The 221,177-nt window shown below is 43.3% G+C and carries 160 protein-coding genes, 2 tRNA genes and 1 pseudogene (1 of these 163 only partly in view); 75 read left to right on the top strand and 88 right to left on the bottom strand.

Going from position 1 to position 221,177, the window contains the following annotated elements; translation table 11 throughout:
* The 4 genes from ACVBDU_RS10915 to ACVBDU_RS10900 all read right to left on the bottom strand — a co-directional run.
* A partial coding sequence (locus tag ACVBDU_RS10915) for an alpha/beta fold hydrolase (protein WP_447179781.1) occupies window positions 1-779 on the bottom strand: 779 nt, incomplete at its 3' end.
* A 286-nt stretch (window positions 780-1,065) separates the two neighbouring features.
* The gene (locus tag ACVBDU_RS10910; protein WP_447179780.1) at window positions 1,066-1,662 is read right to left on the bottom strand and encodes a hypothetical protein; all 597 of its coding nucleotides are present in this window, start codon (window positions 1,660-1,662) and stop codon (window positions 1,066-1,068) included.
* Between the two features lie 79 nt (window positions 1,663-1,741).
* Window positions 1,742-2,614, bottom strand: coding sequence for an HD domain-containing protein (locus ACVBDU_RS10905; RefSeq protein ID WP_447179779.1), 873 nt, complete (start codon window positions 2,612-2,614; stop codon window positions 1,742-1,744).
* A gap of 97 nt (window positions 2,615-2,711) precedes the next feature.
* Complete coding sequence (locus ACVBDU_RS10900) at window positions 2,712-2,963, bottom strand: ATP-binding protein (protein WP_447179778.1); 252 nt, start codon at window positions 2,961-2,963, stop codon at window positions 2,712-2,714.
* Between the two features lie 98 nt (window positions 2,964-3,061).
* Between ACVBDU_RS10900 and ccsA the strand changes: the two genes are divergently transcribed.
* On the top strand, window positions 3,062-6,238 hold the full coding sequence (gene ccsA, locus ACVBDU_RS10895) for a cytochrome c biogenesis protein CcsA (RefSeq protein ID WP_447179777.1): 3,177 nt from the start codon (window positions 3,062-3,064) through the stop codon (window positions 6,236-6,238).
* A 157-nt stretch (window positions 6,239-6,395) separates the two neighbouring features.
* Here the strand turns inward: ccsA and ACVBDU_RS10890 are convergent.
* Window positions 6,396-6,536: pseudogene (locus tag ACVBDU_RS10890) on the bottom strand (transposase domain-containing protein); the annotation flags it as partial.
* 168 nt (window positions 6,537-6,704) lie between these two features.
* Between ACVBDU_RS10890 and ACVBDU_RS10885 the strand changes: the two are divergent.
* Together ACVBDU_RS10885 and ACVBDU_RS10880 are read left to right on the top strand one after the other, a co-directional pair.
* Complete coding sequence (locus ACVBDU_RS10885; RefSeq protein WP_447179776.1) at window positions 6,705-6,965, top strand: hypothetical protein; 261 nt, start codon at window positions 6,705-6,707, stop codon at window positions 6,963-6,965.
* Entirely contained in the window at window positions 6,965-7,255 is a 291-nt protein-coding gene (locus ACVBDU_RS10880) for a type II toxin-antitoxin system RelE/ParE family toxin (RefSeq protein ID WP_447179775.1), read from the top strand. Before ACVBDU_RS10885 ends, ACVBDU_RS10880 begins: the two co-directional genes overlap by 1 nt.
* 130 nt (window positions 7,256-7,385) lie before the next feature.
* Here ACVBDU_RS10880 and ACVBDU_RS10875 read toward each other — a convergent pair whose 3' ends face one another.
* Window positions 7,386-7,691 carry a group II intron maturase-specific domain-containing protein gene (locus tag ACVBDU_RS10875; RefSeq protein ID WP_447179774.1) on the bottom strand — a complete coding sequence of 102 codons (306 nt, stop codon included), beginning with the start codon at window positions 7,689-7,691 and terminating at the stop codon, window positions 7,386-7,388.
* A 398-nt stretch (window positions 7,692-8,089) separates the two neighbouring features.
* Between ACVBDU_RS10875 and ACVBDU_RS10870 the strand changes: the two genes are divergently transcribed.
* A complete protein-coding gene (locus ACVBDU_RS10870; protein WP_447179773.1) occupies window positions 8,090-8,350 on the top strand; it encodes a hypothetical protein in 261 nt (86 codons plus the stop codon).
* 232 nt (window positions 8,351-8,582) lie between these two features.
* Here ACVBDU_RS10870 and ACVBDU_RS10865 read toward each other — a convergent pair whose 3' ends face one another.
* The 5 genes from ACVBDU_RS10865 to ACVBDU_RS10845 form a co-directional block, all read right to left on the bottom strand.
* The gene (locus ACVBDU_RS10865) at window positions 8,583-11,939 is read right to left on the bottom strand and encodes a polysaccharide lyase family 8 super-sandwich domain-containing protein (RefSeq protein ID WP_447179772.1); all 3,357 of its coding nucleotides are present in this window, start codon (window positions 11,937-11,939) and stop codon (window positions 8,583-8,585) included.
* 564 nt (window positions 11,940-12,503) lie between these two features.
* Window positions 12,504-13,163 (bottom strand): DUF6565 domain-containing protein, encoded by a 660-nt coding sequence (locus ACVBDU_RS10860; protein ID WP_447179771.1) that lies wholly within the window; start codon window positions 13,161-13,163, stop codon window positions 12,504-12,506.
* Between the two features lie 110 nt (window positions 13,164-13,273).
* Window positions 13,274-13,426 carry a lmo0937 family membrane protein gene (locus tag ACVBDU_RS10855; protein WP_447179770.1) on the bottom strand — a complete coding sequence of 51 codons (153 nt, stop codon included), beginning with the start codon at window positions 13,424-13,426 and terminating at the stop codon, window positions 13,274-13,276.
* Window positions 13,427-13,716: 290 nt separating this feature from the next.
* Window positions 13,717-18,207, bottom strand: a complete 4,491-nt coding sequence (locus ACVBDU_RS10850; protein WP_447179769.1) for an ATP-binding cassette domain-containing protein — start codon at window positions 18,205-18,207, stop codon at window positions 13,717-13,719.
* A gap of 311 nt (window positions 18,208-18,518) precedes the next feature.
* The gene (locus ACVBDU_RS10845) at window positions 18,519-19,706 is read right to left on the bottom strand and encodes a serine hydrolase domain-containing protein (RefSeq protein ID WP_447179768.1); all 1,188 of its coding nucleotides are present in this window, start codon (window positions 19,704-19,706) and stop codon (window positions 18,519-18,521) included.
* Between the two features lie 457 nt (window positions 19,707-20,163).
* On the opposite strand from ACVBDU_RS10845, the gene ACVBDU_RS10840 reads away from it, so the two are divergent.
* A complete protein-coding gene (locus tag ACVBDU_RS10840) occupies window positions 20,164-20,760 on the top strand; it encodes a GrpB family protein (protein WP_447179767.1) in 597 nt (198 codons plus the stop codon).
* 15 nt (window positions 20,761-20,775) lie between these two features.
* Window positions 20,776-21,321: a hypothetical protein gene (locus tag ACVBDU_RS10835; RefSeq protein ID WP_447179766.1), complete on the top strand. Its 546-nt coding sequence runs from the start codon at window positions 20,776-20,778 to the stop codon at window positions 21,319-21,321.
* Between the two features lie 218 nt (window positions 21,322-21,539).
* Here ACVBDU_RS10835 and ACVBDU_RS10830 read toward each other — a convergent pair whose 3' ends face one another.
* A complete protein-coding gene (locus tag ACVBDU_RS10830; protein WP_447179765.1) occupies window positions 21,540-21,896 on the bottom strand; it encodes a winged helix-turn-helix transcriptional regulator in 357 nt (118 codons plus the stop codon).
* A 109-nt stretch (window positions 21,897-22,005) separates the two neighbouring features.
* Here ACVBDU_RS10830 and ACVBDU_RS10825 point away from each other — a divergent pair, with 109 nt between their 5' ends.
* Window positions 22,006-22,752 carry an SDR family oxidoreductase gene (locus ACVBDU_RS10825; protein WP_447179764.1) on the top strand — a complete coding sequence of 249 codons (747 nt, stop codon included), beginning with the start codon at window positions 22,006-22,008 and terminating at the stop codon, window positions 22,750-22,752.
* Between the two features lie 171 nt (window positions 22,753-22,923).
* On the opposite strand, the gene ACVBDU_RS10820 is transcribed toward ACVBDU_RS10825, so the two are convergent.
* Window positions 22,924-23,364 carry a 3D domain-containing protein gene (locus ACVBDU_RS10820; protein ID WP_447179763.1) on the bottom strand — a complete coding sequence of 147 codons (441 nt, stop codon included), beginning with the start codon at window positions 23,362-23,364 and terminating at the stop codon, window positions 22,924-22,926.
* A gap of 441 nt (window positions 23,365-23,805) precedes the next feature.
* On the opposite strand from ACVBDU_RS10820, the gene ACVBDU_RS10815 reads away from it, so the two are divergent.
* Together ACVBDU_RS10815 and ACVBDU_RS10810 are read left to right on the top strand one after the other, a co-directional pair.
* Complete coding sequence (locus ACVBDU_RS10815; RefSeq protein WP_447179762.1) at window positions 23,806-24,294, top strand: hypothetical protein; 489 nt, start codon at window positions 23,806-23,808, stop codon at window positions 24,292-24,294.
* A 290-nt stretch (window positions 24,295-24,584) separates the two neighbouring features.
* The gene (locus ACVBDU_RS10810) at window positions 24,585-26,438 is read left to right on the top strand and encodes a MutS-related protein (protein WP_447179761.1); all 1,854 of its coding nucleotides are present in this window, start codon (window positions 24,585-24,587) and stop codon (window positions 26,436-26,438) included.
* 184 nt (window positions 26,439-26,622) lie between these two features.
* Here the strand turns inward: ACVBDU_RS10810 and ACVBDU_RS10805 are convergent, their stop codons facing one another.
* Complete coding sequence (locus ACVBDU_RS10805; RefSeq protein WP_447179760.1) at window positions 26,623-27,585, bottom strand: Fic family protein; 963 nt, start codon at window positions 27,583-27,585, stop codon at window positions 26,623-26,625.
* Window positions 27,586-28,058: 473 nt separating this feature from the next.
* On the opposite strand from ACVBDU_RS10805, the gene ACVBDU_RS10800 reads away from it, so the two are divergent.
* Entirely contained in the window at window positions 28,059-29,381 is a 1,323-nt protein-coding gene (locus tag ACVBDU_RS10800) for an ATP-binding protein (RefSeq protein ID WP_447179759.1), read from the top strand.
* A 292-nt stretch (window positions 29,382-29,673) separates the two neighbouring features.
* On the opposite strand, the gene ACVBDU_RS10795 is transcribed toward ACVBDU_RS10800, so the two are convergent.
* From ACVBDU_RS10795 to ACVBDU_RS10785, 3 genes are all read right to left on the bottom strand, one after another.
* The gene (locus ACVBDU_RS10795) at window positions 29,674-30,237 is read right to left on the bottom strand and encodes a PIN domain-containing protein (protein WP_447179758.1); all 564 of its coding nucleotides are present in this window, start codon (window positions 30,235-30,237) and stop codon (window positions 29,674-29,676) included.
* Window positions 30,221-30,682, bottom strand: coding sequence for a helix-turn-helix domain-containing protein (locus ACVBDU_RS10790; protein WP_447179757.1), 462 nt, complete (start codon window positions 30,680-30,682; stop codon window positions 30,221-30,223). The genes ACVBDU_RS10795 and ACVBDU_RS10790 overlap by 17 nt, the downstream gene beginning before the upstream one ends.
* A gap of 425 nt (window positions 30,683-31,107) precedes the next feature.
* Complete coding sequence (locus tag ACVBDU_RS10785; RefSeq protein WP_447179756.1) at window positions 31,108-31,995, bottom strand: LysR family transcriptional regulator; 888 nt, start codon at window positions 31,993-31,995, stop codon at window positions 31,108-31,110.
* Between the two features lie 78 nt (window positions 31,996-32,073).
* On the opposite strand from ACVBDU_RS10785, the gene hutH reads away from it, so the two are divergent.
* The 4 genes from hutH to ACVBDU_RS10765 all read left to right on the top strand — a co-directional run bounded on the left by hutH (window position 32,074) and on the right by ACVBDU_RS10765 (window position 37,455).
* On the top strand, window positions 32,074-33,651 hold the full coding sequence (gene hutH, locus ACVBDU_RS10780) for a histidine ammonia-lyase (protein ID WP_447179755.1): 1,578 nt from the start codon (window positions 32,074-32,076) through the stop codon (window positions 33,649-33,651).
* A 1-nt stretch (window position 33,652) separates the two neighbouring features.
* Window positions 33,653-34,876 (top strand): imidazolonepropionase, encoded by a 1,224-nt coding sequence (hutI, locus tag ACVBDU_RS10775; protein WP_447179754.1) that lies wholly within the window; start codon window positions 33,653-33,655, stop codon window positions 34,874-34,876.
* 11 nt (window positions 34,877-34,887) lie between these two features.
* On the top strand, window positions 34,888-36,903 hold the full coding sequence (hutU, locus tag ACVBDU_RS10770; protein WP_447179753.1) for a urocanate hydratase: 2,016 nt from the start codon (window positions 34,888-34,890) through the stop codon (window positions 36,901-36,903).
* Between the two features lie 243 nt (window positions 36,904-37,146).
* The gene (locus tag ACVBDU_RS10765; RefSeq protein WP_447179752.1) at window positions 37,147-37,455 is read left to right on the top strand and encodes an arginase family protein; all 309 of its coding nucleotides are present in this window, start codon (window positions 37,147-37,149) and stop codon (window positions 37,453-37,455) included.
* A 301-nt stretch (window positions 37,456-37,756) separates the two neighbouring features.
* Here the strand turns inward: ACVBDU_RS10765 and ACVBDU_RS10760 are convergent, their stop codons facing one another.
* Complete coding sequence (locus tag ACVBDU_RS10760; protein WP_447179751.1) at window positions 37,757-37,951, bottom strand: hypothetical protein; 195 nt, start codon at window positions 37,949-37,951, stop codon at window positions 37,757-37,759.
* Window positions 37,952-38,079: 128 nt separating this feature from the next.
* Complete coding sequence (pdxR, locus tag ACVBDU_RS10755) at window positions 38,080-39,477, bottom strand: MocR-like pyridoxine biosynthesis transcription factor PdxR (protein ID WP_447179750.1); 1,398 nt, start codon at window positions 39,475-39,477, stop codon at window positions 38,080-38,082.
* 294 nt (window positions 39,478-39,771) lie between these two features.
* Here pdxR and ACVBDU_RS10750 point away from each other — a divergent pair, with 294 nt between their 5' ends.
* Window positions 39,772-40,974, top strand: a complete 1,203-nt coding sequence (locus tag ACVBDU_RS10750; protein ID WP_447179749.1) for a hypothetical protein — start codon at window positions 39,772-39,774, stop codon at window positions 40,972-40,974.
* A gap of 580 nt (window positions 40,975-41,554) precedes the next feature.
* Here the strand turns inward: ACVBDU_RS10750 and ACVBDU_RS10745 are convergent.
* The 9 genes from ACVBDU_RS10745 to ACVBDU_RS10705 all read right to left on the bottom strand — a co-directional run bounded on the left by ACVBDU_RS10745 (window position 41,555) and on the right by ACVBDU_RS10705 (window position 50,990).
* A complete protein-coding gene (locus ACVBDU_RS10745; protein WP_447179748.1) occupies window positions 41,555-42,259 on the bottom strand; it encodes a WecB/TagA/CpsF family glycosyltransferase in 705 nt (234 codons plus the stop codon).
* Between the two features lie 8 nt (window positions 42,260-42,267).
* The gene (locus ACVBDU_RS10740) at window positions 42,268-43,440 is read right to left on the bottom strand and encodes an O-antigen ligase family protein (protein WP_447179747.1); all 1,173 of its coding nucleotides are present in this window, start codon (window positions 43,438-43,440) and stop codon (window positions 42,268-42,270) included.
* Window positions 43,441-43,450: 10 nt separating this feature from the next.
* The gene (locus tag ACVBDU_RS10735) at window positions 43,451-43,924 is read right to left on the bottom strand and encodes a hypothetical protein (protein WP_447179746.1); all 474 of its coding nucleotides are present in this window, start codon (window positions 43,922-43,924) and stop codon (window positions 43,451-43,453) included.
* Window positions 43,925-44,576: 652 nt separating this feature from the next.
* A complete protein-coding gene (locus tag ACVBDU_RS10730; protein WP_447179745.1) occupies window positions 44,577-45,722 on the bottom strand; it encodes a glycosyltransferase in 1,146 nt (381 codons plus the stop codon).
* Window positions 45,694-46,800 (bottom strand): non-hydrolyzing UDP-N-acetylglucosamine 2-epimerase, encoded by a 1,107-nt coding sequence (gene wecB, locus ACVBDU_RS10725; protein ID WP_447179744.1) that lies wholly within the window; start codon window positions 46,798-46,800, stop codon window positions 45,694-45,696. The genes ACVBDU_RS10730 and wecB overlap by 29 nt, the downstream gene beginning before the upstream one ends.
* A 60-nt stretch (window positions 46,801-46,860) precedes the next feature.
* The gene (locus ACVBDU_RS10720; protein ID WP_447179743.1) at window positions 46,861-48,123 is read right to left on the bottom strand and encodes a lipopolysaccharide biosynthesis protein; all 1,263 of its coding nucleotides are present in this window, start codon (window positions 48,121-48,123) and stop codon (window positions 46,861-46,863) included.
* 45 nt (window positions 48,124-48,168) lie between these two features.
* Entirely contained in the window at window positions 48,169-49,104 is a 936-nt protein-coding gene (locus tag ACVBDU_RS10715; protein WP_447179742.1) for a Gfo/Idh/MocA family protein, read from the bottom strand.
* Between the two features lie 19 nt (window positions 49,105-49,123).
* A complete protein-coding gene (locus ACVBDU_RS10710) occupies window positions 49,124-49,705 on the bottom strand; it encodes an acyltransferase (protein WP_447179741.1) in 582 nt (193 codons plus the stop codon).
* A 4-nt stretch (window positions 49,706-49,709) separates the two neighbouring features.
* Window positions 49,710-50,990 carry a nucleotide sugar dehydrogenase gene (locus tag ACVBDU_RS10705; protein WP_447179740.1) on the bottom strand — a complete coding sequence of 427 codons (1,281 nt, stop codon included), beginning with the start codon at window positions 50,988-50,990 and terminating at the stop codon, window positions 49,710-49,712.
* 261 nt (window positions 50,991-51,251) lie between these two features.
* Here ACVBDU_RS10705 and upp point away from each other — a divergent pair, with 261 nt between their 5' ends.
* Window positions 51,252-51,911 carry a uracil phosphoribosyltransferase gene (gene upp / locus ACVBDU_RS10700; protein WP_447179739.1) on the top strand — a complete coding sequence of 220 codons (660 nt, stop codon included), beginning with the start codon at window positions 51,252-51,254 and terminating at the stop codon, window positions 51,909-51,911.
* Between the two features lie 257 nt (window positions 51,912-52,168).
* Here upp and ACVBDU_RS10695 read toward each other — a convergent pair whose 3' ends face one another.
* A complete protein-coding gene (locus ACVBDU_RS10695) occupies window positions 52,169-53,092 on the bottom strand; it encodes a DUF6427 family protein (protein ID WP_447179738.1) in 924 nt (307 codons plus the stop codon).
* Between the two features lie 213 nt (window positions 53,093-53,305).
* Between ACVBDU_RS10695 and ACVBDU_RS10690 the strand changes: the two genes are divergently transcribed.
* Complete coding sequence (locus tag ACVBDU_RS10690) at window positions 53,306-53,536, top strand: DUF6341 family protein (RefSeq protein WP_447179737.1); 231 nt, start codon at window positions 53,306-53,308, stop codon at window positions 53,534-53,536.
* 315 nt (window positions 53,537-53,851) lie between these two features.
* Here the strand turns inward: ACVBDU_RS10690 and purD are convergent, their stop codons facing one another.
* Window positions 53,852-55,144: a phosphoribosylamine--glycine ligase gene (gene purD, locus ACVBDU_RS10685; protein ID WP_447179736.1), complete on the bottom strand. Its 1,293-nt coding sequence runs from the start codon at window positions 55,142-55,144 to the stop codon at window positions 53,852-53,854.
* Window positions 55,145-55,169: 25 nt separating this feature from the next.
* The gene (metG, locus tag ACVBDU_RS10680) at window positions 55,170-57,236 is read right to left on the bottom strand and encodes a methionine--tRNA ligase (protein WP_447179735.1); all 2,067 of its coding nucleotides are present in this window, start codon (window positions 57,234-57,236) and stop codon (window positions 55,170-55,172) included.
* 429 nt (window positions 57,237-57,665) lie between these two features.
* Here metG and ACVBDU_RS10675 point away from each other — a divergent pair, with 429 nt between their 5' ends.
* Window positions 57,666-58,652, top strand: a complete 987-nt coding sequence (locus tag ACVBDU_RS10675) for a S66 peptidase family protein (protein WP_447179734.1) — start codon at window positions 57,666-57,668, stop codon at window positions 58,650-58,652.
* Between the two features lie 19 nt (window positions 58,653-58,671).
* Here the strand turns inward: ACVBDU_RS10675 and ACVBDU_RS10670 are convergent, their stop codons facing one another.
* Entirely contained in the window at window positions 58,672-59,130 is a 459-nt protein-coding gene (locus tag ACVBDU_RS10670) for a hypothetical protein (protein ID WP_447179733.1), read from the bottom strand.
* Window positions 59,131-59,452: 322 nt separating this feature from the next.
* On the opposite strand from ACVBDU_RS10670, the gene ACVBDU_RS10665 reads away from it, so the two are divergent.
* The 6 genes from ACVBDU_RS10665 to ACVBDU_RS10640 all read left to right on the top strand — a co-directional run bounded on the left by ACVBDU_RS10665 (window position 59,453) and on the right by ACVBDU_RS10640 (window position 66,700).
* Window positions 59,453-59,812, top strand: a complete 360-nt coding sequence (locus ACVBDU_RS10665; protein ID WP_447179732.1) for a YraN family protein — start codon at window positions 59,453-59,455, stop codon at window positions 59,810-59,812.
* Between the two features lie 163 nt (window positions 59,813-59,975).
* Window positions 59,976-60,635 (top strand): aspartate kinase, encoded by a 660-nt coding sequence (locus ACVBDU_RS10660; RefSeq protein WP_447179731.1) that lies wholly within the window; start codon window positions 59,976-59,978, stop codon window positions 60,633-60,635.
* Window positions 60,636-60,810: 175 nt separating this feature from the next.
* Entirely contained in the window at window positions 60,811-61,278 is a 468-nt protein-coding gene (locus ACVBDU_RS10655) for a DUF3291 domain-containing protein (protein WP_447179730.1), read from the top strand.
* A 230-nt stretch (window positions 61,279-61,508) separates the two neighbouring features.
* Complete coding sequence (locus tag ACVBDU_RS10650) at window positions 61,509-64,568, top strand: leucine--tRNA ligase (protein WP_447179729.1); 3,060 nt, start codon at window positions 61,509-61,511, stop codon at window positions 64,566-64,568.
* A 171-nt stretch (window positions 64,569-64,739) separates the two neighbouring features.
* Entirely contained in the window at window positions 64,740-65,837 is a 1,098-nt protein-coding gene (gene ald, locus ACVBDU_RS10645; RefSeq protein WP_447179728.1) for an alanine dehydrogenase, read from the top strand.
* A gap of 173 nt (window positions 65,838-66,010) precedes the next feature.
* Window positions 66,011-66,700 carry a zinc metallopeptidase gene (locus ACVBDU_RS10640; protein WP_447179727.1) on the top strand — a complete coding sequence of 230 codons (690 nt, stop codon included), beginning with the start codon at window positions 66,011-66,013 and terminating at the stop codon, window positions 66,698-66,700.
* Between the two features lie 234 nt (window positions 66,701-66,934).
* Here the strand turns inward: ACVBDU_RS10640 and ACVBDU_RS10635 are convergent, their stop codons facing one another.
* From ACVBDU_RS10635 to ACVBDU_RS10620, 4 genes are all read right to left on the bottom strand, one after another.
* Window positions 66,935-67,453, bottom strand: coding sequence for a ferritin (locus ACVBDU_RS10635; protein ID WP_447179726.1), 519 nt, complete (start codon window positions 67,451-67,453; stop codon window positions 66,935-66,937).
* A gap of 187 nt (window positions 67,454-67,640) precedes the next feature.
* On the bottom strand, window positions 67,641-67,955 hold the full coding sequence (locus ACVBDU_RS10630) for a hypothetical protein (protein ID WP_447179725.1): 315 nt from the start codon (window positions 67,953-67,955) through the stop codon (window positions 67,641-67,643).
* 261 nt (window positions 67,956-68,216) lie between these two features.
* Window positions 68,217-68,687, bottom strand: a complete 471-nt coding sequence (locus ACVBDU_RS10625; protein ID WP_447179724.1) for an Lrp/AsnC ligand binding domain-containing protein — start codon at window positions 68,685-68,687, stop codon at window positions 68,217-68,219.
* 151 nt (window positions 68,688-68,838) lie between these two features.
* Complete coding sequence (locus ACVBDU_RS10620) at window positions 68,839-70,209, bottom strand: saccharopine dehydrogenase family protein (RefSeq protein WP_447179723.1); 1,371 nt, start codon at window positions 70,207-70,209, stop codon at window positions 68,839-68,841.
* A 146-nt stretch (window positions 70,210-70,355) separates the two neighbouring features.
* On the opposite strand from ACVBDU_RS10620, the gene ACVBDU_RS10615 reads away from it, so the two are divergent.
* Together ACVBDU_RS10615 and pckA are read left to right on the top strand one after the other, a co-directional pair.
* On the top strand, window positions 70,356-70,745 hold the full coding sequence (locus tag ACVBDU_RS10615; RefSeq protein ID WP_447179722.1) for a DUF423 domain-containing protein: 390 nt from the start codon (window positions 70,356-70,358) through the stop codon (window positions 70,743-70,745).
* 77 nt (window positions 70,746-70,822) lie between these two features.
* Window positions 70,823-72,418, top strand: coding sequence for a phosphoenolpyruvate carboxykinase (ATP) (gene pckA, locus ACVBDU_RS10610; RefSeq protein WP_447179721.1), 1,596 nt, complete (start codon window positions 70,823-70,825; stop codon window positions 72,416-72,418).
* A 76-nt stretch (window positions 72,419-72,494) separates the two neighbouring features.
* On the opposite strand, the gene ACVBDU_RS10605 is transcribed toward pckA, so the two are convergent.
* From ACVBDU_RS10605 to ACVBDU_RS10595, 3 genes are read right to left on the bottom strand one after another with little or no spacing between them, the layout of a single operon-like run.
* Window positions 72,495-73,241 (bottom strand): uroporphyrinogen-III synthase, encoded by a 747-nt coding sequence (locus tag ACVBDU_RS10605; RefSeq protein WP_447179720.1) that lies wholly within the window; start codon window positions 73,239-73,241, stop codon window positions 72,495-72,497.
* A gap of 22 nt (window positions 73,242-73,263) precedes the next feature.
* Window positions 73,264-73,923, bottom strand: a complete 660-nt coding sequence (locus ACVBDU_RS10600) for a DUF4271 domain-containing protein (protein WP_447179719.1) — start codon at window positions 73,921-73,923, stop codon at window positions 73,264-73,266.
* A gap of 34 nt (window positions 73,924-73,957) precedes the next feature.
* Window positions 73,958-75,652, bottom strand: a complete 1,695-nt coding sequence (locus ACVBDU_RS10595) for an ArnT family glycosyltransferase (protein WP_447179718.1) — start codon at window positions 75,650-75,652, stop codon at window positions 73,958-73,960.
* Window positions 75,653-75,804: 152 nt separating this feature from the next.
* Between ACVBDU_RS10595 and ACVBDU_RS10590 the strand changes: the two genes are divergently transcribed.
* The 3 genes from ACVBDU_RS10590 (at window position 75,805) to ACVBDU_RS10580 (ending at window position 78,612) form a co-directional block, all read left to right on the top strand.
* Window positions 75,805-76,539, top strand: a complete 735-nt coding sequence (locus ACVBDU_RS10590) for a polyprenol monophosphomannose synthase (RefSeq protein ID WP_447179717.1) — start codon at window positions 75,805-75,807, stop codon at window positions 76,537-76,539.
* A 318-nt stretch (window positions 76,540-76,857) separates the two neighbouring features.
* A complete protein-coding gene (locus ACVBDU_RS10585) occupies window positions 76,858-78,189 on the top strand; it encodes a dihydroorotase (RefSeq protein ID WP_447179716.1) in 1,332 nt (443 codons plus the stop codon).
* A 12-nt stretch (window positions 78,190-78,201) separates the two neighbouring features.
* Window positions 78,202-78,612, top strand: coding sequence for a DUF4296 domain-containing protein (locus ACVBDU_RS10580; protein WP_447179715.1), 411 nt, complete (start codon window positions 78,202-78,204; stop codon window positions 78,610-78,612).
* 42 nt (window positions 78,613-78,654) lie between these two features.
* Here the strand turns inward: ACVBDU_RS10580 and ACVBDU_RS10575 are convergent, their stop codons facing one another.
* Both ACVBDU_RS10575 and amaB read right to left on the bottom strand, forming a co-directional pair.
* On the bottom strand, window positions 78,655-79,122 hold the full coding sequence (locus tag ACVBDU_RS10575) for a copper resistance protein NlpE (protein ID WP_447179714.1): 468 nt from the start codon (window positions 79,120-79,122) through the stop codon (window positions 78,655-78,657).
* A gap of 236 nt (window positions 79,123-79,358) precedes the next feature.
* Window positions 79,359-80,912, bottom strand: a complete 1,554-nt coding sequence (gene amaB, locus ACVBDU_RS10570; protein ID WP_447179713.1) for an L-piperidine-6-carboxylate dehydrogenase — start codon at window positions 80,910-80,912, stop codon at window positions 79,359-79,361.
* A 301-nt stretch (window positions 80,913-81,213) separates the two neighbouring features.
* Between amaB and ACVBDU_RS10565 the strand changes: the two genes are divergently transcribed.
* Window positions 81,214-81,432 (top strand): hypothetical protein, encoded by a 219-nt coding sequence (locus ACVBDU_RS10565; protein WP_447179712.1) that lies wholly within the window; start codon window positions 81,214-81,216, stop codon window positions 81,430-81,432.
* 212 nt (window positions 81,433-81,644) lie between these two features.
* Here ACVBDU_RS10565 and ACVBDU_RS10560 read toward each other — a convergent pair whose 3' ends face one another.
* The gene (locus ACVBDU_RS10560) at window positions 81,645-82,178 is read right to left on the bottom strand and encodes a 3-hydroxyanthranilate 3,4-dioxygenase (protein WP_447179711.1); all 534 of its coding nucleotides are present in this window, start codon (window positions 82,176-82,178) and stop codon (window positions 81,645-81,647) included.
* Between the two features lie 408 nt (window positions 82,179-82,586).
* On the opposite strand from ACVBDU_RS10560, the gene ACVBDU_RS10555 reads away from it, so the two are divergent.
* The 3 genes from ACVBDU_RS10555 to ade all read left to right on the top strand — a co-directional run bounded on the left by ACVBDU_RS10555 (window position 82,587) and on the right by ade (window position 91,025).
* Window positions 82,587-83,666 (top strand): isoaspartyl peptidase/L-asparaginase family protein, encoded by a 1,080-nt coding sequence (locus ACVBDU_RS10555; protein WP_447179710.1) that lies wholly within the window; start codon window positions 82,587-82,589, stop codon window positions 83,664-83,666.
* A gap of 115 nt (window positions 83,667-83,781) precedes the next feature.
* Window positions 83,782-89,328, top strand: coding sequence for an alpha-2-macroglobulin family protein (locus ACVBDU_RS10550; protein ID WP_447179709.1), 5,547 nt, complete (start codon window positions 83,782-83,784; stop codon window positions 89,326-89,328).
* 65 nt (window positions 89,329-89,393) lie between these two features.
* A complete protein-coding gene (gene ade / locus ACVBDU_RS10545; protein ID WP_447179708.1) occupies window positions 89,394-91,025 on the top strand; it encodes an adenine deaminase in 1,632 nt (543 codons plus the stop codon).
* On the opposite strand, the gene ACVBDU_RS10540 is transcribed toward ade, so the two are convergent.
* Window positions 91,015-92,037: an NAD-dependent epimerase/dehydratase family protein gene (locus ACVBDU_RS10540; RefSeq protein ID WP_447179707.1), complete on the bottom strand. Its 1,023-nt coding sequence runs from the start codon at window positions 92,035-92,037 to the stop codon at window positions 91,015-91,017. The genes ade and ACVBDU_RS10540 overlap by 11 nt on opposite strands.
* 340 nt (window positions 92,038-92,377) lie before the next feature.
* On the opposite strand from ACVBDU_RS10540, the gene tyrS reads away from it, so the two are divergent.
* A complete protein-coding gene (gene tyrS / locus ACVBDU_RS10535) occupies window positions 92,378-93,679 on the top strand; it encodes a tyrosine--tRNA ligase (RefSeq protein ID WP_447179706.1) in 1,302 nt (433 codons plus the stop codon).
* 107 nt (window positions 93,680-93,786) lie between these two features.
* On the opposite strand, the gene ACVBDU_RS10530 is transcribed toward tyrS, so the two are convergent.
* From ACVBDU_RS10530 to ACVBDU_RS10505, 6 genes are all read right to left on the bottom strand, one after another.
* Window positions 93,787-94,764 carry a LuxE/PaaK family acyltransferase gene (locus ACVBDU_RS10530; RefSeq protein WP_447179705.1) on the bottom strand — a complete coding sequence of 326 codons (978 nt, stop codon included), beginning with the start codon at window positions 94,762-94,764 and terminating at the stop codon, window positions 93,787-93,789.
* 57 nt (window positions 94,765-94,821) lie between these two features.
* Window positions 94,822-95,808, bottom strand: a complete 987-nt coding sequence (locus ACVBDU_RS10525) for a hypothetical protein (protein WP_447179704.1) — start codon at window positions 95,806-95,808, stop codon at window positions 94,822-94,824.
* A 64-nt stretch (window positions 95,809-95,872) separates the two neighbouring features.
* Entirely contained in the window at window positions 95,873-97,588 is a 1,716-nt protein-coding gene (locus ACVBDU_RS10520) for a DUF6909 family protein (RefSeq protein WP_447179703.1), read from the bottom strand.
* 75 nt (window positions 97,589-97,663) lie between these two features.
* Entirely contained in the window at window positions 97,664-98,314 is a 651-nt protein-coding gene (locus ACVBDU_RS10515) for a hypothetical protein (protein ID WP_447179702.1), read from the bottom strand.
* A gap of 5 nt (window positions 98,315-98,319) precedes the next feature.
* Window positions 98,320-99,816, bottom strand: a complete 1,497-nt coding sequence (locus tag ACVBDU_RS10510; protein WP_447179701.1) for a GH3 family acyl-acid amido synthetase — start codon at window positions 99,814-99,816, stop codon at window positions 98,320-98,322.
* Between the two features lie 67 nt (window positions 99,817-99,883).
* On the bottom strand, window positions 99,884-100,765 hold the full coding sequence (locus ACVBDU_RS10505) for a M23 family metallopeptidase (protein ID WP_447179700.1): 882 nt from the start codon (window positions 100,763-100,765) through the stop codon (window positions 99,884-99,886).
* A 110-nt stretch (window positions 100,766-100,875) separates the two neighbouring features.
* Here ACVBDU_RS10505 and tatA point away from each other — a divergent pair, with 110 nt between their 5' ends.
* Window positions 100,876-101,067: a twin-arginine translocase TatA/TatE family subunit gene (gene tatA, locus ACVBDU_RS10500; RefSeq protein ID WP_447179699.1), complete on the top strand. Its 192-nt coding sequence runs from the start codon at window positions 100,876-100,878 to the stop codon at window positions 101,065-101,067.
* Between the two features lie 191 nt (window positions 101,068-101,258).
* Here tatA and ACVBDU_RS10495 read toward each other — a convergent pair whose 3' ends face one another.
* The 4 genes from ACVBDU_RS10495 to ACVBDU_RS10480 form a co-directional block, all read right to left on the bottom strand.
* On the bottom strand, window positions 101,259-103,388 hold the full coding sequence (locus tag ACVBDU_RS10495) for a Tex family protein (protein WP_447179698.1): 2,130 nt from the start codon (window positions 103,386-103,388) through the stop codon (window positions 101,259-101,261).
* A 142-nt stretch (window positions 103,389-103,530) separates the two neighbouring features.
* Window positions 103,531-104,619 (bottom strand): DUF4837 family protein, encoded by a 1,089-nt coding sequence (locus ACVBDU_RS10490; protein ID WP_447179697.1) that lies wholly within the window; start codon window positions 104,617-104,619, stop codon window positions 103,531-103,533.
* A 25-nt stretch (window positions 104,620-104,644) separates the two neighbouring features.
* Window positions 104,645-106,192, bottom strand: coding sequence for a LysM peptidoglycan-binding domain-containing protein (locus ACVBDU_RS10485; protein ID WP_447179696.1), 1,548 nt, complete (start codon window positions 106,190-106,192; stop codon window positions 104,645-104,647).
* A gap of 157 nt (window positions 106,193-106,349) precedes the next feature.
* A complete protein-coding gene (locus tag ACVBDU_RS10480) occupies window positions 106,350-107,540 on the bottom strand; it encodes a phosphoglycerate kinase (protein ID WP_447179695.1) in 1,191 nt (396 codons plus the stop codon).
* A 267-nt stretch (window positions 107,541-107,807) separates the two neighbouring features.
* Here ACVBDU_RS10480 and ACVBDU_RS10475 point away from each other — a divergent pair, with 267 nt between their 5' ends.
* Both ACVBDU_RS10475 and ACVBDU_RS10470 read left to right on the top strand, forming a co-directional pair.
* Window positions 107,808-108,953 (top strand): DNA polymerase III subunit, encoded by a 1,146-nt coding sequence (locus ACVBDU_RS10475; RefSeq protein ID WP_447179694.1) that lies wholly within the window; start codon window positions 107,808-107,810, stop codon window positions 108,951-108,953.
* Between the two features lie 19 nt (window positions 108,954-108,972).
* Window positions 108,973-109,368 carry a DoxX family protein gene (locus ACVBDU_RS10470; RefSeq protein WP_447179693.1) on the top strand — a complete coding sequence of 132 codons (396 nt, stop codon included), beginning with the start codon at window positions 108,973-108,975 and terminating at the stop codon, window positions 109,366-109,368.
* Between the two features lie 18 nt (window positions 109,369-109,386).
* Here the strand turns inward: ACVBDU_RS10470 and ACVBDU_RS10465 are convergent, their stop codons facing one another.
* The 7 genes from ACVBDU_RS10465 to ACVBDU_RS10435 all read right to left on the bottom strand — a co-directional run bounded on the left by ACVBDU_RS10465 (window position 109,387) and on the right by ACVBDU_RS10435 (window position 119,562).
* Window positions 109,387-111,294 carry a S9 family peptidase gene (locus ACVBDU_RS10465; protein WP_447179692.1) on the bottom strand — a complete coding sequence of 636 codons (1,908 nt, stop codon included), beginning with the start codon at window positions 111,292-111,294 and terminating at the stop codon, window positions 109,387-109,389.
* Between the two features lie 391 nt (window positions 111,295-111,685).
* Window positions 111,686-112,201, bottom strand: a complete 516-nt coding sequence (locus ACVBDU_RS10460; protein WP_447179691.1) for an OmpH/Skp family outer membrane protein — start codon at window positions 112,199-112,201, stop codon at window positions 111,686-111,688.
* Window positions 112,202-112,454: 253 nt separating this feature from the next.
* Entirely contained in the window at window positions 112,455-113,336 is an 882-nt protein-coding gene (locus ACVBDU_RS10455) for a class I SAM-dependent methyltransferase (protein ID WP_447179690.1), read from the bottom strand.
* Window positions 113,336-113,857 carry a hypothetical protein gene (locus ACVBDU_RS10450; protein WP_447179689.1) on the bottom strand — a complete coding sequence of 174 codons (522 nt, stop codon included), beginning with the start codon at window positions 113,855-113,857 and terminating at the stop codon, window positions 113,336-113,338. The genes ACVBDU_RS10455 and ACVBDU_RS10450 overlap by 1 nt, the downstream gene beginning before the upstream one ends.
* An 8-nt stretch (window positions 113,858-113,865) precedes the next feature.
* A complete protein-coding gene (gene mnmG, locus ACVBDU_RS10445; protein WP_447179688.1) occupies window positions 113,866-115,737 on the bottom strand; it encodes a tRNA uridine-5-carboxymethylaminomethyl(34) synthesis enzyme MnmG in 1,872 nt (623 codons plus the stop codon).
* A 98-nt stretch (window positions 115,738-115,835) separates the two neighbouring features.
* The gene (ybeY, locus tag ACVBDU_RS10440) at window positions 115,836-116,255 is read right to left on the bottom strand and encodes an rRNA maturation RNase YbeY (protein WP_447179687.1); all 420 of its coding nucleotides are present in this window, start codon (window positions 116,253-116,255) and stop codon (window positions 115,836-115,838) included.
* Window positions 116,248-119,562, bottom strand: a complete 3,315-nt coding sequence (locus ACVBDU_RS10435) for a DUF4175 family protein (protein ID WP_447179686.1) — start codon at window positions 119,560-119,562, stop codon at window positions 116,248-116,250. The genes ybeY and ACVBDU_RS10435 overlap by 8 nt, the downstream gene beginning before the upstream one ends.
* Window positions 119,563-119,720: 158 nt before the next feature.
* On the opposite strand from ACVBDU_RS10435, the gene gltX reads away from it, so the two are divergent.
* The 3 genes from gltX (at window position 119,721) to ACVBDU_RS10420 (ending at window position 122,918) form a co-directional block, all read left to right on the top strand.
* Entirely contained in the window at window positions 119,721-121,235 is a 1,515-nt protein-coding gene (gltX, locus tag ACVBDU_RS10430) for a glutamate--tRNA ligase (RefSeq protein ID WP_447179685.1), read from the top strand.
* A gap of 102 nt (window positions 121,236-121,337) precedes the next feature.
* Window positions 121,338-122,276, top strand: a complete 939-nt coding sequence (locus ACVBDU_RS10425; protein ID WP_447179684.1) for an SPFH domain-containing protein — start codon at window positions 121,338-121,340, stop codon at window positions 122,274-122,276.
* 222 nt (window positions 122,277-122,498) lie between these two features.
* Window positions 122,499-122,918: a GNAT family N-acetyltransferase gene (locus tag ACVBDU_RS10420; protein WP_447179683.1), complete on the top strand. Its 420-nt coding sequence runs from the start codon at window positions 122,499-122,501 to the stop codon at window positions 122,916-122,918.
* 415 nt (window positions 122,919-123,333) lie between these two features.
* Here the strand turns inward: ACVBDU_RS10420 and ACVBDU_RS10415 are convergent, their stop codons facing one another.
* Window positions 123,334-125,019, bottom strand: a complete 1,686-nt coding sequence (locus tag ACVBDU_RS10415; RefSeq protein ID WP_447179682.1) for a glutamine--tRNA ligase/YqeY domain fusion protein — start codon at window positions 125,017-125,019, stop codon at window positions 123,334-123,336.
* Window positions 125,020-125,160: 141 nt separating this feature from the next.
* Between ACVBDU_RS10415 and folB the strand changes: the two genes are divergently transcribed.
* Window positions 125,161-125,544 (top strand): dihydroneopterin aldolase, encoded by a 384-nt coding sequence (gene folB, locus ACVBDU_RS10410; protein ID WP_447179681.1) that lies wholly within the window; start codon window positions 125,161-125,163, stop codon window positions 125,542-125,544.
* Window positions 125,545-125,620: 76 nt separating this feature from the next.
* Window positions 125,621-125,691: transfer RNA gene (locus ACVBDU_RS10405), tRNA-Cys, on the top strand.
* A 197-nt stretch (window positions 125,692-125,888) separates the two neighbouring features.
* On the opposite strand, the gene ACVBDU_RS10400 is transcribed toward ACVBDU_RS10405, so the two are convergent.
* The 3 genes from ACVBDU_RS10400 to rnr all read right to left on the bottom strand — a co-directional run bounded on the left by ACVBDU_RS10400 (window position 125,889) and on the right by rnr (window position 129,521).
* Entirely contained in the window at window positions 125,889-126,572 is a 684-nt protein-coding gene (locus ACVBDU_RS10400; RefSeq protein WP_447179680.1) for a LysE family translocator, read from the bottom strand.
* Window positions 126,573-126,583: 11 nt separating this feature from the next.
* Window positions 126,584-127,258: a head GIN domain-containing protein gene (locus ACVBDU_RS10395; RefSeq protein ID WP_447179679.1), complete on the bottom strand. Its 675-nt coding sequence runs from the start codon at window positions 127,256-127,258 to the stop codon at window positions 126,584-126,586.
* Between the two features lie 67 nt (window positions 127,259-127,325).
* Complete coding sequence (gene rnr / locus ACVBDU_RS10390; RefSeq protein ID WP_447179678.1) at window positions 127,326-129,521, bottom strand: ribonuclease R; 2,196 nt, start codon at window positions 129,519-129,521, stop codon at window positions 127,326-127,328.
* 355 nt (window positions 129,522-129,876) lie between these two features.
* Here rnr and ACVBDU_RS10385 point away from each other — a divergent pair, with 355 nt between their 5' ends.
* The 3 genes from ACVBDU_RS10385 to ACVBDU_RS10375 all read left to right on the top strand — a co-directional run bounded on the left by ACVBDU_RS10385 (window position 129,877) and on the right by ACVBDU_RS10375 (window position 131,680).
* Window positions 129,877-130,119, top strand: coding sequence for a DUF2007 domain-containing protein (locus tag ACVBDU_RS10385; protein WP_447179677.1), 243 nt, complete (start codon window positions 129,877-129,879; stop codon window positions 130,117-130,119).
* Window positions 130,120-130,709: 590 nt separating this feature from the next.
* A complete protein-coding gene (rpiB, locus tag ACVBDU_RS10380; protein ID WP_447179676.1) occupies window positions 130,710-131,144 on the top strand; it encodes a ribose 5-phosphate isomerase B in 435 nt (144 codons plus the stop codon).
* A 92-nt stretch (window positions 131,145-131,236) separates the two neighbouring features.
* Window positions 131,237-131,680 carry a GNAT family N-acetyltransferase gene (locus tag ACVBDU_RS10375; RefSeq protein WP_447179675.1) on the top strand — a complete coding sequence of 148 codons (444 nt, stop codon included), beginning with the start codon at window positions 131,237-131,239 and terminating at the stop codon, window positions 131,678-131,680.
* A 4-nt stretch (window positions 131,681-131,684) separates the two neighbouring features.
* Here ACVBDU_RS10375 and mtgA read toward each other — a convergent pair whose 3' ends face one another.
* The 5 genes from mtgA to ACVBDU_RS10350 all read right to left on the bottom strand — a co-directional run bounded on the left by mtgA (window position 131,685) and on the right by ACVBDU_RS10350 (window position 137,258).
* The gene (gene mtgA, locus ACVBDU_RS10370) at window positions 131,685-132,368 is read right to left on the bottom strand and encodes a monofunctional biosynthetic peptidoglycan transglycosylase (RefSeq protein ID WP_447179674.1); all 684 of its coding nucleotides are present in this window, start codon (window positions 132,366-132,368) and stop codon (window positions 131,685-131,687) included.
* Window position 132,369: 1 nt separating this feature from the next.
* Window positions 132,370-133,488: an NAD(P)/FAD-dependent oxidoreductase gene (locus tag ACVBDU_RS10365; RefSeq protein WP_447179673.1), complete on the bottom strand. Its 1,119-nt coding sequence runs from the start codon at window positions 133,486-133,488 to the stop codon at window positions 132,370-132,372.
* 156 nt (window positions 133,489-133,644) lie between these two features.
* Window positions 133,645-133,824 carry a hypothetical protein gene (locus ACVBDU_RS10360; RefSeq protein ID WP_447174656.1) on the bottom strand — a complete coding sequence of 60 codons (180 nt, stop codon included), beginning with the start codon at window positions 133,822-133,824 and terminating at the stop codon, window positions 133,645-133,647.
* A gap of 73 nt (window positions 133,825-133,897) precedes the next feature.
* On the bottom strand, window positions 133,898-135,694 hold the full coding sequence (lepA, locus tag ACVBDU_RS10355) for a translation elongation factor 4 (RefSeq protein WP_447179672.1): 1,797 nt from the start codon (window positions 135,692-135,694) through the stop codon (window positions 133,898-133,900).
* 145 nt (window positions 135,695-135,839) lie between these two features.
* On the bottom strand, window positions 135,840-137,258 hold the full coding sequence (locus tag ACVBDU_RS10350) for a sulfatase family protein (protein WP_447179671.1): 1,419 nt from the start codon (window positions 137,256-137,258) through the stop codon (window positions 135,840-135,842).
* Window positions 137,259-137,433: 175 nt separating this feature from the next.
* Between ACVBDU_RS10350 and dusB the strand changes: the two genes are divergently transcribed.
* A complete protein-coding gene (dusB, locus tag ACVBDU_RS10345; protein ID WP_447179670.1) occupies window positions 137,434-138,426 on the top strand; it encodes a tRNA dihydrouridine synthase DusB in 993 nt (330 codons plus the stop codon).
* 71 nt (window positions 138,427-138,497) lie between these two features.
* Here the strand turns inward: dusB and ACVBDU_RS10340 are convergent, their stop codons facing one another.
* A complete protein-coding gene (locus tag ACVBDU_RS10340; protein ID WP_447179669.1) occupies window positions 138,498-139,706 on the bottom strand; it encodes an ABC transporter permease in 1,209 nt (402 codons plus the stop codon).
* A 74-nt stretch (window positions 139,707-139,780) separates the two neighbouring features.
* On the bottom strand, window positions 139,781-140,173 hold the full coding sequence (rbfA, locus tag ACVBDU_RS10335; protein WP_447179668.1) for a 30S ribosome-binding factor RbfA: 393 nt from the start codon (window positions 140,171-140,173) through the stop codon (window positions 139,781-139,783).
* A 109-nt stretch (window positions 140,174-140,282) separates the two neighbouring features.
* Between rbfA and mce the strand changes: the two genes are divergently transcribed.
* The 8 genes from mce to ACVBDU_RS10295 all read left to right on the top strand — a co-directional run bounded on the left by mce (window position 140,283) and on the right by ACVBDU_RS10295 (window position 146,588).
* A complete protein-coding gene (mce, locus tag ACVBDU_RS10330) occupies window positions 140,283-140,684 on the top strand; it encodes a methylmalonyl-CoA epimerase (RefSeq protein ID WP_447179667.1) in 402 nt (133 codons plus the stop codon).
* Window positions 140,685-140,785: 101 nt separating this feature from the next.
* Window positions 140,786-140,859 (top strand) — tRNA-Ile (locus ACVBDU_RS10325).
* 352 nt (window positions 140,860-141,211) lie between these two features.
* A complete protein-coding gene (locus ACVBDU_RS10320; protein ID WP_447179666.1) occupies window positions 141,212-141,571 on the top strand; it encodes a sigma factor in 360 nt (119 codons plus the stop codon).
* Between the two features lie 9 nt (window positions 141,572-141,580).
* Window positions 141,581-141,748: a hypothetical protein gene (locus ACVBDU_RS10315; protein WP_447179665.1), complete on the top strand. Its 168-nt coding sequence runs from the start codon at window positions 141,581-141,583 to the stop codon at window positions 141,746-141,748.
* A gap of 30 nt (window positions 141,749-141,778) precedes the next feature.
* Window positions 141,779-143,431: an alpha-L-fucosidase gene (locus ACVBDU_RS10310; RefSeq protein ID WP_447179664.1), complete on the top strand. Its 1,653-nt coding sequence runs from the start codon at window positions 141,779-141,781 to the stop codon at window positions 143,429-143,431.
* Between the two features lie 382 nt (window positions 143,432-143,813).
* Window positions 143,814-144,497, top strand: a complete 684-nt coding sequence (locus ACVBDU_RS10305) for a response regulator transcription factor (RefSeq protein WP_447179663.1) — start codon at window positions 143,814-143,816, stop codon at window positions 144,495-144,497.
* Window positions 144,494-145,762: a sensor histidine kinase gene (locus ACVBDU_RS10300; RefSeq protein WP_447179662.1), complete on the top strand. Its 1,269-nt coding sequence runs from the start codon at window positions 144,494-144,496 to the stop codon at window positions 145,760-145,762. Before ACVBDU_RS10305 ends, ACVBDU_RS10300 begins: the two co-directional genes overlap by 4 nt.
* Before the next feature lie 100 nt (window positions 145,763-145,862).
* Window positions 145,863-146,588: a superoxide dismutase gene (locus tag ACVBDU_RS10295; RefSeq protein WP_447179661.1), complete on the top strand. Its 726-nt coding sequence runs from the start codon at window positions 145,863-145,865 to the stop codon at window positions 146,586-146,588.
* Window positions 146,589-146,715: 127 nt separating this feature from the next.
* On the opposite strand, the gene ACVBDU_RS10290 is transcribed toward ACVBDU_RS10295, so the two are convergent.
* A complete protein-coding gene (locus ACVBDU_RS10290; protein WP_447179660.1) occupies window positions 146,716-148,065 on the bottom strand; it encodes a glycoside hydrolase family 88/105 protein in 1,350 nt (449 codons plus the stop codon).
* Window positions 148,066-148,112: 47 nt separating this feature from the next.
* On the bottom strand, window positions 148,113-148,838 hold the full coding sequence (locus tag ACVBDU_RS10285; protein ID WP_447179659.1) for a DUF6250 domain-containing protein: 726 nt from the start codon (window positions 148,836-148,838) through the stop codon (window positions 148,113-148,115).
* 572 nt (window positions 148,839-149,410) lie between these two features.
* Here ACVBDU_RS10285 and ACVBDU_RS10280 point away from each other — a divergent pair.
* The gene (locus ACVBDU_RS10280) at window positions 149,411-152,116 is read left to right on the top strand and encodes an exo-rhamnogalacturonan lyase family protein (protein ID WP_447179658.1); all 2,706 of its coding nucleotides are present in this window, start codon (window positions 149,411-149,413) and stop codon (window positions 152,114-152,116) included.
* A 206-nt stretch (window positions 152,117-152,322) separates the two neighbouring features.
* Here the strand turns inward: ACVBDU_RS10280 and ACVBDU_RS10275 are convergent, their stop codons facing one another.
* Both ACVBDU_RS10275 and ACVBDU_RS10270 read right to left on the bottom strand, forming a co-directional pair.
* Window positions 152,323-155,283 (bottom strand): TonB-dependent receptor domain-containing protein, encoded by a 2,961-nt coding sequence (locus ACVBDU_RS10275; RefSeq protein WP_447179657.1) that lies wholly within the window; start codon window positions 155,281-155,283, stop codon window positions 152,323-152,325.
* 381 nt (window positions 155,284-155,664) lie between these two features.
* Window positions 155,665-156,768, bottom strand: a complete 1,104-nt coding sequence (locus ACVBDU_RS10270) for a FecR family protein (RefSeq protein WP_447179656.1) — start codon at window positions 156,766-156,768, stop codon at window positions 155,665-155,667.
* Between the two features lie 99 nt (window positions 156,769-156,867).
* Here ACVBDU_RS10270 and ACVBDU_RS10265 point away from each other — a divergent pair, with 99 nt between their 5' ends.
* Window positions 156,868-157,440, top strand: a complete 573-nt coding sequence (locus ACVBDU_RS10265; protein WP_447179655.1) for an RNA polymerase sigma factor — start codon at window positions 156,868-156,870, stop codon at window positions 157,438-157,440.
* A 129-nt stretch (window positions 157,441-157,569) separates the two neighbouring features.
* Here the strand turns inward: ACVBDU_RS10265 and ACVBDU_RS10260 are convergent, their stop codons facing one another.
* The 5 genes from ACVBDU_RS10260 to ACVBDU_RS10240 form a co-directional block, all read right to left on the bottom strand.
* The gene (locus ACVBDU_RS10260; RefSeq protein ID WP_447179654.1) at window positions 157,570-161,598 is read right to left on the bottom strand and encodes a hybrid sensor histidine kinase/response regulator transcription factor; all 4,029 of its coding nucleotides are present in this window, start codon (window positions 161,596-161,598) and stop codon (window positions 157,570-157,572) included.
* A gap of 201 nt (window positions 161,599-161,799) precedes the next feature.
* On the bottom strand, window positions 161,800-162,945 hold the full coding sequence (locus tag ACVBDU_RS10255) for an acyltransferase family protein (protein ID WP_447179653.1): 1,146 nt from the start codon (window positions 162,943-162,945) through the stop codon (window positions 161,800-161,802).
* A gap of 49 nt (window positions 162,946-162,994) precedes the next feature.
* Window positions 162,995-165,310 carry a GH92 family glycosyl hydrolase gene (locus ACVBDU_RS10250; RefSeq protein ID WP_447179652.1) on the bottom strand — a complete coding sequence of 772 codons (2,316 nt, stop codon included), beginning with the start codon at window positions 165,308-165,310 and terminating at the stop codon, window positions 162,995-162,997.
* Between the two features lie 181 nt (window positions 165,311-165,491).
* On the bottom strand, window positions 165,492-167,132 hold the full coding sequence (locus ACVBDU_RS10245; protein ID WP_447179651.1) for a RagB/SusD family nutrient uptake outer membrane protein: 1,641 nt from the start codon (window positions 167,130-167,132) through the stop codon (window positions 165,492-165,494).
* 26 nt (window positions 167,133-167,158) lie between these two features.
* On the bottom strand, window positions 167,159-170,224 hold the full coding sequence (locus ACVBDU_RS10240) for a SusC/RagA family TonB-linked outer membrane protein (RefSeq protein ID WP_447179650.1): 3,066 nt from the start codon (window positions 170,222-170,224) through the stop codon (window positions 167,159-167,161).
* A gap of 900 nt (window positions 170,225-171,124) precedes the next feature.
* Between ACVBDU_RS10240 and ACVBDU_RS10235 the strand changes: the two genes are divergently transcribed.
* The 17 genes from ACVBDU_RS10235 (at window position 171,125) to ACVBDU_RS10155 (ending at window position 199,891) form a co-directional block, all read left to right on the top strand.
* Window positions 171,125-171,820, top strand: coding sequence for an ABC transporter ATP-binding protein (locus ACVBDU_RS10235; RefSeq protein ID WP_447179649.1), 696 nt, complete (start codon window positions 171,125-171,127; stop codon window positions 171,818-171,820).
* A gap of 12 nt (window positions 171,821-171,832) precedes the next feature.
* Window positions 171,833-174,295: a TonB-dependent receptor domain-containing protein gene (locus tag ACVBDU_RS10230; RefSeq protein ID WP_447179648.1), complete on the top strand. Its 2,463-nt coding sequence runs from the start codon at window positions 171,833-171,835 to the stop codon at window positions 174,293-174,295.
* Window positions 174,296-174,306: 11 nt separating this feature from the next.
* Complete coding sequence (locus ACVBDU_RS10225) at window positions 174,307-175,755, top strand: ABC transporter permease (protein WP_447179647.1); 1,449 nt, start codon at window positions 174,307-174,309, stop codon at window positions 175,753-175,755.
* Complete coding sequence (locus tag ACVBDU_RS10220) at window positions 175,755-177,104, top strand: DUF3526 domain-containing protein (RefSeq protein ID WP_447179646.1); 1,350 nt, start codon at window positions 175,755-175,757, stop codon at window positions 177,102-177,104. The genes ACVBDU_RS10225 and ACVBDU_RS10220 overlap by 1 nt, the downstream gene beginning before the upstream one ends.
* Window positions 177,105-177,252: 148 nt before the next feature.
* Window positions 177,253-179,613, top strand: a complete 2,361-nt coding sequence (locus tag ACVBDU_RS10215) for a TonB-dependent receptor domain-containing protein (RefSeq protein ID WP_447179645.1) — start codon at window positions 177,253-177,255, stop codon at window positions 179,611-179,613.
* A 143-nt stretch (window positions 179,614-179,756) separates the two neighbouring features.
* Window positions 179,757-181,337, top strand: a complete 1,581-nt coding sequence (locus ACVBDU_RS10210; protein WP_447179644.1) for a tetratricopeptide repeat protein — start codon at window positions 179,757-179,759, stop codon at window positions 181,335-181,337.
* Between the two features lie 179 nt (window positions 181,338-181,516).
* On the top strand, window positions 181,517-184,363 hold the full coding sequence (locus ACVBDU_RS10205) for a TonB-dependent receptor (protein WP_447179643.1): 2,847 nt from the start codon (window positions 181,517-181,519) through the stop codon (window positions 184,361-184,363).
* A gap of 35 nt (window positions 184,364-184,398) precedes the next feature.
* Window positions 184,399-185,427, top strand: coding sequence for a phytase (locus ACVBDU_RS10200; protein WP_447179642.1), 1,029 nt, complete (start codon window positions 184,399-184,401; stop codon window positions 185,425-185,427).
* Window positions 185,428-185,638: 211 nt separating this feature from the next.
* Window positions 185,639-187,201: a sensor histidine kinase gene (locus ACVBDU_RS10195; protein WP_447179641.1), complete on the top strand. Its 1,563-nt coding sequence runs from the start codon at window positions 185,639-185,641 to the stop codon at window positions 187,199-187,201.
* 163 nt (window positions 187,202-187,364) lie between these two features.
* Window positions 187,365-189,860: a zinc-dependent metalloprotease gene (locus tag ACVBDU_RS10190; RefSeq protein WP_447179786.1), complete on the top strand. Its 2,496-nt coding sequence runs from the start codon at window positions 187,365-187,367 to the stop codon at window positions 189,858-189,860.
* A gap of 21 nt (window positions 189,861-189,881) precedes the next feature.
* Window positions 189,882-193,223, top strand: coding sequence for a SusC/RagA family TonB-linked outer membrane protein (locus tag ACVBDU_RS10185; RefSeq protein WP_447179640.1), 3,342 nt, complete (start codon window positions 189,882-189,884; stop codon window positions 193,221-193,223).
* Between the two features lie 10 nt (window positions 193,224-193,233).
* Window positions 193,234-194,553, top strand: coding sequence for a RagB/SusD family nutrient uptake outer membrane protein (locus tag ACVBDU_RS10180; protein WP_447179639.1), 1,320 nt, complete (start codon window positions 193,234-193,236; stop codon window positions 194,551-194,553).
* 217 nt (window positions 194,554-194,770) lie between these two features.
* Window positions 194,771-195,535, top strand: coding sequence for a LytR/AlgR family response regulator transcription factor (locus ACVBDU_RS10175; protein WP_447179638.1), 765 nt, complete (start codon window positions 194,771-194,773; stop codon window positions 195,533-195,535).
* Between the two features lie 632 nt (window positions 195,536-196,167).
* Entirely contained in the window at window positions 196,168-196,815 is a 648-nt protein-coding gene (locus ACVBDU_RS10170) for an HAD family hydrolase (RefSeq protein WP_447179637.1), read from the top strand.
* A gap of 154 nt (window positions 196,816-196,969) precedes the next feature.
* Window positions 196,970-197,938, top strand: a complete 969-nt coding sequence (locus ACVBDU_RS10165; protein WP_447179636.1) for a bifunctional helix-turn-helix transcriptional regulator/GNAT family N-acetyltransferase — start codon at window positions 196,970-196,972, stop codon at window positions 197,936-197,938.
* A 118-nt stretch (window positions 197,939-198,056) separates the two neighbouring features.
* Entirely contained in the window at window positions 198,057-198,956 is a 900-nt protein-coding gene (locus ACVBDU_RS10160; protein WP_447179635.1) for a helix-turn-helix domain-containing protein, read from the top strand.
* A gap of 86 nt (window positions 198,957-199,042) precedes the next feature.
* Window positions 199,043-199,891 (top strand): SDR family NAD(P)-dependent oxidoreductase, encoded by an 849-nt coding sequence (locus ACVBDU_RS10155; protein ID WP_447179634.1) that lies wholly within the window; start codon window positions 199,043-199,045, stop codon window positions 199,889-199,891.
* A 53-nt stretch (window positions 199,892-199,944) separates the two neighbouring features.
* Here the strand turns inward: ACVBDU_RS10155 and namA are convergent, their stop codons facing one another.
* From namA to ACVBDU_RS10115, 8 genes are all read right to left on the bottom strand, one after another.
* A complete protein-coding gene (namA, locus tag ACVBDU_RS10150) occupies window positions 199,945-201,009 on the bottom strand; it encodes an NADPH dehydrogenase NamA (protein WP_447179633.1) in 1,065 nt (354 codons plus the stop codon).
* An 88-nt stretch (window positions 201,010-201,097) separates the two neighbouring features.
* On the bottom strand, window positions 201,098-203,224 hold the full coding sequence (locus ACVBDU_RS10145) for a M3 family metallopeptidase (RefSeq protein WP_447179632.1): 2,127 nt from the start codon (window positions 203,222-203,224) through the stop codon (window positions 201,098-201,100).
* A 690-nt stretch (window positions 203,225-203,914) separates the two neighbouring features.
* Window positions 203,915-204,229: an L-rhamnose mutarotase gene (gene rhaM / locus ACVBDU_RS10140; RefSeq protein ID WP_447179631.1), complete on the bottom strand. Its 315-nt coding sequence runs from the start codon at window positions 204,227-204,229 to the stop codon at window positions 203,915-203,917.
* Between the two features lie 10 nt (window positions 204,230-204,239).
* The gene (locus ACVBDU_RS10135; protein ID WP_447179630.1) at window positions 204,240-206,660 is read right to left on the bottom strand and encodes a glycoside hydrolase family 31 protein; all 2,421 of its coding nucleotides are present in this window, start codon (window positions 206,658-206,660) and stop codon (window positions 204,240-204,242) included.
* Between the two features lie 143 nt (window positions 206,661-206,803).
* Window positions 206,804-208,336, bottom strand: coding sequence for a RagB/SusD family nutrient uptake outer membrane protein (locus ACVBDU_RS10130; RefSeq protein ID WP_447179629.1), 1,533 nt, complete (start codon window positions 208,334-208,336; stop codon window positions 206,804-206,806).
* 14 nt (window positions 208,337-208,350) lie between these two features.
* Entirely contained in the window at window positions 208,351-211,500 is a 3,150-nt protein-coding gene (locus ACVBDU_RS10125) for a SusC/RagA family TonB-linked outer membrane protein (RefSeq protein WP_447179628.1), read from the bottom strand.
* Between the two features lie 232 nt (window positions 211,501-211,732).
* Window positions 211,733-213,829, bottom strand: coding sequence for a RagB/SusD family nutrient uptake outer membrane protein (locus ACVBDU_RS10120; protein ID WP_447179627.1), 2,097 nt, complete (start codon window positions 213,827-213,829; stop codon window positions 211,733-211,735).
* A 38-nt stretch (window positions 213,830-213,867) separates the two neighbouring features.
* Window positions 213,868-217,023 (bottom strand): SusC/RagA family TonB-linked outer membrane protein, encoded by a 3,156-nt coding sequence (locus ACVBDU_RS10115; protein ID WP_447179626.1) that lies wholly within the window; start codon window positions 217,021-217,023, stop codon window positions 213,868-213,870.
* Between the two features lie 305 nt (window positions 217,024-217,328).
* On the opposite strand from ACVBDU_RS10115, the gene ACVBDU_RS10110 reads away from it, so the two are divergent.
* Both ACVBDU_RS10110 and ACVBDU_RS10105 read left to right on the top strand, forming a co-directional pair.
* Window positions 217,329-220,070 (top strand): glycosyl hydrolase, encoded by a 2,742-nt coding sequence (locus tag ACVBDU_RS10110; protein ID WP_447179625.1) that lies wholly within the window; start codon window positions 217,329-217,331, stop codon window positions 220,068-220,070.
* 119 nt (window positions 220,071-220,189) lie between these two features.
* Window positions 220,190-221,177, top strand: the 5' portion of a protein-coding gene (locus ACVBDU_RS10105; protein ID WP_447179624.1) for a cellulose binding domain-containing protein. It continues 3,719 nt past the right edge of the window; the window shows 988 of its 4,707 coding nt (coding positions 1-988); the start codon lies at window positions 220,190-220,192; its stop codon lies off the right edge, out of view.

The raw sequence follows: 221,177 nt of genomic DNA, 5'->3' as shown, positions 1-221,177 counted from the left end.
TTATTTACCTTAGCTTCAATAGATAATTCTATGGCATTATCCAGAGCCTTGTGTAACAGCGCATTTTGTTGCCCTTCGTCCAGCGTTTCTGAGTACGCTTTAATTATTGTATTGATGATTAACGCAGGATTATCTTGAAATATGGCATGGCCACTTCCCCTGGCAATAATATTTTTTACATTATCCTTATGTTCACCAAGCTCCTTGTGGAGTTTTCTCCATCTATTTGAAAGTAGTACCTCTGGAAAACCTGGAAAGGAGTTTTCAGGAAAAATATTTGTAATTGGGGTATTTTCCGGGAACTGCATACTTCTCGTATAGCGCATTGTTTCATTGAAATTTGAATTCAAATAAAAATCACCTGAAGGCTTTTTTATAGCACTCATATCAACATTCATATCTCTCATTGTCAGTAATTCCTCATTCCAGAAATCACTAAGCGTAGCATCTATTAAAATAACCGAGAGCACTTTTTCAGGATGTTTACGTGCGAATAACAGATTATACAATCCACCGTACGAATGGGAAACCAGAATAACTTCATTGTTGAAACCCAACATTGAAAGACCTGTCTCCAGTTCTTTAATACCATTTTCTATTCCAAAATCCGAATCGTTTTTCAAATTTGGATTTAATTCACTTTGTCCAAATCCAGACCGGTCATAAGTAATTAATGTTGTACCCGTAACGTTATGAATTTTTTCTAATATATTGTTCCAAACAGAACTATCAGCACCCCCGCCGGCTTCAAAAAGAATTGGAGTTCCTTTTCCTTTCATTATATTAAAATACATTTTATAACCCCCAACGTCTACTAGCGTATCTTGACTTTGGGCATGCATAGAGAACGATAAAGAGAAAATCACTAAGAATGTTAAATGATAATGTCTCATTTGGTCTGTAGTTTAAGGTTTTCCATAATTATGTACAACGTATCACAGCTAAGAAACGTGGGCTTTTCGGAGCGTTTTCCTGTCCACCTATGACAAAGGTGGCCACAAAGAAAGAACTTTATAGAAACCACTTTCTGCCCCATGTTTTCTTAGGTGCTGTTGGCAACTGGTATTATTCATTAGATTTGTCTGTTTCAAAGCCGTAAATGGTAGTTTGCATTCCTGCAATTTTCCATTGTCCATTCACTTTTTCCATGAGCCTTGTTTCCCGTTTCAGTCCACGTAATGAATCTTGTTGCTCATATGTAACCCAAGCGCCGTTCCCGTAAAGTCTAACATCAATATTATCCAACAATTTTGGAATGGGTTCAGGTTCGGGATGTTCTTCGATGAATGTTTTCACAAATTGGCTTATTTCTTTCCACCCGATGGACTCCGAAAAAGTACTGTCAGCAAAGTTCATATATACTTTCGAAATGGTCGGGTCGTGTACCCAATTTTTTGTCCAGGCTTCGTAATCCCTTTGAAAAGCATCTTTGGTTTCCGTATTCAATCGCTCTAAAATGGCTTTTTTTTCTTTTTCAAAATGGACCTCCTGATACCCTTTTTCATCCATTTTAGATTTCTCGTTTTCTTTACAACTTATAGTGAAAAATAATATTAATAAGGGGAATAGTAATAGGTTTCTATTTTTCATATTTTGTTTTTTAACTTGTTGCCAACGGGCAAGTAAATGCAAAGTGGTGATTGCAGGCTTGAAACGTATCAAATCGAAAGAAATTTAAAAAGGGCTACAACCCTTGAATTTAATCTCGCTCATTTCATATATACAGTGTTATGTGCGGCCTTTAATTCACTTCTGATAATTTCAAGATTTGGTTATGTACAATAATTTCAGGATTTACTATTCGTTTTTTAGTCTTCAACTTTTTATTTTTCAATCCATTATCTCTGATTTCATCAATCCATTGCATTAAATTGAACTCCTGATTTATTTTGTCCATAAGATAAAAGTCGTCCTCGAAAAAGTCCTTTTCTTCAATTACTCCTTTTTCCAAACAATCTTTAATTATCGTCTTCATTATTATATTTATCTCTACATTTTCCTCACCTTCAAAATATTCTGCTGTCAGGAAGTTGTATTTTGCTTGAAACCATTTTCCATAATCTTCGGATTTCAGGACAATTCTATGATCAAAAGTCGCTAAACCATTTATAAACCAGGAAATATTTTCAAGTGAAATTTCTCCGATTTGAAACATATCCCTAAGTGTATAGTCTATCCTATCCGCGGACAAATAAGGTAACGGGTATTCTAAAAGTTTAAATTTTTCTATATCCATAAACACCGTTCTATCCATTTGATATTTCTCCAATACCGCGTTTAATTCACTATCTTTTAAAACCGCACCATATCTATTTTCATGATAATCTTCCCCTTCGATGTCAAGTACATAATCAATTAAATGAGAAAATGCAGTATGCGAAATATCATGAATTAATCCGGCGATTTGTTCTTCAATACTTCCTCCAAGTTTTTTTATGATTAGCATTACCCCAATCGAATGCTCAAATCTTGTATGATTTACTTTTGGGCTAACTAAAAAGATAGAACCTCCTTGATGAATTTTCTTCAATCTCTGAAAGACATTTGTCTTTATGATTTCTTCAATTACTCCTGAAAATTCAAACTCTCCATATATTTTATCTACGTACTTCATTTCTTTTAGCTTGCACATCATTCATGAATACACTGTATATTCCGCTGAAAACGGACACTTTTCTCAAAAACTTTCGGTTAAATTAATTAAATTTTTTTTACTGTTCTTTTCTAAATTTTCGTATCGATTCCCCTTGCCATTCTATGCTGTAAGAACCATTAGTTAATCTATCTGATATGGCATTGGTAATAGTGGATTCCTTTAAAGCCTTTACGGGCAACTGCGAGGTAATTATTGTAGAAGCACTTCCATGGCGCTCAACCCCGCTACCGCCAATTTTCAACTGGTGGCGGGCATCCGAGGCTCTGCCTCGGGGCAATCCCGATATTATCGGGATCAGGACAGGCATCGGGGAATTAGACCCATTTAATGGGATTAAATTCCAAACTAATTATTATTATAAGTCTCCTCCAGGTCGTAATTTTGCAATCCGATAACAAAGTCCTTATGCTAGATTTACTTCAGAAAACCCTGTTCTCCACTAAATTAATGGCCATTTTGTTTCTTCTATTTGCTACTGCAATGGGTATGGCAACTTTTATTGAAACCTGGTACAGTATCGAAACCGCCCGTATTTACATTTACAATGCCACTTGGTTCGAGGCTATTATGGTGTTCTTTGTTATCAATTTTTCAGGGAACATTTACAGGTACAACCTTCTGCAATGGAAAAAATGGCCTGTTTTGATTTTACACCTTTCCTGGATATTGATTATTGTAGGGGCTTTTGTAACGCGATATATAAGTTACGAAGGCGTGATGCCGATTCGTGAAGGGCAGACGGAAAATGTCTTTTATTCAGATAAGACCTATCTCACCGCCTATATTGATGGCAAAATCGAGGGACAACCCAGGCGCAAGGTTTTAGAAGACGATATTTTGGTCACCCAGGAAGGGAAAAGATCAAGTTTGCCCTGGAGCGATGATTTTAACGGGAATGAATTCAGCATTGCATATGTTGATTTTATCAAAGGGGCTAAGGAGGGGCTCATTCCTGATGAAAATGGCAAGGAATATCTAAAAATTGTTGAGGCAGGAAACGGGCAACGGCACGAACATTTTATAGAGAACGGAACCGTTGCCAACATCCATAATGTGCTGTTTGCACTTAATAAAGAGACCAAGGGAGCCATTAACTTTTACACCAGGGACGGAGGATATTTTATAGAAGCTCCCTTTGAAGGTGATTTTATGCGAATGGCTGACCAATTGCAGGGAAAAGTGGTAAAAGATAGCCTTCAGGAATTACAGCTACGTTCGCTGTATTCTATGGCCGGAATGCAATTTGTACTACCGGAACCATTACTTAAAGGACGTTATGGCGTGGTCAAAGTCCCCGAGAATGAAATTACGGACCAGACCCAAGACGCTTTGGTAGTTGCCGTTACTGCAAACGGACAAACGGTAGAAAAGAAGTTATTGGGCAGTAAGGGATCCTCAGATTTTGCTGCCCCGTTTTCCTTAGGGGATTTGCAATTTTCGTTGAGATATGGCTCTAAAATATATCCATTACCTTTTGGGGTGAAACTCAATGACTTTATCGCGGAAAAGTACCCCGGAACGGTCAATGTATACAAATCCTTTATGAGCAAAGTGACTATCGAGGATGAACGCCCCTTTGATTATGATATTTATATGAACCATATTCTGGATCATGGCGGGTACCGCTTTTTTCAAGCCAGTTTTATGCCGGATGAAAAGGGTACGATCTTGAGTGTTAATCACGATTTTTGGGGGACATGGATTACCTACATCGGCTACTTCTTACTCTATGCGGGATTACTGGGAATTATGTTTTTCGGTAAAACTCGATTTATAGGCTTGACCAAGGCATTAGAAAAAGTGAAAAAGAAAAAGGCAAAAATGGCAGCAGTTATGTTATTCCTGATGGGTTGCCTTCAAGGATTTGCACAGCAAGCACAGCAGGAAAACCATAACAACTTACCCACTCAGGAACAAATAGATTCGCTAATCAAGGCCACAACTGTTAGTGAGGAACATGCGGATAAATTCGGGGAATTGGTCATCCAGGATGAAGGAGGGCGGATGAAACCTTTACATACTTTTACTTCAGAGTTGTTGCGTAAACTCAGTGGCAATGACAAATTCAAGGACATGAATTCCGATCAGGTATTCCTTTCCATGATGATAAACCCGACCCTTTGGTACAATACAGAATTTATCAAAGTTGGTAAATGGCAAAATGATAGTATTCGTCAGATATTGGGAGTGGAAAAAACGAAAAAATACGTTAAGCCGGTTGATTTGTTCGATGCTACAGGTATGTATAAATTAAAGCCTTACATGGAAGAAGCTAGCTCTACGACCAATCCCAATGAATTCCAAAAAGACTTTATCAAGGTTCATGAACGTCTCTCCTTGTTGGAAATGGCATTGAGCGGAACCATATTGAAAATATTTCCGTTGGTGAACGATGAGAACAACAAATGGATTTCTGCCTTGGAATTCCGTTCCGGTCCATATCAGGTGCAAGATTCCCTGTATGCCAATTTTATGACGAATAGCCTTCCATATTACGTAAATACTTTACGGAATGCTATTGCTACAGGAGATTATTCAGCATCCGATAAACTGCTGGAAGCCTTTAAACAGAACCAAAGAAATCATGGTTCTGAAGTAATGCTATCTGAGAAAAAGATAAAAGCCGAAATTGTTTACAATAAGCTGGATATCTTCAATCGTCTGTATAAATACTATATGATGGTAGGGGGGCTGTTGTTCCTAATTCTCATTTTCAGGATTTTTAAGGACGGGAAAATCTGGAAGGCCTCAACCTACTTCTTAAAGGGGATGATTGTTTTATTTTTTATTTGGCATACCGCAGGCTTGATATTACGTTGGTACATTTCGGGCCATGCCCCTTGGAGTAATGCTTATGAAAGTATTCTGTATGTTTCCTGGGCTACAGTAGGTATGGGATTACTTTTTGCCAGAAAAAGTGACTTAACTCTGGCTGCAAGTGCTTTTGTTGCTTCGATGCTGCTTTGGATCGGGCACCAAAGTTGGGTAGATCCTTCCATTGCTAATCTGGTGCCTGTTTTGGATAGTTATTGGGTGATGATTCATGTACCGATAATTGTAGGCAGTTATGGCCCTTTCACAGTAAGCATGATCTTGGGAGTGGTTTCTTTGATTCTTATTATGCTGACGACCAAAAAGAACAAAAGGCGAATGGAAATTAACCTGAAGGAGTTGACCATTATCAATGAACTGACCCTAACAGTAGGTTTGGTGATGCTCACCATTGGTAACTTTTTGGGAGGGCAATGGGCCAATGAGAGTTGGGGACGTTATTGGGGATGGGACCCTAAAGAAACCTGGGCATTGGTTTCCATCATGGTCTATGCCTTTATACTACATATGCGATTGGTACCTGGCCTAAGGGGAAGATGGATTTACAATTTTATGAGTGTAGCGGCTTACGGTAGTATTATGATGACCTATTTTGGTGTTAATTTCTACTTGGTTGGCCTTCATAGTTACGCGCAATCGGGTGCTGCGGCTATTACCCCGGGTTATGTAAAATATATTGTTTTTGGATTACTGATACTTGGCGGCATCAGTTATTGGAGATACCGGGCGATGTATAAAAAGCCGGCGTGAAATCTTACTGTCAGTAGAAGGAAGTAACTTAGTCATTCCTTAGAAACCGGGAAGGGCTATTCAGGAGCGATACAACCTGTTGATATTCAGATAATAAATTCGTATCTTAAGGTAACATAAAACCCCGTTTTTAGGCCTTCATGCCCATTTTCTCAGCTTATGCTACCTTAATTATCCGTCCGGGTAAGTATACGTATCCCGGAAGTAATTCTTCGAGTTTTTGGATGTTATGGTCGGGGATTCTCCGGAGTGTATCGGTAAGCCATTCCCTGGGATTGATATTTTGCATCTTACAGGTGCCGAAGAAGGACTACAGTATCGCGGCATATTGTGCCGCCTGGTGACTTCCGGCAAAGAAAACACTGTTTTAACACCTCATTGACACATGTTTTCTTTTTGTGATTGCCGGCAATCATATTAAAAAGGAAGTACACGATACAGGAAAGGTCCTTAAAATACCGTATATTTGATATACAATACTACTATTATGGGAGCATTAGAGTTAAGAGAAAAGTGGAAACGATCCATAAAGACTGTAGATATCCGGTTTTTACAGATGGTGGATGCACTTTATGAAGGCTATTTCAAGAATGAAGTTGTTGCCTATCATCCGGATGGGTCTCCCATGACACGCCAGGAGTACAAAATGGCATTGGATATTGCAGAAAGCCAGATAGATAAAGGGGATTACATATCTGCTGATGAATTTGAACAAGAAGAAAGTTAATGCCTCGTAAAATAACCCAGGTTGTCTGGACAAGGCAAGCCAGGGAATCTCTCAATGCTATTTTAGACTATAGGTATAAAGACATTCCTACGGCAAGAAGGATTGTTAGAAAAGATATTATTGGCTCTTCTAAAGAAATTGTATTTGTCGAACAGTACCAACGGGATGAAATATTTCAAGAATATCGCAGGATAATCGTTCGGGACTATAAAATACTTTACAAAGAACAGAAAGGGGTTGTATATATTCTTAATGTAATATGTACTAAAGCCGATTCCGAAACTTTATAATATTTTTCGCCAATCAGTCCTCGTTTGGTATCCGTCCGGGCAAGTACACTTATGCTTTCTGGTATCCCTGCAGTAATTCTTTGATTTTTTGGATGTTGTGATCGGGGATTCTCCGCAGTGTATCGGTAAGCTATTCCCTGGGATTGATTTTCCAATCTATATGTTGGACCAGTTTTATACCCTGTTTAAGTTTAAAGCACCAATTATTTCCACCTTTTTTGGTAAAGTATTTCCTTTTGATCCACTTTCTGTGCCTGTTATTGTGTCGGTACCTCGCCCAGCTCCAGATTATCCCGAAGTATGTGTTATTTACTTTTTCAAAGGTGTGCCCGGATATTACATATTGGTAGTAGTTGCACCAGCCCCTAATGATAGGATTTAGGATTCGGATCAGTTCTTCCTGTTTGACCGATCTGTGTTTGCGTACAGTACCCACGCTCTCCGAAGTGTCATATGCTAGGCGAATGTCTCTGACTTCGCAGCCCACTGTACATCAATGACGGGCCAATACGTCACGCTCCTCTCTGAGGAGCTTCCAAAATGGTGTTTCATAACGAAGAACAAGTAAAGGAAACAAAACTTTTGGGTGAACTGATACGATTAAAATCAGATTTGAACCGGTAACAGGCTAAAAACAACATATATATGTTCTTCTTCCGGTATGTTATTTTCCTGACCGCTATAACCTATATTGATGATATCCCCCGCTACCGCCAGTTTTCAACTGGTGACGGGCATGAGTACGTAATGAGCCTCAGAACAAAAAGCTATGATTTAATAGTGTAGTTTTTGTATTTTCAGGACATATGCAGAACCTACAAATTTTATAGTTTTATGCCGAGCCATGTGCATTTTATATTTCGATCGGCCGGCGAAGATCCTTCAGGTGTTTTGCGCGATTTCAAGAAATACACCTCAAAGAAAATATGGAAGGCCATTGAAGAAAACCCACAGGAAAGCAGAAGGGAATGGTTGTTATGGATGTTTGAGAGGGCGGGTACGAAAAAGGGCAATGTATCGAAGTATCCATTTTGGCAACATTACAACAAACCGATAGCATTGTGGAGTACGGCGGAAACGAGAGACCTATTGTAAAAAAGCGTTTGTAGCGCTCTTGAAAAATATCAATTCACAACTCAATAGCATTTTATTCCCATCGACTGATTCCAAAGTTATTGAGGTAATCTTCCGGCAGGCCCAATGGCATCAGGCTAAAACTCAGTAATTTCTACCTATATCCCAAAACCAGCTTTTTCAAGTTGATAAATAAAAACTATGACTGTGCATATACTATAAAGAGAAATATGCACAGTCAATGGGTTTTTCTTTAGGGCTTTACTACCTTTTTTGTCACCTCGGTGGTATCCCCGGAAATCACTACGAAGTAGACTCCCGGGGCGAAACCGGTCAGATCCAGCTCATACCCGGTCGTGTTCAGACGATTCGTTTGCTGCACGAGACGACCGTCTTTACTATAGACTTTAACAGACCGCATGATTGTATCCGAACTGATCGTACCTTTTCCGGAAAACAAAGGGTTCGGGAACAGTATGGTGTTTTCTTCCGCCGTTTGTTCCTCTACCGGTAGCATAAAAGGTAATTTTGATGAAACTATAGCAGAAGTCTCCGGTAGATTTTCATAAACACAGATGATCTCAGGATGTTGTGTGGCAGACAGTGCTTCCGAAGAAACAAAACCGGCATCTGTGGTCTGCCCTCCGACGGTCGACACCAATACCAGCGATAACAATCTGTCCGAAGGCAGGCTATTCACCGCCGCGGTGATATCCCAATCTGTATACCCCGGGGTGACCACACCCGGACGGGTATCCAGCACCGTCGTTCCGGCCGGTTTGTTGTTCCAGGTGATGCTGCTCTCCGTCCAGCTGTTATCGGGAACGAGACTCAGTTGCCATTGCGAACTATCGGCAGTGGTGTTTCCGTAACTGCAATACAAACGGAGTATCGCATTGCTTACGGGTAATTGTGTACTGTCCAGGTCGAATTGCAGATACACTTCTCTCGAATATCCCGTACCGTCCTTTTTAAGAATAAGGCTCGTATTTCCCCCGTAATTGGTATCCGCATAGCTCCCGTCCCTTACAAAGGCATCGGCTACGGCTCCATAAGTCGCCGTCGTCGTATCCATATACCCGAAGATATCCACTTCGGTAATACTGTTCCAGTCGTTCGAAGAATTGCCGTGTCCGGTAATGCGTACATACCTTCCGGAAGTATCGGGAAGATCGTAATTTTCCTGTCCGGAAGTGTTCCCTGCCGATGTTCCGCTATGGATATTGGTCCAGCCGGTTCCATCCTCTGACATCTCCACCTCAAAAGAAGACGATCTCTGATCTCCGAGATACCAGCCGATACTCAGCCCGGTAACGGTGTGTACAGCCCCGAGATCGTACCGTATCCACTGACCGTCGCCCTCTGCGGACCAACGGGTTCCCAGGTTATCATCGATGGTGTTCCCCGGGACATTCCCATCATCTGCACTGGCGGTAACCTGTATAACGGGCAACCCGGTAAGGATCTCACCTGCTTCGGGCGTATTTTCATCTACGACGAAATATGCGGTTGCACCGCTGTGGGGAGCAGCCGGAAGCGGGCATTCCAATTGCCTGGTCCCATCTATGGCCGGTACGTCCACAAAAAGGGTCACGGCACTCTGTTGCTGAGCCGGATCGGATATATACACCTTAATCTCTTCTTCTTCAAGTCCTTTTAGCATCACCGTACAGGGGCGGTCGGCAGTCAGGGAAACATCGCCGTCCGAAAGCGTTCCTGCCTGGTAGAAAACTACCTGCATCATATCAGCATCTTCATATTTTACCGCCTGTACCACCGGTGTGTTCTCCACGATACGGATACGGGACAGGTCGTACGACTGCATATCGGAAGCCGAAGCCATCCCCGGAACAACAATATAAGCATAGGTTGCATCGGAAGGAGCCGCCCCGTGATCTACCCACATCTTAAACACGTCTCCCGACAAGGTGTCGTCTGAATAGCTGTGGTTTATACTGTACCAGCTCCCGCTTTGTTCGCGGTTACTGATTTTTACGCTTCCGCCCTGCGGTATAAAATAGCCTATGCTATCGTGCAGTATCCATTCCGGATCGGCATAAGACACCTCCGTTTGCGCTGTCTGTATCCCGGGACTTCCGCCCGAACCGGAAACAAGGACATTGCCGTTGAGCCAGCATTGATTGATGGTTGTGGTGATATCGGCAGTACCGGAACTGTTGATTCCCGCTCCCAGGCAAACTACAGCATCATCGAGAAAAAACCACGATTTTCTTGCTGTTGTATTCTTATAGTTGAGATAATAGGCCGTTACGCCATAAACGCTGTCCGTGACTCCCCCCGAAAAAGCCGTACTTCCTGCCTCTCCCCAGGAAGCTGTAGGTGGCACCTCGGTATAATCTGCGGAAGTTGTGCCCGGAATTTTATCCCATTCCCATACGGGCATAATATTGTAGTATTCCTCACCCCTGCGCTGAATGTTCGTAGCGCCATCCGGCAGAAAAACACCTTTGAGATTTTCCTCGTTGCCACTCTCAGTCCTGATGGTCCGGGACGATACCGTGCGGACATTGAAGAGATAGCCCGGCCTTTGGTGAACGGTATAGTCTCCCCTGTAAAAGTGTTTATGCCAGGGTTCTATCATATAACCGGGAGCCACGGTTCCGGATGTTCTGGCGATAGCGGCATTCCAGGCCGCATTGTTCACAGGATCAACCTTTTTGGCTCTTTCCAGGCGACCTTTTTCGCCACTCTTCCGAAGTATGTTCGGGCGACTGATACCCCGTCCTTCCGTACTGAAATCTATATAACTTCCTCGGATGGTCCGCAGGTAAGTGTTCTTGTAATACCCGGAAAGCAATTGTTTCTTTTCGGCTGACAAAGCATAAGGGGTATCCCGTACCCAGTTGGCTATACGGTATTCTCCATCGAGAAAGACCGAACCGTAACTGGATATCATAAGCTGGGCACCGTGCTGCATATAGGAATAATCGTGCTGAAGACCTTCCCCGGTGGTCAACACAACCGGGTAAAAGGCTTCGTCTAGGGCTACCTGCATGATGTCATCGTCTTCGAGCAGGCAAGCACGATAGAGATAATGTATGGCGATATCCAGTTTATTCGCCCCTGTCCATGACGCCGGGTTGCCCCGGTTCATCTGCGCTATAAGACCGGCCTCCAGTGCGGAAGGAACGGGAGTGCTCCCGGCTCTTAACAATAACAATATCTGTCCCAGTCCCTGCGGGCTCGAAATCTGGTTGTACCACCAGTTATTGCTCTGCGGATCGGTAGTATCCCAGAAATCCAGGGTGTTTACGATAGCCGTATACAAATTACTGCTGCCGTAATGACTACTCTCCGAAATAGTATAGGCCCTCGCCATATCCTTTAACCGGACGAGATGCTGATTCGGGGGCCACATGGTCCGTGCCGTGCTCTGATAATCGATATCCGTCCAGGAACCATCGGCCTGAACCGTATTCAGGTAGCCGCTGACAGTGACATCCAGGGAACTTACAGCCCCTCCCGCCAGTAATTCATTCCGGATACGGCCGGAGATACTGTCATAAACCGCTTGTGAAAATACCTGTTCGTGAATTCCATAACACAACAAAAGCGTAAAAAGTACTTTTAAAGTAATTGTTTTTTTCATAGTAAAAAGTTTGGTTATCGGTTGTAATCTATGGTAAATCATTACCCCTGGTGTTTATGCCATATCCAGGCTTTGGTTCTCAAACAGATTTCATATTGTTGTCGAACACATTTTTAAATATGATGAGGTCCGGATTAATGATTTTTTAAATATATCAAATTTTTCATTAACAAAGCGCATTGATTTTTCTGGCTTAGCTGTCTACGGGAAATCCGGTATTTTTAATGCTATCCCCGCTCTGCAAAGCGTTATATGCTATGCGAACGTCTCTGACTTCGCAGCCTATATTAAGGGCATAAAAACTAATATGGGCCACTCAAAGCCGTGGTTTTATCCCGTATGACATGCTTCGGTGCAATGAAGACATCCATTTACCTGGCTGTAATGGTTACGGGCTTCTCTTACGGCCTATGACAATCGTAGTGGTAACCCGCCAGGATTTTACAACTGCGAAATCGGTAGCATCTCGTATACTTTAATAAATTTAAAATTAATAAAAAAATATCGAGGGTCATGACCCTCGATATTTACTATTTACACAGTTTATGAGATGCTACCTTTTATTTATTGTTTTGCTTTCTCATTTTCTTCTGATTTTGCTCCCATTCTATTTAAGGTGTACATAGGTGCAAATTTTAATTTTAATCCTGCAATTTTACGGTTATCGGATCCTGTAAGACCTTCATTTTCCACTGTATTTTTTCTGGTATCTATGGCTTCGTACAATAATTTAATTTCATCCCAATCTTCTCTTGAATAACTGTCTTTATTGGTTTCAACCGTATTAACAAAATTTTGATAAACACTTAATATATTGTCTTTGTTTATCCATTCAAATTTCATGTCACTATTTGAATAATTTTTTCCTAAAAGAGACATTCTAAAATTGTCCATTTGTGTTAACCTATCTTGACGTTGTTTTTCAGCTAACTCTATTTTAAAGTCTTCAAATTTTTGTGTTGTTTCTTCAATCTCTCTTTTTAAAGATTCATTTTTTTCAAGGTTCTTTAAGTTTTCGCTGGCAGTATTTTTGAAAGTCGTGTAACCGATTTCAATATTTTTCCAATTAGAGTTGGCTTGTTCAAGATCTAAATTAGATATCGAATCTACGTAGCTTGAATACATTTCTACCTTTTCTGTGGCTATTTGTGCTTTTTCATCTTTACAAGATGTGAATAGTAAGGCTAATGCACATGTAAGGACTGTAAATTTTATTGTTTTCATGATTTTATTATTAATATTTTAATCCCATTAAATGGGTCTTATTCCCCAACGCCTGTCCTGATCCCGATAATTATCGGGATCCCCCGAGGTAGTTGATTCTCTTTTTGTTACTAAATTCTTTTCCCGCCTATTAATCTAAACAGAACTGCTATGACTGCTATGACTAATAAAATGTGTATTAAACCGCCTGCACTATAGACAAAAAAGCCTAATACCCAACCGATGACAAGAATAACTGCGATGATGTATAATAAACCTCTCATTTCTTTATGTTTTTAATTGTAAGAATCTGAATATCACTTTTTATAAAAATATTAAAAAGCAGACCTAGAGAGTCTGCTTTCTAATGCCAAACGCTTTTTTTCATTTGGAACTTTCCTAACTAATCTCCATAAACAAAGGTGACTAATTAAATAGCTAATAAGTTATATTGTAATGAAGAAGATTTATATATATCACAGATTCCACGCTCTCCGAAGTGTTTCTGGCTCTGAATGTCTCTGACTTTGCAGTTCCACAGGCCAATAGGTTAATAGCATCCAGGATGATTTCATCACTCCAACACCACGCCAACGCCTATCTTTTCCAGTAAATAAGGGTTATGATCTATTACTAAAAGATCATTGTGCACACTGAGTTGTTGTAATACCTTGTACAGCAAATCTATATCGGCATAATGCAATCCTATGCTGGGTTCATCTAATATCAATAGTTGATCTTTCGTTTTGTTTTGCAACCAGTTGAGCAACAACAAACGTTGTTTTTCTCCGGAAGAAAGTGATTTTACCGTTTGATCGAGCCGTACATGAGAAAGCCCTATATGGTGCAATGCCTGTAATTGTTGCACTGCTTTGATTGTGCCGGCATAGGGAGTTATCCAATCCAGCAATTCCGTAACGTTCAGCGCCAGGACATCTGCAATATGTTTTCCGCCTGTGGTATAGGCTAAAACAGCTTTTCGATAGCGTTTTCCCTCGCATACATCACAAATTTCAATATGCTTGGCAGCTACATCCAGACTCGTGGCTACGACACCACTTCCCTGACAATGCGTACACTGACTGGTTTTGGTTTTATACGAAAAGTCTTTGGCCTTACCCCCTGTTTCCTTTGCAAATACCTTAGTGATCACTTTTAACAGATCTAAATAGGCTACCAGCAAAGTACTGTTATAAGCCTGTAATTTTTTAGGTTCAAAATAATGTATGCCCTGATATTGCTTCGGAAAATCGATACGCGTGCAATATACAGGTCGATGCTGCTGTAAACCTGGCATTACCACCTCTTTTACCAGAGTAGTCTTCCCGATACCCGACTTCCCTGTTATGGCTGTAATACCGCCTACCGGGATATCGATTTGTGCTTTTTTGAGACTGTGACGTGCTATGCTTTCTATATGAATATGCGCTTTTCCCTGCCGAAAGCGTATCGCACTGTTTTCTGTTTTTACATAAGGATGACATACTTCTGAAGACCGGTAAGCGGCTGCACTTCCCTGAAACGTAATTTCACCACCCATGCTTCCTGCTCCCGGGCCTATCTGCACCAAATGATCGGCCGCCAGCATAATGTCTTTGTGATGCTCAATGACAATGACCGTATTGCCTTTGGCTACAAGCGTTTTCAGCAAAGCAATCAGATCCGGTATATTGTTTTGGGATAAGCCCGCCGAAGGTTCATCCAGCAAATAGGTTACCCCTTGTAACGGACTGTTTAATTGTTTGATGAGTGAAACCCGCTGTTGTTCGCCGCCACTTAAAGTACCCGACTTTCGGTGGAGCTGTAAATGGTCTATATGCAATTGACGCGCCCGCTCCAGGGTATGTTGCAAATGGGCATGTAATTTTGCTACCAATTCGGCATCAATAGCATCTTTTGGCCGAATATTTACCAACCATGCTTCAAACTCCCGTAAACTCATCGCCTTCAGGTCCCGCATAGAATTGCCGCCCAGGGTAACCGCTAAACGCTCCGGTTGCAACCCGCTGCCCTGGCAATGACTACAAACTTCCGGAGTGAACAAAGCACGTAAATGTTGAATATTTTTGTTCTTTCGGGTAAGAAAGTATTCGTCCATCAAATAGGTAAACAAGCCTTTCCACACCATCTTTAGCTGTTGGGTCCCCGATCGTGATCTGGTTTCGAAAGTCCAGGTAGCTTCCCAGGTTTTCTCCGGAATTCCATGAAAGATCACCCCCCGTTGCTCCCGGGTCAATACCTTAAAAGGCGTTTGCAGATTAAAACCATACGCCTTTCCTATTTCACTTACAATTGCCATATACTGTCCGCCTGCCTGCCCATAGTAATACAGGGCTTTGTTGTGCTCAAAAAGTCCGTCGGCAATGCTCAGGGCTGAATCCAACACTATTTTAGACAGATCGGGAAGCAATTCTTGTCCCACGCCGTCACAAACACCACATTTCCCTAATTCGTGTGCATTCGAAAAATGACTGGCCGACCATTCCCTTCCTTCGTATTGTGCTTTACGCGAAAAGGCAAAACGTAAACTTTTATCGATATCGGTTTGTTTGGCTACATCCGAACGCTCGGAAAACTGCTGATCTTTCCGGGTGATACAAATGCTGGGCGTCAATCCGGTGATATGGTCTACTTCAAACTGATAGTCAACTCCTACCCTGTTTTGTTGATAGCTTGAAAATTGTTTGCTCATTTCCTGTAATCCGTAGCCATGCAGGGTATCGATCACCAAAGAAGATTTTCCCGATCCTGAAATTCCCGTGACCACCGTGAGTTGTTGTCTGGGCAACGTAATATCCATGTCTTTTAACGCATGAGTCCGTGCTCCTTGGATACGAATGGCGTCCGTGGCCGATTGTTCGGGAATACGTTCGTTTACCGTAGCTATACTTTCGGCATTATTTACCCATATATCACAGCCCGACTGAAACAAAGCGTGATTCTCAAAACATACGATCCTCGAAGTTTCGTGTTTCAACTGATGCAAAGCCTTTAGTAGTTGTACTACATTTTGTTGGTGTAGCCCGATACTTGGTTCTTCTAACACTAAGATGGTTTGTCTGGCAGGCTTCGCAAAGTGCTTGGTGAGTTTAATACGCTGTGCTTCGCCTCCGCTTAATGTGTTGGACGGTTGCCCGAGTTTGATATATCCCAACCCCAGACGCAGCATCAACGCCAGAATTTCGGATAATTTCTTTTCATGCCGAAAGAAATCACACGCTTCTGCTATACTGAGATCATAAATTTCTGCGATGTTCTTCGTATTCCAATATACCTGGAGTACTTCCGGCTTAAAACGTTTCCCGTTACACTCGGGGCAGGTTTGATTAATGGTTCCCATGACACTCATTGAAAGGGTAATAACCCCTGCTCCTTCACAACGGGGACAACGTCCTGCTTTGTTATTAAAAGAAAAGGCGCTTTTCTTCAATTGCAATGTCCCGGCTTCATCGGTTTTTGCCAACAGGTCCCGGATCTTATCGGCCATTCCCGTATACGTCGCCGGGTTGCTGCGCGGTGTTTTTCCTATCGGTTGATCGGATACCGTAAGTAATTGCAGCGCTTGTTCTTTGCTATAGGCTTTGATCACATCTAATACAGCAGCTGTTTTTCTGCTTACTACGGATAAACTTTGTGCTGCCGGGTAAAAGTCTGCTTCGGAAAGCTGTTGTCGTTCGCTGTTCAAATTTTGTGCGGGAGCGCGCAATTCGGCCAATGTCGGGCTCTCTATACCTTCTGCCCGAAGAAAGTCTGACCTCTTCCCGTTAAAGATCACCTCCCCGCCATGAATCCCGGCTTTCGGGCCTAATTCTACAATCCAGTCCGCTTTCCGGATCAAGTTCAAATCGTGCTCTACGACCATTACGGTATTTCCACGGCTGATCAAACGTCGTAAAATGCTATACAAATGCTGCTGATAGGCTGGTGACAATCCGATAGAAGGTTCATCAAAAACATATAAAATCCCCTGTAAGCTACTGTTTACCTGTTTAATGAGTTTGATGCGTTGCCCGTCTCCACTGGAAATATCCATGCTCGGCGTACGCAAACGGTAATGATCCATCCCCAACCGGATCAAATCGTATAACGGGGTGCACAATTTGTCTACCAACACCTGCTCTCCTGCCTGGTACTTCCCTGCCCGGAGTTTATCATACAATTCCTGTAAAGGCAACTCCATCCACTCCTGAAAATTCAGTCCTTTCCATCGATACTTCAAATGTTCGGCCTTGATACGTGCGCCCTGGCAACCGGGACAAGGTTTAGAACTTGTAAACCGGAGAATACTCGGATTTCGATCTAACCGGAGAATATTGCTCATAATAGGCAAAATCCCCTTATAATAACCTATTTCACGAGGTTTCGCTTTAAAACCTTCCCAACGCAGGCGCGATTCCAAACTGTGCTTTCCGTAGTACACCTGTATGCGTTCACTACCATTCCAGATCACCTCTTGTTGTTCGGGAGTTAAGTCTTTCCACGGAATATCTACATGAAATCCATGTGCTTCACAAACCTTATTCAACTCCTCCACGGTAACCTGCGAATACACTATATAGCCGTTGGGCAACGTGGTTACGATAGCTCCTTCGCGTAAAGTTTTGGTTTCATCTCCCACCAATTTAGCGGTATCGATATATTCGGCCTCACCGATTCCGCGACATTCTTCACAAGCGCCTTTGGGGTGATTGAACGAAAACAGGGACTTACTCATGCTTTCTGCTGCGGAATACCGGGCGAACAAAATCCGGAAGACGGGCGTCAACTCTGACAAGGTTCCGAATGTAGCGTTGATCGACTGAAAACGCCTGGATTGCTCTACCTTGATTACCGGCGGAAGCCCGGTTATATCGTCTACCGAAGCTGTTGGTATGGAAGCTGCATTTTGTTGATTGTAAGCGGGCAAACTCTCTAAAAAATACCGATAGCCTTCATTCCCGATCACTCCCATGGCCAGGGAAGATTTCCCCGAACCGGACAGTCCGGTAACCACAATGAATTGGTTTTCCGGGATGGTTAAAGCTATATTTTTAAGATTGTTTTGGTAGGCGTTTTGAATGCGCATGTAGAACTTTCTTTTGCAATAGAAGTGCCAAAGGTACTTAGAGCATGTTTAAAAAGAATTCCATTGGCTAAAAAAAGGCCTTTTTTGTCAAAAACACGCGGTTATTTTTCAATTGCGTTTTTAAAAAAATGCTGATCTGCAGTATCACAACCACCAAAATAGAACTACATGACTAATCGTAGCTAATTTTAGGGAAGATTACACGCGGTTGAAGCAAACTGATTTAGCAAATACAAACCGAATAGAAAATCCGCGAGGATTTTCATAAGTAGGCTTGCTCCGGCAATTAATTTGATACGGTGTAGCCACTGTTATTGTTTTTTTGCATACTTTAAAAGTGTTCTATAAATGTCCCTTACTTCTGTTGTATCATTTTTTGTATCAGATGTATTGACAAATACGATAATACCGATACTGTTTTCCCTTAAAAAATAAGCGTGGGTAAGAATACCTAAATCACTGCCACTATGACCAATTTTTTCTGAATCCACACTCCAAAAAACCCCTTTTCTAAAATCGGATGAAATAGGGGCTTTCATCATTTCCTTATAGCTTTCAACGGTTAATAAATCAACCTTGCCCTCGCCCCCATACCCACGAATCATAGCACTAAAAAACTTACCATAATCGACTATGTTTGTCATCAAATTACCATCGGGATAGGTTATTAAATCGGAATGGGGGATTGGGTGCCCATACCAATATAAGGTTGAAGCGTTCTTTGGTTCATAATTTTTTCCCCGCCAACCCGAATTATTCATTTGAAGCGGATCTAGGATGTGTTTTTGTATAAATTCGGCATAATTTTCTCCTGTTGTTTGTTCCATGATATAAGCTGCAATATTTGCTCCCATATTACTGTACTTATAGGTGCTTCCGGGTTTGTTCTTGGAGAAATTTTGATCTTTGTTATACCAAATTTGGTCTTTCACATACTGTTTTTTAATAAATTCACCCAGCGTCATCATTTCATTTGTATTGAACAATTCGACCCATTTTTTTACTTCTGATATTATATCCTTATCGGTTAAACCGTTGTAAAAAGGAGGTATATTGTTTTTAAACACATAAGTATTTTCATATGAATCACCATCAAGAATACCAGAGGTGTGATTTGCGAGTTGTTGTATGGTAATGTTATCACTTGGAAAATTCGGATTAACGATTTTAAAAGGTAAGTATTTGTTGATATTATCATTCAAATTCAATTTTCCCATTTCTTGAGCTTTCATCAAGGCAACAGCGAGCAATGTTTTTGAAATGGAAGCAATGGGTTGCTGTGTATTGATGGTGTAGGCTTTTTTTGTTTCTTTATCAGCGTAACCAAAGCCTTTTGCATAGACAATGCTGTCTTTATTTACGATAGCTACACCAAAGCCAACAAGGTCACTATTTTTACTCAATTCTGTTAACTCTATAGTGATTGAATCTTTTATACTTTGTGACTTAACTGATACACCAGCGGTCAAAATTAAGATAAGGATAATTAGTTTTTTCATTAAATGGACGTTTTTCTATAGAAGGAAGACGAGCAGATACTTTTTTTGTTACACTATTTTATAATAGTGGCAACGGTCTCAGCTATCCGTAGTGCGGGTTTTCAAGGCACTTACTTTCATTTTAGCACTTTAACCCGTATTACGTATAGCTATTCTTGGTGGTATGTGCTTTTTCTTTCGTCAAGTCCGTGTTGTTTCCGTATTTGTTTTCGCTAAAACAGAGAACTGTTTTCGTATAAACGTTTCCCAACCGGTCCTTGTTTGAGCACACCGCCAAAAAAACATCAATGAAAAATCTACTATTCACAATTTTATTCACTCCCTTTTTGGTATCCGGACGGGAATTTAATTTTGGCGTTCGCTATGCCCTACTCCGGGAATATAAGGGAATACATAGCACGGAAAAGAGGAATTGTATATATTTATGTCTTGGGCGCAAGCTGAAAAAAATCCGGAAATGAAGAAAACTCTAAATGATTTAACCAAAGATGACTGGAATACACTTTTTCCAATCGAATTGGTTGACCATAATCCTGCATGGAAAAATATTTACGAAAAAGAAAAAGAACGAATCGCCGAAAAAGTCGGGAATGAAATCATCTTGCGAATAGAACACTTTGGGAGTTCATCAATTCCGGGCATTAAATCAAAACCATATATTGACTTGATGATTGAAATTCCCAAAGAATTATTGTTCCACGAAAATCTAATCGCAAAATTTACAGCATTGAGATATTCTCATTTCAAAGTTCCGTCAAGAGAAAATATTGAAGCATATTCATCTTTTGCTAAAGGGTATACTCTTGATGAGACAAAACAACAGATTTTTCATATTCATATGTGCCCCAAGGATAATGTGATGTGGAAACAAATTGACTTTCGGGACTATTTGATCGAAAATACAGAAAGAGCCAGGCAATATGAAAACTTAAAAATTGCATTGGCTTCTAAATTTAAAAATGACCGAGGCTTTTATGTGTTAGGAAAAACAGATTTTGTGAATGAAACATTAGACATTATCCGTGGAAAAGCAAGCGCCCAACAAGGTGTATAAAAGAAACCCGATGCAGTGAAGAAAATTTTATTCATTTTCGTCTTATTATCAATTGCCGGTTGTACGGAAAAAAGAAGTACGAAATCCGAGCAAGTAACAGCATACTACGAAGGCTTTAAAAATTCCGATTATACCCGGATAAAAAGAACGATCTCTGACAGTCTCACCATTATTGAGGGTGATACAATGACATACACCCCCGAAAGTTATTACAACCATTTTAAATGGGATTCTGTCTTTAAGCCGGTTTATACGTTGATTAGCTTAGAAAATCAGGATGAGCAAGTTGTTGCCACTCTCTCTGTGAATTCTTTAAGGTTTGAATTTTTGAAGAATAATCCTTTGACTTGCAAACATAAATTCCATTTTGAATCGGGAAAAATAACCAAAATTGAAAACCTGGATTGTGATGCTAATTGGGAGATATGGCAAAAAGAAAAGGACATTCTGGTGAATTGGGTGAAGGTTAACCATCCTGAACTGGATGGATTTATTTATGATTTAAGTATGAAAGGTGCTATAGATTACTTAAATGCCATTGCATTGTATGAAAAGCGTTAAGTTAATTAATGAACAAAACACCCCAACTGGTCTTCGTTTGAACACAGCGGAAACAAGGACCTATCGTAAAAAACATTAAAAATTCTGACTGACATTAATCGGATTTTACGCTAGACTTCAAAGGCAGTTCTTCTATCCAACTTTGGGTAGACAGTCCTTCGCTGACTTTTAGAAAAAAATTGTTACGACAGACAGCCGTTCAGACTTACCGGCAACAACTATTTTTCGATGATCTTTTTTCGATGTGCAATCCCCCATTCCGTAAGGTTGTCGATTATGGTTTTTAGCGTTAGACCGTGTTCCGTAAGCTGATACTGAACAGTTACAGGTTGCGTATCTAAAACGGTTCGTTTTATCAACTTGTTTATTTCAAGTTCTTTTAGTTCTTTGCTCAACATTCTGTTGGAAATTCCGACCACATCATTTAAAATATCCGAAAATCGCCTTTTGTTGTAAAAGCAAATAGACGAAATAATGGATATTTTCCATTTTCCGCTCAGCACATCCATTGCATCCTGGACGGCTCTCATTTCTTTCTTGTGTTCCCGCCCGAAATCATTTGTCTGACACTTCATAATGTTACTTTGTTACACCGATGTTACTGTTATTTTAAGAAACAAAGTTACTAAAAATAACTTTCGGCGATTACCTTTGTGCCCCTAAACAAAAAAGAAATTTTCAAAAATGGATTTTACACACAAAAATGTAGTCATTACAGGTGGTAGCACAGGAATTGGATTTGCAACCGCAAAAGCATTTATCCACACAGGAGCAAGCGTTTGGATAACAGGCAGAAGTGCCGGAAATCTGCAGAAAGCAGCGGCAAAAATCAACAGCCCGAAATTAAAAACGGTAGTTTCAGACACTTCGGATTTAGCAGGAATTGCAGTTTTGGAAAAAGCAGTTGCAGAAAGCGGAAACAAAGTGGACATTCTGTTTCTAAACGCAGGAATTGCCCTGTTTACATCAATTGAGCAAGTAACAGAAGCAGACTTTGACGCACAATTCAATACGAACGTAAAAGGTTATTTCTTTACATTGCAAAAACTTATTCCACATTTGGCAAACGGAGCATCGGTACTGTTCACTTCATCAACTGTTGCAACAACATCTCAAATGTATGGAAGTGTATATTCTGCAACCAAAGGTGCCGTAAATAAAATTGCCCACGTTGCTGCAAACGAATTGGCAGACAGAAAAATAAGAGTGAACATCGTAAGTCCCGGACCAACACAAACCGAAGGTTTTGACAAAGCCGTTCCTGATGATGAAGTTAAAAAACAATTTGCTACAACTACGGCTTTGCAAAGAATGGGAAATCCTGATGAAATTGCAAAAGCGGTGTTGTTCCTGACTTCCGACAACGCAAGTTTTATTACAGGCACAGAACTATTGGTGGACGGTGGTTATATCGGCTACGCACTGAAATAACTTAGCAACGATGATTGTTTAGACAAAAACCACAGACACAAATTATCTGTGGCTTTTGCTTTTCAGACGACAGTATTTAACCGACAAACAAAACGGGCGAACGAAAATCCCCTGCCCTGCGGAGTTTGCAACGCAGCCGGGCATCACATCCCCTCCCTGGCAACCCTTCTCTTAATGGTTAGGGGTAAAGGTGATGGTCACTTTTCGCCTTCCCCATTGGCGGGCGGCTTTTACGTCCTGCCCCATATAGATGTCTATTTTTTTCTTCCAGCGTTTGTGCATCTTGTCTTTCACTACATAAACGCCATCCAGGCCTTCAATTTTAACTTCTGTGTTGTGGTCAAGGCCCATTTTTATCAAATCACGGGAAACAGCAATCGACTTCATCCCCGGCTTTAACTTATCTCCCCAGGCGGTTAACGCAGGGGCTCCTCTTTTGGTTTGGCTCTTAACAGAATTATAGGCCATGGCCGTAACCTCCAGGGTAATGCTTTGTTGGGAAGCCTTGTTGTTCGTGAAACCGGAAAGGACAAGTGCGATTCCAAAAACAACTGAGCGTGATAAAAATTTTGAGCGGTATTTTTTATAAAGAGGTTTCACAGTTGTACGCATGTATTTTTAACGGCTTCCTGTTTCGTTTATTTTCCTTTTCCGTCAAGAATTCGGTAAAGGTTTTCCCAATTCTACGAAGTGTTGCAGGCAAATGTCTCTGACTTCACAGCCTTTGGTTATGTCAATGACCATAAATACGCCGATAACACACCCTATTCACCCGGTGCACGGATAAGAATACTATTTGAAGAGAACGCTAAAAAAGTGCCTATGACAAGTAACCATACTTCGTTAAACTTTTATCCCCGCTCTTTTTTAAATTTGCGCATCAACAGCCCATTTCAGATCCCTCGGCTGATTTCCTTGTATAATGCGTTTACTTCGATAAACTCAGCACAGGTGTAACGCGCACGAAAGGGCATTACTCCCGATAATCATCGGAATCCTGGATAAAACAGACACCCATTACAAACGAGCGCCAGTGGGGACATAAATAAAGGTTTGCAGAACTTAGGAATTGAAGAAATTATGGAAATGAAAAACTTAGAAAACAAACCTAAGACGAGAAATGAGCTGGAGGTGTGGATGAAAAACAATTGCTATAACTTCAATGGTTATGCTATAAATGGAAATTTTATATATGAAGGATTTGGAATTGAGCAAATTGGAGGGCTCTTCAACTGGTATTTCACAGAAAGAGGTCAAAAAGACATTAAGAAAACATTCAAAACAGAACAGGAAATTGTAGAATTTGCCTGCAACCAGATAAAGAACGACAAATGGGCGAAATCACATTGTATTGGTTTTTTATTCGAGGAAAAGAAATCAGAAGAATTAAAATCCAAACTAATAGCAATCGGAATTGAATATTTTGAAGACAAAATACCATATTACGGACCAGACAATACTGCTTATCGTATTTTTGTTTATGGTTGTGACGTAAAAAGGACTGAAAATTTGAAGCTGGAATACTTTAAACCTACTAAATAAAAAACAGATCGAAATAAGCCGCTTTAAGCGGTTTTTCTTTTGGACCATAGCTCCAAACCACGGCAGTACGTTTAAGATTAAAAATCATTACAGTCCTTAAAGAAAATGGCAGACCATGGAGTGAGACTGTGGTGGTGAAAGTGAAGCTGGTTGAGGGGATTAGAAACTAACAGGCAGTGGGTGGTTTTGCAATTACAAAGAGGAATTGTGTATATTTATGTGTTTTATGTGCATGACGCCGTACGAGGTCAGCACGCGCTGTATACTTCAGCTAATTGAAAAAATAGTTAATGAACGTTTACCAGGAAAATATAAAAAAGTACACTATTGAAACCCTTAGGTTAAAGAAGGTCTTAAACAGAATAGCATTACTCAGGCTACTTGTTTTTGTAATTTCAATTGCCATTCTTGTAACCTTGTTTAGTTTCCATTTAAATACTCCCGCATTCATTGTTTTACCCATTTTAATCATTGGTTTTAATCTCATTTTAAAATATTATAACAAAATAGCCTACTCAATAAAACATACATCATTCCTGAAAAGAATAAATGAATTCGAAATTCTAAGAGAACAATGTAATCTGGAAGATTTTGATACCGGGCATAAGTTTATAAATCAAAATCACCCATATACATCCGATCTGGATATTTTCGGGCAGCATTCCGTTTTTCAATTGGTTAACAGAACAACTACGGAGTCCGGTATGATACGCTTATCGGAATGGTTGTCTGAACCGGCATCTGATAATGAAATATATAATAGACAAAAGACCATAAAAGAATTAGCTCAAAAATTACAGTGGAGCCAAGATTTTCAGGCATCAGGCATGCACTTCCAAAATAAAAAAAGTGATTATTTTAAATTGATAGATTGGGTAGAAAAGCCTGCCGTTTTACTAAAAAACCGACTTACATATGTAGCTGTTGCCATAACCTTTCCCGTTCTCTTTCTGCTTGGTTCTTACTTTTTTTATGCTAATCTGGGGAATCAAAAGGCAATTACTTATTTCTTCCTCATGTTTTTTGTTTTGCTTATCAATACTGTCATTTTAAGAAAAGTAAAACCCCTGGCGGAAGATATTGTGGAAACCTCAACAAATAATATAAATACTTTAAGAGGTTATCGCACACTGATCGATAAAATTGAAAATGAGCGTTTCAAGTCAAAAAAACTATGCGAGTTACAATCCATACTTTTAAAAGGCAAATACTCCGCATCCAATGAAATTAACAGGATATCCAAAATATTGGAATTTTCACATCAAAGACCTATAAAAAAGGTTCCAATAGGTGGAAATTACATGTATGTTCTATTAAATATTTTCCTGCTATTGGACATTCACTTGATTATCGCGACAGAAAAATGGAAATCAAAGAATAAAGCATTTTTAAAATCATGGGCTGAAGTAGTCAGTGAATTTGAAGTAATTAATAGTTTCGCAGGATTTTGTTATTCAAACCCATCTTATACTTTTCCGGAAATTACGGAAAAGAACAACTACGTACATTTTGAGGCGTTGGGGCATCCCTTAATAAATGCGGAGAACCGGGTATGTAATAACTTTCACTCCGAAGGACAAGGTAATGTTATTATGATTACAGGCTCTAATATGGGAGGGAAAAGCACTTTTTTAAGAACCGTTGGCGTAAACCTTGTATTAGCCTTAGCTGGGGCACCTTGTTGTGCGAAATATGGGCAGGTTGCTAACCTGAACGTATTTACAAGTATGCGTACCCAGGATAATTTAAGAAATGGGATTTCTTCCTTTTATGCAGAATTACGTAGAATAGAAAAAATGCTGAAACTGATAGAAAGGAGTCACAATGTATTTTTTCTTTTGGACGAGATGTTCAAAGGTACAAATTCAGAAGATAGACATAGGGGAGGTTTTTCATTGATTCGTCAAATAAGTAAGCTCAAAACCTCAGGGATTATTGCGACACACGATATTAAACTTGCAAAACTATCAGGGGATCAAAAATTAGTTACAAATTATAGTTTCAATAGTGAAATTAGAGATAATTCGATGATTTTCAGCTATAAGCTTCATCCGGAGATTTGCCATGACTTTAACGCAAGTGAGTTGATGAAAAACAGTGGAATTAAAATTTTATCAAATATTTTAGAGGAACAGAATGAATAAATACAGCTGACAACTCCAACTGGCCCTTGTTTGAGCCTGCCGGAAACGAGGGCCCATTGTATCGTGCGTTTACTTCAATAAACTCAGCACAGGTGTAACGCGCACAAAATGGCATTACTCCCGATAATCATCGGGATGCCGGGTAAAATGGACACTCGTTAAAAACGAGCCCCAATGGGGGCGCCTATGACAAGTAACCATACTTCGTTAAACTTTTATCCCCGCTCTTTTTTAAAATTTGCGCATCAACAGCCCATTTCAGATCTCTGCTTGCTGTGGCCGGGCTGATCGCCTTAAAATGGTTCAGGTAATCTTTACGACTAAATGTCTCTTTACCGGTCTTTGTTTTAAATAGCTCTATTCTATCTTCGGTAGTAAGTGTCCTGTTTTGTGACTGGAGAAGATGTTCCAGGGCCTGTTGGAGCATGTTTAGCATAAACTCAATAAAGGGCGTAGAATTCCCTATTTTATCCGAATGCCCCAGTACTTTATAATAAGCTGCCTGGTTTTCTTTAATGAGCAATTCTACCGGAAGAAACTCAAACACAGGGTATTGTTGCATTAATATCAGGGTTTGCCATAACCTACCCATTCTGCCATTTCCATCAAGAAACGGGTGTATGTATTCAAACTCATAATGAAAGACACAGCTTTTTATGAGCAGTAAATCCTCATCCTCCTTTAAATATACCATAAGGTCATTCATTAAACCCCTTACCATATCCCCGCCGGGAGCCATATGTTTTAGTTCTGATCCTTTAACAATGCCTACATTTTTGGTTCGTAGTTTCCCCGGGGTGTCCACCAGTCCTTTCATCAAAATACCGTGTGCCAGCTCCAGGTCCTGTAGTTTATTCGGATTAAATTCATGCAGTTTTTCATACACTTTAATAGCATTCTGCACCTCAAGCAAATCCTTTTTAGGGGCGATTACACGTTTATGGTTCAATAATGCGGTAATCTGTTCTTCTGTGAGGGTATTGCCTTCTATCTGTAACGAGGATTGAATGGTTTGAATACGACTCTTTTTGCGCAATGCCGTAGGAGGTTTATACAGATGTGCCGCATTGATTTCGCCCAGTTTTTCTGAAATAGCCGCTACTAATCTTAAGATTGCAGGTGTTATTTGATAGGGTGGTTTTGACATGATAGTATCATTTGATAGTATCAAAGATAAATTATAAGTTATCATTTAGATATAAACCAGGAGAAAATTCTGCACTATTACATATTTCTTGGCGCTGCGAGTGCCCCTTTCCGGGGTGGCACCCCTGCTCCGAGTGTCTCGGACTTCGCAGTCTACTACAGGTCAATAACAGGCCAAGGCATCAAGCCGCGCTATGAGGGAACATCCAACACTATGTTCCGGAGCATTAGCCTTATTTTTTGTAACGTTAAGTTTATCTCAACCGGCCCTCGTTTGAGCCTGCCGGAAACGAGAGCCCATTGTATCGTGCGTTTACTTCGTTAAACTCAGCACAGGTGTAACACGCCATAAAAAGGCATTACTCCACTGAAACGGGATTTTGCTTCGACTATAAGTGCATTCAAAAAAGAAATTGGCACATAAGGGCGTAAAAGTTATATTTGGACAACTTAATGTTTAAAGCACAATAAAACATGCCCGAATCCCAAAACACGGAATACAAACTCGCCTGGAGGGACGAATACCTGAAGTGGATATGTGGTTTTGCCAATGCTAACGGCGGAAAGTTGTATATCGGTATCGATGATAATGGAAAGGTAGCGGGTATAGACAACCACCGTGAATTACTGGAACAGCTCCCCAATAAATTCAGGGATGTCCTCGGGGTATTTGCCGAAGTAAATTTGCTTGATGAAGATGGCAGCTATTACATTGAGATTATTATCTCCCGATATGATGTACCTATTTCTCTCCGGGGTAAATACTATGTCCGTACCGGAAGCACCTTGCAGGAACTGAAAGGTGCTGCCTTAAATGAATTTATCCTGAAACGCACCGGGAAAACATGGGACGATATTCCGGTTGAATCAGCTACTTTGAAGGATATTGACGAAAGAGCCATAGCATTTTTCATCAGAAGGGCCATGAGAAATAAGCGGCTTGCACCAGATGCAGCTGAAGAAGATCCTGAAACACTTCTAAATAATTTACATCTTCTTGACAATAATGGCAAATTGAAGAATGCTGCTCTGTTGCTGTTTGGAAAAGACCCAAAAAAGTATTTTACTTCCGCTTATTTTAAAATTGGGCGATTTGGCCAATCGGATGCCGACCTTAAATTTCAGGACGTTATAGAAGGAAGCCTGATAGAAATGGCAGACAAGGTTATGGAAATACTCCAAAGTAAGTATCTGGTGTCTCCTATTCGATATGAAGGTATGCAACGTATCGAAGAATTGGAATATCCCGAACCGGCTCTTCGGGAAGCTATCCTAAATGCAATAGTCCACAAAGATTATAAAGGCTCAACCATTCAACTCAGTGTATACGACGATAAATTGATACTATGGAACGCCGGCCTATTACCGGATGAGTTGAATATTGAAATGTTAAAAGGGAAGCACCCCTCCCACCCGCGTAACAAGACAATTGCAGAGATTTTTTTTAAAGCAGGATACATCGAAACATGGGGAAGAGGTATTTCTATGATAATGGATACCTGTCGTGAAGCGGGGCTCCCGGAACCTACAATCGAAGAAACTGCCGGAGGGATACAAGTCACTTTTCTGAAGAACATTTTTTCGGAGGATTACCTAAGGCAATTAGGGTTAAATGAAAGACAAATAAGAGCCGTAGAATATGTAAAAAAGGAAGGAAGTATTAATAATTCTGTCTATCAGCAAATAAATAATGTGGGGAAGACCACAGCTACAGAGGATCTTCAGTCACTGGTAGAAAAAGGTATTCTCAAACAATCTGGCAGTAAAGGAAGGGGAACAAAATACGGACTTGGATAATTGGCCGGTAATTGGCCGAATTGGCCGGTAATTGCACATATTATACAAGACCCCGGCGGCTATTAGTCGGATTTTTTGTTTTTTATAAGGCTCTGTCATGTTTATAAAATCTCATATCCGAAAGATGAATGATATATAATGACAACCCAATATGTTGCGCTCCCAACTGATTTTTCATTTGAGTGAAACGCAAACGAGGAGCCTATCATAAAAAGGACCTCACTGTCAAAAAAGAATTTTCGGCATGTCCAAACAATAACTAAAAAAAGATAAATTAGGTAGTGCTTTATAATTAAAGCTGTGAGTGTAGAAAATCAGCTGTGTCTTTAAGTCCTTGCTTTCTTAAAATATCAAGAACTTCAAATTCACTTAAATCCGGATTCCTTCTATTTAAAACTAATTGCTTGAATGCTTTTACGGCTTGGTCCGTATTTAAATCAATAATATCAGTCAAAAAATCATCCGCTGTTTTAGCAACTAAACCAAAAGAGGCTAAATAATCTCCGGGAAAATCTTTAGTGTTATTGGTGACTATTACATTTGCATTAGTCTTTATGGCAGCAGCCAAGACATGGCAGTCTTTCGCATCTGGTAGACTTAAATTATGTATCAATCCCGTATAATTTGTTACTAAAGCATCGGGAAAAGCCAAATTTGCTTTTTTTACTCTTTTTGAAGCTTCTTCCTCACTTACACCTTTACGCTTCATAACATCTTTCCATTCATCAAAAATATGCTCACTCCATTTAGGAGTATACATATCATAATATGCAAACCAAAAAAGCAAATCTCTTATCTCTATTGGATAAATAACGTTAGTATCCAGAACACATATGAATCTAATGCTGTGAATCATACAACCCTAATTCTTCGTCAGACTTCATAATATCAATAATGTGTTGCTTCTGACTCTTTTTCATTGCTCTTTTATATTTCATTACATCTTCAAACCGGACTCTCCTATGTTTTCCGAGTTTAGTGTACTCAATCTCTCCGTCCTCAAGTAATTTAACTAAATGAGGCCTTGAACATCCTAAAATTTCAGCAGCTTTTTGAGTCGTTACCTCGGTGGCGACCGGGACAAGAGAAAATGGTTTTCCTTGACTCATAGCTTTTAAAATTTCACCCAAAAGCTTTAGTGCACTCAATGGAATCTTAATTCTTTCTTGGGTCTCTTCGATTTCAATCTCTGGATTTTCAGATTTTAATTGCTCTATAACGGATGCTAAAGCCTGATAGGACTCTATTGCTAACTTTTGTTCGTCCTTTGAAGGTCTGTTTATTTTCTTAATTGGTTCCATAATTATTGTGAATTGCTTTCCATATTACAAAAATAAACGAAATAAACGAAACAGCGTCGTAAACTAATGTTAATTAAAAATATCCCCTCCGGTCCTCGTTTTAACGAACTCTACGAATGCCTCTGAATTCGCAGCCTATTGCACATTAATGACCACCCAATATGTTGCGCTTCTTTCAGAGAAATTTTCAAAAGCGGTGCTACATAACGTTGAACCGCATTTTTGTAACTCGTTTAAAGCTTTTTCATTGACCAGGTCTTTGCAGCGATAAATGAAATAAGACTTATGAGAAATTGAAATACACCCCAGAGAGGAGGTATCCCTGTCTGCCTTTATCCACAGCCAGACCGCCCCGACAGAAGTGACAGGACATTTTTTCTTATCCTTTATGTTGAATCCCACAGTTATCCCCGAAAAAGTTGTTGTCATAATGTGAGTAGCAAATCCATACAGTTTTGCAACGCAGGATTGCGATTGCCCGCCTTCCAGACCATGGAGAGCACGGCCCGCTGTTCTATGTTCGCCATCTCGATAAACTTCACCTTCATTTGAAAACCGTGTTGCAGGGTGGTGGGCACAATGGCAATGCCCAATTTGTTCTCCACCAATTTAAAAATAGTCTGTGCATGAACGGATTTATGCGAAACATTAGGAGCAAAACCGGCATCCTCACAAATGCTCAGCACCGTATCATAGTAAGCGGGGCTATAATCTTGTGCGAACAAAATAAAATCCTCCTTTGCCACTTGGTTGATATTCCTAAAATTAACCCCGTCCAAAGGATGATCCGCTGGCAGTACCAGGGAAAATGTATCTTCAAAAACCGGCCTTACCTGAAGTCCTTTCGGCACCCGGGACAACCGCACAAAACCAATGTCCAGACGATCTGCCATAATCGCATGAATCTGTGCCTGGTTGGAAAGTTCTTCCAAAGTCGTATGTACCAAAGGATATTTTTCCTTTAAGCCCAGTAGCAATTCCGGAACCACATTTTGCATGGCAGAGCCCAAAAACCCGATCCGGACCTCGCCCAAATGGCCGTTGCCGATCAGTTTCAGTTGTTTTTTGGTCTGTTCCAGGTGGTTCAGGATGAATTCCACTTCCTTTTTTAAAAATTCCCCGGCCGGGGTAAGGCGCACTTTCTTTTTGTCCCGCACAAAAAGTTGGGTCCCCAGAATTTCTTCCATCTGCCTGATCTGCGTACTCAGCCCGGGTTGCGAAATAAAGAGCTTTTCTGCAGCTTTCCGAAAATGGAGTTCTTCGGCAACGGCCAGAAAATAGATAAAGTGACGGAGTTCAATTTGATAATTCATAGTTACTAAATATTACAAATATAAGTATTGGCGATTATTAAACCTAAATGGTAATTTTGTGACAAATAGATTTTGATTATGTCAACACCGTATACCTTTCATTTTGGCGAACACCATTTGACCGCCCGGATCGCGCTGGACATTGCCAATGGATCCGCTAAGGGCATTCTTTCCGACGAGTGCCTGAAAAAAGTCAATACCAGTCAACAAAGGGTGCAACGGATTGTGGAAAAGGGAAACACGGTCTATGGCATCAATACAGGCTTTGGTCCTTTGTGCAATACCAAAATATCCAAAGAAGACACCAGGATCCTTCAATCCAACATTTTGCAAAGCCATAGTGTTGGGGTGGGCAGCCCCATTTCCAGGCAATTGGCCAAACTGATGATGGTCCTGAAAATCCATGCCCTGGCCAAAGGATATTCCGGTATTGCCGAAAGCACATTGCAGCGTATGCTCTGGCATTTGCAGAATGATGCCATCCCCGTAGTGCCCAGTCAGGGTTCAGTGGGTGCTTCGGGAGATCTGGCCCCGCTTTCCCATTTGTTCCTTCCCCTGATCGGGTTGGGTAAAGTGGAATACCAGGGAAAGACTATTTCCACCCGGGAACTTTTCCAAAAATCCGGATTGGAACCCCTGGAACTGGGTCCTAAAGAAGGACTTGCCCTGATCAACGGCACACAATTTATCGCGGCCCATGGTATCCTGGTCGTGGAAAAACTACAGCATTGCCTAAAGCATGCCGATATTATCGGAGCCATGATGATCGAGGGGCTACAGGGCTCCATGAAGCCCTTTTTTGCAGAACTGCACCAACTCCGCCCCTTTAAAGGCAACCAACATGTAGCGGGCAGGATCCGTACCCTGCTCCAAGGTTCCGAAATCCTGGAAGACCATATCGATTGCGAACGGGTGCAGGACCCCTACTCCCTTCGTTGTATTCCCCAGGTACACGGAGCCTCCAGAAATGCCTGGCTCCATTTGAAGGAACTACTGGAAATCGAACTCAACTCGGTAACGGACAACCCTGTCATCCTAGATGATGAACTGACCATCAGCGGTGGAAATTTCCATGGACAGCCCTTGGCCATGGCTTTGGATTATGCTGCTCTTGCCGCTTCCGAACTGGGCAACATTTCCGATCGAAGAATCTACCTCTCCCTTGAAGGCAACAGTCCCGGTGTACCCAAATTGTTGATGAAAGATACCGGGATCAATTCCGGCTACATGATTTTACAATACACTACGGCTGCTTTGGCCAGTGAGAACAAGAGTCTTTGTTTTCCCGCCAGCGCCGACAGCATCCCCACATCCCTGGGACAGGAAGACCATGTGAGCATGGGATCTATCAGCGGCAGAAAAGCACTGCAGATCATTGAAAATGTCGAAAAAATATTAGCCATTGAATTGCTCACCGCCGCACAGGCTTTTGAATACCGAAAACCCTTAAAATCGGGTATTCTGCTGGATGAAATCCATAAATTCATACGCACCAGGGTCTCTTTTGCGGAAAATGACCGTGTTTTTTCAGACGATATCGAAAAAGGGATCGAGATCATCCAAAACAACGAAATCATCCGTTTGGTGGACGAAGTCATGAAGGAAAAAAACCTTCACTGGAACACGCCACATCTTTCGGCATTTGAAACATACTAGCATGAAACCACTTTTAATAGGACCATTTACCCAATTGCTCCCGATGACAGGCCTGCCATTAAAAGGTGCCTTGAAAGATGAACAATTGCCCATTATTGAAAACGGGGGCATTTTGGTTTCCGGAGGAAAAATCCTGAAAGTCGGGGCATTTGACGATTTAAAATCCACCGGTTCGGATATTCACCATATAGAAGGCAAAAATGTTTGCTTACCGGGCTTTGTGGATTCCCATACCCACATCTGCTTTGCAGGGAGCCGCGCCAGGGATTACGCCCTCAGAAATGCCGGGAAAACCTACCTGGAGATTGCCAGGGCCGGGGGAGGTATCTGGGATACCGTGACCCGGACCCGAAAAGCTTCACAGGAAGATTTGGTGAAAGGAATTATATCCAGAAGTGAAAAACATCTCAAAAACGGTGTCACCACCATTGAAGTGAAAAGTGGCTACGGTCTTTCGGTGGAGGAAGAGCTAAAAATGCTCCGTGCCATCAAACTGGCCAATGAAACCATCAACGCATCCCTGGTTCCGACCTGTTTGGCGGCCCACATAAAACCCAAGGATTGGAACCGGGATACAAAATATTTGGATGAGATCATCGCTTCCTTGTTTCCCATCATAAAAATGGAAAACCTGGCCCATCGTGTCGATGCTTTTGTTGAAGAGAGTGCTTTTTCGCCCGGGGAAATCAAACTGTATTTCCGAAAAGCCAGGGAAATGGGGTTCGATATTACCGTTCATGCGGACCAATTTACCCCCGGAGGGAGCCAGGTGGCAGTTGAATTCGGCGCCGTGAGCGCCGACCATTTGGAAGCCAGCACCGAAAAAGAAATCCAACTGCTAGCAAAAAGCAATACCATCGCTACCGCATTGCCAGGAGCATCCATAGGTTTGGGGTGCGCCTATACCCCTGCCCGAAAAATTCTGGATGCAGGTGGGGCTTTGGCCATTGCCAGTGACCACAACCCCGGGTCTGCCCCTATGGGCGACCTGTTGACCCAGGCCAGTATTTTGGGTACTTTTGAAAAACTGTCCAATACCGAGGTACTGGCAGGTATTACTTTTAGGGCAGCTGCCGCATTGCGATTATCTGATCGGGGAAAACTGGAATCCGGCACCTGGGCCGATTTTGTGGTTTTCCCAACGGAAAATTACCAGGAAATCCCCTATAACCAAGGGCAACTAAAACCTCGTGAGGTCTGGAAAAAAGGAGGCCCCACCCATTAAAACGATTAATCATGACCGATACATTGACTGATTTTCAAAAACAAATCCTTCAAGGAATTCCAAAGGAACTTCCGCCTGGAAAACCATATCCAAAAAATGGCAATCCCGCTCCCAAACGGAAGGATATTCTTTCCAGGGAAGAGAAAAAACTGGCCGTACAAAATGCATTGCGCTATTTTCCCGAAGCCTGGCACAAAGAACTCGCTTTGGAGTTTGCCGAAGAATTGAAAACCTGTGGAAGGATTTATATGCACCGGTTCAAACCGGATTATGATATATATGCACGTGCCATTTCGGACTACCCGGCCAAAACACAACAGGCCGCGGCCATCATGCTCATGATCCAGAACAACCTTGACCCCGCCGTGGCACAACATCCCGAAGAATTAATCACTTACGGAGGCAATGGGGCTGTTTTTCAAAACTGGGCGCAGTACCTGCTCACCATGAAATATCTCGCGGAAATGACCGGGGAGCAGACCCTGCATATGTACTCGGGCCATCCGATGGGCCTTTTTCCATCGTCCGAAGAAGCGCCAAGGGTCGTAGTCACCAATGGGATGATGGTTCCCAACTATTCCAAGCCTGATGACTGGGAAAAATTCAATGCGTTAGGCGTCACGCAATACGGGCAAATGACGGCAGGTTCCTATATGTACATTGGCCCGCAAGGGATTGTGCATGGAACGGCCATTACCGTAATGAACGCCTTCCGAAAGGTGTTGGGTAAAGATAAATCGCCCGAAGGGAAAGTATTCCTGACTGCCGGACTTGGCGGAATGAGCGGTGCCCAACCCAAAGCGGGAAACATTGCCGGGTGTATCACCGTATGCGCCGAAGTGAATCCGGAAGCGGCCAGAAAAAGGCATGAACAGGGCTGGGTAGATGAACTTTTGGCAGATATCCAGTTATTGACCGTAAGGGTAAAAGAAGCCATTGCAAACCAAAAAACAGTCTCTCTGGCCTACATTGGCAATGTGGTGGATGTTTGGGAACGTTTTTATGAGGAGGACATCTTTGTCCATTTGGGATCCGACCAAACCTCTTTACACAATCCGTGGGCAGGCGGGTATTATCCCGCTGGCCTTTCTTTTGAAGAATCCAATACCCTGATGGTGAAAAATCCGGAAGCTTTCAAGGAAAAGGTGCAGGAATCTCTCAGAAGACATATCAGCGCCATCAACAAACACACCGCAAAAGGCACCTATTTTTTTGATTATGGCAATGCCTTTTTATTGGAAGTTTCCCGTGCCGGTGGCGATGTAATGGCCGAGAACCAAATCGATTTCAAATATCCTTCCTATGTACAGGATATTTTGGGACCCATGTGTTTCGATTACGGTTTCGGACCCTTCCGTTGGGTATGTACTTCGGGGAATCCGCAAGATCTTCAAAAAACCGATGCCATTGCCCTTGAGGTCATGAAAAGCATCAAGGCCGAAGCCCCGGAGGAGATCCGGCAACAGATGCAGGACAACATCAAATGGATATCCGAAGCGGAACAGAACAAATTGGTGGTAGGGTCACAGGCCCGTATCCTCTATGCCGATACCGAGGGAAGGAGCAAGATCGCCGATGCCTTCAACACTGCCATTGCCCGAGGGGAAATCAGTGCTCCCGTGGTCATGGGCAGGGACCACCATGATGTGGGCGGCACCGATTCCCCTTTTCGGGAAACCAGCAATATATACGATGGCAGCAAGTTCACTGCCGATATGGCTATCCACAATGTTATCGGTGACAGTTTCAGGGGTGCCACATGGGTATCCATACACAATGGTGGCGGTGTAGGATGGGGAGAAGTGATCAACGGTGGTTTCGGATTGGTACTGGATGGTTCCGCAGAGGCTTCCGACCGATTGAAAAAGATGTTGTTCTTCGATGTGAACAACGGTATTTCGCGAAGAAGCTGGGCACGGAACAAGGAAGCGTTGTTTGCCATTCAACGGGAAATGAAACGGACTCCGGATTTAAGAGTAACGTTGCCCAATATGGTTGAACCCGGTATTTTGAACGATCTTTTTTAATGCCATAAAACCGTACGAAGCCCCAAATCAACACCTATGGACCGGCAGAACCTCCAACCAGGGGGTGTACCTCCATGAAAAGGTACGCTGCACACCTTTGGCGGAAATTCCCCCCGCCCAAAAAAAATCCATCACCCTGTTGGGCTACGCCTGCGACGAAGGGGTGCGGAGAAACCAGGGCCGGGTCAGGCCAGATGCCATTAAAAGCAGTTTTGGCAATAGCCCAACCATCTGGCCAGTGATGTGCTGTTACACGATGCAGGATCGATTACTTGCCAAAATGGTGACATAGAAGCCGCACAGAAAGCACTTGCCGAAACGGTTGCAACCCTTTTGGTAAACAAACAGTTCCCCATTGTTTCGGGTGGCGGACACGATATGGCCTACGGCCACTACCTCGGGATCAAAAGATATTCGGATGCAAAAAAAGAGGGCCAAACCATCGGTATCATCAATTTTGATGCGCATTTTGACCTTCGGAAAAATACCGATTCAACTGGTCCTCGTTTGAGCAAAGCGGAAACGAGGACCCATTGTATAACGCGTTTGTAACGCGCATGAAAGGACATTACTCCCGATAATCATCGGGATGCCGGATAAAATAGCCCCCCGTTAAACGAGCGACAGTGGGGAGAGCGGGTTTTTAACATAGAATGCAGAGCCCGGAACACTTCGTTGAGCGGGGTATGTTTTACTCAATAAGTTAACCATTTTCAAAAACAACTATTCACAAAAAACACAATACATTGAATACCCAACACCCCCACTTCCTGCTTCGTGCTCCATCCTTCATGCTTCCCGTTTCCCCTCCCCCCAACGCCACAACTATAACACCAGCACTGCGAAGCTGGTTTTACTCTATTTCTTTCCTCCATCTTAACAAGTCCTTTCCCGGGCGTTGCAAACGCCCTGAACGATAGGCACTCGTTTCCGCTTTGCTCAAACGAGCACCAGCGGGGTTGCCCGGGACTGCCAAAAGGAAAACATCGATTTCAATTACCTCTGTCTCGGTATCCGAAAAGATGCCAATGACGGGAAGCTTTTTCATTGACCTGATCTTTAGCAGCGACCCTTGAAGTAAGGCCTGTAAGAAATTGAGATACACCTTGGAGTAGCAGTTTTGATTTTTTTATTGAAGGGTGGGACTGTGAAGTTACAAATCTTCGCAGAAGCGGGTTAAGACAAAATATGCTTTACAGTCTCAATAAATTTGTCCATTTCCACATTGTTCAGTGAAGCAAATCCAATCCTCACCCCATTGAATCTTTCGATAAAAATATTATCGGTTTCAAGTAAATAACCTTGTTTTAAAAGTTTATCAGGCAAGGTTTTTAATACCTCTTTTTTTTTGAAAGTTACCCAGACCGACATTCCTCCTTCAGGTTTTATGAAACTCAAGTGCCCTGAAAGATTATTTTGCAGCAAAGAACAAAAATAATCCCTGCGATGCTTATATATCCTGACTGTTTTTTTTAAATGCCGGTTCAAATCCCCGGACTTTATAAATTGGCTTACCGCTCTTTCCAATAAGGGGTCGCCCTGCCTGTCAATGATCCTTCGCAGTTTATTAGCGGCTTCCATGATCTCTTTAGGTGCAACAAAATAACCCACACGTACGGATGGGGAGAGACATTTACTAAAAGAACCTATATAGATCACACGTCCGTCCTTACTTAAACTTGCCAGGGGCAATAGCGGGCTATTGTCGTAATGCAAATCATAGTCATAATCATCTTCCAATATGTAAAAATCATGTTTTATGGCCAGTTGTAACAATTCGATACGGCGTTTGGGAGACAGCCTGACCGTTGTCGGATAATGATGATGGGGGGTGATGTACAGCAATTTGACTTTTTTCTTTTTACAAACCTCGGCCACTTCGTCCACATCGATACCTTCGCTATCTACCGGCACATGGACTACCTTAGCCCCCGAATGATTAATAATATTGTCAACTATCTGATAACCTGGTAAACTTGTAATGCAATAATCCCCTTTTTTTAAAAGCACAGTTATTGTGATATAGATCGCCATCTGGCTCCCCCTCGTTATAAAAATGTTCTGATGATTGGTCACTATTCCCCTCGTAGTATGCAGGTACGATTTTAGGGTCATTCTCAGATCAAGATCTCCCTCAATATGATTGTATTTCAACAACGCACTAAAAGCATTTTTGGAAAGAATAGACCGATGATATCCGTACAGCGTATGCAACGGCGATAACCTTACATCGGGAACGCCATCGTCAATCAGGCGAAAAGTGTTGTAATCCAGGTATAAAGATTCAAGGAAGGGCAGCTTATTGACTTTATGGTCCGTTTCCCCTGTCACTTCCCCGAAATCCGTATGTTGCAATGGTTTATATTTTAATTTGGGCAAATTATTGGATACGAAAGTGCCTTTGTATTCATAACTTTCCACCCATCCCTGGCTGGATAGTTCTTCAATAGCAGCGGTAACCGTTTTACGGTTTAAACTCAATAAATTTCCAAGCACCCTGGCCCCGGGCAATTTTTGTCCGGGGAAAAGATGTCCGTCATGAATCGATTTAATTATGGCATCTGTTAGCTGCAAGTAGATCGGTTTAGTTGATTCCCTGCTAAACTTTAATATCGATTTCCATGGAAACATATACAGCCATTTTCAGGTCCTTGATCTGGCCCAGTTACAATGTAAAAAGTGTACCACTAAGATAGTCGAATATAATAATATTTTTATTACGAAAAACAAGATATACCTCAACAGTGGTCTTAAATCCCATGACAAGGGTCCCGTGGTCATATAACCGTACACATATGGGGCCTCTCTGGTTTTTAGATGGTAAAACAGTTCTTTTTAATCGATATATCCCTTTAAAATAAAAAATAAATGAAACACTGTAATACACATATCGCAATCGTATTTTTATTAATTCTACCCGGTATTTTTATACATGCCCCTGCACAATCTATAATAACAAAAGAGGGCCTGGTTAATGCCACCATCGACACAGATGGCACATTAAGAATCACACCCTCTGAAACTTCTTCTCAACATGATTTTGACTTTTTTGAAGGTAATTGGAAAATCCATAACAAAAAACTCAAAACACGACTGAACAACAGCACGGAATGGATTGAATACGATGGGACCAACAAAGACAAAAAGATATTGAACGGGATCGGCCATACCAATAACAATCGTTCCGTTATTGATGGTAAAGCATACGAAGGCATAGGCCTTACCCTCTTTAATCCGAAAACAAAACTCTGGAGTATTTACTGGGCAAGCAGCAAAAATGGTGTACTTGATAAAGATAATCCTGTCGTAGGGTCTTTTGAAGGTAACATCGGCACTTTTTATGCCCGGGACACTTTTAATGGCAAACCTGTTATCGTTATGGCAAGGTGGGACAAAACTGATCCGGATAAAGCCATCTGGAGCCAGGCCTTTTCCGAAGACAACGGAAAAACATGGGAATGGAACTGGTACATGTACGAAGACCGAGTGGTTGAAAATGAAAAAGAGCTCCGGGAAAAACTGCTGACATTTGACACAAAAATCCCTATTCCCGATCTTTCGTTTGATAAAAACGGAGAACTTATCATTAAAGCATCCGAAACATCTTCTCACGACGACTTCGATGTGCTGACAGGCAAGTGGAAGATGTACCACAAAAAACTTAAGTCCAGGTTGAGCAACAATAACGAATGGATTTACCTGGAATCTGTTGATATCAACTATGGGACCATATTACAGGGCATCGGCAATACAGATTTGTATAGGGCAACCTTTGATGGCGAACCTTTTGAAGGGTTTACGTTACGGTTATTCAACCCCGAAACAAAACTGTGGAGTTTGTATTGGGTAGCAAGCAATTCCGGTGTACTGGACCCGCCGGTTGTCGGTTCGTTTAACAATGATATCGGACATTTTTTCGGGAAAGATACTTTCAATGGAAGAGATATCGTTATGGTATTCCGCTGGGATATGCGCGACAGGCATCACCCCGTATGGAGCCAGGCCTTTTCCGAAGACAACGGGAAAACATGGGAATGGAACTGGATTAATGTTTCGTATAAAATGGAGTAAAGAAAGTATATATATGTCAGCAAATTAATGAACAGGCCACAAAAGCGGGGATCTTGGTCATCCGTTATTCCGGGCCTTCCCCTGTTCTCCGAAGTTTGCAACTCCGGCGGGCGGCTTTTACGTCCTGCCCCATATAGATGCCTATTTTTTTCTTCCTACGTTTGTTCGTCTTGTTTTTCACTACATAAACGCCGTCCAGGCCTTCAATTTTAACTTCTGTGTTGTGATCAAGGCCCATCTTTATCAAATCAAACGAACGCCCAGTCGAGTAGAAGGCTCCTCCAACTGGTCCTCGTTTGAGCCCTGCGGAAACGTGGATATTTCGTCGATACTGACCCCCGTGCCAGGGATGTTGCCCCCTGGACAAGAGTCAGGTTTGCTCGATGTATCCACTAAATCCCTCGCCCTTAAGCCAAGTCAACTATTCCATTATTTCTACGGCAATGGAAAGCCGCCGGTGGTGGGAGTATAATCGGTGAGAGAATTAAAAAGTTTACTCCAACTAAACGAGGTTGAAAAGATTAGATTTTTGGGTTTTTATAGGTTTGAAATTAGTGAGTTGGAAGAAGAAGAAAAAGGGTTAGATAGCCTTCAATTTATAGCTTATAATATCATACAAAAAAAGCAATATTGCTTTAGGATACAGGATTAAATATCTTTTTATAAGTTTAGGTTCGTCTATCATCCGGTATAACCAGCGTAAATTATATTTATTATAAAAATCGGGGTAGTAATTAATTCCTTTAGCCGTCTGGTGAATAAAACCTCCACAAGTATATCCTGTGCCTTTCCATCCGGTATTTTTCAAGTCAATAAGAAATTGCTCCTGATGAGGTGTCCCCATACCTACTACCACAACATCGGGATTGAGTTTAGTTATATGTTTTAAACTATTTTCTCTTTCTGTCTTATCTGTGAAATAACCGTTTCTGTATCCAATGATATTTAATCCGGGGAAGGCACCTTCTATTACTTTAATAAACTGCTGGATTGCTTCTTCCGTGGAGCCAATAAAATAGATTTTCTTGTTCTTTGTAATGCATTCATTGAAAACAATCGGGGCCAGGGAAGTCATATCGAAACTGGATCTGTTTACCTTGATTCCTGTCAACTTTAACATATAGATCAATCCAATGCCATCAATATACAAATTATCAAACCTTCGGAATAAGTGAATATTTTTTCTGTAAAACAGATAACTGTAGAGGTTTATAAATATTATGAGTCTATCAGTATTATGATTCCTTTCCTTAACACTATTCTTAAGCACTTCTATTCCAGACATATTTGCATTTATAACGTTTGCGGTCTACTATCTGCTAATTTATCTCTATTCAGAAATAGTAATGCATTAAAGAAAAATGCAAAAAACATAAGTCCATGATGTCTTTCAAGGAATGACTCAATAATAAAGATATACAACAATATCAAACAGAAACCTATAGTAAGCAACTTTGCTTCCTTATTGATGGGGCGATAGAGCAAAATAAATAACAAAGATATGATTCCGGATAAAAGAACAATCCCTCCTCCAATCAGATATTGAAAGTATTGATTATGGGCATTATATTTATTTTGATATTCCCAGGAAGTACTTTTTCTTGCATTTTGCATTGTTTCCATTTCTTTTCCGATCCCGTGACCGAAAAATGGCATCTGAATAACAATCTCTTTGTTGATATTATAATTTCTCATTCTCGATCCTTCTCCATCTATTTTCTGAAAGACATCTTGTACTGGCTTAAAAGATAGACCTATCATTAGAATAAGTGGTGTAAGAAAAGTAAAAAAGACCAAGGTTGTGTATCCTTTTTTCCATACTTTTTTTGCTGCCAAAAGAACATTTAATAAAATAAAGACAAGTATTCCACTAACAGCCCCAGTATAAAGAAACAATATCACTGATAGAGAAGTCACAAGAATATAAGTATTAAGACCAATGATTTTTTTGCTAAAACAATCAACCGTTATCAAGTATGCCATATTAATGTATACGGCATAATAAATTTTATCGATATCTATAATGGAAAAGGTCTGCCAAGTATTAAAAAATCCTGAATAGCCATTATTCACCATCTCCACTCCAAAAGCTATTAAATTTATCGTTCCAACAACAAAAACCCCCAACACAAACGCGAGGAAAGCCTTATTAATATTTATCGCTTTGAAATCAGATTGAGAGATCATCAAACAAAAAATTAAACATAAACCCGTCAGTTTGAATATTGAAGCACTAAATGTTCCGGATAAAAATAACATATTGAGTACTGCATATACTGTCAATGCTGTCAGTACCTTTAAAACATTGTCTTCGGAAAGCTGCTTCCTGTTGGGTTTTAAATTAAGTATAAAGACTATAACAAGGAAAATTAACGCTTTACTGCTCCAGTCGGGGGCAAAGCTCAGGCTAAAAAGAAACATAGATAGTGAAAAGCCATAAATGTCGTGTTTTGTAATATTTCCCATTTTTTTATATTTAACCGGAAATCTCCAGCTGTGCTTCTTCCTCTTCTAAATCCCTTTGTCCACTTCGGTCAATTATCAGATAAAAGCTTATGCCCAACGCGAAATAAACACTATTAAAAGACGAAACCGACAGGCCATTTAGCAATGCTATACCCACGATCACAAGTGCCTGCTTTCTCTCAAACCCCGATAGGGTAATAACGAAATAAACAAATACCGATATTAGTATAAAACCAATAATTCCATGATCGTAAATGGCTCTTAAAATATATGAATGGAAAATAACCGAATAGCACGAACCGTCGCCACTATAACTAAATAAACTCTGATAATATCCTAATTTACTACATGCTTCGGCACTTAAAGCTGTAATTCTGTCGGCGCCGAACAAATAATTTATAATACTCCATTCCCTGATTTCATCCACAAATACCATAAGAAATTTAAACCGGTCTGTTTTCTCTATATCTAGTGCCCCTCCCATTCTGTGCTTAAATATTGCTACAACCGATATTATCAACAAAATGAAAGTAGGAATTATAATATAAATTCTTTTTATTAATACTTGATAATTGACAATCCCCAAAATGAACAATAATATTAATAAGCCCGATTTGGACCCGGACATTAAAAAAATCGCAGAAAGGAGAAATTGATGTATAAATCCTACTTTCTTTTCTATGATATAGTACATATAGAATAACAGGGAGAGAAACATCAATTCATAATTATTCTCGTAAAACAGGATGGGGCGGGGGTTGTTAAAAATAAACAACGTAACGAAATATTTTATAAAAAAGACCCCGATTAGGAACTTATAAAACCATAAGAATTGCTTAACCGTTAAAAAGCGCTTATTTATTAAGAACGAAAAGAAAATCGCATATATAAAAAACTTGTAGATCATCAGAAAATCGAAAACATTCGCGCCCTTGAGGAGAACAGCATAACAAAAGCTAAGCAATAAATAGAGTAAGCAGAGAAGAAAGGGAATAAATATCCTTCCGTGAATGCTCCTGGAACGAATAATTACCATGAAAGCCAGGAATACTTCAAGATAACCGTTGTAGAATCCCGTATAGGAGAAAGTGAGTAATGCACAGCCTACTACGATATAAAGTGTTATAAACAATCCTTTACTCAACATTCCCTTCTTTCATTATTGCTTTAAAGAATGACATTCTTTCCTTTTCGATATAATCTACATCTATATATTCCTTTACATCGTCATGTGTGATTGTAAAATCCTGACATTTCACTAAAAATGCTCTTACTTTTTCTACCGCCTCCAGTATACCCGACTCCTTGTTTTCGAGCCTGAGAACCCATTCGGGATAACCTTTCCGTTCAAAGGCGGTATCTTTATACGGAAGGATTACCGGCTTACAGCAGGCCATATACTCCCTCACTTTCAGGGGGCAGGCTTCTTCCATCTTATTTCTATAAAATGCAAGCGAAGCAATAGTCGCAGTTGCCCTTTTAAACAATGGGAGGTATTCTGTTTTTTTCAGGTATCCGTAAAAATTGACATTATCTGAAAAACCGGAAGAAAATTCCGTTTCTGAAATACCGATAATATCAAACTGCACTTCCGGCATTTTTGCTGCAAGATCAATAAGAATATCTACACCATGCCAAGGCATTCCAGGTGAACCGATAAATAAAATTCTCTGTTCCTTTTCTTCAGCCCTACATTCCTCATATTTACTTATGTTTATTGAATTAGGAAAAACCTCAACCGGGAGTTTTTTGTATCTCTTCGCTATCTCATAAGTAACAGAAGCAATGCCCGAAACTTCATTCATCGCCAGATTATTAGTGAATAAAAAATAAACATATCTCAAAAAGTACCTGAAGTTTTGAGAAGATTGCACCCTATACTCCGAATACATATCAGTATTGACTTCTACAATAAGATTATTTTCCTTTCCAACCTTTCTGTAGAAAGGCTGATAATGGGTATTTCTTGTGTAAACTATATCCGGTTGAAACTTTTTTAAATCATCAAGCACCTTCGTAAAGACAGATTTCATCCTTAACCAATCTTTTAGAAAATCGACCGGGATAGGTCCAATTTCTCTTACGTAATATATTTCAATGATGTTTTTTTCATAAAAGTTTTTGAGGGTCGTATCGTGAATGGAATATCCTTTATTAGGTGTTATCAGGAATATTTTTACCTGAGCCCCCTGTTTTAACCATGCACTGACCTGAGATTCAACCTTGTTTAAAATACCTCCATATTTTTCTATGTTAATTGGAAGTAAATAAGCTACTTTCACTATAAATCCGAATTAAGGTTTCTATTATTTCGTTCGCTGCGTCTCCTTTCCCGTACAACGCTTCATTCTGCACAATCTGATAACCCATTTTTTTACCAGCTATTTCCTTTAATTTACCCAAATCCCGTACCAACTCATTATATCCTTTTTCTACGAGCTCCACCCATTCCGTTTCATTTCGTAAAGTTATACATGGCACTTTATGAAAGTAAGCCTCTTTTTGTACCCCTCCTGAATCTGTAATAATTAACCCGGCACATTTTTCCAGTTCAACCATATCAATATATCCCACAGGATCAATAAATTGTATATTTGTTTTCCCGAAATTAAAATTTATCCTTTTCAAAGCCTCTTTTGTTCGGGGATGTAAGGGAAGCACCACCTTTTGTTCTTTTGACAAAGCCTCCAGGTTATCAAATATCTCTGTCAACCTATCATCGTCATCCGTGTTTTCGGCCCTGTGTATTGTACATAAAACATATTCTTTTCCCTCCAATCTCTCCTGTTGTACAACAGTTCCTCTCTCATCGGAAATCGCGCCGTAATACAGGGCTGCATCATACATTACATCTCCCACCATTTTAATTTTTAAATCTGATATTCCCTCTTTTTCCAGATTCCTGATGGCATCTGCAGTTGGTGTGAACAAAACATCTGCCAGATGGTCGGTAAGTATTCGGTTCTGTTCTTCCGGCATTTTCTTATTAAATGACCTTAAACCCGCCTCTACATGGGCCAGAGGTATGTGGAGCTTGGAAGCCGCCAATGCTCCCGCCAAAGTAGAATTAGTATCACCGTAAACTAAAACCCAATCGGGTTTTTCTTGTAACAATACCTCTTCAATCTTAATTAACATCTGGCCCGTTTGATAGCCGTGACTTCCTCCACCAATACCCAAATGATAGTCCGGTTTAGGAATGTTCATTTCTTCAAAAAAAACATCCGACATATTTGCGTCGAAATGTTGTCCCGTATGAACAATTATTTCTGTAATATCAGAGCGTTCTTTAATAACTCTGGATATTGTAGCTGCCTTTATAAATTGCGGCCTTGCACCTAAAACAGTCAATATTTTCATCTGAAATATATTTATACTAAACTTTTTATTTTTTTGCCTTAAAAAATATATAAGGGTTTCCTATCCCGACCCTTTACCTTCCCTTTTTAGTACATCCCATAGCGATCTCAAAAAGAAAATATAACCAAATATTAATAAATACGTTGTGATATGCAGAAATTGTTCAATTTTCAGATTTAAAAACACCGTAACAAGAATTGACAATACGGTTAGTCCGAACAAGATAGAATTGTTAACCAAAGTAACTTTTTCCTTTTCATAAACAACATTACTTAGTGTTAAAGGACTGACAACAAATCGAGTAAATATCAATGGAAGAATAATTTTCCCATACTTTCCGGCTATTGTCCAGTTTTCACCAAAAAAAAACTTAAACAACGGGACTATAAAAAAGAACATCGGGACAAAAACAATCAAACCAACTATAAAAAGCTTAATAAGAGTTTTGATAAAAGTTTTTTCCGCTTCTTTAAAATTATCCTTTTTCTCTGCAAGTTGTTGAAAAAATACTTGTCCAACTGCTGTACCAATCAAATTCATAGGAGCTGTTATATATTTATAAGAAAAGGAATAAAACCCCGTTTCAACTACACTAAAGTTTTTAGAAATGAACAGCACAGGTATTTGTAATGATACTGTATTGAATAGAATACTGGGCAAACTGTGCTTGGGAAAAATCTTAAATCTCTTTAAAAAAAACATAAAATCAGCATATTTAAATTCTTTGATGCAATGTTTTTCCTTAAAAAACAACCGAAGCATTCTCACGTTCCCTGCAATATGCGAAATTATATATCCTAATATCAATCCTCCATTAAAATTTTTTAAAACACTTAATCCCGTTTGCAAAGTAACCTCTCCAGTGGATTTATAGATTTTAGAAATTGCTACCGTTTTAAACTCCTTTTTTTTTAAACTATAATAATTCAGACAGTTATAAATACTTATCAACAGAACACTTAAAGGTACGAGAAACAACCAGAATCTAATTTTTTCATCTCCTAATAAGGTTGCTATACTTTCGCTAAAGAAAATTACACATATCAATACCATTGTTGAAAAAATAACAGAGATAATCATTGATAACAATGTAGTGTATACAATTTCTTTATCCTTGTCCGGTAACATTATAGCCATTTCATATCTCGCCGTAGATACTGTAACTAAAGTCTGTACAATCGCCATGTAAATTGCTAAAAGCCCAAAATCCTGAGGTGTATAAATCCTTGATAAAACAGGTGCTATAACAAACGGGATAATTTGGGCAAATGTAGTCCCTGAAACCAGAGTAATAACATTCTTTGTAAACTCTGATTTACCCAATAATTCTTTAATTTTCTTAAATAGTATCAATTTGAACCAATGCAATTAAAGAAATGGATGACATTCTCCACGAGATCCTATCGGAACAGTATTTCTAATACCATGCACAATTTCAATAGCTGTCCTGGCCGCTTCCAGACCATACCCTTTGCCTTCCAGTATATCTTTATACACCATAGTATGTAAATCCGTAAAGCCTCCGCTAAATTCCAGTTCCTCACCATCTATAGTAATAGACCTGAAGATGGTTTGCCCTTTTGCTTTAATATCCTTCGGTAAATACTTTGCGTTTATGGATAAGAACCACCGTACCCGGGCATTTTCAAATTCCAGATATCCTGCTGCCCGATCGTGTTCATGGACATGAACTATATTTTCTTGTATATCTCCAAAGATCCACGACAACATATCGTAAAAGTGAACACCAATATTTGTAGCAATTCCCCCGGATTTATTCACATCTCCTTTCCAGGATGTATAATACCAGTGTCCTCTGGATGTCAGATAGGTCAAGTCAACTTCAAACTTCCTGTCTCTTGGGGCATTTTTTACTTTTTCCTTTAATGCAATAATACTAGGATGAACTCTTAATTGAAGAATATTATAGACTTTCTTCCCTGTTTTTTCCTCAACTTTTTGAAGCTTATCTATGTTCCAGGGATTTAATACCAAAGGCTTTTCACAAATTGCATCTGCTCCACTCCGCAAAGCAAAACGGATATGTGCGTCATGCAAATAATTTGGAGAGCATATGCTCACATAGTCCAGATAGGTATTATTCTCGTATTTTAACTTCTCTATATGCCTGTCAAACCGTTCAAATTCGACAAAGAAATCGGCCTTAGGAAAATAAGAATCAATAACACCTACACTATCACTCCGATCCAGGGCTGCTAACAAATTATTCCCGGTTTCTTTAATAGCTTTCATGTGTCTCGGAGCTATATAGCCTGCCGCTCCTACCAATGCAAAATTCTTCATGTAAAAGGGTATAATATAACTATTTAATTCGTTTTACTTTATCATCTTCCAGTCTGTATTCCTGAAGACTTTCAGGGCAAACGGCAATGCCATTACTATCAAAATTCAAGCGATGTCCGTATTCACTAACCCATCCGATGTGTATCGCCGGATTTCCCACAACCAGTGCGTAGTCCTTAACTTCCTTGGTTACGACAGCCCCGGCACCTATTAATGCATACTGTCCTATAGTATTGCCACAAACTACGGTTGCATTGGCCCCAATAGATGCTCCCTTACTTACCAATGTTTCTACATATTCATCCCTCCTGACTATGGCGCTTCTGGGGTTTATTATATTAGTAAATACCATAGAAGGTCCTAAAAACACATCATCCTCACATATAACACCGGTATAGATGGATACATTATTCTGCACTTTCACATTTTTTCCGAGAATTACCTGAGGGGAAACAACAACGTTCTGGCCTATATTACATTTTTCACCTATAACACAACCAGTCATAATATGAGAGAAATGCCAGATCTTAGTTCCGGCACCTATTGAGCATCCTTCATCAATAATTGCGGTTTCATGAGCAAAGAATTCCTTCTCTTTCATCTTATTATAGCCTTCCTGTTATTACGTCCTTAGACAAAAAACCTTTAACATCATATACTACTGTTTTGGGATGAACCTTAAGGTCTTCTATTGCTATTTTTCTAAATTCATCATGTCCAACAGCTAAAATTATCCCTTCATACTTATTTTTTATATCATTAATAAGATTTACACCATAATGATTAAAAGCTTCCTTTTTGTCCGCCAAAGGATCATACACATCGACCCTTGCCCCAAAACTCCGCAATTCCTCAATAACATCTATAACCCTGGAATTTCTAACATCCGGACAATTCTCTTTGAATGCAAAACCCAAAATAAGTATCCTTGAATTTTTAACCTTTAATTCATTTTTAACCATTAACTTGATCACACTACTGGCTACATGTATACCCATATTATCATTAATACGCCTGCCAGAAAGTATTACCTGCGGATGATACCCAACACTTTCTGCTTTATGAGTTAAATAATAAGGATCTACTCCGATACAGTGTCCTCCAACTAATCCGGGCCTGAATGGAAGGAAGTTCCATTTGGTCCCCGCTGCCTCCAAAACATCCAAGGTATCTATTCCTAGCTTATCAAATATCAGAGCTAATTCGTTTATTAATGAAATATTCAGATCCCTTTGGGTATTTTCTATAATTTTCGAAGCTTCCGCTACTTTAATACTCGGAGCCTTGTGAGTTCCTACTTCGATTATCGAATTGTAAAGATCATCAACTATATCCGCTATTTCTGGAGTGCTCCCCGAAGTAACTTTAACAATATTGTGCACTCTTCTGTTCTTATCTCCCGGGTTTATCCTTTCCGGCGAATATCCACAATAAAAATCTACATTATAACTTAGCCCGCTTGCTTCCTCTAAAACAGGGACACAGTCTTCTTCCGTACATCCGGGATAAACCGTGGATTCATAAATTACAATATCTCCTTTTTTAAGAAATTTCCCAATTAATCTGCTGGCATTCAACAAAGGAAACAGATCTGGTTGTTTAAACTTGTCAATAGGAGTAGGAACAGTAATTATATAAACATTGGATTCCGAAAGAGCCTCTTGCTGTGAAGAATAACTAATCTCTTTGCTCTCTTGTAATTCATCTTCTGATACTTCACCGGTATTGTCTTTCCCTCTCTTTAACTCCTTAATTCGTTCTTCGTTTATATCAAACCCTAAAACGGAATATCCTTTCTTTGCAAATTCTACCGCCAAAGGCAATCCAACATATCCCAAACCAATAACAGCGATTTTATTTTCCCTTAAAGATTTATATTTTGACATATTAAAAAATTATAAAAATAAACACTCCAAGCAAGATATCCATCTTATCCTTATCTCTTTTCTTCACATCATTATGACGCCATCCTCTTAATTCCGTTGCTTCCAAACCCGGTCTAAATTCATGAAAACATCTTTGTCTCTCCTTCTCCTTTGCGCAAAAGTACGATAATCCTTTAAAGTTCAAAGCGGAAACCCGTACCTTATTCCAAACGCTCTCTTTATCCTCATTTTGCGTACATTTGAATAAACAAAAGTCGCCAAATGCATATTCATCATATCGAAAGCCGGAATTCCATATTGAATCACTTTATTGCACAGGTGCGTGACCGCGCTGTGCAAACGGACCGTATGCGGTTTCGGAAGAACCTGGAACGCATCGGGGAGATCCTGGGTTATGAACTCAGTAAAACGCTTTCCTATGCTCCGAAGTCCGTGACCACTCCCCTGGGCGAAAAGGAAGTCCCGTTGGTGGAGAACGAGATGGTCATATGCTCCATTCTCCGGGCCGGGCTACCTTTTCACAACGGACTGCTCAATTATTTCGACCATGCCGAAAACGCATTTATCTCGGCATACCGGCACCACACCGGGCAAGGAGATGATTTCGATATCCGGGTAGAATACCTGTCCTCCCCCTCCCTGGATGGCAAAACGCTGCTCCTGGCCGATCCGATGCTGGCCACCGGGCAATCGTTTATTTCGGTATATGAGAGCCTGAAAAAGCTGGGAGCGCCGGCGGAAATACACCTTCTTGCCGTTATCGGCGCCAAACCCGGTATTGAACTGGTTGAAAAACATTTCCCTTCCGATACCCATCTCTGGATTGCGGCAATAGACGATACGCTGAACGACAAAGGATACATTATACCCGGCCTGGGCGATGCCGGCGACCTTGCTTATGGAAGCAAATTACAGCACTGAAAAGACTGTTTTGCTAAATAGTGTGAGTTCGATAAATTAATGGCTTTTAATACATGACAAAAATTTAATTCCCATAGATTTTCATTTGGGTCGCCCCCTTCGCTAAAGAGAGAATCGAGGAAAATCAGGCTCCCCTGCCTGCCGGCCAGGCAGGCTTTAGGGCTGGGGTAAAACTGATTTTCCGGGAAACAGGGTTGAAATCATTTTCGCCAAACATTAAATCCCCGATTACAAAACCAAAACAAGCTGAACTTACATCAAATAAACAACAGAACTATCGGCAAAATCAAAAACAACCAGAGCATAAATTCTTTCCACCATTTTTTGGAGATCAATTGCAGGTAATTGGTAATGAGTATGGAAGCAGGAAAAAAGACGAAAACCACCTCATCGCTTTCCCTGTTATTCGAAACTGCCGCTATTCCGGCCGCTGCCAGCAATGTAATGATCACTAAAAGCAGGGAAGACTGTATGGCGGAGGGTTTCGTCTTGTAGTTAGCTATAAATGCCGCCAGGGACAACAGACTGAAAAATGCTATCAAAGCTATGGGCAGTATAAACCCTACTGTCCTGGTCCTGATGCTGTAAAAATTCACGGAAAACGGAAAAACCTCCTTTATCCACTCCATATCCGCAAACCAGATAACATAGGTAAACAACAATAAGGCCACTACAAATATCGCGACAAAAGGTACCAGCCAGTTCCTGTAATCCCCGAGGCGATAAACCAGGATAGATGCAAATACTACCAGGAGAAACAGCAGGGCCCATTCGTAAAACAGGGCGGCCACACAGATCCACAGGGCGGCATCGAATATCTTTTGTTTTATCTGTATCAGCGACCGGATACTGATCATCCTCCGTAAGGCCAGTAACACAAACAGGTTGGCCATTATAATTTCGGAACTCCGGAATATCTGGGGAAACAGGGACAGGAATGCTACAAATAACAGAGGAGCATATGAATTGCCTTCGCAAAGTGTATTTTTACGAATGACGAAATTGGCCAGGAAAACACTGAAAACGACAACCAGAAAAACGGAAAACCGGGAGAGTATAGCCGATCCCGTCCAATCCGTATCGTAAAGATAAAATTGTGTTATCCAGTAGAAAAAACCCGCATAAAGCGCGATCAATAAAAGATTTATGGGTTTTGCCCGGTTAAAAAAACTGGAAATCATCTTGTGTTTTTATATTTTACAACGTAAAAAACGTAAATTTGCTGCGTAAATATAGTATAACTTTTACCTTTTAGCGATGAAATGCCTTTTTAGCAAACGACAAAACTCGCTGCCCCGATAGCTATCGGGATGACTTATGAAAAACAATTGCGAAGTACATCTAGATGAACTCCGCTATGAAATAAACAATACGTAGATTAAAAAAAATAACAGATGAAAGATCTAATGGAAAGCATTCAATACCTGTTTGAAAACATCCTTCTCGTACCCCTTAACTGGTTACGATCATTGGAACTGGAAAACTGGTGGGCAGCAAATACCCTGAACTGGATATTCATGCTTATCTGTATGTCCGCCCTGGTATACTGGATAATGCAACTGAAAAAATACAATGACGGAGGGGAAGAGAACAAAGATGTCTCTGCGCATTCTTTTCTGAACTAAACCATGAACCTGAAGTCCATAGGTTTTTTAATAACGAATGAAATTCGTTCTTTAACAATATGAATAACAACTCTTTGCTGGAAGCTGGGAGTATGAAGAAGGAAGAAAAAACTTCCAGCTTCTGACTTCCGACTTCTGACAAAATTTTTTAGAAGCTAAAGCGAAATGCACTAAAGTGCATAGTTTTAACTATTTCTGAGACCAATAAAGAGGTTTCTCTTTCATTCCAAAGAACGGCATCCGAAGTTAATAGCCCTTTTGTTACTATCGTATCCTCGGGCATATATTTTCTCCGGATGCTGTTTTTATGTGAATTTACAAGTCAAAACCTATATCTTTCCGGTAGTACATTCCGTCAAAGTCCAGTTTTTCCATATTCCGATAGGACTTCCGTAATGCTTCCTTAAAATCTTTTCCGTAAGAAGTAACTGCTATTACACGTCCTCCGCTGGTAATGGTCTTACCTTCTTTGAGAACTGTTCCGGCGTGAAAAACCAGTGATTCTCCTATAGCGTCCTCCCCGGTAATTTCTTTTCCTTTCTGATATGCCTCCGGATACCCCCCGGAAACTGCCATTACGGTAGTCGCAGCCCGCTCATCCACTTCAAGTTTCACCCGGTCTAAGGTACCTGTACTTACCGCTTCAAAGATCGCTACCAGGTCTGTCTTTACCCTGGGGAGCACCACTTCCGTTTCCGGGTCACCCATACGTACGTTGTACTCTATAACATAAGGATTATCTCCTACTTTTATCAACCCGATAAATACAAAACCTTTATAGGGCAGTTTATCTTCCTGCAAACCGGCAATGGTAGGCTTTACAATACGTTCATCGATTTTTTTTACAAAATCGTCATCCGCAAAAGGCACCGGGGACACTGCTCCCATACCGCCTGTATTCAACCCGGTATCTCCCTCTCCAATCCGTTTATAATCCTTCGCCATAGGAAGGGTGAGGTAATTTTTTCCGTCGGTCACGACGAAGCAACTGAGTTCAATTCCACTCAAAAATTCCTCTATAACGACCTTGGCGCTGGCATTCCCGAATTTTTCCTCTACCAGCATGTTTTTAAGTTCTGCTTTGGCTTCGTCCAGGTCATCCAGTATCAACACGCCTTTTCCGGCAGCAAGCCCGTCCGCTTTAAGTACATACGGGGGATTTAGTGTTTCCAGGAAGCCGTACCCGGCTTCCAGCTGATCTTTGGTAAAACTCTGGTATGCCGCAGTGGGAATATCATGCCGTGCCATAAATTGTTTGGCAAACTCCTTACTCCCTTCCAGCAAAGCCGCCTGCTTTTGCGGACCTATTACCGCTACGTTGTTCAGATGGGGATCCCCCAGGAAATAATCGTGGACTCCTTTTACCAAAGGATCTTCGGGCCCTACAACGACCATTTCTATATTTTCACGAAGCACCAGTTCTTTTACCGCCCCGAAATCGGTAGCGGATATATCTACATTGGTTACCGTACTTCCGGAAGCCAGCTTTGTTTTGGCCGTACCGGCATTACCGGGGGCTACAAATAACCGTTTTACCTTATCACTCTGGGCAATTTTCCAGGCAAATGTATGCTCTCTGCCGCCGCTTCCCAATATTAATATGTTCATCTGTTTGTTATTTTATAGTCTATTGTCAGGAGATCGTTTCCCCGTTATCTACCGTATCGTCCGGATTCATGAAAACCAGTTTGTCTTCGCTGTTCTGTGTCATCAGTATCATTCCCTGACTCTCCACTCCCCTAAGTTTTCTCGGGGCGAGGTTTACCAATACGGTTACCTTTTTGCCGATAATGTCCTCCGGCTTAAAACTTCCGGCTATACCGGAAACTATGGTCCGGACATCAAGACCGGTATCTACTTTCAGAATGAGCAGTTTATCGGCCTTCTTCATCTTTTCCGCCTCGATAATGGTCCCGACACGCATATCCAGTTTGGCAAAGTCTTCGTATGTAATGATTTCTTTCTGCGGGGCTACCTCCTTATTTTCCGCTTTATTGTCAAGTTTGGTCTGTTCCAGCCGCTCCAGTTGTTTTTCTATTTCCGCATCTTCTATCTTAGTAAACAACAGTTCGGCCTGGTTCACGCGATGTCCTGCGGGAAGAAGGCCCTCTCCTTCCGCAACGGCATCCCAGGGGGCTTTTTCTTCGGAAACCGGCCGCCCGAGCATTTTTTGGAGTTTTTTCGCGGTAAACGGCAGGAAGGGTTCGCTCAGCACACTAAGCACTCCTGCTACCTGTAAAGCGACATACATTATAGTCCGTACCCTTTCCGTATCTTCTTTTATCAGCTTCCACGGCTCCTCATCCGCCAGGTACTTGTTCCCCAGCCGGGCTACATTCATCAGTTCGCCAAGGGCTTCGCGAAAGCGGTAACGCTCTACGGAAGAAGATATGACCTCCGGGTATTTCTTCAGTTCTGCCAGCGTATCCTCATCTCTTTGGGTAAACGTTGCCGGGGAAGGGATAACACCATCATAATATTTATTGGTAAGCACAATAACCCGGTTTACAAAATTTCCGAAGATGGCTACCAGTTCGTTGTTATTCCTGGCCTGGAAATCCTTCCAGGTAAAATCGTTGTCCTTGGTCTCCGGGGCATTGGCCGTTAAGGTATACCGGAGTACGTCCTGTTTTTCCGGGAAATCTTCCAGGTATTCGTGCAGCCATACCGCCCAGTTCTTGGAAGTAGACAATTTATTCCCTTCCAGGTTCAGGAATTCGTTAGCCGGAACATTCTCCGGTAATATGTAACTTCCTTCCGCTTTGAGCATGGCCGGGAAGATCACACAGTGAAAGACGATGTTGTCTTTCCCGATAAAGTGTACCAGCTTGGTGTCTTTGTCTTTCCAGTAAGGCTCCCAGTCTGTCCCTTCGCGCTCTGCCCACTCTTTGGTAGACGAAATATATCCTATAGGCGCATCAAACCACACATAAAGCACCTTTCCTTCGGCGCCTTCCACCGGAACCGGGATTCCCCAGTCCAGGTCGCGGGTAACGGCACGGGGTTTTAGTCCGTCGTCCAGCCACGATTTTACCTGGCCGTATACATTGGGTTTCCAATCATTCTTATGCCCCTCCAGTATCCATTCCCGCAAAAAAGCATCGTATTGATCTAAAGGGAGGAACCAGTGTTTGGTTTCTCTCAGCACCGGTTTGGTACCGGTTATGGTCGATTTCGGGTTGATCAGGTCTGTGGCATTCAGCGAAGTTCCGCAGTTTTCGCACTGGTCTCCGTAGGCTTCTTCATTTCCGCATTTCGGACAGGTTCCTATAACAAAACGGTCTGCCAGGAATTGCCCGGCTTTTTCATCGTATAACTGCTCGGTAACTTCTTCTATAAATTTCCCGTCATCGTACAGTTTACGGAAAAAACCGGATGCTGTTTTATGATGTATCTCTGCCGAAGTGCGCGAATAGTTATCAAATGAGATACCGAAATCCGCAAAGGATTTTTTGATGATCGCGTGATATTTGTCTATGATCTCCTGTGACGTAACCCCTTCTTTTTTGGCCCGCATGGAAATAGCCACCCCGTGTTCGTCACTTCCGCAGATAAAAGCGACATCCTTTCCCCGTAACCTGAGATAACGGGCATAAATATCGGCAGGGACATACACCCCGGCCAGGTGGCCAATATGTATGGGGCCATTGGTATAAGGTAATGCTGACGTGATCGTATAGCGCTTTGGGTTTTGTGGCATAGTATGTTCCTTTCTTATTTTGTTTACTGTAAAAAGAGACTCATCCGGACAAATCCGTGAAGTCCTGTTCTTTAAGAGTTTGTTTAAACTAATTTCATCCCGATGATTATCGGGAGGCTAAAAAAATGTCCTTTTTGCCCCATATTTGTCTTTTTCTCGCCCCATAGCTATGGCTATGCTCCCGATAATCATCGGGATCAAAAAAGCCTTCATATGGAACAAAAATCATCATTTCCTGCCTGCCGGCAAGGCAGGTTCGCTTCAATCAAACCAGTTTAAACAAGCTCTAAAATCCGGTACACAGCCGGATCAGGGTGCAAAAATAAGCATTAGGATGGATTAGACCTTAAAAATCGGGAAATCGTAGTCCTGTTTCCCCGGTAATTTGTTATTTTGTTCCGTCAGATACTAATCATACCAGGATTACACATGTTAAAATACACACAGCACTTTGTATTCATCCTCTTTTTGACCTTAATCACAGGAACAGGATATGCCCAGGACGCCATGATCTTTCCCCCGAACCTTAAAAAAGGAGATACCGTAGCTATTATAGCCACGGCCCGAAGCTTTCAGGCAGAAGACCTGCAACCTGCCATAGACACCCTGCGTCAATGGGGATTACATGTAGTACTGGGAAAGACCATCGGACCGGAATACCATCAGCTTGCGGGAACAGACAAAGCCCGCGCACAGGATTTACAGAACATGCTGGATAATCCGGCTGTTAAAGCCATCTGGGCGGCAAGAGGAGGTTATGGTACGGTAAGGATCGTGGATATGCTCGATTTTACCAGGTTTCGCCAAAAACCCAAATGGATCGTGGGTTACAGTGACGTTACCGTGCTGCACAGTCATATTCACAATCTCGGTATAGCCACCCTGCATGCCACCATGCCCATCAATGTGAAAAAGAACTCCGAAGAAGCCGTACAAAGCCTTAAAAAGAGCCTTTTCGGTGGAAAACTGCAATACACCGTCCCTTCACGCGTACAGAACCGCGCAGGTGTCGCGGAAGGAGAAGTAGTAGGTGGAAACTTATCTATTCTATACAGCCTGTTAGGCTCTCCCTCGGCTATAAAAACGGAGGGAAAAATACTGTTTATCGAAGACCTGGACGAGTATCTTTACCACATAGACCGGATGATGTTGAACCTGAAACGCAACGGGTACTTTGATAATATCAAAGGCCTGATCGTGGGTGGTATGACCCGAATGCACGACAACAGCATTCCGTGGGGGAAAGATGCCATAGGTATTGTACAGGAAATTGCCGACAAGTATAATTTCCCGGTCTGTTTCGATTTTCCGGCAGGACATATCCGGGACAACAGGGCCCTGATACTGGGTGAAGATGCCAAACTGACCGTTGCCAGGGATTCCGTTACCCTGGAGTTTAAGGACCGTAAAAAATAATACCGGAACAGGAGAATTCTTATTTCACTTTCACTTCAATAGTAAAATCTCCGGACCAGGGCTCCCCGGCCATCATATTTTCCCCTACGGACAAAACATAGGTCCCGGGTTTTTCCAGTTCGTATTCCAGTTCCCGGCCAAACGGACCATCCGCCGATCCGTCCGGAAAGAATATCTGCGTAAAGCGCAGGTTGGCCAGCGTGTCTTTCGATTCCAGTCTAGCAGATAATTGTACCGGGGCATCGGTTTTAAGCACAAAATACTTTTTATCCCGCTCCTCTTTATATATTTCTCCCTTAACAAAGCCATTTTCCAGCGACAATGCCAGCGTATCGCGGGAAATTTCCGTTATCCCCGCTACAGGACTTCCGGTAGGACCTGATTTTTTCTCTCCTGTTTTCTCCCGCTTACCCCCACAGGCGATGAGGAGCAATAACACTATTAAGCCCAGGGCATTTCCTGATTTTTGAAAATACATAGTTGAAATATTTATACATAAAAGTACGGATATAATGACAAAATAGGCAGCACTTCCGGAAGAACCCCCGCATATTATAAGGTTTTTCCTTAATTTTACAGATAGAACTCATCTTGACTTTTGTGATTGAAGCGAACCTGCCTAGCAGGCAGGCAGGAAATAGAGATTTTTGCTTCAGATGCAGGCTTTTTTGCTCCCGATAATTATAGGGAGCATAGCCATAGCTACGGAGCAAGAAAAAGGCGAAATCTGGAGTAAAAAGATCATTTTGTAGCCAATTAGAAAAGTCAAGATGAGTTCATAGGGCGGAAAAACGAAAACTATGGCAGAACATAACAACTTCGGGAAAAAAGGAGAAGAGCTGGCTACACAACACCTGTTGCAAAACGGGTATCACATCCTCGAACGAAATTACACCTTCGGTAAAGCGGAAATTGACATTATAGCACAAAAAAAGGATATCCTGGCCGTTGTAGAGGTAAAATCGAGGAGCTCCATAGACTTCGGAAATCCGCAGGACGCCGTCAATAAGAAGAAAATACAGTTGCTTGTAAAGGCTATAGACCACTACGTTGTTACAAAAAATATAGATACGGAAGTTCGTTTTGATATCATTACCATTATCAAAAAAGGCGAAAAACATACCCTGGAACATCTGCAGGATGCTTTTTACCACTTTTAACCCTCGGAATTATACCCTTTCGGAACCGTAAGCATCGATTTTTAACAACTACACTTCCTTAAAAAACCTACTGTTCCATTTTTTTTATTAATTTATTTAATTTACTATTTGTTTTAAATAAAACAATTTGTTAATTTAGCCTCGTAAACCAAAACCATTCAAGATGAAAACCATTTCTTCCGTAGTTGAGAATTACATTAAAACAAAGCCTTTTCTGCAGAGCGCTTTGGCACAGGGCATTATCAATCTAACCTCTTTATCCAGAATTATAGGGCCGGAGATAGAGGAGCAACTGGGAAAAGAGGTAAGAAGCGGGGCTGTTGTGATGGCGCTCAAACGTTTATCCATGGATATGGAATTCCGGGCCACGCACAAAATACTGAAGGTGCTTAAGAACATCGGCGAGATTACCGTACGTTCGTCACTCACGGATTATACTTTTCTGCTGTCCGATAGCATACTGAACAGCCAGGCCAGCCTACTCAAGGAGGTAAACAAGAACAAAGATGCTTTCTACACATCTTCGAGGGGAGTTAACGAAACCAATATTGTGGTCAGCAATTCGCTTAACTCTATGGTGGAATCTCTGTTCCGTGAGGAAAAAATGACACAGAAAGTAGAAGACCTGGCATCCATTACCGTTAAACTTCCCGAAGAAAACGTGGTTATCCCCGGTATCTATTACTTTATCTTTCAGCGACTGGCATGGGAAGGAATTATTCTGCATGAAGTAATTTCCACCACCAACGAATTTACGATCATCGTAGGCGAAGGACAAATAGACAAGGCATTTAAAGTGATCAAGGACCTGAAGAACTTATAAGTATCACAACCGGTTTTGTTATGCCATTAAGTTCCCTTCCGGACAACCTCCTCCCCTTTTTTACCACCAACCCCATCCTTAAATTATAAAAGGATAACTCACCTGCACGGTTTTTTTCGTTTTTGTTTTGTATTTTGCCTGGCAGATTCCGTCTGTTTCTAAAAATGCAATATCTATGCAATTAGCGCAAGTAAATATCGCCCGCATGAAAGGAGCGATCGATAGCCCCGTAATGTCCGATTTCGTAGCCAACCTGGACCGTATCAATGCCCTCGCCGAAAGCAGTACCGGGTTTGTATGGCGACTTAAGGACGACGGTAATAACGCCACCTCCATGAAAATATATGACGATGATTTTATTATCGTAAATATGTCCGTATGGGCAGATATGGATTCGTTGTTCCGCTATGTTTACCATTCCGACCATGTGGAAATATTCAAACGAAAAAAAGAATGGTTTCACAAAATGCAGGAAATGCACATGGCCCTCTGGTATGTGGAGGACGATATGTTCCCCTCGGTGTCCGATGCCCGTGAACGCCTGGATCACATCCGGCAACACGGGGAAACACCCTATGCCTTTACCTTTAAAAAGAAGTATTCCCCGACGGATCTTAAAGAATATATTCAAAAATCCGTTTAATAACCCGGGGCTTCGGTACATCCCGGCGGAGCCGGGACACCCAGCCACCTCGCTTTGTGCTCAAACTGACTAAGCCTGCAACTAACCTGTAACTTGTAACCTGAAACAATCCCCCCCTTCCACCAGGCTTTTTCAGATATTGCCTGTTTCGTTCAATAACTGTATTTTTGCGCATCATTCATCGTTTTAATCCGCTAAAAAGCATTCCGTAAAAACGGTAATATCCGCATATGAAATACGATCACAACGCAATCGAAGCCAAATGGCAACTGTATTGGAAAGAAAATAAAACTTTCGAAGCGAAAAATCCCGGATCCGAAGGAGCAGACAAACCCAAATATTATGTGCTGGACATGTTTCCTTATCCGTCCGGCGCGGGACTGCACGTAGGACACCCACTCGGATATATTGCTTCGGACATTTACGCGCGATATAAACGCCACCGCGGATTTAATGTCTTACATCCTATGGGATACGATTCTTTCGGACTTCCGGCGGAACAGTACGCTATTCAAACCGGGCAACATCCGGCAATTACCACAGAAACAAACATTAAACGATACCGGGAGCAACTGGATAAAATCGGGTTTTCTTTTGACTGGAGCCGTGAAGTACGTACCTCCAACCCGGATTACTACCGGTGGACACAGTGGATATTCATCCAGCTTTTCAATTCCTGGTACAACAACGATACCGGCAAGGCAGAAGACATCGAAACACTGGTCCGGAAATTCGAAAACAACGGGAATGCCGATGTCAATGCCGTTTGTGACAGTGATACGGAAACCTTTACCGCCGGGCAATGGCAGGCATTTACAGGCGAAGAAAAGCAAAAACTACTATTAAAATACAGGCTGACTTACCTTGCAGAAACCGAAGTGAACTGGTGCCCTGCCCTGGGAACCGTGCTGGCGAACGACGAGATCGTGAACGGCGTTTCCGAAAGAGGCGGCCACCCGGTTATCCGGAAAAAAATGACCCAGTGGAGCATGCGTATCACCGCATATGCCCAACGCCTGCTGGAAGGACTGGACCGTATAGACTGGCCGCAGCCGCTCAAAGATGCACAGACCAACTGGATAGGCCGTTCCGAAGGAGCCGAAGTAATATTCAAAGTAAAGGGTTCCGATCATGAGATCCCGGTATTTACCACCAGGCCGGATACCATTTTCGGGGTAAGTTTTATGACCCTCGCCCCGGAACACGACCTGGTACCCGTAATTACCACTCCCGGACAGAAAGAGGCCGTAGAAGCATACATAGAAGCGACTGCCAAACGAAGCGAACGCGACCGTATGTCGGACGTAAAAACCATTTCCGGGGTTTTTACCGGCGCTTATGCGGAACATCCGTTCACCAAAGAACCCGTTCCCGTATGGATAGGCGACTATGTTCTTGCAGGTTACGGTACCGGCGCTGTAATGGCCGTTCCCTGTGGAGACCAGCGCGACTACGATTTTGCAAAGCATTTCGATATTCCTATACCCAACATATTCGAAAATGCGGATATTTCCGAAGCCGCATACAGTGAAAAGAACGGTACGGTTATCGCCAACTCCGGTTTTCTCAGTGGGTTACCCTATGAAGAAGCTACCAGGAAGGCCATAGCCGAACTTGAGGCCATCGGTGCCGGTAAAGGCAGGATCAACTATCGTCTGCGCGATGCCGTATTCAGCCGTCAGCGCTATTGGGGCGAGCCGTTCCCGGTATATTATGTAGACGGATTACCGCAAATGATCGCTGCCGAACATCTGCCCGTACGACTGCCCGAAGTAGAAAAATACCTCCCCACCGAAACCGGCGAACCCCCGTTAGGAAATGCCAGAACATGGGCCTGGGATACCGAAAAGAACGAAGTGGTCAGTAACGACCTCATCGACCACAATACCATTTTCCCCCTGGAACTGAATACCATGCCGGGCTGGGCGGGAAGTTCCTGGTATTTTAACCGTTACATGGACGCCCGTAATGAAGATGTATTCGCATCCCGGGAAGCGCTGGATTACTGGAAGGATGTTGACCTCTATATAGGTGGAAGCGAACATGCCACCGGCCACCTGCTGTACTCCAGGTTCTGGCAGAAATTCCAGTTTGACAAAGGACTGCTTCCGGTGGACGAATTCGCTAAAAAACTGATTAACCAGGGCATGATCCTGGGAATGAGCGCTTTTGTTTACCGTGTAGATATTACAGCTGATATTAAAGGTTTAAATTGGGATAAAAAAGAGTCGATATACAATGGATTATTCAAAAATAGAGTTTTCATTTCGTACAACAGGATTAAACCATTCTTAAAAGAAATAGAAAATTCGTCTAAAATTTATATAGATAAGATAGATCAACCGTTACAAGAAGATATCTTAAAGGCATTAACTCCTAATCTTAAAGAGGATTTTAAAGCTGAATTGAAAAAATCTAAGATAGCAGCACTTAGATTGTTTATTAGTCGTCCTTCTTCTATTCAACCTATCCACGCTTACGTTGCGTTAATCAATGCTTCAGACGAATTGGACATAGACGCTTTCAGGAAATGGCGCCCTGACTTCAAAGATGTGAAATTCATACTGGAGGACGGTAAGTATATCGTAGGCCGTGAAGTGGAAAAAATGTCCAAATCCAAATACAATGTCGTTAACCCGGATGATATCTGCGAACAATACGGGGCAGATACTCTGCGGATGTACGAAATGTTCCTCGGTCCGCTCGACCAGGCCAAACCCTGGAACACCGCGGGCATCACCGGCGTCCACGGCTTCCTGAAAAAATTATGGAAACTGTATCATTCCGGGCCTGACAACACCTTTTACGTATCGGAAGAACCCGCCTCCAAAGAAAATCTCAAAACCCTCCACAAAACCATCAAAAAGGTAATAGAGGATATAGAGAATTTCTCCTTCAATACTTCGGTCTCCTCATTTATGATCGCTGTGAACGAATTGACGGCACAGAAATGTAATTCCGGGGAAATACTCGAACCTCTTGCCATCATTATCTCTCCTTATGCCCCACACATCGCAGAGGAATTATGGCAAAAACTGGGACATGAAGAGTCGGTCGCTTTTGCTCCTTTTCCGGAATTCGAAGAAAAATACCTGGTGGAAAGCAGCAAGGAATACCCGGTTTCTTTCAACGGTAAAATGCGCTTTAAACTGGAACTTCCTCTGGATATGGGCAAGGAAGACATGGAAAAAGCTGTAATGGCGCATGAAAAGACACAGGAACAGCTTCAGGGAAGGACCCCGAAAAAGATCATTATCGTACCCGGAAAGATCATTAATATTGTGGGATAACAACGTTTTTCCGGCCATATTTCCTTCTGATTAGCGTCGGATATAATTAAATATTTTCAACATACAGGGAGTTTTTTTTCGTACTAACGAAACAACTCCCTTTCTTTTTGCATAAATCTTTGTACGATTATTCTTCTAAATGGTTAATTTTAAGTACAAAACACACACATTATGAAAATAGGGGTACCAAAAGAGATCAAGAACAACGAAAACAGGGTCGGTATAACGCCCGCCGGGGTTTTCGAACTGGTAAAGAACCACCACACGGTTTACATTCAAGCCACTGCCGGAGAAGGAAGTGGCTTTTTTGATGCCGATTATGAAGCCGCAGGCGCTGTAATACTTTCCACTATCAAGGAAGTGTATGCCAAAAGTGACATGATCGTCAAAGTGAAAGAACCTATTGAAAAAGAGTATCCGCTGGTACGGGAAGGCCAGGTGATATTCACTTATTTTCACTTTGCTTCCAGCGAAGCCCTGACCCGGGCGATGCTGAAAAGCAATGCCGTTTGTATTGCCTATGAAACCGTAGAGGAAAGCGACGGCAGCCTGCCGTTACTTATCCCCATGTCTGAAGTGGCGGGACGTATGGCTATTCAACAGGGTGCAAAATACCTGGAAAAGCCCATTAAGGGACGGGGAGTACTCCTTGGCGGAGTTCCCGGCGTACCTCCGGGGAAAGTCCTCATTCTCGGGGCAGGGACCGTAGGCATACAGGCCGCTAAAATGGCTGCCGGACTCGGGGCGCATGTTACTATCCTGGACATTAATATGAAACGCCTGCGTTACGTAAACGATATTATGCCCAGTCATGTGGTTACCGAATTCTCCGGTGAATACAATATCAGAAAACATATAAAAACCCACGACCTCATCATAGGCGGAGTTCTCATTCCCGGTGCCAAAGCGCCTAGTCTTATTACACGTGACATGCTGAGTGAAATGCGCCCGGGCACCGTTATCGTCGATGTAGCCGTAGACCAGGGAGGATGCATTGAAACGACCAGGCCTACTACCCATGAAGACCCTACCTACATCATAGATGATGTCGTACATTATTGCGTAGCCAATATGCCCGGAGCGGTTCCTTATACCTCTACTGTGGGCCTTACCAATGTTACGTTGCCTTATGTGCTGCAACTGGCCAACAAAGGCTGGGAAAAGGCCTGTAAAGAGTATCCGGCCCTGGAAAGAGGAGTAAATATCGCAAACGGGGAACTCCTATATGAAGGCATAGCCGAAGCTTTCGGATGGGAAGCCGTGGTCTAATGAGGTGGCCTGACAAAAATTCACTACATCCGGCAGTAAATACTAAAATATTCTTAATAACATACCCGGTCCGTTCTTTTTGGCCGGGTTTTTGTCTTTTATTCCGAAAAGGGTTTTCCGCAGTAAGGGAAACAGAAAATTTCGTATTTTTATAAAGTTAAAACGGAGAAAGAATGTTAGGATATTATATCATCATAGGAGGAATCGCTTTAATAAGCTGGCTGGTAAGCAACAAGCTGAAAAGCAAGTTCAAATACTATTCGACGGTACATTTGCGCAATGGGATGAGCGGCGCGGAAATCGCCGAAAAAATGCTGGCAGATCACGGTATCCGTGATGTCAAGGTTATCTCTACTCCCGGGATGCTGACGGACCATTACAACCCCGCAAACAAAACGGTTAACCTCAGTGAAGGGGTATACAATCAACGTAATGCGGCGGCGGCTGCCGTAGCATCCCACGAATGCGGACACGCCGTACAGCACGCTAAAGCGTATCAGTGGTTACAGCTACGGTCCAAACTGGTGCCCGTAGTAAGCGTTTCATCCGGAATGTCTCAGTGGCTTATTATCGGTGGGCTTATTCTTGGCATCGCCAATAATTTCGGGTTTCTGATAGCCGTAGCCGGACTAGTACTGATGTCACTCGCTACCATTTTCAGCCTGGTAACCCTGCCGGTGGAATACGATGCGAGTAACCGTGCCCTGGCCTGGTTAAAGAACAAAAACATGCTCAGCCCGCAGGAATACAAGGGAGCAGAAGATTCCCTCAAATGGGCGGCAAGGACATACCTGGTAGCCGCTATCGGTTCCCTGGCCATGCTGCTGTATTGGGCCCTTCGTGTACTCGGTTCGAGAAATTAACGAATCCACATAATTCATACAGAAAACAGCCCGCCTGAGATTCAGGCGGGCTTTTATTTTTATCCGTTTAACCGAAACAACTACCTCCTTCTGGTCGATAAGTTTCGATAACAATGAAGTTCTTTTTTGCCAGGAGTTCTTAATTGTTTAAATTCCATAACTAACAAACTATCCGAACAAAAAAAGGTTGCCTGTTAAGACAACCTCCATTGTTTGGAAATTAATTTTTATAAGTTATTCCTTAATTTTAGGAATACGCTCATCGATAAGCTTAAGTGCTATTCCCTCTGTTCCCATAAGATCGAACAGGTCCAGCGCTTTCCGCATGGTTTGTTCTTCTTCCATCTGCTCTTTAACAAACCACTGTAAAAAGTTCTCTGTTGCCAGGTCATTTACCTTACGGCATTTCAGTACAATATTGTGAATGGACTTCGTGATCGCTATTTCCTGTTCCAGTGCGGACTCGAATATACCTTCGAGAGAATTGAAATCGCGGGTAACATCGGCTACTTCAGGAGAAATCGCCATTCCGCCGTTATCATTGATGAATTTAAATATTTTCATCATGTGATCTCTTTCTTCTTTGGATTGCTCATAGAAGAATTCGGCACTGTTTTCCAAAGCATTGTGATCGCACCAGGAAGCCATAGCCAGATATATGGAAGATGAATGTGCCTCCTTAGCGATCTGCTCGTTTAACAGGTCCATTACATCTACATTTATACTCAATCGTTGTCTTACTAAATCTTTCATCGGTCTGATTTTTATTTTCGCTGTCTTATAATCTTTTACTCTTCTTCTACCTTATAATCTTTTACTCTTCTTCTACAAATTTACAAAAATAACACGTAACTGCCTAAAACACAGAGAATTTGTAACCAGTCTAAGACTAAATATAAATAAGAGGAAATAAAAACCGAGAAAGGGTACGCAATGGACTTTAAACCGCAACCAAAGCGTGAAGTTCGGACATGGCAAATATACCTTGTACAAACATTTTAAGATCAATGACTTCCAGGGTATCCAGAATGAAGAGATGTTCCCTGTTACAAAGTGTAAGTATTTCTATACCATGACGATTTAATTCGGAATCAAAGTGTGCATCCAGGTCCATAGCCAATATTTTCTGTCGGAAAGCCAGTAATTGACAAAAAGACATCCTTATCTTCTTACCCTGGATATCCACAAAAAAACAGCGCCCCTTCTCGGGCTGATACGCCGTATAATACCTGGATTTAAATAATATCGTCTCCATTACGGGAGCGAAATTAATTATTATTTAGAATAAATACAAACTAAATTACAGTTTTTATCATAGAAAATTACAGATTGCAGATTGGCCAATTATCACAGGATAGCTGGGGATCAGGATTTAGTAGTAATACAAAGCTTCACAGAGCAGGCACAAAGAACCACAAAGGACAACTGCGCTGTGTACCTCTGTGTTTTCTTTGCGTGTCTCTGCGTTACAACTTTTTACACTCTTGCAACCTGGAACTTGTAATCTGCCTCCCTTTTACAACTGTATCTGCCTGTCAATCTGCTGGTTCAGGGAAATAAACGTTTCCGTACGGGAAACTCCTTCAATGGTCTGCACTTTGTCATTGAGCAGGTACATCAGGTGTTCGTTGTCTCTACAGAGCATCTTAATAAGTATGCTCCAGTCTCCGGTGGTATAATGGCATTCCAATACTTCAGGAATCTCATTCAATTGTTTAACCGCCTCCGGGTTTCGCATGGCTTTATCCAGGTAAATACCTATAAAAGCCATGGTGGAATATCCCAGTACTTTCGGGTTTATGACAAACTTGGACCCGGCAATCAGTCCGGAGTCGTCCAGTTTACGCAACCGCTGATGGATGGCTGCTCCCGAAATACCGATCTTGCGCGCTATCTCCAGAATAGGCTTTCGCGCATCGTTCATGAGGGAACGGAGAATCTCCTTATCTATCCCGTCAATTTCTACCGTTTCATTAATAATCTTCATAGCACAGATATTAAATTGCAATTAAATATACAACATTTGCAACACATTTACGCTTTAAAACGGCATTACATTAACAAATTATAGATATAATAACGATATTTTATTCTATTCGCTAACAATAAAAAAGGTAACAGGTCCTTAAGCACTCTTCCTAGCCTGCTACATTATGTGGGTTGTATCCCATATAAGGACCTTGTTTTTCCCGAAACACAACCCCCTGTTTTTCCAGTTCCGTTAAAATGGGGCCATACACTTCCTTTTTTAAGGGTATCTGCACGCCAGGAGTGGTAATTTTCCCTTCGAGTATCTGCAATGCAGCCATGGCAACCGGTAATCCGACGGTTTTGGACATCGCCGTAAATTTCCGGTCCTCTCCCGTTACGACCATGCTGGAATCGATCTGGAACTTTTTACCTTCCAGTTCATAGCCGAATTTGTGGTACATCACTATCATGTCCTTATCCTCTTCCGCCAGGCTCCAACTCTCTTCCAGTATCTTTTGAAGTACCTGTGCCGGCGTGGCTTTCGGGAGTTCCACTTTTTTATCCCGGCTGAACAGTCCTAATTCCTCGAGTTTGTTCCACATTATATCGTCCTGGTCGATCTTCAGATAATGGCGCATTTTCAACTCTACGGAGTCCGTCGGGGAATAGGGCAAAAAGGCGTTGACAAAATCGCGATAACTCATGTTTCCGGAATCTTCCATTACATAGCTGTCATCGGTCATTCCCAACTGCACAAACATATTCCACGCCCTGGAAAAACCTACTCTTCTCATGGTTCCGCGGTACAGTGTGAGTACGTCCTCAAGTCCATACGCCTCCCTGTATTTCAGCGAATCCCTGTTGGCATAAGCTTCAAACTTGCCATATCCTTCCACATCCAGGAATTCGGTACGACGGAAAAGCTTGTGGTAAGGGATATACTTATATGTTCCCTCCTGGATAAACTTCGCTGTTCCCCCCTGCCCTGCAACTACCACATTTCTCGGGTTCCATGTAAATTTATAGTTCCACAGGTTGTTATCGCTCTCCGGGGCTACCAAACCTCCGCAGAACGATTCAAAAAGCAGTATTTTCCCGCCGCGGTCGCGTATGCGGTCTATAACGTGCATGGCGCTCATATGGTCTATGCCCGGGTCCAGACCTATTTCATTCATAAACACAAGTCCTTTCTTTTTTACTTCCGCATCCAGCGCCTGCATTTCATCACTTACGTAAGACGCCGTAACCATATGCTTCCCGAAAGTAATACAGTCTTTGGCGACTTCCACATGGAGCCTGGCAGGTAACATGGATATGACCAGGTCCGAAGCTTTCACCGCTTCTTCCCTTTGTTTCTTGTCAAAAATATCCAGATGGATACCATTTATATGATTGTAGGTTTTTTTTAGCCTTTCCAGGTTATCCGTGTCAATATCCCCTACCGTTATATGTATACCTTTTTTCTGTGACTCTTTTGACAGGTAATCGATAAGATATGATGTAGATTTTCCCACTCCGACGATCAAGATGTTTTCCATAATACTTTTCTGATGTATTTTTGTATTGGTTTAAACTACTGTTATTTATTTTTATAACACGAATGTAGTAAATTGTTATATTTATAAAAAATTGCAGCGGGATAAGTTCGCCTTACCATCAACTTTTCTCCTGAATAAAACACTATATGAAAAAAACTATTCTTCTCACAGCAGCACTTTTCGGCTTCCTGGCCATCATACTGGGAGCTTTCGGGGCGCATGCTTTAAAATCCGCTATCGGGGCCGATGCTATTACTACCTTTGAAACAGGGGTTAAATATCAAATGTATCATGCCCTTTTCCTGCTACTGGCAGGTAACCTGCCCGTGCTATCCGAAAAGGCCATGAAAACTATTTACTGGCTGGTTACCATTGGAATTATCCTTTTCTCCGGGTCCATATACGGACTTGCAACTAATAACCTCACCTCTTTTGACTTTAAAACTATCGGAATTATCACGCCTATAGGAGGAACACTCCTCATCATAGCCTGGGGAGTTTTGTTTTTTAACTTTCTGAGGCTTAAAACCAAATAAATATAACACTATAACGATTTCGTTTGGATTAATTTTTACTTTTGTAGTGTAAAAACACACACACTAATTATTTTGTAATGATTAACAACACACTGAACACTAAAACGATTTCGTTAGAGGCGTACGGCATTAAAGATGCCAGGGTTCGTTACCAGCTTTCTCCACAAAAGCTGCATGAGATCACTATTAGTAAAGGGCAGGGTAAAGAGGCTTCTTCCGGCGCTCTTGCCATCAACACCGGTGAATTTACCGGGAGGTCACCAAAAGATCGTTTTATTGTAAAAGACGACATTACGAAGGACAAAGTATGGTGGGGAAACGTCAACATTCCGTTTGATGAAGACCGTTTTGAGCGCCTGTATCAAAAGGTAGCAAAATACCTTTCCGGAAAAGAAGTTTACGCCAGGGACTGTTACGCCTGTGCAGACCCGGACTACCGCACAAACATCCGTGTTATTACGGAATACCCCTGGAGCAATCTCTTTGCTTACAATATGTTCCTGCGCCCTACGCAGGACGAGCTGGAAAATTTTGAAACGGAATGGACCGTTATCAGTGCTCCGGGCTTTCATGCCGATCCTTCGGAAGATGGTACCAGGCAACACAATTTTGCCATTCTCAGCTTTTCTAAAAAAATAGTTCTTATAGGCGGTACGGGCTATACCGGGGAGATAAAAAAGGGAATTTTTTCCGCACTTAATTTCGAATTACCGGTATTTAAGAACACGCTTCCCATGCACTGCAGCGCCAATGTGGGTAAAGACAGCCGTACGGCCATTTTCTTCGGTCTTTCCGGTACCGGAAAAACCACATTATCCGCCGACCCGGAACGCAGACTTATCGGCGATGATGAACACGGGTGGACCGCAGAAAACTCCATATTCAACTTTGAAGGCGGATGTTATGCCAAGGTAATTAACCTTAAGGAAGAAAACGAACCGGACATATACCGGGCCATTAAAAAAGGCGCTTTGCTGGAAAATGTTATTCTCAACAACAAGGGCGAAGCGGATTTTGACGACATCTCCATAACACAAAACACCCGGGTGAGTTACCCGATTAACCATATCCGGAACATCCAGGAACCGTCTATCGGCTATACTCCCGGAAATATATTTTTCCTTACGGCAGATGCCTTCGGCGTTTTGCCTCCGATTTCCAGGCTTACACCCGGTCAGGCTGCATATCATTTTATCTCCGGTTACACCGCCAAGGTGGCTGGTACGGAAGCGGGCATCGATGAGCCCGTACCTTCCTTCTCCGCATGTTTCGGAGCCCCTTTCATGCCTTTGCATCCCACCGAATATGCGGAGATGCTCAGCGCTAAGATGAAAGAATCAGAAGTTAATGTATGGCTGGTGAATACCGGCTGGACCGGCGGGCCGTATGGCACAGGATCGCGTATGAAATTACGCTACACCAGAGCCATGATCTCCGCCGCCTTTAACGGGCAGCTGGAAAAGGTGGCTTTTGAAAATCACCCCGTATTCGGACTGGCCGTACCGCAATCGTGCTCGGAAGTACCCGCAGAGGTACTCAATCCGAGAACTACCTGGAAAGACGTCTCTGCTTACGACAAACAGGCGGAAGCACTTTCCAGCGCCTTTAAAAACAATTTCTCCAGGTTTGAGTCCTATGCCAATGAAGAAATCATGAGCGGAGCTCCTCTTTAGGTCTCACAATCGCCAGAAAACAAAAACCCCCGGCAGTAATTAACCGGGGGTTTTTTTAGTATTTTAAAGTATTCGTCTATTTCTTATTGGCCTCCAGGATATATTTTTCCAGTGCCATAGTCATTGAAGGTGTTTCCGGGGTCGGAGCCTGTATATCTATACGAAGCCCTGCATCGTTGGCAGCATTTACGGTTGTATTGCCGAATACTGCAATCCGGGTATCGTTCTGCTTAAAGTCCGGAAAGTTCTTAAACAACGATTCAATGCCGGAAGGACTAAAGAACACAAGGATGTCGTAATAAACATCTCTCAGGTCCGAAAGATCACTGATTACGGTTTTGTACAAAACCGCCCTTTTCCAGTCTATTCCCAGCTTGTCCAGGCTTTCCGGTACGTCTGTCTTCAAAACATCCGAAGAAGGCAGTAAAAACTTTTCATCCTTATACTTCTTCATCATCGGCGCCAGATCCAGGAAAGTACGTTTTCCCACATAGATCTTCCGCTTCCGATACACTACATACTTTTGCAGGTAATAAGCAACGGCTTCGGACTGGCAGAAATACTTCATCGTATCCGGCACTTTAAAGCGCATTTCCTCTGCGATCCGGAAAAAATGGTCTACCGAATTCCTACTCGTAAGAATAATAGCAGTAAACTTGGTTAAATCTATTTTTTGCTGCCTTACTTCCTTTGCATTAACTCCTTCGACATGAATAAAAGGCCTGAAGTCTATTTTTACTTTTTGCTTTTCTACAAGCTGTAAATATGGTGAATTTTCTACTTTAGGTTCCGGCTGGGAAACCAAGATTGTTTTCACTTTCATATTAACCATTTGTTTGATTTCCTCAACTGAAAAATGCCACTCGGGCAATTATCAGATAAGGTGCTATTTCCAGTGCGCAAAGATACAAAATAAAATAAAACAACTTCTTAAACAGAAATTTTTGATGTTTTTTAAACATCCGCCCCCATGCGATGAAGTTTAACAAAAGAAACAGGGCAATCGTTACGGATAAGACAACCTTCTTATTCATAGGGTTGTAAATAAGCAGTGCTATAAAAGGTAGTAATATAATGGATACCAGGTTTCTGTACGTCAATTTGTAAAAATTGTACTGCTCAAGAAAGTAGTTCAGATCAAAGATAGTAGCGATGATCTTTTCCAGGTAAAACTTGAACAGAACAAACAATCCAAGCCCGGTTATAATTAACAATAAATTGATATTGCGGGGAACAAAATCCAGGTATTCCAGGCTGAGCTTCAATAGCATGCCAAAGACGATCAACTGCACGATAAAGAGCAGAATATTGAACCTGTTGATACTCGGCTCCTGTTCTTTTCCGTATAGTTTTAAATATTTATCGGAAAAAAAAGTTTCCAGAAAACGCTGGAATTTTATTTCATGAGTGATTTTCGCGAAAGTGATCAGGGCAACACAACCGATGAGCAAAATAGTCTCCACGGTGTATTTATCAACCTCCCTGTACAGTATTTCCATATCCATGATATCTGCTTTATCGCTTCCGGCGTTTGTCCGATTAATTTTCTATCGGTATTATATTTCCCTGGAACCCCGACGGATATCCATATTCGGATATGGAGACCCGGAACAGTACGCCATTGTCAAGTTTCTGAACACTGTCCATCCCGGTATGGAGATGTATCGTACTCCCGGGGCTAAGAACTTTGGTCTTTTCCGTATTCCCGAGGGAAATGTTTATAGTGTCCATGATTTGTCTTCTTTCATCGAGCACGAGTCCGTAAAACTTCAGGTCTTCGAATGCTACTGCCTCGTCATAAGGATTGACCAGCGTAAGGGACAGCGAATCCTTCCCCCGGACAATTTTTTTATTATCTACCTGGCACATCAGTTTGCGGAAAGATCTGAAATCTTTTATAAACTTCCCTCTCCATACATGTCCTTTCCCTTTTCCGATACGAACCTTTATAACGGAATCATAATCCTCTCGCCCCGTAATATACGCTACTTTCTGATGCCGGAATTTATATTCGGCACTGTCAATATCATACTGGTTCTGCCGATGTTTTACACTATTCAGCGAATATACCGGTACCCGCGAATAAAAGCCATACATGCTAGCACTGCGATAGGAGTTTTCAAAAACAACCGGCAGGCCCCCTGTTTTTTCATAGAGTTTCTGTGCCCATCTTTTATTTCCGTGGCTCTCGTATTTTATGGGAGATATATTTTCGTTGACCAATACAACCCGGGCCATAAACAATACCACCAGCGACACCATACTTGTAATCCGCAGCCATTTTCGGTATTCCGGCCGGTCTAACGCATACCGGAAAGCGAGAACAATCAATGGTAAAACCGTAAGAATCGGCCACTGTGCCTGTGTTTTCCGGTTAAAGGATGACAACAGGAAAAACCCGATAATTCCCCACACAACAAAAACAAGTGCCCTGTCAAAAATACGGTTTTTCAAATCCCCGAAACGGGTAAATTTATACAGGGCCCAATATATCAAAGGGAAAGAAAAACCGAGAACCACCAGTATATTAAGAATATAGTTCAGGGTGAATTTTACCCGGTAATAACTGTTCGCCCTGCCGGACAAATGGTATTTTAACGGGGCATAGTCCGTTTCGTGCAGCCAGTAAAAATGCGGTACATAAAGCGCCAGGGCCAAAACCGCCGCAGTCCAGAAACGATACCGCAGGAGAATTTTCGGATTAGACAATATAACGAAGCCGATAAGAAGGATAGCGTGGTATTTACTGTACATCATCGCTGCCATGGAAAATCCCAGAATCAGTATCGCCGGTAAATCCGGGCGTTGCAGGAACTTCTTGTATGCAAACAGGAACAAAGCGCCGAAAAACAGCAGGGGTGTATCCGGAAGCATAAAAAAACCATAAGCATTAAACAACGCCACGGAAGCGGACAGCAGGATGAACACCCATATATGGTCATATTTCCTGCGGTCATCAATAAGTTTCCACAGCAGGAAAACAGTACCGGAAAACAGGAACGGTGCAAAAAACCGGACCCCTAATTCACTATCAAACAAACGGGTGCCTATAGCCGAAAAAACAGCAACCATCGGCGGATGATCGAAATATCCCCAATCCAGATTCTGAGAGAAATACCAGTAATAGGCCTCGTCATATATGAGTTGTGTAGTCCCGCTCTGGATAAGATTTACCAGAGTTAAAATCCCCAGAAAAAGTAATAATAATCGTTCTTTTTTATGCGCAATGCTCATGCCTACCGAAAATTTCAAGCAAAAATACTTAATAATATATGAGAATAATACACTATTTTAGCCTTAAAACAGTTCTGTATTGCAAATATCCTCCAGCCACAATAGTTAAAAACGAAGGAAATTCTATTTTTGCATCTTAGTTAAAATTTTTTATGCGCACGGACGGCCTGGTTATTATCCCCACATACAACGAAATTGAGAATATCGAAGCCATTATCAGGGAAGTTTTTCTGTTGAAAAAAGATTTTCATGTTCTGATCGTGGACGATAATTCCCCGGACGGCACTTCTGCAAAAGTCAGAGAGTTGCAACAGGAATTTCCCGAACGTCTTTTCCTGGAGGAACGAAAAGAAAAATCCGGACTGGGAACAGCTTATATTCACGGTTTCAGATGGGCACTCCGCAAAGGATATCCCTATATCTTTGAAATGGATGCCGATTTTTCCCATAATCCGCGAGACCTTGTACGCCTGTTCAACGCCTGCTCTATTCACGGCGCCGATGTTGCCATAGGTTCCAGGTATGTAAAAGGAGTAAACGTCGTGAACTGGCCTATGAAACGGGTACTCCTCTCCTATGGGGCTTCCTTCTATGTGAAGTTTATTACAGGTATGCGTATACACGACCCAACGGCCGGTTTTATCTGTTATAAAAAAGAGGTCATCGAAAGTATTCCTCTCGACAATATACGCTTCGTAGGCTATGCTTTCCAGATAGAAATGAAGTTCCGTGCCTTCCGGAAAAAATTCCACATCGTAGAAGTACCCATTATCTTTAAAGACCGGGAAAAAGGTAATTCTAAAATGAGTGGCAAGATTATTAACGAAGCCGTTTTCGGGGTGCTGTCCATGAAACTCCGGAGCCTGTTCAAAAGAGAAGGCTTTTAAAAAGCGCCAGGAAATTTTAACAATGAACTCGTCTTGAGTTGTTGTATTTGAGCGAAAAGTCATGCTTTTGTCCACTAATGAAGTAATTTTGGAGAAGCATAGCAGCGCTACGGTTCGAGAAAATTACGAAATTAGGGGGCAAAATGATGATTTTGTAGGTAATAGAACAACTCAAGACGAGTTCAATATATAAGCCATTAATACACTAATATTCCATAACTTTTTATTGGTGAATTAAAGGCCGGGCACAAAACAACACGCTCATAAAAGCACAGTCGTTTCCGGACCATTATTCGGAAGCCTGTAAACAGAAGCACCATGAAAACACTGATAAAGAACGCCACCGCAGTAAATGAATTCCGGAAATTCGAAACGGATATTTTAATAGAGGACGAGATCATTACCAGGATCGATAAAAATATCTCCGCTACAGATTGTACGGTGATCGATGCGGAAGGAAAATACCTCCTTCCCGGCGCTATAGATGACCAGGTACATTTCCGCGAACCGGGGCTTACCCAAAAGGCTACCATAGAAACCGAAAGCAGGGCCGCCATTGCAGGTGGAATAACCTCTTTTATAGAAATGCCGAATACCAACCCGCAAACCACTACCATAGAGAAACTGGAAGAAAAGTTTGGTATAGCGGCCAAAACCTCATCGGCCAACTACTCGTTTATGTTTGGCGGGACGAATGATAACCTGGACGAAATACTGCGTGTTGATCCGAAATCCTGTGCAGGGCTAAAGCTTTTCCTGGGGTCTTCTACGGGAAACATGCTCGTAGACGACGAGAAGGTACTGGAAAACATTTTCTCTAAAACCGACCTGTTGATTTCTGCCCATTGTGAGGACGAGACCACGATAAAAAATAACCTGGAGAAGTATAAAGCTACTTACGGCGATGATATTCCCATAAAATACCACCCTATCATCCGCAGTGAAGAAGCCTGTTACCTCTCTTCCTCTCGTGCCGTAGCCCTTGCCGAAAAAACCGGGGCCAGGCTCCATGTTTTTCACCTTTCTACAGCCAGGGAAACCGGACTTTTCCGCAACGATATTCCGCTACGGGAAAAAAAGATCACCGCAGAGGTATGTATACACCACCTCTGGTTTTGCGATGACGACTACGACAGCAAAGGAACTTTTATCAAGTGGAACCCTGCGGTAAAAACTCCGGCAGATCGTAAAGGTTTATGGCAGGCATTACTGGACGACCGTATAGATGTTATCGCAACGGACCATGCGCCTCATACCCTCGAAGAAAAGCAAAATATTTATACCAATGCACCCTCCGGGGGACCGCTGGTGCAGCACGCAATGGTTACCATGCTGGAAGCATATCACAAAGGAAAGATCTCCCTGGAAAAAATGGTGGAAAAAATGAGCCACAACCCGGCCATCCTCTTCCGGATAAAGCAAAGAGGGTTTATTCGAGAAGGATATTTCGCAGACCTGGTACTGGCCGATCTCAACAGTCCGCAAACCGTAAGCAGGGACAGTCTTTTATACAAATGCGGATGGTCTCCGTTTGAAGGTACTACCTTCCAATCGGCAATAACCCATACCTTTATAAACGGTAACCTGGCGTATAACAACGGGGAATTCTCTGCGTACCGGAATGTAAAACGACTGGAATTCGATCGTTAGAAACAAAGAAAAATGAAGACAAAATATATATTTATCCTTCTGGCCATTCTGTTGAGTATTGCTTCCTGCAAAAAAAAGCCGGTAGAAAAACCGGATAATCTCATTCCCAAAAACCAGATGACAGATATTCTGCTGGATGTTGCCCTGGTCAATGCCGCCAGGGGGGTTGGCATGGATGTGCTCAAAAAAAACAACATTGTTCCGGACACCTACATCTATCAGAAGCACCAGGTAGACAGTCTTCAGTTTGCGGAAAGTAACACCTATTACGCTTCAAAACCTTCGGATTATGCCGCCATGTACAAAGAGGTGGAAAAAAAACTTAAGGAGATGAAAGAAGCACAGGATGCGGCGAAGGAAGAAGAAAGAAAAACGGGAAATCTATCCGAAACAGGCCGGGCCAAAGAAGAAGAAATACAATAAAAAAGCGTCGCGATGGTTCTTCGCGACGCTTTCAGGTATATTTTAAAAGCTTTTCTTTTTCAGGATATACATTTCCGCAAAATCACTTTCTATCTCATTCCCTTCCTGGTCCAGCATCTTAATAAAACCTTCTCCGACGAAGTACATATGAGGCTCCCCTGTTTCGGGCGTAAAGGTGATGGTACTTTCCTCTATCTCCCATGTGCCTTCATTCGAAAAAGTGTTTTCTTTGGCTACCCCCAGGTATTCGTTCTCCTCTTTGAAAGTACCGTCTTCGCTGATAGTAACGGTCAATTTTATCCCCTCACAGTCCGCACAGGGAATCGTACCTTCATAAACCCCTTCGAAATCCAGGGAATTTGCTGCATTGTGCATGTCCGGAACTTCAGATTCTTCGATCAATTGTTCCGTATCTACACTTTCCGTTGCTGGTTTTTCCTTGTCCTTACAGGATATCAGGAGCGTCATTACCCCCAAAATTACCACAGCACTCAAAACTATTCTTTTCATGTTCTGTGAATTTATGTTGTTAGTGAACTCGTTTAAATTTTTTCCAATTGGCTGCAAAATGATCTTTTTGCCCCAAATTTTGCCTTTTTATTACTCCGTAGCTCTGCTATGCAGTGCAAAAAAGCCCAAATTTGGAACAAAAATCTCTATTTTTCGCTTCAATCAAAAAAGTTTAAACGAGTTCAATTTATAAAAACATTCCTTCCGGAAACCGGGGTCGGGTTTCCGGAAAAAAGCTATAGGTCAAATTTAATTCCCTGGGCAAGAGGAAGTTCGGTGGTATAATTGATTGTATTGGTTTGCCTTCTCATATATACTTTCCATGCATCCGAACCGGATTCGCGTCCGCCTCCGGTTTCTTTTTCACCTCCGAAAGCACCGCCTATTTCCGCACCGCTGGTCCCTATATTTACGTTCGCAATACCGCAATCGGATCCTTCTACGGACAAAAATCTTTCCGCTTCCCGCAGATTATTGGTCATTATAGCCGATGACAACCCCTGTTTCACCCCGTTCTGTAAGCGAATGGCATTTTCCAGGTCGCCACTGTATTTCAACAGGTAAAGTACGGGGGCAAAGGTTTCGTGCTGTACAATTTCAAAGTGGTTTTCCGCTTCTGCAATAGCGGGTTTTACGTAACATCCGCTCTCATAACCCTCTCCTTCGAGTACGCCTCCTTCTACCAGCACCTTACCTCCTTCTTCTTCCACTTTTTTGAGTGCGTGAAGGTAATTGGCTACGGCATCTTTGTCGATAAGCGGCCCCACATGGTTTTTCTCATCCAAAGGATTTCCGATACGAAGCTGTTTGTACGCAGCTACAACGGCATCTTTAACCTTGTCATATACCTCTTCGTGAACGATCAGGCGACGGGTGGAAGTACATCGTTGTCCACAGGTACCTACGGCGCCAAAAACCGCTCCTATGACCGTATTCTTGATATTTGCGTCCGGGGTTACGATAATGGCATTATTACCTCCTAGCTCCAGCAGGGACTTTCCGAGACGTGCCGCCACGGCCTGCGCAACTATTTTCCCCATACGAATAGACCCTGTGGCAGAAATAAGCGGAACCCGATCGTCCTGCGTCATCATTTCCCCTACCCTATAATCTCCGGTAATAAGGCAGGATATACCTTCCGGCAATCCGTTTTCGGGAAATACCCTCGCTGCGATGTTTTGACATGCTACCGAAGTAAGCGGTGTTTTTTCCGAGCCTTTCCATATACAGGCATCACCGCATACCCATGCCAGGGCCGTATTCCAGCTCCATACGGCAACGGGGAAGTTAAATGCGGAAATAATACCTACTACTCCTAACGGATGATATTGCTCATACATACGGTGCCCCGGCCTTTCGGAATGCATGGTTAAACCGTGTAACTGGCGGGACAGGCCAACCGCAAAATCACAGATATCTATCATTTCCTGAACTTCTCCGAGTCCCTCCTGGTAGGATTTTCCCATTTCGTAAGACACCAGTTTTCCGAGAGGTTCCTTCAGGCGACGCAACTCATCGTTGAACTGCCGTACGATCTCGCCTCTCTGAGGTGCAGGCATCGTCCGCCAGGTTTTAAACCCTTCGGTCGCCGCGGTAATCACTTTTTCATAATCTTCCCGGGTCGTGGTACTTACTTTACCTATAAGCGCCCCATCTACAGGCGAATATGACGCGATAAGATCGCCGCTGCCAAAAAAGTCCTTTCCCGTAGAAGTTCCGTTATTAACATCCGTCAATCCTAATGCCCTAAGGCTCTTATCAATTCCAAAATCGGTAGCAATTAATGACATTTATAACTTTTTTTACTTGGTTTGTTAAATTTTCACGAAGTTACAAATTATTATTTTCTCCGTAAGAAGTTAAAAAATAAAATCCGGCACGCAAAATTCCTTCTTTTACTGAAATCTGCCTTTACAGAACTTACACTGCTCCCGGCAAAAGGTAACGGCTTAACGCTCTTGAAAAGGGAAATTCAGCACGCAATATAGAATATAAAACAAGTGGAATAGATGGGATCATTATAACTATTTCTCCGTTTTATGTGTAATTTTTTATTAACTTTATAAGATATAGACATAAAAACATACGATTATGAAAAAAGTCATTGCAATTATTCTTGTCCTTGCCGGACTCGCGGCAGGATATATGGGCATAAATAAACTGGGAGATAGCGAAAGTGGCCTGGAAATCGGCGACTTTGAAATTAAAGCGGAAGACACTTCTTCCAAAAACACCGCTTATGCCTATCTCGGTGGTGCTGCAATCTGCCTTATCGCCGGAATTGTAATGATAAGCAGGAAAAGCAAATAAATCACCCTGGACTGCAAGTGCGGGGGTTAGAAAGCGGCAATCCTGCCCATCCGTACAGGCAGGGAAATTGCACTTTAGTTATTGGTTATTGAGGCAATGCCTATAAACCGAATAACTCAATAACCTATTCACTTAAAATCCGACAAAGTAAAAGTTTTAGAGAAATTAATCCCTACAGTTATCGGAGCAGGGCATAAATCTCAACTGCTGCGTCACCCCGTAAATCGCGGGTCGGTATCCATTACAGTACCGCATTTGTCACAAGTTCGCAGTTCTTCGGAATTGTAAAACTTTTTAAAGTGTGGCAGGAAATCTTTTTCTATATCGTGCAGTTCAAAGTATACTTCGTGAAGTTTATGGTTGCAGTTGTCACAATACCATAACAATCCGTCCGTGAAATTTTTCCCTGCCCGTTTTCTTTCTATTACGAGTCCTATGGACCCTTCGCCGCGAACAGGACTGTGCGGCACCTTTGCCGGGTTCAGGTAAATATCTCCTGCCCCCAGTTCCATCTCCTTTCGCTGGCCGTCTTCCTGGATGATAACCTTTATGTTCCCTTCTACCTGGTAAAAGAACTCCTCCGTTTCGTTATAGTGGTAGTCTTTACGCGCATTGGGCCCTGCAACTACCATAACAATATAATCTCCCGAATCTACATACAGGTTTTTATTCCCCACCGGGGGCTTTAAAAGTTCCCTGTTGTCTTCTATCCACTGCAGAAGGTTAAAAGGTTTTTTGATACTCATCTCCGGTTTATTTGTATTTCCTTGCGGATATAAATTTTAATGGGTTGAAAAGAGAAATTAACGAGAAGCAATTACAAAAAGACTCCCTGTTTTGCCCGTTTCCGGTCCTCCTCTTTACAAAGCCTTAAATTTAAGGATTTCCATCCTTACGAAAGAAAGTCTTCTCCTAATTTTTTCCGATCAGAAAAATACCCGATTCCCGGGATTTCCCGAAACACAGCGCTATCGTAATTTTGGTTAAGGGTTTTGTTTTTCCGGAAACAGGTTTTCCGGAATACCGGATTAGTTAGTCAGGCTTTCCGAAAACCTGCCTGTACTACGCGGGCAGGTTTACCGGAAAGTGGTTTATTTTTAACATTAGCCAGGTATTTTTATTAAATTTATTTCTTAAAACTAACTATTCAGGAAATGATCAGAAAAAACGTTGCCCGTATAACCGTTTATTTTATAGGGCTATTGTGTTTGGCCACAGCATGCAAAGAATCTCCCGAAGCCACCGCCAATACCCCGGAAACACCTTCCGAGCCGAAAGGAGAACATTTTGCTATAGTTATACACGGTGGAGCCGGGACTATTTTGAAAAAGAATATGACACCGGAAAGGGAAGCGGAATACCGCGAAGTTCTGGAAAAGGCTATAAGAACGGGTTATGACATTCTTAAAAACGGGGGCTCCGGACTGGATGCCGTGCAGAAAACCGTTAACGTCATGGAAAATTCTCCCCTGTTCAATGCGGGAAAAGGAGCGGTTTTTACCAACAAAGGAAAGAATGAACTCGACGCTTCCATAATGGATGGAAAAACACGAAATGCAGGTGCGGTTGCCGGAGTCACCACGGTAAAGAACCCTATTGACCTGGCACGGGCCGTAATGGAGAAGTCCGAACATGTAATGCTGGCACGTGAAGGAGCGGAATCCTTTGCCAAAGAACAGGGACTTGAAATCGTAGACCCCTCCTATTTTTATACGGAACAACGTATGAACGCCCTGGAGCGGATAAAAGATAAGGAAAAAACCGAACTGGATCACGATGAAAAAACGGCTTTTTACGATCCGTACATCCGCGATTCCAAGTTCGGAACGGTGGGTTGTGTTGCCCTGGATAAAAACGGTAACCTGGCGGCAGCCACTTCCACAGGGGGAATGACCAACAAGCGATGGGGACGTGTGGGAGATTCGCCGATCATCGGGGCAGGGACCTATGCCAATAACCAAACCTGTGCCGTATCTTCCACAGGATGGGGAGAGTTTTTTATAAGGGGAATGGTAGCCTATGATATTTCCGCACTTATGGAATACAAAGGCCTTTCCCTTCAGGAAGCTTCCCGGGAAGTCATTCAGCAAAAACTGCCGGAACTGGGCGGAGACGGCGGTATTATTGCCGTGGATCACAACGGTAATATGGTTATGGAATTCAATACCGCCGGGATGTACCGGGCAAGTATGAATGCCGAAGGAGAACTGTACATAGGTATTTACGGCAACTAAAAGGTCTCGAAAACAGGAAAACAGGAAGAAGGGGAATGTAAACAGCCTTACGGAATCCTCTTTATATTATAAAAGCAATGCCCTGACGGGCAATCAAACCTAATAAAAGATCATTATGGGATTCAAAAGATTACTCTTATCCGTTACTGCCCTTCTCTTCTTGTTCGCCTGCAAGGACAAAGACCAGAAACAGGAAATACAGGAGCAAATATCCAACCTGTATAAATACCGGGAATACATTTCGGATGTTTCCCAGGGGATTATATCCACACATTCCGATATAAAAATAATGCTCCGCGAACCTGTTTCCGGATGGGATGCCAATAAGGAACTCCCGGGCAACCTTATACGCATCTCTCCCCAGGCCAAAGGTAAAGTAGTGGCCCTGAATAACCAGGCCATTGCTTTTGTTCCCGAATCCCCGTTAAAACAGGACACGGAATACGAATTTACCTTACGCCTGGAAGATATTGTCGACGATATTCCCAAAGAGCTTCGCAACTTCCGTTTTAAGGTTAAAACCATCAAACAACAGTTCAATGTTACTACCGAGCGAGTACAATCCTACAACCGCAACTGGCAATACGTGGAAGGTACGCTTCGAAGCAGCGATCAGCTATCTGCCGAAACTGCCGGAAAACTGGTACAGGCTTCCCAGGAAGGTAAAAACCTTTCTGTGAAATTCTACAGCACCACAGAAACCAACACACTGTTCCGCTTTAAGGTAGACAGCATACAGCGCATGGAAGAAGACTCCAGGGTAAAACTGAGCTGGAACGGAAAAAACAGTGACATAGATTCCGAAGGTGAAGGAGAAATCCTCATTCCCGGGAAAAACAACTTTACCGTTATGGAAGTAAATGTTGCCGGAACGGAAAAACCCTATGTCGAGATAAACTTTTCCGATCCGCTGAAGAAAAACCAGAACTTTAACGGGCTGGTAAATATTCAGGATGCGGGAGCACTGAAATTTTCGGTAGACGGGAACGTCCTGAAAGTATATCCCCGAAACGAACTTAAAGGTGTAAAATCTCTCGAAGTGTTCCAGGGCATACAAAATGTGGATGATTACAAGCTTAAAAAGGTCTTTTCCGAACAGATCGCTTTCGAGCAGCTGAAACCGGAAGTAAGAATGCTGCAAAACGGTACTATCCTGCCGTCTTCCAACAACCTGAAAATAAACTTCGAGGCGGTAAACCTCAACGCTGTGGATGTATCTGTTATCAAAATATTCCAGAACAATATCTTACAATTCCTGCAATACCAGAATCTCAATGGCGAAGGAGACCTGCGCACGGTTGCCCGTCCCATTGCCAAAAAGACCATACCCCTTCAGGGAAACCTGGGTGCCGCCGATGGCAAATGGCATGCCTATGCCCTGGACCTGCGCGAACTGATCAGTCCCGATCCAGGTGCCATATACCGGGTGGAATTCCGCTATAAGCCATCTTACAGTTCCTATAAATGCGACGAGACCAACTTTCCGGAAGAGGAGACCGATACGGAAGAAAACTACGATGAAGAAAAAGAATCCAGTTACTGGGATAACGTAGAAGGCTATTATTACTACGAAGATTATTATTACGATTATACCTACGACTGGCGCGAAAGGGAAAACCCCTGCCATACTTCCTACTACAGGGACAAAAAAGTGGCGGTTAACCTGCTGGCATCCGATCTGGGAGTAACGATTAAAAAAGGTGATAACGAATCGTATTTTGTAAGTGTCACCAACCTCGTTTCCGCCAAACCGGAAGGAGATACCAAGGTAACCTTCTACAATTTCCAACAACAGGAAGTAGCGACAGTGGTAACCGACAAAGACGGATTTGCCATGTACGATGCCACACTTCCGGCATATTTTGCCATTGCGGAAAAAGGAAAGCAGAAAACCTACGTAAAACTCAATGACGGCAATGTACTTTCGGTAAGTAAATTCGATGTTTCCGGGGTTAAACTGCAAAAAGGCATCAAGGGATACCTCTACGGCGAACGCGGTGTATGGCGCCCTGGAGACACCTTGTTCCTGTCATTTATCCTGAACGACAAGGCCAACAAACTCCCCGGCGGACACCCGGTGAAATTCGAACTGCGCGATCCTTACGGAAAGGTTATCCGTAAAGAAGTGCGCAACAACGGGGTGAATAATTTCTACACCTTCATAACTCCTACCGACCAGAATGCCCCTACGGGAAGCTGGCAAGCCCAGGTATCCGTAGGTGGCGCTGTTTTCAGCAAAAGCATCCGCATAGAAACCATAAAGCCCAACCGGCTGAAGATCAAAGCCGATTTTGCAGACGATATCCTCTCCGGCTCCAAACCGGTAAACGGCACCCTGGAAGTAGCCTGGTTGCACGGGGCCATTGCCAGGAACCTCAAAGCAGACATCCAGGCAAGGTTCCAGTCGCAAAATACCAGTTTCCAACAGTTTCCGGGATATGTCTTTAACGATCCTTCCAGGTCTTTCGGTTCCGAAGAGCAAACGGTTTTTGACGGCAAGGTCGATGCGGAGGGAAAAGCCTCTTTTTCCCTGAAACCCCAACTGGAAAAACAGGCCCCGGGAATGTTACAGGCCTCTTTTATTACCAAAGTATACGAAACAGGAGGAGATTTCAGTACCGATGTTTTTACGAAGACCTATTCTCCGTACAGCACTTACATAGGACTCAATACACCGAAAGGGGATAAAACCCGCGGCATGCTTCTCACGGACACCAAACACCGTTTCGAAGTGGTTTCGGTTGACGAAAAGGGAAATCCCAAAGCAGTAAAAGGACTCAAAGTTAATATATACAAGGTTAGCTGGCGCTGGTGGTGGGATACCTCCCAGGACAATCTTTCTTCGTATACCGGAAGCAGCCAGAGAGAAAACGTATTCTCCCAAACGCTTCATACCGGGGCAAACGGAAAAGCGGCTTTCGAATTCGAATTGAAATACCCGGAATGGGGCCGTTACCTGGTACATATAGAAGATCCGGAAGGCGGCCACGCTACCGGAAAAACCGTTTATATCGACTGGCCGGGATGGGCAGGAAAATCCATGAAAAACGATCCTTCCTCCGCTACCATGCTCGTATTCTCTACCGACAAACAGAAATACAAAGTCGGTGAAAAAGCCATTGTTACTTTCCCCGGAAGTACTGGCGGACGCGCCCTGGTTACCGTAGAAAACGGTACCGAGGTGTTGCACTCCCGCTGGATAGAGGCCCAGGACGGGGAAACCCGCTTTGAGCTGCCCATAGAATCTCTTTATACACCGAATGTGTATATACATATTTCCATGTTACAACCCCATGCTTCTACGGCCAATGACCTGCCCATACGCTTGTACGGAGTGGTTCCCATTACCGTGGAAGACCCGGCAACCAAACTGGAACCGCAGGTTGCCATGCCCGACGTACTGCGGCCGGAGGAAACCGTAACGGTAAAAGTCCGTGAAAAACAGGGCAAACCGATGACCTATACTATAGCCATTGTAGACGATGGCCTGCTGGACCTTACCCGTTTCAAAACCCCGGATGCCTGGCAATCCTTCTTTGCAAGGGAAGCTTTGGGCGTTAAGACGTGGGATATCTATGACGATGTCATAGGTGCTTTCGGAGGGCGTATAGACCAGGTATTCAGTATAGGGGGCGATGAAGAGCTGGCCGGTGCCAAAAACAAAAAAGCCAACCGCTTTAAGCCCATGGTAGTGTACCTCGGGCCGTTTACCCTCAATAAAGGGCAAACCAGATCGCATGAAATACACATCCCGAAATATATCGGTTCCGTAAGAACTATGATCGTAGCCGGAGATCCGGATACAGGAGCCTACGGAAGCACGGAAAAAACCACCCCGGTACGTAAACCGTTAATGGTACTGGCTTCGCTGCCAAGAAAAATAACCCCGGGAGAAAAAGTAACGTTACCGGTTACCGTATTTGCCATGGAAGACAAGGTGAATAACGTAACCATACAGGTAAAAGACAACAAGGCTTTCCGGGTTGTCGGAGGATCTTCGCAAACGATCTCTTTTGACCGTCCCGATGAAAAAATGGCCTATTTTGAACTGGAAATCTCCGATTTTGAAGGCATCGGTAAGGTAGAGGTCGCCGCTTCGGGTAATGGTGAAAAAGCTTCTTACGGTGTTGAAATAGATGTGGTAAACCCGAACCCCGCAACCACTTCTGTTCAGGACCTGGTACTGGAACCGGGAAGTTCCGGGGAAATAGCCCTGGAAACTTTCGGTATTGCCGGCAGTAATTCCGCAAGTATAGAATTCTCTACCCTACCGCCGATGAACTTCAACGGCCGTATGCAATATCTCATCCGTTACCCGCACGGATGTGTGGAACAGGTTACCTCTGCCGTATTCCCGCAGTTATTCCTGTCCGACATCTTTGACCTTACGGCAAACAAAAAACAGGAGATCCAGAAAAATGCGGAGCAGGCCATAAAACGCCTCGGGGGTTATCAGCTGCCGAACGGGGGCTTTGCCTACTGGAACGGCCAGAACTACGCGAACGACTGGGGATCTTCCTATGCCGGGCACTTCCTGCTCGAAGCAGAGAAAAAAGGTTACATTCTGCCTATTGGTTTTAAGAACAGCTGGATAAATTACCAGAAGCAGGCTGCCAAACAATGGCGACAGTCCGGCCAAAGTTCCGATCTCGCCCAGGCGTACAGGCTCTATACCCTGGCCCTGGCCGAAAACGCAGATGTCTCTTCCATGAACAGGCTCCGCGAAACACCGAATGTCTCCAATGAAGCGAAACACCGCCTGGCTGCTGCCTATGCGCTTATAGGCCAGAAAAATGCGGCAAAAGATATATTTGCCACGGCCAATATCGATTTCAAACCGGTGAAGTACGATTATTACACCTACGGATCTACCGAAAGAAACCGTGCCCTGGCCCTGGAAACCCTCTTATTGCTCGACGACAAGGTACGGGCACAGGAAATGGCGGGAGTTATCGCAAAAAGCCTGAATACGGATCGCTGGATGAGTACGCAAAGTACGGCATACAGCCTGCTTGCCATGGCCAAATTTGCCGGCTACATAGGTGGTAAAGGTATTGACGTAAGCTACGAGGTAAACGGAAAATCCTCTTCGCTGAACACCGCGCTTACCCTGGCGGAAAGAAACCTCGGTATTAAAGAAGGAAATAATACTGTCCGTCTCAAAAACAATAAGGAAAATACCATTTTCGTACGTATACTGAACAACGGTATTTTGCCGGTAGGCCAGGAACTCGCCGAACAGCAGAACCTCTCCGCAAAAGTTACTTATAAAGGCAGGGACGGTAAGGTACTTGATGTTTCTAATCTGCCCCAGGGCACCAATTTTATCGCCGAAGTGAGCATTACCAATCAAAAAGGAGAAAACCTGAAGAACATAGCCCTTTCCCATATATTCCCCAGCGGTTGGGAAATCGTAAATACCCGTTTTACCGATTTCGGGGATGCCCAGGGTGCTGCGAATGAAGCAACTTATACCGATCTCCGGGACGACAGGGCTAATTTCTATTTTGACCTGGATGCGCATAAAACCAAGACTTTCCGGGTATTGGTCAATGCCTCCTATCTCGGCAGATATTACCTGCCGGGAATACAATGTGAAGCCATGTATGATAACGATTACCGGGTAAGGACCAAAGGACAGTGGGTTGAGGTTGTGCAATAACAACCCTGCCCCTTCCCTTCTGGCGGTTTTTTCTTATATTTCGGACCAAACCCAATTACGGTCAAATGCAGGCAAAAACCATATCCGGACAGTTTGTGGATATTCCGAACAGGAATATATATCCGGCGGAAATACATATACAGAACAAAAAGATCATCTCTGTAAAGAAGACAGAAACAGCCCCGGAAGTATACATTCTTCCGGGGTTTATAGATGCTCATGTACACATAGAATCGTCTATGCTCGTCCCTTCGGAGTTTGCCCGCATCGCCGTAGTACACGGTACGGTAGCTACGGTATCGGATCCGCATGAGATAGCTAATGTTTGTGGTATGGATGGCATACAGTACATGATCTCCAACGGACAGAACGTTCCTTTTAAGTTTTATTTCGGCGCACCTTCGTGTGTCCCGGCCACGCCTTTTGAAACGGCAGGAGCGGAAATAACCGCAGAAGACATCGATTCTTTACTGGCCAGGGAAGATATTGTTTACCTGGCCGAAATGATGAACTGGCCGGGGGTGGTACAACGCGACCCCGAAGTCATGCGGAAAATAGCCGTGGCGCAGAAATACGGCAAGCCTGTAGACGGGCATGCGCCCGGCCTTAAAGGTGCGCTTGCGGAACAATACATTTCCGCGGGTATTTCTTCGGATCACGAGTGCTTCACTGCGGAGGAAGCCCTGGACAAATTAAAACACGGCATGAAAATAGCCATACGCGAAGGCAGTGCGGCCAAAAATTTCGAAGCCCTCATCGACCTCATCGATACGTATTCCGACAACATGATGTTCTGTTCGGACGACAAGCATCCGGACAATCTTGCGGAAGGGCATATAGATCAGCTGGTGGCCCGTGCCATCGCTAAGGGAAAAGATCTTTTCCATGTTCTTAAAGCCGCATGCCTGAATCCCATAGATCATTACAATATGCAGGTAGGAAAGCTTCGGGAAGGGGACACGGCAGATTTCATCGTAGTAAGGGACCTGAAAACATTTGAAGTGCTGGAAACGTATATCGATGGGAAAATAGTAGCCAAAAACGGGAAAACCCTTATTCCGCGGTCGGAAAACAACATCATAAACAACTTCCGTACCTCTCTGAAAACCCCTGCCGACTTTGCCGTGAAAGCGAAGGGACAAGATATCCGTGTCATCGATGCCAAAGACGGGGAGCTTATAACTTCCGAAACGGTCTCTCCCGTAAAAGTGAAAGACGGTTATGCCATGCCGGATATAGAAAACGATATATTGAAGATTGCAGTGGTCAACCGTTATGAAGAAGCCCCTCCGGCAGTGGCATTTATCCGGAACTTCGGTCTGAAAGAAGGTGCTATAGCTTCTTCCGTCGCCCATGACTCCCATAATGTTATTGCTGTCGGAACGGATGATACTTCCCTGGCAAAAGCAGTAAACCTTATCATGGAAAGCAAAGGCGGAGTCTCCGCCGTCCGGAAAGAGGAACACCTGCTCCTCCCCCTTCCCGTGGGAGGAATTATGTCTGCAGATGACGGGTATGAAGTAGCAAAAGCGTATACCGCCATTGATGCCATGGCAAAATCCATGGGAGCTTCCCTCCAATCTCCTTTTATGACCCTGAGTTTTATGGCCTTACTCGTTATTCCCGATCTGAAATTAAGCGATAAAGGGTTATTTGACGGGCAGAAATTTGCATTTACCGAATTATTTATTCCCTGATCCCGGACAAATATTCTTTCCCGATGTGTTCAATAGTCCGGGAAAGCGGTTTGAATTCCAGGCCGAGTTCTTTCCTGATCTTTGCACTGCTGTACGGGTTTTTAGCTGTTGCCGTTGCGGCAAGCAACCTGCTTAGTCTTCTCTTTTGCCCGGTAAGCTTACTTCTCAGCCAGTCCAGTCGCCATAACCATTTGAAGGCCCATGCGGGCACTTCTTTTCGGGGTGCTTCTTTGCCAATCGAAGCTGCAACCATGGTCAGCACTTCTTTAAAACTCAGGTTTTCTCCCACAGCAACGAATCTTTCATTTTTCACTTCACTGTTCATAAGCCCGATCATTATGGTAACCACATCGTCAACATCCACATAGCCGGTAACACCTTGTGTATAATAGTTTATACCTTTGTAAACCTGCCGGAAGAGTTTTCCGCTTCCTTTTTCCCATCCTTTTTTACCCGGCGGCACACCCAGTACGATACCCGGATTTACAATGACCACATCCAGTCCTTCCTGACTGCCCCGCCATACTTCCATTTCCGCCCCGTATTTGGTGATGGCGTAAACGTTGTTCCCCGACTCGGTGTTCCAATGGGTCTCTTCCGTGATCGGGGCTCCTCCTATACTCTTTCCCAGGGTGGCAACGGAGCTGACATAGCACAATTTTTTTACACCATATGCGAGGCACAGGTTTACCACATTGGCCGTTCCTTCCGTATTGCTCTTCTTCAGAATATTATAGTCCGACGGGTCAAAAGAAATAAGTGCCGCGGCATGATATACCTTACTAATACCACTAAAGGTGTCCGAAAGCGCGGGAACATCGGTAACATCCGCTTCGACCCATTCGATGCGGTCAAACCGTGCCCTGTCTTCCGCAGAACCGGAAAACATGGCGGCCACAGCATGGACATCGCTGCCTTTCCTGTAAATAGCCCGTATTTTATCTTCTTTTCGGGTTAATGTATACAATAAACGGGACCCGACAAGCCCCGTTCCTCCGGTGACTAAAATCATAGCATCAAAGATATGTATTTTACGGAGACCTCTTCCCGGTATCCATTTACAAAATAGCGGACCCGGACGAAAGGTCAGGGAGTATCGGCATCCGGAATTACAAAAACAGGTCAGGTTTAAAATTACGTCAAAAGGATTGTGTTCTGACCGCCATGAATGCATCAATGGTTGTCAGGCAGACAGGTGCCCCGATACTTCCGGTCCTGCAAGCTAAAACATCACCCCTTTACAGTATACTATCTTCACAACTTTTATCCTCGATCCAAAATAACCTTTATTGGGTTCCTCAATTGCCTATTTATTGTAAATTTGCGCTTGTTTACCAAAAAAGGAAGAAGACATGGTCAAAAATTTTGTTGAAGAGCTGCGCTGGAGAGGAATGATCCACGATATTATGCCGGGAACGGAAGAACAACTGAACAAGGAGGCCACCTCTGCATATGTGGGCATCGACCCTACGGCAGATTCCCTTCACATAGGGCACCTGGTAAGCGTTATGATGCTCCGCCACTTTCAGCTTGCGGGCCATCGCCCCGTAGTTCTTGTAGGTGGCGCCACCGGGATGATCGGCGACCCTTCTATGAAATCCGAAGAACGCAACCTTCTGGATGAAGACACGCTGCAAAATAATATTGCCGGTATCAAGACACAATTATCCGGGTTACTGGACTTTAATTCGGACCTGTCCAATGCGGCTTTACTGGTAAACAATTACGACTGGATGAAGGATTTTTCCTTTATCGGTTTTGCCCGTGATGTGGGTAAGCGTATTACCGTAAACTACATGATGGCCAAAGATTCGGTTAAAAAACGTTTGAGTTCGGAGTCCGGTTCGGGAATGTCTTTTACGGAATTTACTTATCAGCTTATACAGGGATACGATTTTTACCATTTATACAAAACACATAACTGCCTGTTGCAAATGGGCGGGTCCGACCAATGGGGAAATATTACGACGGGTACGGAACTGATACGGAGAATGAGTGACGACAGTGCGAAGGCGTATGCTCTTACCTGTCCGCTTATCACCAAGGCAGACGGCTCCAAGTTCGGAAAAACGGAAGGCGGAAATGTATGGCTGGACCCGGAGAAAACTTCTCCTTACAAGTTCTACCAGTTCTGGCTGAACACTTCGGATGAGGACGCGGAAAAATACATCAGGATTTTTACGTTCCTGGATAAGGAAATCATAGACGTACTTATTGCCGAACATAAAGAAGCGCCGCATACGCGAATTTTACAGCACAGGCTGGCCGAAGAGATCACCGTCTTTGTGCACGGTAAGGAAGAACTGGAAAAGGCCATAAAAGCCTCGGAAATACTTTTTGGCAAAAGTTCTTCGGAAGACCTGAAAGCCCTTGACGAAAAAACCTTTCTCGATGTATTTGACGGCGTACCACAAGCCGAAGTTGCCGCCGCTGTTATAGACGAAGGACTGGATATCATAGGAGCGTTGAGCGAAAAGTCCGGATTCCTGAAATCCAACGGTGAAGCCAGGCGTGCACTGAAGGAAAACTCTATCTCTGTCAACAAAGAAAAAGTAAACGAAGGATATACGATTACGAATAAGGACCTTATAAACGACAAGTTTGTTTTACTGCAACGCGGTAAGAAGAACTATTTCGTGTTGGTTAAGGTTTAGATTTGAGATCTGAGATTTTAGACATTAGATGCAGTATTTAAAAACGGGGGCTTTTTGCCCCTGTTTTTTTGATGGTTGCACGACCGTGCAACGTTACCGGAGGATAACTACATTACCATAAGATTACATCCGCGTATATCGGAATGGTCGAACCTCCCCAATACTTCAAAACTTCCGTCCGGGTGTGTTTTACCGAGATCCTGCGTGGCAATGAAGGAACAGGAATTTATATTGGCCAGGTCTATGACATTGATACCGCCTGTCCTTCCTCCGGGCTGTAACGATAGTGCATCTTCCGGATCTCTTATAACAATCTTCATCCACGGGGGGCACTTAAAACTGCCGTTCCCGGAAGAATATGCCTGCGATAACAATTCGGTCATCCCGTATTCGCTGTGTATCTCCGGCACGCCAAAACCTTTACTCAATATCCGGTGCAGTTCTTCGCGAATGAGCTCTTTTCTCCTGCCTTTCATTCCTCCCGTTTCCATGATAATCGTGTTTTTCAATTGAAATTCACGGCTTTCCACAAGGTCCAGCAAGGCAAACGAAACACCGATAAGCAGTATCTTTTTCCCGCTTTTGTCCAGATCTTCCAGTTTATCGCTCAGTGCAGCCAGATTGTGAAGGTAAAAACCACTGTCTTTATCGGCCGATCTGCGTATGAGTTCATCTGCCATATAGATCAGGGAAGAGCCCTCTCGCTCCAGATAAGACGGTAACAGGGCAAGTATCACGTATTCCCTGATGTCCCCGTAAAAACGCTCAAATGCGTTTAAAAAGCTTTGCTCGTATACACTCAGGTCGGTAATATAATGCTTGCTGGTACTCATCCCGGTAGTACCACTACTGGTAAATATTTCTTCGGGAGTGTTTCCGGAAGCGACTATGGTGTGTGTTTTGAAAAATGAGATGGGCAAAAAGGGGATTTCCTCCACAGATCCCACTTTCTCCGGTTTACGGCCCAGCAGATCACAGAACTTCCGGTACACCGTATTATTCCGGTACTGATGACGGAACACGTGAAGTGCAACGGCTTCGAAATCCGTATCATCAGCTATGTTAAAAACAGCATCATTTTCCATCGTACGACATTGTACTTTACCTGCAAAAACCGGATAAGCCGGCATTGAACATATGTCCTATTCTTCCGTGGCTATTTCCTTCATCCTCTTAAAGAGGAAGATTAGCAGGAACAGGCCGGAAAACGCGATGAACAATGCCAGGGGGAACAGCCATTTTTTGGATGAAGTAATCCCTTTTTTAGGGATGTTGATCTTAACGGAGACATCTTTTATCACTTTATCCGCATCTGTTGCTCTAACCGTGAGTTTATCGATCTCTTCAAACAGCTCCTGTTGTGAATTCACCAATCCGCCCATAGAACCTATCTGCGGCTCCGATCTGAAGAAAAACAGGTTATCCTCCGGCCTTAACCCCTCGGGCTTTACACTTCCCTGGGATTTAAGTATATCATTGATATACTGCACGGCATCCTTATTTGTCTGTATATGCGATAATAAGTTTTGGCTAAGACTACTTTTTATCGTGTTATAATAGTCGTTATCGTTCAGAAAGTCCAGAATTTTCGAAACAACTTTTGAAGAGTTTTTCCTTGTTTTCGTATAGATGGTTATCCTGTGAAATTTATAGTTTTTCGCAGTTTCCATACCTCCTACCGTAGAAGCATCTCCTTTCAGGGCCTTGAATGCTTCGAGATTCGTCCGGTTTTCTCCCAGAAAGCTATAGATATCCACTATAGGTTCTATTTCGATGCCGGAAAAATAATTCACGGAATCTATACCCATGTCCTTAAAAAAGCTGATGTCTCCTATCTCCCTTTTCGCTTCGAGTTCTTGTATGCTGGTGTACAGGTAATCCACGCTGCCGAAGTTGGGCACGACGATAACTTCGTTCCTGTAGGTTTTGGAGCCGGAAGAATCCATAAAATACCCGGCGACAAATGCGGCAACAATAAGGATAAGCAGCAGTATGGCAAACTTCTTATAGAAAAGAAATATATTATATACCCCTTTAATGATCCATTTGAAGAAATCTCTGATCTTTTGAAGTAAAACGCCCAGGTCTATTTCTTCGGAAGTATCGTTTTGTCGTGTGTTTTCACTCATGATTTTATATATAGTTTTTTCAGGGACCGGATAATTTCCTGCTACCCGGCCGGGGTGTCCCGTTTCAACCTTTGTTCAGTATTTGTTCCAGTATTCTTCGGGTTATCAGGTAGGTGGGTTTCACTCCTGTGGTGCCCAGGCCTCCCGAGGCCAGGGTGCTTCCTGTTTCCAGCGGGTTATCGGAGGCGTAATACGCGTAACGTACCTCAACGTCTTCGGCTATGCTTTTTCGTATTCTCGATGCGGATTGAATGGCTTTCTGATAATGTGCTCCCTCCATTTCCAGTCCGACAACATTCCAGGTGGAGTCGTGGAAAAATTTTAACAGGTCTTTATTTTGCAGGGAAGTTCCCAGCACCGTAATCATGGTTCCCTCGAACACTTTTAAACCGTGTCCTTCGAAATCTTCTTTACACAACTCGTTTTTAAACGGATAGTTATCTGCCGTTCCTTCAAAAATATGTGCCGACGGAATCATCAGGTCACCTTTTCCTCCTTCGAGTATCCCGGCCTTTCCCATAATAGATACGGAGACCACATTCAGAAAATGCAGTTTTTCTTTCTTTTCCGTTTCTTTTACGGGTTTGTTTTTATCCTTATATGGTTTTAAAAGCTCGTCTATGGTTTCGTATGCCTGCTCTCCGAATGCGTAATCCATAACAAAAAGTACGGGTTTTTCATCATCCGGAAGAGTTGTGCCGAAATTATAATCGACATGGTTGAAGTTTATCCTGGCGGTGTCAAATATTTGCACATCAATATTCGTCCCGGAGGTATCATCTATGGAAATCATACCGTTTTTATGGGCAAATGCTTTTACTTTATCACGCATGGCTCCGTTACCGGAAAGGCTGAGTGCTTCATATAGTTCCAGCCGTTCCTTACCCGAAACTTCTTTTTTAAGGGCTTCGGCGGCAAAAACAGAGTTCATCACACTGTGCATATTGGCACTGATGATGTGTATTGGTCGATGTAACAGCTTATTTTTCTGTAATATCTTTTTTATATTATTCGCCCAGGCTTCTCCATGAATATGATGTCCTAGTCTTTCCCTTAGTATCGGGCTAAAAGTAACGGTTCGCTTATTATTATCTCTTTCTTCTTCTATGGCAAGTTTCCCCATCCAGTACACAATATGCAAAAAGCGTTCGGGCATCTGCTTTGTGGCAAAAGCCTGGTGTGCATCGAGGGCTTCTTCGAAAGTCCTTCCCAGTATATTGGCCACATGTATAAGAGCAATTTCTCTTTCGGCACGCGTAAGTTTACCTTTTTGCACCGCGCTTTCCAGTTTAAACCAATCCCTGTTGGTCTCGCCGGTTTCGTCCATATAAACACGCCTGCATATTTTCTGGGATTCTATGTACAGGAAGGTCAGGTGTGTAAGTATATCGTAGATGTCCGATCGTCCCCGGGTAATTTCAATTCCCATCTGTTCTTCATCTACCCGGTAACAGTTTCTTCTTCTTTTTGGCGGAATGATCGGCTGAAAATGCGATTTTTTATAGCCTTCGTCGGAAGTGAGGTTTATATAACGGCATTCTTCAATACCTATGGGAAGCCTGTCCAGAATATACATCAGTCCGTTCAGTTCTACCTTATCTTCGGCAATAGAACCGTAAATTTCGGGGCGAAGCTGTAAAAGGGACTGTCGCAGTGTTTCCCCGGAAATTCCCATAGGCTTATAGAAACCCCGGTTGAACAGATGCCGCATGGTGATGTACATCCGCTCAATAGCGTTGGTAGATTCCTGTGCCCGTGTCCTTCCTTTAATTTTACTCATATCTTATTTTCCGCACAAAAATACGGGATTTTATGTTATCTGCATATGTAATTCTTGCAAGGAAGGAAGCGGAAGTTATTGTATGGCCCTTTTCAGGTCTTCATTTGCTATGTATCCTGCCTTGCGCAATTTCCTTACCACTTTACGTGCCAGGTTATTATTTATAGTCTCGTAGCCTGCATAGAAATCTCCGGAAACCCCGGAGGTCGCCATCCATACATTTTCTTTCGAAGCGGCATCGATGAGATACACATGAAACCTGGCATCGGGCTCGTACCTGGTGGAGATATCCCCGTCCACGCCATCAATATGTTGCTTCTGTTGCCAGGAGGCCTGTTTTATAACCAGGATCGCTTCGGCTTTCGAGGCTTTTATCTTATGTATAAATTCTTCATATCCGTAGTCTTTATTAATGTCAAAAAGATCTCCGGCCGGTATAACCTGTGTAAGGAACATGTTCCTGGTAAAGGTTTTTTCCAGTTGTTTTCTGTACCTGGCACCATCCAGGTTGTTGAAATTCCTGCGGAAGGTCTCGTTATAGGTAACGGAATCCAAACCTGCTATTTCATTTTTCGACGATGTCCACACCACAGCTACCTGATTATATATCCTGGCAGGTTCCTGTACCGTATAAGAAGATATATTTCCGGAGGCACACCCTCCCGATAACAGTAACACAAAAAAAGCAAAAGCAAATAATCTTTTAAGTGTAGTTTGATATTTCATCGGGTTTAAATTTTGTATTTATATAACTCACCGGCCAGTTTACGGTCATTGGATAAACGCTGTACTTTATTCTGCCCTCCCAGTTTTCCGACACTTTTCATGTAACTGGTAAAACCGTCTTTTTTTATTTTGGTTATTTTTAAAGGCTGCAACACGTTACCGGAAATGAGGTCGTAATAATAGCTGTTCTGTTTTTGCAGGGCTTCGTCTATCGTACGTGCAAACTCCCGGAGGTCTTCCGGTTCTTCCCCGAATTCCACCAGCCATTCGTGATAGGGAAGTTCCCCTTCTCCCGGATCGGTCTGCGGAGCTACGGTAAATTCGTTTATACTGCCCCCGAAATTTTCGATTCCCTGTCGCATTGCCTCTTCTACTTCCTTTGCTATGACATGTTCGCCGAAGGCCGATGTAAAATGCTTTATCCTTCCGGAAACAACTACGCGATACGGTTTTACGGAAGTAAACTGTATAGTATCTCCCAGGTTATATGCCCATAAGCCGGCATTGGTGGATATGATCATCACATAATTTACCCCTGTTTCCACATCTTTTATGGTAATCCTTTCCGGGTTCTCTTCAAAAAAATCATCGGCACGGACAAATTCATAGAAAATACCGGAGTTTAACTGAAGTAACATTCCTTTTTCCTTTTGGGAGTCCTGGTAAGCAAAAAAGCCTTCGCTGGCAGGAAAGAGTTCTATACTGTCTACCTTTCTTCCGATAAGGCTTTCAAACCTGGCCCTGTACGGTTCGTAATTCACCCCGCCGTAAATAAAAAGCTGAAAGTTCCTGAAAATATCCCCGACTTTTTTGCCGGTCCTGGCATGCAGTTTTTCGAAATACATCTGTACCCACGAAGGTATTCCGCTTATAACGGTCATATCCTCTTTGAGTGTCTCTTCTACAATCCTGTTAACCTTGGTTTCCCAGTCGTCGATACAATTGGTTTCCCAGCTTGGCATACGGTTTTTCTGTAGGTATTTGGGCACATAATGCGCTACGATACCGGACAACCTACCCAGTTTTACACCGTTTTTTTCCCGGAGTATCGGGCTTCCCTGAAGAAAGATCATTTTCCCGTCTACGAAAGAAGCATTACCGGTTTCGTGAATGTAACACAATATGGCATTTCTCGCCGCCCGGATATGGTGTGGCATGGAGTCGGCCGTTAAGGGTATGTATTTGGCACCGGATGTGGTACCGGAAGTTTTGGCAAAATACGCCGGTTTTCCCTTCCATAGCACGTCTTCTTCACCGCTTACCGCGCGTTCCACATAGGGTTTAAGTGTTTCGTAATCCCTTACCGGTACCCTTTTTACAAAATCCGCGTAACTCCGGATTTCCCCGAAATCGTGGTCTTTTCCGAATGCTGTTACAGCAGCGGAACTGATAAGTTCCCGGAATACCTTCTCCTGGGTTTCCACCGGGCGGCTGGCCCATTGCTGAATTTTTTTGTATGTAATTCCGGCAAAAATTTTTGCGGCAAAAGATTTTAAAGACATATCCTGAATTTGACAAATCGCCCGGTCTGTTCTTTAAATGACCAGGGCAGTTTCCCGGTTTTTTATTTTAATCAAAGTTTATATAGTCGGTGGGGTTTACCGGATAGCCGTTACTCCACAACTCAAAGTGAAGATGCGGGCCTGTAGAAAGTTCGCCGGTATTGCCCATGGTAGCAATTACTTCCCCGGCCTTTACAAGTTCTCCCTGCAACTTGGTAAGGGTGCCGTTGTGTTTATACACGGATATAAGACCGAAAGAGTGTTCAATAATACAGACATAACCGGTTTCTACCGTCCATTCCGCAAATATAACGACACCATCGGCAACTGTTTTTACCGGGGTACCGGAAACACCGGCTATATCTACGGCAAAATGTTTTCCTTCGAGGTTAAAAGTATTGGATATGGACCCTGAAACCGGGGGAAACAGCACAAAATCCACTTTGGAAAGGGCACTTCCTACCAGGTTATACTTGTCTTCCATGGCTACTTCCTCCCGGAGTGCCAGATCTTCTTTACCGGGATTAAGATTTATTTCGGAAGGGTCGCGACGTTCTTCTTTGGCCAAAGAATCTGCCCGCGTTTCTGCTTCCATATCGGCCGGACTTATTTCTCCTGTCAGAACTTTTTTTACGTTATCAATGTATTTATCATTGTAATCGAGTACGGATACCAGGGAATCTGTTTTATAGGTGAGTTCGGCAACCTGCCTTTTCAACCTGGTAGAAGAATACCCGGGAATATATTCGCGCAAGGGAGTAAAGGCAATCAAAATAGTGGTAATGGCTATCAGAAAAACGGCAAAAGATGTTCCGACGACAAATACATTCAGCCTGTTCAGCCGGAAGGAAAGCCGCTCTTCAAAAGTATCTTCGTTCAGAATAACCAACCGATACTTGTGCAAAAGCTTTTTTGCAAGTTTCTTTCTTTTAGGTTTATTTTCTGCCATAATTCTTGCAAATATAGCGTTCTAAACAGAGCTCTGTTCTTAAAAATATAATAATTAACGCCTCGATTAAACTTTTCTTATTACCTTTGTTATAGTAAATTTAAGTAAAAATGATGTCATTGAATATTTTTTTAGGAATGATCGGCCCGTGGCAGATAGTATTAGTAGTAGTAGTACTTCTGTTGCTTTTCGGCGGTAAAAAAATACCGGAACTGATGCGGGGGCTTGGAAGTGGGATAAAAGAATTTAAAGACGCCAGCAAAGAGGAAGAACCCTCTACAGAAGGCAGCAAGAAAGAATAGTTTTATACTACTATAGATAATCTGTACGACCTTTATCCCAACCGGGGTAAGGGTCTTTTTTGCTTATTATGGCACCATCTGCCCCATTACCGGATGATGTTTTTTTAGAGTTTTTGGAATTGAAAAAACCTGAAGTTTACACACCTCCGGAGCCATTTCCTTACTTTCCCGGCCTAAAACACACTTCCATATCATTCTGTCATAGATAGTTGTATGCGTTTTCTCTCGATATCCACATCTATGACTTTTACCATTACATGCTGATGTAATTTTACCACGCTGTTCACATCACTCACAAATTCGTTACTTAGCCTGGAAATGTGAACCAGCCCGCTCTCTTTAACACCGATATCTACAAAACAGCCGAAATTGGTAATATTGTTTACTATCCCGGGAACTGTTATTCCGGGTTTTACATCTTCAATGGTTTTCAGGTCTTTGCTAAATTCAAAAACCGCTGCTTTTTTCCTTGGGTCCAGACCGGGTTTTTCCAGTTCTTTCAGGATATCCGTCAGTGTAGGCAACCCTATGGTTCCGGTACAATATCTTTCCGGATGTATTCTGGCTATATTTTCTTTATTTCCTATAAGCTCCGAAACTTTAAGCTGCAGGTCCGCAGCCATTTTTTCCACTATGGCATAGCTTTCGGGGTGAATGGCGGAATTATCCAGCGGGTTTTCGCTTTGTAGCCCGCGGAAAAACGCAGCACTCTGCTCAAAGGCTTTATTTCCGAGTCTCGGAACTTTCATCAATTCTTTCCTGGAGCGTATTTCCCCGTTTTTACTGCGATATTCCACGATCTTATCTGCCAGGGAGGGTCCTATGCCCGAAACGTAGCTCAAAAGACTGGGGCTCGCGGTATTTACATTAACGCCTACGCTGTTTACACAACTCATCACTACGGCATCGAGTTCTGTTTTCAACCGGCCCTGGTCCACATCGTGCTGGTATTGTCCGACACCAATGGATTTGGGATCAATCTTAACCAGTTCGGCCAGGGGGTCCGTAAGTCGCCTTCCGATAGAGACCGCACCCCTTACGGTAACATCGTAATTCGGAAATTCCTGCCTTGCGATACCGGAAGCAGAATATACGGATGCGCCACTCTCATTCACCACAAAAACCTGGATATCCCGGTCAAATGCAATTTTCTTCACCAGTGCTTCGGTTTCCCTGGATGCGGTACCATTACCAATGGCAATGGCCTCAATACGATAAGCGTTGACCAGCGAACGGATCTTTTTCATCCCCTGCGTGGATTCTCTCTGCGGCGGATGGGGATATATATTTTCGTTGTGAAGCAGATCTCCTCTTTCGTCCAGGCAAACGACCTTACAGCCACTTTTATATCCCGGGTCTATGGCCAGGATACGTTTTTCTCCCAACGGAGGCGCCAGTAAAAGTTGCCTGAGGTTTTCGGAAAAAACTTTTATGGACGTTTCGTCCGCTTTCTCTTTCGCTTCTTTAAGTACTTCATTGGACACTGCCGGGTATAAAAGGCGTTCGTAAGACTCTTTTACCGCTTTCCGGATATATTCTGCCGCAGGACAGGATTCGTTGCGCAAAACCGCTCTTTCCACACTTTCTATGGCTGTGTCTTTATCTACACCTATCTTTACTCGGATAACCTCTTCATTTTCCGCACGAAGCATGGCCAGCAGACGGTGCGAAGGACATTTGTACAGCGGTTCTTTCCAATCGAAATACTGGCGGTACTTCTGGGCCTGTTCTTCCTTTTCCCTGCCCTTGATCACCGCCGAGGAAATTTCGGCATTTCTTCGAAACATCCGTCTTAAAGTATGCCGCACCCTGCTGTTTTCGTTTATCCATTCGGCAACGATATCCACGGCTCCCTGCAGTGCTTCTTCCACCTTTTCCACTTTATCGCTCAGAAAACGCAATGCCGCACTTTCAGGATCGGTACCCCCCGATTGTGCCATGAGAATTTTAGCCAGTGGTTCCAGTCCCTTTTCCCTTGCCACTCCTGCCCTGGTGTTTCGCTTTCGTTTAAAAGGCAGGTAGAGATCCTCTACTTCGGTCAGGGAAGTTGCTTTTTCTATTTTCTGTTTCAGTTCCGGGGTAAGTGCTTCCTGTTCTTCTATGGATTTCAGCACCGATTCCTTCCGTTTTTGCAACTCTTCGAAGGTGCTTTTCAGTTTTTGTATTTCGGAGATCTGTACTTCGTCCAGGTTTCCTGTCATTTCTTTACGATAACGGGCAATAAAAGGAACCGTACTGTCTTCTTCCAGTAATTTCAGTGTGTTTATAATACTTCTTTCGGGAAGGTCCGTATGTCCGGAAATATAATTTAAGGTATTCACTATAAAAAGGTAATTAAATGCAAAGGTTTTTCAGGCGAAACCGAACCCGATTAAACTTTTTTGATCGAAACGAAAAAGTTTAATCGGGTTTGTTGTCCGCCATTATCCGTAAAAGTATTTTTTCGGTATAGTTTCTGAAGTTTTATTCCGGTTTCTTTCCGGAGATAAATTTTACACTCTTTAATATGGCCTCCAGTTCAAACATATAATCGCGTTTGTTTTCGGAAGGGGCAAAAGTAAGTCCCTCCAGAACCAACAGCCGGTCGTTTTCCTCATCGCGGATCAAATAGCAAACGAAAGGCCCTGCCATCGCAAAGTTTTTCATTTCCCACATCCCTTTTACCTCTATGGCAGGTTTGTTGGCCAGGGTAACATCAAAAATATAAGGGGCGTATGCTTTCTGTGTAATCATGTACATTCCTTCTTCACGTCCCGGCACGTACTTTTTGCCTATGGAATCATGCATTTCTATAAAAGCATTTACTCTCGAAGAATCGTTAGGGATACTGTTTAAAGGAAGTTCGTACACAAAAACGTGCATGGTCCCTTTGGAGATAATCCGTTCTATCCAGATAAAATTATCCTCCTGCTTTGATGTTTTATAGATGGACGGCATGGTAAGAGAAACGCCGAATTTCTTTTGTATATACGTCTCTTTATTAAGAGCCTTGTGAAATCTTTTCTGGTTTTCCCTGATATCGTTGTCTTTGAATTCGCGGATATATTGTTCCGAAGTTTTGCCGATAAGGTCAATTAACGTACCGTTGTCCGGCGCCTGCACAAAGCCTACCTTCTGCGGACGGGCATAGGTGTCGGTCTTTACCCCGGAATTCGCAGTCGTATCCTTTTGAACGAAAAGGATATTCCGGCTCTTGGTGGTTGATCCTTTGAAAACCTGGAGGGGTATCTGGTGCAGTGTAAACAGAGGTTCCTCCGTGGGAAGGCCATCTACGGGAGCAGCGTAATGCTCGCGTATTTCATCTCCTACTTCACCCTTCCACATATCGTTATCTATAACTACGGCAAGGGAATTGATAGCGCCAACAGAATCGGGCAGATAGCGTTTTTTGTCTTTTTTATTTTCTTCGCAGGAAGCAAAGACCAAAAGGATACCGCTCAGGAGAAACGCTAGTATTCCGTTGCGATGCAGGCCAATCCCCGCATTATTTTTTCTTCGGTCATTTTTTAACATCCTGTCTGTCCTGTAACGGGCAGGCGCATTTTGTGTCATTTTGTTTTAGATTTAGTGGTTCGTGCTAACAGTTACAAAGCTTCAGCTTCATTCCCGGTTTTAAGTTATCCCCACTAATATCGTTCCAATCTCGAATATTTTTAACCGAAATTCCCTGAAATTTTTTAGAAATCGTCCAGAGGGAGTCCCCTTTCTGTACTGTGTAGACATTATTCCCGGAAGAAACGGCACTGGCAGACGATGTTTTTGCCACCGGCGACAGACCCGATTTCCTGGGGTAAACGGTAAGCCGTTGTCCTATTTTCAAACGATTGTTTCTAAGTCCGTTCCACTGCTTGAGATCGCTGACACGAACACCGTAGTGATTTGCTATTCTTCCCAGGTAATCTCCTTTTTTCACCCTGTAGGTTACCCTGTTGTTCTTTTCGAAGAACTGAGGTAAAGGTTTTTCCTTTTTGGCTTCTTCGGTTTCAATATGGGCATAGATCGCGTTTTCATTGGCAACAAATTTGCCCAATGCAGCACCGGGAAGTCGTAACGGATGTATTTCATCTTTAATAAACGGCACGATATCCAGTTTGTACACCGGGTTTAAAAACTGTAGCTGGTCCACATCCACATTGATGAGTTCGGATATCTGGTCGAAAGTCAGGGATCGCTTTACATGAACGGTGTCCGTCTCAAAATAAGCCACTTCCGGTCTTTGCGTGTGTAACCCATGCTCACCGGCATATTCAAAAATATACATCATAGCGAGAAAAGAAGGTACGTAACCCGCGGTTTCCCTCGGCAAAAAAGGCCTTAGGTTCCAGTAATTCTGATATCCCCCGGAACGCCGAATGGCTTTGGAGACATTTCCGGGGCCCGAGTTATAGGCCGCCAGTGCCAGGTCCCAGTCGCCAAAAATCTCGTAGAGTTTGGCCAGGTATTTACAGGCTGCTTTTGTAGATTTTACCGGATCACTGCGTTCATCTACATAAGAGTTTACTTCCAGATCGTACATTTTACCAGTAGCATACATAAACTGCCATATACCGGTAGCGCCTACCCGGGATTTAGCTCTTGGATTTAATGCAGACTCTATAACAGCAAGGTATTTCATTTCCAGTGGTATGTCACTATTATCGAGTTCCTGTTCGAACATGGGAAAATAATACTGGCTTTTTAACATCGTTCTTTCCAGAAACCCCCTTTTGTTTTTCAGGAAATTCTTGATAACACTCTCCAGTTCCGGGTTGTACTCCACATTGAAAGGCGTTTTTTCATTCAGGTCGGCCAGCCTTCCTTTGAGGATATCTGTCGGTAATTCTTTGTAATCGACCTTTTCATAGTCCATTCCGGTCACAGTCTGCACAATGGTGTCATACAAACTGTTATCGTATAATTCTTTTAGCCAAAGGCTGTCTATCTTCGCTGCCAGTTCATGATCGTGTAGCCGGAATTTCCCGTCGATCTTTTCAATGGTAACTTCTGATAATAAAGTATCTTCCTTTTCGATGGTAAGTTCTGTCCCTTCCGGAGATCCCTGGTTTTCATCGATTTCTGCAACTTCCTGCGCATAGTTCCATGTGGAAACCGCGGCTAAAAATAGGGTAGCAAAATAGCGTTTCATCTGGTTTAGGTTCTTTTATTGGATTAACGGAAATCCCGTAAAAATCGTGTTTTTTATTTAAAAAAGACTTTTAAAACTTGTTAAAATAGAAAATCCCCACCTCCGGAAACCCGGGGTGGGGATTTATTCTGTATTATTATTCAAGTAAATACTTACGTTACTTCAAAATAGCGGCTATTCCCGGCAATGTTTTTCCTTCCAGGCTTTCAAGCATGGCCCCGCCTCCGGTAGATACATAACTCACTTTATTTTCAAAGCCAAACTGTTTTACCGCCGCTACGGAATCTCCTCCTCCGACAAGAGAAAAAGCTCCTTTTTTGGTAGCCTCTTCAATGGCATTACCTATGGACTTGGTTCCGTTCTGGAAACTCTCCATTTCAAAAACACCTACAGGGCCATTCCACAAAATGGTTTTGGATTGCAGAATAACTTCTCTGAAATTCTCCAGGGTCTTCGGACCGGCATCCAATCCCTGCCATCCGTCCGGGATCTCATCTACGGCAACTTCTTTTGTGTTGGCATCGTTGTTAAAAGCATCTGCGGCAATGACATCTACAGGCAAATGTACTTTCACCCCTTTTTCTCCGGCCTTTTTCAGTATTTCCATAGCCAGCTCCTGCTTGTCATCTTCACAGATAGAATCTCCTATTTTACCTCCCTGTGCCTTGATAAAAGTATAGGTCATCCCTCCACCGATGATAAGATGATCTATTTTGTCCAGAATGTTTTCGATAATGGTGATCTTAGAAGACACTTTCGATCCTCCCAATATTGCGGTAACCGGTTTTTCCCCGGTTTTCATTACTTTATCTATACTCTCAATTTCCTTTGCCAGCAAATAGCCGAAGCATTTGCGGTCATCAAAGAACTTTGCTACTATGGTGGTAGATGCATGTGCCCTGTGTGCGGTACCGAAAGCATCATTTACATAAACATCACCGAGCCTGGACAGCTGTTCTGCAAAGGCTTCGTCCCCTTTTTCTTCTTCGGTGTGAAACCTCAGGTTTTCCAACAGCAGTATTTCTCCTTTTTTCAGGTTGGCAACGGCTTCTTCCGCTTTTTTCCCAACGCAATCTTCCACAAAATTTACTTTGACACTAAGTATATCAGACACCGCATTTACAAGATGCTTTAAAGACATGGAATCCTGGCGTTGCCCTTTCGGACGGCCGAGGTGGCTCATTAACACGGCACTTCCCCCGTCTTCCAGTATTTTTATAACCGTAGGTTTTGCTGCTTCTATACGGGTAGTATCGGTGATATTAAATTCCGCATCCAGAGGTACGTTAAAATCCACACGGATCAATGCTTTTTTTCCATTAAAGTCAAAATCATCTATTGTCTTCATAAAAGTATGTGTTTACGTATTTTAAAGGGTTTTCCGCACCTTCCGGATATGTACAAGGCCGGTACGAAAGCACAAATGTAAATAAATATTGGCTTGTAAAAATAGTGGTTTTATTAGAATAATGTTAAATCGGCACGGGATGGCGGAACAAACGTATTGTCAACTACCCCCCGGGGCAATCACCCAAAACCGGAACTGCAACCTGAAACTTGCGACCTTGACATCAGAGACTATTTTATATTGTGATAAACCCTTTATATTTGCCGTATGCTATTCAAAGACATCCTGGGACAGGAACATATAAAAAAACACCTGACCGTTAGTGCGGAACAAGACAGAATACCACACGCACAATTATTCGTAGGAGCCGAAGGCAGTGGTGTGCTGCCTATGGCTATTGCTTATGCTCGGTATATTCTCTGTAATAATACCGGGGGTGAAAATAATACCGGGTCGGAGTCCTGTAACCTGAAATTCGGCAACCTCGGCCATCCGGACCTCCATTTTGCTTTTCCGGTTGCTCCCAACGGCAAAATAAAATCGCACCCGGTTAGCAATAACTTCCTGGAGGAATGGCGGCAGTTTGTCAGGGAACATCCGTACGGAACTCTTTTTGAGTGGTACCAGATGCTGGGTATAGAGAACAAGCAAGGACAAATTGGTGTGGACGAAGCCCAGGAAATCGTAAAATCACTTTCCCTGAAATCTTATGAAGGCGGGTATAAGGTCATGATCATCTGGATGGCGGAAAAACTCAATACTTCTGCTGCCAACAAATTACTGAAGCTCATCGAGGAACCGCCAAACAAAACCCTTTTCATACTCATTGCAAAAGAAGAGGAACAGATTATACAAACCATTCTTTCGCGTTGTCAAATACTCCATTTCCCGCCTCTGGCGGAGGTAGCTATACGGGAAAAACTGATGGAGCAGGGAATTTCGGAACCGGAAGCTGTAAAAATCGCCCTTCAGGCCAACGGGGATTACAACAGGGCCATGGTGCTGGCGAATAGGGATAACAGTGACCTTACTTTCGAAACCTGGTTTGTGCAATGGGTGCGGTCTGCTTTCCGGGCCAAGGGAAACAAGGCGGCAATACACGACCTGATCGCCTGGGGAGAACAAATAGCTGCTACGGGAAGGGAAACACAAAAACTCTTCCTGAATTATTGCCTGGACGTCTTCCGGCAGGCTCTTTTGCTTAACTACAATGCCAGCTCATTGGTTTTCATGGAATTCCGGGTCGAAAATTTCCGGCTGGAAAAATTCGCTCCTTTTGTAAGCGGTAATAACATCCACGAGATCACCCGCGAATTGCAGGATGCCATTTACCACATTGAACGTAACGGAAACTCCAAGATCGTTCTCACGGACCTCTCCATAAAACTTACCAGGCTATTGCACAAATACTGACCCGCTAAAAAACAATACCATGGAAAATCTTCGGAACAACAGCGCCGAAATCCTTATACTGTTATTGCTCATCATTACATTCGTGCAAAGCGGATTGGACAAAATAACGGACTGGAAAGGCAATATTTCCTGGCTTCGCGAACATTTTGCCAAAACTTTCCTGGAAAACCTGATCCCCTTTTCCATGGCGGTGATTCTTGTACTGGAGACCATCGCCGGAATACTTTGCATTTGGGGTGTCGTAAACATTCTTGCGGACAATGACAAGACTTATGGTTTTTACGGTGCCGCTCTTTGCTGCTTTACCTTATTGCTCCTCCTTTTCGGACAGCGTGTAGCCAAGGATTATGACGGTGCTCGGGGCATTGTCATCTACCTTATTCCCGCTATTTTCGGTGTTTATCTACTGCAATAAACGGCACCATATACCTCTTTATTTTTCGGTCCCCTCCCCTTTCAGATACGTGTCCAGAAAGCTGCGTATTTTTCCGTACCCTTCGATTTCATTTTCCTTTTTAACAAAACCATGGCCTTCGTCCGGGAATACGATATACTCTACGGGAATGTTATTTTGCTCCATCGCTGCCACAATCTCATCCGATTCTACCTGCAATACTCTCGGGTCGTTTGACCCCTGTAAAACCATTACGGGATTTTTGATCTGATCGGCATGAAAAAGCGGGGAAATCGCCCGTAGTCGTATGGAATCGGCAGTATTCGGGTCGCCCAACTCTTCATAAAGTGCCGTTCGGAAGGATTCCCAATACGGAGGAATGGACCTGAGCGTCCGCAACCAGTTGGTAACACCAAAAATATTAACTCCCGTCTTAAATTCTTCCGGTTCAAAGGCCATCGCCGCCATGGTCATGTATCCGCCATAGCTGCCGCCAATGATACCTATTTTATCCGGATCGATATACGCTTGTTCCTGCAACCATTTTTTACCCCAGATACAGTCTTTCAAATCCTTATCCCCGTGGTTTTTGTCGTCCATTTTATAGAATGTTTTTCCATAACCACTACTTCCCCTGTTGTTTACCGCAAGTACGGCATAGCCACTGTTCACCAGGTATTGTATCAGCGAGGAATATCCTGTTCTGGACTGTCCGCCGGGTCCGCCGTGCACCCATACCAGGGCAGGTACTTTGTTTTCTTCTGTTGCGGTTTGGGGTTTATAGTAAATTGCGGGTATTTCCAGGCCGTCAAAAGACTTGAAACGCACCACTTCGGCGGCTACCAGGTCTTCCTTGTTAATTTCCGGGTTGAGAGTTTCTGTGAGTTTCTTCATTTTCCCGGTGTTAAAATCATAGACATAAAGGTTGTTCGGCGACTTCGAAGTCCCTACGGTCAAACGCATTTTGTCCTCACTGTCAGAAATATTTACCGCCACGATATCGCCATCCGGTATTTCGGGGAAATCCACTTCTTTTTCTGTTGAATTATCCAGGATTACCAGGGTATTCTTCCCGTCTTCATTAATGGCAACCACCCTGTACTTTTCATTTTCACTTACATAGCTGTACATCACATCCCAATCTGCTTTGTACACCGTATTCTTGGTTCCCGTATCTAATTCATTTTTAACAAGATACGCGAATTCGGCATCCGCATCTGTGATATAGAAAAAATGTTCTCCGTCTTTACTGAAACCGGAACCGGAATAGCTCCCGGGCTTTTCCTGTTCCGATATTTCCTTCATTTCCCCGGAATCCCGGTAATAGAGGAAAAGCCGGTTTTCGCTGGTGGTCACGGACTTGCTCAATGCTACTATTTTCTCATCTTCGGACATCCCGGAAAATGCGTAACCTTCCGTATTTTCATAAAGCATTTCCTGTTTCTTGTCACCCATACTCATCTTATAGAGGTCAAAGTAGCGCGGGTCTCTCTTATTGGAAAGGAAATACATGGATTTTTTGTCTTCACTCCACCCGGCAAAACTGGACTTGGCCTTTTCTCCCGGGGTAAGATCGGTAGTGGTACCATCGGGTTCCAACAAGTATATGTGGTTTATTTCGTCTCCTCCTTTATCTGCGGAATACAGCATCTGCCCTGTTCCGGGAACATATCCTATGGCAAAAAAGGACTCTTCCGAAGAATTGGTTATCTGTTTCCTGGAATTATCGCCTATATTTATTTCATACAGGTTGAATATTCCGGATTCGTCACTGCTTACCAACAGTTTGGATTCGTCATCGGAAAAGGCTCCTCCGCTTATCCTGCTATTGCCGTAAAATTGTTCTATGGTATATTCTTTAACTTCCTTTGGTTCGGTTTTTTTCTTTTTCTCCGTAATACAGGAAAGCAGGAATAATACGATCAGGAAAAATGATAATATTCTCATAATTTATCTTTTATTGGTTATTGTAACTATCTGACGATTAAAGGTATCAAAAAGTTACACTTTTTTCGAATATATCCCGAATTTAATCCCATTAAATGGGTCTAATTCCCCAACTCCTGTCCTGATCCCGATATTATCGGGATTGCCCCGAGGTATTTGATTTTATCCCTGCCCACAATATCAAATAAATAAAAACACTTTTTCCAATCGGAAAGTTTTGAATCTCAACACTACAATTATATCCTACATCGTTCGGAACGGATGAAAACAACATTGCCGGCGCTTTGTTCCATGTGGAACAACGTTCTATTTCCGAAAAAGTTCATGCTAATACAGGAAATAAAAAAAGCCCGGAAAACCGGGCTTTCGAAAATACGTTGCTTACAGCGCATTATTTTTTCTCTGAATACTTGTCATTAAGTACTTTCAGAAGTTCTTTGGTAATATCTTTGGTTTCTTCACCATACAGCACACTTCCCGCTTCATTGGCTCCGAGAATATAGGTATACCCGTTATTTTTACCGTAATCTTTTACAAATTCGCGTACTTTTTTTACCAGGGAATCGATTTGACTCTGGCTTTCCTGTTGCAACTGCATTTCTTCCTGCTGTACCTGTTGTTGTATTTGTTGCCTCTTCTGCATCAGTAGCTCGTATTTCTCCTGGGCTTTACTCTGAGACATTTTAGATGCTTCGGACTGGAAGGCCTGGGCTTCGGATTGCAAGGCCCTGGAAAGACTATCTGTTTTTTTCTCGAAAGTCTCAAGCTTGCCTTTAAACTTAGCCTCTATATCTTTCTTCTCCTGGTAGTCATTGATAAGGGTCGTATTATCCACATAAGCGATTTTATCCTGCTGACAGGAAAACAATCCAAATAAAGCCACTCCGGCTATGAAAATTTTTTTCATCGGTTTAAAATTTGTTTACACGCAAAAATAGGAAAGTTTTCAAAGTAGCCTCTTCAGCAGGGTTTAAATTTTTAACATATCCGGTTTTTATTTTGCTTTCCTCTTTTTTACAGAAAAACAAGAGTATAACAAATAGTTATTCATAAAAGTAAAAACATAAGTAAAAGCTATGAAAATCGAACTCTATAAATGCGGCCTGGGGCTAAATCAAGAATATGTCAAGAGCTAGGCTGCCCAGAGGCAAGAAAGTCGCTTAAACCGCTTTATTTTGAATATTCGCCTGCTTTATGACATAAATGAGGGAAGAATATTCGCCGGACCGGGAAGCTTTGCGATTAGAACGGCATCCGGTAAGAAATGCCCGAAAAAAATGCATCTTTCCGCTTTTATATTTTTCGGAAAGCAGGCTTACGTAAAATGCATCGAATTTCATCGGGATCTTCCGGACAACTTTCATTTCCTTTTTCGCAAAAAGCAGTGTCATGGCCTCCGAAGAAAAATGCCAGAGATGGCGGGGCACATCATAGGCTGCCCAAAATTCTCCGTAATGTGCGGCATCGAAGGATCGGAAATTCGGGACTGCAATAAAAATAGTTCCATTATCTTTGAGTAACTTTTTTAATTGTCCTAGTTGTGTTTCCAGATCGGGGACGTGTTCCAGTACGTGCCACATGGTTATTACATCAAATCCGGACGTATTTTCTTCTACAAAGGAAGCATCGGATAATTTCCGTAACGGAATTCCCTTTTCCTCCGATCTTTTTCTCGCGGAAGCATTCGGTTCTATCCCTTCTACTTTCCAACCGTTATTTTTTGCCACGTTCAAAAAATCTCCCGTACCTGCTCCAATATCCAAAAGGTTTCCTTTTTCCGGGTTTTCGGAAAAAATATATTTCAGCTTTTGTTTCAGAGCATAATTTTTTACCAGGTGATATACTTTTTCAAACAAACTTCTTTTGGAATCGGTATGAGAAATATAATTCTCACTTTGATAATACCCTGGCAACTTTTCGGCATCCGGTACAGGATATGTGTGAAGCATTTTATATTCTTCATCCCAAAGTAATGAAAAGGTTTCACCGCTTACGGTATGGTCTTTACATTTCAGATAGAGGGAAGTTTCTGTTTTATCCATTAGAGGGAACTTAGATATTCGGCTTTGAGTTCTTTCAGGTAATTAAGCACTATGTTATAATGCAATGAATTCATAGATAAACAATCATCTTCATATACAGTGGAAACACGGATGGCAATATAATGAAAAGAATCATCTTCATTATTTGCCACATCACTGTCATCGTCATCAGTTAGTCCGGTAAAATCGAGATAGGAATCGTTTAGCTGCGGGGCAAAAACAAAAAAATCAAAATCACTTTCATTCAGATTAACTTTAAACCTCTCTTCATTTCCGTAAGCTTCCAATTTGTATTTACCCTCCAGGAATTTTACAAAGTGTATTCTCTTTTTCGGGTTATCAAAAACAAAAAGGTTCTTTTTCGTTTTTATCCTTTTATCGATATCCACACCACGGTCTACCTGGTATTCTGAAATACGCGGAGCTAATCTCACCGGAATACATCCTTGTATAAAAACAACCAACCCCAATAGGTAAAGGGGTTGGCACAAGTGTTTCACGTGGAACGATTGTTTTCTCATCTCTTTTATTATCTCCCCATATAAACGAGCATCACACTGATATCGCTGGGGGACACGCCGCTTATTCTCGAAGCCTGTGAAAGTGTTGCCGGGCGAATGCCTTTCAGTTTTTCCCTGGCTTCGAACGAAAGTGACTTTAATTTATCGTAATCAAAATTAGAGGGAATAGCGATATCTTCGAGGCGGTTCAATTTATCCGCATTGTTTTTTTCCTTCTCTATATACCCGGAATACTTTACCTGTATTTCGGTTTGTTCCATAACTTCTTTATCGAGCTTATTTTCCTCCACATACTTTTTCACGTCCCCTACCTGAAGCATATCTTCCATAGTTATATTCGGACGGGAAAAAACCTTGTACATTTTATCCGATTGTTTCATCAGGGAAGATCCCTTTTCTTCGAGAACAGGATTCATTTCAGCCGGTTCTACACTTGTCTCCCGGAAAAAGTGAATAAAGGCATCGGCGCTTTCTTTTTTATTTTCCATACGTCGCAGTCTCTCTTCTGATGCCAAACCTATACTATTGGCTTTCGGGGTAAGTCGAAAATCGGCATTATCCTGTCTCAAAAGTGTCCGGTATTCTGCCCTGGAAGTAAACATGCGATAGGGTTCTTCGGTTCCTTTGGTAATAAGATCATCGATCAAAACACCGATATACGCTTCGTTCCTTTTCAGTATAAAAGGCTCCTTTTCGTAAACTTTCAGGTGCGCGTTAATCCCTGCCATCAATCCTTGAGATGCCGCTTCTTCATATCCCGTAGTGCCGTTTATCTGTCCGGCAAAAAACAGGTTTTCCACCAGCTTGGTCTCCAGCGTATGCTTGAGTTGTGTGGGCGGAAAATAATCGTATTCTATAGCGTAACCGGGACGGAAAAACTTTACCTGTTCGAAGCCGCTAACAGAACGCAGGGCTTTAAACTGTACATCTTCGGGCAGTGACGTGGAAAACCCGTTTACATAAACTTCCACCGTATTCCATCCTTCCGGTTCTACAAATAGCTGGTGCCTGTCTTTATCCGCAAAACGGTTTATTTTATCTTCTATGGAAGGGCAATACCTAGGCCCGATACTCTTTATTCTACCGTTAAACATAGGGGAACGATCAAAACCTTCACGCAGCAGATCGTGTACTTCCGCACTGGTATAGGTCATATGACAGGACCGTTGCTTTTCGAGAGGCTTCGTCTGGTCGGAATACGAGAATTTTTCCGGCACATCATCTCCGGGTTGTTCCTGCATTTTGGAATAATCCAGTGATCTTCCGTCCACCCTTGGCGGCGTTCCGGTTTTCATTCTTCCGGACTCAAAACCGAGTTCGATCAGGTCTTCGGTAATCCCGGTTGCCGCCCTCTCTCCTGCCCGGCCTCCTCCGAATTGTTTTTCGCCTATATGGATCAATCCGTTCAAAAAGGTGCCATTGGTAAGCACTACGGCTTTTGCTTTTACTTCTATACCAAGGGATGTTTTCACCCCGGTTATCTTTCCGTTTTCCACAATCAATCCCGACACCATTTCCTGGTAAAAATCCAGATTGGGGGTCTGCTCTAACATCCATCTCCATTCTTCGGCAAAGCGCATCCGGTCCGACTGTGCCCTCGGACTCCACATCGCAGGCCCTTTAGACTTGTTCAGCATTTTAAACTGAATTGCTGTTTTGTCAGTTACAATGCCGCTATATCCCCCCATCGCATCAATCTCCCGTACAATCTGTCCTTTGGCAATTCCGCCCATAGCTGGGTTACAGGACATCTGCGCAATGTTCTGCAAATTCATTGTAATCAACAGGGTTCTGGACCCCATATTGGCCGCTGCCGCGGCAGCTTCCGAACCGGCATGGCCCGCTCCAACAACAATAACATCATACGTTCTATCAAACATGCCTAAGCTTTATTTTATATTATTCTGTATGCTTTTTAACCTGGTATTTCCAACAAGAAACACCCATTGTTCCACGTGGAACAAACGGTATTCCATATCTACTGTTCCACGTGGAACAACTTCATTTTTTCTTCCTCCTTCGTCCGCATTAAAGCAACGTCAGTCTCTGATTTATCCTTGTACCCGCAATAATGCAGTATGCCATGTATCATAACTCTTCGGAGTTCTTCTTCAAAACCAACTCCGAATTCCGACGCATTTTCCCGTACTCTTTCCACTGAAATATAAATATCTCCGTGAATGGTTTTTCCCTCGGTATAATCAAAACTTATAATATCCGTGAGGGTATCGTGATCGAGATACTTTTGGTTCAGGGATAGCAAATATTCGTCATCACAGAAAATATAGCTTATTTCCCCCTGTTGTTTATCCTCAGAAGCAATTGCCTCGTGTATCCAATCCGCATATTTCTGTTCGTCCTCCAGGACAAACTCCAATTCGTAATGAAAGCTAATCATCCTTCTTAAAATATTCTTTTACTTTCTCTTTATAAATTTGCCGCAAAGGTAATACTTGTCTGTTTAATATTTCCATGCCCTGCAGATATTCCTCCAGCTCCGGCAAACGCCCTTCTTCTCCACGCCCGAAATCTGTCTTGTTCGTATTACTTTCTCTTTCTTTCTCGGTTCCCTGCTCCTTCATGGCATTCTTAAGTTTCAATAATTCATGCTGAAGGTTAACCATTTTTTTTAGGGTACTTTCATGAACACCCTCCTGTAATAACCGGTCTTCTATTTGTTCCATCTCCTTCAACATTTTTTCTTTTTCCTTTCCATTACCGGAGCCTTGCTTATCTGACAATTGTTTCTCCAAAGCTTGTCTAAGCATTTGTTGTTGTTTATAAATCTCATAGAGTTCTTCGGACTGTCCTTCTTGTTCACCGGAACTTTCACCATTTTCCTCTTTTCCTTCCCCATCTTTCTTTTTTTCTTTTTCTCCTTCCATAGCATTCTTCATCTTCTCGTTGAGTTCTTCCTGCCCCTGTATAATATCCGGTAACTGCATCTCGTTATCGCCTTTGCCTTGTCCCATCCCCATGCTTTGTTGTAAATTATCGAGGATATTACTCAGCAAGGCCGCGAGATTATTAGCGGCAGTAAAGGCATAATGCTGATTTGATGCCCCTCGGTACAGTTCATTATCGGACAACCTTTCGATGGCTTTATCTATTTGAAAATGGGCGTCGGTAAGTTCCTTGTTTACCCGCTCCGACAGTTCCGGTCTTCGTAACGACAAGGCGAAAATACTGTCGTCAATATGAGAGAACATCTCCTTGAGATTATGTTGCCTGCGCAGACTCTGGGCAAGCGCCGGATGGTCGTCCCGCATATCTTCCACAACTTTCATCAGGTTCTCTTGTTCAAATGAAAAAGCCACAAGATTTTTTAATATCTGCCGCAATACTTCCGCATCTTCCATATCATCTGAAGAAGCACCGGACTGCATCCCGGATTTCATCTCGCCCGCCATTTGTTTCATCTTCTTCCCCGCACTTCGTTGTTTTTCCCTGGCCTTTTCTTCCTCTCCCTTGTTCATTTCCTCCAGGGCTTTTTTTTGCTCTCCGGAAACTGCATCTTCCTTTTTTTCATCCCTTCCCAATTCCATCGGTTTCTTCAATCCCTCATTCTCCTTTTCGAGTTCTTTGAGTTCTTCTTTCAGTTCATCGAATTCTTTATTTAATTCCTCCTGTTCTCCTTTTTTATTTTCCTTATCCCTCTCCGTTTCACCCTTATCTTCGCTACCTGCTTTCTCCTGTTTCTCCGCCATCTTTTCGAGTTCCTTTCTCAGCCGTTCCGCATTCTGAGTTACATAATAGCGCTTTGTAAGTTCCAGAACCTGTTCGAGGTTTTTCTTGTTATTTTGTTGTGATTTGGATAGCTTCTCCAACCGCTCTGCCATGTCTTCCCTGTCTATCTTATCGGCAACCTCCTTTAATTGTTTAAGTAATTCTTCATTCTTTTTCAACTCTTCTCTTTGCCTGTCCAGACGTTCTTTTAGAAATTTTTTACGTTCTTCATCTTCCACTTCGGGGGCTTCGTTCAGCCTATCTTCCAAATCTTCGGTAAACCGTTGCATAATCTTTTCCTGTTGCATTTGCCTATCCAGGAAATTCTCTATCTTCTGCCGGTCATCGAAAGACCTTTGCTCTTTCTCCATGTTGAGAGTATTGATCTCTTTTAATTCGTTCCGCTGATCTTCCATTTCTCCCAACGATCTTTCCAGTGACCGGATAGCATTTTTCTGTTTCTCCATCCGTTCTTTCTCCACTTCCGCTCCTGTTCGCATCCTGTACGTAAACATACGGGACTTAGCTATCTTTCCCCCCCGCAAAGCATCATTGTCCCGGACCTCAAAATAAATTACATAGTTACTCCCTTCTTCCAACGGAAGGTTACCCGGAAAGGCATCGGTAAAACGATCTACATTAGAAGATCCATTGACACTTATCTTCCGCTTCTCCAACTCGTCTTCCTTGTTTTCGGGATAATATTTCATCTCCAAACCGTAAAACCCATGATCATCGGAAACCTGTCCTGCAAAATGTACTCCGGAAGACTTTGTCGAATCCCGGATTTCTTTTACTTCTATTTCCGGATATTCATCTTTTACAACAGATATGTCAAAACCAAGAGACTCGTAATCGGGAAGATCTTTGTTTCCTGTTCTGATTTCATATGATGTATCCCGGTATACTTTGACCGATTTATTAAATGCCATTATATTCCCTTCACGTGAAACTTCTTTAAAGGGGGCTATGGAGTCTCCGGAAACCCAATGCACATTACCTGCATTTCTCGCTTTCAGTTTCCAGGTGATCTCCGTTCCTTCCGGCACTGTAGTGTTTCCGGTTCCGGTAAGGGTATCCGGACTCATCCCAAGATATTCCGGATACTTCATATACATTTCAAAACCGATCATTACGGGAGCATTTACAATCTCCAGCCGATAGGGCTTTGACCGTACATTGTTAGCCGCAAGATAAAATTCCGTGGTTCCCTCCGGTCTTTTAAACTCGTAACGAAAACTTCCGGGACCATCTTTGCGCATAAAATAATTTTCCCCGTTGAAATGTATTTCCACATCTTCCGGAACCACATCTCCAGTGGTTTTTACCTCTACTTCAAAAGGTTTTCCTTCAATTCCCTTCAAAGAACTGTTCACCACGAAAAACTGAAACGGCGCCGGTGGTTCATAAGCAGCACGATAATGTAACACCCTGTCATAACTATCTGAAAACCAGTTAATATTTCCGGAAATCCATATAACCAATACAATAAGTACGGGTATAAGGGCATATTTTACATAAGGGAGATTTTTCTTGAAATCTACGGCGATCTGAAACGGAAAAGGTTGTAGCTCGGCCAATTTCTGTTCTATACCCGCAAGAAGCAATTCATTGTTTTCGTTTTCTGTTTCCCTCCGGTTATCCGAAAGCTGCAGTACGTTGAGCAGCTTATCCCCCACTTCCGGAAAATGGTTTCCTATTATTCCGGATGCTTCCCTGTACCCGATCCCTTTTTTAATGCGCAACAGTTTGAGTACGGGAATAGCAATAAACTTATAGAGTAAAAAGATTTCCACACCGACGAACAACCAGAACAATACGGTACGCCCTGTACTTCCAAGCCACAGAAAATGTTCCACGAGTAATGTCCCTATAAAGTATAGCAACCCTATTGCCATAAACAGCAATATGCCTTTTATAAGTTCGTTCACATAATACTTTCTTATAAAGACTTCCAGCTTTTGCCGTATCGAATCCATGCTCTGCATATTCCCGTTTTGGTGATTTGCGGCTAAAAAATACGCCGTTCAACTATCGTTTTGTTATAACTTATAAAGTTACAATTTTTTCCATACTACAAACTGTGATTTGCGGCTTGTGGAGAATCCCTTAAATTTGCAGGACAAACAAGGAAGAAATGACAAAAAAAGTTCGCGTACGTTTTGCGCCCAGCCCCACGGGGCCCTTACACATAGGAGGTGTTCGCACCGCGCTGTTCAACTATCTCTTTGCCAAAAAGAACGGAGGGGATTTTATTCTCCGTATAGAGGATACGGATCAGAACCGTTATGTTGAAGGTGCTGAAAATTATATCGTCGAATCCCTCGAATGGTGTGGTATACCATTTGACGAAGGCATAGGTAAGGACAAAGGTTTTGGCCCCTACCGACAAAGCGAACGCAAACATCTCTACAAAGATTATGCCGACCGGCTTATTGCAAACGGCATGGCTTATTATGCTTTTGATACGGCAGAAGAACTGGATGCGCACCGGAAGCAACATGAAAGTGAAGGCAAAACATTTATCTACAACTGGCACAACAGGGAGAAATTAAATAACTCCCTTGCGCTTTCGGCAGAAGAAACGCAAAAGAAGTTAGATGCCAGGGAAGATTACGTTATCCGTTTCAAATGCCCGGAAGACGAAACTTTAAAGCTGAAAGACATTATTCGTGGTGAAATTACGGTGGAGACCAGAATACTCGACGATAAAGTCCTTTTTAAAAGTGATGGTATGCCTACTTATCACCTCGCAAATATCGTAGACGACCACTTGATGGAGATCACGCATGTAATCCGCGGAGAAGAATGGTTACCTTCTCTGGCACTTCACGTATTGCTATACCGTGCCTTTGCCTGGGAAGCCCCGGAATTTGCACACCTCCCCCTCATCTTAAAACCTACGGGCAAAGGAAAACTGAGCAAAAGGGACGGTGATAAACTCGGTTTTCCCGTATTTCCCTTACAATGGTCCGATCCGGTTACCGGGGATATTTCCCGCGGATATCGCGAAGATGGTTATCTTTCCGAAGCAATGATGAACTTCCTTGCCCTCCTCGGATGGAACCCGGGCACGGAGCAGGAACTGTTCAGCAAAGAAGAACTCATCGGGGCTTTCGACCTGGAACGGGTAAACAAATCCGGGGCGCGTTTTGATCCGGAAAAAATAAAATGGTTTAACCACCATTATCTCCAGGAAAAAGACGATGCCACGCTGGGAGGTGCTTTTGCGAAACTATTAGAAAATAAAGGAATACAAACTTCCCTTCCGCTGACCCGCATCGTGTCCCTGGTAAAAGAACGGGCCACTTTTGTAAGTGAACTTTGGGATCAGGCTTCCTTCTTTTTTGAAACGCCGGAATCCTATGACCCAAAAGCGGCAAAAAAACAATGGAAAGAAAATACGTCCGACCTGATGCAGCAACTCATCAGCCTACTGGAAAATGTTTCTGACCTCTCCTCTGCTGCCACGGAAGAAACTGTCAAAGCATGGATAAATGATAAGGGCTACGGATTCGGACAGATCATGCCTCCGCTGCGTCTTGCACTGGTGGGTGAAATGAAGGGGCCGCATATTTTTGATATCATAGAAATACTCGGTAAAGAAGAAACCATTGGCCGTATTAACAAAGCTGTAAACACGCTCGGGTAATTTCCCCACCCGATATTTATAACCATAACCTCACCGTTTAACAAAACCGGTGAGGTTTTTTTATGTATATTCACGAATAATTAATCTATTAAAGACGAAGCCATGAGTTACTTATTTTATCCGGTGATATTCTTTGGAATCATCATCTTCATTTCCGCATTTTTTGTGGTGAAACAACAAACCGCGGCCATCGTGGAACGTTTCGGGCGTTTTGAAAGTATACGTCATTCCGGTTTGCAACTAAAAATACCTATCGTAGACCGTATTGCAGGTAAAGTGAGCCTTAAAATCCAGCAACTGGATGTTATTGTGGAAACCAAGACGCTGGATGATGTTTTTGTAAAACTCAAGATCTCCGTACAATATGTCGTAATCCGTGAAAAGGTTTACGAAGCATTTTATAAACTGGAATACCCGCACGACCAGATCACCAGTTATGTTTTTGATGTGGTACGTGCCGAAGTCCCCAAAATGAAACTCGACGATGTTTTTGTTAAAAAAGATGATATAGCTATTGCTGTTAAAAGCGAATTGCAGGATGCCATGCTGGATTACGGTTACGACATCATCAAAACGCTGGTTACGGATATCGATCCGGATGCCCAGGTGAAAGCGGCCATGAACCGTATCAATGCGGCAGAGCGTGAAAAAATAGCAGCCCAGTTTGACGGAGATGCCGAACGTATACGTATTGTGGAAAAAGCGAAAGCGGAAGCCGAAAGCAAACGTCTGCAGGGACAAGGTATCGCAGATCAGCGAAGAGAAATTGCAAGGGGTCTGGAAGAATCCGTTGAAGTATTGAACAAGGTAGGGATAAATTCACAGGAAGCTTCTGCCCTTATCGTGGTGACACAACACTACGACACTTTGCAGTCTATCGGTGAATCTACTAACAGCAATCTTATTCTCCTGCCAAATTCACCGCAGGCAGGATCGGATATGCTCAACAATATGGTAGCGGCATTTACTACCAGCAACCAGCTCGGAGAGGCCATGAAAAAGTCCAGGAAGAAAGGAGATGGCAAAACGGGAGATGCCTGATATTTCCGGGAAAAATAATCCGAATAAAGCGCTCTGACCGCTTTTCATTTCAAAAATGAGTTCTGCATTACCGCAAAAACGATCTTCGCTTAAATTGCATTAGAGAAGGTCGTTTTTGATTGTAAAAGATAATGTAAACCCCCTTTTCAATAATTTTCCTCAATAATAATTATTATCAATATTTTTAATCCGAACAATAGATTCATTTAATAGCAGATCCCCATGCAAAATTCCTTTTACGTCTCCACGGATAAATCCATCCTTGATGTTGATCTCATAGAAGATTTTCTCAAAAACAAATCGTACTGGGCCAAAGGCAGGAGCCGGGATATTGTGGAGAGATCTATTGACAATTCCTTCTGCTTCGGTGTTTATACCAAAGAAGGCAAACAGGTAGGTTTTGCCCGCGTAGTAACAGATTATGCGGTTTTTGCCTGGATCATGGACGTATTTGTTCTTCCTGAATATCGCAAAAACGGCCTTGGAAAATTATTGTTGAAAAACATCATGCAACACCCGGAACTCACTAATGTAGAGAAGTGGGGACTGAAAACACTGGATGCACACCGTTTATATAAAAAGTTCGGATTTCACAATACTACGCAATCCGAACTGATTATGGAAAAAATCGTTTCTACGTAAGAAACAGATCCGGTATTAAACTCGTTGCGTTTTTTAGTTGGGAGTTCTTAGTTATTTGAACACAATATTACTGTTTCATGTATGAAACAGTACAGTACATGACAAAATCGGGTTTTCAACGAATTGTCGGAAAATCAGTTTTACCCGAACCATTTCGACCAGGCTCAATGTATCATCTAAAGGAAATCCGATTTTCCTCGATTTTTCACCCCAACCCTAAAGGGAGAAATCGAGGAAAATCTATCCGGATTGAATTTTGTCATGTTAAGATGAAAAAGTCTGCTTTTTCTGCGCTTCTCTAAGTCTCTTCTCTTTTAAGATACGCTGTAAAAATTCCATATAAGGTCGGTCAAACAATCAATAACCCGTTAACCAACAACTAATAATCTAAAAGACTTTCAACTCCAAAACTATATCAGTTCTTATCCTGAATTTTGGCCCAGGTATCCCGAAGCCCTACCGTTTTATTGAATACCAGCTTATCCGCACCCGAATCTTTATCCACACAGAAATATCCCAGTCTTTGAAACTGGTACCTCTCTCCTGCTTCGACATCTTTTAAAGATGGTTCTAAGTAACCTTTCGTGATGCTAAGGGAATCCGGATTGATAAATTCCATAAAATCCTTATCCTTATGCCTGTCCGGTTCCGGATCGGTAAACAACCTGTCGTATATACGCACTTCTGCCGCTACGGCATGCGGTACGGAAACCCAGTGCAGGGTGCCTTTTACCTTACGCATACTTTCTTCTGTTCCGCTTCCGCTTTTGCTCAGGGCATCGTAAGTACAATGTATTTCGGTAATATTGCCTTCGCTGTCTTTTACACAATCATCGGCTTTGATGATATAAGCATTTTTAAGCCTTACCTCTCCGCCGAGTTTAAGACGGAAGAATTTCCTGTTGGCCTCTTCCCGGAAATCTTCTCTTTCGATATAAATTTCCCTGGAAAAAGGTACTTTCCTGAAGCCTGCGTCCTCATCTTCCGGATTATTTTCGGCATCCAGCCATTCTTCCCCGCCTTCGGGATAATTGGTTATAACCACCTTAACAGGATCCAGAACGGCCATTACCCTGGGTGCTTTTTTATTGAGGTCTTCCCGGATACAAAACTCCAGCAGGGAAACATCCACCAGGTTTTCCCGTTTGGCTATACCTACCGTATCCGCAAAATTACGAATAGATTCTGCCGTATAGCCCCTTCGTCTCAGACCGGAAATGGTAGGCATCCTGGGATCATCCCACCCTGTAACTACTCCTTCTTTAACCAATTGCAAAAGTTTTCTTTTACTTACTATGGTATGACTTAGGTTCCTACGGGCAAATTCCCGCTGTTTCGGTTTTACCCTGCCATCGTCATAGACGTTGTCCAGAAACCACTCGTATAGTTCCCTGTGCATAGCGAATTCCAGCGTACAGAAAGAATGTGACACCTGCTCAATATAATCGCTTTCTCCATGCGTCCAGTCATACATCGGATATATCGGCCAATCATTTCCGGTTCGGTGATGACTTCGGTGTAGTATTCTGTACATTATAGGATCGCGCATCAGCATGTTGGAAGAAGCCATATCTATCCTGGCGCGGAGCACATGCTCTCCGGACTTGAATTCTCCTTTGCGCATACGTTCAAAAAGATCCAGGTTTTCTTCTACCGACCTGTTCCGGTACGGACTGTCTTCTCCTGCTTTTGTAGGCGTTCCTTTCTGGGCCGCTATTTCTTCGGAAGTCTGGCTATCTACGTAGGCTTTTCCCTTTTTTACAAGTTCTACGGCCCAGTCGTATAACTGCTGGAAATAATCCGAAGCATAGCATTCCTTATCCCACTCATATCCCAGCCATTCCACATCCCTTTTAATGGCATCTACATACTCCTGTTCTTCCTTTTCGGGATTCGTATCGTCAAAACGAAGGTTTACCGGGGCTTTATAATCGAGTCCGAGCCCGAAATTCAGGCATATGGAACTGGCATGACCAATATGCAGATACCCGTTGGGTTCCGGAGGAAAACGAAATCTCAGATTTTCTTTAGGGAAGCCTTCCCTGATATCCTCCTCTATGATGTGCTCTAAAAAGTTAAGCGATTTTTCTTTTTCCGACATGACAATTGCGGTTCTTTTGCTGCAAAAATACGCCAACTTTTGAAACCTGACAGGTGTATCGCCCAAAATGTATCTCCTGTATGGAGATATCCTTTGTCTTTGTTAGGAATAGAGTTACTTTTGCACTTTGACAGGAAAACAATGGGAATTATCAAACTGCACAATATCCGGGCATATGCCTATCACGGATGCCTGGTGGAAGAGGGAAAAATAGGCAGCGACTACCGTGTGGACGTGGCTGTTAAAGCCAACCTGCAACCTTCTGCCGACACGGACAATTTAAAGGATACTGTAGATTATGTACATATAAACAGTATTGTGAAAGAAGAGATGGGCATACGCTCGAAATTGCTCGAACATGTCGCCCGACGTATCCTCGACCGTATCTTTGATGAAATACCGATAGCCGAGGAAGCCACGGTAGAAGTTTCTAAAATAAACCCGCCCATAGGTGGTAATGTGGAAATGGTAACCATAGAGATGACCCTGACACGAAACAACCACAGAAAACAAAAGGAATTGTAATATTTACTTACGCAATTACCCGCTATAATGTATTTGATTTAAAAAATAAATTAGTAGATTTGCCGTCCCAAAGTATGGCACCGTGGCCGAGTGGCTAGGCAGAGGTCTGCAAAACCTTCTACAGCGGTTCGAATCCGCTCGGTGCCTCAAAAAAACGTCCTGCAGGATTTGCAGGACGTTTTTTTATATACGGATGCCGGGGCTTCGAACACTTACACCTCCGGTGTAAGCACTCGGCCGCCTCTTTTAATTTCTAAACCATGTGTTGTTTTTCATTTTTACTTACAGTTTACAAGCCTTTAAAAAACTCCCGACTCCAGAACTAATCAACTCCAAAACTATTACTATTTCTTCCGGATATCTTCTATAGCTTCCTTTATCTTTTTTTTCTCCCCGGGAAAAAATCCTTGTATAATCAATGCCGTACCAAATACCATCAAAACAATACTTATTACCCGTTTTACCTTGTATATCCGCCAGGGTGTAAGCTTTCCTTTTAACTGTTTGGCCAATAATATTTTTATACCGTCTACAAACAAGTATGTTATAATGATAGTACCGAAAAAGGTAACAATCCTGTCGGGCTCCATATCCAGTTTGGGACCGAAAACTATTATTATCCCCAACCAGAACCCCAATACGCCAATGTTGATAAAATTGAGCAAAAACCCTTTCATATACAGGGCTATATAATTCTTTTTCGGTATTACAAAATCCTCCAGGTTATCTTCGTTTTTCTTAAAATCCCTTTTGATTTTTACATAAGAAATAACTCCGTAGCACAGGAGCAAGGCACCGCCAAAAATAAAAAGTGCGGGGTCGTCCTTGAGTTTTTCCAGGATCTGATTGGTACTGAAATACGCAATAAGAATAAAGAGTATATCGCTTGTAATAACTCCAAAATCAAACGCAATTCCGGCCCGGAACCCTTTAATGGCACTGGTTTCCAGAAGTACGAAAAATACAGGGCCTATGGTAAAGGCGAGTAATATTCCCCAGGGAATGGCAGCCAGAATATCCTGCATCATGAAATCAACCTTTATTGTTCTAATATCTTTCCGCCAAGGAAGGTTTGTTTATCTATAACTTTAGGATTTCCGTATATCTTTATGGTACCACCGGCCTTAACCTTTGCTTCCACATATTCCGAAGCGTAGATTTCGGCAGTGCCTCCGGCATTCACATTAACGGTAGTCTGTTCCGTCTCCAGCGATTTACCTTCAAACTGTCCGCCCGTATTGATCTTCACTTCCTGATTCTTTGCCGTTCCTTTTACATCCAGGGTACCGCCGCTTATAGCTTTCGCCTTCAGTTTTTCAACGGCAAGGGTAACGTCTATTTCCCCGCCCTCCTGCGCTCTCAGTTCCAGATCTATCTGTTTGAATGTTTCCGGCGAAGATATAAATGCACTTTCATTGACATCAATAAGACTCAGTTTCTGATTAAAGTGTATTTCCACAAAGGTTTTATGTCCGCTGAACGTTTTCTTCAATTGCATCCGTACCTTCAGGTTACCATTGCTATTTACAACACTCACCTCGGAAGCATCTTCACCCGATATTATCACCTTATTTTCATTGGAAGGAATAAGTTGGGCCGAAATGCCATCAAATACTTTTACCGTATCAAACTTTCCGGTTTCTTTCGTAATATTTTCCTGGGAAAACCCGGTAGCCGTTATTAAAAGAAATAAAACAAAAAATACGCGTTTCATAAATCTCATTTTTTAGTGAATACAAAATTATGCATAATCCGCGGCAATAATTATTCCAAAGATATCCTTATTCTTCCGCTTTTCCCAGTAATTCAAAGTCCAAATGACGTTTTATAAGATCGGTATTCTTTACTCTTACCACAACTTCGTCACCCAACTGGTACATATTTTTGGTCACTTCCCCTACGAGGGCATATTGTTTTTCGTCAAAAACATAATAGTCATCTTTGATATCCCGGGTACGTATCATACCTTCACATTTATTCTCGACGATCTCCACATAAATACCCCATTCGGTCACCCCCGAGATAACACCGAGGAACTCTTCGTCCCGACGGTCTTGCATAAATTTAATCTGCATATACTTAATGGAATCCCTTTCGGCATTAACGGCCAGGCTTTCCATACTGGAAGAATGCCTGCACTTTTCTTCGTATTCTTCTTCCTTGGCAGAATCTCCGCCGTCGAGATAATACTGTAACAACCGGTGTACCATAACATCCGGATACCTTCGGATAGGTGAAGTGAAGTGTGTGTAATAATCAAATGCCAATCCGTAGTGACCAATGTTCTGCGTGGTATACTCGGCCTTGCTCATAGTTCGTATGGTGAGGGTATCTACGAGGTTTTGTTCTTTCTTCCCCTGTACTTCGGCAAGCAGGCCATTCAGAGAGCTTGAAATGGTTTTTCTGCTCTTCATGTTGATAGAGTACCCGAATTTGGAAATAATGCCTTGCAGCAGTATTAATTTATCTTCATCCGGTTCGTCATGTACCCGGTAAACAAATGTCTTCTGTGGTTTTTTACGTCCAATGAATTCCGCTACTTTCCGATTGGCCAGCAGCATAAATTCCTCTATGAGTTTGTTGGCATCCTTAGCTTCTTTAAAAAATACACCGGTAGGAACGTGCTCTTCGTCGAGATGAAACTTCACTTCTACCTTATCAAAAGATATGGCTCCGTTAAGCATACGTTTGGAACGCATGATCTTTGCCAGTTTGTCCAAGGTAAGTATAGCATCCGTAATTTCCTGTTCCACCTCATAGGTTTTACCGGTAAGGGAGACTTCTTCCGGTACCCGATTGTCTTCCGTATCCAGAATAGCCTGTGCTTCTTCGTAAGCAAACCTTCTGTCGGAATAGGTCACGGTACGACCGAACCAATGGTTGAGTACTTCGGCTTTACGGTTCATTTCAAACACCGCGGAAAAAGTATATTTTTCCTCATTGGGCCTTAAAGAACACGCATTATTGGACAATATTTCCGGTAACATGGGTACTACCCTATCCACCAGATATACCGATGTTGCCCGGTTGTACGCTTCATCATCCAACAGGGTTCCGGGAACTACATAATGCGAAACATCGGCTATGTGTATACCTATTTCATAATTACCGTTTTCCAGTATCCGAAAAGATAAGGCATCATCAAAATCTTTGGCATCCCTGGGATCTATGGTAAAAGTGAGTACATCGCGCATGTCCCGGCGCTTTTTTATTTCCTCCTCAGTAATGGATGTATCCAGCTGATTGGCAAAATGCTCCACTTCCGGCGGAAAGGTATATGGCAGACCGTATTCGGCAAGAATAGCGTGAATTTCCGTATCATGGTCTCCCGGTTTACCGAATACTTCTGTAATATGACCATAAGGAGAATCAGCCTTTTCCGGCCATTCGGTAATTTCTACCAGAACTTTATCTCCGTTCTCGGCGCCATTTATCTTGTTCTTGGGTACAAAAATATCCGTATACATCCGGAAATCGGTGGGTAATACGAAAGCAAAATTTTTCTGCATTTGAACTATTCCCACAAAGGCCATTTTTTTGCGCGAAAGTATCTTGGTGATCTCTCCTTCCACTTTTTTACTACTTCGCCTTCTATTGGGAAATACGTAAACTTCCACCTCATCGCCATGCAAGGCTTTCCCCAGCATGTTCGAAGGTACAAAAACGTCGTGATCCAGTTCTTCACAGACCACATACGCATTTCCGCGTCCGGTCATGTCGACCCGGCCGGTAAAATAATTCAGGGAAGGAATTGCCCGGTATTTCCCTTTTTCCACCTCTTCTACAGATTTTTTTTCCTTGAGTTCTACCAGCTTTTTTATCAGGAGATTTCTTCCGCCGGCATCTGTTATACCCAGTTTAGCCGCTATTTGTTTATAATTAAATGATTCATCCGGATTCTTTTCCAGTACGGAAAAAATACCTTTTGTTATTTCATGAGTTTTGTGCTTTTCCGCACGCTTTTTCTTTCTTGACATATAATCGTTTCTATTAAAGTTGAAAAGTACAAATAATAATTGAAGTAGTTCGGGGATAAAGAAAAGTTAAAATTATATTAAAAAAAGTGTAACAATACCTTTTTTCCATCGTCTTATATCCAAAAGACAACAAAAACTCTTGAAAAAAGTTTATAACATAATAGCTATTTTCCTACTCATCCTTATCACGGGAATACTTTCTTTTATAAGATATATAGATTATTCACTGGAACAAAAAGAGGATATAAGAGAGGTACGTATCACTACAAGAACTTCTACAGTGTACACTAAAATATTTTAGCAAATATCCGTCTATTTTTTTAATTTTATAAGAAGTTTACCAACAATCGTTTACATGGAAGATTTTGTTGTAGTGGCTACCTTTACGTATCCGCATGAATATACCGTATTACGGCATATACTCGAAGACGAAGATATACCACATGTTTTTGAAAACGAAACCATGGTCCATGTCACTCCTTTCTATTCCAATGCCCTGGGTGGTATAAGGCTTAAAGTGCACCGGGAAGATGCCGAAACAACTATTGCCATTATCAAAAAACTGGACAATAACGGTTCTTTTATGCGCATCGTATAGCCGGATATTTTATCTTGTCTCCTTCTAACCTTTTGCAATGTTATCTCCCTGTTTTTTGAAAGTAGTTAACAATATATACAATTATAATTTTTCTTTATTTTTTAAAAAAAACTTTTTGATGGTGTATTATGGGGTGTTAATTTGTAGAGTAAATTTTTTCAGTAAAGCTTGACTTTGGTGTTTATTAAAAATTATACAGGGTAATTAACAACTTGTTGGTAGTGTAAAGGATTAATTTTTACGGTGAAAGAGATCGTAATTAACAGTTGTCAACAACTGTCAACAACCGGATATTTTTAATAATTCAACTTGTTAATATCTGTTGATAACCCTGCATTGAAGTTTAATAAACAGCGAAGAAAAATTCATAGAAATGATTTGTTTTCTTCACAAAGAAAATCATATTGCAATATATTCCGATATATGCAAATTATTTTGTGAGTAGTTAATCTATAAATATTAACAATCTTTGTTAAGTTATAATTAACTGAAAATTAAATAATTATAAAATCGAATTAACAAGGCTGTTTATATAGCTTAAAAAGGCTTATTTAGTACCTTTGTATACTGTAATATTAAATGTTTATATGATGAAAATATCCATTGGTAACGACCATGCGGGCACGGAATATAAGTTTGCTGTAAAAGAACTTCTGGAAAGTATGGGAATAGAGGTGGTAAATCACGGAACGGATGTGAGTTCGAGTGTGGATTACCCGGATTTCGTGCATCCTGTGGCTGACGATGTGGAAAAAGGCGCTGTGGATTTCGGCATTATTATATGTGGTAGCGGTAACGGTGCTTCGATGACTGCAAACAAACACCAGGGGGTTCGTGCTGCACTTTGTTGGACCAGGGAAATAACCCAGCTGGCCAGAGAGCACAACAATGCCAATATATTGAGTATTCCCGCGCGTTTTGTTTCTTTGCCCCAGGCCCTGGATATGGTAAAGACTTTCCTGAACACAGAATTTGAAGGAGGAAGGCACCAGAACAGGATAGATAAGATTCCGGTATGTTCATAAGGATTGTTTTTCCTGTTGGTCAAACAGGATGAAAGAGGTAATTTATTTATAAAAGTTCTCCACGGAGAACTTTCTTATTCTAAATACAAACTATGCTTTCCATATCGGTAAAATATTTCAATGAACTGACCCTGCAGGAATTATATGATATATTGCAGTTGCGATCGGAAGTTTTTGTGGTAGAACAGGATTGTGTCTACCAGGATATAGACGGTAAAGATGGAAAGGCATTGCATGTTATCGGAAAAAAAGAGGGCAGGATAGTTGCTTATACACGTTTGTTTCCCGGTGGAACATATTTCGAAGAAGCCAGTATCGGGCGTGTAGTGGTTAGTAAATCGGAAAGGCAATACGGTTACGGGCATGATATTATTAAAGCTTCGATAGAAGCCGTTAAAAATCATTTCGGGGAAAATAAAATAAAAATATCCGCCCAGGAATACCTGGTTCGTTTCTACGAAAAGCACGGTTTTGTTAAGATTGGTGAAGGGTACCTGGAGGATGGCATACCGCATATTGCCATGGTACGGCAATAGAGGGTTAATCCAGTTCCAGTTTACCGTAAAAGTTCATCTGGCGTGTTATCCAGTTTATTCTGTTTCCAATATACGCGGATGGGGGATTTGCGGACAGTTTTCTGGGATTTGGCAAAATTGAGGCTATAGCCGAAGCTTGTCTTTTGCTGAGATTTTCAGCAGGTACGTTGAACCAGAATACAGCAGCTTCTTCCGCACCGTAAATACCATCTCCCATTTCTATCGAGTTGAGGTATACTTCCAGGATGCGTTCCTTGCTCCAGAATAGTTCTATAAGGAAAGTAAAATAGGTTTCCAACCCTTTGCGAAACCAGCTCCTGGCCGGCCACAGAAATACGTTTTTTGCGGTTTGCTGGCTTATAGTGCTTCCGCCACGGATGCGCTTTCCTTTTTGATTGTTATCGTATGCTTTTTCTATAGCTTTGAGATCAAAACCGTTGTGATGCGGAAAATTCTGGTCTTCACTGCATATAACCGCCAGTTGCATATTCCGGGATATTTTGTCTATGGAGATCCAGCGATGTTGCATAACTATGCTTTTCCCTTCCTGCTTTTGTTCCAGGCTTCGTATGAGCATAAGTGGTGTAACGTAAACCGGGCACCATTTAAAAAGGAGTACCAGAAAAACGGAGACAATTACGAACCAGAAAACACATTTTACGATAAACCTGATTATTCTTCTTAGCATATTATTCATAAGTAAGTGCTGCGAGTTCTTTCCCGATCCATGTACCGATGGAAATTCCTATACCACCGAGCCGGACTCCGCAATACACATTGTCTGACAGGGTTTTTACAATAGGTGTTTTTTGCTTACCCATTCCCATTATACCACTCCACCGTTGTTCCGTCTCATAAGGTGTTCCGGGCAGGATAACTGTTTTCAACAGGTATTCCAGCCGGTCCTGTATTAATTTTGTTTCCCCGAATTCAATGGTAGTCTCCCCGGTAATGTCCAGGTTTCGTCCGCCGCCAAATAATATTCTGTCCCCTACATTCCGGAAATAATAATAACCTTTATCGAGGTGAAAAGTGCCTTTTATTTCCAGGTTTTTAATGGGTTTGGTAATAAGCACCTGTGCCCTGGCGGGAACTACATCTTCTTTTATCAGCGCCGGAGTAAAACCATTGGTGGCGATGAGTAGTTTTCCTGTTGAAAATTCGAAATTGGAGGTGCGCACAAAGACATTATTTCCCATATCTTCAAACTCTTTTACTTCTGTGCAGTTGAGAATCCAGATATCGTTCTCCGTACATTTTTTGAGCAGTGCCTGCATCATTTTCCCGGTATTTATCTGCCCTTCGAAAGGAGTGAAGATATACTTCTCCTGTATTTGTTTAAATCCGAATACATTCTCTTTTACCGAAAATACTTGTTCTCCGAATACGGGATGTAACAGTTTGTTTATCCGGGCTATATTATCCAGGCAATTTTCAAAAAAAGCAGGATCGTCTTTCGGAAACAGTTCCTGCCCCCCGTACTGGCGATAGTCCATGATATTATCGCCGATATTCTTTCGAAGCATTTGAAGGCCTTTCCAGCGCTTTTCGACAAGGGTTACCATTTCCTCCTCCCTGGTATTGTTTAAATCGTCCAGGAGCTCGGAAATGCTCCCGAAACTGGCAAACCCGGCATTTTTAGTACTGCCACCTTGTGGAAGTATCCCTTTTTCCAGAATAAGTATCCGGGAGTTGGGATATTTTTCGCGAAGCGCAAGGGCACAATTGAGCCCGGTAATGCCACTGCCTACAATAGTAAAATCCGTGTCGGATATCCATTCTGTTTTCTCCCAGTAAGAAAGCTGCATATCTGGTAAAATTAGGGTATCAAAATCCATTTATGATGGGGAAAATATACGGGCAATAACCGAATTGTTCCCCGGAATACATATGAGAAGTTGAAGTTAAGAAAATTATGGTAATCACACCCGGAAAAAGGTGAAACAGAAAAGTATCCGTACGGATCAGGCAGATTTTTTTTGCATCAGGGCGAGAGTCAGGCCTATTCCTGTCCCCGTAATGGTGCCCAGTATAAAATCGAGCCAAAGCATATTTTCTCCGGAAGTCGAATGATAAACCGTCGAGGCAATGATTCCGAACATGAATACGATAATACCGGATAGTTTTAAGAATTTGTATTTCATTATATTCAAATGATTTACCCTCATAATTTACAAAATAAAAGGGTGAAATAAAAATGAAATACTTCTCCGGTCGCTAATCGTTCAGTTTTAGTACGGCCATAAACGCCTGTTGCGGAATTTCCACATTACCTACCTGGCGCATACGTTTCTTACCTTTTTTCTGTTTTTCAAGCAGTTTTCGTTTACGGGAAATATCTCCTCCGTAACACTTGGCCGTAACATCTTTACGGAGTGCTTTGATGGTTTCGCGCGATATGATCTTTGCGCCGATAGCGGCCTGTATAGGGATGTCGAATTGCTGCCGGGGAATGAGTTCCTTTAGCTTTTCACACATTTTTTTACCGATGTTGTATGCGTTATCCGCGTGTATCAGGGCCGAAAGGGCATCTACCGACTGGTTGTTAAGCAGGATATCCACTTTTACCAGTTTGGAAGCACGCAAACCGATAGGCGAATAATCGAAAGAAGCATAACCTTTGGATACGGTTTTTAACCGGTCGTAAAAGTCAAAAACAATTTCCGCAAGCGGAATATCAAAAGAGAGTTCTACGCGCTCCGGAGTAAGATAGGTCTGGTTAATGATCTGTCCCCTTTTGTCAATACAAAGGCTCATTACGGGTCCTATGAAATCCGATTTTGTGATAATCGTAGCCTTGATATATGGCTCCTCCACTCTATCCAGTTTGGACGGATCGGGCAGATCGGAAGGGTTGTTTACCACAGTAGCCGTATCCGGTTCTTTTTTGGTATAGGCCAGGTATGAAACGTTGGGTACCGTGGTTATTACGGTCATGTCGAATTCGCGTTCCAGACGCTCCTGTATGATCTCCATATGAAGCATGCCGAGGAAACCGCAACGGAAACCGAATCCGAGCGCGGCAGAACTTTCCGGGGTAAATACCAGGGAAGCATCATTGAGCTGGAGTTTTTCCATAGAAGCACGGAGTTCTTCGTAATCTTCCGTATCTACGGGATAAATACCGGCAAACACCATCGGTTTTACATTCTCAAAACCGCCGATCATATTTTTGGTAGGGGTCTTGGCATCGGTGATGGTGTCCCCTACTTTTACTTCTTTGGCTTCTTTGATACCGGAAATAAGATAACCTACATCTCCCGTTTTTATAACTTTTTTTGGTACCTGGGAGAGTTTGAGCGTTCCTATTTCATCTGCGTAATACTCTTTCCCGGTAGCCATGAATTTTATCTTCTGTCCTTTGGTTATTTCCCCGTTTACCACCCGGAAAATAACTTCAATACCGCGAAAAGGATTGTAAACGGAATCGAAGATCAAAGCTTGTAACGATTCGTCCGTATTTCCTTTTGGCGGAGGAATACGCTCTATGATAGCTTCCAGTATTTTATCTACACCGAGGCCTGTTTTTCCGCTGGCGGGAATAACTTCCTCCGGACTGCAGCCCAGGAGGTCCACAATATCATCGGTTACTTCTTCCGGACTGGCGCTCGGAAGATCTATTTTGTTCAGTACCGGGATAATCTCCAGATCGTTTTCCAGTGCCAGGTAGAGGTTGGATATGGTTTGTGCCTGGATACTCTGTGCAGCATCTACGATAAGCAATGCTCCTTCGCAGGCTGCAATGGAACGGGATACCTCATAGGAGAAATCCACGTGACCGGGAGTGTCTATCAGATTTAGTATATAAGTTTCACCGTTGTAAACATATTCCATCTGGATAGCGTGGGATTTAATGGTAATGCCCCGCTCTCTTTCCAGGTCCATATTATCCAGTAACTGATCTTGCTTTTCCCTCTCCGTTACCGATCCGGTGTAGTCCAGCAGCCTGTCGGCCAGGGTACTCTTACCGTGGTCTATATGGGCAATAATACAAAAATTCCGGATGTGCTTCATAGCAAACGTTATATGTCCGTTTCGCCGGGTTTTATGTCCGGCCAGTTCAGGACAGGTTTAATTTGCAAATATAATTTTATTTTTCGGGTATTTCAGGTTTTTATATACAGCATCCTCCGGCGGGATTTGTTTTTGTCCCGAAAAATTATTTTGCTTTACCCGGCGCCCGGTTTCCGCTTCCTTCGATCCCCAGAAGGTTATCTCCCAGTTCCTGTCTTTTGGCATTGGCCAGTTCGACTATTTTATTGACTATTTCCGGATGTTTTTCTGCTACGTTCCTTGTTTCCGAAGAATCGGTAGCCAGATCGTATAATTCTATGTTCTTGATATTGACATACTTGTATTCTCCGGGCAGTCCTTCCCTGCCCGGTTCCTGCCCTTCCATGGTCCGGTAGTTATGTGGAAAATATAATTTCCAGTCCTTGTAGCGAACGCCGTGCAGCTCGTTTACTTTGTAATAGAAATAGTAAGCCTCATGCGGGTTTTCATCCGTTTTTCCGGTCAAAATATCCCATACGTTCTTTCCGTCTATTTTATGTTTCGGCAGGGTGCTGTTGGTCAGGGATGCTATGGTAGGGAACAGATCAATAGCCATTACCGGGGTGCCTATGGTTTTGTCCTGGGGTAATTTACCCGGAAAACGGGCAATAAAAGGCTCCCGCTGCCCGCCTTCCCAGGCAGTACCTTTTCCTTCCCGGAACGGGTATGCGGAACCGGAATGGTCGCCATAGGACAACCAGGGGCCGTTATCGGAAGTAAAAATAACCAGGGTATTTTGGTCCAGTCCCTGTTTTTTAAGCGCCCGGAGTATTTCTCCGACGGACCAGTCTATTTCCATAATCACGTCCCCGTAAAGTCCTCTTTTCGATTTACCGCGGAATTTGTCCGAAACGAATAACGGCACATGCGGTTGCGGATGTGCTACATATAGGAAAAACGGGTTTTCTTTATTTTTTTCAATAAAATCGACAGCTTTTTCCGTGATCTGTGTCGTAAGCATGGACTGGTCATTGAGCGTATCGATGATTTTTTGGTTTTGGTATAAGGGCAGCGGATCAAAATTAAATACGGTTCCCTGTTGCGGATGGTTGGGCCACATATCATTGGAAAAGGGAATGCCGAAAAAATCGTCAAAACCCTGGTTGTTCGGCATAAAATCCGGGTCGTCGCCCAAATGCCATTTTCCGTAAATGGCGGTGGTATATCCACTGGATTTCAGCATATCAGCCATTGTGGTTTCCCCGGGATTAAGACCTGTTTCGGAATGGGGCATTAAGGCGTTATGAATACCGATTCGATTCGGATAACACCCGGTAAGAAGTGCCGCCCGTGAAGCTGAACAAACCGGTTGTGCCGCGTAAAAGGCAGTAAGTTTAATCCCTTCTTTTGCCATTTGATCGAGATTCGGGGTTTTAATGTCCGGCGAACCGAAACAGCCCACATCTTCATAGCCCTGGTCGTCCGTGAAAATGATGATCACATTGGGAGTATTGTCTTTTTCTTTTGTTGTGCACGATAACAAATAGATGATAAATATACCGGGAAGTAGAATTTTTTTTAACATGGTGTATGCTGGTTTTGGATGTCGGAAGAACAAATAAAGGATTTTTTCCGGAATATGCGGTTATAAACATATCGGAAATGAAGGATAGCAAGTTCCTTTCAAGGTAAAGGAAGAGGGGATAATGATGCATTCGTAATTTTTACTTTATCTTTGCACCGCGATAAACTAAAGTATTGTGGTTAAGATTGGTAACATAGAATTAGGAGAGTTTCCCCTTTTGCTGGCACCGATGGAAGATGTGAGTGATCCTCCTTTCCGGGCGCTTTGCAAAGAGCAGGGGGCAGATGTGGTGTATACCGAGTTTATTTCTTCGGAAGGCCTGATACGGGATGCGGCCAAGAGTATGCAGAAGCTGGATATTTATGAAAAGGAACGCCCGGTGGGTATCCAGATATTCGGTGCGGAACTGGATTCCATGTTACAGGCAGTGGATATTGTAGAACAGTCTAATCCGGATATTATAGATATCAATTACGGTTGCCCGGTGAAAAAAGTGGTATGTAAAAATGCCGGTTCCGGGATATTGCGCGATATACCGTTGATGATAAAGCTAACGGAAGCTATGGTAAAACGCACTAACCTGCCTGTTACGGTAAAAACCCGCCTGGGTTGGGATAGTGATTCCATTAAAATAGTGGAAGTAGCGGAACGGCTCCAGGATGTGGGCGTACAGGCTATATCCATACATGGCCGCACCAGGGTGCAGATGTATAAGGGAGAAGCAGACTGGGGTCCGATAGCCGAAGTAAAGAACAATCCCAGGATGCATATCCCGGTATTTGGTAACGGTGATGTGGATACCCCCGAAAAAGCAGCGGAAATGCGGGATAAATTCGGATTGGACGGCGCCATGATCGGCCGTGCCAGTATAGGATATCCGTGGTTTTTCAAGGAGGTAAAGCACTTTTTTAAAACCGGAACACACGCCGCACCTCCTACTATGGAAGAAAGGGTGGAAGCTGCCCGAAGGCACTTAAACATGGCCATCGACTGGAAAGGAGAAAAACTGGGGGTATTTGAAACCAGGAGACATTATACCAACTACTTTAAGGGCATACCGCATTTTAAGGAATACCGTCAGAAAATGGTAACTTCGGACGATGCTGCGGATGTTTTTGCAGCTTTTGATGAGGTCCTGGAGAAATTCGGGGATTACCAGTTTGTATAACGGGACGGGGATTGTTTTGATGGTTACCGGTTGCAGGGTTTTCTCCTCTGAATGTCTTGTGGGCTTGTTAATTACCCCTGTTCCATTATCAGTTTTTCCGAGATTCTTCCCGAAGCAATTTTGGAGGCGATAACCCCCAGGATGGCAATGGTACCAAAAACGACACCTATGTTAGACAGGTGTATTTCTACGGGGTATGGCAAGGAGGGTGTAATAAGAAGCCACCCGAAAAACATTTGTGACCAGGTGAGAAGTACGCCCAGGGCAATACCTATGGAACCACCAACCAGGGTAACAATGAGCCCCTGTACAAAGAAAATGCGGCGCAATTGTTTTACCGTTGCTCCCATACTGAACAGGGTATTCAGATTTTTGCGCTTGTCCAGTATCATCATAATAATGGCCCCGACTACATTAAATAGCGCTATAATAAGAACCAGGGTAAATATGAGGTAAGTAGCCATATTTTCGGTGTTCAGCATACGGTACAGCGCATCGTTTTGCTCTACACGGTCCTTAACTACCACATCACTTTCAAAAACACCAGCTATTTCCTGTTTTACTTTGGGGACATTTGTGCCGGGTGCAAGTTTTATATTAATCCCCGTTATTTCGGAAGGCTCTTTATGAAGTATTTTTTGCACCAGTTCCAGGTCGGCAAAAACGTATTTTTTATCGAGCTCTTCGGTTACGGCATATACCCCGGAAACCGTTACAGCTACTTCATTATACGGGGTAGTATTGGATGTTATGCTTCCTTTTCCGGGTTTTGGCACCAGGATACGCAGGGGGTTCATATAATCGTTAAGAGCAAGGCCCAGGAGGCTGGCGGTGCCAATTCCGGTAACCACCTCGTTGAGTTCCCGGTCGAACCAGTTTCCGTAATAGAGGATACTGTCTGTATTCACTACATGGGAATAAACAGTATCTGTACCCTTGATCAGGGCTACATGGTTTTTTTGCTGATGGGTAAGGAGTACCTGTTCTTCTATTTCCCGGGAGAAAAAGGCTATTTCAGGGATGTCTTGCAGACGGTCTTTTTCTTCGTTGCTCAGGGTCATAAATTTCCCCCCGTCACTCATTATCCTCAGATCCGGATCAAAGGAATTACTGAAGGACAAGCTGAAAGTTTTAAGTCCGGCAAAGCCCGAAAGTACGATAAACAGCGCAGCCGCACCGATAACCACTACCAGGAAAGTGACCAGGTTAATGATATTTACGGCATTCTGGCTGCTTTTGGAAACCAGGTATCTCTTGGCTATGTATGAAGGAAAATGCACGTCTTGTCGTTACTCTGTTAGCCGAAATTCCGGAAATACTCCTTTAAAACGGAAAATATGGGTTACCCGTATTTTCAGGATTTTTTTCTTTTATCCAGGATATCCGGATTTTCAATAGGATTTTCCGAACCCTTGAGGGATTTTTCTATCTTGTCTATGTATTCGAGGGAATCGTCTACTAAAAATTCAAGTTCCGGAACTCTGCGTAACTGGTTTCTGGTGCGCCTTGCAAGTTCGTGTTTTATCTGTGATTTACTATTTTGTATCCCGGCGATGAGTTCACCGCTTTTAGCATTCGGGAAAATACTCAGGTAGACCTTTGCAATGGAAAGGTCTACGGTTACCGAAACTTTGGTTACGGAGATTAGTATCCCCTGAAGTCCCCCGTCCGTGGCAGCGCGCTGTAATATATCGGCCAGATCGCGCTGAATTACCCCTGCTATCTTTTTCTGTCTGTTACTCTCCATAGTGCAAAAATAGGAAATACCGGGAAGCCAGAGACAACTGTGAGGCATAAATCGTTACATATTCAATAAATTAGATAGTGATCGCTATATTTGTGGAAATGAGGAAAGCATGAAAAAAATAGAACATATTGGTATTGCCATCCGTAATATAGAGACTTCCAATGCTTTGTACACTAAACTACTGGGAGTTGCACCTTACAAAACCGAAATTGTGGAAAGCGAAGGTGTAAAAACTTCTTTTTTTCAGGTTGGGGAAAGTAAAATAGAACTTCTGGAGGCTACAAATACGGATAGCCCTATACATAAGTTTATAGAAAAAAGGGGAGAAGGGATACATCATATAGCTTTTCATGTAGAAGATATCGAAGCGGAGATCCGAAGATTACAGGAGGAAGGGTTTGCGGTACTGAATGAAGTGCCGAAACGCGGAGCGGACAATAAAATAGTGGCTTTTTTACATCCCAAAGGCACTAATGGTGTGTTGATAGAGCTTTGCCAGGATATCCAGTAGCTCCGGATCTTCCGGTGTTCCGGGAAAAAGTAGTAATATAAAAAGCCAAAAAAGCTTGCAGCAAATTAAAATATGTAGTAATATTGCATCCGCAAAATGCGGGTCCTATAGCTCAGCTGGTTAGAGCACCTGACTCATAATCAGGGGGTCCATGGTTCGAGCCCATGTGGGACCACCTGCTTACAAGTCCAAATGATATGAAAATATTGTTTGGGCTTTTTTTATGATTAAAAATCAGGGGTTTACGTATTCTTCTCTTTTTTATCCTAATTCTATTATTTGTCAACTTGCCAGGTTTTAGTCCTGATCCGGTATATCCTTGAATACAGAAGAACAGAATAAACTTTTAAATCCACAACCTGCCAAATTAAGCAAGCAATTTTTTGCTTCATATGCTGAAAATAAGTCTCTCATTTTATAAATGAATAAAATATGAGTTTATGAGTTAAAAATAAATTAATATTTTAGCTTTTTAAGTGTTGAAAAAACACTAATTTTATATTTTCCTATACCTTATCGGAATTAATGTGGAAAATAGATTAAAGAAGGAAATAGAGTCAATATTCTTAAAGTATTATCGCGAATGGTGCTTACTTTCCTATAGCTATGTGGGAAGTATGGATGAAACCCAGGATATAGTCCACGATGTTTTTGTAAAGGTTTTATTAAAGAAACAGGAAAAAGAAATCTCAAATCTGAAAAACTATATTTCAACATCGGTTAAAAATACAAGCCTTAAAAGAATCAGACATCCCCGGCTTATGAATATGGCATCTGAAGATAACCGCGAGTTTATCATTTCCCATGAGGGAGGAATTTGCTTTCGAAGGTTTGCGTTATTTCGATATTTTGGGATGGGGCATCACAGCGGAAGAGTTGAACCGTAATACATCGGGATGAAGCTGACCAACTCTCCGGAAAGTTATACCAGTTTTCCTGTGGACGCTGAGAGTTATCTTATCTATCAACGCCGTAACTTTAAAGAAGGTGTCAACGAGTTATGGCCTGTACTGCTTCATGATTACTTTGGGCATTTCATTCCGATAGATCGGAACAGGTACTGACCGATTTAAAACAAAAAAATAAAAGAACAGATGAAAAGAAGAGATGCATTAAAAACCATGTCGGCTGCGGCAGCCGGTTTGTATTTTTCCAATATACTCGCAAAAGAAAAGTTTTTTGGAGATCCATTGTTTTCCGGGATATCCGGGCCTTTTGAACCCACCTGGGATTCATTGATGAAATACGAAGTACCACAGTGGTTCCGGGATGCCAAGTTCGGAATATGGGCGCATTGGGGGCCGCAATGTGCCCCGGAAAAGGGAGACTGGTATGCCAGGGGAATGTACCAGGAAGGATCGGAACAATACAAATACCACCTGGAGCATTACGGACACCCTTCCAAATTCGGGTTTAAAGATATCATTCACAGTTGGAAGGCCGACCAATGGAACCCGGACGAACTGGTAGGGCTATATAAGAAGGCCGGGGCAAGGTATTTCATGGCTATGGCAAACCATCACGACAATCTGGATCTTTATGATAGTACCTATCAGAGTGAATGGAACTCGGTAAAAAGAGGACCAAAAAAAGATATTGTTAAGGGCTGGGCACAGGCCGCGAAAAAATACGATCTTCCTTTTGCCGTAAGTGTCCATGCCGCACATGCCTGGAGCTGGTTTGAAACGGCACAGCGTTCGGATACAAAAGGCCCCATGGCGGGAGTGCCTTATGACGGAAAACTAAATAAGGCAGACGGTAAGGGCTTATGGTGGGAAGGCCTGGACCCGCAGGATCTCTATGCGCAAAATCACCCTTTGAGTGAAAACAGCCTGGATAACGGGATGATCCATAAGCAGTGGAATTGGGAGAATGGTGTTGCCGAGCCCTCCCAGGCTTATATGGAGAAATTCTACAACCGCACAAAGGATCTTCTGGATAAATACCATCCGGAGATGGTGTATTTTGACGATACGGCTTTGCCGTTCTGGCCTGTCAGCGATGTAGGGCTTAGGCTGGCTGCTTATATGTACAACAAAAGTATTCGGGACCATGGAGAGCTAAAAGCGGTAATTAACGGAAAAATACTTTCCGAAGACCAGCGGCAGGCCATGGTGTGGGATATAGAAAGAGGACAGAGCAATACCATAGAACCATTGCCCTGGCAGACCTGTACCTGTATAGGCAGCTGGCATTACGACAGGGAGATTTATAACCGGAAGGGATATAAATCCGCACAAACTGTTATTCATACCCTTATAGATGTAGTCAGTAAAAACGGGAATCTGATGCTCAATATACCCGTACGGGGTAACGGCTCCATTGATGAACAGGAGAAGGCTATTGTAGAAGAAACAGGCCGATGGATGGAGTTGAACAGTGAGAGTATTTATGGTACACGGCCCTGGAAAATATTCGGGGAGGGGCCACAACAGGAAAGCGCAGGAGAATTAAAGGCCCAGGGGTTCAATGAAGGTAAAGGACTGCCATTTTCGTATAAAGATGTCCGTTTTGTCACCAAGGGAGACGATCTGTATGCTACCGTTATGGGCTGGCCGGAACTGAATAAGGTTGTGATTAAAAGCCTTTCTTCCAAAAGCAAATACCGGAATAAAAAAATACGGAATGTCCGGCTGGTGAGTACGGGACAGGATCTTTCGTTCCGTCAGACCGCCGAAGGCCTTGTCGTAGATTTTCCGGAGAATAAGGTTCGTGACTTTTATGCTAACCCTCTTAAAATTTCATAAAAGAAAATCAAAACCAAAATCCCGGGAGATAGTTAATAACCATCTTTAGAGGTCCCACAGGATAGAATGTCAGATTAACCAAAAGTTCCAAATTCTGTACAAAATGGTGCGGAATTTGTATTCATATAGCTGGACAAATCGGAAAGAAATTTTTGGTTTGTCCTTTTTTGTTTTACTGTTTATCAATGAACTTGTTTAAACTTTTTCCATCCAATGGTTTTCTGTTTTTTACTGCTTTATAATATGGGAGGAGGTTATAATATATATGCCCGGAACTCGATGCTTTCATCCGAATGCCCCTGGGGAATTTGAATCAGATACTAGGAGATAGATATAATCAAGCAGTATTTCTACAAAATTAATTGCTTATTTTGTTCTTATCATGAAACTTTTAATTGTAGAAGACGAACCGGCATTACTCCACAGCCTGAAGGAATATGCCTCCCAGGAAGGATTTATTTATGATGCAGAAGAAGACTATGCCTCTGCTCTGCAGCGTGTATCCCTGTATGATTATGATTGTATTATTTTAGACATCAACCTTCCGGATGGCAGTGGATTTGACTTGTTGGAAGTGCTTCATCAAAAGGACAAAACCGAGGGGGTTATTATTCTTTCTGCCCGTAATTCCCTGGATGACAAGTTAAAAGGCCTGGACCTGGGGGCGGACGATTATCTTACGAAACCTTTTTACTTTTCCGAACTCCATGCCCGGATCAAAGCTATTATCCGCAGAAAACAATTTAGAACCAACAAATGGTTACAATTTGGCAACCTGTTCATTGACCCAGACCAATATCTGGTAAGCATAGATGATCTTCAACATCCGATTACTCTAACCAAAAAGGAATATGCTATTCTCACTCACCTGATTAACAACCATAAACGGGTTATTACCAAAGTATCCCTGGCCGAATATATCTGGGGTGATTATGTTGATGAAGCCCAGAGTTTTGATTTTTTGTTTTCGCAAATCCGGAATCTCAAGCAGAAACTGAAAAAGGCAGGGGCACAAGTGGAAATCCATAACATTTACGGGGTAGGGTACCAAATTAAGCCATTATGAAACTCCTTACGTATACTTCCCGCATACAACTGTTGCTTTTCCTGGTCCTCTTCGGGATCTTTTCTATTTTATTTTACCTGGTTTTCCGTTGGAATATCAGGGAAAATGTAGACGAAGTGCTCTTTAACAGAAAGGAAAACCTGATCGCCTTTCTAGAAGAAAATCCACAGGCCCCATATGCAGAAGATAACCCACTGGATGACTTTACTTTTTATGCTGTAAATCAGGATAGTTTTCAAAAAGGAAGAGAAAGTTATAAAGACACTCTCGTTTACGAACCTGTAGATGACGAACTGGATGAATACCGAAAACTGACCACTTATGTAGAATTGCACGGGAGTTACTACCGATTGGAAATTGTGAAACCTCACCTGGAAGCCGTGGAGGTCATCAGTACCATTGCGATTACCTTGGGAGGGTTATTCCTGGGAATGGCCCTTTGCTATTATTTGTCACAATATATCATCGCCCGGAGGATATGGAGACCTTTTTATGATATGCTGGAAAAACTGCGATACTATCGCCTGGACAAACAGCAATTATTAACCTTGCCCGACTATCGGGTCGATGAATTTCAAATGTTGCGCGAAGCAATCATGGAATTGGTCAAAAAGAACAAAGAAGTATTTGACAGTCAAAAGCAGTTCATAGAAAATGCTTCGCACGAAATGCAAACACCTTTGTCTGTTATCCAGTCGCGTTTGGAAGCCCTTATCAGCCAGGAAGAACTTACATATGAACAAGCAGCCATAATAGAAGGTATCATAGGATCGACACAACGGTTAAAAAAGCTAAATAAAACCCTGCTGCTTTTGTCCCGGATTGAAAACCGGCAATTTCTCCTAACTGAAGAAATTCACATAAATGAGATCGTAAACCGGTCTCTTGCCTACTACGAAGAGCAGAAAATTGCAAGGAGCATTGAGGTTACCATACAAAGAGAGGATGAATTGACGGTACAAGGAAATGTAACCCTTACCGAAATACTGGTTCAAAACCTGCTTAAAAATGCCTTCTTGCACAACATCCGGGAAGGGAAGGTAATTATATCAATGATGGAAAATAAACTCTCCATCGCGAATACGGGAAATAAAAGAATATTGGAAAAGAAAAAACTGTTTCACCGTTTTTATAAACAATCCGGCAACCCGGATACATGGGGCCTGGGCCTGGCCATTGTCCATAAAATAGTGGAAGTAAATGGTTGGACCCTGCACTATGAGGAAATTAATGAACTCCATGTTTTTGAAGTGATATTCAAATAACGCAACACTTCGCTTTCCAAAATTTCTACAGAATTAACCTTTTACTTTGTTTTTTCAGTATATTATACGAAATAGTAACCCTGTCAAAAAAGATTACGTTATGAATAGAAAAGAATTTCTAAAGAATTCGGCAATTATAGGTGGTGCAGCTATCCTGCCCGGTAACAGTGTTTTTTCACAGAATGTTACCGAAAATGGTATCGACCAGCTTGTGGACAGCAACGGTAATTTCATTTTGCAGCCCCTTCCTTACAACAAAAACTTCTTAGAGCCTCACATGGACGAGGAAACCCTTCACCTTCATTATGAGTTTCATCACGGGGGCGCTGTTAAAGGAGCCAATAAGGACTTGGATCAAATTAAACAACTTCTCCAAACCGGGGAGATGGACTTGGCCGACCTTTGGACCAAAAAATTGGCATTTCATTTCTCCAGTCATGTACTGCACAGTATTTTCTGGACCAACCTGACCAATAAAAAAACAGAACCCAAAGCGGAACTGCTTCGACAAATTGAGAAGGATTTCGGGTCGTTTGACCGCCTAAAGGCCTATATTGCTAAAATATCCAAATCCGTGGAAGGCAGCGGTTGGGGAATTTTGGGATATCAGCCCTATTCCAGCTCGTTGACCCTGTTGCAATGTGAAAATCACCAGAAACTCACCCAGTGGGGCGTTATCCCGCTGCTTGTGATCGATGTATGGGAGCATGCCTATTATCTGAAATACAAAAACAAAAGAGCGGATTTTGTAGATACGCTGCTGGAGATCATCAACTGGGACAATGTGGCAGAACGATTTGTAACCGCCAAAAAATTGCACGGGTAATCTTTTTGTCGGGATGCAGAATAAAACCTGACCACAGCATTATCCGGGATTACTGCCGCAGTGGTATTAATCTCGGAGAGTGGTTAACAATTACAAAATTAAAATAGGTCTACACTTCTGAACGTACCTATTCTATTAGCAATTGCAATGAGCTGTCGTTGATTTCAAACCGGTGATTCTGTAACATGGTCAGTATTTCTGCTCCAGCCAGTAATACCGGCCCATATCCATGTGCTGCATAGACATTGACAGGGCGGTAATAATAAAATGCAGGATCAAATCCCATTCCGGTGCCTACACAGGTATCTTCTACCTGGCCCTTTTCGTTTATTTTTGTCGCCACTGCATTCCAGCCCAGGAGTACGGCAGGAGCATAAGCGAGTTTGTCAATATAACCCCTGTTGATGGCCCGGGCAATGGAAAAGGTATAAATGGCCGTGGCCGAAGTTTCCAGGTAAGTGTCAGGACGGTCCAGGAGCTGATGCCAGAATCCCGTACCGTTTTGGCAGGAAACCAACCCTTCTATATGGGCGCGAAGTTGTTCCAGCACAGCATTATATCCTTCGTGTTCTTTTGGTAGTACCTCGAGCAATTCCACCAGGGTCATTACTGCCCAGCCGTTTGCCCGTGCCCAGTGAAATTTCGGATGTACTTCCATAGCCTCCACCCAGCCATGTATATACAGTCCTTTTTCTTTATTGAACATGCGTTTTGAAAACTGTAGTACCTGTTTTACCGCATCGTCAAAATACTTTTCCTGACCGGAGAATTTTCCCATTTGAGCCAGGGCAGGGACACTCATAAACAGGTCATCCAGCCAAATAGTATTGGGCTGGGGGCGGTTACGGGCAAGAGTGCCGTCCTCCAGGCGGAATTCCTTGTTACTTATATAATCGATATAATTGTCAATGAGAGGGGTAAGTCCGTCCTCTGTTCCTTTTTTCCCGGCTTTTATCATTGCAGCACATATTGCTCCCGCGTCATCAAGAGCGTGCGGGTCAATAACAGAACGGATAGGGGAAGCGCTTTTTGGTTTTTTTGCCAGCTGTTCCCGGTAATGGGGAGCAATATCAGCAATAAGCTTCAGACGCTTATAGGTGTATTCGGTGAATTTTTCATTACCCGTGACTTCGCCGGCCAATAGCATCCCGGCATAAGTTACACCCCATTCATAGCTGGTGAGTCGAAAATCTCCCGGGGCGAAGATAGTATTTTCATCGAGTTGTGTTTCGGAAGTAATTTCTTCCCCGGTTTTGTCATTTATCAATTTTGCGGGAGTAACAGCATCCAGATAGGAATATACGCGATCCAGTGTTTTCAGGATACTGTCTGCCTCCGGCTTGCCATAAGGTGTTGGATAGTCAGGTTGTAACAAGTGAAGCGGTGTGTTGGTGTCGGTTATTGGCTTCTGTTGTGCGATTGACAACCATCCCGAAGCAAAGAGGACAATATACAGCAGTAATTTTTTGTTGATCATCTTGGTAGTGGTATTGATTGATTTGTTGTTAAGAGCTATGTATAAGATTATTTAAGGCGACAGACTTTAAAATCGGAAATTTCCTGATGAGATTTTACGGTTCTGAAACCGAAATAACCATTACTTAATGGTTTCGGGTCTGTATAAGAAACAAATTCACGGTCATTGACAAAGACCTTAGTGGTACCGTTGTATACCGTAATTTTTATGTGGTATTCCTGATTGGTTTTCAGCAGTTTATCCTTGTCATTGGTATCCATCAATAATTTTCTTTCCCCATTCCCCGTATATTTGCGAAAACGGGTGGTACTATTGTAATTTCCACCCATCCCGAAATAGTAAAGGGAAAGAGAATCGTATTCACTAAAGATACCGGTCCGTGTAAACATATCGGTGTTATTGGGATCGGAGGCCATCCAGAATTGATTAAGGTCCGATAAGCGGTCGTTCCCATTTCCATCGATAACGACCTTTCTCCTGTATTCTATAAGAATGTTTCCAGACAGCTTTTCGCGGAACCACACAGTAGCCCCTTTATCGACATCTATAATCAGTTTATTCTGAAGAACGCTTATTCCGGAATTAGGTGATTTAGGTGTTTCTACAATCCAATTTCCCATGCCGGAGTCAAAATTATCATGATATAAAAGCTCTCCTTTCTGATAGCTTTCGTCTGATTGTCCGTAAAGTCCGGATAAAGAAAATATCAAAAAGCACAGGAACACAGTACCTGCTGGTATAATAAGCCCGGATATGCTTTTATTGGCACTCATGATAATTGTCAGGTTAATAGCTTACCAAGATAGGAGACCTTTTCCTGATTACCATCCTGTACTGTTATGCTTCTACCGGTTTGAACAGTACTTATTATCCTGGCCATGCTTAAAAAACGTCGTTTCCTGTTATGTAGGCCTGCCAGATTCCAACAGATTTGGAATACGGTGGAAAAAGACACATAAAATCCCGGTAATTCCGGGGACCGAAGGATAAAAAATAAACAGTTTCTAAAATATTTTTGCATTTAAACTAAAGATAAAACCAGTACAGTACAGGATACATTAGTGTTTTTCTGATAATATTTTTGATTTTTAACAGAAATAGTAATTTCCGGCGAGATAGCTATGTAAGCGGTAACAATACAAGCAAGTATATTTCTTATTACAAGGACAATTTTCTCAAGGGCAGCAGCTTTCCTCCGGCGACTATAATCCTTCCCGGCAGATAAAACAGATCTAAAATTACTAAAAGAAGGCAATTCCGACGTAACACAGGTGAGATCCGGACTCATGAATAAAGCCAACAGGGACCTTCTATTTAATCGGGGAAATAAATAAAAATCAGACAGATGAAACAAAACATGAACAGGAGAACTTTTGTAAAGCAATCGGTGATGTTATCATCCTCTTTTTACCTGACCCCAGGCATATGGTTTAGTGGTAATACAGAACAATCTGACCCGGTTTTGCTTGATTGGCTGAAAGATGGTAAATCAAATCAAACAAATGGTGTAACGTGGGGTGTTCCCTGGCCGAGAGGACGGGTAAAGAAAAGTACGGATTTCTGTATCAAGGACGCTTTGGGCAAGAAAATCCCGGTACAGAGCTGGCCGTTGGGTTACTGGCCCGACGGCACTCTGAAATGGACGGCCCACGCCATAGGAGCCGGAGGAAAGATAGAGGGAATGAAACTGGTAGCCGGAGAAAAACCGTTGAAAGACAGTTCCCTTAAAGTAAACGAAAATTCGGAATATATATCGGTAAATACCGGCCCGGTGTCCTGGAAGATCAATAAAAGAGGGAATGTATTGATACCTTCTGTTTGGAGGAATGGTAGGGAAATGCTACAAAAAGGGCGTTTGGTGGTGCTCCGGCAAAATGGCGACGATGAAAGGGCGGGAAATGTCATAACGGATAAATTCGAGGGAGAAATTGAGCGGGTTATTGTAGAGCAACAGGGACCCGTCAGAGCTGTGATAAAGCTCGAAGGCATGCACGCTGCTCCGGGAAAGAACGGGTGGCTTCCTTTTGTCGTTCGCCTGTATTTTTATGCGAATAGTGATGCCTTAAGGATCATGCACACCATAATTTATGACGGGGATGAAAATAAAGATTTTATAAAAGGACTCGGGTTTACTTTTTCGGTGCCCATGAAAGATGCTTTACACGATCGTCACATACGTTTTGCGGGTGAAGAAGACGGGGTGTTCGGAGAAGCTGTTCGCGGTCTTACAGGATTGCGGAGAGACCCGGGGGCTGAGGTCAGGGAAGCACAACTTTCCGGCAAGAAAACACCCGACCTTAGCGAATTTCCGGAAAATGTAGCTTCAAGGCTCGATTATATCCCGGCTTTTGGCGATTATACACTTTCGCAGACCCATCCGGACGCTTTTGAGATCAGGAAAAGGACAAAGGCAGGGCATGGGTGGCTCAAATCCGGTTTTGGCCGTCGTGCGCCCGGAATGGGATATCTGGGGGGACCTTCCGGGGGTGTTGCCTTTGGCATTCGGAACTTCTGGCAAAGCTATCCGGCACAACTGGATATCCGAAATGCACATGCGGATAACGGGGAAGTGACGCTATGGCTATGGGCGCCGGATGCACCTGCTATGGACCTTCGCTTTTATCACGATGGCATGGAACAGGATACTTATGCCAAACAACTGGAAGGGTTGGAGATCACTTATGAAGATTATGAGCCTGGCTTCGGAACCCCAAAAGGAATAGCGAGGACCAGTGAAATGAACCTGTGGATATTGCCGGAAACACCTGAAAGGGAAAAGATATCCGAAATGGCCGACCTGGTACAGTTTCCGCCTATGGTGATGACATCCTCGGAACATCTTCAGAAAACAGGAGTATTCGGCAAAACCTGGTCACTGCCCGACCGCTCAACACCGCTCAAAAGAAAAATAGAGGACAACCTGGACCGTTATTTTGAAATTTATAAAAGCCAGGTGGACCAGCACCGTTGGTACGGATTCTGGGACTACGGGGATTTTATGCATAGCTATGATACCGACAGGCATGTATGGCGTTATGATGTAGGCGGTTTTGCATGGGACAATTCCGAATTGTCCACAGATATATGGTTGTGGCTGTATTTTCTGCGGACCGGGAAAGCGGATGTTTTCAGAATGGCCGAGGCAATGACCCGGCATACGGGGGAGGTGGACGTACACCACCTGGGAGCCTATGCACCTCTCGGCAGCAGGCATAACGTTCAGCATTGGGGGTGCAGTGCCAAGCAATTGCGCATCAGTACAGTTGCCAACAGGAGATATTATTACTATCTCACCGCAGATGAAAGAGTTGGAGATCTGGTGGATGAACAGATTGACGCTGTGAAAACTCTGGTGAAGATACAACCCACGCGAAAAGTGGCCGACAAAAAAGTCTGGGAAAGCCATGATCCTGCCAAGGCCCATGTCGGGTTTGGTACGGACTGGGGAGCCATTGCCGCCGCATGGTTGACTGCGTGGGAAAGAACAAGCGATAAAAAGATAAAAAACAAGTTGCTGAACAGCATGAAAACAATCGCAGCGCAGCCCAAAGGATTTTTCTCAGCCGGAAGCAAGATGGATCTGGCTACCGGAGAATTTGAACAGGTGCCTCATGACAGGGCTTCCGCATCCCACCTGAGCGCGGTGTTCGGACTGGCGGAAGTATGTATGGAACTGGTAGAACTCGTGGATATGCCCGCATTTGAAAAGGCGTGGTTACAGTATTGCGAGCTTTATAACGCGGGAGAAGAAGCACAAAAAGAAGCACTGGGCAATGACCTGGGAAGACGTAACCTCGGACAGGCACACTCGCGACTAACAGCATTTGCGGCTTTTCGGAAAAAGGATGAGAAACTGGCCAAAAGAGCCTGGGATGAGTTTTTGAGCGGAAGAGCAGGTTATAAATTAAAGGAACCGGGAGTACAGGTTATTGATGGCCATGAAGTACTTCGTCCTGTAGAAGAAGCCTTTGTTTCCACCAATGCAACAGCACAATGGGGCCTTGCTGCTATCCAGTGTATGGCGCTGGTTGGGGAAAGTTTGAAAAAGTAAGAAACTGTCTGAATTTTGTCCTTTGACACCTTCGTTTAAAAGTTTCGCGGATCTTGTCCTGCCTGACAAAAAACATTATAGTTCCGAAATTATCGGGAGCAAAAGTAAATTTCAGACAGTTTCTGGCTTGTGTATGTACAAAGAATAAAGGCATTCATAGTAAAAACCATGAGAATACCACGATCATGCTTACCTGGACATATTTCCTAAAATTGAAAGGTTAACCTGGAAAATATCCGGGTTCCGTCTATCCCGAACTGTGTGGTTTGCCACGGATATTTAAACCTGCCCACAAAATCGAGATTCCTGTCGGTGGGAGAACCTCCGTTGTTTGCATAGGCTTTGGCAAAGGTATCGGGATATACGTCAAACAGATTGTTGGCTCCCAAGGTGAATTTTATTTTGTCCGTAAAAGCATAAGTAAAACTCAGGTCCGTCAGCCATTTACCACCATAGGTGGCATCGTCTTCCGGGTTACTGGGATGCCTGTAAGTTACTTTTCCGTAGTTCAGAAACGACAGAGTTGTAGAGAATCTGTTTATTTGGTACGTGCCGGTAGCTACAATTTTTTGTCGGGGTCTCCAGGTCTCTACCCTGGACACATCTTCCCTGGAAAAAATATCGTCTCCCAGGTCATTTTCCTCTATGAAAGCAGGGAAATTGGTACTTTTCACTTCCGTTTTATTGAAGTTTGCCGCAATACTTCCACTGAGTAAACCATTGCCCATTTCTATATTGTCATAGCTAAAAACGGCATCTATACCTTGTGTACGGGTATTGATGGCATTCAGAAAGAAGCCCGCGGAACCGACGTTTACTCTTTGTAAGGTCTGGTCTATGGGACTTTCGGGATCCCCGGTAGGGGTTACCTGCCCGGACAGGACAACCCTGTCATCTACATCTATCTGGTAAGCATCTACGGTAATACCAATCTTCCTGTTGATACGATAAGTGATCCCGGCACCAATATTAAAGGAAGTTTCCGGTTTTAACCTCGGTATCCCCAGGGCTCTTAACGCAGGATCGGCATTATTTAAAATGCCATTTTGCTGTATTCCGTCTTCGGTCAGGGTGGTGGTTATCGCCGTATAGTAAATCTGATGTAGGGAGGGGGCGCGGAAACCACTGCTCAGCGAAGCTCTTATGGACAATTTATCGTTCAGGGTTTTTAACCGGGAATTAAATTTCCAGCTTACGTTAGACCCGAAATCGCTATAGTTCTCATAACGAACCGCTCCCCCGATGAGGAAGGTTTCGGTTATATCGGCACTGATATCGGCATAGATCCCGAGGTTGTTCCTGTAATCATTAGAAGCATTCTCAGGGGTAAAGCCACCAAACGATTCCGATCCGGTCCGGTCTGTGGGGTCGTCCGGAGTACCGTCGGCATATGAGGCTTCTTCTCCTGCTTCGGTCACGAAGCGCTCTGTCCTGTGCTCGGCGCCGAAAGCCACGGTCAATGCCTCGATACCGGTGTCTTCAAAAGTACGGACAACATCCAGGTTGTTCACAAGATGGCCGAATTGATGTGCCCCGTTGTAAAAATCGGACGGGCTGCCGGCTCCGTAAGACTGGTTAAAGGAATTGGTAATGTAATAATCGATCCGGTTCCTTCCCAGGGTAGAGCTCAGGTCAAAACCCCAGCCGTTGTATGTGGTTTTTAGTCCGAGGGAGAAGGTGTAGTCATTGATCTGGGGAGCCATTTCGGGAAGAAAATATTCGGTGCCGGGATAGATCTGGTCGAAACCACTCACCCAATACGAGGTTCTGGCAAATTGGGGGGCAGAACCTGTTCTGTTGGTCAGGGTCCCGAAGGAATATATTTCTGTCTGTGATTCTTCGTCCAGCGTATACCCCATGTTATAGGAAAAATTGGTAATGGTCATATCGGGAAGGCCCACTTTAAAACCGGCACTGGGATTCCTTTCCAGAAAGGCTTCCAGATCGTTGGTATTAAAATCCGTTTCGTCCGTAATACCCCAGTAATTAGCTTCGTCTTCCACACTGGTAATAGTGCCCGGGCGTTGCGATCTTTTCTGATCGAAGTAATTTAAGGTGAGGTTGGCATATCCCTTGTCCAGGATATTCACCCCAAACCCGGCTTCTATCTGGTACTGCTCGCCGTCTCCTTTTGTGGTAGTGCTGTAGCTGGTATTGATATAGGGATCGGCCTCTTTCTTAAGTACCAGGTTAATGACCCCTGCTACGGCATCGGACCCGTATTGTGCCGCAGCACCGTCCCTGAGTACTTCTACACGTTCCAGAGCCGCCGAGGGAATAGCTTTCATATCTACGCCCACTTCACCACGACCCGGGGTTACATAGCTGTATACCAAAGCACTGGCATTCTTCCGTTTTCCGTTTACCAAGACCAGTGTCCGGCTGGGGAAAAGCCCCCGCAGGTCAGCCGGACTGAAATGGGCAGCGGCATCGGATATGGGTTGCTGCGTAGCATTGTAAGAAGGTACTTTGAACATGAGTTGCTGATCGAGAACCGCTCTGCCGGTTTGCTGCAATCCTTCCGCCTTTAAATTGTCTACCGGTACCGGGGAGTCAAAAGAGGTTCTGGGCCTTCCCCTGCTGGCTACCACAATGACATCATCGAGCTGGGCAGCGGCTTCTTCGAGGGAAATTAGTACAGTATCCTTATTGCTGATGTTCACTTCCTGTGTTTTAAAACCGATGTAGGAAACGACAAGAATGTGTTCTCCAGGCGGAACTGTAACGGAGAAATTGCCATCAAAATCGGTTTGCCCGCCAATGGTTGTTCCTTTAACCAAAACATTGGCCCCGGGCAAAGGGCTTCCCTCCCTATCGGTAACCTTTCCGGAGACTTCGCGTTCCTGTACCGTGGCGGAGGTATGGCCTTTTCTTTGGGCAAGTACAATATGGGTTCCTATGATAGTATAACCTGTGGCCGTATCTTTAAGAAGGTTGTCCAATACGGCATCCACCTTCTCTTTTTGAGCAGTAATGGATATTTTTTTACGGGTGTCTATATCTGCATTGCGATAAAAGAATTTGTAACCAGTTTGCTTGTTAATTTCTTTAAGTACCTTTTTTATAGAGACATTTTCAAAACTGAATTCGAGTTTGTCCTGGGGATAACCGGAATTGGCAGTCAATTGAAAGATGCAGGATAAAAAGAAGATTGCGGAAATTTTCATTTTTAAATTTTTGGTGGCCAGAGGATAAATCCTTCGGAAAAAGAAGGCCGGTAGAAATCTTTTTTTCATAATTTTGATTGCTTTAGTTTATTAATACTTCGCGGTTTGGTAATCTTAAAGCTTTATAAGGGGAAATGCGTCAACATTTCCCTTTTTTATTAGTCTCCGTTGAGGGTCTAAAACCCTGCACTTTGGCAGTGCGGAAAAATTATAGTCCGGTTATTAGATTATTCCGTTAGTTAAGCAACAGACATAAACTCGATAACTCAATAACCAAATAACTTATTAACTTAACAACCAATAACTAAAGAGCAATTTTTCCGCCCGCCGGGCATGATCGTTTATCAAAACTTCTGCGCTTTTCCGTGCTGAGCGGTTTAGTCAATAAAGGATTATTTTTCCATTTTCGGTCTTATACTTAAAATCAATACTACTGCTTATAATTTTCAGGATGTCTTTTATACTGTCTTCCCGGCCGAATTCCCCGGTAAAGTGTACCTGTCCGATATCCGGAAGTTCATTGACAATGTCTACATTATAAATACGCTCTATTTTTAAAATGATATCCTGAAGAGGTTCATTGTCAAATACTATCCGTTTGTCCGTCCAGGCCGTATACATACCGGTATCTACATCAAAGACTTTCATATCGGTCGTTTTTTTGTCATAAGCCGCCTGCTGACTGGGACGGAGTACAACCGGAGGAGATTGTTCTTCCGGGCTGCTAACCTTTACGGATCCATCCACAAGAGTAGTGTTTATAGCTGCATTGGACGCATAGGAAGAAACATTAAACTTTGTTCCCAATACTTCTATTTTCAGGCCGCCCGACTTTACAATAAACGGCTGTTCTTTGTTGTGGGCAACGTCAAAAAAAGCCTCTCCTTCGAGGTATACTGTTCTTGTTTCCTCCGTAGGCGAAAACGTCCTGGGATACCTGATACGGGTCTCTGCATTCAACCTGATCTTTGTACTGTCGGAAAGTACAAGGCTGAAAACCTTTCCCCGGGGAACAAGTATGGTATTGTACGCCGTATCTTCTTTCTCATTCCTTTTAGCGGGGGAGAGGTAAGACAGCTCTTCTTCCTGTTCCGGAATGATTTCTTCAGTCCCGTCGTTTGCAACGAGTACGATGTTATTGCTTTCCTCCCTTTCTTTTAAACCTTCTGAGCTACCCGGCGTATCTGTTGTATAGGTATAAAAATAAAACGAGAACAGACCGATAACCAGAACTGCCGCATATTTGTATATACTTTTAAAAGCCTTTCGTTTTGCCGGAGATGAGATGTCGATCTTTTTCGTTATTGTCTCAAAAGCCATGTCTGCGTCAAAGGAGTATTCTTCTTTCCGGGTATAATTCCACAACCTTACATGATCCTTAAAGGCTTTTCTGTTAACTTCACTGGCCTGTATCCAGTCGAGTAATTTCTTTTCTTCTTCGGCTGAAGATTTTCCGTCAAGATATTTTTGAATTAATGGCAGCATTTTATTATTTTCGATGTACTATTTTTCTATAAGATGCTTTTTTGGCTAAAAACCCCTATATAAATATTAAATATTTTATACTTTTTTCAATTGTAAAAAATGCAGAAACCTCACATAACTATTTCCTCACTAAAAGATAAGGCCACTTTTGAAAAGGTGTTTAAGTTGCATTATAGCTGGTTGTGCAATTACGTCGCAAAATTATCGGGAGATGCAGACCTTGCAGAGGATATAGTGCAGGAAGTATTTATACGATTGTGGGAATCCCGGAACGATATTGACGTTCATACTTCAGTGAAGCACTATCTTTTTAAAGCATGTCATCGCGAATTTCTTCAGCATATCAGGAGAGAGAAAAAGGAAAACAATTTGTTAGATGCCTTGAAATGGGAAACCCTGCATGAATTGCATGCGGAAGGGACAAATAATATTTCCGTGAAAATACAAGCCGTACACCAGGCTATAGAACAATTACCTCCCAAGTGCAGGGAAGCCTTTTTACTCAGCAGGTATAATCAGTTGAAGTATAAAGAAATTGCCGAAGAAATGGGGATATCCATAAAAACAGTGGAAATTCACATATCCAAAGCACTCACCTTATTGCGACAACATATCTCTTTACCGATGTATCTGATCGGCATTCTGCTGAAATTAGTTTGGATAAGGGGCTGATAGTGAAAGAATTTTAATGTAACCCTCAGGGAAATCACTGTTCAAGGTTCAAAAGGGAGTGGCGTGCCGTAGCGGGTAACGGGGTGTCCGAAAACACAAAACAAGGATTAAACTTAGACCGCCTCTAAATCACTTCAAAAAATTACTTGGCGGAAACCCGAATTGTTTTTTAAAACACCTGCTGAAATACAAGGGGTCATTAAAACCCACCATAAATGTTACTTCGGAAACATTGTATCTTTTTGTTTTCAGGAGTTGGGCGGATTTTTTCAGGCGTACGGTCCGGATGTACTCATTGGGGGCGAGGTCTGTTAATTCCTTGAGTTTTCTGTATAACTTTGAGGAACTCATCCCGGTTTCCCTGCAAATTAATGCCGTTGAAAGTTCCGGGTCATGTATGTTTTGCTCGATAAGCCCGGAGAGTTTCCTAATGAATTCTTCATCCACCGGGGAATGGGCTAGAGCGTAAACTTCCCCTTCTATTTCATGTGAAAATTTTGCTTTTAAGTCCGATCTTGTCCGGATAATATTCTCAATACGTGTTTTTAACAGATACGGATCGAGCGGCTTTGACAAATAGGCGTCTGCCCCGGCATCGTAACCCCGTATCTTATCATCATTCTCCGATAGGGCAGTAAGCAGAATAACCGGTATATGGCTTATAGCGTCACTTTTTTTCAGGGTCTCACAGAATTCATACCCGTTCATTTCGGGCATCATAACATCGGTAACACATAAAACGGGTTTGATTTGTTTGCATAATTGCAGTCCTTTCTCCCCGTTTTCCGCCTTGTACACTTTATAATGGTCCGACAAGAAATTAGCCAGGTAATTCCGGAGATCGGCGTTGTCTTCAACCAACAGTATCTTGTCTTTTATGGTTATGGAGCCGTTTACTTTTGAAGGTTTCGGCTGGTAACGATCTTGCATTTCATCCGGGGTTTCCGGAATTTGAACCATTTCCCCCTTATTGAATGCGGTTTGATTTATAGGGAGCTCTATGGTGAAGACACTACCTTTTTTCGGCTCACTGGTAACAACAATGTCGCCTTTGTGGAGTTTTACAAGCGACTTTACCAAAGCTAACCCTATGCCCGACCCGGTATTGTTCTCTTTACTGTTTGATGCCTGATAAAACCGGGAAAATATTTTCTTCTGGCTGTGTTCCGGGATCCCGATACCATCGTCGCCCACTTCAATAATGAGCCGGTCATTCCGCAGGGTTGAACACCCCAGGAATAGGTCTACATTGCCGTATTGGGGAGTGAATTTTATGGCGTTGGATAGCAGGTTGTACAGCATTTTATCGTATTTATCGCGGTCTATCCACCCCGTTATCTCCTCTTGCTCACAATTGAAGTGCAACTGTACTCCTTTGTTTTTTGCCAGCTCTTTAAAAGAATTAAAGGTTTTCAGGGTATGTTTGCGTATATTGGTTTGGGCGACCTTTAATTCCAGTTTACCTTTTTCTGCCTTTCTGAAATCCAATATCTGGTTTACGAGTAACAGCAATCGGTTTGCATTTTGATGGATCAGGCCGAATTTTTCCGTTTGTTGTTCATTATACTGCTCCCGGTTCTCGACCAACAGCTGTTTTGCCGACCCCAGGATCAGGGTGAGCGGGGTACGCAGTTCGTGAGAAAGGTTCGTGAAAAACCGGATCTTTTCGTTATTCAGTTTTTCATCGCGCTCCCTTTTTACTTTTTCAACCAGGAGTTCCTGTTTTAATCTTATCCTGTTTTTTATTTCACGACGAACAAAATAGAAAAGTACCGAGACAATAAATAAGGCCAGGAAAATCATCTTGTATGTCAACCAGAACGGAGGTAGTACTTTTATTTTGTAAGACACTTCATCACTCCATACACCACTGCTGTTTGTAGCTTTTACTTTGAAAATATAGGTTCCAAACGGCAAATTGGTATATTGAACCGTTCTTGTATTGCTGTTGGTTTGTATCCATTTGTCGTCAAAACCATCGAGCATATACTCAAATTTATTGCCCTTTTCATCCGTAAAGGAGGGAGAGGAGAATGCAATGGAGAAATTGCGATCGTTATAGGTCAGTGTAGCTTCTTTACTGTAATTGATATCCCTGGTGAAAATGGTCTGGCCGTTTATAACATCTCCGGGCAACACTTCCTTGCTTTGCACCTTAAATTCTGTGATTACGGGCGGCGGTGTCCACTCATTAGTCCTGATATGATCGGGGGAAAAATAGATCACTCCTTTTTTTCCGGCGACATAGATCCTGGAGTCACTGAATTTATAAAACCCGCTTGAGCTGAAGACATCCAGCCTGTTACCGCTTTTTACCCTGTAAACATCCAGTTCTTTCCGTTTGGGATGAAACCTGGCCAGGCCATTATTGTTGAGGTTTAACCAAAGGGCATCTTCCACATTTACAATATCCGTAATCCAGCTATCTTCCAGTTCCTGTAATTCATCCACCGTATGGAAATCATCGGTTTCCACATTATAAATTGCCAGTCCTTTTCGGGTGGTTGCCCATATACGCTGTTCGTGGTCTATTAAAATACCACTTACATTTTCGTTCGGGATTCCCGAATTACTTTTTGATGTATAGGTTTTCAGCACATTGGTTTCAGGATTCAGCCGAAGTACCCCGTTCTCTGCGGCCAGCCAAATATTTTTTGAACGGTCGATGGCGATTTGATTGATCTCTGTTCCTTTCAGCATATTACCGGCAAGAGGAGTACTTTTGCGGGTTTTCGTATCAAAATAAACTGCTCCTTCACCAAAAGAACCTATAACAAGTTTATCAGGAGCTATTGTTGCAAATGCAAGAACCGGTGTATTATGGAAACCGATAGGCAGAACCTGCGAATTTTGGGTGAGGTAATTATATATAAGAAGCCTTCCGTCCCAAAGGCCGCAATAAAAATTAATGCCGTCATCCGAATATATGCTGGCAATATCGTACTGGGGATTAAAAAGAGGTGAAAAATTTTCCCCGTCCCCGATAAATAATCCGTTGTAACGGGTAGCTACTATTACTTTATGGTCTGTTGTCCTGGAAAAACCCCGGATCCAGGGTGCTTGGTTATCAAGATACCTGGAAATATCCTTGTTGAGTTTAAACTGGTTGTCGTACGGATTGTATTTATCCAAACCGTCTTCCGTTCCTATCCAAAGCACCCCGGATTTATCAAAATACAAGGCATACACCAAATTATCGACGAGCGATAAATTGTTGGAAAGTATCGAATAATGCCACTGGTACTTTCCCTTTCGGATGTCTTCCAGGTTATCACATACCAGCAATCCTCCCAAAGTGCCCACCCAATATTCCCCTTCGGGAGACCTGGCTACCGATAAAAAATAGGGCCCCAGTTTTTCCCGCTGCTTTTCATTCTCCATGTACAGGTTTACAAATTTGTCTTTGTCCCGGTCCAGTTTGTAAAGCCCCTGGCGGGTCCCTATGAAAATATCCTGCTTATGATCTTCATAGATAAAATTCATATACGGATTCTTTTCGTCGGAATAGGGGACCTCGAGAGTGTATTGCTTTGTGTTTTTTATAGTTCCGTCCTTGTTTAAATTCACTTTAGTTATTCCGCTTTGTTCGTATGATCCTATCCAGATGGTTCCGAAGCTGTCTTCTATGATGGATTTCACATAAGCGGCTCCCCTAATATCAACTTTGGTAAACCTGCCGGATTTGGTGTCCATCAGGTACACCCCTTTATTTTTTGTACCCACCCATACCCTTTTAAAACGGTCTGTATGCAAAGAGCGGATTTCGTGATCTGGCAGACTGTATATGTTTTCTTTTTGAGGCAGGAAAGTGGTGAACTCATGCCTGTCGAGTTCAAACCGAACCAAACCGTTCCGTGTACCGATCCACAAAACATTTGACTCGTTGTCCAAAGCTAAAGCTGTAATGTCATCGTTGATGAGTTTATGGGATTTCTTTGCGCTGCCGGAATAAATATCGAATTCGTAACCGTCAAACCTGTTTAAACCGGCAAAGGTTCCCAACCATAGAAATCCCTTTTTGTCCTGGACAATATGCCGGACAGAATTATGAGATAGCCCGTCATAATCGTTGTAATGCTCAAAAGTTATATGTTGAGCATTTAAAATACGGATTGTGAAAAGGATTAACGATATAAATACAGATACGGGCCTGCTCATAAAAATGTTGAACTGTTAGTACACAATAGATGGATACGACTACATCGGGAGATTGAAGAAGATTAAGAGACAATCTCTGATTTTAAGTACATTTCAATCTCCTGTCAATCTTTTAACTATATTTTATTAATACATGACAAAATTCAATTTGAATAGATTTTCCGACAATTTACTGAAAAACAAATTTTGTCATGTACTAAACTATATTTTAATATAAATCCGTCTTTTATCCAGCCACCACCCTAACGACCAACACAGTAAAGTAAAAGCTAATGCCGTAGCCAAAGCCCCTGGTGGTCCCGGAATAACAGCCTGAAAAATACGTTCGCTGACCCATTCAAAAGTGTCCAGACCCGAACCGGCGGGGATCATTCTAAGAATCACATAAAAAAGTTCTGAAAAAAGGTATATAAAAAGCGGGTTTTTACCAAAAATATCAAAAAACCTAACTCCTGCGTTTATTTTTCGCATTTCAATGGCATATATGAGGATCGCCATAACGGACAGGTCGAGGCCCACGGTATACAAAACGAAGGGGCTTGTCCATAATTTTTTGGATATCGGAAAGACCAGGTCCCACCAGAGTGCCAGCGTAACCAGGAAAAAACCTGCCATTAACAGTTTGGCTATTCCTTCGTATGATTTGCCTTTCTTCTGAATGAAAATTCCGGACATATATCCCCCGACAACGTTCACTATGGAAGGTAAGGTACTTAAAATACCTTCCGGGTCAAAGGGGATGCTGTCTTTTTTGTAAATATGCCCCATTCCCAGGACGGACATATCCAACCGGGTAATGGCATTGCCTGCCATTTCCAGTTCGGCTCCGGGTTGCCCGAAAAGATAAAGAATGGCCCAATAGGCCAGCAGGATGGCCCCCGAAATAATTAAAGCTCCTTTTTCGGATATATAATTAACCAGGACAGCCGTAAAAAAATAGCACAGGGCAATACGCTGAAGGACGCCCATTATACGTGTTTCGGCAAATGGTTTTAAGACCCACTGCCCATCTGTGTCTACATTAAAGAAAGGGAACCAGTACATGAGGTATCCCAATAAAAAAATAATGACAGTTCTTTTTATTATTTTTTTCCAGGTTACCCCCGCCGGTGCGTGTTTTGTTTTTGTCATGGAGAAACTCATGGCATTCCCCATTGCAAACAGGAATGATGGAAAAACCAGGTCTGCCAGGGTAAACCCGAACCATTGGGCATGTGCCAGCCAGGAATATATTTTTGCGCCCGTTCCCGGGGTGTTTACAACGATCATCAGGGCTATAGTAAGTCCCCTGAAAACGTCCAGTGACAGAAAGCGCGCTGATTTCGGCGGAAATATTTTTTCTTCCATGTGGATAGCTGGAGTTCGTTTTTGGCCCGATGACCAAAGTATACGTCCGTTATTGGTCATCGGTATTTCGTCCCATTTTTAATTGTAATACCCCTCCCTTTGTAATATCCCGATGGGTAATTTTATAGTGTTTAACAGGAGCATTATTCCATTGAACATCATTTATAAATACGTTGTCCGGGTTGTTGTTGACGGCTTTGATCTCAAATACTTCGCCCGGGTAGTAATCTTTGTGAAGCTGAATAGTAATCTTGTCAAAAACGGGGCTTCCTATTTGATATTCCGGATCATCTTCCGTACCTCCGTTCATTTGAAACAAGCCTATTTTCATCAGTACTGCCAGGCTTCCCATTAAACCCTGATCTTCATCTCCGTTATATCCCTTTGAAGGTGTCAGGTCGGAAAAAACGTGGTCAACTACTTTCCTTGACCAATACTGGGTCAGGTCCGGCCTGTCTAATGCATGGAATATAAATGCGGTTTGTATCGATGGCTGGTTCCCGTAATTGATAGGGATCCTGCTATATTCGGGATGCAGCTCCGCTTCGTGGGAGTCTCCGGATGTAAACCCGGATTTCCGGGCGACTTCAAATTGATCATTTAGTTTTTTTACTGCTTTATCTTTTCCTCCCATTAATACGGCCAGTCCATCAATATCGTGCGGTACAAACCATGTGGACTGTGCGGCATTGGATTCTACAAATCCGTTTTCATATTGATACGGGTCAAAATTTGTTCTCCATTGGCCGTCAACATCCCTGGGAGCCATCCAGCCCGCTTTTTCATTAAAGACATTTTTATAATTCGCTGCCCTTTTTATAAAATAGTCATAATCATCGGTATACTTTAATTTTTTTGCCAGTTGTGCCAAAGTCCAGTCCTGATAGGCATATTCCAGGGTTTGTCCGGAACCATCCTGATGTATCCCGAAACCATTTCCTTCCGGAAGCGGGGAAGGAACGTATCCGTTTTTCAGGTAATACTTCAATCCTCCGCCAATATCCGTATCGTGCTCATATCCCGCTTTCGCCATAATACCTCCAGGCATATGATTTTTTTTAAGTGCTTCATAGATCGTTTCCAATTCGTTTTTTATAATTCCCTTTTGAATGGCACTTACCATAAATGGCGTGGTAGAGGCGCCGGTCATCACAAAAGTGTAATTGCCCCCGGAAGGGCCCCGTGGAATCAACCCCCCATCTTTGTAATATTGCATCAGGGAGAGTGTAAATTCATTCATGATCTCCGGATAAACCAGTCCCCATAACGTATTTATGGTCCATTGTGCACCCCAGAATGAGTCCGAATTGTAATGATTGAATTTTGGTGTTCCGTCAGGATTCAAGGGTAGTTGACCTACTCTGAACTGTTTTCCGGTATTGTCGGGATATGCCCCGTTTGCATCGTTAATTATCCTTCTGCCCTGCAGAGCATGCCAAAGGTCTGTATAGAACCGTTTCCGGTCTTTTTCAGTACCGCCTTCAACTTTAATCCTGTCCAATAGTTCATTCCATTCCTCCCTGGACTCTTCAACCACTTGGTCAAAATCCCAATGCGGCAATTCTGTTTGTATATTGTTTGTCGCGTTATCAACGGAGGTATATGAGATTCCTGCTTTCATTAAAACAGCACCGTCTGAAGACTCCAGACCCACCAGGTAATTTCCTGTTTTAGTATCGCGTTCAACAGACGTAACAGGGACATTGAATTGCATCTTAAAATATATGGTCAATGGTTTGGGACGCCTGTTTGTAGGGGCTGCCACAAGTTTACCGAACAATTCGCGCCCACCTGTTTTTTCTAACAGCCCTTCCGTGTTTTGGCAGGGGCCCAAAACGGTATTTAAATTAAAAAGGATATAGGCTTTTTTGTTTTCAGGAAACAGATATTTATGAAATCCGACCCGTTTTGTGCTGGTTAGTTCGGCTTTAATCTGATACCTGTCTAATTCTACGGAATGGTACCCCGGAGTTATCGACTCGTTTTCATGGCTGAATTTTGAATAAAAATCGGTATGTATCCCGTTTTTATTACCGGAAATTGTTACCGGCATTACTGAAAGTCCGGATATTTGCCAGGCGTGAATATGGCTAAAGCCCTTTATGGTATCTGTTTTGTATCGGTAACCGCTTCCCCAGGCGCCGTTAATTTGGGTATCCGGGCTTAAATTTACCATCCCGAACGGCCTGCTTGCCGATGTAAAGAAAAACCATCTCGAATTTTCCGTGTCGAGAAGCGAATATACTTTATCTGCAAAGCATTTTTTTGGAGTAAATACTTCCTGTTTGTCTCTACAGGATGCCAGAAAAAAAAGAATAATACCTATTCTTATGAGGCCATTTACACAAGTTCTTGTTAAGTTCATTTATTCTTTATCTGATAGCCATTTTTTAAGAAGCCTGACTTTGTGGTTTTATTTTACCCCGGAGTGTACAAAGCAGGCATAAAGTTACACAGGAGGGGCATGAAAATTAAAAATATAGTTTGCTAAATATAAGCAGGCAAATCCTGCCTGCCTATATCTGAACAACTTGATTTGACATTAATTAATAATTCGGATTTTGCTCAATACTTCCCCCCGTATTATCGATTTCAACCTGTGGAATTGGCCTTAAAAGATGTTTTGAGCTAAGGGCGTTGTTTAAAGCGGCATGTGGATTGTGCATCAGGGTACGTTCTATGAGCTTTCCTGTTCTTTTTAAATCCATCCACCTGTTTACCTCTCCTGTCAGTTCCCTGGCCCTTTCGTCGAGGATAAAGTCCAGGTCAACATCTCCCGGAGCGACGGGCATAGTCAATCCGGACCGGGACCGTAAGGAGGTAAGGCGGGCGGCGGCATCTGCAGCATTACCAGACTGCAGGTAAGCTTCTGCTGCAACAAGGTAGGCTTCGCCGGCTCTTATCATCACCATATCCCTTTCCCCTTGCGAAGATTGGTCGGGTTGTGTAAAAGGTATGCCCGGATCGTCAAACTTCTTAAACATGGGGTAATGTACCGTGGTAACCCCGTTATTCCGGAAATAGGTATCCGGGTTGATCACCTTGTAAGGCACCGCGTCGATCTCGGCCTGGGTCCATGCCGTTTCCGGGAAATATATGGCCGTATCCCCGACAGCTACATTTACTTCCGAGCCGCCTACGTTGGCTTTATAGTCTTCATCGGCATAAAGTACTCTTCGGAATGTAGCTTCGGCTCTTTCATCGCCCTCTTCAAACAGGGAATAATAGAAAGGCGTAGGCGCCGGTCCCAGACCTTTTTGGTATATGTCGCCCCTTGCCAGACCTGGATAATCGAAATACCGGAATTTGTACATCATATGCTTTGAATTTCCCCAGCCCCTGCTCACGGAATTGCTTCCGAATAAATAAGCAAATATCACTTCGGAGTTTCGTTGATTATTAATATCTACCAGTTCCTCAAATGAAGCAACCAGGGCGTGGTTGGCCATAACCGTTTCTGCCAGAGCTGCGGCATCGGTATAATCGGATGCGGAACCAAAAGATTTATATCCCCTGGTAAGGAGTACTTTTGATAAAAGATGTCTTACGGCATCTTTGGAGACTCTTCCGTAAACACCTGGATTTTCATCGACTCCGTCAAGGGCCTCCCGGAGGTCCTGGATGATTTGTGTATAGACCTCTTCTTCGCCGGCACGGAAATACTCGGTTTCGGCAGTCTTCACCTGGTGGAGCACCAAAGGTACTCCGCCGTAGTTCTCTACCAGGTTAAAATAGGATAAAGCCCTGAAAAATTTGACTTCGCCTATTCCCCTTGTTCTGGTATCGGCAGGAACTCCTTCTATTTCCTCTGCATTGTCTATGGCCAGGTTGGCCGCGGCTATAATACTGTACTGATTGCCCCAATAAACTCCGATAGCCCAGTTCAGTGAATTCAGGTTTACATAATCGTTGATTTCATCGGCTCCCGAAACGGTTGTTCCTCTTGTTACTACATCGGTCCCCAGATCTTCGAGGACGTAATACATGTCGGCAGTGTATTTTGTGGTGGTTTCCCTGGCTTTTTCATAGACCGAGGCCACCAATTGGTTAAAAGTCTCGGGGTCAGATTTACCCGTTTCAATACTCAATGACGAGTTGTTCTCTTCCTCAAGGTATGACTCGCATCCTGTGCTAAAGATCCCTGCCGTAAGCAGTGCTATTATGAATTTATGATTAAAATATCTCATGGTTCTCAATTTTGTTTGACATTTAACTAGAAGCTTAAATTAACACCGGTCATAAGTGTGCGGGACATAAATGCCGCACCCCAGTCATTCCTACCTGCGTTTTCAGGATCCCATCCGTCGTAATCGGTAAATGTGAAAGGGTTCTGTGCAGTGACATAAATTCTCAGGTTATCTAACTTCAGTTTATCCAGTATGGTAGAAGGGAGTTTGTATCCCAGGGTGATATATCCGACTTTCGTAAACGATACATCGCGATATTTTATGGCGTGCTGATATATACCTCCGTTCCCCGGCTGGTACCATTTGTTGGTAGGGTTTTCCGGAGTCCAGTAATCCACATCGTACCCGTTGAAAGTTCTTGTAGGCTCATTGTCCCAAGGAAATGAAAAACCATTGTGAAAATTACTTCGCACCTTGTTCCCCTTGCTGATGTGGACAAAGAAAGAGAAATCGAAGTTTTTATAGTTCATGGTACTGGTAATACCCCCGGTCCATTTAGGGGTAATGTTTCCAATAATCTTCCTGTCTTCGCCAGGGGTGATCATGCCATCATCGTTCAGGTCCTTTACCCTTACCTGACCCGGACGCTGCCCGTATACCGCAGCCTCGTCTACTTCATCGAGTTGCCAGATGCCATCGGATTCATAATCGTAGATCGATCCGATGGCTTCTCCTACCTTATGGATAAAGCTGGCCCCTTGCACATTGAAGAACATCTCGTCTACATCTCCATAGAGTTTGTCCAGGGTATTCTTATTGGATGCAAAATTAAAATTGGTGGTCCATGTAAAATCATCACTGTCGATATTTACAGTATTCAGAGCAATCTCGATTCCCTTATTACTCGACTCTCCCACATTGTCAAATATTCCTGGAAAACCGGTAACTAATGAGAGGGGCTTATAAAATATAATGTCTGTGTTTTTTCTTTTGTAGAGGTCTACCGAACCGTAAATCCTATTCTTAAGCAATCCGAAGTCAAGCCCCAAATTGATTTCGGTGGTCTTTTCCCAGCGAAGATCTTCATTGGCCAGGCCGTTTAAATAAAGGGTCGATACCGAAGCATCTCCCAAGTTGACTGCACTGGGGTTAAGTAATGACTGTGAAAGTAACGGACCCAATCCACCACCCTGGCCATTGTTGCCCGTCTGACCATAACTGAGCCTTATCTTGGCATTGGAGAACAACTGTTGCTTTTGCATGAAATCTTCATCGATCATTTTCCATGCAAAGGCAGCAGACGGAAAAAAGGCCCATTTATTTTTATCCGAAAGTATGGAAGCACCATCGTACCGGCCCGTTACGGTAAACAGGTATTTATCCATCAGGCTATAGCTTAGCCTTCCTGTGTAAGACTCCAGGGTCTGTTTGGAAAAATCACTGGAAAGGTCTCTTATATCAAGCCCGGCACCTAAGTTGTAGAACAAGTATTCATCTGTGGTAAAATTCCGGACCTGCGAATAGTATCCTTCCGAGCGCTCCATAAATCTTGACATCACTGCAGTGGCATCAATGGCATGTATACCCTTGTTATACCTATAGTTGAAGATATTGTCCCAGGAATACGAAAAATAGTTTTGGTTGTTTACCTGGGCTCTCCGGTTTGACGGGTTCGCAACCACACTCTTGGAATAAAGCCCGCGATACTCTCCATACCTGGTATATTTAATATTAGGCGAAAATTTCGATGTGATGGTCAATCCTTCCACAGGCTTTACCTCTATGGCTATATCCCCTATATATTGCAGGTACTTGGTTTCTCTGGTTACATTGTCACCTTCAAATAACGGATTGGTGATCTGGGTTTCTTTTTGTGTCGGAAAAAATCGCAGTGATCCGTCATCGTTATAAGGACGTCCAATAGGCTTTAATCGGTACGCACTCCTGAAACCTTCCCAGCTCCCCGTATTTTGTACGGCATTGGTGATGTAGTTGTTAAAACTCAGGTTCAACCATTTGGTAAGGTCACTTTTTAAGCTTCCTCTTATATTATACCTGCTAAAATCTTCTCCCTGAATAGTTCCTTCGTCCCGGGTATAGCCCAGACCAACCGCATAAGTAGTAGTCTCACTCCCTCCGCTCAGGTCAATGGTGTGATTGGTTTGCAGTCCTGCCCTCAATACGAGGTCTACCCAGTCTGTACTCACCCCGTCGGCGATGTTCTGCATTTCTTCCGCATCAAAATAGTCCGACAACACCACATCTCCTCTCCTGTAATTAAGATCTCCCGTAAGCTGGGCGAACTCGTTACCCACAACAACGTCCCTGATGAACTCCACGTACCCCGGACCATTGTAGATGGATGGCAAATGATAAGCTTCCTTAAAACCTATATAACCACTGTAATTTACTTTTAATTCACCTGTTTTACCGCGTTTGGTCTCTATGATAACCACCCCGTTACTCCCCCTTGATCCGTAGATGGCCGTAGCCGAAGCATCTTTAAGAATGTCCATTCTGGCGATATCGGCAGGGTTCAGGAAAGAGATATCATCCACAAAGATCCCGTCTACGATAAAAAGCGGGTTTTGCCCGGGGTTGAATCCCCCTTGATTGGCTGTTTCGTTCATATTAATGGTACTGGCTCCACGGATACGGATATTGAACCCCCCGCCTCCAGGTTTGTTGTCCGTACGCTGAATGACTACTCCCGGAGCCTGTCCCTGCATTGCGGAAATGGCATCAACCTTGTTTGTTTTTTCCAGTTGCTCGGCGTTCATGGATGCTACGGATCCTGTAAGATCGCTTCTTTTCACCGATCCGTAACCAATAACCACCACTTCGTCCAAGGCAGATGAAGAAGCGGTTAACTGAACGGTATAATCCGTTGCATTGCCTATTTTAATTTCTTTGGGTTCGTATCCCAGATAAGAAACAACCAGGATAACATCATTTTGTGTAATCTCAATTTTGAAATTTCCATCAAAATCTGTCACTACTCCTGTCCGGGTGCCTTTTACAACTATATTTGCTCCGGGCAAGGGCTCGCTAAGGTCGTCCAGGACCTTACCTGTAATTTCTCTGGTTTGCGACCATGACATGGATGTATATGCCATAAAAAGAATGGTCACAATTGGTAATAAAGTTTTCATATGGTTTTGGTTTATTGATTGCCCCAAAGTAATGTTAAAATAAACCCGGAAAAATGTACAAATTCACCAAAAACATAGACAGATTATTCATATTTTATAAAATTAACGGGTGATAAATTGTTAATATGATGTTTTTTAGATGGGAAGTGAAGCGAACGGGTTTTTTGATTTCAGGGGTATTTGCTACAAAGACAAATCATGCGCAATTTGGGTTCCCTTATAGCGGTTGGAATACACTTTTAGTTGAGGGAGAGGAAATATTTGCAGGTTAATTATCGGTGCCCAGACCTATGCACACAAAATTTTGGATAGTGTTTTTTTATGTTCTACTTTTGAAAGCATGTATTTCAAAAGCCGCAAACATAGCATCAGCTTTTTCTTTATCACTGCTTTCTTTCTGCTGAAAGTAGTGAACCTGCATGCTTTTGAACATATTTCCAATCCGGATGACGATTTTGGGAAGTGTGATATTTGTGCGTTGTATACTGTCAATGAGAACCACAATCCCACAATATTCTTCACTCCTGAAATCCTGCAATTGACTCCTCGGGTTTTACCCCTTATCGGACACGAGTCCATAATCTATGTGGTTTCTTTGCCGCAAATCGGGATAAGGGGGAGATATTTTAATAAACCACCGCCTTACCTTTCTTAAATTACAATAGCATTTGCGCTGTTAAGATTCCCTGAAAAGCCTTTTTCGGGTGATTCCCCTATTCGTATTATTTTCATTATTGACGGTAGTAACTATAAGTTACCCGCTATTGTACTATGTATTTCCGGAAACCGGTAAGCCACTGTACCAACCATATTTTATGCTATAAAGAAAACAGGCCGGCTTCCGGCGTGGAGTTTTTCTTTGCACAGGATATGAATATGCAAACAATTGATTTTTAATATATGATAACCACAAAAGACCTTACAAAAAATTACAACGGCTTTACGGCACTGAATAAATTGAGCCTGAACATAAGCGAAGGAGAAATATTTTGCCTGCTGGGGGCCAATGGCGCGGGAAAAACCACAACTATTAATATTCTTCTGGGATTTATTGCACCTTCTTCCGGAGAAGCAAGTATAAACGGTTTATCAGTAACCGAAAACGCTTCGGACACCAAAAAATATTTGGCCTATATCCCCGAAACGGTAACTCTGTATCCTAATCTTACCGGGGTGGAAAACCTAAAATTCTTTTCTTCCCTGGCGGGGTATAAACTGCATCAGGACGAACTATCACAATTACTGATAAAGGCTGGATTACAGGAAAATGCACATCAAAAACCTTTGCGAAGCTATTCCAAGGGAATGCGGCAAAAAGTAGGTATTGCCATAGCGCTGGCAAAAAATGCCAGGGTCCTGCTGCTAGACGAACCGATATCCGGTCTGGACCCGAAGGCGGCCAATGAGTTTTCTGAAATTCTGAAAGAACTTTCGGTTGGCGGAACAACCATATTAATGGCAACACATGACATTTTCCGGGCCAGGGAAGTAGCTCATCGCATAGGGATCATGAAAGAAGGTAACCTGGTTAGCGAATTGCAGGCTCAGGATATTTCGGCCAATGAGCTGGAACAATTGTATTTAAAGACCGTTTAAACGAGAAATTATATGACACGATTATTTACCGTAGTATTTCTTGTTTTGTTCCATTGCTCCCGGGCACAAACTATAACCGGAAAGGTATCCGATATGGAAACCGGTATTCCGGTTTTCGGAGCTTCCGTAATCCTTATAGATACGGACCGCGGAACCGTTACCGATGAAGACGGAAATTTTTTATTAGAAGGGCAAGGCCCCATCCTGGTGTCCTATATCGGGTACAAAAATTACCGGATAAGGGCAGGAAGTGAATTTTTGAACATCCAGTTGTCCCCCGAAATTACAGAATTACAGACTGTTGAGGTTGTAGGCAGGATTTCAAAAAGTTACGATAGTAAATATTCTTTTTCCGCAACAAAAACAGCCATGGAAAATAAAGATATTCCGCAGGCTATAAGTACGGTTACCAAAGAATTGATTGCCGACAGGCAGGCGTTTCAACTGGCCGATGCGGTAAAAGTTGTCAGTGGTGTTACGCCTTCCAGCTATTATAACCAATACAATATTCGCGGTATAAGTCAGAATGAAGAAGGGCAGATCATTAATGGTATGCGTACACGGCAGTTTTATTTTTTACAGCCCTTAACTACCAATATAGAACGTGTGGAGGTTATAAAAGGACCTGCAAGTGCTACTTTCGCAAGCGTGGACCCGGGGGGCAGTATCAATATGGTTACCAAAAAACCTTTGCCCGTAGACAGAAAAGAGGTTAGTTTAGGAGTGGGCAGTTTTAGCACCTTTACAGGGACCCTGGATTTTACCGGCCCTTTAAACGAATCAAAGACCTTATTGTACCGTGTCAACGGAGCTTACCGGGAAGGACGTTCTTACAGAGACCTGGTCAATAATAAAACGATTCTCATCTCTCCTTCTTTCAGTTATATTCCTAATGATAAAACCGCCATTAATGCCGAGCTTATCTATAACGACATGAACGGGGTCCTGGACCGGGGGCAGCCCATTTTCGGAGCACAAGCCGGGGTTACTGATCTGAAAAGCACTCCCATAAGCATGAATCTGGGAGCTCCCAACGATTTTTTCAGGTCTAAAGAGCTTATCGTCATGGGAAATATCGTCCATAAATTCAATTCCAATATCAGTTTCAACGCTTCCTACATGAAACAGTCGTGGACAGAAGATTTACAGGAACACCGCACTACCGGGGCATTTGCCGTGGATATAAACAATGAGCCCGTAACCTCCCTGGCTGCCATGCAGTTTGTAGAACGCGAACAATATTGGAATATAGACAACATAAGCAGTTATTTCAATTTTGATTTTAACACTGGAAGTATCAATCACAAACTCCTGGTGGGGTATGACCTGCATTACTGGCAAAAACTAAAAGGAGGCGGGCAAAATGCTGCGCGCGGATTTTTATTAAATGACGATACTGTAGCATCTTCTTTTGACATGGATCATGCAGGGGATTATAAAACCATAGAAGTGGACGGTGTTGTTATGCCCAGGCCGAATGTAGGCCATGTCAATCTCAACAACCCCAGGCATGAGGTGAGGGATATCCGGGACTATACGATGAACTCGCGTATAGCAATACCATCGGCGCTCACCACAAACAATGCCGTATACATACAGGAGCAATTGCAGTTCAGGAAAATTACCCTGCTATTGAGCCTTAGGCACGAGTGGTTTAAGGATATTACCAATTACGAAACCCCGAACGAAACCTCTTTTGAGAACCAAAGGCTCATACCGAGGATAGGGCTTACCTATGCCCTGAATGATAACATTAACATTTACGGTACTTATCTGGAAGGCTTCCAGCCCCAGTCGAATACAACAACACTTTTACCGAGTACGGCCAATTTTTTATGGTCGGATGTCTCTGCCGCACTGTTCGACCCTTTGACCAGCAACCTGAAAGAAGTAGGGGCAAAGGTCGATCTGTTCCATAGGCACATGAGCCTGAACGTATCCGTTTACGAGATCAACCAGAAAAATATTTTGATGAGTGCCAATGATCCTTCCCGGCCCGATCTTATGGTACAGCGGGGAGCAGACAGGAGCAGGGGCTTTGAAATGGACATTACCGGGTATATTAATCCGGATTGGCAGATCATCGCCTCTTACAGTTATATAGATGCGAAGATCAAAAAGGATACCAACGAAGATCTGATCGGGCAAAGAAAGGAGAACACTCCGAAGAACAGTGCCAACCTGTGGACCAAGTACGATTTCAGAAATATCTCTTCCCTGAAAGACCTGGCAGTGGGATTTGGCATACAGCATCAAAGCAGTAAAGTACCCTGGTTTACCCGCGATTTCAGAGTGCCGGCATTTACCGTTTTTGATGCCGCCGTGTATTATGCGCCAAGCAAAAGTAATATCCGGGTGGCATTGAATATCGGCAACCTGTTCAATACCAAGTATTGGCTGGGAGCACAAAACTATCTGCGTCTGTTTCCGGGGGCTCCCAGAAACGGATCTCTTGTGCTGAATTATAAATTTTAAGGAGACATTCTATGATTAAAAATACAGAAGCACTAATTGCCAGACTGTTTTGGAAAATAACCTTTAAAAACAAGGCGGTTTTCATTTTAACACTGATTATCGGGGTTTTGTTGGCCTATGCCGTTTTTTCCGGATGGGAGAATTTTAAAACCCAGAAAGAGATCAGAACAAAATACCAGGAAGAGGCCAGGCAGGACTGGCTGGACAATCCTGACAAACACCCTCATAGAATGGCGCATTACGGGCATTTTGCTTTTCGTCCCAAAACCCCGTTGAGTGTTTTTGATTTCGGTATGGAAAGTTTTCTGGGGAGCTCTATCTTCCTCGAAGCCCATGTTCAGAATCCTACCAATTTCTCGGAAGCAGAATTTTCCACAGGCATGCTGCGGTTCGGAGAAATAAGTATTGCCATGATACTGCAAATACTGTTGCCCTTACTGATCTTCTTCCTGGGATTCCGAAGTATTGCAGCCGAACGGGAAAACGGTACGTTGAAAATACTGATGAGCCAGGGATTGAGCCGGAAGCAGTTATTGCTGGGTAAAAGTTTAGGGATGATTTTGGTAATGTCCACTCTTTATTTTCCCATCATCATCATAACCGTATTTCTCTGGGCACTGCTTCAGGAAATGAATATCAGCCAGGATGAAACGTACAGGCTGTTGCTTATTATAGCCGTGTATTTTATTTATCTGTGCATTTTTTGTTTTATAGCGGTTATCATTTCTGCATGGAGCAAAACGTCAAAAACAGCGCTAACTTCGTCTATAGGCGCCTGGTTGTTACTCACCATTTTACTGCCAAGGGCCGGCCAGTCCCTCGGGTCCTATTTGCACCGCCCCCCGTCCAAAGCCGAATTTCAGACACAGATAGAGAACGATGTGGTGAAAACCGGGGATAGCCACAATCCGGATGATCCACATTACCAGGCTCTTAAAGATTCTGTCCTGGCCGCCTATAATGTGGAGTCCGTTACACAATTGCCCTTTAATTACAGCGGGCTTGTTATGAAAGAAGGGGAGAAAATCACTGCGGAAATACACAATGAGCATCTCAGGAAATTACGGGATATCTATGCCAGGCAAAACAGTTTCTCCAGATACCTGGCTTTCCTCGACCCCTATATGGGTATAAAAAACCTGTCTATGGCCCTGGCCGGTACAGACTATAATTCCTTTATAGATTTCCAGGACCAGGCAGAAGAATACAGGTACCACCTGGCTCAAAGCCTGAACGATCTGCAAATAAAATTCGTGAGTAACAGGGCCAAAAGTTCGGCAGACCCGGACTATGCCCTGGACAAAGAGCATTGGGCGGAAATGGAAGATTTTGAATATCGCCCACTCCGGATCGGGAGCGCCTTCCGGAGCGAGCTCATCTCGTTTTTGTCTCTTTCGTTCTGGGTATTATTGCTTGCATGGATCATTGGCCGACTCTCTAAAACCTTAAAAATACTGTAATGAAGTTGTTATTCATAAATTTTACCCGCTCCAATAGTGTTAAGATCGGAGTGTCTTTTATCGTGTTGGCCGGTATCATAAGCTTGTTAGTCGGAAAACAACATATAGAAAAAATAAACCGAAACATTGACGAAGCGGCACAATACCAGCAGAAACACATAGAACGCCATGCCGAATATAACAAGGACGACCTGGGACTCATGCTGTATTACATCAAATTTTCATTAGTAAACGACACTCCGGCATTAAATGGCTTGTCCATAGGGCAGCGCGACATTAACCCTTCTGTCAAAAGCGTAACCATACGTACACTGGAAGCCCAGAAATACGATGCGGACCTCAATAATCCATACAATCTGCTTCTTGGTAATATTGATTTCGGTTTTGTGCTCATCTTCCTTTTTCCTCTGCTTATCATTTCCTTCACTTATAATATCATATCCGAAGAAAAAGAAAGTGGTATCTGGAAGATCATAGCTGTTCAGAGTAAAAGGCCATTAGATTTTGTTCTGAAGTCTTTTGCCGTAAGACTAATAGTAACTATCGGGGCTTTATTGCTCCTGTACGCCATTGCTATTCCGGTATTGGGTATTGAGGCAAATGCGGCTTTCCGGGCTTTTTTCCTGGCATCCGTTTTATATATCCTGGTGTGGTTTACCATTTGTTTTTTTGTCGCGTCCCAGCAAAAAAGCTCCAATTTTAATGCAATTATCCTGCTTTCCGTATGGATTTTACTTGTATTTGTACTGCCTGCTGCCATCAATAATGATCTGCAACATAGATACCCGCTGCCCGAAGCATTGGAGACCACAGTTAAACAACGAAAGGGTTACCACGAGAAATGGGATATGGATAAAGAATTGACCATGAACAAGTTCTATGAGCATTACCCACAGTTTAAAAAGTACACCTTGCCCGAAGGCAATTTCAGCTGGCTTTGGTATTATGCCATGCAGCAGATGGGAGACGATGAAACCTACGAGCAATCCACAACATTGCGCGAAAAGCTCGGGCAAAGGAACGTTGCCGCTTTCCGGATTGCGCAATTCATCCCTACACTCCACCTACAGCTTGGCCTTAACGAGATCGCTAAATCCGGATTGGGAAACCACTTGCGTTTTTTGGACGAAACGGGCCGGTTTCACGAAAAACTCAGGCTTCGATTCTACCCGAAGATTTTTAGTGAAGCATCGGTAGCCTCCGAAAACTGGGAGGATTTTAAAGTAGAGGTTTTTTCCGATGAAACCCCGTTGAACACAGCGAAGCTATATATGCCCCTGGTCATTTTTATTGTCTTTTTCGGTGCCCTGGGCTGGATTGTTTTTAAAAAGCGAATACACCTTTTATGATGTATTGACGGATTCCTGAGTTAACTACCGGGGCGCAAGCCCACGGGGAAGTATAATAAAACAGCCCGTGAATTCATTCCCGGTGCAAGTCCCTTGATAAACCCGGTACTTGCATCGGAACTTTTATGTAGTGTCAAATGGATAACCTATGAGAATTAGTTATTACCTCCTTGTGAATATACTGTTGCTGTCCCAAATGGCAATAGCACAGAAGAAAACAGTAACCGGCATGGTCTCGGACCAGGAAGGACAGCCGTTACCGGGAGTAAATGTTATAGTAAGGGGAAGTACAAAAGGTGCCCAGACGGATTTTGACGGTAATTATTCTATTGATGTTAACAGTGGCGCCGTATTGGTATTCTCGTATATTGGCATGACCAGTGTTGAGGTAGAAGTAAAGGCAGCATTAAATATAAATGTAGAGCTGAAAGAAAATGCTCAGGAGCTTGAGGAAGTAGTCGTTACCTTTAAAGAACCTCTTGTGGAGGCGGATAAAGGAAAAGTAACTTTTAACGTTGCTTCTTCCGCTACTTCCAGCGGGGTATCTTCCTTTGACCTGTTGAAAAAAATCCCGGGGGTGAGTATCGGGCAGAACGAGGAAATCGTTTTGAGAGGGACAACCGGGGTAAACGTAATGATCGACGGTAAGATGAGTTATCTTTCGGGCAACCAGCTGGGGATATTTCTTAAAGGGTTAAGCGTCGAAGACATTGCCAAAGTGGAACTCATCACCAATCCGTCTGCCGCCTACGATGCCGCCGGAAATTCGGGGATTATCAATATTGTAACCAAAAAGAACAGGGCCAGGGGATACGCCCTGAGCCTGAAGAGTAGTGTGTCCAAAGGAAGATCCTGGATGAACAATCAGAATATTTCGGGCAGTATCCATGAAGACAAATGGAGTGCTTATGCCTCTTTCGATTACAATACACCCCATCGTTTCCGCAGGGGTGAAAGTGGAAATACCATTGTGGAGGAAGGAGAGCAGATGGAATTGAGCAGGGAAAACCAGAACCCGTTCGATATCTATTTCTATACCTGGAAAGCCGGGGGCGACTGGCAATTTACCCCGAAACACAGGATCGGCGCTCATTATCACGGGTATTTAGACGATTTTTCGAGTACCAAAACTTCTACTATCCGCAAACATAGGGAAGACGGCAGTTTGTTTTCTAACATCCATTCTACTTATGACCTGGAAGAACCATATCATTACGATGCCATAAATATCGATTATCAATTTGACATTGATACCACAGGAAAAAAAATAACAGCGGATGCCCGGTATATTTCTTACCGTAATTTTTCGGACGGGCTCATGGAGGGGAAGCACTATAATGCCGAAGGGCAACTACGCCATACCAATACGATGCATATACATCAACCCGGCTTTATTAAAATAAAGTCGATACAGGCCGATGCAGACCTTCCGTTTCCGGAAGTGGGTTTTAAGGCCGGGTTAAAATTTGCCGAAGCCGGCAATGACAATAATTTTCGTTCCGAAGAAAAAACAGCCGACGGTTTTGTGGAAATCCCCGAACTAACCAATCATTTCAAATACAAAGAACAGATCAGTGCCGCCTATGTATCGGCTTCCAAAACCTTTGGGAATGTTGAGGTCGAAGCTGGTTTGCGGCTGGAACATACCAGGGCAAAGGCATTGTTGCTGGACGGCTCCTTTGCCAACAACTGGAAATATACCCGTCTGTTTCCCAATCTGTCCGTAGGTTATTTTCCGGATGATGACCACAAGATCGACCTGGCCGTTAGCCGGAGGATCAACCGTCCGTCCTATTCCAGTCTGAACCCTGTACGCTGGTATAACGACGAATATTTTTATTTCTCGGGAAACCCGGAACTGGTGCCCGAAATGGCGTGGCAATTTTCGGCATCTTATACTTTCCGGAAGAAATACATACTCACAACCGGGTACAGTAAACGCAGCGATTATATTTCACGCCATTTATCATTCGATGACAATGGCGTAACCGTGAAGAGCCAAAGTGCCAATTTCACCCACTTCGACCGGGTAGATATCGATATCATGGCACCCCTACAACTGGCACCGTACTGGGATGTCCAGTTTTTTGGCGGACTTAACCATACCAGCTATCCCATATCCCAAAGAGATACGGAACGTACGTTTTCCAGGTGGGCATCGACCTTTTCGGTACAACAGCAAATCCGAATATTTAAGCATTATACCCTGGACGTGTCCCTTAAATATACTTCTGCCGAATTACGGGGGGTTTACCTCGCCAAAGAGGTCTTTTTTGCAGATCTCGGTATTAAACGTTCGTTCCTTGACGGTAAGCTGGATGCTGTATTTACGCTAAGCGATATATTCGACAGTTACAGGGAAAAAGGGGTTTCAAAGAGCAATATCATTAATTACAGCTATAACGACAAACCGGATTCCAGGAGAGTGGGGCTGACGTTCCGTTACCATTTTGGCGGAAACCTGGTTAAGGAAAAAACAACTAAAACGGATGAACAAAAACGTTTATAAGTACAGGTAATACCTTCTGGAGGCATGGCATCTGCAATTCCTTAAACCGTCTCCCTGTTATTGTTAATCATAAAATGAAGACCGTATAACCTTAATTTAACATTGCTGCGATACTTTGCTTGGTTAAATCAACGCACTGTCTTTTGCACACTATTAAAAAAATTATTTTTCTGCTGATCCCCTTTCTGTGTGCCGGGCAAAGTACACATGAAAAGGACAGGCACGATTCATCCCAGGATTCTCTGTTATACATTTATAAGACCGAACTGAAAGAAGCCCTTAGAAACGGGATGCCCGCCATTACTGCCCAAAAACATATACAGCTTGGAGATTTTTACCGGAAAAACGAAGTGTTTACAGAAGCTATCGGTCAGTATAACCAGGCTATGGAGGTCCATTCCGGAACAGCAAAAGACAGCATTCACAGTATACTGAATCGTAAGATAGGGGAAATATATCTCTCCCTGAAGCTTTTTTCCAAAGCAAAGCAATACCTCAAAACCAGCAAAGATATTGCCGTACAAAATAAATACAGGCGTGGACAGGCCAATGCGGAAGGCCTTTTGGGAACCTGTGCGGAAAAGGAAGGGAATTACCTGAAAGCCCTGGAACATCAACAGAAGAGTCTGCAGCTTTTTGAAGAGATTAACGATCAGCGGGGCATAGCCATGGTTAACGAAAATATGGGAAGCATCTATGAGGATTTAAAGCAATACGAAATCGCTCATAAACATTTCGCCAAATCACTGTCGTATTTCGAAAGTACGGATGACGGTGCACAGATAAGCGTATTAAATAATATCGGGGACATGTTCCGCAAAACAGGTAATTATGCCAAAGCTTTGGAATATACCTTAAAAGCACTTCAATTAGCCGTAGACAGAAACAATCTTCATCAGCAAAAGAGCGCGCATCAGGATCTTTCGGAAGCTTACGCCGGAACAGGAGATTACCAAAAGGCTTACGAACATCTTACCGTTTATGGAGAGATGTATAAGGAAATGAATAAAAACCGGGACATCAATAATTTCAATACCCTACAGACAGCGTATGAAATTAACCAGAAAGAAGCACAGATAGAATTGCTGAAACACCAGAACGAAGCCATTACGGCCAACCGCAACCTGATCCTGGTTACTGCCCTTGCCCTGTTATTATCCGGCGGGCTGCTTTACGCACACTTTTCGCGCAAACGCCGGGAAAAAGTAAAATTACAACAGTATAAGCAGCGTTTATTACAGGCCGAACTGGACAAGAGAGAGATAGAAGAAAAAAGATTGCAGGATGAAATTGACCTGAAAACCGCTTCCCTGTCCAGGTATAGCTTGAACATGGCACAAAAAAACAAGCTTATTGCCGATATAGCGTCCGCGCTCAAAAACATTGCATCCCGTAAACAAATGGATGCCCACACCAAGATAAGATCGCTGTCCAGGGAATTAGATACCAACCTGCAAATGGAAGAAGAATGGGATGAATTCATGGGATTTTTTAAAGACATTCACCCCGAATTCTTTAAAAAACTGGCGGCCATTACCACAGAAAAACTCTCATCGGCCGAATTGCGGCTGGCTATGCTGCTTCGTCTTAACCTGTCGTCCAAAGAAATAGCTCCCATACTTCGGGTTACGCCGGACAGCGTAAGAGTGGCAAGATACCGGTTGAGAAAAAAATTACCTATTCCCTCCAAACAGGAACTCGTCGGTTTTTTAATGGAATTGTAGAGATCCCACCTCACAAAAAGACCCTCTCTTTAGTAAATGTTACCCCCATGTAAACAAACCGTGAATGTTGCCTTGAAGTTTCCCCGGTGTACTGTTGTTGTTCACTATTTGTTGCTTTTAATTTTCACTTACAAATTATTGGTAAACATACTTTTGGATCGAATTATAAACCTAAAGAAATGAAACCGGAAATTTACCTGAATCTATTTTTTGTAACACTCCTTGTTGCCATGTTCCCGTCACAGGCACAGGTACAACAAACGGGAAATATCCAGGGAGTTATCACCGACGATGCCGGATTGTATGTACCCGGCGCCACGGTTTTGATCGAAGACCTGAACAAAGGCACGGTAACCAATTTTGACGGGGAATTTACTTTTGTCAATGTTAATCCGGGCATTCATACCGTTTCGGTACGTTACCTGGGCTATGCCACACTCACCCGGGAAGTGGATGTCACAGCCGGAAAAACCGTCACCCTGGAAATATCACTGACCTCACAAAACACCGAACTCAATGAAGTGGTGCTTACCGGGTATGGTTTCGGAAACCAGGTTAAGGCCCTGAATACGCAAAAGAACAAACAAAACATCACCAACATTGTATCGGCCGACCAGGTAGGCAAATTTCCCGATGCCAATATCGGCGATGCCATGAAGCGCATCCCCGGTATAACCATGCAGGTAGATCAGGGCGAGGCCAGGAACATAGTAGTACGCGGTCTGGCTCCACAACTCAACTCGGTAACCCTGAACGGTAGCCGTATCCCCTCCGCCGAAGGCGATAACCGCAACGTTCAGATGGACCTGATCCCTTCGGACATGATACAGACTATTGAAGTCAACAAAGCTGTTACCCCCGATATGGACGCCGATGCCCTGGGAGGGTCGGTTAACCTGATAACCCGTTCGGCACCCAGTGACTTCAGGCTGTCCGCCACTGTCGGTTCCGGGATAAACTTTATTACCGATAAACGTATTTTAAGCGGCTCCTTTCTTGTGGGCGACCGGAGCAAAAACAAAAAATTCGGATGGATGATCGCAGCCTCTGTGAACGACAACGACTATGGCTCGGACAACGTAGAAGCCGAATGGAGCAACGAATTCGAATACAATGCACATGACGACGAGGATAATCTGGAAAAAGCAGAAGTAAATCCCTATGCTTCCCAGGTGGAAATAAGGAAATACCTGGTACAGCGCATCCGAAGGAGTTTTTCAGCCAATATGGAATATGCCTTTAACCCCGATAATACAATATATTTTAAAGGCATGTACAACTGGCGCGACGATAAGGAGAACCGTTACGCTACAGCCACTGAGATTATAGATGGTGAAGACATTGCCCCCGGTGATTTTACCATAGAAAACGGCAACCTCACCAGTTTCCCGGTGGAAGCCGAAAAATCGCTTAAAGGAGGTGTGGGCAGCAAACGGGGAGAAGGCCGCCGTTTGGAAGAACAACGTATGCAAAACTATACTTTGGGCGGTGAGCACCTGTTCGGGAGCCTGAAGATGGACTGGATGGGGGCTTATGCGCGGGCGCGGGAAAAAAAACCGCAGGAACGCGTTTACAGCTTTGAGTCGGCCGATGCTTATATGGCGAACAATAGCACGGATACCCGCAAGCCTTTTCACGAAGTATTGACGGCACTTTCCCCCGAAGACTTTGAATTCGATGAGTTTGAAGAAACCAATTCCTTTACCGAAGAAGAAGATGTAAATGCCTTTGTCAATGCAGAATTACCTGCGGATTTCTTCGGAAACGGGAACGGTATCCTGAAATTAGGGGCCCGTGGCCGGTTTAAAAACAAAACGCGAAATAACAATGAGGCCGTTTACATACCCGTATCGGGCATAGAAACAATGGCAGATACGGATGTGATAACCTATAATAATAACTTCCTCGCCGGAAAACAATATGTACCGGGCTTCTTCACCTCCGCTGCTTATGTAGGCTCTCTGGATTTTTCAAATGAAAATGAGTTTGATCGCGAAGAGAACGAAGAGATATTAGCTGAAAATTACGACATTAAGGAAAATGTGATTGCCGGTTATATTATGGCCAACCAGAAACTAAGCGATAAATTGAGCATCCTTGCCGGGGTCCGTGTAGAAAATACCTCTGTAAAAAGTATTGGTAACGAAGTGATTTTTGACGACGAAGGCGATTTTGAAAGTAGTCACACAATAGAAGACAAAAGCTCTTACACCAATATTTTACCGGGGGTGCATTTTAAATACAACCCTACCGATAACACCGTCTTGCGCCTGGCATGGACCAATACCCTTTCACGACCCAATTACATCGATCTGGTACCTTATCGCCGTGTTGTAGAAGAAGACGAGAGGATTTTTATCGGAAATTCGGAACTAAACCCTACTACCTCCATGAACTTCGACTTTATGGCAGAGCATTACTTCCGGTCGGTCGGGATTATCTCCGGAGGAGTATTTTATAAAAGCCTGAAGGATTTTATTTATGTGTTTGTTACCGAAGATGCGGCTACCGGTTATGATTTGTTCCAGCCGCTTAACGGCGATAATGCCAGTATTGCCGGCGCAGAAGTGGCTTTCCAGAGACGGTTGGACTTCCTGCCCGGATTTGCCAGAAACCTCGGGATTTATCTCAACTACACCTATGTGAATGCCAAAGCCAACGGTATTACCAACGAAGACGGTGACGAACGCGGCGATCTGGACCTGCCAGGTGCTGCCCCTCATATGTTTAACGGATCACTATCGTATTCGGGCAATAAGTTTTCGGCAAGGATCTCGGCCAATTTTTCCGATGCGTATTTAAACGAACTTGGTAGCGAAGCCTTCGAAGACCGCTATTACGACCAGCAGTTCTTCCTCGATTTTAACACCTCATTCGCCATCAATAAAAACCTGAGGATATTTGCCGATCTGAACAACATTACCAATCAGCCGTTGCGCTTCTACCAGGGGAGCAGGAACCAGACCATGCAGATGGAATACTATGGAAGAAGACTTACATTTGGCGTGAAATACGACCTTTTTTAATAAAAGAACACACAATAATGATAAAGAACATAAGCATGAAGAAATTGATATACCTTATCTGTGCCTTGGGGATACTGTCCTGCAAAGAACAATTACCCGTGATAAAGCCCACCGTTATTACCGAAAAAACACCCAATGACACGGACGATCCCGCCATCTGGGTAAACAGGGAAAACCCGGAAGAAAGTATTGTCTTCGGTACGGATAAAGGAGACCAGGAGCAACCGGACAGTGGCGTTTATGCCTTTGACCTGGATGGGAAACTTATCCCGGAAAAGAGTATCACCGGGCTTATTCGCACCAACAATGCCGATGTGGAATACGACTTTAAACTCAATGACTCTGTTCATACCGATATCCTGGCATTTACCGAACGCGGACGCCGGCAGATCAGGGTTTTTTCAGTTCCGGACATGAAACCCCTGGACAACGGAGGGTTTAAGGTATTTGAGGATGCGGATGACAGTAACCCGGAATTCAGACAACCTATGGGGATTTCCATATACAGAAGTCCGGAAACCGGAAGGGTTTATGTTATTGTAGGGAGAAAAAACGGCCCTGCCGAAGACTACCTGTACCAGTATGAGCTGGTTTCGGATTCGACCGGAGTCCAGGCTGATCTGGTTAGAAAATTCGGCAAGTTCAGCGGGAAAAAAGAAATCGAAGCCATAGCTGTAGATGATGCCCTCGGGTACATATATTATAGTGATGAGCAGGAAGGGATACGAAAATATTATGCCGACCCTTCGAAGGGAAATGAAGAACTGGCACTTTTCGGCGGGGAGTATTTTACAGATGACAATGAGGGAATTGCCATTGCTGCCTATCCTGATGGAGAAGGTTACATTATCGTATCTGACCAGGGAGCCCATGCCTTTAATTTTTTCCGGCGAAGCGACAATACCTTTGTAAAAGCCCTGAACCTTGGTACCTTGAGTACCGATGGCTGTGAAATAACCCTGGAACCACTGGGGAGTAAGTTTCCCAATGGCCTGTTTGTTTCCATGAATGACGACAGGGATTTTTTCTACCATTCGGTTGATTCCCTGAAACTGGGTAAATAACAAGCAAACATATCTGTACGTTACATCATATAAAAGCCCTTCGATAATCGGAGGGCTTTTTTCTTAGTGTTGCCTCGGGAGGACTATGCTGAAGAAATTTATTCCGGTTCGGTCCTCAATAAGGAAGTTTCAATGCAAGACCACCGAAATCAAAAAAACAACCCCACCTATTTTCCCATATCTTTGTCCCGTCAAATGCAAGAGAAGGAGCATGGTCAAACTACATCTGTCCGGAAAAAGCTATATTGCCATACTTTTTGTGGTGATGGTTATTACCATTATAGCCACTTATATGCTTAACAGGCTTATCTCCGATGAGGTGGAAGATGTGAGTGCGGATATTGCCAGGCGTAGTTTCCGAAAAAAATATGACAATCTGCAAAACCAGTTTCGGCTTCTTCAGAAACCGCTTTTCGATGCCGGAAAGCTGGTAAGGGAACAATCGGATACCGTTACCGTTCTTCAACATCTCGGAATACTGAGCAATATACAATTGTCCGACAGCAGCGTGGTAAGCAACTGGTACGGCATGGCAAGGGGTAATGGAAAGGAAACGTTTTATTCGCAAAGTCGCGCGGAAGATATGGAGGGCCTTCGGGAGTATGTTCTTTCCCGTGCTCGTTTCCCGGGCCCGGAAGTTTTTACAGAAGTGATTACGAGTGAAAAAGGGCGTTCACTATGGCGTCATACTATTCATTTCCATACATCTTACGGTACGGTTTTTTATGGTTATGATCTGGATTTACAGGCCGTACAGCGACTGTTCTGGGACATCGACATATATTCCCAGAGTTATGCTTATGCCTTTAATTCCGGAGGAATATGCCTGTTGCACCCGGATACGGCGTATATAGGGAAAAACATTTTTGATTTTTCTCCTTTGAGATCCCGGGATACCATTTTCAGATCCTCCGATCACAACGAAAATATGGTAGAGTCGGAATTCCTGAAACTCGAAGTCATCAACTATGTACAGCCTCTGCATATTACGGGAGACAGATATTATGTTTCGGTTAATTTTCCCAAGAGTATCAATGAGCAGGATATCAACCGTATAAAAAAATACAGTTTTTACATTTATCTGCTTTCTACCGCATTACTGCTTTTTGTGTTCTATTATTTCACCAGGGCCATACGTATTGAATACAGAAGGCAGGAACAGTTGCGCCGGGAAAAGGCCAGACTTGCCCTGGAAAAAGAGGTTTTTCAGAAAGAAAGTGCCCTTTTGCAATTACAGCAGTTGAAAAACCAGATCAACCCGCATTTTCTGTTTAATTCCCTCAGCGCCCTTTATACCCTGATCGATCAGGATAAAGCCCTCTCTAAAAGGTTTACGATTAAGCTTTCCAGATTGTACCGCTATCTTATTCAGGCCCCTTCCGAAGATATCACGGAGGTAAAAATGGAATTGAAATTTATAGAAGAATACCTGTTTTTGCAGCAGACGAGGTTTGGCGATAAGATCAGCTTTGAAACCGAAGTAAAAGAACCGGGATCCCTCGAACGAAAAATTCCTTACCTTTCTTTACAGACCCTAGTGGAAAACGCTCTTAAACATAATGTAGCCACCAAAGAATATCCACTCGACCTGCGCATAGAAGTACTTTTGGATAAAGTTGTTGTGAAAAACACTTACCAGGTGAAGGAACAGGAACAGGCAGGGAGTCGTTTCGGGCTGAAATATCTGAAAGGTATTTATGATTTTTATAAGGCATCCGGTTTTAAGACCTATGTCCGGGACGGATTTTTTTATTGTGAATTGCCACTGTTATAAAAAATATCCGTTCACTCCGTTTTTTTACCCACTCACTCCATTTCATTTGGTATACACAGGCCTGTCATAGACATTTAAAAAAAATTAACCAAAAGTTAATCTGTCTATGATAAAAGTTTACCACGTATTTACGGCGATTCTGTTGTTTTTATGTTCTTTGAGTATGGTGGTGGCCCAGGAGAAAAAAGAAGAAGAAAAGGATTCTACCGAAACCTCTTCCCTGAAAAAATACAGTGAATTACTCAAAGAAGGAACGTTAAAAGAAGGCCTTTTTAATGTTATAAAAGTAAAAAATGACTATTATTTTGAGATCCCTGATTCCCTGTTCGGAAGGGAATTTCTCATTGTTAATAAGATTTCCCGCGTTCCACTGCAACTTAACGAAGCCGGATTAAACAAGGGCATGGAGTTCGAAAACAAGGTGATTACCTTTCAGAAAGACACCTTGCTGGGCAAAGTATGGGTACGTACTTCCATTCCCATGGTAACATCGCCTGAAGATGATGCTATTACCCGTTCCGTACACGATAATTTTTCTTCCTCCATCGTAGAGGCCTTTGATATAAGGTCAAAAAACGAAAAAACATCGTCTATTGTTGTAAAAGTCAATAAGGTATTCGACGGAAAGGAAAAGAGCTTTAATGATGTTTTCAGTAATACCGGCCTGGGAGGATCTGCCAAATCAGCTTTGTCGTATATAGAGACCATAAAGGTCTTTCCCGGTAATATCATGGTAAAGTCAGACCTAACGACTTCTGTATCCGAAGGAGGTGCAGATCTGCCCATTACCATAGGTGTGGCGTGTAATATTGTATTGCTGCCGGAAGAACCGATGCAACCTAGGTTTCTGGACAAACGTATTGGTTATTTTACCAAAAAGCGATGGTATTTCAATGATGAGCAACACGCCATGAAAGAGCGGGAACTCATTACCCGGTGGCGTCTGGAGCCCAAACCGGAGGATGAACAACGTTACCTGACAGGAGAACTCGTAGAGCCCCGAAAGCCTATCGTATTTTACCTAGACCCGGCCACTCCGAAAAAATGGCGAAACTACATTAAGCAAGGCGTTTTGGATTGGCAGAAAGCTTTTGAACAGGCAGGCTTTAAAAATGCTGTAATAGCAAAAGAACCGGGAGAAAAGGATACGGATTTTGATATTGATGATGTCCGGTATTCTGTGATCACCTACGCCGCGTCTCCGAAATCCAATGCCATGGGGCCGTCTGTAGTAGACCCGAGGAGTGGAGAAATACTGGAAGCGGATATCATCTGGTGGCATAATGTGATGACTTCACTCCATAGCTGGATGCGGGTACAAACAGGCGCTATTGACGATAAGGCCAGGAAAAATGTTTTTGGAGATAAACATATGGGCGAAGCGGTGCGTTTTGTGTCCTCCCACGAGGTAGGCCACACTTTCGGGCTTAAGCACAATATGGGAGCTTCTTACGCTTTTGAAGTGGATTCGCTGCGCTCCAGAACCTTTACCGACAGTATGGGAGGTACTGCCCCCTCCATTATGGATTATGCCCGGTACAATTATGTAGCGCAACCCGGAGACAATGTGTCGGCCATAACCCCCAGGATTGGCATTTATGATAAATATGCCATTCAGTGGGGATATACGTGGTTTCCGGACAAAGACAAGGAAGAAAGAAAACTGAAAAAACTGGTGAAAGCGCATAGCGATGATCCCCTCTATTTTTACGGGGAACAGCAGTCGTATAAGAATGTTATAGATCCCCGGTCACAGTCCGAGGATTTGGGGAATGATGCCGTAAAGGCCGGAGGTTACGGTATTAAAAATCTGAAAAGAGTACTCGATAGTGTAGTTTCCTGGACTTATGAAGAAGGAGATACCTATTACCGCACCGGTAAATTATATATGGCAGTTATCGGTCAGTGGCAGCTTTATAATAACCATGTGCTGAACAATGTTGGAGGCGTGTACCTAAACAATACCGTTCATGGTGACAATAAAGCATCTTATGTTCCCGTACCTTATGCAAAACAGGAGGCAGCTGTAAGATACCTGAACGAAAAAGTATTTACCATACCCGAATGGTTGTTTGCAGATGAAGTGCTGACCAAAACCTTCCCGCTGAAAGATTCCCCTTTAGGTCCTTATGAGTATTCGCCCTATACCATGGCCAGGGAACTGCAATACGATGTTTTTTATAACCTGTTTAAAGATGACAGGTTGCTGAGGTTACTGGAAGCAGAAATATATTCCGCTGAGGAGCAACAGACTTTTAGCATTAACGATCTGTTTGAAAGTATTCGTAAACACGTTTTCGGAAAGACCGGGAAAGGAAAACCCCTAACGGTTTTTGAACGGATGGCGCAGAAAAACTATGTAGATGTGCTTATTGTCGATCTCAACAAACTTTTTGAAAAAACATCAAAAAAAACACTGCAAATACCCGCATCTTTGCAGCTTCCAACCCTTTGTAACCAGGTTGTTAACAGCGAGACAGCGGCCAGGAATATAAATTATACGTCCATAAAGCGGGTCTCCGAGGTAACCTCCGTGAAAAAAGGAGAACTATACACCCTGCTTCAATTGCTCCGAAAGAAGAAGAATAAGGGCGACAGGACTACCCGGATGCATTACCTCGATCTTATTGGCCGTATAGAAGAAGCGATTAACAACTAACACCGTTTGAAACCTAATCCAATGAAGAAAAGTTTACATTTATTATTACTGCTATTACCCGTTTTGGGTTTTGCGCAACAAACCAGAACCATCGAAGGCCAGGTGTTATCCGGGGAAGACAATATGCCATTGCCCGGGGCATCGGTATACGTAGATTCCCAGACCATAGCAAATGAAACCAGGATAAGCGGTATTATTGAAAGTACCAGTATCGGGACCGTAACCGATTTTGACGGGAATTTTACCCTGGAGATCCCCGTGAGTATAGAGAAACTCACCGTGAGTTTTATGGGATATGAAGCCCGTACATTGTATATCACAGATAAAAAGTCTTATACCACACACCTTACTCCGGAAACCAGTTCACTCGGCGAAGTGGTGGTTACGGGGTATCAGAAAGTGGAGAAGCGAAAGCTTACGTCATCCGTTGCCATGGTAGACATGGAAGATGCCCGGCAGATCGGGGTATCGAGTGTCGACATGTTATTGCAGGGTCAGGCTGCCGGGGTAGTGGTAACCCCCCAGACCGGGGCACCGGGAGCACCTGCAAAAATACGGATACGCGGTACGGCCTCTTTATCCGGACCCCAGGACCCGCTGTGGGTGGTAGACGGTTTGCCGCTCGAAGGGAATGACGTACCAGATTTTGGTGATAAGGATAATATAGACCAGTTACGCAATTATTCCATTGCAGGAATCAACCCGGACGATATTGAGGAGATTACTATCCTTAAAGATGCCGCAGCTACGGCAATATACGGGGCAAGAGCTGCCAACGGAGTTATCGTAGTTACCACCAAAAAAGGGAAAAAAGGAAAAATGAATGTCAGTTTTTCTGCAAATACCTTCTACACAATGCGACCCGATTTCAGTAAGCTGAATCTGATGAATGTCTCCCGGAAAGTTGATTTCGAACTCGCACTCGCCCAACGGACCGATCTTGATTTTCGTTCGGATAAAGGAGAGGTGATGCGGATACTTAACGGGGCGGGAGAACTTGGAAATTACCGGGATAACGGCTTTGGTGCACTCTCAAACACCACACAGGCAGCCCTGAACAGTCTCAGAAGAAACCAGACCGACTGGGGAGACCTGCTCTACCAAGCCGCAGCCAATAAACAATACAGCCTGAGTGTCTCGGGAGGGAGTGAAAGATCGGACTACTATTTCTCTCTCGGATATTACGATGAAGAAGGCACGACCATAGGTACCGGTTTCGAACGGTACAACATTACCCTGAAAAACAACTATCAGGTATCCGACAAGTTCAAGATTGGGGTTTCTCTGTTTGCATCACAGTCCAAAAAAGAATCTTATGTCACCGATACCGACGCATTTACCAATCCGGCTAACTATTCCCGCAATGCCAACCCGTATCTGAGCCCGTATAACGAAGACGGATCGTACCGTTACGACATGGATATCGAAGGTTTCGAAGGACGAAATGTTCCTTTTAATTTTCTGGAAGAACGGGAAAACACTTCTTACGAACTTAAAAACAATGCGCTGAAAGCCATCTTCGATGCCGCTTATGAAATAACAAGCGACCTGAAGTTGTCCACACAACTGGGGCTACAGCTCGATAAAAACAGCACAGAAAAATATGCGGCTGCCGATTCTTATTTTACGCGTAAAATGCGGGAAAGAACACGCCGTTACGATTCCTCACAAGGAGATTATTACTACTTTCTCCCCGAGGGCGGTATTATTCAGAACTGGGAGGACAGCTTCTTCCAGTACAACTGGAAATCCTTACTGGAATACAATACCCGTATCGGTGAAAAACACGAAATAGATGCCATGATAGGATCGGAACTTCGAAGATCGGAGTCTAAGATCGTAGCCACGAAAGGGTTTGGTTACGACCCCAAAACATTGACAACACGTCCTATCATGTTTCCCGATGAGAGCGATGCCAGCGAAAGCAGGTTCAGAGCGTATGATAGAAGTAAAATAGAAAATGCCTATGCGTCGTTCTACGCTACGGCTTCCTATACGTACGATCGGAAATATACGGTGTTCGGTAGTGTTCGTTATGACGGCTCTAATCTTTTCGGAGTAGACCCCAAATACAAATACCTGCCGTTGTGGTCTACATCTGCATCATGGCTGGTGAGTGAGGAAGAATTTCTTAAAGACAGTGAGGTACTATCCAATTGGAGGCTAAGGGCGTCTTACGGTTTGCAGGGAAATATAGATAAAGACACCTCTCCCTATGTGATCGGTGAATATAACAACGCATCCATACTGCCTGGAAATAACGAGCAAACCGTTGTCGTAACCTCTCCGCCCAATGATAAACTGCGTTGGGAAAAAACGCAAAACTATAATATAGGGACCGATATAGGACTTTTTAATAACCGGATCAGTCTGGCATTTGATATCTACAAAAGAAAGAGTTCCGATCTTATCGGGATGAAGTCCGTCCCGCTCGAAAACGGGTTTGAATTTACTAATCTCAACTGGGCACAGGTTACCAATAAAGGTTTTGAATTGTCCCTGACCACCAGGAATATTGCTTCAAAGAATTTTACCTGGACAACAAATTTCAACATATCTCATAACAAAAGTAATGTGGATAAGATCCAGATCCGTGAGAACAGTTTCCTGCCTTCTCGGGAAGGATTGCCGGTTAATGCCGTTTTTGCATTGAAAACCGCAGGGATGGATGAGAACGGGTACCCGATGTTCTGGAAAGGAGATCAGAAAGTAAGCGCTGTGGAATTCTTTGACCTCGTAGACCCGTGGGCGGACTTTTTTCCGGGATATTTAACCCAGTCCAACCTAAGCAATGAAGGTTTCAGGGACCTGTTTACCTATGTAGGCGATAGTGATCCGAAATACAGCGGGGGGATTATAAACAACTTCTCTTACAAGAATTTCGATTTTACCGTTGCGGCCAGTTTTAACCTGAAACAAACGGTAGTTAAGAGGCTTCCGTACAATTCGACCCAGGTTGACAGGGGGCGAAATTACAGTACCGATATCCTGAATGCCTGGTCTCCGGACAATACGGGTTCGAACCTGCCTGCCATAGTCGGCGAAACTTCCGGTACGGGCGATTCCTGGATGGCTTACAAATGGTTTGCAGATCTCAATCCGATAGCGACCATGTCTTATCTCGATACTTTTGTCGATGAAATGAGCTACCTGAGGATTTCCAGTATCCGTTTGGGATACAGCTTGCCCAAATCGGTAACCTCAAAACTGAAAATAGATAATATCAGGTTTAACGTGGAAGGCAGAAACCTTTTTGTTATCAGTTCCGATTACGAAGGATATTTCGATCCGGAAACCTATGGTAATATTTACGCACAGCCTATTCCGAAATCCATAGCACTCGGACTCAATGCTTCATTCTAAATCCCGACACATGAAAAAATATACATACCTTTTTATAGCCTTAGCTGCCGGTCTTCATTTTACGGCCTGCGATAGCTATCTGGATATTGAACCTCAAGGAAAAGTAATCCCTGAAACACTCGAAGAAAACAGGGGGCTGATAACGATGGCCTACAACGGTTTCCCAGCACATAAATCACGTCTTACGTTTCGTGCGGATGAGCTGGTATTGGACGAGTTCAGTATTGATGCCCCGTATTACACGGATGTTTATACCTGGGCAGACGTTAACCCTGATCCGCAGACCGCGGCATATCCCTGGAGCCAGTTTTACAACACTATTTTTTATACTAATTACATCGTAACCGAAGGCCGGAAAACAATCGTGGACTCGGCAGATAAAAACCAGTTGATAGGGGAGGCCTATGCACTTAGGGCTTACGCATACTTTGACCTCGTCAACCTTTATGGTAAGCCATATAACGAAGCCACAGCGGATACAGACAAAGCGGTGCCCCTGGCCCTCGAAATAGATCTGGAGCAGGTGTTTACCCCCGTTTCCGTAGCACGGGTCTACGAGCAGGTACTTGAGGATATTGCAAAAGCAAAAGAATTATTGGTCCTGGAAACACAGGAAACCGGGATGAATTACCGCTTTTCCGTAGGGGCCATACATGCCCTGGAAGCAAGGGTGTATCTCTACCGGAACCAATGGGAGAAAGCCTTGCAAGCTGTAGAGAAAGCCTTGTCTTATAACAATATCCTGGTAAACCTGAATGCGGACGAACAACTTCCGAACCGTTACGATTCACCGGAATCTGTCCTGGCCCTGGAAGATGTCTATGAATCTGACGTGAATAATGCCGCTTATGTTTCGGACATGCTTACCGACCGCTATGATGAAGATAACGACCTGCGTTTTGCCCTGTATTTTGTACAGGACGGATCCCGTTATAAGTCTAACAAGGGCGGAGCACAACAATTCAAATGTTCCATACGAACAGCAGAACTTTACCTGATACAGGCAGAATCTTTAATGAAACTGGAACGTACTGAAGAGTCGAAATCCGTATTGTTTTCATTGCTTCGTAACCGATACAGAACAGCGTATATACCAACTCTGGAAAGTTCAATTGAAGCCATGAATAATACCGATTATGCAACGGCATTAATGGAAGAACGTGCCAGGGAACTGGCTCTCGAAGGACACCGCTGGTTTGATCTCCGCAGGGCGAACCAAAAAGAAATTCAACACACCTTTAACGGTGAAGTATATACCTTACAGGCTAACGATCCCCGGTATACACTGCTATATCCGCAGGAGGCCAAACTGAATAACCCCGAATTGTAAACAGAATGTTTGAATTAGTTTTTCCGAAAGGCCCGGGCTGCATTGCATCTCCGGGCTTTTTTATGGAATAAGCTCTTTGTCCGGGACTGTTTAGAGCAGATAGATGAATTAAATCTTCCGGGAGATTAGTATAAACGTATGGTTTTAACCGGATTTTGGGGAATTTTATAAGCTTTTTGGTGCTTTCGTAGTAATTTTGGACTATAATTGCAAAGCTATGCATGTTGTAATTGTAGAAGATGAGGACCTGGCAGCCCAAGACCTGAAAAAGCGTCTGCTAAACCAGGATATACTGGAGGTACATTCCATAACCCGGATGAGCACAGTCAAAGAAGCCGTGGCCTACTTCCGGGGACATACGCCTGACCTTGTTTTTCTGGATATTCACCTGGGCGATGGTAACAGTATGGCAATACTGGATGTTGTCCGTATATCGGTTCCCGTCATATTTACTACAGCCTATGATGCCTATGCTTTGCAGGCTTTTAAGCATTTTACCGTAGATTATCTCCTGAAACCTTTTGATACAGAAGATCTTTATCGGGCGCTGAACAAATACAATTCCATAAAGGAAAAATACAGTGAAGCGCAAAAAGTGGAAGCTTTGAAAAACCACCTCAGAAAGGATAAAGAGGATTTCCTGAGACGTTTTCTGGTGAGTCACGGGTATCGTCTCGTGCCTGTGGAAGATAAAGACATCATTTTTTTCTATGCAACGGGTAAGCACCTTTTTATCTACGTGAATAACGGAAATAGTTACCTGTACAACAGTACGGTAAAAGAACTTATACATAAACTCGACCCGGAAATCTTCTTCCGGATAAACCGAAATTACATAATACATGTACAGGCCATAGCCAAAGTGATAAAACATCGCAGTCAACGGCTTGAACTTGTGCTTAAACGGGATGTACCAAAAGGTGAACCTGTATTTGTAAGCAAAAACGAGGTGAGACATTTCATGGAGTGGATGGGAAAATAAAGAGCGTTTATTTTAAGAATTTTTAGGGAAAGATTATGCTCGCTTATATTTAAATTAGTCGTTGCTTATCCCGCGGGATTTTATAGTTAATGAGTTTTTAAATACTCTTAGAAACTGTCTGAAATTTGTTTTTGGGCCTGATAATTATCGGAATTATAGTGTATTCCGGGCAGGTATAGCGGAAAAAGACATATAAAGGAACCGAAGGATAAAATTTAGACAGTTTTCTTATATTATGCAGGATCCCTGGTAAAAAAAGGGAAGACCGGTATGCCGATGATTCGTATGCCTTCGGGGTCAGGCCCAATGAATACCTGAAAGAACAGCTTAAAAGATTTGATGCGGGAGATATTGTCATTTTTGAAGCCTTCGGAAAAGAACATCTGGAATACCGGATGAAAAATCCCAGGTAGGAGGGGCTGTGGGGATGGAGTCACTGTTTTCGGAGGAAGAGCTCAAATCCGATTAAGGATATGATATTATAGAATTATGCACCGGAGAAGTAGGGTTGAAAAGATGCTGTAATACGGTTTGCCGGAATAAAAAGGTAGATATACCGTAGATTTGAATTCTAAACTAGGTTTTGTGTTGAATTCCATGACCTTTTTCGGGTAGTTTTAAAAATATGAGTTATGCAAAATATCAAAGGAGTTATTTTTGATCTGGACGGAACTATAGCAAATACATTACCCATGTGTATCGCCGCATTCCGGAAATCCATTGAACCCCTTACAGGCAAGACGGTTTCCGACGAAGAGATCGTTGCTACCTTCGGCCCCTCCGAAGAAGGCACTATTATGGCCCTGGCCCCGGATTATTACGATGAAGGCGTGTCAGCTTATTTGAGATACTACGAAGAGCTTCACCATATGTGTCCCCGGCCTTTTGACGGCATTGTCGAGCTGCTGGAAACTTTGAAGGATAATGAGGTAAGGTTGGCGATGGTCACCGGTAAAGGCAAAAACAGTGCGGATATCTCTATGGATAAGTTCGGCATTACCTCTTATTTTGAAAAAATAGAGACCGGGCATCCCGGCGGACCGAGAAAGGTGGAAGGTATCCGCGCTTGCATGGATTTCTTCGGTGACCTGGATAAAAGTGAAGTGATATACGTTGGCGACGCACCGAGCGACATAGAATCATGCCGGGCAGTGGGTGTGCCAATAGTTGCGGCAGCCTGGGCAGAGACCGCAGAGCCGGAAAAACTTAAACTCCTGAAACCCGAAGAACTTTTCTATAATGTAGGGGATTTTATCGACTGGCTGCAATCGAAAATATGACCAAAGAAGGAAAGGGACAAAAGTAATTCTTTGACTTTTTTATGGGTGATATGATAAGGAAAAAGTATTATTCTTGAAATTTATAAGTATAAAAATGATGTATAAACGATTAATGCATATATTTGCATAACCAATTATGTAATTAGTTATACATATGAATTTATTCGCTAAAACAGGAAAAATGGCACTGGGTAGCCGTTTGAGGTTATTAACGGCAAAAGTGACCGACGATGCCGCTAAAATCTATGAACTATATCAGATAGGGCTGGTGCCCAAATGGTTTCCGGTCTTCTTTGTGCTTTCCGAAGAAGGAGAAAAAACGATCACCGAAATAGCCGGGGCGATCGGACATTCGCAACCCTCGGTAAGCAAGATCGTCCGGGAAATGACTGCTGCCGGGCTGGTACGGGAAAACCTGGATACCGGGGACAAAAGGCGAAATGTAGTAGCGCTTACGCCGGAAGGACAGAAAATTACCGCTAAAATAAAAGAGCAGTATACCGATGTGGATGCCGCGGTAGAGGCAATGATAGCTGCTGCAAGACATAATCTCTGGGAAGCCATAGAAGAATGGGAATATTTGCTGGACCGGAAACCCCTTCTCCAAAGAGTGGAAGAACAGAGGAAGATCCGGGAAAGCAAAAAAGTGCGGATCGTGGAATATAAACCGGAATATCAATCTGCCTTCAGAGCGCTCAATGAAGCGTGGATCTCCACATATTTTGAAATGGAAGAAGCAGATTACAAGGCGCTGGATGGTCCGCAGGGGTATATACTGGACAAAGGCGGGAAAATCTTTGTCGCATTATACGATGACGAACCCGTAGGCGTATGTGCACTGATTAAAATGGATGATCCCTTCTATGATTATGAACTGGCAAAAATGGCAGTATCTTCAAAGGTCCGGGGGAAAAATATCGGTTTTCTGCTGGGACAGGCCGTTGTACAGGCGGCGGAACAACTCGGTGGAAAAAATATATACCTGGAAAGCAATACCATCCTTAAGCCAGCCATAGGGCTGTACCGAAAACTCGGATTCCGGAAGGTAGCCGGGCATTTCACCCCTTATAAACGTTGTAACATTCAGATGGCCATGGACCTGGAGATTCCCGAAAGCGTATAAAAAAATGTATCCGGAGCCCGGATTCAAATAAAGCACACTATTTTAAAGTACTTTGAAAACGAATTCTGAACAGTTTGTCAGTTTGATTAGTTTTGTTTGAAATTCGTAACTTTGTGCCATGAGTAACGCGGAATCCATAGAAGATTTTTACCAGTGCAAACTGCAATGGTTACCCGATAATCTGCGTAAGGAGATCGGGCATTTCAATGTATTCGGCCTGGAACCTTTTGTGGGTGAAGGAGCAAAACCGGTGCCTTACAGCAGAAGGGATTATTTTAAGATAAGCCTGATAAAGGGCAATAGTATAGTGCATTACGCCGATAAGACGATTGAAATTAAAAAGCAGGCTTTGTTATTCGCCAATCCACAAGTGCCGTATAACTGGGAAGGGATAGACAATATACACGGCGGTTTTTTTTGCATTTTTACCGAAGCCTTTTTTCACCGTTTCGGAAACCTGAAGGAATATGCTGTTTTTCAACCAGGAGGCACACCTGTTTTTGAACTTACCGACGAACAGACCGAACAGATAAGCCGGGTATTCGAACGAATGTTCGGGGAACTGAGATCGGACTATATTCATAAATATGACGTCCTTCGCAACCTGGTTTTTGAAATAGTGCATTCGGCCATGAGGTTACAGCCTGTTGCCGGTATGGATCAACGTGAAATAAACGCTTCCCGTAGAATTTCCCTGTTGTTCCTCGAATTACTGGAGAGACAGTTCCCTGTGGAAGATATCCGCCAGCGCCTGAGTGCACGATCGGCTTCCGATTTCGCCGGCCAGCTTTCCGTACACGTCAACCACCTGAACCGGGCTTTAAAAGCGACCATGCGCAAAACCACTACACAGATTATTTCGGAGCGGATTTTGCAGGAATCGAAGATTTTACTGAAACACAGTCCATGGAATGTTTCGGAGATAGCTTATGCCCTGGGCTTTACCGAGGTTACCCATTTCAACAACTTTTTCAAAAAACATACCCAACTCAGTCCTACGAAATTCCGTAATGTTTGAATTTAGTAAGTTATTGTTTGTTTGCTGTTAACCGGCGCTTATAGGACAATCTACCTTTGTTCCATAAATCAAAAAAACATAAGATTATGGATACGAACAATGTATGGTTGGTTACCGGGGCTTCCAAAGGACTGGGACTTTCCCTGGTAAAAAAACTTTTAGACGAAGGCTATCGCGTTGCTGCCACTTCACGTACCGTCGCTGCATTAGAAGATGAAATCGGCCGGGTATCAGAGGAATTTCTTCCCCTGGAAATGGATGTAACAAACAATACCGATGTTAAAGAGACCATTGCAAAATGTGTTGCACATTTCGGTAAACTGGACGTAGTAGTCAACAATGCCGGCTTCGGTCTTATTGGTTCTCTGGAAGAACTTTCGGATGCGGAAATGCGCAATAATTTTGATGTTAATGTTTTCGGATCCCTTAACGTTATCCGAAATGCGATGCCGTATTTGCGCAAACAGAGGTCCGGGCATATATTTAATATTGCTTCCGTAGGCGGTTATACCGGAGGATTCCCCGGATTCGGGATCTATTGCTCCACAAAGTTTGCCGTGGCCGGATTTACGGAGGCATTGGCAGAAGAAGTTAAAGAGTTCGGGGTTAACGCTACGATAGTATATCCCGGATATTTCCGTACGGATTTCCTTTCCGGAGGGTCCATTAAAACTGCGGCTTTACCGATTGCGGAGTATACAGGTGTGAGAACCGCAGAGCAGGCACATCTTCGGGACATAGACGGCAATCAGCCAAACGATCCGGAAAGAGCTGCCGGGATTTTTATAGAAGTCAGTAAACTTCCGAAACCACCGGTCCATTTATTCCTGGGGAAAGACGCGTATGCACTTGCCAAAGAAAAAATTTCCCTTATACAGGACACTATGAAAGCCTATGAAGAGCTGGGTACTTCAACGGAGATTGTGGAAGTGTAAAGCAATCGGAACGAAAATCATTTAGACAGTCTCTTACAGTAAAGGGCCGGGGGTTAAGACCAGGCCCTTTCGTATTGTACGGGCAAGGAAACGTCCGTGTCCAGTTCACGGGCGGCACGCGTGGGAAAATAAGGGTCCCGAAGCAATTCCCTGGCCATCATCACCAGGTCGGCATCCCCATTGGTGAGTATGGTTTCGGCTTGTGCGGCATCGGTGATCATACCCACTGTGGAAGTCAGCATTCCGGTTTCTTTTTTTATTTTCGATGCAAAGGGTAACTGGTAACCGGGCCCGACCGGGATTTTTTGATGCGGGACCAGACCTCCTGTAGATACATCGATAAGATCAACGCCTTTGTCTTTCAGAATATTTACGAGTTTAACAGATTCTTCCGGGCTCCATCCTCCTTCGGCCCAATCCGTCGCCGAGATCCTTACAAATATTGGGAGGGTATCTGGCCATACGGTTTTTATTTCCTCCACTATTTCGAGAAGCAGGCGTATGCGGTTCTCAAAGCTTCCGCCGTAAGCATCAGTCCTTTGGTTGCTCAGTGGAGAAAGAAATTGATGTAATAAATAGCCATGGGCAGCGTGGATTTCCAGGACCTCAAATCCGGCACGGTAAACCCTTTCCGCCGCTTTTACAAAATCTGTAACGATTTTCCGTATACTATCTTCATCAAGAGCCAGCGGCATCGGATAGGTGTCGGAATAGGCTATGGCAGAAGGGGCAAACGTTTGCCAGCCGCCTTTTTCGGGTGTTATTTCACCCCTGCCGTTCCAGGGTTCCGCTGTACTGGCTTTTCTGCCTGCATGGGATAACTGGATTCCCGGGACCACTTCCTGTGCTTTGATAAAAGAGGTGATCTGCCGGAGTTTTTCTATATGTTCGTCTTTCCATATGCCCAGATCATGGGGAGATATCCGCCCCTCCGGCGAAACAGCTGTCGCTTCTGCAATGATCAGGGAAGCCCCGCCTACCGCCCTGCTACCCAGATGTACCAGGTGCCAGTCGTTAGCAAAACCGTTTTCTGCCGAATACTGGCACATCGGAGAAACGATAATGCGGTTTTTTAAACGGATACTTTTGATGCTGACAGGTTTAAACAGGTTTGCCATAACGGAAAGGATTTGTTGAATAACTGATGATGAGATATCGGAGGGGTAACGGGATCGGGGTCAATCCCGTTACGTCCTGTAATATTTTTTAATTCAGTCCCCGTTCTTCGAGAATAGCATCTACCCCCGGATCTTTACCGCGGAAGGACTTATAGGCGTTTTTATATTCCAGCGTATTCCCCCTGGAAAGGATCATGTCGCGGTAACGTTGTCCGTTTTCACGGGTTAACCCGCCGTTTTCATCAAACCATTTTCCGGTATCCAGCGCCAGCATTTCCGTCCATAAATAAGCGTAATAACTCGCTGCATAACCCCCGCCGAATACATGGTTAAAATAAGTTGCGCGGTACCTTGGAGGGACATTTTGCATCCACAGGTTATCTTTTTCCAGGGAATTTTTCTCAAAGGCGTTCACATCCAGGTTGTCTTCCGTTTCTTTGAGTGTATGGAAATTAAAGTCCATATCGGCTGCTGCGAGTACTTCCCCGAACGCAAATCCCTGGTTAAACGTAGATGCCTTTTTGATCTTCTCGATCAGGTTTTCCGGAATCTGCTCTCCTGTCTTATAGTGTACGGCATAATTTTTCAGCACCTCGGGGAACAGGGCCCAGTGTTCATTGGCCTGCGAAGGATACTCCACAAAATCCCTGGCAACGGATGTTCCCGAAATCGAAGGATATTGCTGGTTGGCAAAAAAGCCGTGCAAAGCATGTCCGAATTCGTGAAATACGGTAGTAACTTCATCATAAGTTAAAAGAGCGGGTTCTCCGGCAGCAGGCTTGGTGAAGTTACATACATTATAAATTACCGGTTTTTTGTTCAGTAAATGCGATTGGCTTACAAAATTACTCATCCAGGCGCCACCTCTTTTGCTTTCACGGGCAAAGAAATCCCCGTAAAACAGTCCAAGAGGCGAACCGTCTTCTTCAAATAGTTCATAAACCAGGACATCCGGGTGATATACTGGAATGTCAGTCCTTTGTTTAAAAGTAATACCGTATAGCCTGGTAGCGGCAAAAAATACGCCGTTTTCCAAAACCGTTTTTAATTCGAAATAAGGTTTTATCTGGTTTTCATCCAGGTCGTATTTCGCTTTACGTACTTTTTCCGAATAAAAGTTCCAGTCCCAGGGCTGTAATGAAAACGACTTTCCTTCCGAATCGATCATTTTTTGGATTTCTCCCGCTTCCTCATTCGCTTTAATCACAGTGGGAGGGACCAGTTTTGCAAAGAAATCCTCAACCGTTTGTGTATTTTTTACCATGGTATCCTGCAGGTTCCACGATGCGTAATCGGAGAAGCCCAGAAGTTTGGCTTTCCGAATGCGTAGGGCTACGATTTTCCGGATAATTTCAAGAGTAGAATACGTGCCGCTATCGGTCCGGTTCCAGCTTTTATTAAAGAGTTCCTCACGGGTTTCCCGGTCGGTGAGCGCCTGGGTGAGTGGTTGCTGGGTAGTATTGAGAATGGGGATTTTCCATTCTTCTTTCCCTTCCACTTTCAGTGAACTGACTTCACCAGCCGATAGTCCGGCCAGTTTGGTAGAATCTTTAAGGATTAATGCTGCTTTATTGTTGGCTTCCTGGAGAGTCTGGCTGAATTTGTTTTCGAGGGAGGCCAGTTTTGTATTGATTTCCTTTAGTTTTGTTTTATCGGCATCGGACAGATTTGCCCCTGCTTTTATGAATTTCTGATATCTTACTTCTATTAATTTGATGTCTTCTTCTTTTAACTCCAGGCTATTACGCTGGTCGTATAAGGTTTTTATACGTTGAAAAAGCTTAGTGTTCAATAATATATTATCCCTGTGTTCGGCAAATTTCGGGGACATTTCGGCATCCAGTTTTTTCAGGACATCGTTGGTATGCGCACCGGTCAGCGAATGAAATACGTTGCTGACGCGATCGAGCAATTGGTGTGCTCTCTCCATGGCCACCAGGGTATTCTCAAAAGTCGGAGCCTCCTCATTATCGGCAATTTTCCGGATGGCTTCCGTTTCTACCTGTAAGGCATATTCCAGGGCCGGTTTAAAATCTTCATTTTTAATCTTTGAAAAATCAGGAGCGACATATGGCAGGCTGCTTTCCTGTACAAGCGGATTGTTCTTCATATTTTCAGCGGTAATTTTTTTTGATACTGTTGCCTCATTTTTCTCCTTACAGCTAAAGAGCGCAAGTAAAAGAACAGACAAAAGCGTAATATGCTTGGTTTTCATCGCGTGATGTTTATGTGAACCCAAATTTAGAAAAGTTTCCACAATAAATGTTTGCATGGGATATTAAGAATGATGATAAACCGGAGCTGTTTTTGAAAATGGAATTTTTCGAAGTGGTAGCGCATAAAAAAAGGTGGAGTGAAACTCCACCTTTTTGCCCCAAATCTTACCATGAACTTAACCTACTTATGCTATGGTGAATCAAATGTAAAGCAAACATTTTCCCGGAAACAATTATTTCGACAAAAAGCGAATTAAAACGTTTAAATGCTGTTGAAGGGTAGTGTTGTTGGACATGCTGTAGTATATACCTTTTCGGAACGATAGGGCATTTCTTAACCCGAAACCCTTTTCCAGTAAGGTACCGGGGATTTCCACGAACAAAAATACGCATAAAATAATAGCGCAGGGTTGAGCCGTAAACATTCCAGGGCAAACGCATCATATAAGGGGAGACAGATGAGGGGGATGAAAGACGGGGAGACAAAGTGACAAGGAGACAAGGAGACGAGGAGACGAGGGGCGTTGGTGATTTATAGTGATTTGTTGTTATTGATGAAGATTGCCCTTCGGCATGCCCAATTGGTACAACCTGCAACTTGTAACCTGCAACCTTGAACTATTTATAATTTTATGATGCGTTTGCCCTGGTAAACATTCCCTTTGCCATCATACTGGACGACGTGTTCCCTATGGCATTGCGAACATCAGCTTCAGGTCTTTGGTAACCGGGGCGTTATCTTCATTGGTTTTCATAATATCTGCCATGAATTCCCACCACTTCTGCATTACAGGATGATCGGGGAGGGAATCCACGGTATGGTTATCCGCAACTTTCATCAACGCAAATAAAATATCGTTCTCTTCATCGAGAAAAATGTGGTATTCCCGTATACCGGAATCCGTAAGCAGAGACTGCAATTCCGGCCATATTTCATCGTGTCTTTTCCTGTATTCGTGTTGTTGACCTTTTTTCAGGTACATTTTAAAAGCTATGGTTTTCATGGGTTGCCTGCTATTTAATGATGATCCGAATATCCTTGTTACTCTTTGCTTCGGGTGATATGGTAAGCGTTTTTTCCTTTTCACTATACTCTACGGCAGCCTTTTTTTCGTTTATTGCAACAGAGACCGGTTTTTTGTCCGTATGCACTTTTATTTGATAGGACCGGTCGGCAACCTTGTATTTTCCTTCCGGTGTTTTGATGTCTATAGCAAATCCTTCCGGGTTTTTTTCGGCGGAAATATGTGTAATGGCATAGTTCCCCTTTTGATAGTCGGTACTTATACCGTCATCGTCATACAGATCAAATGAGGATTTTTCACCCGGATAGATATCCAGCTTTATGGTATCTATGGTTTCCTCACCGACATAATTTACCGGTTTTTGAGAAGGAATAATAGCCCCTTCCCTAACAAATATAGGCATCTGGTCCAGCGGGCATACTACGTTCAGGTATTGTTTCCCATCGTGGGTTTCTCCTGTCCAATAGTTGGTCCAGTTGCCTTCGGGCAGGTAAACAACACGAGTCTGGGCTCCTTTGGTGGTCACAGGGCATATCATCAGGTCCCGGCCCAACAGGTACTGGTCAGTGATATTATATACATTGGGATCGTCCTGGTAGTGAAGGACCAATGCGCGCATAAGCGGAGTGCCCTTGGTGTACATCTCATAAGAATAGCTGTACAGGTAGGGGAGCAGACTGTAGCGGAGCTTCGTGTATTTGCGGAAGATTTCCAGCGCCTCTTCACCATAACTCCAGGGTTCTTTATAGGTAGGATGATCCATGCCGAACAGGTGAGCTACCGGGCTGAGCAGACCGAACTGGGTCCATCGGATATAGAGCTCCGGGTCTGCCTGATGCTCAAAGCCTCCCGAACAATGTGCCCAGTATCCCACACCGGAAAGCCCGATGTTAAGGCCGGCTTTTATAACGGGTTCAAAGTATTGCCATTCGCTTGGCCAGTCGCCGGCGAAGATAAAAGGATAGCGTTGTATCCCCGCGTAACCCTCGCGGGTATGGTTCATACCCCGCATGTTGTTCTGTTCTGCAAATTTTTCGTAAGGTGCTTTGGCATAAGCAATGGGAAATATATTGTGAAGCATTTTAATGCTTTCTCCCTGCGGCCCTGTTTTATTACTTTCGTTAGCTTTATGGCCAAAAGCGCTTCCTTCGTCGGTTTTAAAAAACATGGCCCCGATACCGGCAACCCGCATGGCTCCGTTCTCCCACCACCAGTCTACTGATTTCTCGTCGAAGAAATTTACAAACTCCCCGGGCGTGCCGTTTTCAGGATAAGTATACCCTTTTTTCCGGGCCTGGTCCAGAAGGTCCAGTTCGTTCCCGTTGTCGAACCGTGGCCTTACGTGCAGCCCTACCATATGCAGGTTTTGGGCATACAGGCTATCGAACATGGCTTCGGGATTTTTAAAGGTTTCCCGCCATTCGAAAGTGGTAGCACCGCTACCGCCGTTTTTTCCGAAAATTCTCCAGGTAGAGTCCAGGTGAAGTACATCAATGGGAATTCCCATATCGCGGAATTTTTTTACCAGTTCTACGGGGTATTGGTCGGATGTCTTTTCTTCATGTCCCCAGGTCCCGCCGCTGTAGGTGCCTACCTGTAATCCCAGTCCGAAATAAGGCAGTAAAGGAGATTTTCCTGTAATGGAAGTATAGCTGTCCAGTATGGAAGGAAAGTCCGGTCCGTACATAAAATAATAATCCAGTTCCCCGCCTTCTGCCTGAAAACTGTACATCTCATCAGACCCGGACCCCATATCCCATGTTGTCGGCCAGGCATTGTGGAAGAAAATTCCGTATCCCCGGGTACTCATAAAAAAGGGCACCGGCGAATAATTGGCCTCCAGGACATTATATGCCCCGATAATATGTGGTTTTCCTAATCCTCTACCTACGTTAAGCCTTACTTTTTTACCTCTTCGATCGAGGAAATCCATACGTTCGCCAAAACCGAAAAAGCTTTCTCCGGGAAAAAGCTTTTTGGCAGAGCCCACGGATTTTCCTTCGGCAAAACCTCCGCCCGAAGGCATATTTTCAGAAGACAGTATATTCCCTTCTTTATCATAAATGTCGAGTTGAAAAGGATTTTTTTGTACATGTAAGGTAAGAAGCGCTGTCTTTATCACATATTCATCATTTTGATCCGCGGTTTCTATTTTTATCCCGGGCCAGTCGTATGTCGATACCATCCAGGGTTCGTTTTCTTCGAACTCTCCGTTCCAACTGGTTCGAATTCTTACAATGCCTTCTCTGCAAAATTCCAGTTGTACGTCGGCATTTGCTCCGGAGAAAAATATTTTATTGTCTTCCTGTCTCACGGAGCGCACCTTCCCTATGCCGGTCTGAGCGAAACAAAAGGTTTGTATTACAGTACAAAAGAGAAAAAAGAAGGAAAACGTTATTGCTTTGTTCATTGTAGTTGTTGTGTATTTTCTGGGGTTATAACTTAAATAATTTCGGTTTCGAATAAAAGGCGGCCGCGAAGAGCATATATTGTTTATGACAAAGGTCCATATCCTGTACCCTCTCTTTGCGACCGTTCTTAACAAAGGTAATTTTAATACCCTGGATTTTGCTCGTACAGTCCCGGAACAGATAATAATTCCTGTAACGGAATGGGATATAACAGCGAATTTTCATCGATGGTATTGATGTTATCGGAATTATCTACCTGGACCTTCCAGTCGTTCATTATATCCACGGCATTACCCGAGCGGAAGAGATCGAACCAGCGGGAGCCTTCGGAAAAGAATTCTTTTCTTCGCTCCTCGAAAAGCTCCTGAAGAGACACACCGGAGGCATCCCTGTCAAGACCGGCTCTTTCCCTTACGTCGTTTACGATATTGTCTACATCCGCCTGGGAGCCACCACCACCACCTTGCAGGGTACATTCGGCCATGAGGAACAGCACATCGGTGTATCGGAGAACTATAAAATCGATGCCCCAGTCCGTACGGCCGTCCCCGTAACGGGAAACATCGGCATATTTGATAAATATGGGTTCGTTGTAAAACCCTTCATGCTTTCCGGAATTTACGGAAAAAGTATCGACAATACCAAATTGTGCCCGTTCGTCATCCGGATCGAATTTTTGCCGAAACTCGCTGGATATGGGTCTTCGTTCCAGGGCGCCCTGGTCTGACAGTCCGAATGATGCGAAGTACTGATCGCTGGTAACTTCGACGGGGAAGTTTCCGCCTACACCATTACCGGTATTGCTTCCGTAGGGAATAACCAGTACGTTTTCCTTGTTGACACTTCCTTCTACTTTAAAAATACTGTCGTAGGAAGATCCGAAGGCATAGAGTCCGCTGTCTTTGATATCGCTTAGTTGTTGGTAGGCCTGGGCCCATTCGTCGAGGCCCATTCCGGGGCCTTCTATACCGTAATCCGGGCTGGAACGCGTCATATGTGCCAGTGCCAGAATACCCTTGGCGCCGAAGCGTGTCACCCTGCCGTAGTTAGAATCATCATAGGCAGGGGGCAGGTTTTCCGCTGCAAATTCCAGATCGGAAAGTATAAGATCATAGATGTCACTTACTGGTGATCTCTCTATCTGGGCAACTTCCTGGGGGGTCAGCGTCCGATCCAGCAGCGGGACTTTACCGAACCAGCGAACGAGATCAAAATAACAGAAGGCCCGCAGAAACCTGGCTTCTGCACGCATGATGTTCCTTTCTGCTTCGTCCGTTATTACCGTACCGTTTTCATCCAGTTTTTCCAGTAATTGGTTAGCCTTGTAAATAGCGTTGTAATTGGTAGTGTAGGCTTCCTGAACATAAGAATTGGAAGTTATGGAAGTAAAAAAGTTGTTAATACCTTCCCAGGTACGGGAAGCTATGGTCGTGGCATAAAGGTTGTCCGACCGTGTTTCGCTAAGATTTAGTATCCTGTTGGCATAACCATAAGCATTGGATCCGTGGAAGGCCATCGAATAGGTAGCGTTTCGCGCCTGAAGAAAATCATTTTCGGTAGCGTAGAAGTTCTCTGTGGTCCCCGAAGACAGAGGTACCTGGTCCAGGTCCTTTTCACAGGAAGTGAAAAGGGCGAGAACAAAGAACGGGATTGCAATAAATGTATATCGTTTCATGTCATCAGGAGTTTTTAATTAAAGGTTATATTAAGCCCGAGAATAAGTGATTTTGCCAACGGCGCGCCACCGTAATCTGCCGGAACAGGATATCTGGAATCACTGCTTGCCGGGGCATTGGTAGCTTCCGGGTTATAACCACCATCATATTTATCCCAGTAGAACCAGTTTTCCGCGGTTACGTAGACACGGGCATTGTCTATTTTTTCACTTTTCAGGGCGTTGGTAAGATTGTATCCGAGCGTGATGTTACGTATACTCAGGTAGTCCGATTTGTAGAGCCAGTCCGTATTGGTCACATAACCGAAGTTGGTTTTCCAGTTACCCCGCTTTGCCGGGTCTACATCCAGGTTATTTTCCCCGGAGGACATTCCCGTACGATTGATAGCTCTTCCGAGCAGCCCGTAAACATGTCCGCCGTTTTGCCCTTGTAACAGGACGTTCAGGTCAAAATTCTTATACCGGAAGTTGTTGGTGATCCCCCAGATATACTTCGGGAAAGGGTTGCCTGCATCCACACGATCTTTTTCATCTATTACGCCGTCATCGTTCTGGTCCACGTATTTGGGATCTCCGGCCACGGGCGTACCCCCGCCGTACACGGCTGCCCCTTCGGTCACATCCTGTTCGCTCAGCACCCCGTCCTGAACGATGGTATGAATAGTATACATGGGTTTACCGACCTCAAGGATGATAAAGGGAATGGGACTGTAGCCGGATGAGATCTCTATACGATCCTGCTCGGGACCGAGGGCCAGTACTTCGTTGGCATTATGGCTTATGTTGAAAGAGGTATTCCAGCTGAAATCCCCCGTCAGGTTGTAACTGGTTATTTCCGCTTCCCATCCTTTGTTCAGCACTTTCCCTACATTTTCCAGGTAACTGGTGAACCCGGATGCCGCCGGAGCCGGAACCTGTAATAAGAGGTCGCTGTTCTCTTTGCGATAAACATCAAATGAACCGGAAATCCTGTTGTTCAGCACACTGAAATCCAGCCCGAAGTTGCTGCTTCTTGACTCTTCCCAGTGAAGTGACGGGTTGGGAATGGACGCGACACCCTGTCCCAGCGCCGTGTTTTGTCCGAGGAAATAATTGTAGGCGCCCAAAGTAGAATACCAGGCATAGTTACCAATATTATTGCTGCCGTTTATACCATAACTGGCACGTAATTTCAGTTCACTGAGCCAGGAGATATTCTGCATAAATTCTTCCTGTGAGATCCTCCATCCTCCGGATACGGAAGGGAATACACCCCAGCGGGAATCCGGTCCGAATTTTGAAGAACCATCCCATCGAATACTGGCAGAAAGCATGTATTTTTCTTTAAAATCGTATTGCGCCCTTCCAAAGTAAGAGATAAGAACATTTCTTGAAGAGCTGGTACTCCCCGTAGATCCCGAAGGAAGTGTTTCTATGGTAGAATTGTTATATCGGTTTCCGGAAGAAAGCCCCGAAGATGTGATCTGATACCTGTTATAAGAATGCCCCAGTATTACGGAAAGATTGTGGTTGTCCTTAAAAGTATTGGTATAGGTCAGCGTATTTTCGTTCACAATATTCTGTCTCCGGTAGGTCCCGTAATCTCCGCGGATACTTTCCAGAACGTCGTTTGGCAGATAGGTTTCCGAAGTATTGTCCGCGTTGTCAAAATTCACGGAACTTCTTATAGTCAGCCCATCCATAATATCATAACTCACATACGAAGAGATGAGGTTCCGGAACATGGTGTATTTTCCTTTCCGGGACAATCTCGGAAGAGGGTCGGTATTACTGCTTCCCCAATCGTAGCGGATGGTGTATTTTTCCCCGCTGTCGTTGGTTGTGCTTTCCTGTATCGGGGCGGTGGATATGGCTTTGTGAAGTGTATTGTCTTTACCTTCTACCCCGGGATCATTACGTACGGAATACGTGGGGGCCAGGTTGATGCCCATTTTAAGCCTGTCGGAGAATTTGATATCTATATTGGCCCTTGCACTGAAGGCTTCGTAGTCCGTACCTATAATATATCCTTCGTTCTTTTGATAGTTCCCGGAAATGTAATAATTAATGGCTTCCGTAGCGCCGGATGCAGAGAGTTGGAAGTTATTGAAAATCCCGGTCCGGAAGATGCGGTCCTGCCAGTCGATATAGTCCAGGCCTGGATGGCCTTCCATGTCCCACCTGGGGTCATACATGTACGAGGTGTTGAATTGATCGCCGGCCAGTACTTCGGATTCCCGGTTGTTGTCTATCAGAAACTGGTTATAGGTACTCCTGCGCTGATCTACGGATTGGTCCGTCGTAGCTCCGGGAACACCGGAGTTCATCCATTGGTTATCGATCATTATCTTAGACCTTCCGATCCATTCGTCCGGACTTAGCATGTCTACCCTTTTGGATTCCTTGGAGATCCCGGTATATGCGTTAAAGGTAAATTTGGCATTGCCTGTTTTTCCCTTTTTGGTGGTTATCAGGACCACCCCGTTGGATGCTCGTGATCCGTATATTGCCGCTGCCGCTGCATCTTTCAGGATCTCGATAGATTCTATATCGTTGGGATTGATATTGTCCAGCGGACTTCCGTTAGAAAAGCTCCCGTTCTGATTCACACCTTCCGTATGCAGGGGAAACCCGTCTATAACATATAAGGGTTCATTTCCCGCGGAAATAGATCCTGTCCCCCTTATATTTATACTGAAAGGCCTTCCCGGAAGACCCGTGGTCTGTTTTACCCGTACTCCGGCGATCTGTCCTATAAGGCCCTGATCTACCCGCGAGATGGGGCGCTCCACAAAATTGTCGGTTTTCAGGGTGGCGATAGACCCGGTGGTGGCTACCTTTTTCTGGGTTCCATAACCGATAACCACAACTTCTTCCAGTTCCGAATTACTTTCCTTGAGAGAGACGTTTATAGTGGAAGATGCCCCTATGCTTCTCTCTATTGGTTCCATTCCCACATAAGAAAAAGTCAGCACGTCGCCCTCGGAGGCCTCGATTTCGTAGTTTCCGTCAAAGTCGGTGACCGTACCGATCCTCGTTCCTTTTATAATAACATTTACTCCCGGTAAAGGAGTGTCCTGGGCATCGGTAACCGTACCTGTTACAAATGTCTGTTGGGCAAAGCCTAAGGTGCAGGTAAAAATGCACAAAAGAAAGCTCCATAAAGTTTTGTATTGGTTTTTCATCTGGTTTGATGTTTTATTGATTGAAATGGTTTGGTAAAACCATATTTCCCTCTTTTTGTTCCCGGGAAAAAGAGAGAGGAATTAAGTCAAATGTATTTAGAACTACCCGGTGAAGTATCCTGTACTATGCTGGTAAGGGGACAGGATGAGGGGATAATGGCCGACAGGAATATTTTGTAAAAATCCCCGGGAAAACATCTCCCGGGGATTTTCATATTACTGTAATGACGGATCAATAGCCCGGATTCTGCCAGGCGGATTTTTCCGAATCCGATAAGTTAGAGCCATCTTCGTTTAGTAAACCATCGATGAACGATTGTGGTATCGGTCGAAGCTCATGCTTATTGGTAGTAATGTTAACAGCTTCCGGGTTAAAGGCCTGTGCCCGTTTGATCAAAGTCCCCGTACGGGACAATGTTTCCCAGCGTTGCCATTCACCCAGCAATTCGCGGGTACGCTCGTTAAGAATAAAATTCAATGCCCGCTCATAGCTGCCCGAAGCGCCGATTTTAGCCAGGACAGCCTCATCTTCTTGTGGTAAGTTATCAGGAAATGATGTTAATCTCAGGTCGGATGCTTCCGTAGTAACAGGGATTGCCGGATTTGACAGATAATAGGTATTCATGTTTAAGTTCGAATAGATATAATTCTCCGCTGCGCTCCCGGTATTCAGGGAATTGTTTTCAAATGCCCGGGAACCATCCGTGTAGTAGGATCTGTTTTCTCCGCTTTTCCATTGGGCTCTTTCGCGAACAACGTTAATGTCATTCATTGCATTGCCGTATTGGTTAAGACGGACATAGCATTCGGCTCTTATGAGATAGGTCTCTGCCAGACGTGCCATAGTTACATCGCGATGGGCGTCACCCTTTTCCGCAGTACGGGAGCCATCGTCCGTTTTATTGATCCCGGCAAAGAAATTACAAACAGGCTGGTTTCCGAAGCGTGGGGCCACATATTCCCCGTTTTGATATAAAACAAGTGAGTTGGGGACCCATTGTCCCGCTTCACTGGCCAGGGACCCGGAAGATGGTGTTTGACGGCTGCTCAATTTCCATTCCGGCAAACGACCTTCTGTATCTTCCCAGTCGGGATTTTGAACATAAGCGCCAAAATTGTAGTTGTTGTAAGTATTGTCATCCCTGGTGTTCAGGATCATAACAATTCCCGGATCTCCTGTTTCTACACCTGTATTTTGTTCCGGAATGTTGTTCACCCCGTAAACTGTTTTAAAGGTTTTCCACATACGGGCATCGTTTACGTGGTCAAAAACAGCATAACTGTATTCGGTAGGCCTGCAACGTTGAAAATCCATACCTCCTATCCATACACCGCGTCGGACCCAACCTCCTGAGAAGCTGGAGAATTGAGGTGTGAAGTAATTATAAGTACGGTTTCCGAAACGCCCTTTGGTTGACCCGTCGGCATTGTGTCCGGCAGCCATCAGAATTTCATCGAGTTGTTCGGTTTCCGAATCAACTCCTGACCAGTTGGCGTAAAGATCGCTGTAATTATTGCTTAATGCTCCACGGGCACCGATAGCATAAGTACAGGCTTCTATAGCTTCGTTAAGATCGGTTTCTTTATAGGAACTGTTCCAAGAATCATTGCGTTCGGAAGAACGGAACAACAAGGCCTTTGCAAGGAAATGAGCGGCAGTGGCTTTGGTCCAGGTAATTCCTTTGCCATAGGTATAAACTTCCCCTTCAAAGAACTCATAGGCATTGCGGAAATCGGAGATTACCTGCTCCCAGCATTCCTCTTCGCTTGCCCGTTCGAAATTGCGAACGACTCCGACAGCAGGCTCGGTCTGAAGCACAACTCCTCCATATTGTGCAGTTAAACGATAGTAGTTATAACCACGTAGAAAGTAAGCATGGGCCAGACAACGATTTCGGGTCTGCTCATTTTCAATGACTTCGGGTGCCTTGGCGATTATGGTATTGGCAGATGCTATACCATAATACATCTGGTCCCAGAGAGCGGCCGGTGAAGTAGCATTGCCGTTGGCAGCGCCGGTTTCCGGACTGGCACCTAACGGACCGAGGCGGTTGTCATAGGTATTCCACATCTCGTTGGTCAGGTCATTGGCGTTTGTAAATTCATCGGTTCCGTACAAGGTAATTCCGTATGCCCATTCAAAGCCGAAATGCCATCGGATATTACCGTAGAGAGATACGGCGAGCTCTTCGAGCCCTTCGGGCGTGTCAAAATAATCCGTTGAATACTGGTTCTTCAATTCTTCATCGAGGAAATCTTTGCTGCAGGAGCATACGGATAACCCCACGATCAAAACAAGATAAATCGCTGTATTTTTAATGATATCCATTTTTGTATATTTTTAAATATGTTTCCATTTCGCATTATTTATATTCCAATGTCAATTCCAAGGGCAAAACTGCGGTTGAATATGGTAGAATTCACGTCGAAATCGTACCAGTCCAGGGATTGATAGATACTACCCGGATTAAGGGCCTGAGCATAAATTTTCATATTGTTCAAACCGAGTTTAGCACAAAGATCACTGGGTAAATTGTATCCTACAGAGATAGTTCGGATTTTGATAAATGAAGCCTTTTTGAACCCTAAGATCCCGGAAAAGTCATCCTGTGACCCGGAAGTAGCCTGCCCGAGAATAGGCTTTTGAAATTCGGCGCCCGTATTTTCCGGGGTCCAGTAATCAACTTTCATTTGATTGCTATGGGCTGTCATAGATTGTCCTCCCAGGGAGGCCATATACCCCAGACGTGAATAGGTGTTTATTCCCAGTTCAAAACCTTTATAGACAAAGTTGTTGTTCCATCCGATAGTCCACCTGGGGGCACTGTTACCTAAAACAACGCGGTCTTCAGTGGTCATTTCATAGTCGCCATTCTGGTCTTTGGGACGCACATTTCCCGGCGAAAAATCATAGCCGTTGGCATTCCATCGTTCCATTTCAGCACGATCTTCAGGGGTATCCTGCCATATACCTTCATTGTCATATCCGAATTGAACTCCGATAGATTGGCCTATGAACCATTGGTTATCTACCATATCGTTCCTTCCGTATGCCAATTCTTCTATTTCGTCCTTTTGCCAGGCCGCATTTATATTGGTATCCCAGGCGAAGCCGCCTTTTGTTTCTATCGGGGTTGCGTTAAGCGTAACTTCAATCCCGCGATTGTTTGTTTTGCCTATATTGGCATAGGTAGAGGGGAAACCGGTCAGGGTAGGGATATTAACTTCCATGAGCAAATCCCTGGTATAGGATTTATAAGCTTCAATACTACCGTTAATCCGATTGTTGAACATTGCAAAATCCAGACCGATGTTATATTGGGTTGTTTTTTCCCAGCCCAGATTGGGGTTGGCCATAGAGAGTTGATTATTGGAGTAGTACGGTTCATTGGTGGTGTACCCTACCTGGTTCCCTACACCGTTAAACGGCAGGTATATTTGCGTAATATCTCCTTTGGTTGCATAAGGGGAAACAGCGGAATTTCCCGTGGTACCTACGCCAAAACGAAGTTTCAGGTCGGTAAGCCAGTCCGTATCGCTCAGGAAATTTTCCTGTTTAATACGCCAGGCTAGTGCCGCCGACGGGAAAAAGTCCCATTTATGGCCTTCTGCGAGTTGGGAAGCGCCGTCCCAACGACCGGAAAAGGTAAATAAATAACGATCGTCGAACCCGTAATTTACACGAACCATATAGGAATTGAGCTGGCGTTCGATAAGTCCGGAACTCATACTGGCATTATTGTCGGGGTTGGTAATATCTATGGTGCCGAAAGCATTCCACAAGTACGATTCCTTAGGGATGTTATTTGCACTCATGGCCGATTCTTCGATATTCCAGGATGAAGCTGTTTGAAGCAGGGTAACCCCTATATTATGAATATCGGAAAAGGTTCTGTTATAGGAAATGATATTATCCAGGGTCCACGACATGTCCCTTCGGTTCCTGAGACGGGCATAGTTGGTGCCGGGACTGCCGTCGGAGTTGATACGGTGTGCCGAAGCACCATCGATATAGACACCCTCTCTCCAGTGACGGAAATCCGGGCCGAAACTCATTTTATAGCTCAGCCCTTCCAGGGTTTCTGTTATTTTACCGATGTCAAAGGTTACAGAGAAACTTCCCAGAGCACGCATGGTTTGGGATAATTGAGTGCTTTTGTTCCATTCATCCATTATTGTATAAATTCCGGATTCCCCCCCGGGATTGATGATTAAGTTACCTTCCGTATCATAGGGAACGGCCATATTGTAGACAGATTTGGCGGCACCGTAGATAGCATCGGGAACAGAATTACTGCGCCCTCCTAACCGGGACATCCCGTAATCCTGTTCACTCCACGTTACGTTCATGGAAGCGTTTAAAGTAAACCAGTCCGTGGGCTTTATCTCCGCACTGAGTTTCGTGGTGTAGCGCTCATAGTGCTGCCCTTGTTGTGTTCCTTCATTATTTAAATATCCGAAAGAACCGTAAGCATTCATCTTCTCGGTACCTCCGCTTGCACTGATGTTGTGTTCGGTGGTAATCCCGGTTTTTGTCACAAAATCGGTCCAGTCCGTATTCGTAACCCTGGAAGGGTCCCAGGTACCGTTTTCCCAGCCTTTTAAAACATTGTCCCTGGAGGTTTGACCATCCAGAGCGCTATCAAAAATCACCCTGTCATTTTCATAGGTAGGGGCGTTTGGATGTGGGTAAGTTTCGGAATCCAGGTTATATGCGGCCCATCGGCGAAATTCGATAAAATCGGCAGCACTCATGGACGGAGCCCTGTCAACAATATCGGAGGTGGTCACCACTCCTGAATAATTCAGGGAGAATCTTCCGGGTTTACCTTGCTTGGTGCTCACGATAATTACACCGTTGGCACCACGCGAACCGTAGATCGCAGTCGCCGATGCATCCTTGAGGACGTCAATGGATTCAATGTCACGCGGGTTCAGGGTCTCAATAGCTGAAGCAGACATTAACGGCACTCCGTCAACGACATAAAGCGGTGCATTGCTCGCAGACAAGGAACGGTTACCGCGAATGCGGATTGTTCCGACAGTACCCGGACGTTGACTGCTTGTAATGTCTACACCGGCAGCTTTACCTTGTAAAGCCTCGAAAGCATTATTTACAGGTAATGTCATTAGTTCTTCCGAGCCGACATTGACAATGGCCCCGGTAACATCGCTTTTCTTCTGGGTACCGTATCCTATCACCACCACTTCGTCCAGCTGCGAACTGCTTTCCTGCATAACGATGTCTATGGTGAAAGAAGAACCTATAGTCCTTTCTACGGTCTCCATTCCAATATAAGAAAAAGTCAGTATTTCTCCTGCAGAGGCACTTATTTCATAATTCCCGTCAAAGTCGGTTACGGTTCCCGTCTGGGTGCCCTTGACCAGGACATTTACACCGGGAATCGGAACTCCGGAAGGATCGGTTACGGTACCTTGTACCGTTATCTGCCTGGCATGGCCTGTAGTACAGATTAACATACACAGGACAAGGCCGAATAAAGTTTTCATTTGGTTTTTCATTGGCTTGGTATTTAGTGGATTAATTGATAGTATACTCCTCCTGTCGGCGTATATGGGAAGATAATACTGCATAATCAAATGTATTCAGAGATACTTGTGTAAGTATCCTGTACTGTGCTGTTTGTCTGTTATTTAATTACAGGAGTTTGCACAGGATAGTACAGGATGCGGCTTTTCCCGATTCATCCTAATTTTAACTTCATTATCCGAAAAAGCGGAAGGTTTTTATTTTTGCTTTTTTGCGAAAGAATCTTACAGCAAGTCTTTTATTTCTGATCAACCGGAATCAAATAGTTCAAACGGCCATGATAAAACATTACTTCCTTATCTTCCTCTTATGTATATGCCATGTGTCCCGGGCCCAGGAGGAATCACGCGAGAACGAAGAATGGCCGGCAGGAAAAACGTATGCAAAACCATGGACGCGATGGTGGTGGATGGGGAGCGCCGTAGACAAAAAAAATATTACCGGAAATCTTTTGGCTTTACATAAAGCAGGGATCGGAGGCGTGGAGATCACACCTATTTACGGGGTTAAAGGAGGAGAAGAAAACTTCATCGGTCATCTGTCTCCCCGATGGACGGAGATGTTGCAGCATACCATTCAAATGGCGGACAGCCTGGGAATGAAAGTGGATATGGTTATGGGCACCGGATGGCCATACGGCGGACCACAGGTAGAACCGGAATATGCCGCAGGTAAACTGACATCCCGCAAGTATGAAGTAAAAGCCGGGAAAATCTTTGATAGTGAAATAGAGCCCGAAAACCCGGAACATCATCCCTATGCCAGGCTGCAATACGTATTTGCCTATGATGAGAAAGGAAACTTCCTGGACCTTACCGGGCATCTAAACGGAAACCATCTGCGTTGGAAAGCAAATAATAATAACCATATGCTATATGCAGTTTTCGACGACAATACAGGACAAAAGGTAAAACGGGCTGCTCCGGGAGGAGAAGGGCTTACCCTGGACCATTACTCCAAAGAAGCTTTCGAAGATTATACCAAGCCTTATGACACGGCCCTTAAAGGCATGACAAGCAAACTACGAGCCGTATTTAACGATAGCTACGAAGTGTATGGTACGGATTATACCCCCCGTTTTTTTGAGGAGTTCGAAAAACGACGGGGTTATGATCTGGCGCCTTATTTTCCTTCTTTACTCGGTACCACACCGGGCGAAATAGCTAACCGGGTGAAAAGTGACTACCGGGAAACCATATCCGATCTTCTGCTTGCAAACTTTGTCGATAACTGGACGGAATGGGCACATACCAAAGGGTTTAAAAGTAAGCTTCAGGCACATGGTTCCCCGGGAAACCTGATAGACCTCTATGCTGCCGCCGATATTCCCGAATGCGAAACTTTTGGCTCCATGCCTTTTGATATACCGGGTTTTCGGAGGGAAGCATCCGACATACGCGAAGGAGATGCCGACAGAATAATGTTGAAGTTTGCTTCGTCTGCGGCTCATATTGCCGGGAAACCCCTCGTTTCATCCGAAACATTTACCTGGCTTCGCGAGCATTTCAAGACAGCGTTGTCCCAATGTAAACCGGAAGTAGAAGAACTTTTTCTCTCCGGGATCAACCACGTGTTTCTGCACGGCACTACCTACGCTCCCCAAAGAGCAGTATGGCCAGGCTGGAAGTTTTACGCGTCCGTAAATTTTCATCCGAACAATACCATATGGGAAGATGCCCCGGGCCTCTTCTCGTACATAGCTCGTTGCCAGGCCATACTACAGGAAGGAGAGCCCGGCCGGGACGTATTGCTTTACTGGCCGGTATATGATACCTGGGGGGAAAACCTCGGAGGGTCACGTTTCTTTCAGTTTAAGATCCATGCCCTCGGTGAATGGCTGCACGGCACTTCTTTTTATGAAACAGCAAACGAGCTCCTGGATAACGGGTATGCCGTAGATTTTATTTCCGATCGGTTTATAGAACAGGCAGAAACGGTGGCAGGGCAGGTGCAACTCCCGGGAGGCAGTTATAAGACTATTATAATCCCCGATTGTGAAAAAATGCCGCTCGCTACATTAAAAAAGCTTTTACAGCTAAAAAAACAGGGGGCTAAGGTCATTTTTCTAGGAATCCCCGAATCGGTTCCTGGATTGTATAATTACAGTGAACAAAATACGGAATTGCAACAGCTTCTATCCGAAAATCATATAGACGCGGAAACAGGAAATCATGTGATTTTTTCACTGAAAGCTATAGGGATCAATCCGGAAAAATTGTCAGGTTTCGGACTTAAGTTTATCCGGAGAGAGTATGAGGGCGGGAAGTTTTATTTTCTTGCCAATCACGGTAGCAAAGAAGTAAATGGAATGATCCCCTTAGGGGTAAAGGCAAAACAGGTTCGGATCATGGATCCGCTTTCCGGCAGATCCGGACTGGCAGAGATATCCGGACAGGGAAATTATACCGGAGTGAGAGTACAGATAAAACCCGGAGAAAGCCTTTTCCTGCATACTTCGGAAACAGATGAGGGAGGAGAACCCTGGATGTATTATAAAGAGGGGAAGGCATATTCACTGGCCGGGAAGTGGAAACTCTCTTTCCTTCACGGAGGCCCTGAGCTTCCGGGAGACAGATCTGTAGGCGATATCGGGTCGTGGACAACCTACGGACCCGAATATGAGTCTTTTTCCGGTACGGCAAAATATATACTGGAATTTGACAGACCCGAAGAGAAGGCGGAAAACTGGAAACTGGACCTTGGGGATGTCAGAGAAAGCGCCAGGGTGTGGCTCAACGGGAAGTACATAGGTTGCGCGTGGTCTGTTCCGTTTATCCTCGAAACGGGGAAATTGAAAAAAAAGAAAAACATTCTGGAAATAGAGGTTACCAATCTCGCAGCCAATCGTATCCGCGATATGGAATTGAAAGGGAAGGAATGGAAGATCTTTTATGATGCCGATATTGTAAACCGGGACTATAAAAAGTTCGATGCTTCCCGCTGGGAGCCCATGCCTTCCGGACTGTTGGGTCCGGTATCTCTCGTACCCCTGTTTGTCAGAGCTAAGATGAAAAATTAAGATTTGCCATACCCTGTATATTACACCCGGTTGAAAATACCGGTGCTCCATATAATTTCCCGGCATAAAAACCAATGCCGGTAAAAATTGCAGAATCAAATCAACCAAACCATGACCCAATGATTACTCTTGAAAACTTTTGTCTTGTCGGAACAAGGATCGGCAGATGGCCTGTATGGATTTTATTCTTTTTTCTTTCCGGAAATGTTTTTTCACAGATACCGGCTTTTCCCGGAGCGGAAGGCTTCGGAAGACATGCCTCCGGAGGAAGGCATGGAGAAGTGTATATTGTCACGAACCTGAATGACTCCGGCCCCGGGTCATTCCGGGATGCCGTGAGCAGGCCCAACCGTATCGTGGTTTTTGAGGTGGGCGGGATTATCCGTTTGAAAAGCAGGATTGTCGTATCCCGAGATATTACCATAGCCGGGCAAACGGCGCCGGGCGACGGCATCGTGATTTACGGTGACGGATTTTCCTATACACAGGCCAGTAATTCCATTATTCGTTACCTGAGGATGCGAATGGGGCGAGTAGGAACCAGCGGGGCTGATGCGGTGGGAATAACAGATGATGCCAAACACCTTATTTTCGACCATATATCTGCCTCGTGGGGAAGGGACGAAACTTTTTCCATTACCCGTTATGCCGATAGTATTACTATTCAGAACAGTATTATAGCCCAGGGACTGGAAACCCATTCCGCAGGTGGCTTGGTAGAACCTTCCGGTAAAATAAGCCTCTACAGGAATCTTTACATAGATAACAATACCCGTAATCCTAAAGTAAAAGGACTGAACCAGTTTGTAAACAATGTAGTTTATAATTGGGGAAGAGGCGGAGGATACATTATGGGCGGTTCCGCCGGGGAATCCTTTGTAAATATCATCAACAATTACATGATAAAAGGACCCAGCACCACCATACAACCCTTTACCCGGGGTACCCCCACCTTTATCCCTTATGTAGAGGGCAATTACTACGACGACAACCTCAACGGCATACTGGATGGTTACGAAGTACCGCTTTCGGCATACGATGGAATTACTGTTTTTCGGGAAACTCCTTATAATTATCCCATGCCGGAACAATTATTATCGGCAGCGG

It is taken from the genome of Sinomicrobium endophyticum (assembly GCF_052983315.1).
The sequence above is the reverse complement of the archived record's forward strand: the minus strand, read 5'-3'. Positions and strand labels throughout refer to the sequence as shown.

Coding starts and splice junctions, on each gene's coding strand:
- ACVBDU_RS10425 (WP_447179684.1), top strand. CDS start 121,338: ATGAGTTACTTATTTTATCCGGTGATATTCTTTGGAATCATCATCTTC.
- ACVBDU_RS10750 (WP_447179749.1), top strand. CDS start 39,772: ATGAAACACTGTAATACACATATCGCAATCGTATTTTTATTAATTCTA.
- ACVBDU_RS10840 (WP_447179767.1), top strand. CDS start 20,164: ATGAAGAAAACTCTAAATGATTTAACCAAAGATGACTGGAATACACTT.
- ACVBDU_RS10385 (WP_447179677.1), top strand. CDS start 129,877: ATGGAAGATTTTGTTGTAGTGGCTACCTTTACGTATCCGCATGAATAT.
- ACVBDU_RS10185 (WP_447179640.1), top strand. CDS start 189,882: ATGAAGAAAAGTTTACATTTATTATTACTGCTATTACCCGTTTTGGGT.
- ACVBDU_RS10585 (WP_447179716.1), top strand. CDS start 76,858: ATGAAAACACTGATAAAGAACGCCACCGCAGTAAATGAATTCCGGAAA.
- ade (WP_447179708.1), top strand. CDS start 89,394: ATGCAGGCAAAAACCATATCCGGACAGTTTGTGGATATTCCGAACAGG.
- ACVBDU_RS10905 (WP_447179779.1), bottom strand. CDS start 2,614: ATGAAGTACGTAGATAAAATATATGGAGAGTTTGAATTTTCAGGAGTA.
- ACVBDU_RS10860 (WP_447179771.1), bottom strand. CDS start 13,163: ATGAAAACAATAAAATTTACAGTCCTTACATGTGCATTAGCCTTACTA.
- rnr (WP_447179678.1), bottom strand. CDS start 129,521: ATGTCAAGAAAGAAAAAGCGTGCGGAAAAGCACAAAACTCATGAAATA.
- ybeY (WP_447179687.1), bottom strand. CDS start 116,255: ATGATTAGCTTTCATTACGAATTGGAGTTTGTCCTGGAGGACGAACAG.
- ACVBDU_RS10290 (WP_447179660.1), bottom strand. CDS start 148,065: ATGATCAACAAAAAATTACTGCTGTATATTGTCCTCTTTGCTTCGGGA.
- ACVBDU_RS10155 (WP_447179634.1), top strand. CDS start 199,043: ATGGATACGAACAATGTATGGTTGGTTACCGGGGCTTCCAAAGGACTG.
- ACVBDU_RS10710 (WP_447179741.1), bottom strand. CDS start 49,705: ATGAAAGAGAAGGAATTCTTTGCTCATGAAACCGCAATTATTGATGAA.
- ACVBDU_RS10600 (WP_447179719.1), bottom strand. CDS start 73,923: ATGGATATGGAAATACTGTACAGGGAGGTTGATAAATACACCGTGGAG.
- ACVBDU_RS10540 (WP_447179707.1), bottom strand. CDS start 92,037: ATGATTTTAGTCACCGGAGGAACGGGGCTTGTCGGGTCCCGTTTATTG.
- ACVBDU_RS10285 (WP_447179659.1), bottom strand. CDS start 148,838: ATGAGTGCCAATAAAAGCATATCCGGGCTTATTATACCAGCAGGTACT.
- ACVBDU_RS10255 (WP_447179653.1), bottom strand. CDS start 162,945: ATGGAAGAAAAAATATTTCCGCCGAAATCAGCGCGCTTTCTGTCACTG.
- tyrS (WP_447179706.1), top strand. CDS start 92,378: ATGGTCAAAAATTTTGTTGAAGAGCTGCGCTGGAGAGGAATGATCCAC.
- hutH (WP_447179755.1), top strand. CDS start 32,074: ATGTCAACACCGTATACCTTTCATTTTGGCGAACACCATTTGACCGCC.
- ACVBDU_RS10550 (WP_447179709.1), top strand. CDS start 83,782: ATGGGATTCAAAAGATTACTCTTATCCGTTACTGCCCTTCTCTTCTTG.
- ACVBDU_RS10135 (WP_447179630.1), bottom strand. CDS start 206,660: ATGAACAAAGCAATAACGTTTTCCTTCTTTTTTCTCTTTTGTACTGTA.
- ACVBDU_RS10515 (WP_447179702.1), bottom strand. CDS start 98,314: ATGAAATATCAAACTACACTTAAAAGATTATTTGCTTTTGCTTTTTTT.
- ACVBDU_RS10310 (WP_447179664.1), top strand. CDS start 141,779: ATGAAAAGAAGAGATGCATTAAAAACCATGTCGGCTGCGGCAGCCGGT.
- mce (WP_447179667.1), top strand. CDS start 140,283: ATGAAAAAAATAGAACATATTGGTATTGCCATCCGTAATATAGAGACT.
- amaB (WP_447179713.1), bottom strand. CDS start 80,912: ATGTCATTAATTGCTACCGATTTTGGAATTGATAAGAGCCTTAGGGCA.
- ACVBDU_RS10580 (WP_447179715.1), top strand. CDS start 78,202: ATGAAGACAAAATATATATTTATCCTTCTGGCCATTCTGTTGAGTATT.
- ACVBDU_RS10555 (WP_447179710.1), top strand. CDS start 82,587: ATGATCAGAAAAAACGTTGCCCGTATAACCGTTTATTTTATAGGGCTA.
- ACVBDU_RS10575 (WP_447179714.1), bottom strand. CDS start 79,122: ATGAAAAGAATAGTTTTGAGTGCTGTGGTAATTTTGGGGGTAATGACG.
- folB (WP_447179681.1), top strand. CDS start 125,161: ATGGGAATTATCAAACTGCACAATATCCGGGCATATGCCTATCACGGA.
- ACVBDU_RS10800 (WP_447179759.1), top strand. CDS start 28,059: ATGCCCGAATCCCAAAACACGGAATACAAACTCGCCTGGAGGGACGAA.
- rhaM (WP_447179631.1), bottom strand. CDS start 204,229: ATGAAAACCATAGCTTTTAAAATGTACCTGAAAAAAGGTCAACAACAC.
- ACVBDU_RS10365 (WP_447179673.1), bottom strand. CDS start 133,488: ATGCAGCTTTCTTACTGGGAGAAAACAGAATGGATATCCGACACGGAT.
- ACVBDU_RS10900 (WP_447179778.1), bottom strand. CDS start 2,963: ATGCCTGTCCTGATCCCGATAATATCGGGATTGCCCCGAGGCAGAGCC.
- ald (WP_447179728.1), top strand. CDS start 64,740: ATGAAAATAGGGGTACCAAAAGAGATCAAGAACAACGAAAACAGGGTC.
- namA (WP_447179633.1), bottom strand. CDS start 201,009: ATGGCAAACCTGTTTAAACCTGTCAGCATCAAAAGTATCCGTTTAAAA.
- ACVBDU_RS10175 (WP_447179638.1), top strand. CDS start 194,771: ATGCATGTTGTAATTGTAGAAGATGAGGACCTGGCAGCCCAAGACCTG.
- ccsA (WP_447179777.1), top strand. CDS start 3,062: ATGCTAGATTTACTTCAGAAAACCCTGTTCTCCACTAAATTAATGGCC.
- ACVBDU_RS10225 (WP_447179647.1), top strand. CDS start 174,307: ATGATTAAAAATACAGAAGCACTAATTGCCAGACTGTTTTGGAAAATA.
- ACVBDU_RS10280 (WP_447179658.1), top strand. CDS start 149,411: ATGAAACAAAACATGAACAGGAGAACTTTTGTAAAGCAATCGGTGATG.
- ACVBDU_RS10400 (WP_447179680.1), bottom strand. CDS start 126,572: ATGATGCAGGATATTCTGGCTGCCATTCCCTGGGGAATATTACTCGCC.
- hutU (WP_447179753.1), top strand. CDS start 34,888: ATGACCGATACATTGACTGATTTTCAAAAACAAATCCTTCAAGGAATT.
- ACVBDU_RS10165 (WP_447179636.1), top strand. CDS start 196,970: ATGAATTTATTCGCTAAAACAGGAAAAATGGCACTGGGTAGCCGTTTG.
- ACVBDU_RS10300 (WP_447179662.1), top strand. CDS start 144,494: ATGAAACTCCTTACGTATACTTCCCGCATACAACTGTTGCTTTTCCTG.
- ACVBDU_RS10470 (WP_447179693.1), top strand. CDS start 108,973: ATGGAAAATCTTCGGAACAACAGCGCCGAAATCCTTATACTGTTATTG.
- ACVBDU_RS10450 (WP_447179689.1), bottom strand. CDS start 113,857: ATGAGAAAACAATCGTTCCACGTGAAACACTTGTGCCAACCCCTTTAC.
- ACVBDU_RS10760 (WP_447179751.1), bottom strand. CDS start 37,951: ATGAAAAAGCTTCCCGTCATTGGCATCTTTTCGGATACCGAGACAGAG.
- ACVBDU_RS10695 (WP_447179738.1), bottom strand. CDS start 53,092: ATGATTTCCAGTTTTTTTAACCGGGCAAAACCCATAAATCTTTTATTG.
- ACVBDU_RS10195 (WP_447179641.1), top strand. CDS start 185,639: ATGGTCAAACTACATCTGTCCGGAAAAAGCTATATTGCCATACTTTTT.
- ACVBDU_RS10240 (WP_447179650.1), bottom strand. CDS start 170,224: ATGAAAACTTTATTACCAATTGTGACCATTCTTTTTATGGCATATACA.
- ACVBDU_RS10790 (WP_447179757.1), bottom strand. CDS start 30,682: ATGGAACCAATTAAGAAAATAAACAGACCTTCAAAGGACGAACAAAAG.
- ACVBDU_RS10305 (WP_447179663.1), top strand. CDS start 143,814: ATGAAACTTTTAATTGTAGAAGACGAACCGGCATTACTCCACAGCCTG.
- ACVBDU_RS10630 (WP_447179725.1), bottom strand. CDS start 67,955: ATGGAGACGATATTATTTAAATCCAGGTATTATACGGCGTATCAGCCC.
- ACVBDU_RS10420 (WP_447179683.1), top strand. CDS start 122,499: ATGCAAAATTCCTTTTACGTCTCCACGGATAAATCCATCCTTGATGTT.
- tatA (WP_447179699.1), top strand. CDS start 100,876: ATGATGTCATTGAATATTTTTTTAGGAATGATCGGCCCGTGGCAGATA.
- ACVBDU_RS10660 (WP_447179731.1), top strand. CDS start 59,976: ATGAAAACCATTTCTTCCGTAGTTGAGAATTACATTAAAACAAAGCCT.
- ACVBDU_RS10245 (WP_447179651.1), bottom strand. CDS start 167,132: ATGAGATATTTTAATCATAAATTCATAATAGCACTGCTTACGGCAGGG.
- ACVBDU_RS10180 (WP_447179639.1), top strand. CDS start 193,234: ATGAAAAAATATACATACCTTTTTATAGCCTTAGCTGCCGGTCTTCAT.
- ACVBDU_RS10805 (WP_447179760.1), bottom strand. CDS start 27,585: ATGTCAAAACCACCCTATCAAATAACACCTGCAATCTTAAGATTAGTA.
- ACVBDU_RS10295 (WP_447179661.1), top strand. CDS start 145,863: ATGAATAGAAAAGAATTTCTAAAGAATTCGGCAATTATAGGTGGTGCA.
- ACVBDU_RS10200 (WP_447179642.1), top strand. CDS start 184,399: ATGAAGAAATTGATATACCTTATCTGTGCCTTGGGGATACTGTCCTGC.
- ACVBDU_RS10590 (WP_447179717.1), top strand. CDS start 75,805: ATGCGCACGGACGGCCTGGTTATTATCCCCACATACAACGAAATTGAG.
- ACVBDU_RS10350 (WP_447179671.1), bottom strand. CDS start 137,258: ATGTTAAAAAAAATTCTACTTCCCGGTATATTTATCATCTATTTGTTA.
- ACVBDU_RS10110 (WP_447179625.1), top strand. CDS start 217,329: ATGATAAAACATTACTTCCTTATCTTCCTCTTATGTATATGCCATGTG.
- ACVBDU_RS10230 (WP_447179648.1), top strand. CDS start 171,833: ATGACACGATTATTTACCGTAGTATTTCTTGTTTTGTTCCATTGCTCC.
- ACVBDU_RS10510 (WP_447179701.1), bottom strand. CDS start 99,816: ATGTCTTTAAAATCTTTTGCCGCAAAAATTTTTGCCGGAATTACATAC.
- ACVBDU_RS10845 (WP_447179768.1), bottom strand. CDS start 19,706: ATGAAAAAACTAATTATCCTTATCTTAATTTTGACCGCTGGTGTATCA.
- ACVBDU_RS10475 (WP_447179694.1), top strand. CDS start 107,808: ATGCTATTCAAAGACATCCTGGGACAGGAACATATAAAAAAACACCTG.
- upp (WP_447179739.1), top strand. CDS start 51,252: ATGCATATTCATCATATCGAAAGCCGGAATTCCATATTGAATCACTTT.
- ACVBDU_RS10220 (WP_447179646.1), top strand. CDS start 175,755: ATGAAGTTGTTATTCATAAATTTTACCCGCTCCAATAGTGTTAAGATC.
- ACVBDU_RS10260 (WP_447179654.1), bottom strand. CDS start 161,598: ATGAGCAGGCCCGTATCTGTATTTATATCGTTAATCCTTTTCACAATC.
- ACVBDU_RS10315 (WP_447179665.1), top strand. CDS start 141,581: ATGAAGCTGACCAACTCTCCGGAAAGTTATACCAGTTTTCCTGTGGAC.
- ACVBDU_RS10865 (WP_447179772.1), bottom strand. CDS start 11,939: ATGAAAAAAACAATTACTTTAAAAGTACTTTTTACGCTTTTGTTGTGT.
- ACVBDU_RS10715 (WP_447179742.1), bottom strand. CDS start 49,104: ATGAAGAATTTTGCATTGGTAGGAGCGGCAGGCTATATAGCTCCGAGA.
- ACVBDU_RS10235 (WP_447179649.1), top strand. CDS start 171,125: ATGATAACCACAAAAGACCTTACAAAAAATTACAACGGCTTTACGGCA.
- metG (WP_447179735.1), bottom strand. CDS start 57,236: ATGCCACAAAACCCAAAGCGCTATACGATCACGTCAGCATTACCTTAT.
- ACVBDU_RS10395 (WP_447179679.1), bottom strand. CDS start 127,258: ATGAAACGCGTATTTTTTGTTTTATTTCTTTTAATAACGGCTACCGGG.
- ACVBDU_RS10735 (WP_447179746.1), bottom strand. CDS start 43,924: ATGGGAGGGGCACTAGATATAGAGAAAACAGACCGGTTTAAATTTCTT.
- ACVBDU_RS10665 (WP_447179732.1), top strand. CDS start 59,453: ATGGCAGAACATAACAACTTCGGGAAAAAAGGAGAAGAGCTGGCTACA.
- ACVBDU_RS10595 (WP_447179718.1), bottom strand. CDS start 75,652: ATGAGCATTGCGCATAAAAAAGAACGATTATTATTACTTTTTCTGGGG.
- ACVBDU_RS10130 (WP_447179629.1), bottom strand. CDS start 208,336: ATGAAACGATATACATTTATTGCAATCCCGTTCTTTGTTCTCGCCCTT.
- ACVBDU_RS10205 (WP_447179643.1), top strand. CDS start 181,517: ATGAAACCGGAAATTTACCTGAATCTATTTTTTGTAACACTCCTTGTT.
- ACVBDU_RS10190 (WP_447179786.1), top strand. CDS start 187,365: ATGGTGGTGGCCCAGGAGAAAAAAGAAGAAGAAAAGGATTCTACCGAA.
- hutI (WP_447179754.1), top strand. CDS start 33,653: ATGAAACCACTTTTAATAGGACCATTTACCCAATTGCTCCCGATGACA.
- ACVBDU_RS10690 (WP_447179737.1), top strand. CDS start 53,306: ATGAAAGATCTAATGGAAAGCATTCAATACCTGTTTGAAAACATCCTT.
- ACVBDU_RS10670 (WP_447179733.1), bottom strand. CDS start 59,130: ATGTATTTTCAAAAATCAGGAAATGCCCTGGGCTTAATAGTGTTATTG.
- ACVBDU_RS10215 (WP_447179645.1), top strand. CDS start 177,253: ATGAGAATTAGTTATTACCTCCTTGTGAATATACTGTTGCTGTCCCAA.
- ACVBDU_RS10270 (WP_447179656.1), bottom strand. CDS start 156,768: ATGCTGCCATTAATTCAAAAATATCTTGACGGAAAATCTTCAGCCGAA.
- ACVBDU_RS10850 (WP_447179769.1), bottom strand. CDS start 18,207: ATGCGCATTCAAAACGCCTACCAAAACAATCTTAAAAATATAGCTTTA.
- ACVBDU_RS10785 (WP_447179756.1), bottom strand. CDS start 31,995: ATGAATTATCAAATTGAACTCCGTCACTTTATCTATTTTCTGGCCGTT.
- ACVBDU_RS10250 (WP_447179652.1), bottom strand. CDS start 165,310: ATGAACTTAACAAGAACTTGTGTAAATGGCCTCATAAGAATAGGTATT.
- ACVBDU_RS10625 (WP_447179724.1), bottom strand. CDS start 68,687: ATGAAGATTATTAATGAAACGGTAGAAATTGACGGGATAGATAAGGAG.
- ACVBDU_RS10565 (WP_447179712.1), top strand. CDS start 81,214: ATGAAAAAAGTCATTGCAATTATTCTTGTCCTTGCCGGACTCGCGGCA.
- ACVBDU_RS10655 (WP_447179730.1), top strand. CDS start 60,811: ATGCAATTAGCGCAAGTAAATATCGCCCGCATGAAAGGAGCGATCGAT.
- ACVBDU_RS10880 (WP_447179775.1), top strand. CDS start 6,965: ATGCCTCGTAAAATAACCCAGGTTGTCTGGACAAGGCAAGCCAGGGAA.
- ACVBDU_RS10460 (WP_447179691.1), bottom strand. CDS start 112,201: ATGAAAAAAATTTTCATAGCCGGAGTGGCTTTATTTGGATTGTTTTCC.
- ACVBDU_RS10360 (WP_447174656.1), bottom strand. CDS start 133,824: ATGAAATACAAATTCTTAAAACTATCCGGTATTATCGTATTCATGTTC.
- ACVBDU_RS10605 (WP_447179720.1), bottom strand. CDS start 73,241: ATGAAAGTGAAAACAATCTTGGTTTCCCAGCCGGAACCTAAAGTAGAA.
- ACVBDU_RS10520 (WP_447179703.1), bottom strand. CDS start 97,588: ATGAGTAAAATTAAAGGAAGGACACGGGCACAGGAATCTACCAACGCT.
- gltX (WP_447179685.1), top strand. CDS start 119,721: ATGACAAAAAAAGTTCGCGTACGTTTTGCGCCCAGCCCCACGGGGCCC.
- ACVBDU_RS10275 (WP_447179657.1), bottom strand. CDS start 155,283: ATGAAAATTTCCGCAATCTTCTTTTTATCCTGCATCTTTCAATTGACT.
- ACVBDU_RS10485 (WP_447179696.1), bottom strand. CDS start 106,192: ATGAAACGCTATTTTGCTACCCTATTTTTAGCCGCGGTTTCCACATGG.
- ACVBDU_RS10415 (WP_447179682.1), bottom strand. CDS start 125,019: ATGTCGGAAAAAGAAAAATCGCTTAACTTTTTAGAGCACATCATAGAG.
- mtgA (WP_447179674.1), bottom strand. CDS start 132,368: ATGCTAAGAAGAATAATCAGGTTTATCGTAAAATGTGTTTTCTGGTTC.
- ACVBDU_RS10745 (WP_447179748.1), bottom strand. CDS start 42,259: ATGTCTGGAATAGAAGTGCTTAAGAATAGTGTTAAGGAAAGGAATCAT.
- lepA (WP_447179672.1), bottom strand. CDS start 135,694: ATGAAGCACATCCGGAATTTTTGTATTATTGCCCATATAGACCACGGT.
- ACVBDU_RS10530 (WP_447179705.1), bottom strand. CDS start 94,764: ATGGAAAATGATGCTGTTTTTAACATAGCTGATGATACGGATTTCGAA.
- ACVBDU_RS10560 (WP_447179711.1), bottom strand. CDS start 82,178: ATGAGTATCAAAAAACCTTTTAACCTTCTGCAGTGGATAGAAGACAAC.
- pckA (WP_447179721.1), top strand. CDS start 70,823: ATGATTAACAACACACTGAACACTAAAACGATTTCGTTAGAGGCGTAC.
- ACVBDU_RS10125 (WP_447179628.1), bottom strand. CDS start 211,500: ATGAAAAACCAATACAAAACTTTATGGAGCTTTCTTTTGTGCATTTTT.
- ACVBDU_RS10115 (WP_447179626.1), bottom strand. CDS start 217,023: ATGAAAAACCAAATGAAAACTTTATTCGGCCTTGTCCTGTGTATGTTA.
- ACVBDU_RS10490 (WP_447179697.1), bottom strand. CDS start 104,619: ATGACACAAAATGCGCCTGCCCGTTACAGGACAGACAGGATGTTAAAA.
- ACVBDU_RS10810 (WP_447179761.1), top strand. CDS start 24,585: ATGAACGTTTACCAGGAAAATATAAAAAAGTACACTATTGAAACCCTT.
- ACVBDU_RS10855 (WP_447179770.1), bottom strand. CDS start 13,426: ATGAGAGGTTTATTATACATCATCGCAGTTATTCTTGTCATCGGTTGG.
- ACVBDU_RS10635 (WP_447179726.1), bottom strand. CDS start 67,453: ATGAAAGATTTAGTAAGACAACGATTGAGTATAAATGTAGATGTAATG.
- ACVBDU_RS10455 (WP_447179690.1), bottom strand. CDS start 113,336: ATGGATAAAACAGAAACTTCCCTCTATCTGAAATGTAAAGACCATACC.
- ACVBDU_RS10505 (WP_447179700.1), bottom strand. CDS start 100,765: ATGGCAGAAAATAAACCTAAAAGAAAGAAACTTGCAAAAAAGCTTTTG.
- ACVBDU_RS10525 (WP_447179704.1), bottom strand. CDS start 95,808: ATGAGTGAAAACACACGACAAAACGATACTTCCGAAGAAATAGACCTG.
- ACVBDU_RS10705 (WP_447179740.1), bottom strand. CDS start 50,990: ATGTCAAAATATAAATCTTTAAGGGAAAATAAAATCGCTGTTATTGGT.
- ACVBDU_RS10145 (WP_447179632.1), bottom strand. CDS start 203,224: ATGAAAACCAAGCATATTACGCTTTTGTCTGTTCTTTTACTTGCGCTC.
- ACVBDU_RS10795 (WP_447179758.1), bottom strand. CDS start 30,237: ATGATTCACAGCATTAGATTCATATGTGTTCTGGATACTAACGTTATT.
- ACVBDU_RS10830 (WP_447179765.1), bottom strand. CDS start 21,896: ATGAAGTGTCAGACAAATGATTTCGGGCGGGAACACAAGAAAGAAATG.
- ACVBDU_RS10375 (WP_447179675.1), top strand. CDS start 131,237: ATGCTTTCCATATCGGTAAAATATTTCAATGAACTGACCCTGCAGGAA.
- ACVBDU_RS10820 (WP_447179763.1), bottom strand. CDS start 23,364: ATGCGTACAACTGTGAAACCTCTTTATAAAAAATACCGCTCAAAATTT.
- ACVBDU_RS10465 (WP_447179692.1), bottom strand. CDS start 111,294: ATGAGAATATTATCATTTTTCCTGATCGTATTATTCCTGCTTTCCTGT.
- ACVBDU_RS10265 (WP_447179655.1), top strand. CDS start 156,868: ATGCAGAAACCTCACATAACTATTTCCTCACTAAAAGATAAGGCCACT.
- ACVBDU_RS10620 (WP_447179723.1), bottom strand. CDS start 70,209: ATGGAAAACATCTTGATCGTCGGAGTGGGAAAATCTACATCATATCTT.
- ACVBDU_RS10170 (WP_447179637.1), top strand. CDS start 196,168: ATGCAAAATATCAAAGGAGTTATTTTTGATCTGGACGGAACTATAGCA.
- rbfA (WP_447179668.1), bottom strand. CDS start 140,173: ATGGAGAGTAACAGACAGAAAAAGATAGCAGGGGTAATTCAGCGCGAT.
- ACVBDU_RS10160 (WP_447179635.1), top strand. CDS start 198,057: ATGAGTAACGCGGAATCCATAGAAGATTTTTACCAGTGCAAACTGCAA.
- ACVBDU_RS10480 (WP_447179695.1), bottom strand. CDS start 107,540: ATGAAGACAATAGATGATTTTGACTTTAATGGAAAAAAAGCATTGATC.
- ACVBDU_RS10825 (WP_447179764.1), top strand. CDS start 22,006: ATGGATTTTACACACAAAAATGTAGTCATTACAGGTGGTAGCACAGGA.
- rpiB (WP_447179676.1), top strand. CDS start 130,710: ATGAAAATATCCATTGGTAACGACCATGCGGGCACGGAATATAAGTTT.
- ACVBDU_RS10615 (WP_447179722.1), top strand. CDS start 70,356: ATGAAAAAAACTATTCTTCTCACAGCAGCACTTTTCGGCTTCCTGGCC.
- ACVBDU_RS10740 (WP_447179747.1), bottom strand. CDS start 43,440: ATGGGAAATATTACAAAACACGACATTTATGGCTTTTCACTATCTATG.
- ACVBDU_RS10870 (WP_447179773.1), top strand. CDS start 8,090: ATGCCGAGCCATGTGCATTTTATATTTCGATCGGCCGGCGAAGATCCT.
- purD (WP_447179736.1), bottom strand. CDS start 55,144: ATGAACATATTAATATTGGGAAGCGGCGGCAGAGAGCATACATTTGCC.
- ACVBDU_RS10435 (WP_447179686.1), bottom strand. CDS start 119,562: ATGGATTCGATACGGCAAAAGCTGGAAGTCTTTATAAGAAAGTATTAT.
- ACVBDU_RS10650 (WP_447179729.1), top strand. CDS start 61,509: ATGAAATACGATCACAACGCAATCGAAGCCAAATGGCAACTGTATTGG.
- wecB (WP_447179744.1), bottom strand. CDS start 46,800: ATGAAAATATTGACTGTTTTAGGTGCAAGGCCGCAATTTATAAAGGCA.
- ACVBDU_RS10675 (WP_447179734.1), top strand. CDS start 57,666: ATGTTAAAATACACACAGCACTTTGTATTCATCCTCTTTTTGACCTTA.
- ACVBDU_RS10120 (WP_447179627.1), bottom strand. CDS start 213,829: ATGGATATCATTAAAAATACAGCGATTTATCTTGTTTTGATCGTGGGG.
- mnmG (WP_447179688.1), bottom strand. CDS start 115,737: ATGTTTGATAGAACGTATGATGTTATTGTTGTTGGAGCGGGCCATGCC.
- ACVBDU_RS10640 (WP_447179727.1), top strand. CDS start 66,011: ATGTTAGGATATTATATCATCATAGGAGGAATCGCTTTAATAAGCTGG.